Source organism: Pseudosulfitobacter koreensis (assembly GCF_024733015.1).
Taxonomy (GTDB): domain Bacteria; phylum Pseudomonadota; class Alphaproteobacteria; order Rhodobacterales; family Rhodobacteraceae; genus Pseudosulfitobacter; species Pseudosulfitobacter koreensis.
On the sequence record NZ_JANKJG010000009.1, the window covers coordinates 1 to 167,147 of the forward strand.

General features: G+C 62.5%; 152 protein-coding genes and 4 pseudogenes. 84 read left to right on the plus strand and 72 right to left on the minus strand.

Features of this window, described 5'->3' with window-relative positions:
- Positions 1 to 48: 48 nt before the first annotated feature.
- From NTA49_RS12310 to NTA49_RS12340, 7 genes are all read right to left on the minus strand, one after another.
- Positions 49 to 342 (minus strand): hypothetical protein, encoded by a 294-nt coding sequence (locus tag NTA49_RS12310; protein ID WP_258295091.1) that lies wholly within the window; start codon positions 340 to 342, stop codon positions 49 to 51.
- Positions 343 to 390: 48 nt separating this feature from the next.
- Entirely contained in the window at positions 391 to 1,266 is an 876-nt protein-coding gene (locus NTA49_RS12315; protein WP_258295092.1) for a cysteine hydrolase, read from the minus strand.
- Positions 1,267 to 1,400: 134 nt separating this feature from the next.
- Complete coding sequence (locus tag NTA49_RS12320; protein WP_258295093.1) at positions 1,401 to 1,637, minus strand: hypothetical protein; 237 nt, start codon at positions 1,635 to 1,637, stop codon at positions 1,401 to 1,403.
- Between the two features lie 262 nt (positions 1,638 to 1,899).
- Positions 1,900 to 2,979, minus strand: a complete 1,080-nt coding sequence (locus NTA49_RS12325) for a helix-turn-helix transcriptional regulator (protein ID WP_258295094.1) — start codon at positions 2,977 to 2,979, stop codon at positions 1,900 to 1,902.
- Positions 2,980 to 3,600 carry a pyridoxamine 5'-phosphate oxidase family protein gene (locus NTA49_RS12330; protein ID WP_258295095.1) on the minus strand — a complete coding sequence of 207 codons (621 nt, stop codon included), beginning with the start codon at positions 3,598 to 3,600 and terminating at the stop codon, positions 2,980 to 2,982.
- Positions 3,601 to 3,610: 10 nt separating this feature from the next.
- Entirely contained in the window at positions 3,611 to 4,075 is a 465-nt protein-coding gene (locus NTA49_RS12335; protein ID WP_258295096.1) for a nuclear transport factor 2 family protein, read from the minus strand.
- 90 nt (positions 4,076 to 4,165) lie between these two features.
- Positions 4,166 to 4,714, minus strand: a complete 549-nt coding sequence (locus NTA49_RS12340) for a carboxymuconolactone decarboxylase family protein (RefSeq protein WP_258295097.1) — start codon at positions 4,712 to 4,714, stop codon at positions 4,166 to 4,168.
- A gap of 133 nt (positions 4,715 to 4,847) precedes the next feature.
- Between NTA49_RS12340 and NTA49_RS12345 the strand changes: the two genes are divergently transcribed.
- The 3 genes from NTA49_RS12345 (at position 4,848) to NTA49_RS12355 (ending at position 6,951) form a co-directional block, all read left to right on the plus strand.
- A complete protein-coding gene (locus NTA49_RS12345) occupies positions 4,848 to 5,723 on the plus strand; it encodes a bile acid:sodium symporter family protein (RefSeq protein ID WP_258295098.1) in 876 nt (291 codons plus the stop codon).
- 214 nt (positions 5,724 to 5,937) lie between these two features.
- Complete coding sequence (locus NTA49_RS12350; protein ID WP_258295099.1) at positions 5,938 to 6,525, plus strand: 3'-5' exonuclease; 588 nt, start codon at positions 5,938 to 5,940, stop codon at positions 6,523 to 6,525.
- 156 nt (positions 6,526 to 6,681) lie between these two features.
- Entirely contained in the window at positions 6,682 to 6,951 is a 270-nt protein-coding gene (locus NTA49_RS12355) for a plasmid pRiA4b ORF-3 family protein (protein ID WP_258295100.1), read from the plus strand.
- 311 nt (positions 6,952 to 7,262) lie between these two features.
- On the opposite strand, the gene NTA49_RS17205 is transcribed toward NTA49_RS12355, so the two are convergent.
- On the minus strand, positions 7,263 to 7,532 hold the full coding sequence (locus NTA49_RS17205) for an acylphosphatase (protein ID WP_261368292.1): 270 nt from the start codon (positions 7,530 to 7,532) through the stop codon (positions 7,263 to 7,265).
- 530 nt (positions 7,533 to 8,062) lie between these two features.
- Between NTA49_RS17205 and NTA49_RS12360 the strand changes: the two genes are divergently transcribed.
- From NTA49_RS12360 to NTA49_RS17300, 3 genes and pseudogenes are all read left to right on the plus strand, one after another.
- Complete coding sequence (locus NTA49_RS12360) at positions 8,063 to 9,004, plus strand: TniB family NTP-binding protein (RefSeq protein WP_258295101.1); 942 nt, start codon at positions 8,063 to 8,065, stop codon at positions 9,002 to 9,004.
- A 12-nt stretch (positions 9,005 to 9,016) separates the two neighbouring features.
- Positions 9,017 to 10,867 (plus strand): TniQ family protein, encoded by a 1,851-nt coding sequence (locus NTA49_RS12365; protein ID WP_258295102.1) that lies wholly within the window; start codon positions 9,017 to 9,019, stop codon positions 10,865 to 10,867.
- A gap of 360 nt (positions 10,868 to 11,227) precedes the next feature.
- A pseudogene (locus NTA49_RS17300) lies at positions 11,228 to 11,707 on the plus strand (tetratricopeptide repeat protein); the annotation flags it as partial.
- 48 nt (positions 11,708 to 11,755) lie between these two features.
- Here the strand turns inward: NTA49_RS17300 and NTA49_RS12375 are convergent.
- Positions 11,756 to 12,016, minus strand: coding sequence for a hypothetical protein (locus NTA49_RS12375; RefSeq protein ID WP_258295243.1), 261 nt, complete (start codon positions 12,014 to 12,016; stop codon positions 11,756 to 11,758).
- On the opposite strand from NTA49_RS12375, the gene NTA49_RS12380 reads away from it, so the two are divergent.
- The 4 genes from NTA49_RS12380 to NTA49_RS12395 all read left to right on the plus strand — a co-directional run bounded on the left by NTA49_RS12380 (position 11,939) and on the right by NTA49_RS12395 (position 21,124).
- Entirely contained in the window at positions 11,939 to 13,093 is a 1,155-nt protein-coding gene (locus NTA49_RS12380) for an O-linked N-acetylglucosamine transferase, SPINDLY family protein (protein WP_408637147.1), read from the plus strand. The two genes, NTA49_RS12375 and NTA49_RS12380, sit on opposite strands and share 78 nt — an antisense overlap.
- 272 nt (positions 13,094 to 13,365) lie before the next feature.
- Positions 13,366 to 14,985, plus strand: coding sequence for a ShlB/FhaC/HecB family hemolysin secretion/activation protein (locus tag NTA49_RS12385; RefSeq protein WP_258295105.1), 1,620 nt, complete (start codon positions 13,366 to 13,368; stop codon positions 14,983 to 14,985).
- Positions 14,986 to 15,052: 67 nt separating this feature from the next.
- Positions 15,053 to 19,192: a two-partner secretion domain-containing protein gene (locus NTA49_RS12390; protein ID WP_258295106.1), complete on the plus strand. Its 4,140-nt coding sequence runs from the start codon at positions 15,053 to 15,055 to the stop codon at positions 19,190 to 19,192.
- A 27-nt stretch (positions 19,193 to 19,219) separates the two neighbouring features.
- Entirely contained in the window at positions 19,220 to 21,124 is a 1,905-nt protein-coding gene (locus NTA49_RS12395; protein WP_258295107.1) for a caspase family protein, read from the plus strand.
- 6 nt (positions 21,125 to 21,130) lie between these two features.
- On the opposite strand, the gene NTA49_RS12400 is transcribed toward NTA49_RS12395, so the two are convergent.
- The 4 genes from NTA49_RS12400 to NTA49_RS12415 all read right to left on the minus strand — a co-directional run bounded on the left by NTA49_RS12400 (position 21,131) and on the right by NTA49_RS12415 (position 27,279).
- A complete protein-coding gene (locus NTA49_RS12400; RefSeq protein WP_258295108.1) occupies positions 21,131 to 21,832 on the minus strand; it encodes a CpXC domain-containing protein in 702 nt (233 codons plus the stop codon).
- Positions 21,833 to 21,871: 39 nt separating this feature from the next.
- Complete coding sequence (locus tag NTA49_RS12405; RefSeq protein ID WP_258295109.1) at positions 21,872 to 24,727, minus strand: hypothetical protein; 2,856 nt, start codon at positions 24,725 to 24,727, stop codon at positions 21,872 to 21,874.
- An 84-nt stretch (positions 24,728 to 24,811) separates the two neighbouring features.
- Positions 24,812 to 26,158, minus strand: a complete 1,347-nt coding sequence (locus NTA49_RS12410) for a hypothetical protein (RefSeq protein ID WP_258295110.1) — start codon at positions 26,156 to 26,158, stop codon at positions 24,812 to 24,814.
- A gap of 59 nt (positions 26,159 to 26,217) precedes the next feature.
- Positions 26,218 to 27,279: an OmpA family protein gene (locus NTA49_RS12415; protein WP_258295111.1), complete on the minus strand. Its 1,062-nt coding sequence runs from the start codon at positions 27,277 to 27,279 to the stop codon at positions 26,218 to 26,220.
- A 144-nt stretch (positions 27,280 to 27,423) separates the two neighbouring features.
- Here NTA49_RS12415 and NTA49_RS12420 point away from each other — a divergent pair, with 144 nt between their 5' ends.
- Complete coding sequence (locus NTA49_RS12420) at positions 27,424 to 28,893, plus strand: caspase family protein (protein ID WP_258295112.1); 1,470 nt, start codon at positions 27,424 to 27,426, stop codon at positions 28,891 to 28,893.
- A 9-nt stretch (positions 28,894 to 28,902) separates the two neighbouring features.
- On the opposite strand, the gene NTA49_RS17270 is transcribed toward NTA49_RS12420, so the two are convergent.
- Genes NTA49_RS17270 through NTA49_RS12445 form a run of 5 tightly spaced genes read right to left on the minus strand, consistent with a single transcriptional unit; the run spans position 28,903 to position 32,369 of the window.
- On the minus strand, positions 28,903 to 30,462 hold the full coding sequence (locus NTA49_RS17270) for a DUF4384 domain-containing protein (protein ID WP_258295113.1): 1,560 nt from the start codon (positions 30,460 to 30,462) through the stop codon (positions 28,903 to 28,905).
- Positions 30,459 to 30,863, minus strand: a complete 405-nt coding sequence (locus NTA49_RS12430; protein ID WP_258295114.1) for an ExbD/TolR family protein — start codon at positions 30,861 to 30,863, stop codon at positions 30,459 to 30,461. The genes NTA49_RS17270 and NTA49_RS12430 overlap by 4 nt, the downstream gene beginning before the upstream one ends.
- Complete coding sequence (locus tag NTA49_RS12435; RefSeq protein WP_258295115.1) at positions 30,860 to 31,270, minus strand: ExbD/TolR family protein; 411 nt, start codon at positions 31,268 to 31,270, stop codon at positions 30,860 to 30,862. The genes NTA49_RS12430 and NTA49_RS12435 overlap by 4 nt, the downstream gene beginning before the upstream one ends.
- A 31-nt stretch (positions 31,271 to 31,301) precedes the next feature.
- Positions 31,302 to 31,928, minus strand: coding sequence for a MotA/TolQ/ExbB proton channel family protein (locus NTA49_RS12440; RefSeq protein WP_258295116.1), 627 nt, complete (start codon positions 31,926 to 31,928; stop codon positions 31,302 to 31,304).
- Positions 31,929 to 32,369, minus strand: coding sequence for a hypothetical protein (locus NTA49_RS12445; RefSeq protein ID WP_258295117.1), 441 nt, complete (start codon positions 32,367 to 32,369; stop codon positions 31,929 to 31,931).
- Positions 32,370 to 32,590: 221 nt separating this feature from the next.
- Here NTA49_RS12445 and tssA point away from each other — a divergent pair, with 221 nt between their 5' ends.
- The 24 genes and pseudogenes from tssA (at position 32,591) to NTA49_RS12560 (ending at position 62,779) form a co-directional block, all read left to right on the plus strand.
- Positions 32,591 to 33,631, plus strand: coding sequence for a type VI secretion system protein TssA (tssA, locus tag NTA49_RS12450; protein ID WP_258295118.1), 1,041 nt, complete (start codon positions 32,591 to 32,593; stop codon positions 33,629 to 33,631).
- A 65-nt stretch (positions 33,632 to 33,696) separates the two neighbouring features.
- The gene (tssB, locus tag NTA49_RS12455) at positions 33,697 to 34,212 is read left to right on the plus strand and encodes a type VI secretion system contractile sheath small subunit (protein WP_258295119.1); all 516 of its coding nucleotides are present in this window, start codon (positions 33,697 to 33,699) and stop codon (positions 34,210 to 34,212) included.
- A 3-nt stretch (positions 34,213 to 34,215) separates the two neighbouring features.
- Positions 34,216 to 35,709 (plus strand): type VI secretion system contractile sheath large subunit, encoded by a 1,494-nt coding sequence (gene tssC / locus NTA49_RS12460; protein WP_258295120.1) that lies wholly within the window; start codon positions 34,216 to 34,218, stop codon positions 35,707 to 35,709.
- A 63-nt stretch (positions 35,710 to 35,772) separates the two neighbouring features.
- Positions 35,773 to 36,294 (plus strand): type VI secretion system tube protein Hcp, encoded by a 522-nt coding sequence (locus NTA49_RS12465; protein WP_258295121.1) that lies wholly within the window; start codon positions 35,773 to 35,775, stop codon positions 36,292 to 36,294.
- Between the two features lie 81 nt (positions 36,295 to 36,375).
- The gene (locus tag NTA49_RS12470; RefSeq protein WP_258295122.1) at positions 36,376 to 37,194 is read left to right on the plus strand and encodes a type VI secretion system accessory protein TagJ; all 819 of its coding nucleotides are present in this window, start codon (positions 36,376 to 36,378) and stop codon (positions 37,192 to 37,194) included.
- Positions 37,187 to 37,684 carry a type VI secretion system baseplate subunit TssE gene (gene tssE / locus NTA49_RS12475; RefSeq protein ID WP_258295123.1) on the plus strand — a complete coding sequence of 166 codons (498 nt, stop codon included), beginning with the start codon at positions 37,187 to 37,189 and terminating at the stop codon, positions 37,682 to 37,684. The genes NTA49_RS12470 and tssE overlap by 8 nt, the downstream gene beginning before the upstream one ends.
- Positions 37,685 to 37,690: 6 nt before the next feature.
- Positions 37,691 to 39,568 carry a type VI secretion system baseplate subunit TssF gene (gene tssF / locus NTA49_RS12480; protein ID WP_258295124.1) on the plus strand — a complete coding sequence of 626 codons (1,878 nt, stop codon included), beginning with the start codon at positions 37,691 to 37,693 and terminating at the stop codon, positions 39,566 to 39,568.
- A complete protein-coding gene (tssG, locus tag NTA49_RS12485) occupies positions 39,532 to 40,578 on the plus strand; it encodes a type VI secretion system baseplate subunit TssG (protein WP_258295125.1) in 1,047 nt (348 codons plus the stop codon). The genes tssF and tssG overlap by 37 nt, the downstream gene beginning before the upstream one ends.
- 1 nt (position 40,579) lies before the next feature.
- Positions 40,580 to 43,315: a type VI secretion system ATPase TssH gene (gene tssH / locus NTA49_RS12490; protein ID WP_258295126.1), complete on the plus strand. Its 2,736-nt coding sequence runs from the start codon at positions 40,580 to 40,582 to the stop codon at positions 43,313 to 43,315.
- Positions 43,316 to 43,350: 35 nt separating this feature from the next.
- Positions 43,351 to 44,598 carry a hypothetical protein gene (locus NTA49_RS12495; protein WP_258295127.1) on the plus strand — a complete coding sequence of 416 codons (1,248 nt, stop codon included), beginning with the start codon at positions 43,351 to 43,353 and terminating at the stop codon, positions 44,596 to 44,598.
- Positions 44,599 to 44,679: 81 nt separating this feature from the next.
- Complete coding sequence (locus NTA49_RS12500; protein ID WP_258295128.1) at positions 44,680 to 45,693, plus strand: hypothetical protein; 1,014 nt, start codon at positions 44,680 to 44,682, stop codon at positions 45,691 to 45,693.
- The gene (locus NTA49_RS12505; RefSeq protein WP_258295129.1) at positions 45,693 to 46,613 is read left to right on the plus strand and encodes an ion transporter; all 921 of its coding nucleotides are present in this window, start codon (positions 45,693 to 45,695) and stop codon (positions 46,611 to 46,613) included. The genes NTA49_RS12500 and NTA49_RS12505 overlap by 1 nt, the downstream gene beginning before the upstream one ends.
- Positions 46,610 to 47,071 (plus strand): annotated as a pseudogene (gene tssB, locus NTA49_RS17215) (type VI secretion system contractile sheath small subunit); the annotation flags it as partial. The gene NTA49_RS12505 and the pseudogene tssB (NTA49_RS17215), both read left to right, overlap by 4 nt.
- Positions 47,072 to 47,494: 423 nt before the next feature.
- Complete coding sequence (locus tag NTA49_RS17305; protein ID WP_408637148.1) at positions 47,495 to 50,092, plus strand: type VI secretion system contractile sheath domain-containing protein; 2,598 nt, start codon at positions 47,495 to 47,497, stop codon at positions 50,090 to 50,092.
- Positions 50,092 to 50,382 carry a hypothetical protein gene (locus NTA49_RS12515; RefSeq protein WP_258295131.1) on the plus strand — a complete coding sequence of 97 codons (291 nt, stop codon included), beginning with the start codon at positions 50,092 to 50,094 and terminating at the stop codon, positions 50,380 to 50,382. Before NTA49_RS17305 ends, NTA49_RS12515 begins: the two co-directional genes overlap by 1 nt.
- Before the next feature lie 29 nt (positions 50,383 to 50,411).
- The gene (locus tag NTA49_RS12520; protein WP_258295132.1) at positions 50,412 to 52,544 is read left to right on the plus strand and encodes a type VI secretion system Vgr family protein; all 2,133 of its coding nucleotides are present in this window, start codon (positions 50,412 to 50,414) and stop codon (positions 52,542 to 52,544) included.
- A gap of 10 nt (positions 52,545 to 52,554) precedes the next feature.
- Positions 52,555 to 53,178, plus strand: coding sequence for a DUF6931 family protein (locus tag NTA49_RS12525; RefSeq protein WP_258295133.1), 624 nt, complete (start codon positions 52,555 to 52,557; stop codon positions 53,176 to 53,178).
- Positions 53,178 to 53,486 carry a PAAR domain-containing protein gene (locus tag NTA49_RS12530; protein ID WP_258295134.1) on the plus strand — a complete coding sequence of 103 codons (309 nt, stop codon included), beginning with the start codon at positions 53,178 to 53,180 and terminating at the stop codon, positions 53,484 to 53,486. Before NTA49_RS12525 ends, NTA49_RS12530 begins: the two co-directional genes overlap by 1 nt.
- A gap of 70 nt (positions 53,487 to 53,556) precedes the next feature.
- Entirely contained in the window at positions 53,557 to 55,041 is a 1,485-nt protein-coding gene (tagH, locus tag NTA49_RS12535; protein WP_258295135.1) for a type VI secretion system-associated FHA domain protein TagH, read from the plus strand.
- Between the two features lie 28 nt (positions 55,042 to 55,069).
- On the plus strand, positions 55,070 to 56,410 hold the full coding sequence (gene tssK, locus NTA49_RS12540; RefSeq protein WP_258295136.1) for a type VI secretion system baseplate subunit TssK: 1,341 nt from the start codon (positions 55,070 to 55,072) through the stop codon (positions 56,408 to 56,410).
- A 24-nt stretch (positions 56,411 to 56,434) separates the two neighbouring features.
- A complete protein-coding gene (tssL, locus tag NTA49_RS12545; RefSeq protein ID WP_258295137.1) occupies positions 56,435 to 57,820 on the plus strand; it encodes a type VI secretion system protein TssL, long form in 1,386 nt (461 codons plus the stop codon).
- On the plus strand, positions 57,817 to 61,401 hold the full coding sequence (gene tssM, locus NTA49_RS12550) for a type VI secretion system membrane subunit TssM (RefSeq protein ID WP_258295138.1): 3,585 nt from the start codon (positions 57,817 to 57,819) through the stop codon (positions 61,399 to 61,401). Before tssL ends, tssM begins: the two co-directional genes overlap by 4 nt.
- Positions 61,401 to 62,069, plus strand: a complete 669-nt coding sequence (tagF, locus tag NTA49_RS12555) for a type VI secretion system-associated protein TagF (protein WP_258295139.1) — start codon at positions 61,401 to 61,403, stop codon at positions 62,067 to 62,069. Before tssM ends, tagF begins: the two co-directional genes overlap by 1 nt.
- The gene (locus NTA49_RS12560; protein WP_258295140.1) at positions 62,066 to 62,779 is read left to right on the plus strand and encodes a PP2C family protein-serine/threonine phosphatase; all 714 of its coding nucleotides are present in this window, start codon (positions 62,066 to 62,068) and stop codon (positions 62,777 to 62,779) included. The genes tagF and NTA49_RS12560 overlap by 4 nt, the downstream gene beginning before the upstream one ends.
- Positions 62,780 to 62,782: 3 nt before the next feature.
- On the opposite strand, the gene NTA49_RS12565 is transcribed toward NTA49_RS12560, so the two are convergent.
- Entirely contained in the window at positions 62,783 to 64,939 is a 2,157-nt protein-coding gene (locus tag NTA49_RS12565; protein ID WP_258295141.1) for a serine/threonine protein kinase, read from the minus strand.
- A gap of 36 nt (positions 64,940 to 64,975) precedes the next feature.
- Complete coding sequence (locus NTA49_RS12570; RefSeq protein WP_258295142.1) at positions 64,976 to 65,557, minus strand: OmpA family protein; 582 nt, start codon at positions 65,555 to 65,557, stop codon at positions 64,976 to 64,978.
- 137 nt (positions 65,558 to 65,694) lie between these two features.
- Between NTA49_RS12570 and NTA49_RS12575 the strand changes: the two genes are divergently transcribed.
- Complete coding sequence (locus NTA49_RS12575; protein ID WP_258295143.1) at positions 65,695 to 66,576, plus strand: M15 family metallopeptidase; 882 nt, start codon at positions 65,695 to 65,697, stop codon at positions 66,574 to 66,576.
- A gap of 63 nt (positions 66,577 to 66,639) precedes the next feature.
- Here the strand turns inward: NTA49_RS12575 and NTA49_RS12580 are convergent, their stop codons facing one another.
- Positions 66,640 to 67,056: a VOC family protein gene (locus NTA49_RS12580; RefSeq protein ID WP_258295144.1), complete on the minus strand. Its 417-nt coding sequence runs from the start codon at positions 67,054 to 67,056 to the stop codon at positions 66,640 to 66,642.
- An 86-nt stretch (positions 67,057 to 67,142) separates the two neighbouring features.
- Between NTA49_RS12580 and NTA49_RS12585 the strand changes: the two genes are divergently transcribed.
- The 3 genes from NTA49_RS12585 to NTA49_RS12595 all read left to right on the plus strand — a co-directional run bounded on the left by NTA49_RS12585 (position 67,143) and on the right by NTA49_RS12595 (position 70,727).
- Positions 67,143 to 67,616, plus strand: a complete 474-nt coding sequence (locus NTA49_RS12585) for a nucleoside deaminase (protein ID WP_258295145.1) — start codon at positions 67,143 to 67,145, stop codon at positions 67,614 to 67,616.
- 183 nt (positions 67,617 to 67,799) lie between these two features.
- Entirely contained in the window at positions 67,800 to 68,777 is a 978-nt protein-coding gene (locus tag NTA49_RS12590; protein ID WP_258295146.1) for an MBL fold metallo-hydrolase, read from the plus strand.
- 99 nt (positions 68,778 to 68,876) lie between these two features.
- Entirely contained in the window at positions 68,877 to 70,727 is a 1,851-nt protein-coding gene (locus tag NTA49_RS12595) for a hypothetical protein (protein ID WP_258295147.1), read from the plus strand.
- Between the two features lie 12 nt (positions 70,728 to 70,739).
- Here the strand turns inward: NTA49_RS12595 and NTA49_RS12600 are convergent, their stop codons facing one another.
- Both NTA49_RS12600 and NTA49_RS12605 read right to left on the minus strand, forming a co-directional pair.
- A complete protein-coding gene (locus NTA49_RS12600) occupies positions 70,740 to 72,755 on the minus strand; it encodes a response regulator (protein ID WP_258295148.1) in 2,016 nt (671 codons plus the stop codon).
- Between the two features lie 53 nt (positions 72,756 to 72,808).
- Positions 72,809 to 73,339 (minus strand): methanogen output domain 1-containing protein, encoded by a 531-nt coding sequence (locus NTA49_RS12605; protein ID WP_258295149.1) that lies wholly within the window; start codon positions 73,337 to 73,339, stop codon positions 72,809 to 72,811.
- Between the two features lie 329 nt (positions 73,340 to 73,668).
- On the opposite strand from NTA49_RS12605, the gene NTA49_RS12610 reads away from it, so the two are divergent.
- Complete coding sequence (locus NTA49_RS12610; RefSeq protein ID WP_258295150.1) at positions 73,669 to 75,858, plus strand: NADP-dependent isocitrate dehydrogenase; 2,190 nt, start codon at positions 73,669 to 73,671, stop codon at positions 75,856 to 75,858.
- Between the two features lie 47 nt (positions 75,859 to 75,905).
- Here NTA49_RS12610 and NTA49_RS12615 read toward each other — a convergent pair whose 3' ends face one another.
- Positions 75,906 to 76,472 carry a hemerythrin domain-containing protein gene (locus NTA49_RS12615; RefSeq protein WP_258295151.1) on the minus strand — a complete coding sequence of 189 codons (567 nt, stop codon included), beginning with the start codon at positions 76,470 to 76,472 and terminating at the stop codon, positions 75,906 to 75,908.
- A 210-nt stretch (positions 76,473 to 76,682) separates the two neighbouring features.
- On the opposite strand from NTA49_RS12615, the gene NTA49_RS12620 reads away from it, so the two are divergent.
- Complete coding sequence (locus tag NTA49_RS12620; protein WP_258295152.1) at positions 76,683 to 77,606, plus strand: lipid A deacylase LpxR family protein; 924 nt, start codon at positions 76,683 to 76,685, stop codon at positions 77,604 to 77,606.
- A 111-nt stretch (positions 77,607 to 77,717) separates the two neighbouring features.
- Entirely contained in the window at positions 77,718 to 78,782 is a 1,065-nt protein-coding gene (locus NTA49_RS12625; protein WP_261368294.1) for a Hint domain-containing protein, read from the plus strand.
- A 175-nt stretch (positions 78,783 to 78,957) separates the two neighbouring features.
- On the opposite strand, the gene NTA49_RS12630 is transcribed toward NTA49_RS12625, so the two are convergent.
- Positions 78,958 to 79,380: a hypothetical protein gene (locus NTA49_RS12630; protein ID WP_258295154.1), complete on the minus strand. Its 423-nt coding sequence runs from the start codon at positions 79,378 to 79,380 to the stop codon at positions 78,958 to 78,960.
- A 141-nt stretch (positions 79,381 to 79,521) separates the two neighbouring features.
- Positions 79,522 to 80,097, minus strand: coding sequence for a TlpA disulfide reductase family protein (locus tag NTA49_RS12635; protein ID WP_258295155.1), 576 nt, complete (start codon positions 80,095 to 80,097; stop codon positions 79,522 to 79,524).
- Between the two features lie 22 nt (positions 80,098 to 80,119).
- Between NTA49_RS12635 and argH the strand changes: the two genes are divergently transcribed.
- From argH to NTA49_RS12665, 6 genes are read left to right on the plus strand one after another with little or no spacing between them, the layout of a single operon-like run.
- A complete protein-coding gene (gene argH / locus NTA49_RS12640; protein WP_258295156.1) occupies positions 80,120 to 81,511 on the plus strand; it encodes an argininosuccinate lyase in 1,392 nt (463 codons plus the stop codon).
- 8 nt (positions 81,512 to 81,519) lie between these two features.
- Positions 81,520 to 81,684, plus strand: coding sequence for a hypothetical protein (locus tag NTA49_RS12645; RefSeq protein WP_258295157.1), 165 nt, complete (start codon positions 81,520 to 81,522; stop codon positions 81,682 to 81,684).
- Positions 81,684 to 81,857: a hypothetical protein gene (locus NTA49_RS12650; protein WP_258295158.1), complete on the plus strand. Its 174-nt coding sequence runs from the start codon at positions 81,684 to 81,686 to the stop codon at positions 81,855 to 81,857. The genes NTA49_RS12645 and NTA49_RS12650 overlap by 1 nt, the downstream gene beginning before the upstream one ends.
- Positions 81,857 to 82,174, plus strand: a complete 318-nt coding sequence (locus NTA49_RS12655) for a DUF2834 domain-containing protein (RefSeq protein WP_258295159.1) — start codon at positions 81,857 to 81,859, stop codon at positions 82,172 to 82,174. Before NTA49_RS12650 ends, NTA49_RS12655 begins: the two co-directional genes overlap by 1 nt.
- Before the next feature lie 60 nt (positions 82,175 to 82,234).
- Positions 82,235 to 83,500: a diaminopimelate decarboxylase gene (lysA, locus tag NTA49_RS12660; RefSeq protein WP_258295160.1), complete on the plus strand. Its 1,266-nt coding sequence runs from the start codon at positions 82,235 to 82,237 to the stop codon at positions 83,498 to 83,500.
- 52 nt (positions 83,501 to 83,552) lie between these two features.
- Positions 83,553 to 86,162 (plus strand): TIGR02302 family protein, encoded by a 2,610-nt coding sequence (locus NTA49_RS12665; protein WP_258295161.1) that lies wholly within the window; start codon positions 83,553 to 83,555, stop codon positions 86,160 to 86,162.
- Between the two features lie 34 nt (positions 86,163 to 86,196).
- Here the strand turns inward: NTA49_RS12665 and NTA49_RS12670 are convergent, their stop codons facing one another.
- Positions 86,197 to 87,015: a zinc-ribbon domain-containing protein gene (locus NTA49_RS12670; RefSeq protein WP_261368295.1), complete on the minus strand. Its 819-nt coding sequence runs from the start codon at positions 87,013 to 87,015 to the stop codon at positions 86,197 to 86,199.
- Between the two features lie 163 nt (positions 87,016 to 87,178).
- On the opposite strand from NTA49_RS12670, the gene NTA49_RS12675 reads away from it, so the two are divergent.
- From NTA49_RS12675 to NTA49_RS12695, 5 genes are all read left to right on the plus strand, one after another.
- Positions 87,179 to 87,856 (plus strand): cell division ATP-binding protein FtsE, encoded by a 678-nt coding sequence (locus NTA49_RS12675; protein ID WP_258295163.1) that lies wholly within the window; start codon positions 87,179 to 87,181, stop codon positions 87,854 to 87,856.
- A 2-nt stretch (positions 87,857 to 87,858) separates the two neighbouring features.
- Positions 87,859 to 88,767 (plus strand): cell division protein FtsX, encoded by a 909-nt coding sequence (locus NTA49_RS12680; RefSeq protein WP_258295164.1) that lies wholly within the window; start codon positions 87,859 to 87,861, stop codon positions 88,765 to 88,767.
- Positions 88,768 to 88,820: 53 nt separating this feature from the next.
- Positions 88,821 to 89,504 carry a lysophospholipid acyltransferase family protein gene (locus NTA49_RS12685; protein WP_261368310.1) on the plus strand — a complete coding sequence of 228 codons (684 nt, stop codon included), beginning with the start codon at positions 88,821 to 88,823 and terminating at the stop codon, positions 89,502 to 89,504.
- Complete coding sequence (locus NTA49_RS12690; protein WP_258295166.1) at positions 89,501 to 90,103, plus strand: pyridoxamine 5'-phosphate oxidase family protein; 603 nt, start codon at positions 89,501 to 89,503, stop codon at positions 90,101 to 90,103. Before NTA49_RS12685 ends, NTA49_RS12690 begins: the two co-directional genes overlap by 4 nt.
- Positions 90,104 to 90,193: 90 nt before the next feature.
- Complete coding sequence (locus tag NTA49_RS12695; protein WP_258295167.1) at positions 90,194 to 90,583, plus strand: hypothetical protein; 390 nt, start codon at positions 90,194 to 90,196, stop codon at positions 90,581 to 90,583.
- 62 nt (positions 90,584 to 90,645) lie between these two features.
- On the opposite strand, the gene lpdA is transcribed toward NTA49_RS12695, so the two are convergent.
- The 10 genes from lpdA to mdh form a co-directional block, all read right to left on the minus strand.
- A complete protein-coding gene (gene lpdA, locus NTA49_RS12700) occupies positions 90,646 to 92,034 on the minus strand; it encodes a dihydrolipoyl dehydrogenase (RefSeq protein WP_258295168.1) in 1,389 nt (462 codons plus the stop codon).
- 124 nt (positions 92,035 to 92,158) lie between these two features.
- Positions 92,159 to 92,554, minus strand: a complete 396-nt coding sequence (locus NTA49_RS12705; protein WP_258295169.1) for an MAPEG family protein — start codon at positions 92,552 to 92,554, stop codon at positions 92,159 to 92,161.
- A gap of 90 nt (positions 92,555 to 92,644) precedes the next feature.
- Positions 92,645 to 94,189, minus strand: a complete 1,545-nt coding sequence (gene odhB, locus NTA49_RS12710) for a 2-oxoglutarate dehydrogenase complex dihydrolipoyllysine-residue succinyltransferase (RefSeq protein ID WP_261368296.1) — start codon at positions 94,187 to 94,189, stop codon at positions 92,645 to 92,647.
- Positions 94,186 to 97,155, minus strand: a complete 2,970-nt coding sequence (locus NTA49_RS12720; protein WP_258295170.1) for a 2-oxoglutarate dehydrogenase E1 component — start codon at positions 97,153 to 97,155, stop codon at positions 94,186 to 94,188. Before NTA49_RS12720 ends, odhB begins: the two co-directional genes overlap by 4 nt.
- Positions 97,155 to 97,670, minus strand: a complete 516-nt coding sequence (locus tag NTA49_RS12725; protein WP_258295171.1) for a DUF805 domain-containing protein — start codon at positions 97,668 to 97,670, stop codon at positions 97,155 to 97,157. Before NTA49_RS12725 ends, NTA49_RS12720 begins: the two co-directional genes overlap by 1 nt.
- A gap of 2 nt (positions 97,671 to 97,672) precedes the next feature.
- Positions 97,673 to 98,560 (minus strand): succinate--CoA ligase subunit alpha, encoded by an 888-nt coding sequence (gene sucD, locus NTA49_RS12730; RefSeq protein ID WP_258295172.1) that lies wholly within the window; start codon positions 98,558 to 98,560, stop codon positions 97,673 to 97,675.
- A 186-nt stretch (positions 98,561 to 98,746) separates the two neighbouring features.
- On the minus strand, positions 98,747 to 99,265 hold the full coding sequence (locus NTA49_RS12735; protein ID WP_258295173.1) for a hypothetical protein: 519 nt from the start codon (positions 99,263 to 99,265) through the stop codon (positions 98,747 to 98,749).
- A gap of 155 nt (positions 99,266 to 99,420) precedes the next feature.
- Entirely contained in the window at positions 99,421 to 100,614 is a 1,194-nt protein-coding gene (sucC, locus tag NTA49_RS12740; protein WP_258295174.1) for an ADP-forming succinate--CoA ligase subunit beta, read from the minus strand.
- 217 nt (positions 100,615 to 100,831) lie between these two features.
- The gene (locus NTA49_RS12745; RefSeq protein WP_258295175.1) at positions 100,832 to 101,590 is read right to left on the minus strand and encodes an adenylate/guanylate cyclase domain-containing protein; all 759 of its coding nucleotides are present in this window, start codon (positions 101,588 to 101,590) and stop codon (positions 100,832 to 100,834) included.
- 124 nt (positions 101,591 to 101,714) lie between these two features.
- Positions 101,715 to 102,677 carry a malate dehydrogenase gene (mdh, locus tag NTA49_RS12750; protein ID WP_258295176.1) on the minus strand — a complete coding sequence of 321 codons (963 nt, stop codon included), beginning with the start codon at positions 102,675 to 102,677 and terminating at the stop codon, positions 101,715 to 101,717.
- Positions 102,678 to 102,837: 160 nt separating this feature from the next.
- On the opposite strand from mdh, the pseudogene NTA49_RS17225 reads away from it, so the two are divergent.
- Positions 102,838 to 103,588: pseudogene (locus NTA49_RS17225) on the plus strand (sulfite exporter TauE/SafE family protein).
- 63 nt (positions 103,589 to 103,651) lie between these two features.
- On the opposite strand, the gene NTA49_RS12765 reads toward NTA49_RS17225, so the two are convergent.
- Positions 103,652 to 103,987, minus strand: a complete 336-nt coding sequence (locus NTA49_RS12765) for a hypothetical protein (RefSeq protein WP_258295178.1) — start codon at positions 103,985 to 103,987, stop codon at positions 103,652 to 103,654.
- Positions 103,988 to 104,306: 319 nt separating this feature from the next.
- Here NTA49_RS12765 and NTA49_RS12770 point away from each other — a divergent pair, with 319 nt between their 5' ends.
- The 11 genes from NTA49_RS12770 (at position 104,307) to NTA49_RS12820 (ending at position 112,474) form a co-directional block, all read left to right on the plus strand.
- Positions 104,307 to 105,164 (plus strand): HpcH/HpaI aldolase/citrate lyase family protein, encoded by an 858-nt coding sequence (locus tag NTA49_RS12770; protein WP_258295179.1) that lies wholly within the window; start codon positions 104,307 to 104,309, stop codon positions 105,162 to 105,164.
- A gap of 1 nt (position 105,165) precedes the next feature.
- On the plus strand, positions 105,166 to 105,711 hold the full coding sequence (locus tag NTA49_RS12775; protein ID WP_258295180.1) for an NnrU family protein: 546 nt from the start codon (positions 105,166 to 105,168) through the stop codon (positions 105,709 to 105,711).
- Positions 105,712 to 105,721: 10 nt separating this feature from the next.
- Positions 105,722 to 105,925, plus strand: a complete 204-nt coding sequence (locus NTA49_RS12780; protein WP_258295181.1) for a DUF1737 domain-containing protein — start codon at positions 105,722 to 105,724, stop codon at positions 105,923 to 105,925.
- Entirely contained in the window at positions 105,922 to 106,953 is a 1,032-nt protein-coding gene (locus NTA49_RS12785; RefSeq protein ID WP_258295182.1) for a MaoC family dehydratase, read from the plus strand. Before NTA49_RS12780 ends, NTA49_RS12785 begins: the two co-directional genes overlap by 4 nt.
- A 207-nt stretch (positions 106,954 to 107,160) precedes the next feature.
- Positions 107,161 to 107,544, plus strand: a complete 384-nt coding sequence (sdhC, locus tag NTA49_RS12790; protein WP_258295183.1) for a succinate dehydrogenase, cytochrome b556 subunit — start codon at positions 107,161 to 107,163, stop codon at positions 107,542 to 107,544.
- 11 nt (positions 107,545 to 107,555) lie between these two features.
- On the plus strand, positions 107,556 to 107,927 hold the full coding sequence (sdhD, locus tag NTA49_RS12795; protein ID WP_258295184.1) for a succinate dehydrogenase, hydrophobic membrane anchor protein: 372 nt from the start codon (positions 107,556 to 107,558) through the stop codon (positions 107,925 to 107,927).
- 24 nt (positions 107,928 to 107,951) lie between these two features.
- On the plus strand, positions 107,952 to 109,757 hold the full coding sequence (sdhA, locus tag NTA49_RS12800; protein ID WP_258295185.1) for a succinate dehydrogenase flavoprotein subunit: 1,806 nt from the start codon (positions 107,952 to 107,954) through the stop codon (positions 109,755 to 109,757).
- A 42-nt stretch (positions 109,758 to 109,799) separates the two neighbouring features.
- Positions 109,800 to 110,456 carry an FkbM family methyltransferase gene (locus NTA49_RS12805; protein WP_258295186.1) on the plus strand — a complete coding sequence of 219 codons (657 nt, stop codon included), beginning with the start codon at positions 109,800 to 109,802 and terminating at the stop codon, positions 110,454 to 110,456.
- On the plus strand, positions 110,453 to 110,779 hold the full coding sequence (locus NTA49_RS12810) for a hypothetical protein (protein ID WP_258295187.1): 327 nt from the start codon (positions 110,453 to 110,455) through the stop codon (positions 110,777 to 110,779). Before NTA49_RS12805 ends, NTA49_RS12810 begins: the two co-directional genes overlap by 4 nt.
- Positions 110,780 to 110,791: 12 nt before the next feature.
- Entirely contained in the window at positions 110,792 to 111,571 is a 780-nt protein-coding gene (locus tag NTA49_RS12815) for a succinate dehydrogenase iron-sulfur subunit (RefSeq protein WP_261368297.1), read from the plus strand.
- A gap of 57 nt (positions 111,572 to 111,628) precedes the next feature.
- Complete coding sequence (locus NTA49_RS12820; protein WP_258295188.1) at positions 111,629 to 112,474, plus strand: urea carboxylase-associated family protein; 846 nt, start codon at positions 111,629 to 111,631, stop codon at positions 112,472 to 112,474.
- Positions 112,475 to 112,489: 15 nt separating this feature from the next.
- On the opposite strand, the gene deoD is transcribed toward NTA49_RS12820, so the two are convergent.
- The 3 genes and pseudogenes from deoD to NTA49_RS12840 all read right to left on the minus strand — a co-directional run.
- A complete protein-coding gene (gene deoD / locus NTA49_RS12825; RefSeq protein WP_258295189.1) occupies positions 112,490 to 113,194 on the minus strand; it encodes a purine-nucleoside phosphorylase in 705 nt (234 codons plus the stop codon).
- 246 nt (positions 113,195 to 113,440) lie between these two features.
- Positions 113,441 to 113,767 (minus strand): H-NS histone family protein, encoded by a 327-nt coding sequence (locus NTA49_RS12830; protein WP_258295190.1) that lies wholly within the window; start codon positions 113,765 to 113,767, stop codon positions 113,441 to 113,443.
- 143 nt (positions 113,768 to 113,910) lie between these two features.
- A pseudogene (locus tag NTA49_RS12840) lies at positions 113,911 to 115,875 on the minus strand (methylmalonyl-CoA mutase family protein); the annotation flags it as partial.
- A 178-nt stretch (positions 115,876 to 116,053) separates the two neighbouring features.
- Between NTA49_RS12840 and NTA49_RS12845 the strand changes: the two are divergent.
- The 6 genes from NTA49_RS12845 (at position 116,054) to NTA49_RS12870 (ending at position 122,240) form a co-directional block, all read left to right on the plus strand.
- Positions 116,054 to 117,418 (plus strand): 1-acyl-sn-glycerol-3-phosphate acyltransferase, encoded by a 1,365-nt coding sequence (locus NTA49_RS12845; RefSeq protein WP_258295191.1) that lies wholly within the window; start codon positions 116,054 to 116,056, stop codon positions 117,416 to 117,418.
- A gap of 136 nt (positions 117,419 to 117,554) precedes the next feature.
- On the plus strand, positions 117,555 to 118,835 hold the full coding sequence (ccrA, locus tag NTA49_RS12850; RefSeq protein WP_258295192.1) for a crotonyl-CoA carboxylase/reductase: 1,281 nt from the start codon (positions 117,555 to 117,557) through the stop codon (positions 118,833 to 118,835).
- Between the two features lie 212 nt (positions 118,836 to 119,047).
- Positions 119,048 to 119,251 carry a hypothetical protein gene (locus NTA49_RS12855; protein ID WP_258295193.1) on the plus strand — a complete coding sequence of 68 codons (204 nt, stop codon included), beginning with the start codon at positions 119,048 to 119,050 and terminating at the stop codon, positions 119,249 to 119,251.
- Entirely contained in the window at positions 119,199 to 119,918 is a 720-nt protein-coding gene (locus NTA49_RS12860; RefSeq protein WP_258295194.1) for a helix-turn-helix transcriptional regulator, read from the plus strand. The genes NTA49_RS12855 and NTA49_RS12860 overlap by 53 nt, the downstream gene beginning before the upstream one ends.
- A 97-nt stretch (positions 119,919 to 120,015) precedes the next feature.
- A complete protein-coding gene (locus NTA49_RS12865) occupies positions 120,016 to 120,654 on the plus strand; it encodes an acyl-homoserine-lactone synthase (RefSeq protein ID WP_258295195.1) in 639 nt (212 codons plus the stop codon).
- 50 nt (positions 120,655 to 120,704) lie between these two features.
- Positions 120,705 to 122,240, plus strand: coding sequence for an ATP-dependent DNA helicase (locus NTA49_RS12870; protein ID WP_258295196.1), 1,536 nt, complete (start codon positions 120,705 to 120,707; stop codon positions 122,238 to 122,240).
- A 4-nt stretch (positions 122,241 to 122,244) separates the two neighbouring features.
- On the opposite strand, the gene NTA49_RS12875 is transcribed toward NTA49_RS12870, so the two are convergent.
- The 13 genes from NTA49_RS12875 to NTA49_RS12935 all read right to left on the minus strand — a co-directional run bounded on the left by NTA49_RS12875 (position 122,245) and on the right by NTA49_RS12935 (position 133,050).
- Complete coding sequence (locus tag NTA49_RS12875) at positions 122,245 to 123,012, minus strand: TIGR02186 family protein (protein ID WP_258295197.1); 768 nt, start codon at positions 123,010 to 123,012, stop codon at positions 122,245 to 122,247.
- Entirely contained in the window at positions 123,012 to 123,926 is a 915-nt protein-coding gene (locus tag NTA49_RS12880; protein ID WP_261368311.1) for a sulfite exporter TauE/SafE family protein, read from the minus strand. The genes NTA49_RS12875 and NTA49_RS12880 overlap by 1 nt, the downstream gene beginning before the upstream one ends.
- An 88-nt stretch (positions 123,927 to 124,014) precedes the next feature.
- The gene (locus NTA49_RS12885) at positions 124,015 to 124,983 is read right to left on the minus strand and encodes an ABC transporter permease (RefSeq protein WP_258295199.1); all 969 of its coding nucleotides are present in this window, start codon (positions 124,981 to 124,983) and stop codon (positions 124,015 to 124,017) included.
- A gap of 4 nt (positions 124,984 to 124,987) precedes the next feature.
- A complete protein-coding gene (locus NTA49_RS12890) occupies positions 124,988 to 126,118 on the minus strand; it encodes an ABC transporter permease (protein ID WP_258295200.1) in 1,131 nt (376 codons plus the stop codon).
- 94 nt (positions 126,119 to 126,212) lie between these two features.
- On the minus strand, positions 126,213 to 127,751 hold the full coding sequence (locus NTA49_RS12895) for an ABC transporter ATP-binding protein (RefSeq protein ID WP_258295201.1): 1,539 nt from the start codon (positions 127,749 to 127,751) through the stop codon (positions 126,213 to 126,215).
- A 76-nt stretch (positions 127,752 to 127,827) separates the two neighbouring features.
- The gene (locus tag NTA49_RS12900; protein ID WP_258295202.1) at positions 127,828 to 128,823 is read right to left on the minus strand and encodes a BMP family lipoprotein; all 996 of its coding nucleotides are present in this window, start codon (positions 128,821 to 128,823) and stop codon (positions 127,828 to 127,830) included.
- A gap of 194 nt (positions 128,824 to 129,017) precedes the next feature.
- Positions 129,018 to 129,428, minus strand: a complete 411-nt coding sequence (locus tag NTA49_RS12905; RefSeq protein ID WP_258295203.1) for a GNAT family N-acetyltransferase — start codon at positions 129,426 to 129,428, stop codon at positions 129,018 to 129,020.
- A complete protein-coding gene (gene tsaB, locus NTA49_RS12910) occupies positions 129,425 to 130,009 on the minus strand; it encodes a tRNA (adenosine(37)-N6)-threonylcarbamoyltransferase complex dimerization subunit type 1 TsaB (RefSeq protein ID WP_258295204.1) in 585 nt (194 codons plus the stop codon). Before tsaB ends, NTA49_RS12905 begins: the two co-directional genes overlap by 4 nt.
- A 79-nt stretch (positions 130,010 to 130,088) precedes the next feature.
- Positions 130,089 to 130,652, minus strand: coding sequence for a NifU family protein (locus NTA49_RS12915; protein ID WP_258295205.1), 564 nt, complete (start codon positions 130,650 to 130,652; stop codon positions 130,089 to 130,091).
- Between the two features lie 97 nt (positions 130,653 to 130,749).
- Positions 130,750 to 131,205 carry a universal stress protein gene (locus NTA49_RS12920; RefSeq protein ID WP_258295206.1) on the minus strand — a complete coding sequence of 152 codons (456 nt, stop codon included), beginning with the start codon at positions 131,203 to 131,205 and terminating at the stop codon, positions 130,750 to 130,752.
- 57 nt (positions 131,206 to 131,262) lie between these two features.
- Complete coding sequence (locus NTA49_RS12925) at positions 131,263 to 131,862, minus strand: 2-hydroxychromene-2-carboxylate isomerase (RefSeq protein WP_258295207.1); 600 nt, start codon at positions 131,860 to 131,862, stop codon at positions 131,263 to 131,265.
- On the minus strand, positions 131,859 to 132,728 hold the full coding sequence (locus NTA49_RS12930; RefSeq protein WP_258295208.1) for a branched-chain amino acid aminotransferase: 870 nt from the start codon (positions 132,726 to 132,728) through the stop codon (positions 131,859 to 131,861). Before NTA49_RS12930 ends, NTA49_RS12925 begins: the two co-directional genes overlap by 4 nt.
- A gap of 70 nt (positions 132,729 to 132,798) precedes the next feature.
- Positions 132,799 to 133,050 carry a hypothetical protein gene (locus NTA49_RS12935; RefSeq protein ID WP_258295209.1) on the minus strand — a complete coding sequence of 84 codons (252 nt, stop codon included), beginning with the start codon at positions 133,048 to 133,050 and terminating at the stop codon, positions 132,799 to 132,801.
- A 168-nt stretch (positions 133,051 to 133,218) separates the two neighbouring features.
- On the opposite strand from NTA49_RS12935, the gene NTA49_RS12940 reads away from it, so the two are divergent.
- Both NTA49_RS12940 and NTA49_RS12945 read left to right on the plus strand, forming a co-directional pair.
- A complete protein-coding gene (locus NTA49_RS12940) occupies positions 133,219 to 133,950 on the plus strand; it encodes a M48 family metallopeptidase (protein ID WP_258295210.1) in 732 nt (243 codons plus the stop codon).
- A 43-nt stretch (positions 133,951 to 133,993) separates the two neighbouring features.
- Positions 133,994 to 134,344, plus strand: a complete 351-nt coding sequence (locus NTA49_RS12945) for a YigZ family protein (protein ID WP_258295211.1) — start codon at positions 133,994 to 133,996, stop codon at positions 134,342 to 134,344.
- Here the strand turns inward: NTA49_RS12945 and trhA are convergent.
- From trhA to rimO, 4 genes are all read right to left on the minus strand, one after another.
- Entirely contained in the window at positions 134,341 to 134,967 is a 627-nt protein-coding gene (gene trhA / locus NTA49_RS12950) for a PAQR family membrane homeostasis protein TrhA (protein ID WP_258295212.1), read from the minus strand. The two genes, NTA49_RS12945 and trhA, sit on opposite strands and share 4 nt — an antisense overlap.
- Before the next feature lie 62 nt (positions 134,968 to 135,029).
- Positions 135,030 to 135,428 carry a thiol-disulfide oxidoreductase DCC family protein gene (locus tag NTA49_RS12955; protein WP_258295213.1) on the minus strand — a complete coding sequence of 133 codons (399 nt, stop codon included), beginning with the start codon at positions 135,426 to 135,428 and terminating at the stop codon, positions 135,030 to 135,032.
- A gap of 56 nt (positions 135,429 to 135,484) precedes the next feature.
- Positions 135,485 to 135,847 carry a hypothetical protein gene (locus NTA49_RS12960; RefSeq protein ID WP_258295214.1) on the minus strand — a complete coding sequence of 121 codons (363 nt, stop codon included), beginning with the start codon at positions 135,845 to 135,847 and terminating at the stop codon, positions 135,485 to 135,487.
- Positions 135,848 to 135,941: 94 nt separating this feature from the next.
- The gene (gene rimO / locus NTA49_RS12965; protein ID WP_261368298.1) at positions 135,942 to 137,315 is read right to left on the minus strand and encodes a 30S ribosomal protein S12 methylthiotransferase RimO; all 1,374 of its coding nucleotides are present in this window, start codon (positions 137,313 to 137,315) and stop codon (positions 135,942 to 135,944) included.
- Positions 137,316 to 137,420: 105 nt separating this feature from the next.
- On the opposite strand from rimO, the gene NTA49_RS12970 reads away from it, so the two are divergent.
- Positions 137,421 to 139,367, plus strand: a complete 1,947-nt coding sequence (locus NTA49_RS12970) for an AsmA family protein (protein WP_258295215.1) — start codon at positions 137,421 to 137,423, stop codon at positions 139,365 to 139,367.
- Between the two features lie 111 nt (positions 139,368 to 139,478).
- On the opposite strand, the gene kdsA is transcribed toward NTA49_RS12970, so the two are convergent.
- From kdsA to NTA49_RS12995, 5 genes are all read right to left on the minus strand, one after another.
- Complete coding sequence (kdsA, locus tag NTA49_RS12975; RefSeq protein ID WP_258295216.1) at positions 139,479 to 140,312, minus strand: 3-deoxy-8-phosphooctulonate synthase; 834 nt, start codon at positions 140,310 to 140,312, stop codon at positions 139,479 to 139,481.
- Positions 140,309 to 142,111 (minus strand): capsule biosynthesis protein, encoded by a 1,803-nt coding sequence (locus tag NTA49_RS12980; RefSeq protein WP_261368299.1) that lies wholly within the window; start codon positions 142,109 to 142,111, stop codon positions 140,309 to 140,311. The genes kdsA and NTA49_RS12980 overlap by 4 nt, the downstream gene beginning before the upstream one ends.
- A complete protein-coding gene (locus NTA49_RS12985; protein ID WP_258295218.1) occupies positions 142,089 to 142,748 on the minus strand; it encodes an ABC transporter ATP-binding protein in 660 nt (219 codons plus the stop codon). The genes NTA49_RS12980 and NTA49_RS12985 overlap by 23 nt, the downstream gene beginning before the upstream one ends.
- A 259-nt stretch (positions 142,749 to 143,007) precedes the next feature.
- Positions 143,008 to 143,937, minus strand: a complete 930-nt coding sequence (locus NTA49_RS12990; protein ID WP_258295219.1) for a cation diffusion facilitator family transporter — start codon at positions 143,935 to 143,937, stop codon at positions 143,008 to 143,010.
- A gap of 330 nt (positions 143,938 to 144,267) precedes the next feature.
- Entirely contained in the window at positions 144,268 to 144,627 is a 360-nt protein-coding gene (locus NTA49_RS12995; RefSeq protein WP_258295220.1) for an ArsR/SmtB family transcription factor, read from the minus strand.
- A gap of 111 nt (positions 144,628 to 144,738) precedes the next feature.
- Here NTA49_RS12995 and NTA49_RS13000 point away from each other — a divergent pair, with 111 nt between their 5' ends.
- From NTA49_RS13000 to NTA49_RS13020, 5 genes are all read left to right on the plus strand, one after another.
- Complete coding sequence (locus NTA49_RS13000) at positions 144,739 to 145,320, plus strand: uracil-DNA glycosylase family protein (protein ID WP_261368300.1); 582 nt, start codon at positions 144,739 to 144,741, stop codon at positions 145,318 to 145,320.
- Positions 145,317 to 146,108 (plus strand): SseB family protein, encoded by a 792-nt coding sequence (locus NTA49_RS13005; protein WP_258295222.1) that lies wholly within the window; start codon positions 145,317 to 145,319, stop codon positions 146,106 to 146,108. Before NTA49_RS13000 ends, NTA49_RS13005 begins: the two co-directional genes overlap by 4 nt.
- A 173-nt stretch (positions 146,109 to 146,281) precedes the next feature.
- Positions 146,282 to 146,809 (plus strand): YHS domain-containing (seleno)protein, encoded by a 528-nt coding sequence (locus NTA49_RS13010; protein ID WP_258295223.1) that lies wholly within the window; start codon positions 146,282 to 146,284, stop codon positions 146,807 to 146,809.
- Positions 146,810 to 146,843: 34 nt separating this feature from the next.
- Positions 146,844 to 147,308 carry a rhodanese-like domain-containing protein gene (locus tag NTA49_RS13015; protein ID WP_258295224.1) on the plus strand — a complete coding sequence of 155 codons (465 nt, stop codon included), beginning with the start codon at positions 146,844 to 146,846 and terminating at the stop codon, positions 147,306 to 147,308.
- Between the two features lie 10 nt (positions 147,309 to 147,318).
- Positions 147,319 to 148,176 carry an alpha/beta hydrolase family esterase gene (locus tag NTA49_RS13020; protein ID WP_258295225.1) on the plus strand — a complete coding sequence of 286 codons (858 nt, stop codon included), beginning with the start codon at positions 147,319 to 147,321 and terminating at the stop codon, positions 148,174 to 148,176.
- A gap of 17 nt (positions 148,177 to 148,193) precedes the next feature.
- Here the strand turns inward: NTA49_RS13020 and mdoH are convergent, their stop codons facing one another.
- The 6 genes from mdoH to NTA49_RS13050 all read right to left on the minus strand — a co-directional run bounded on the left by mdoH (position 148,194) and on the right by NTA49_RS13050 (position 157,227).
- Positions 148,194 to 150,047 (minus strand): glucans biosynthesis glucosyltransferase MdoH, encoded by a 1,854-nt coding sequence (gene mdoH, locus NTA49_RS13025; protein WP_258295226.1) that lies wholly within the window; start codon positions 150,045 to 150,047, stop codon positions 148,194 to 148,196.
- Positions 150,044 to 151,573, minus strand: coding sequence for a glucan biosynthesis protein (locus tag NTA49_RS13030; protein ID WP_258295227.1), 1,530 nt, complete (start codon positions 151,571 to 151,573; stop codon positions 150,044 to 150,046). The genes mdoH and NTA49_RS13030 overlap by 4 nt, the downstream gene beginning before the upstream one ends.
- Positions 151,573 to 152,847: an OpgC family protein gene (locus tag NTA49_RS13035; RefSeq protein WP_258295228.1), complete on the minus strand. Its 1,275-nt coding sequence runs from the start codon at positions 152,845 to 152,847 to the stop codon at positions 151,573 to 151,575. The genes NTA49_RS13030 and NTA49_RS13035 overlap by 1 nt, the downstream gene beginning before the upstream one ends.
- 47 nt (positions 152,848 to 152,894) lie before the next feature.
- Positions 152,895 to 154,241: a tetratricopeptide repeat protein gene (locus tag NTA49_RS13040; protein ID WP_258295229.1), complete on the minus strand. Its 1,347-nt coding sequence runs from the start codon at positions 154,239 to 154,241 to the stop codon at positions 152,895 to 152,897.
- Between the two features lie 174 nt (positions 154,242 to 154,415).
- A complete protein-coding gene (locus tag NTA49_RS13045) occupies positions 154,416 to 155,630 on the minus strand; it encodes a CaiB/BaiF CoA transferase family protein (RefSeq protein WP_258295230.1) in 1,215 nt (404 codons plus the stop codon).
- Positions 155,617 to 157,227: a thiamine pyrophosphate-binding protein gene (locus NTA49_RS13050; RefSeq protein ID WP_258295231.1), complete on the minus strand. Its 1,611-nt coding sequence runs from the start codon at positions 157,225 to 157,227 to the stop codon at positions 155,617 to 155,619. The genes NTA49_RS13045 and NTA49_RS13050 overlap by 14 nt, the downstream gene beginning before the upstream one ends.
- A 138-nt stretch (positions 157,228 to 157,365) precedes the next feature.
- On the opposite strand from NTA49_RS13050, the gene NTA49_RS13055 reads away from it, so the two are divergent.
- Together NTA49_RS13055 and cueR are read left to right on the plus strand one after the other, a co-directional pair.
- Positions 157,366 to 159,774: a heavy metal translocating P-type ATPase gene (locus NTA49_RS13055; RefSeq protein ID WP_258295232.1), complete on the plus strand. Its 2,409-nt coding sequence runs from the start codon at positions 157,366 to 157,368 to the stop codon at positions 159,772 to 159,774.
- Complete coding sequence (gene cueR, locus NTA49_RS13060; RefSeq protein ID WP_258295233.1) at positions 159,771 to 160,157, plus strand: Cu(I)-responsive transcriptional regulator; 387 nt, start codon at positions 159,771 to 159,773, stop codon at positions 160,155 to 160,157. Before NTA49_RS13055 ends, cueR begins: the two co-directional genes overlap by 4 nt.
- A gap of 18 nt (positions 160,158 to 160,175) precedes the next feature.
- Here cueR and NTA49_RS13065 read toward each other — a convergent pair whose 3' ends face one another.
- Both NTA49_RS13065 and NTA49_RS13070 read right to left on the minus strand, forming a co-directional pair.
- Positions 160,176 to 161,123 (minus strand): PAS domain-containing protein, encoded by a 948-nt coding sequence (locus NTA49_RS13065; protein ID WP_258295234.1) that lies wholly within the window; start codon positions 161,121 to 161,123, stop codon positions 160,176 to 160,178.
- A gap of 253 nt (positions 161,124 to 161,376) precedes the next feature.
- On the minus strand, positions 161,377 to 161,961 hold the full coding sequence (locus tag NTA49_RS13070) for a GcrA family cell cycle regulator (RefSeq protein ID WP_258295235.1): 585 nt from the start codon (positions 161,959 to 161,961) through the stop codon (positions 161,377 to 161,379).
- A gap of 389 nt (positions 161,962 to 162,350) precedes the next feature.
- Between NTA49_RS13070 and NTA49_RS13075 the strand changes: the two genes are divergently transcribed.
- Together NTA49_RS13075 and argF are read left to right on the plus strand one after the other, a co-directional pair.
- Complete coding sequence (locus NTA49_RS13075) at positions 162,351 to 163,520, plus strand: aspartate aminotransferase family protein (protein WP_258295236.1); 1,170 nt, start codon at positions 162,351 to 162,353, stop codon at positions 163,518 to 163,520.
- A gap of 79 nt (positions 163,521 to 163,599) precedes the next feature.
- On the plus strand, positions 163,600 to 164,505 hold the full coding sequence (gene argF / locus NTA49_RS13080; RefSeq protein ID WP_258295237.1) for an ornithine carbamoyltransferase: 906 nt from the start codon (positions 163,600 to 163,602) through the stop codon (positions 164,503 to 164,505).
- Positions 164,506 to 164,651: 146 nt separating this feature from the next.
- Here the strand turns inward: argF and NTA49_RS13085 are convergent, their stop codons facing one another.
- Positions 164,652 to 165,482 carry a glycosyltransferase family 2 protein gene (locus NTA49_RS13085; RefSeq protein ID WP_258295238.1) on the minus strand — a complete coding sequence of 277 codons (831 nt, stop codon included), beginning with the start codon at positions 165,480 to 165,482 and terminating at the stop codon, positions 164,652 to 164,654.
- A 127-nt stretch (positions 165,483 to 165,609) separates the two neighbouring features.
- Here NTA49_RS13085 and gndA point away from each other — a divergent pair, with 127 nt between their 5' ends.
- Positions 165,610 to 167,025 carry an NADP-dependent phosphogluconate dehydrogenase gene (gene gndA, locus NTA49_RS13090; RefSeq protein WP_408637149.1) on the plus strand — a complete coding sequence of 472 codons (1,416 nt, stop codon included), beginning with the start codon at positions 165,610 to 165,612 and terminating at the stop codon, positions 167,023 to 167,025.
- Positions 167,026 to 167,147: the final 122 nt, after the last annotated feature.

The following is a 167,147-nucleotide window of genomic DNA, read 5'->3' on the forward strand; positions in this document are numbered from 1 at the left end:
TCAGAAGCTGCAAAGAAAACACGAAAGGAGACGCAGCCATTGACCAAATCATGACCGCTGATAAACAATAAAGGGTGGGTCAAATCTCGGTGAAAATACCGGGTCAGTTCTCAATGAAAACCAACAGTCCACGCCGTCATGTGCCGAGGTGTAGACCGCGTCGCCCATGCGCGGTGCCTCGCTGTCGATCATCGATACAGGGTCGACGCCGTGCAATCCAAGCGGATTGCCGGTCAACGTGAGCCCGTTCGTGACATTGTATTCGTCGGCGGCCATTGCGACCGAAGCGAGAGACAGCGCCGCAGTCATGGTCAGCGCGGTGAGGTTGAAGAGGGTCTTCATGGGTCTGTTCCTTTCAGACGTTGGGGGTGGGGTCCGTGGGTCGTTGCTTCAGGCAGATCGCGCGATGCGTTCAACGGCGTCGTCCGTCCACCACACGCCGTTGGCGACCATGCGGAAGTTGATGATCGCGGCGAGGTAGCCGTCGCCTTCGGGCACCTTCGCGCCCGCGGTGGCGTCGCGCACCACGGCAACCTCGAAGCCAAGCTCGAGCAGCTCGTAGAGATGCGCCTGGGTGCAGAGGTTGGCCGACATCCCCGCGAGGATAATCTTGTCGATGCCGCGCTTGCGCAGTTGCAGGTTCAGGTCGTTCTGGGCGGGGCTGTAAACCTTGTGCGGCGAACAGATGACCGTCTCGCCGTCCTCGATGTATGTCTTGTATTGCGGCATCCAGTCGGCGCCCGAGCCTTCGAAACCGTCAAGCGACAGGGGGCTCGGCCGGTCGAACATGCCGATGCCGTGCATCGTTTTCTCAAGCGTGCCCTCGAACTCCCATTTGTGGTCGTGCGGGAAATAATAGTGCGGCGAGATGAAAACCGGCATCCCCGCGGCCTTGGCAGCGGCAAAAAGCCGTTCGATGTTGTCGACGGTGCCCTGTTCGGTCACGCTTTCCCCGACGACGCCCCAGGTGACGCCGTCCTCGGACAGAAAGTCGATCTGAGGGTCGGTGACGACAAGCGCGGTGCGGGCCGGGGCGATTTCCATGTCGACCTGGGGCAGGCCGGGGGCGGCGGGGTCGGCATAAAGGGCGCGGGCCTCTTCAGTGGCGGCGGTTGCGGTGCTGCCGGCCACGGCAACGGTCCCCGCAGCGGCGGAAGCTGCCGCCCCCGCGATCAGACGCCTTCGCGCCATGTCGACCCGCTCGGGGGTGACGTCGCAGCCGCAGGCGTGGTCGTGCGTGTGGTGATGGTCGTGATCATGGTCCATTTCATGGCTCCTTGGTTGTGGTCGCAACACGCCGGGCAGCGCGTTGCATGGGTCGTGGGGGGCGATGGTCTCTGGCTGCGGCACAGCTCTCTTTGGCGCAGCGGGGCATGGGGCGCGAAGGCAGAAGCACCGCGTCACTCAAGAGCGAGAACGAAATCTGACGCACCGATGACTGTCGAGCGCTCTGTGAAGGACTTGCCCGGCATCGTGAACGGTAGGGCCAGAATGCCGGTCAAAACGGCGGTGCCGATCGTGATCAGAACCATATGGGTCATCTCGCCCGGCCGGATCGGGGGCTCCGACGGCGGCGCAATGCGGCGATCGTCGCGCGGCTTTGCCGTGGTGGGGTTTTTTCCTGTGGTGTCAGTCATGGCGGTGGCCTCTTGCTTGGCGGTGCGGGCTTGCCGGGGTGTGCCGACGTCCGACCTCTGCGGGGTCAATGACCTGACGTTATGTGATGGGATGCGATCTGGTATTGGCAGGGCCTGCCAAGCACTTGGCCGACCCTGCCATCGGTCGCCCGACCTCCCAGCCTTGTCCGTCGACGGCAATTGGTCGGCGAGATGAGGATACCGTTAGCCAAACCGGTCGCCCAAGGGCGGGTCGTCCCAAGGCCTGCACAGCCGGATCATATCAAAGGTTTGGAGCCCGCCGCCTGAACTGCGCCGGGGCCTGGCCGACCCAACGCTTGAATGCCCTGGTGAACGTGCTCTGCTCGGAGAAACCGGTCAGGAAAGCGATCTCGGCGATCGAGCTTGTACCTTCTCGGAGAAGTTCCTTCGCGAGCGAGGATTGCGCCTCGGTCAGGACGTCGCGAAAGGTCAGCCTCTCCTGGGCGAGACGGCGATAGAGCGTCCGTTCGCTCATCCCCATCTTGCGCGCGATATCCACCGCTTGCGGTACGCCATTGCTGAGCGCAGGCGTCAGGCACCGCAAGAGGGCAGCCCGCAAGGACGTATCGTCCTTGAGCGAGCCAATCTCCGTCTCAAGGTGGGCGGTCAGGAAGTCCGACACCGCCGCATCGCCCAGCCGGTTCGGCAGGTCGAGCATTGCGGGCCTCAATGCGATGGTGTCACGGTCCGCCCCGAAGTGGACGGGGCAGCCGAAATGCGCGGCATAGCGGTCCGGATCGCCACGGCACGCGTGGCGGAACGACACGTGTTCGAGGACCAGTTCCCCTTGTACGATCTGGCGCATGTTGTGCGCGGACCCGGCCAACGCGCCTTCGTTGCGAAATTCCAGCACGGGGTGATGCCCCGTTTTCGCCTCGAAGACAAGAAATGCCGGATCGCCAGAGGCATCGAGGCGGTAAACCGCGGTGTCGGTGACCACCCGCCAGTACCGCTCCACGCGTTCCAGCGACGCGCGCAGCGTCGGCGCCGTCTTCATCGCCAGCCCAAGTACGCCGATATCGTCGAGGCGGATCGCTCGCGCATAGCCTGCGAGCAGTGCAACCTCGTCTTCATGCCCCTGGCGGATCCAGTCCAGAAGATCGAAATAGTCGGTCTCTGCAAGTCGGCCATCCGTGGGCTGCGGCAGACGGCGCACGACGACATCGCCCGAGACAAGAGCCCCGTCGTCCCTCAGCGTCATCCCGGCCGCATGGGCCATCGCGCGCGCAAATGCGGCTGTCACGCTCGGCATGGCCAAAGCTAAGCCGAAAGCGTCGCGGGAACCAGTTTTTTGACGCCGCCCGACACGCCACTGCGTCATTCAGGCGCTCAATTCGCGCTCGGATGAGGTCTTCCTCGCGAGGTCGCGCTCGAGACCCGCGATCCGGTCGCGCAACCGCGAGATTTCACGCTCGCGCTCGGCTTCGGTCAGACGGATCGGGATGTGCTTCGGGCAGTTCCAGTCGAACGCGTCGATCCGGATAATGATGCCGCGCTCGGCCCGCGGACCGTCGACGCCGTTCAGAAGATCGACCACATCAGCGTCCTCGGTAATGCGGACATGCCCCCAGAGCTTCAGACGCTCCCGGCAGGCGTAGTCGACGGCGATGATCGACACGCGGTCGTCGTGGCGCAGGTTGCCGACGCTGATGTACTGCCGATTCCCCCGGTAGTCGGCGTAGCCGATCGTGCGTTGGTCGATGACCTTCAGGAATCCCGGCGCGCCGCCCCGGAATTGGACATAGGGCCAACCGGTTTCCGAAACGGTAGCTTGAAACACGCCGTCGCGGGCGGACAGGAATGCCGCCTCGCGCGGCCCGAGCTCGGCGCCGTCGTCACGCTCGGGCGAGAGCACGCGCGCATAGGCGTCCGCCGACCCGAAGCGCTGCTGTTCCTCGCGGACGAGGGGCGTGAAGGCGATCTCTGCATAGGCGTTCGGCATGGCGCGTCTCCTACAGTCCGAGGTCGGTGAGGCCTGGGTGATCCTCGGGCCTCGCGCCAAGGTCCCAGTCAAACAGGCGCTGCCCTTCGGTGATCGGCAGATCGTTGATCGACGCGATGCGTCGGCGCATCATGCCGCCCGCGTCGAACTCCCAATTCTCGTTGCCGTAGGCGCGGAACCAGGCGCCGCTGTCGTCGCGATACTCGTAGGCGAAGCGTACGGCGATCCGGTTGTCGTGATATGCCCAGAGTTCCTTGATCAGACGGTAATCCAGTTCGCGGGTCCACTTGCGGGTCAGGAATTCGACGATCCTGTCACGCCCTGCGAAGATCTCGGCCCGGTTCCGCCACTGACTGTCGGGCGTGTAGGCGAGCGAGACTCGGTCGGGTTCACGGCTGTTCCAGGCATCTTCGGCCAGCCGGACCTTGATCCGGGCCGAAGCGACGTCGAAAGGCGGCAAAGGAGAACGTGTCATCTGGCGAAACTTTCTTGTGTTGGCAAATTTCGCCCCGGTCGCGGGGCGGGAGGGAGCGTGGGGGGAGGCGCGACCGGGGCGTCCGCGGTGTCAGGCGGCGGTGGCGCTGACAACCGGGAAGTCGATGGGCGTGTCGAACGCCTCGTTCAGGTAGTTGGTGAGGGTGTTGAGCGCGACATGAGCCACGATCTCCACGATCTCGGCGTCGTCGTAGCCCGCCATCCTTACCGCCGAGACGTCGGCTTCGGAGACCTGTCCACGACTGCGGACAAGTTTGGCCGCGAAGCGCACCGCCGCATCGGCCTTCGGATCGGAGGAGCCGCCGGCGCGGTTCGCGGCGATCTCGGCCTCGTCGAGCTTGGCAAGGTTCTTTCCGAGATAGGCGTGCGCCGACAGGCAGTAGTCGCACCCGTTGATCTGCGCGACCGCCAGCGCGATACGCTCGCGTGTCTGCGGCGTCAGGCTGCCTTTGGCGAGCGCGCCGTTTAGGCCGAGATAGCCCTCGAGCGTAGCAGGGCTGTTCGCGGTGAGCCGGAACAGGTTCGGCGCGCTGCCGAGCGACTTTCTGACGCCCTCGAGCAGGGGCTGGGAGGCGGCGGGCGCGGCGTCGATCGAGGCGGGAAGTGGAATGCGGGACATGACGGGGTATCTCCATTTGGTTTGATCCCCCGAATGTAGGGATGGACATCACCGTCGTATTGGCTCGCTCTGCCAGGCATTTGGCTCGATCTGCCATGTCGTTTGTGATACGGATGCCGTGAGGGCCGAAGCCGTGACGATCGACACAATCATCGATGTAGCTGTTCCCGTCGCGGTCTTCGTGATGATGTTCGCGCTTGGCCTCGGCCTGACGGTCGCCGACTTCCGCCTGACGCTGAAACGACCGAAGGCTCTCCTTGTCGGAGTTGCAAGCCAGATCGTCCTCGTTCCTGTCGTGGGCTTCCTGTTCGTGTCGCTGTTGCAGCAGGATGCGGACCTGGCGCTCGGCATCGTGCTGCTCGCGCTCTGCCCCGGCGCCGCGATGAGCAACCTGCTCACCCGGATTGCGGGCGGCGACGTGGCCCTGTCCGTATCCCTGACGGCGGTCAGCAACCTCCTTTCGGCGGCGACCCTGCCGGTGCTTTCGCTGCTGGCGGCGGGACACTTCCTCGGTAGCGAGGCGCCCCGCATTGAGCTTGGGGATCTTACGCTGCGCGTTGTGGCTGTTGCGACGGTTCCCGTGCTTCTGGGAATGGCAAGCCGCCGCCTCGTCCCCCGTCTGGTCGAACGGCACGAGCCTGCTGTCTTCCGCCTGTGTTTTGCTGTCTTCATCGCGATCATCGGCTGGTCCTTCATGGAAGTCGCCGACACGGTGCAATCCGGCCTGCTTTTGATCGGGTGGCAGCTTGCGGTTCTGACCTTCCTGCTGCTCGGCCAGGGCCTTGCCGTAGGGCAGATCTGCGGTCTGTGCCCACCGCAGCGTACAACCATCGCCGTCGAGACGGGTGTGCAGAACAGCGGGCTGGGGCTTGCCGTGGGAGCGATGCTATGGGGTGATGCGACGGGTTTTCCGCTCTTCGCGATACCTTCGGTCGTTTACGGCACGCTGACCTATGCAATGACCTTTCCGGTGGTCATCCTGCTCTCGCGCGCCTGGCAGCGCGTCTGAGGCTGGAACATCGAGCAAGAGCTAACCGGTCAAGAGCCGACTTCGAGAACAGTAACGGTCATTGGGTTAGTGCGCAGCGAATTCACGCTTTCCGCCCTCACTTCAGTTATCTCGCTGATGCCGCACTGATCGGACGGCCGCAGCGTACGACAGACAGATCAACATATCGGCTGTCCTAAATCACCGCGACTTCCTGTCGTTGGCAATCAGGTTTATGTTTTTTTACTTCGCCCGGCAGCTCAATGGCCAACATCTTCACCGCTGTAGCTTCCACAAGGTGAAACCCATCATGAAAATATTACCTGACATCGAAACCTATGCCGCGCTGGACTTCGAGGCTTCCAGCCTTGCGCAGGATAGCTGGCCTATCGAAGTTGGCCTTTCCTGGATGGAAAACGGCGATGTACGGACTTGGAGCTCGCTGATCCGGCCCGCTCCGGAATGGAGTCTCTCTGCCTGGTCCTCGCGGAGCGCTGCGGTCCATGGCGTCACACATGAAGCATTGCACGACGCTCCGACCGCACCGGGGGTCGTTGAAGAATTTTTCAAGATTCTGGATGGAAAATCGCTCGTATCCGATGCCCCCGAGTTCGATGCCCGTTGGTTTTCGCGGTTGTTGCAGGCCGGTGGGTGCTACACGGTACCGACGGTCGCGGATTACCACGATGTGTCCTTTGCGCGGTTTTCCGGCCTGGCGCTTGATATGCTTTATGAAACGCTGGGTCGGCATCCGGCACCTCACCGCGCGGGGCCCGATAGCGCACGGCTCCTCAGGGCGTGGCGAGTTGCCCTGCAGTATTGAGAGACGAGGCGCGGCACGTCAGGACATTTCACCAGAGACCTTCATCGTCCTGTAGCCGGATGGGCAATGTCATCGTCAATACTGGTCAACCGGGTTTCCATTTGCACTGTAACCGTTGGCTGACGATCCGCGGGTTCCACGCGGTCGAGAAGATCGATGACGCCGGGTGCCGACTATCAGCGCCTCGTCAGGGCCATCGGAGCTTGTCCCCCTGAAGATGTGGGTGGCTTTCTCGGCTACGCCGACTTCCTCAAAGTCATCGCCGACCCCAAGCACAATGAGCACGACCGGATGTTGGAATGGTATGCGGGAAAGTTCGACCCTGAAGAGGCAGAGATTGGCCGTATCCTCGACAACTTCGAGCGCCTCGCCAAAAAGTGGGCACCAAAGCCGCGCAAACCAAGGGCCGCACCCAAACGCCTCTGATCAATATAGCACGGCTGCGGCCTTCGGCGGATGCTTACGGCGAACTTTTGCGTTCCGCCCTTCCAAGTTCTGCTCGGATCAGAGGACGCGAGCCGTAATGGGGCCGCTTTGGGCTGCTTGTCGTCACCTGAAGCTTATTTCACCCCTCCACAGCTGGATACATTGGCATGTCTCAGTCACTATCCGGCGCATCCATCATTAGGTCTGCCGTCACCGACACGACGTTACGCATTATCGGGGCGAGTGCGCAGGAAATGGCGAACACCTGCTGCGCAACAATCAGGATGAGCGGTCGAGGTGCAGAGACGTCATCAGCTGATGATGTGAAATCCGGGCTTCGATGGCGCGTTGGTCTCCGAGACGCTCACATCGGTGACCTTCGCTGAAGCTGGACCTCGATGAAAAGCCGCAATTAGCGCCTCGACCATTTCGTCGTCCCCCGCAATAACCGCTTCGACCGACCCGTCTGGTCGGTTCTGGACCCAGCCAGAAATGCCGCGTGCCTCCGCCTGATCCCGCGTCCACGCCCTGAATGAGACGCCCTGAACCCGTCCCGTCACATGCACATGCTTTGCCATCATGATTTCACTTGGCCAATCCCGCAATCATCATCAGCGATCTGATTGTGGGAAAACCTTACCATTAAGACTGTCCCTCCGGAACCCGGCGATAGCGTTCAGGGGGCCATGACATGCCTCACCTGACCGGTCATCGGGAGGAGCCGGGTATGCCAGGTGCAGATTTATCGAAATATTTGCTTCGTCTTGAGGCACATTGGCCAACTTCTTCATCAGTGGTGGTCGGCGAACCAGAGGCGTCGTCACAAAACGTGCTTCGCGCTGTTTCGTGAAAGCGGGTCCGCGCCCCGGTTGATGAGGAGGAATTGAGCATGTTCAGGCTTTTGGAGGGGCGCCGTCGTCGTGGTCGCGACGGTTACCTTGCAGAGACGGATTGCAGAAAAGGCGCCCCGAAATTCGCGAAAACAAGGTGACGTTGCGTCATCCGCGTTATCGCGGGAAGAATGATGACCGCAGATACTGGGAACAGACCGAGCAGTCCTTTCGGTGAAACGCCGACTGCAAGCAAACCCAATCTTTTGGAGCCCTCCCACATGACCATGAACACCACCGCCTCGATGGCGGCAATCGCAAAGCTGCGTGACAAGTACATCAAGACGCAACGCGATATCATCTTTCAGAAGCACCTCGACCTTCTCCTGCAACGCGATGACACTGGTGGTCTCTTGCCGAAGCCGGTGATTTTCACCGCGACTGGCGATACGCACGGCATCGCGCTGGTGGAAGGTTCGGGGGGCGGCAAGACCTCGCTCGTTCATCACGTGCTGGACAATCATCCCGTGCTGCAGAGCGACGACCCCGGCTACAGGCCTGTCATAGGGGTGCGTGTCCCAAGCCCTGCGACGCTGAAGAGCCTCGGCTGGGAAATTCTGCGGGAGACTGGCTACTCTGAAGTGTCCGTATCACGCAAGGAGTGGGACATCTGGCGGCTCGTGAGGGCCCGGTTGCGGATGCTCGGTACGGTCGTTCTTTGGATCGACGAGGCGCACGACCTTTTCAGGGCCGGGAAGGGGATCGAGGATATTCTCAAGATGCTGAAGTCGGTCATGCAAGGGGAGGGCGCTGTCATCCTCGTTTTGACCGGGGTCGACAAGTTGTGGCAGATGGCGTCTTACGACGATCAGGTCAAACGGCGCTATTCCAAAGTCACCATGCCGTCCATCTCTGCGGCAACGCATGAGAAATCGTTGCGCAGCCTTGTTCAGTCCTTCTGCGACGAAGCGGGCCTCCTGCCGCCCCGGGAGGTCGACCTCATTGATCGGCTTGTCTATGCGAGCCGCGGTCGTTTCGGACGCTGCATCGAGAATATTATTGCTGCCCTGGAGATGACTGTTCTGAAAAATGAAACCCAAGTCACGGTTCAGCACTTTGCGGAATCGTGGGCCATGCAGGAGGGTGCCGTTCCCGGCATGAATGTCTTCCTGTCGCCGCGCTGGACGGACATCGACCTCGCGAAACTTCATGAGGCACGCTGAATGGAAAATTCAATGAGCATGCTTTCCCCGCGCCTGGCCTTCGAGAAAATCGAATCCCCATTGGGGTTCGCGGCCCGCCTGGCAGCGTTTCACATTGGCAGTCGGACCGGACCGTTCCTGCGCGATATCGGTGTCAGCCTGACCGATTTGGCACGCGGACAACCTGGTGCCATCCAGCGACTTGCTGACCGGGCCGGCGTTGCGCCTGAGGAACTCAGGGCCAATGCCGCCCGGGGCATCGACCGGCGCCATTTTGATCTGCGCGGTGAAAACGTGTCCGCAGAATTTCTCGCGACGCCGTACACGGTGTTCTGCCCGGCATGCCTATTGGCTGACGATCGAGCATCCGGGGGCAGGGTGGCATTCCGTCACCATCGCTGGACCTGGCAATTGTGTGTGGTGCGCACCTGTCCGGACCACGGGCTGCCACTGTTGCGCCGCAAGGCGAATTTTTCGGGTGACCGCTTTCATGAGTTTGCGATCATGGTGCCCGAGACAGGCGATCGGCTTGAAGATCTGATTGCGCCGCTTGCGTCTCGGACAGTCTCACCCTTGCAAACCTACGCACTTGACAGGCTGGACGGAAAGGTGGGCGCGCCTTGGCTGGACGGGGAAGGGATCGAACAGGCGGTTCGAGCAAGCGAAATGCTCGGAGTGCTGATGGTATTCGGGGCAAAGCCGAACCTCGACAAGCTGACGGCGGATGATTGGGATCGGGCCGGTCGGGTCGGCTACACGGCGACCTCGGAAGGCGAGGACGGCATTCGCCGGGCTTTGTCCAAAGTTCAGGGCGGCGTCGACTACAAAGGCAGCAAGCCCGGTCCGCAGTATGTCTTTGGTCGTCTCTACCAGTGGCTGGCGCAATCACGGGCGAAAAAGGATCCCGGCGACATCAAGCGGATCCTGCGCGAGCATATCTTCGAAACCATGGAAGTGCCGACTGGCACCGTTGTCCTCGGCGAAGAGCTTCCAGAGCGCCGCCTTCACACCTGTGCCACTCTGGCCCGTGAGACCGGGCTCGACCCACGGACACTTTGGGGCGTGCTGGCTGCGAAGGGCATAATTCCGAAAGATGCACTCCCGGGATCACACCACGTGTTCGATGCCGTGCGCGGTCAGGAGCTTGCGCGATCGATGCGCAGGCTTATCCCCGTGACCAAGCTCCCGGAAAGGCTCGGTTGCACATGGCCATTGGCGAAACAGCTCATCTCGGAACGCATCCTGACATCGATTGTCACCGAAGTTTCGCATGCCCCTGGACGCATGAAGAAGGCCGTCGACTCCCAGGATGTCGTGACTCTCATCGGGCGTCTTCAAGCCAGGTCGGAACCCGTAAAAAATCTGCCTGCAGGGATGGTCGATCTCGCGACGGCTGCCATGAAGTCGAACGCCCCGGCCGTCGAGATCGTGCATCTCGTCCTTGGTGGCTTCCTTTCAAAAGTTGCAAGGCTCGACGGGCTGGAAGGCCTTGCCGCGATCCATGTCAACCCTGCTGAAACCAAATCTGTTGTTTCCAAGGTCATGATTGGCCTCTCTCCTGCGGAAGCGTTCGGAAGAATCCCCATGCCCTTCGGGTCGGGGTGGGAACTTGTGACGGAATTTTCTGATCGCGCCCCTTTGCCAATGCTCAAAATTCGGTCCGCGAGCGGTGATCACACGATCCACCGGTTCCGGGCGGAAGATGTCGATGCGTTTCTCGCGGAGTTCACGACAGAGGCACGGATCGCAAATGCCCTTGGAATGAGCCAGCGCGATTTGAAACCGGAGATGAAGGCTGGCGGAGTGAAGCCGGTGTTGCGGAAAGCCGACATCGGCGTCAGATTTTTCCGGCGCCGCGACCTACCGGCGCGTTTCCAAGTGTAAAAAGACCAAAAAAATCAAATCGACATTATCGGCCGTCCTTCGGGGCGGCCGATTTTATTTGTGGCATTCGATCCCTTGTTTTTAGTATGAGACCTCCTGATTCCTGTGGCGGTCACAAATATTTTTTGATGAATTGAATGGCCAAATTAAGCTTGTCAAATGGCCACTTCTCCCGCCGGAGAAGAATTTCGATTAAGTAAAAACAGTGACTTACGGTTTTTGGATGGCCAAAATAAGCTTGCCGCCACACTGCTCTTGCTTCGGCTGCTGCAACGACGGCTCTGACGCCAGCTGATCCTGTCCAGCCGGGCAGGATCGGTTGAGCTTGCACCCTCGCCAACATGGCGTCATCAAGAGGCAATGACACCCCAGGAAAGCCACATCAGGCTTTTGAGCCTGTGTGAGAAAAAGCAGTTCGGATCGGCCGTCAAACTTGGCTTGGAATTGGTTCGCATCTATCCGACCCAGCCTGCGTTCTGGTACCTGCTGGGCTGCGCGCAGAGCGAACTTCTAGACTGGGAGGGGGCGGCGCGGTCATTCGAAAGCCTGCTTGAACGCGACGAGCGCAATGCCGTCGGGCATTTCAATCTTGCCTGCGCGCTGCAAAGACAGGACAGGATCGAAGATGCAATTGCGCATTTCCAGCGCAGCATCGCATTGGCCCCGCAAAACCCGAGGGCGCACAACAATCTTGGGAATGCTCTTTTCAAGCATGGCAGGGTGGACGAGGCCATCGCGTCCCAAAAGAAGGCCGTGAAGCTTGACCCTGCGTATCTCGATGCGTTTTTCAACCTGGCGAACAGTCTGAAAGCGGCAAGGCAGCTTTCGACCGCCATCTCGATTTGCGAACAACTTTTGCAGCGCAGGCCAGATCACGCGCCCACGGTGTCATTGCTCCTGAGTTTGAAATTGCAGAACTGTGATTTCACAGCCCACCGCGATTTCGACAAGCTGCGTGAAACGCTTGGCGTGACCGAGATCGCGCCGCCCTTCACACTTTTGCACTTTGAGGATGATCCGCACAGGCAGCAGGTTCGTGCCCGCAGATGGGCGACTGGTGCCTTCGATCATATTACGCCTGCCAAGCCGCGCCCGCAGCCTGCCGATAAGCTGCGTGTGGGGTATTTTTCGGTAAATTTCCATGACCATGCAAATCTGTTCCTGACATCGGGGATGTTCGCACATCACGACAGGCAGCATTTCGAGATCAACGCATATGCATTGGCCGCACCCCGACCCAGTGCGCTGCGGGACAATCTTGCTGCGAATGTTTCGGCCTTCCATCAGGTTCACGATCTGTCGGAAGGCGATATCGCGGGATTGGCGCGGAAACACGGGCTGGATATCGCAATTGATCTGGACGGCTATACGCAGAACGCGCGCACCGGCATATTTGCGCATCGCGCGGCACCGATCCAGATCAACTACCTTGGCTTTCCCGGAACGATGGGGGCCGGGTTGTTCGACTACATGGTGGCGGACGACGTGTTGATACCGCCCGAGATGCGCGGATTTTACGACGAGAAGATCCTGTTTATGCCGAACACCTATCAGCCGACCGACAACAGCCGCACCTTCTGTGAGACTTTGACCTCTCGCCGGGACTTTGGCCTGCCCGAAGATGCCTTTGTCATTTGCTGCTTTAACAACAGCAACAAGATCGGGCCCGCAGAGTTCGACATCTGGATGAGGGTTCTGAGCAAGGTCGACAATGCGGTCCTGTGGCTTTTGGAATCGAATGCGCTGATGACCTCCAATCTCAGGCGTGCGGCGCAAGAGAGGGGCGTATCGCCAGAGCGGCTGCATTTTGCGCCAAGGGTTTCGCAGGCCGAACATCTCGAACGCCACAGACATGCGGATATCTTTGCCGATACGTTCCACTATAATGCGCATACCTCGGCGTCCGACGCGCTTTGGAGCGGTCTGCCGGTTCTGACAGTGCCCGGACAGCAGTTCGCCGCGCGCGTCGGGGCAAGCCTGCTTGGGGCGGTGGGCCTGCCGGAGCTGATCGCAGAGACGCAATCCCGGTATGAAGAGATGCTGATGCACTACGCGATCGACGCTGATGCGCGCAAGGCGGTCACTGCGAAACTTGCGGCGGTCAGGCAATCCTCTGCCCTGTTCGACACGGCGCGCTATGCGCGTGATCTTGAAGCAGGATTGCAGCAGATCGTTCTGCGGCACCGGGCGGGTCAACCGCCCAAAGACATACGGCTGCCCACTTAGAGACCGATTGGTCGGAATGGCGTGGCACATTCGCCTTTTTTCTTGCTCAGATTGAAGTCAGGGCAGAGGTTTTTCGTGCAATAAGGCCAGCATCCTGTACGTTGAGCACCGGAGCGACAAATTTAAGGGTGTAGGGCGTGCGACAGGAATATTTCGCGAAAGGTCGATCACCTCGCGGTTTTGGCCGTGTATTGGCGATGGTTGCTGCGGGCGTGCTTGCGACAGCAGGTGCCGTTCATGCCCAGACCGCAAGCGAGATAACCCCGCCGACATTGCAGCCTCAATTGCAGCGCCTGAACGGTGCGGTGGTCTTTACCGGGCGGACCGGCACTGAGGCTCCTCCGGGAGCGGAGGAGATCGGCATCACCCTGTCCGGGGTTGATCTGCGCAATCCCCTGCCGCAGCTTGCCGCCCAGAACGCCGCCTTCAGGGCGCGCCTCACATCGGGGCGGATCGCTGTGTCGGAACTCTTCGAGGCCACCGCGGCACTTGAAGAAGCCTATGCGGATGCGGGTTTCGTGCTGACCCGCGTGGTGCTGCCCCAGCAAAGCCTGCGCGATGGCGGGGTGTTGCGGGTCGAGGTCGTGAATGGATTCATCGAGCGGATCGACACCGCCAATGTGCCTGCCAACACGCGAAGCCGTATCGACGGCCTGACCGCGCCCATCGTCAACAAGAAGGGACTGACCCGCGCCGAGCTTGAGCGGCAGTTGCTGTTGGCGGGCGATGTGCCGGGTGTGGCCCTGAAATCTGCGCTGGGGGCTGGGGATGCGCCGGGCAGTGCGGTGATCGCACTTGACCCGGAATACCGCCCGGTGACGGGTTTCGCAGGCTTTGGCAATCCCACGGATGACGGGCTGGGACCGGTCGCGTTCAACGTCGGCATGGAAATAAACTCGCCGCTGAAGTTCGGAGAGACCTTGTATTTGCGTGCCTCGGGCGCGCCCGAGGACTTTTTCAACGACGATCCGCGCAGCCGCATCCTTGCTGTCGGGGCGGTGGTGCCGCTGGGCTTTACCGGGCTTACGCTGAACGTCGAATTTACGTCGAGCGATACCACGCCTGATGATGATCTGGTGGCGACGCGGTCGTCGTTCGACCGCCAGTCGGTGCGGCTGAGCTATCCGTTCGTGCGGTCGCGGCAGTTGAATGTGACCGGCCAGATGTCGCTGGACCTGCAGAGCGATGAACAGAGCCTGATCCTTGGGGGTGGTGCGCTGACGCCGCTTTACCGCGATGAACTGACAGTGCTGCGGTTTGGCGGCAGCGTTTCCTATTTCCACGAGGACGAATCCGTGACGGAGGCTGGGCTGGTCCTCAGCCAGGGGCTCGACGCGTTCGGGGCGCGCACGGCTGCGAATGCGACGGCTTCTGGTTTGCCATTGTCGCGGGCCGGTGCAGATGCCGAATTCACCAAGCTTTCGGGGTCTTTCTCGCACCGACGTCAGCTTCCGGCATCCATTCCGCTGGCGCTGTCATTGATGGGGCGGTTCCAGACGTCTTTCGGTGATCCGCTGCTGACATCCGAACAGATCAGCATCGTGGGCGCGCAGGAACTGTCGGCCTTCGATTCAGGCGCATTGCGGGGCGACAACGGTTTCGTGGTCCGCTCGGAATTGTCGACGCAATCGCGGGTGACGCTGGGATCGGTACCTGTGTTGCTCAGCCCCTATGCGTTCGTCAGCTACGGCATGGTTCAACTTGAGAATCCTTCGGCGGCCGAACAAGGGCGCACAGACGCATTCGCCTACGGCATTGGCATAGATTTTTTTGCACAGACTGATTCAAATTTCCGTTCAAGCAGCTTGCGCGTTGAACTGGGCAGAGGAGAGACAGACGATGGGTCTGCGGATGAAAACAGAATCACCATTTCCGGCAATTTCCGGTTCTGAACCGCGCGCCAGCTGTCGGCGGCTATTGCGGGCATCGGTTGCGGCCTGCATCTGTCTGCCAGCTGCGGTGACTGCTCAGCAGGCTGTTCTGCCGCAGGACGGAACGGTCGTCTCTGGCAGCGCCAGCATCGCGACGCAGACGCCTCTGACCATGACGATCACGCAAGACACGGATCGGGCGGTGGTGAACTGGAACAGTTTCTCGATCGGCAAAGATGCCCACGTGGACATCCGGCAACCCGATCGCAATTCGGCAATCCTGAACCGGGTCACGGGCAGCACCACCTCCGAAATCCACGGGCGGCTGACGGCCAACGGCGAAGTGCATCTGGTCAATCCGAACGGCATTTTCATCGGCAAAGACGGGACCGTGGATGCGGGCAGCTTTGCGGCCTCGACGCTGAATGTCAGCGACGACGATTTCAATGCCGGGCGGCTGCGGTACGAGGGCACCGGCAGCTCTGCGACGGTCGAGAACGCAGGCCGGGTGGTGATCGGGCGTGGTGGCTATGCGGCGCTGATTGGCGGCAAGGTGCGCAACAGCGGGATCGTGACCGTACCTTACGGGCGCATCGGCTTTGCCGCAGGCGAACGTGTGGTGCTGGACGTTTCGGGCGACCAGTTCCTGCAGGTCGCGCTGCCATCCGACATCGAGGACGACGGCGAAGCGCTGATCGACAATTCGGGCACGGCAAGTGCAACAGGCGGCATCGTCGAAATGCGCGCGGCGACCGCGCGGGATGCGGCGCGCAATGCGATCAACCTGTCTGGGGTGGCCGAGGCCACGTCGGTTTCCATGCGCGGCGGCACCATCACGCTGGGCGGAGGCAATGGCGGATCGGTCCGTGTGACGGGCAAGGTTTCGACGCGGTCGAAACCCACCCCCGCGGGGATCGTGGTCACCCAGTCGGCGCGCCCCCCGCAGGCGCGGGGGGGTGACGTCACCATCACCGGGGCGACCATCGCTCTGGATGGCGCGCAGATCGACGCCAGCGGCACGGGCGGCGGTGGCACCATCAAGATCGGGGGCGACTTCAAGGGGCAGGGTATCTTGCCTCGCGCAGAGACGGTTTTCGGCGATGCGCAGACCCTGATCACCGCCGACGCGCTTGAGCAGGGCGACGGCGGCCGGATCGTGATCTGGTCGGATGAGTATACCGAATTCGCAGGCAGACTGTCGGCGCGGGGCGGGGCCGAGGGCGGCGATGGCGGCTTTGTCGAAGTATCGAGCAAGCTGACGCTGAACTATAGCGGGCGGGCAGACGGTCGAGCGCCTTTGGGAAAATGGGGCATTCTGCTACTGGATCCGACGGATATCGTGATCAATCCCGGTGGCGACATCGGCGACGGTCTCAGCGAAGTCGGGCTTGAAAACAACCTGTCGACGATGAACGTGGCACTAAACACCACCGGGGGCTCATCGGAAGCGGGCAACATCACGATCAATGCCGATATCGACTGGACCGAGGCGACGACGCTGACCCTGATCGCAGATGACGAAGGCACCACAAGCGGGACAGGCGGCAATATCGTGCTGAACGGCGCGATCAACGGCACGTCCGGGGGCTTAATCCTGAATTCGGTGAACCAGATCACCACAGGTGCGGGTGGCACGGTCGATGTGGACACCTTCACGCTTGAAAGAGGGACCTGGACGCAGAACACCGCAACTCTGCCTGCGTTTTCGGCAAATGATTTCACCATCAACTTCGGCGCATCCTTTTCACGCTTTACCGGTGGGACAGGAATGGCGGGCGATCCGTTCCTGGTGGCCGACATCTATGGATTGCAGGGGCTCGCTCCGAGCGGGATCGGCAACGGCTTCACAGCGCTTGCGGGTGACATCGACGGCAGCGGCACCGCCTCCTGGACCGAAGGGTTCAACCCGCTGTTCATCTCTGACGGCACGTTCGAGCTGGATGGACAGGGATACACCATCTCGAACGTCTACAGCGCGCCGGACACCGGCGAGGGGCTCGCCAGCTACGGGCTGTTCAGCGATCTGTCTAGCGCGTCCGTGGTGCAGGACCTGACGCTTGAGAACTTCACCATGATCGGCAGTTCGGGCGGCGTACTGGCTGCCTACAACGCGGGCACGATCCGCAATGTGCGCGTCAGCGGAACGTCGTCGGGAACCGGGTTTGCGGTCGGCGGACTGATCGGAGAGAACGCTGGCCTGATCGAGGACAGCATCGCGGATGTGACGGTCACGGCAGATGGCTCGGAAGCCTTTGGCCAAACCTTCGTCGGTGGCTTTGTCGGGTACAACTATTTGGGCACGATCAACCGGTCGCATGCCTTGGGCAATGTGACCGTCACCGACGAAACCTCGGGCGGGGAATTCTTTGTCGGGGGTTTTGTCGGGGTTGAGGATTCCAACCCGGGGTTCACGATCAACGACAGCTATGCGACGGGCAACGTGTCGGTCACGACCGACCCGCTCATGTCATCCACCGAAGTCACCGCCGGCGGATTCGTGGGTGAAATCAACGGCGACATCTTCCGCAGCTATTCGACCGGATCGGTGTCCGTCACCGGCGACGCCAGCGCGACAACAGGCGGCTTTGCCGGGTCGGACCAAACCGGATTTGACAGCGCCGCCACGAATTTCTGGAACACACAGACATCGGGCATTGCCACCTCTGCGGCGGGCACCGGCCTGACCACCGAACAGTTCCAGAACACCGAAACCTTCATTGCCCTGGGCGAAGCGCAGGGTTGGGATTTCGCGAATGTCTGGGCGCCGGGGGACACCGGGTACGATCCCGTCAACTATACCACCAGCGCGGTGATCATGGCGACGCCCGCCGCATTGACCCTGACCTACGGCAGCACTACGACCGCCGAGACCACCACCACGATCAACGGCGGACCGGATCTTTATGTGTTTGACGACGCCACGGATGTGCTGGACACGGACCAGATCGGGACGGCGCTGACATTCGCGGATGAGAACGTGGGCACCACAACATTCACGCTTGATACCACCAGCGTCACGTCGGAACTGGGGGTTGTCTACCGTGTCGTCGACAGGGTGGGCGACGCCGAGATCACCCCTGCCCCCCTGACGATCACCGCCAATGATTTCACCAAGACCTATGGGTCATTGCTGGAATTCGACGGGTCCGAGTTCGAGGTCACCGGGACGCTCTTTTTCAGTGACAGCGTGGACAGCGCCACCTTGGCAAGTGACGGCGCGGCAGCAGATGCCGACACCGACCGTGTCGCGAACGAGGGCGCGCCCTATGAGGTCGCGATCGGTGAAGCCGTGGGCACTGGGCTGAGCAATTACGAGATCGCCTTCGTGGAAGGTGATCTGTCGGTCTTGCCTGCCGCGCTTACCGTTACCGCCGAGGATCAGACCAAGACATTTGGCACCCTGCTGGAATTCGAAGGCACGGAGTTTACGGTCGACGGAACGCTCTTTTTCGATGACAGCGTGGACAGTGTTTTCCTGACCAGCAACGGCGCAGCGCCGTCGGCACCGTTGGAGGACAGCCCCTTCGCGATCGAGATTTCAGAGGTCGAGGGCTCGGGCCTGGAAAACTATGACGTCACGCTGGTCGAGGGGACGCTGACCGTGACGCCGGGCGCACAGAACGACGTGCCCGTGCCGCCGATCTTTGTCGGATTTCCTTTGCCGAACCCGAATGACAGTATCGACAATGATTTTGGAAACGAGGGTGACAGCGACTCCGGCGTTACAACTGTCGGCGGCGGCACCCCTCTGGCAGAGGCCCAAGCGACGTTCGAGGAGGTCGATACAATTTCTGAATCATTGGAGGTTGCGGCGGAATCCTGTGGTCAGAGCAGCGGCGATGTCAGCCGGTATCTGGCCTGCATGTCGGATTCTCTGAATGAATTTGCGGATGAACTGGATGCGATAGCGAGCGATCTGCCGCCGGGTATGCAGAACGTCGCGCGGATCGTGCAGGATGCGCGGGTGCGCGTCGATCAGGCACGGGTGCGCGCCGAGCAACGGCTGGCTGGTGCAACGACCGATGCCGAACGCGAAACGATCCGCCGCGAGGCAGTGGGCGAAGCGCGCGATGCCATGGCCGACGCCGCGACCGAGATTCGCAAGTCGATTGCACTGGTGCGCGTCTCGGACCCCGAGCTGGCAACGGTGCAACGCGCGACGATCACGCGGGTGGCTGGTGCGATGGACAATGTCGGCATCACCATGAGCCGCGCTGTCGGTCTGTAGGTCTGTCAGAGGGAGAGCATGAGGGTGATGCGCGGGTTTTGGGTCTTACTGATCTGGGTGCTGGTCACAACCGGCGCGCTGGCCGAGACGCGGCTGGCCTTTGTGGTCGGCAACTCGGCCTATACCAACGTCAGCCCGCTCGACAATCCGATCAACGATGCGCTGGATGTCTCGGTGGCGCTGGAGGGATTGGGGTTCGACGTAATCCTGGGGTCCGACGCCAATATGGAAGAGATGCGCGAGGGCACGGCGATCTTTGCCGAACGCGCAGCGACGGCGGACGTGGTGCTGTTCTACTACGCCGGGCACGGCTTTCAGGTGAGTGGGCAAAACTATCTTGTGCCGGTCGATGCCGCGCTGCAATCGGTCGAAGATCTGGACGGACAGACCGTGCCGTTGACCGATGTGCTGGCGGCGATGCAGAACTCGGACGGGCTGAAGCTGGTATTTCTGGATGCCTGCCGGGACAATCCCTTTGGCGTCGAGCTGCGCGCTGAAAGCGGGTTGGCACGGGTCAGCACCGCGGCGGATTTCATGTTCGTCTATGCTACGCAGCCCGACAACGTGGCCTATGACGGGACCGGGCGGAACAGTTTCTTTACCGAGGCGGTGCTGAGTCATATCTACACGCCTGGTCAGGACATCCAGGATCTGATGATCTCTGTCCGGCGCGACGTGCTTTCGGCCACCGGCGGGCGGCAGGTGCCCTGGGAAAATTCGTCGCTGACCCAGTCTTTCCGGTTCGACAACAGCCCCGTGACCGCCTCCGAGGAAACGATGCTGTGGCAGGTCGCGGCCAGCGAGCGGGACCCCGATCTGATGCAGCTTTATGCCGACCGCTATCCGCAGGGCGCGCACGTAGACGATGTGCTGGCGTTCCTGCAGACTGGAACAAAGACCCGCACGCTTGGCATTCGCAACGCCGAAGCCGAGGCGGAACGGTTGTGGCAACTGGCGCGGCGCAGCCGGATGCGGCCCTTGCTGGAATATTATCTGGAGCGGTACCCCGACGGGGCAGACGCGTCCGAGGCGCAACGACTGCTGGCGCTGATCCCGCCACAAGAGGACAGCACGCCGGGCGGTGTCTGCGAACGGCTGGCCACCCATCCGCGTGATGCGACGGCGGCGCAATCCGGCGTGCCGTTCGAGCGGTTGCAGCGCAACGCGCTGACGGCGATCCAGGCCTGTGCAGCGGCTTCGGCGCAATTTCCCCAATTGCCGCATTACACGGCGCTTTATGCCCGTGCGGTCGCGGCCTCTGGCGATATCGAGCGGGCGGTGACCTTGTACAAAAGTGCCGCGGACCGGGGGGATCTGCGGGCGATGGTCAGCCTGGCACAGCTGACCGAAACCGGCAATGGCCTGCCGCAAGACCCGGCGGCGGCGCTGGCTTTGTACCAGCGCGCAGCAGAAGGTGGCAGCCCGGACGCGATGATCAATCTGGCGATCATTCTGTTTGAAGGGCAGATGCTGCCCAGGGACGAGGACCGGGCAATCGGGCTTTTGCGGGCGGCGGCCAAGGGTGGGTCGCCCAAGGCGGTTTTCAACCTCGGTGTTCTGGCGCAGGACGGCGTGGTCGACACGCCGGGCGATGCGCTGACCTATTTCCGGCGCGCTGCCGACGAAGGTGAGACCGAAGGCTACCGCGCTGCGGCGATCCTGCTGGACGAAGGGCGCGGCGTGCAGAAGAACCCCGACGAAGCGGCGAACCTGTTGTTGCGCGGTGTCGCGTCGGACAGGGGTGCCTTGCTGGCGCAGCTGACCGAAGCGTCCGAGCGATGGTCCGGCGAGACGATCCGCGCGGTGCAAAGCCGACTGAAAGCTGCGGGATTTTACGCCGCCACCGTAGACGGACTGCCAGGCCCGAGTTTCACCGCAGCGCTGAACCGCTGGCGCGACGGCGGGTTCAACGCGGATGTGCTGGTGAACTGAAGTCTTTCAGTCTGCGGGCTCCATGGGCTCCGGCACGATGGTCAGACGCTGTGTGTCCACAAAGCTGCCCGCCGAGAGGTCGGATGCCAGTTGCGCCCAGGCACCGTTGCCGTCAACCTCGTCATAAAGCGCTTTCTGGGCGGTGAAGAGTTCCAGCGGCTCGTTGGTGATGGCATTGATCCAGCCCATCTCGAACTGATCGCTGCGCACGTTCAAAAGCCGCAGTTCAACACCCGGCGCCAGCGGATTGGCGGGACGGGTGCGCAGGATCGCAAGCTTCATCATCTCGACTGTGACGTCCTGAAGGCCGTGTTGCGCGATCAGCACCTTTTCGCGAAAGGCGGGCCAGCCAAAGCTGAGCCGCACGGTCAGCAGTTCGCCGATCTCTTTCGCAGCGTCAGGCGCGCCCGATCCATAGGCTTCGTCGAAAGACGCGTTGGCGATCTCTTCCTCGTCCTTCCAGTGGGCCATGGCGGCCAGCGGGCGCGCCATCATCCACAGGCCTTCGCCGACGGACAGATAGTTTATCGACGGCTCGATCCGGAACGTGGTCTCGCATTTCGTGCAGGTGTATGACTGGATCGTACCCGCAAGGATTGCCTCGGTCAGGTCGACGCGCCGGTCGCCGTTCACGCTGGAGAACACTTCCATCTCGGCAATGGTGCCGCAATTCGGGCAAGGGGCTTGTTCAATGGTAAAAAGGGACATCTGAAGGGTCCTTTCAATAGGTTGCAGGGGCAGGGGCGTTCAAAGCTTGCTGAGCCACTTCTGCGCCGGGTGAGTGGGTTTGAGTTTTTTGGTGTGATAGGCCGCGTAGAGTTCCGAGAACCATTCGCCGGGCGCGCGGAACTGATAGCCTGTGATGCCTTTGCGACGCGCTGACAGATTGTATGATACCCAATGGTCGGGATAGGCCTCGTGAATCATCCGGCCAGTCTTGGACATGTGGCGTGCGTTCGAATTGGTGGCGCTGTCCCAGATGTCGGTGGTGGTGCGCACCGCGGCCAGCCAGTTGATGAAATTGTCGCGCCGGGTTTCCCAGTCGCCTTGCGAAACGCCATCGGGCGGTGGTGGCAGGTCGGGACTGCCGCCTGACATCTTTCGTTCGACGTAATGCGTGTCAAAATCGAATTCGTCCGCGATTTCGGCGCTGATTTGCGAGGTGTCGCTGCCATGTTCACGCCAGCCCCCAAATTCCGCGCCCGAGCCGTTCGAGCGCATGAAGCCCTTTCGATCATCGACCGCATGGCCGATCTCGTGAAGCGTCGTCCATTTGCCGTATGTCGGTCTTGGCACCTCAGTGTCCGGCACGGGTTTGCATTCGTCGTCGATGACGTCGAGTTGGACGGGGTTGCCAAGAGAGTTGCCCTGCACGTTAAAGTCGTTGAAGCAGGCCATCACGACGGCGCCATTGGTGGATTCGTAATATGATCCGGTTTCGTCCTCGATCCGGTCAAAGCGGGCAAGGCTGGGGTTCAGCTTGGTATCTGTTTCGGGAACCAGGGTAAGCAGTTCGTAATAGGCCTTGAGGTTGGGGGCAGGCGCATTGAGTGCCACGCCGGTCTTGGCGCCGCTGCCATCGTCGGTGCGGGTCGTTTCGTCGGTGAACAGCTTGACGTCCATGTTGAAGCGGACCGACAGCAGCTTGGACATGACCTTCTGCGAGGTGTTACCAGGCAGGCTGGCCACCATCGCGTCAAGCTGCTTTTGACCGTCGGGCAGGGCGATCAATGCGCGGATGTCCGCTTCGTCCATGTCACCACTCGTGCTGGCCAAGGTTGCCAATTTCGCCACTGCCAGCAGCGCCTCGGCGGCGGACAGCGATCCGTTGGCCTTGACCGGGTCAAAGTTGGCCGAATGCTCCTGCGCCTTGACCAGATGTTCTGTGATCTTCGCGCCGGTCTTGGCCTTGTCGGGGTAGGTGGTCTTGTCCAGATCGGTGGCGGCCTTCCGGGTGTCGGCTAGACGAATGCGGAAGGCATCCTCGGCGTCCGCCAGCTTGCGGGCGGCATCGACCTTTGCCTCGCCCTCGACCAGCAGGCCAAGCGCCTTGTCGTCACCGGCCAGTGCGGCCTTGCGGGCCTCCTCGGCCAGTTTGGTGACCACGGCGAGCTTGTCCTTGATATAGTTGGCCTGTTGGTGCGTCGCTTCCAACCCTTCGACACGTTGGCCCAGGTCGTCCGCACGGGTATAGATCTGGTCGATGGTCTGGGCCAGCCGGTACGCGAGTGCTGCCGTGTCGGCCCCCCGGCTGAGCGCCGCGCGGACGTTCGACTGGTCACCGTCCTTGATCGCGGTCTCGGCGGTCTCGATTGATTTCGCCAAGGTCTTGATCTGTTCGTCGATCTGGGCCGCACGTGCATGACCCTCAAGCGTCTTGTGGCTGGTCTTGACGTCGGCCAGCAGCTTGTTCAGGTCGCCCGTCGGCGCATCCTTGAGCAGGTCGGCAAAGGGAGCGGCCTTTTCCGCCTCTGTCACCGCATCGGTGCAACGCTGCGGCACCAGCTCCAGACGCGAGGTGGCGGCAGCATATTTCAGCTCGCTTGCCTGATTGATGCAGGCGTCGCGATAGGCCTCGATCGCCTTGATGTCGGCCTGCACATACTCGGCCAGGTGGTGCTTTTTCAGCTGTTCGATGGCTGTGTTCGCGGGGATCAGCGCCGCCTCGAATTCCTCATATGCGGTGCACAGCGCAAGCAGAGGGGCGATCCGGGCGGGGATCGTCTTCATGATCAGGGAGGCATTGTAATAATCGCGCCGTGTTTCCTCTGTGGCGGCCTGATCGACGTCGGCCTTGATCAGAGGGTATTCCGCGTCAGCGCCTGGGTTCAAGGCCGTCGTCAGCTTGTTGAACTCGGTCATGGCGGTCTGTTTGACCGCAGCATAGTCGTTCTTTTGCTGGATGATCTTCACGGCTGCGTTGATTTCGTGCGTGATGGTTCCGGTCAAACGCGCGGCGAGCCATGCGCTGTGTTCTTCAAGCTTTTGCTGCGCCAGGGCGATCTTGGTCAGGATCGTCGCGCGCTCTGGCGCTACGACGGGATCGGCTATCGTGGGCAGCTTGTTGTTGCAGTCCGTGATCATTTGAAGGACCGTATTGTAGTCGGTCCTGTACTGATCTGAAATAAGCTTGAGGTCGGCGCGCCCGTTCACCACGAAATCGCGCGAGGCCTTGATCGCGGCATAGTCTGGCGGGGCCTTTCCCGCGTCGGTGTCGATGGTCGCAAAGCGCGTCTCAAAGGTGGGCAGTTTGAGTGCAACGCCATGATAGGTCTTGCTGGTATCAAGCGCGGTCTTGGCCTCGGCCTTCTGCGTGGCGATCCAGGTGTCGGACAGGTTGGTGATCTTGAGATCGAGCGCGCCAAGCAGCTGGGTCGCCTGAGCGGCGTTGAAGTTCTTCTTGTCCTTCTCGACCAGTTCCGTGATGCGCTGAATGTCTGAGATCAGTATGCCGCCATCCACGAAGGACGGAATGGCCTGAATGCGCAGGGCGAGACGGGACCGCTCGTTCTGAAAGGCGATCAGCGTGTCGGCCATGTCGTCCTTGTCGGCCTGCGAGGTGCCGGAACGGAACAGTCCGCCCGACTTGAAATGTTTCTTCAAGAATTTCTGACTTGCGGGGGAAAGATCGGCAAAGGGCATGTTTCAAGGTTCCCTGTGAAAGGTTGATGTCCAAAAGGTGCGGAATTATTTTGCGAGCACGTTCGCGATGGCTTGAAGGGATTGGGTCGCGGTGGCGGTCACGGCGACGTTTACAAATCCATTTTCGCCATCCACCTCCTTGAAGAAATCGTCTTGCAGGGCGGCCTGAAATTCGCGGATCTTGGCGTTGGCATCGGCCTTGAGCCTGGTGCGGTCGGGGCCTTCGGCGGTGCCCGTGATCTGGTCCAGAAGATCCTCGAGCTGGTCGTCGAAGATCTGAAGACGCTGGTTCAGCCCGCTTGCCTCCTCGGCGACGGGGGCCAGTTCGGGATCGTCGGCACAGACGTCGACAATGGCCTTTTCCAGCTTCTCCATCTCGGCCTGCATCTTCTTGCGGGTGTTGGACCAAAGCACGCGGGATTTCTGGAAGGGCACCACGTCCTTGGGTATCTCGTCCTGCTGGCCACTGGCTGCGGCATTGGCCGCTTCGTCAAGACGTGGCTTGAGCTTGCCCGCGATGGTCAGCGCGGCAGCATAATCGCCGCCTTCGGCTTTTTCCAGCGCCATGCCCCAAGCCGCTTCCAGTTGGCTGCGGTTGGCCGGGTTGTTGCCAAGCGCCTTTGTGTAAAGCGCCTCAAGCGGGCTTTGCACGGCCTCCCATTTCTTGCGATCGGGGTTACCCGCCTCGTTCGGCGGCGCGCTGTTTGATGCGCCATCAGCCGGACCCGCGACAAGCAGCGGTTTGAGCTTGACGGCAACACCCATGGCGGACTTGTAGTCGCCTTTCCCGGCGGCGGCTTCGGCGGCCGCCCAGGCCTTGACGATCTGTGCGGCGCGCGGGTCTGACGCGCCGTCGAATTTTGCGGCCAGCGGTCCCAATGCTGCGGCGACTTGATCCCATTTGCCAGCGGCGGGATCGGCGTTGTCATTCACGTCGTCGTTGCCATCGTCGTCCGGCGCATCGTGGCCTTGCGTGTCGTCGGTGCTCTGATCGACCGCATTGGCGTCGGTGACCGCATCGTTGTCGTCTTCGTCCTCGTCGCCATCGGATTCCAGCACCTGACCGCTTGGGTCGGTGATGACCACCTTCATCTTGATGCCGTTCTTGGTCATGAACACTTTCATGTTCTTGGCCAGTCCCGGAAGCATCTTGCCCTCGACCATCAGTGTCGCGATCTTGCCCTTAACTCCGACGGTGCCGTATGTCAGCTTGCCGGTCTCGCCCTCGGCCTTGGCCTTGCGCGCCATGACTTCGCCGGATTTCTTGAGGTCGAGGAAAAACACGTTGTCTTCGGGCTTCTTGCCAAGGCACAGGCCGAAGGAGAGATCCTTTTGACGCGCCTTTTTCAGCAGGGTTTGCATTTCATCAAGGTTTTCGGGTGACATTGCCATGGCGGCGTCCTCGCATATGTGGTGGCCCCGGCGGAGCCTGTGTTCGTGTGAAACAGATTTCAGTCGGGTACGGAGAACTCGATACGGCGGTTGCCCCGGCGGCCCTGTTCGGTGGCGTTGTCGGCGACGGGGCGTGTCTCGCCGTAGCCTATGGCGATCAGACGCGCGGGGCCGATGTCGCGGGCCGTCAGATAATCGACGACAGAGCGCGCGCGGCGTTCCGACAGGGTCTGGTTGGCGGCGTCGCTCCCATAGCTGTCGGTATGACCGGCGATCTGTACGGTCAGATCGGGGCAGCGCGTCACGATCTGCGCCACGGCGTCCAGCAACGGTGTCGATGCAGCATCAAGCTGGGCGGAGGCGGGTTTGAAGTAGATGTTGCCTGTCCGCGACAGGATTTCAAACCGTCCGACGCAGGCCTCAAGGGAAAAATCGCCCTCTGCCTCCAACGCAACGGACGCGGGGCGGGCGGCTGGTGCTGCCACCTCTGCGGTGGCGACCGCAGCATCGCTGCGCGCGACCTTGCTGAAGATGAGATCGAAGCTGACCGTGGTGGACGGCACAATTGTGACGCCTGCGGCTTCTTCAAGCTTTTGCAGCCCTTCGGACAGGTTGAAGTCGGCCACCGCCAGCGGCACGGGCTCAGCCGTGGACACCGCGACCAGATCATCCCCAACCAGGGTTAGGGCAAGCTTCGCCTCTAGCGTCTTGGTCACGCCATGCAGCGCCAGGGTGAAAGGCAACGTGACGGTCTTGCGCTTGACCTGCGGCAGGTCTGCAATCAGCGCGGGGTCGATCTGCGCAGTCACTGTCGCCTCAGGGTGCTGGAACGTCTCGAAGAACAGGAAACGCATGCGCACATTGCGCAGGTCGATCTTTGTGTCGACGCTGTCGAGCAGGATGGTCAACGATGCAGCCCCGTCGGGCGCGATTTCACCCGTCATCGTGGCGAAGGACGAGGTTTCGATCGCGGTGCCGTTCTTGATTGACTGGAACTGCAACGAGGACGCTTCGCCCCGAAGTGTCCAGCCGTCACCAAAAGTTGCCGGCTGTGCGGGCGCGCCGGTTGAAAACAAGGCGGACAAAAGGATCGCGTATGTGAAGTGTTTGAAAAATAACATTAAATGCTCCCTGGCAGTGGAGATGGGAAAACTATCGCGCCAAGACTGCTCAAAAGCAATACTCTTGTGTCGGCCCACGTGGGCCAATTGAATTGTCGGTTGATTGGTCTAAGGTGGTGCGACGCCTTCGAAAGGGACGGATGGATGGGACGGCTTTGGGTGTTGATCGTGACGGTCTCGCTTCTTGGTGCGGCGGCGGTGCAGGCACAGGACCGGATCGCGCTGGTCATTGGCAACGGCCAGTATGCGCAGGTCGCACCGCTCGACAATGCGACCAACGACGCGCGGCTGATCACACAGTCCATCCGCGATGCCGGGTTCACCGTGACCCTGCTGGAGGACGCAGCGCAGACCGACATGCGCCGGGCGATTGCCGACTTCGGGCAGGCGCTGCGCGACGGCGGCCCCGAGACCGTGGGCCTGTTCTATTACGCAGGGCACGGGGTGCAGAGTTTCGGGGCGAATTATCTGCTGCCGGTTGATGCGGGCCTGACTGACGCCGCTGATCTGGATCTGGTGGCGATGGACGCGTCAGCCGTGCTGAGACAGATGGCATCGGCGCGCAACCGGACAAATATCGTGATCCTGGATGCCTGCCGAAACAATCCGTTCGAGAACATCCGCGATCTGGACGACAACGGGCTGGCCGAGATGAAGGCGCCGACGGGCACCTACCTTGCCTATGCCACGGCGCCGGGGGCGGTGGCACTTGACGGCACCGGCCAGAACAGTCCGTTCACCGCGGCATTGGCTGAGGCGATCCAGACCGAGGGCGCACCGATCGAGCGTGTGTTCAAGGACGTGCGGGTGCAGGTCATCGCACAGACCGGCGGCGCGCAGACGCCTTGGGACACCTCGTCGTTGACCCGCGAATTCGTCTTTCATCCGACCCGGCAGCTGTCGGCAGAAGAAGTGGCCGAGCGACAATTGTGGGATTCGGTCGCCAAAAGCCGTGATCCGGTGCAGATCATGTTGTTCATGCGGTCCTACCCCGACGGTCTGTTTCAGGAAGAGGCGCGCGCGATGCTGGCAGATGTGCTGGCGCTGGAGCTGGAGGGAGCCAAGGACACGGAGCCGGTTGCCGCAGCACCTGTGCCCAAGGTCGAGACACCCCCTGCCGAGACCGAAGTGCAGATGCTGGAACGGGCGCGGGTGTCCGGGCTGAAGGCCGATTATCAGGCCTATCTCGATGCCTATCCAGACGGCACGTTCAAGGAGCTGGTGCGCATCGAGATTGCGGGGCTTGAGGCAAAGGAGACAGAGGCGCTGGTGGCTGTCGTTGAAGCGCCGACGCAAGCGGAGCCTGTTCAACCTCTGCCTGAGCCGTTCTTTTTCAGTCTGCCTTTGAGGGATGGCCCGCCGGAGATCGTGGGCAAAACGATCCTTGAAATAACCGAACTTTCGCCGCTTTACCCGCCGATCGAGGGGCTGCCCGATGCCGCGTGGAAGAACATGCCCTGCAGCACTTGCCACCAATGGACGCGCGACGCGCTGTGCACCCAGGCGACCACCTACCTCAAGGACAGCGGAGCGCGGGCGCTGAGCAAGGAACATCCCTTCGGGGGCGGCTTGAAGCGCAATCTGAGGCTTTGGGCGCAGAACGATTGCCAATAGCGAACGTGCTTAGGGGGTGGCTGCCCGTGTCGTGATGAAGAAATAGACCCATTCGCCTTTGAAATCGGGGTCGGCAGCCTCGGCGCTAGCGACCTGATCGCGCAACCAGTCTAGATATGCCGCCGCCGGTTCGACCGTCGGACGGGGCCTGTCATAAAGCGGCGACGACGCGGCGAAGGCCACGGCGATTTCCTGACCGAAGGGCGGGCCGATCAGGATCGGCGCAGTGCTGCCGGGCTGGGTCGGCACCACCTGCACGGTCGCGGCAGGGGCGAAGGGGCCACTGCTATCGGTAAGGTTCGGCATCAGATGGATGACCTGCCCTGCGGCATCGAAATAATCGACATAGACATGCGCGGGATAGTCCGGGGCTTGCAGATCGAACCGCAACACCTTGCCCTCGGTAAAGAGGTAATTCTGTGCCTGCGCAGTGTCGCCGATCAGCCGTGCATCGGTGAACTGGTCGGTGGATTGCGGCAGGCCAAGGGCCGCGATGCCCGACAGTGCGCCGCACTGGGGTGCAGGCAGGTGTTGCAGGTTCGCGGCCAGGGGAATGTCGCCGCCGACCTGCGCCCGCAGCGCATCAAGAAGCGGGCCGGCAAGGGCCGGATCGGGGATATGTCCGCGCAGTTCTAGCGTGCCGGTCTCTGGCAGGAAAGTGGCCGAGACGCGGGCACAGTCGATGCCTGTCAGCAGCGCGGACAGCCCGTCGCGCACGTCGGTCGCATCGTCCAGCGCGCCGGGGGCCATGAAGGCCTGGATCGTCGCAAGAGCCTGCGGGTCGGTCACCACCCGGTCGCCAAAGCGCCAGGCCGTTTCGGCCTTGGTGCGGGTCACGGGCAGGGGCGGCTCTGTGGCGGGAGTGCTTTGGTCGGGGGCCTCCCGCGCAGACGTTCCGGTGGGGGCCTGCTCTGCGGTGTCCTCGGCATCGGGTTGCAGCGTTGCGGTGGGCTGTGCGTCTGGTCTGGTTAGGGCCGCAGTCAGTGCAACGGGCTGGCTCGGGATCACCGCAGCACCGTCTGTAGCGGCAGCGGACAGGGCGTCGGGGGCGATCGGGTCGGGGACAAGGCTTGCCTGGATCAGCTCTGCCGGGGCAACAGGGGCCGGATCGGGCAGTGTCGCGGCGGCGATCTGTTGAGGCAGCGCGGAACTGGTGGGAACTGTGCTGGCGGGCGCACGGATCGGGGCGGCGGTCTGCGCGGGGGCCAGGGTGGCGCTTAGGCTTGTGGTCTTCGGCGACGCCTGTGGCAAAGCCTGTGTCGCAGCTGTCTGCGCCTCCAGCGGTGCCGCGCTGGGGCTGAGGGGCTGTGCGTCGGATTGCGGCACGGCCCCGGAATTCAGGTCCGTCCCCTCTACCTGCGCCTCGCGCGCCCTGTCAGATTGCGGATCTTGCGCTGCCGCGCTTTGCGTCGGGGCGGTGACCGTAACCATTTGCAGGCGCGATTGCGGGCCGGGCTGGTCGGGGGTCGCGTCGAATGTGCGGGTGGCAAGGTAAAGACCGCCCGCCGCGAGATGCATCAGCGCGGACCCGGCCAGTCCTGCGGTCCAGAGAGCGGCGCGGCTTGTCACGGGCTTTCCGGTGTGACGACAAGGACAATGTCGCGCGCGCCCAGGGCTTCGATCTCGGCCACGAGGGGCAGCAGGTCAGCCATGACGGCGTCGCGGTGGGCATTGATCCGCACCAGCAGTTCGGGGTCGGCCTCAAGCTGTGCCGAAAGCGCATCAAGCAGGGCGGGCGCATCCTTCTCGGTGCCGTCTAGTGCCAGCGTGCCGGTGATACCGATTGATAGGGTCGCGCCACCTGCGGGCATGTCCGACCCGGTAATAGCGGTGGCTGGGCGCACCTCGAACGGGGCGGTGGCGTCCATGCGCCCGATCAGCATGAAGAAGACCAGCAGGAAGAACACCACGTCGATCAGCGCGATGATGGTTTCGGGCGGGGTGCGGCGCACAGGGCGCGACAGTTTCATGGCTGCCCCTCCAGCCGCATCAGGCGCAGGCGCGTGGCACCTGCCGTGGTCAACGTGTCCATGGTGCCGACCAGTGCCTGCGTCGTCGCGCGCGAAGAGGGCAGCAGCACGACCGACATAAGCGGGTTCTCGGCCAGACCCAGGCGGACCAGGTCCGCAAGTCCCTCGGGTGTCTGCGCCCGCCCCCTGACATAGGGTGCACCGTCCGCGCCGATACGGACCAGTATGGTGGTGCCGCTGCCTGACGCTTGGGATGCGGGCTGCTCGGCCCGGTCGACGACGGGCACCATGTCGAGATTGAGATAGGTCGACGTGACCATGAAAAAGACCAGCAGGATCAGCATGACGTCGATCATCGGCACCAGCGAGATCAGCTGGCGCGGCGCGGCCTTGCGGGTCAGCTGCACGGGATCGGTCCGGGGGGCATGAGCTTGGTCATCACGGAACCGTCCCTGTGTCCTCCAGCAGGAAGAATTCACCTGCGGCGGATTCAATGTCATGAGCGGCGGCTTCGACGCGGGTGGCCAGAAGGGTCGCGGCGATGGCCGCAGGGATTGCCACCACAAGGCCTGCGGCGGTGGTCAGCAGCGCCTGCCAGATGCCACCCGCCAGAACCGAGGCGTTGGCGGCACCCTGAGCCATTTCCAGTTCCTGAAACGACTGGATCATGCCCAGCACCGTGCCGAGCAAGCCCAGCAGCGGCGAGACCATCGCGACCAGTTCCAGCAGGCGGATGTGCCGCGACATCACCTCGACCTCGACATTGCCGCGGCGCAGCAGTTCAGCCTCGAGCGGTTTGCGGGGCATCTTGCGCGCTGCGGCGTTCAGCGCATAGTGCAGGATGCGGCTGGCGGGGGACGTGGCCGAGGCGAGGTTCGCGATGGCGGCCTCGCGATCCCCTTTGGACCAGCGGTCAAGCGCTGCTTGCCGGTCTGCGGCCCCGGCGCGGGCGCGCGACAGTTGCAGTGTCTTGACCACGATCAGCGTGACAGACAGCAGCGACAGCAGAATCAGGATCACGATGATCGGCCCGCCGGTTCCGACCATGGACAGGGCCGCGTTCACTTATTTCACCAGCGGGGCGGAGGTGCGGCTGACCAGCTCGACCAGAGGAAAGCAATCCATGTTGTCCTCGTTCTGGGGTTGGCAGCTGTCGATGGCGTGCAGCAGGATTTCCGAGATGTCATCACAGGCGATCTGCGGGATCTCGAAAAGCTTGAGAGTGGTGCGCGCAACGGGTAGGGGGGCCGCGTCGATGTTCAGCAGCCTGTCGATCACGCCCTGCCCGTCAAGAATGGCCAGAGACATAGAGAAGCCTTCGAAGGCCTTGCCGGTTTCATTGCGAAACAGGAAGAATGCGCGGCAGCCGCCGTCTTCTGCCGGTTCGAACTTGTTCAACTCGACGGTAAGCGCATTTTCCTGCGCAGTGGCGGCGAGCGGCAAGGCAATCGCGGCCGCCGCAAGAAGCGCCGCGCAGCGTGCTGTCAATCTGGAGAACCGGGGCATGGATGTTCCTTTTGAGGAGTATGCATGCCCGATGAAACCGCTTTGTTGCCCTTAGGTCAAGACAAGCTGCGAGGGGGCGCAAAACCGTCCTGCGCCGCGCCGAGAGTTTTTCTAGCCAAAGGAGGAATCTATGTTAAGGTTCCGCTGGGTCAAATAAACTCTGCAGTTATGGCGTATTTTCGCCGGACCAAGATCACCACGCCTGTTCTTAAGGAATTACCATGGATATCGACGCGCTGCTTCAGGAGCATGGAGAAAATCCTCCAAGCGGCGAAGACCTTGAGTACGATCCCGAATTTACCGAGATGGAGATTGCTGCCACGCCCGGTGACGAGCGGCAGGTCGGGAACGAATTCGTGCCTGGTGACGACCCCGATTACAAGGAAGTGTCGCGGCTGGCGCTGTCTGTCATCGCGCGCAGCCATGATTTGCGGGCCGGGATTTTTCTGGCCGAAGCGCAGCTGCGGCTGAACGGGCTGTCGGGGTTCGCGGACGGCACCACCTACATACGGCGGTGTCTGGAAGAGTATTGGCCGACTTGCCATCCGCAGCTGGATGCCGAGGACGATGACGACCCGACGATGCGGGTGAACGCGGTTCTGGCGTTGGCCGATGACGACCGTATCCTGCGCGGACTGCGCAAGGCTCCGCTGACCGCGAGCCGCACGTTCGGAATGATTTCGCTGCGCCATATCGCAGTGGCTGATGGCGAAATCACACCACCTGCCGACATGGAAAACGTGCCCGACGTCTCTGCTGTGGCCGCAGCGTTTCAGGACACGGATGAGGAAACCCTGCGCAAGACTGCAGAGGCAGCCGCGCAGGCGATGGCCGATGTGACGGCGATCGGCGGCATCTTTGACATGCAGACGCCCGGACAGGGCCCGGATCTGGACCCGGTTCTGAAACTTCTCAAGAAAATCAACATGCATCTGCGCAATGCCATCGGTGAACCGGTCGGCGCGGATGTGGACGCGGTTGACGAAAGCACCGGCGACGCAGCCCCAGAAATGCGCGCCGCCGGTGGCGGCAGCGTCGCGGGCGGGGGCGGGGCGATCAATTCTCCAGTTGACGTAGAGAACGCTCTGGACCGTATCATTGGTTATTATGAGCGTAAGGAGCCGTCGAGTCCTCTGCCGATTCTGCTGAGGCGCGCCAAGAAGCTGGTGAATGCCGACTTCCTGACGATCATGCGGGACATGGCGCCGAGCGGCATGGAGAATGTCAACGTGATCGGCGGGCTTGAAGACGATGAAGACTGATTTGTTGACGCAGATGAGCGCAGCGATGCTATACAACTATAACGTGATTTAGGGAGACAGAGGCGATGGCCGGAAGTTCACAGAAATTCATAGCCCGCAACCGCGCACCTCGTGTGCAAATCGAATATGACGTAGAGCTTTACGGTGCCGAGAAAAAGGTGCAGCTGCCCTTCGTCATGGGCGTCATGTCCGATCTGGCCGGCAAGTCCGAGGTCGCGCAGCCTGTCGTGGCCGACCGCAAGTTCCTTGAGATCGACGTCGACAACTTCGACGACCGGATGAAGTCAATGGCACCGCGGGCGGCATTCACCGTGCCCAACACGCTGACCGGCGAAGGCAACATGGCGGTCGACATCACCTTTGACAGCATGGACGATTTCAGCCCTGCGGCGATTGCAGCCAAGGTCGAGCCGCTGAAGGAACTCTTGGATGCGCGCACGCAGCTGAGCAACCTGATGACCTACATGGACGGCAAGTCCGGTGCCGAGGACCTGATCGCCAAGATCACGCAGGACCCGGCCCTGCTCAAGACGCTGGCCTCGCAGCCCGCCCCCCAAACTGACAGCACGGATCAGGAGTAACAGATGGCCGAGACAGAAACAGAAGCAGCAGGCGGCGCCAAGGCGACGGCCTTCGGGTCGTCCGATTTCGAGAACCTGCTGAAAAAGGAATTCCGCCCCAAGTCCGACCAGGCGAAGACGGCGGTTGAACAGGCGGTCAAAACCCTTGCGGAACAAGCGCTGGCCAACACCGCACTGGTGTCCGACGATGCGTTGCGGACCATCGAAAGCATCGTTGCACAGATCGACAAGAAACTGACCGAACAGGTCAACCTGATCCTGCACCATCCCGATTTCCAGCAGCTTGAAAGCGCCTGGCGCGGTCTGCATTACCTCGTCAACAACACCGAAACCGACGAGATGCTGAAGATCCGTGTCATGAACATCTCTAAGAAGGACATGCACAAGACCCTGCGCAAGTTCAAAGGCACGGCTTGGGACCAATCGCCGATCTTCAAAAAGGTCTACGAGGAGGAATTCGGCCAGTTCGGTGGCGAGCCTTTCGGGTCGTTGGTGGCGGATTACCATTTCGACCACAGCCCGCCCGACGTGGAACTGCTGGGCGAGATGTCCAAGATCGCGGCAGCCGCGCACGCACCGCTGATCACCGGGGCCAATCCGACGCTGTTCCAGATGGACAGCTGGTCCGAGCTCGCCAATCCGCGCGATCTGACCAAGATCTTCCAGACGCCGGAGTATGCGTCCTGGCGGTCCCTGCGCGAAAGCGAAGATTCCAAGTACGTGGGCCTTGCAATGCCGCGTTTCCTGGGCCGTCTGCCCTATGGGTCCAAGACCGATCCCGTCGAAGATTTCGCCTTTGAGGAGGACACGGACGGGTCCGACAGCACTAAATACGGCTGGGTCAACGCCGCCTATGGCATGGCGGTCAACATCAACCGCTCGTTCAAGGAATACGGCTGGTGCAGCCGCATCCGTGGCATCGAAAGCGGCGGTGCGCTGACCAATCTGCCGTCGCATACCTTTCCGACGGATGATGGTGGCGTGGATCAGAAATGTCCGACTGAAATCGCTATTTCCGACCGGCGCGAGGGCGAGCTTGCCAAGAACGGGATGATGCCCCTGATCCACCGCAAGAACTCGGACCTTGCGGCCTTTATCGGAGCGCAGTCGCTGCACAAGCCTGCGGAATATGACGACGACGATGCGACGGCCAACGCCAATTTGGCGGCGCGGCTGCCCTATCTCTTCGCGACGTGCCGGTTCGCCCACTACCTCAAGTGCATCGTGCGCGACAAGGTCGGCAGCTACAAAAGCCGTGACGACATGCAGGAATGGCTGCAGCAGTGGATTAACCAGTATGTCGATTTCAATCCGGAAACCTCACCTGAATCCGTGAAGGCGCAGCACCCGCTTGCCGCCGCCGAAGTCGTCATCGAGGAAGTCGAGGGCAACCCAGGTTACTACACGTCGAAGTTCTTTCTTCGACCTCACTATCAGTTGGAGGGTCTGTCTGTTTCCCTTCGGCTGGTTTCGAAGCTGCCGAGCGAAAAGGGCTGATTTACGACCGATACTCTCGGCGACCTAAGACCATAGAAACACCAACAATGAGGAAGACCAAAAATGTCATTTGACGCATTTATGTATATGCCCGGTGAAGGTAAGCTGAAAGGCGAAACCCAAGATGACGATATGTCAAAGTTGGACGCCTTTGAAATCCTGAGCTTTGAAATCGGGGCCGAGAACAATATCAACATCGGATCTATTTCGTCCGGTGGTGGGGCCGGCAAGGCCACGTTCAAGGAACTGACAGTCACCAAAAAGACCGATACCGCGTCTTGCGGCCTGTTCACGCGCCTGTGCGAAGGTGGCCACATCCAGGACGTGCACATCGTGCTGCGCCGGTCTGGTGGCACGGCCGGCAAATCTGGTGCGACCTTCCTGAAGTTCGATTTCAAGCTGGTCATGATCCAGGACATTAGCTGGTCCGGTTCGGACGGTGACGACATCTGCGAAGAAACACTGGTCATGCAGTATGGCGCGATGAAAGTCGAATACAGCCAGCAGGACGTCAAGGGCACCATGAAGAAGCACAGCGATGCGATGTGGAGCCGGGTCAAGAACAAGGCCGAACTTACCGTTTGATCGTCTCGTCTGGCAGCACTGCGTGAAGGCCGGCCCGACTGTGGGCTGGCCTTTGCGAAATTATTACTCAGGGGGGATGCGGTGATAGCCGAGGATCAGTTACAAGCCGGTGATCTGGACGGAGCGCTTGCCGCGTTGCAGGACGCTGTGCGCAAGGATGCCGCCAATCCCGCGCTGCGCGTTTTCCTGTTTCAGCTGCTGTGCGTGCGCGGCGACTGGAAGCGTGCGATTGCGCAATTGAAGGTATCGGCTGAGCTTGATCCGTCGGCGACACCGATGGCGCAGACCTACCGCGAGGGCATCATCTGCGAAGTCTACCGCGAGAAGGTCTTCGCGGGCGAGAAGGCACCGCTGATCTTTGGCGCGCCGCAGGAGTGGACCGCGCTGATCGTTGAGGCGCTGAAAGCGAATGCCGCGGGCGAGGCAGGCAGGGCCGCCGAGATCCGGGCGCGCGCGTTTGACGCCGCACCCACGGTGTCGGGCAAGATCGACGGGCAGCCGTTCGAATGGGTCGCGGACGCCGATATGCGGCTGGGTCCGCTGCTGGAGATCATCGTGAACGGCAAGTATTACTGGATGCCGTTCTCGTCGATCGCCAAGGCCGAATTCGAAGACCCCGCCGATCTGCGCGATGTGGTCTGGACGCCCTGCACCATCACCCTGACCAATGGCGGCGAGTTTGTCGCGCTGATCCCGACCCGCTATGCTGGAACGGCCTCTGCCGAGAATGCGGCGTTGAAACTGGCGCGAGCGACGGAATGGACCGACCTGGGCCATGATACATTCGCGGGCCTTGGCCAGCGGCTGATCGCCACCGATCTGGGCGACACTGCGCTGATGGATCTGCGTCTGCTCGAACTGGACCCGGTTGCCAGTGCCGAGGGGCAGGCGGATGTCTGACCGCATGATTTCCGAACGGCTGCAGCCGTCGCTTCTGGACCGTCTGACCGATCAGTCGCCGTCGGACAAGACAGAGCGGCGCGAAGATCGGGTGATCGACCTGCGCAAGTTGCGCGAGATCATCCAGCGCGATCTGGTCTGGCTGCTGAACACGTCCGATAACGCCACGATGATCGACGCGGAAAAGTACCCCAACGTGTCCCGGTCGGTGCTGAATTACGGCATCCGCGAGGTGGCCGGAGATTATTCAACCGCCGAGCGCGCGGAGCTGATCCGAAAGTCGATCGTCAGCGCGATCCGCACCTTCGAGACGCGGATACATTCGGATTCTGTCGCGGTCGCGCTGCGTGTCGGACAGGACAGCGGCGGCAGCATCGTGACCTTCGACATTCGCGCCGACATGTGGGCGCAGCCCTTGCCCATGGAGCTCTATCTGCGCAGCCAGGTCGATGTCACCACCGGCGAGCTTGAGCTGGAAAGGATCGTCTGACCCGCCATGGATACGCGCCTGCTGAAACATTACGAAGGCGAATTGGCCTTCATGCGCGATATGGGTGCCGAGTTCGCCGAGGCCTTTCCCAAGATCGCGGCCCGGCTGGGCATGGACGGGGTCGAGGTCGTCGATCCCTATGTGGAACGGCTTCTGGAAGGCGTCGCGTTCCTGTCGGCGCGGGTCCAACTGGAACTGGAGCTGCAATATCCGACACTGACTTCGCATCTGCTGGAAATCATCTATCCGCATTACCTTGCGCCGCTGCCGTCGATGATGGTGGCCGCGTTCGAGCCTGACATGCAGAACGCGGCGCTTGACGATGGCTATACGATCCCACGCCATTCGGTTCTGCGCAGCACGCTGGGCGAAGATGATCACACGGCTTGCGTCTTTCGCAGTGCCAGCGACGTCACGCTGTGGCCTATCACCATTACCGAGGCCGAGTATATCGACGGGCGCGGCGAACTGGCCGCGGCGGGCATCTCGCGCGATATCGAAGCGCGGGCGGCAATCAGGCTGCGGCTCAGCCGTTTCGGCAATCTGCCGATTGCCGATCTGTCGCTGGACAATCTTGTGCTGTTCCTGAACGGGCAAGAGGGCAAGAATTGGGACCTGCACGAGCTTTTGGGCACGCAGGTGACGGGATTGGTGGGCCGCTCGACCGACCGGCGGAACGACTGGATCGCGGAACTGCCTGCTGGGCGTGTGGTGCCGCGCGGCTATGACCCCGAAGAGGCGCTGTTGCCGACGCCGCAGCGGTCTTTTGATGGCTATCGGCTGTTGCAGGAGTATTTTGCGATGCCCGAGCGGTTTCATTTCGTGGAACTGCAGGGGCTGAGCATGGCCATCGGTCGCGCCAAGGGGCACGACGTCGATATCTATATCCTGCTGCGCGAAGGCGCGCCCGACATCGCCTCGGGCGTGACACCCGAAGCGTTCACGCTGCACGCGACGCCCGCGATCAACCTCTTTCACAAGCGCTGCGACAGGGTGCACGTGTCGGGTGCCGCCGTGGAGCAGCATGTGGTCGCGGACCGTACCGCGCCGCTCGATTTCGAGATTTTCTCGATTGAGGGCGTGTCGGGCATTTCGGCGGAGGGCGAACAGGACGTGCCGTTCCGCCCGTTCTATTCCGCCGATGATCTGACCGCTGCAGGCGAACGGCACACCGCCTATTACACGCAGTCGCGCAAGATGCGGCAGCGGGCGGAACGCGAGCGGCTCAAGGGGGTGCGGACGTCCTATCTGGGGTCCGAATTGTACCTGTCGCTTGTGGACAGCGCGCAGGCGCCGTTTTCGGCCAGTCTGGACCAGTTGGCAGTGCAGGCGATGGTCACCAACCGCGACTTGCCGTTGTTGCTGCCGACCGGATCGAAGGACGTGTTTCACTTGCCCGAGGGAGGGCCGGTGGCACATGTGACCACGCCGGTCAGTCCCACGCGTCCGCGACCGACGCTGGCACAGGGCGACACGGCGTGGCGGCTGATCTCACATCTGAGCCTCAATTACCTGTCGATTGCCGAGACCGGCAAGGATGATGGCGGTGCCGCCCTGCGCGAGCTAATCGGAATCTATGCACCCTCGGGCAACAAGGTTCTGGAAAAGCAGCTTGAGGGGCTGACCGGCGTGTCGACCCGGCCCATCGTGCGGCGCATGTCGGACGAGGTGCTGTCGACGGCGGTGCGCGGTCTGGAGATTTCCATCACCTTCGACGAAAGTTTTTTCGAGGGCACCAGCGTCTATCTACTGGGCGCGGTGCTTGAGCGATTTTTACGCAAATACGTCTCTATCAACAGTTTTACAGAAACGGTGCTTGTCACCCAGCAGCGCGGAGAGATTACCCGATGGCGCCCCAGGACAGGTCTGGGCCGGATCCTCTGACGCATCTGCAGCGGCTGAGCGACGACCCCGAGAAACATCATATTTTCCATGCTTTTCGCATTTTGGAAGCGGCGTTTCCGGATGCACCACGGCTGGGCGAGGCGCGCCGTCCGCGCGAGGACAAGGTGCGGTTCGGGCAAGAGGCCGAGTTGTCGTTTCCGCCCTCGACCGTCGCCGGATTCAAGCCGCCCGCCGGAAGCAAACCGGGGCGTCTGACCAATCGATTTTTCGGGCTTTTCGGGCCGCAGGGGCCGCTGCCGCTGCATCTGACGGAACATGCCCGCGCCCGGCTGCGCCATCACCGCGACCCGACCTTTGTGGAATTTGCGAACATCCTGACGCACCGGCTGATGACGCTGCTTTACCGTGCGTGGCGGTCGGGGCAGCCCGCGCCCAGCTTTGACCGGGGCAACAACGACGGGATCGAGCGCAAGATCGCGGCCATAGCGGGCTATCACGGCGCGCACCTGCGCGAACGTGATGACCTGCCGGATTTGGCCAAACGTCATTTCGCGGGGCTGCTGGCACAGGGACCCAAGAACGCCGAAGGGCTGCGATCCATCGTCGAGGCGTTCTTTGGCACCAAGGTTCAGGTGCAGGAATTCGTAGGCTGCTGGCTTGAGCTTGAACCGGATGACCGCTGGCGGATGGGCGTGCCTGCCGCACTCGGGCGCACCACCTCGATCGGGGAACGGGTCTGGACGCGGTCCGCCAAGTTCCGACTGCGGCTGGGCCCGCTTAGCCTCGCCGACTACACCCGGCTGCTGCCGGGGGGCGCGTCGCTGCCCCGGCTGCGCGCCATCGTGCGCAATTACGCGGGCGATGCGATGGACTGGGATGTGAACCTGGTGCTGCGCGCTGACGAAATACCGCGCGCCAAGCTGGGCGAGACGGTGCGGCTGGGACAGACCAGCTGGATCGGTGAGAGCAAGATCAAGAAAGATGCCGACAACCTGTTTCTGGAGCCGAACGCCCAGATGCAGATGGCGACAATGACAGGAAGGACTTGAGATGACGGAAATCAGCCGCGTTGCGTTGTTCGGTAAGCTGAACAGCCTTGGGTACAAGGCCATCGAAGGGGCGACGGTGTTCTGCAAGATGCGCGGCAACCCCTATGTCGAGATCGTGCACTGGATTCACCAGATCCTGAACAATCAGGACAGCGACCTGCACCGCATCATCGACCATTTCGATCTGGACATGGGCAAGATCGCGACCGAGATAACCAAGGCGCTGGACAACCTGCCGCGCGGGGCAAGCTCGGTGTCGGATCTGTCGTCACATCTTGAGGACGCGATGGAACGGGCTTGGGTTTGGGGGTCGCTGCTGTATTCATCGAACCAGGTGCGGACCGGGCACATCCTGCTGGGGATGCTGGAGACGCCGAACCTGCGCAACATTCTGATGGGCCTGTCGCCAACGCTGGCGGGGGTGAAGGCCGACGCGCTGGCCGACGATTTCCACAAGATCACTGATGGCTCGCCCGAGGACCGTATGCGGCCGCAAGACGGATCGGTGACCGGCGGCGGGGCCGAACCGGGCGAGGCGTCGGGGGCGATGTCCCCTTCGCAGATGGGCAAGCAAGAGGCGTTGGACCAGTTCTGCACGGACTTGACCGAACAGGCCCGCAACGGCGAAATCGACCCCATCGTCGGCCGCGACGAGGAAATCAGGCAGATCGTCGACGTGCTGATGCGGCGGCGGCAGAACAACCCGATTCTGACCGGCGAGGCGGGCGTGGGCAAGACGGCGGTCGTCGAAGGCTTTGCGCTGCGCATCGCGCGGGGTGACGTGCCGCCTGCGCTGAAGGACGTGCGGCTGCTGGTGCTGGATGTTGGCCTGTTGCAGGCCGGTGCCAGCATGAAGGGCGAATTCGAGAACCGTCTGCGCCAAGTGATCGACGAGGTGCAGGGATCGCCCACGCCCATCGTGATGTTCGTGGACGAGACGCATACGCTGGTCGGTGCCGGTGGTGCTGCGGGAACCGGCGACGCCGCGAACCTGTTGAAGCCTGCGCTGGCGCGCGGCACGCTGCGGACCATCGGTGCGACGACCTGGGCTGAGTACAAGAAATACATCGAAAAAGACCCCGCGCTGACCCGCCGTTTCCAGGTCGTACATGTGGAAGAGCCGGGTATCCCGAAGGCGATCCTGATGATGCGCGGAATCGCGGGGATGCTGGAAAAGCACCATAATGTGCAGGTGCTGGACGAGGGGATCGAGGCCGCTGTCACGCTGTCCGCGCGCTATATCCCCGCACGGCAATTGCCGGACAAGTCGGTTAGCCTGCTGGACACCGCCTGCGCGCGTGTGGCCGTCAGCCAGCACGCGGTGCCTGCCCAGGTCGACGACAGCCGTCGGCGGATCGAGGCGCTGAGCACTGAGCTGGAGATCATCGGACGCGATGAAAGTGCAGGTTTCGACGTGGACGAGCGCCGCGCTTCGGTGACCGCGGCCAAGCAGGAGGAAGAGACGCGCCTCACCGGGCTGAACGTGAACTGGGAGGCCGAGAAGGCGCTGGTGGCCGAGATCATCGCGTTGCGCGCACAGTTGCGCGGCGCGGGTCATGCGGTGGAGCCGACCGAGACGCCGGAAGGCGAAGCGGCGACCGAGGCCGCGTCGGAGGAGACCGGCGTCACGCCGATGAGCGAGGCAGAGCGCGCCGACGTAATGGCGAAGCTGAAGGCAAAGAATGCCGAACTGGTGGCGCAGCAGGGTGACAGCCCACTGATCCTGCCCATTGTCGATCATCAGGCGGTGGCCAGTGTGGTCGGTGACTGGACCGGTATTCCGGTGGGGCGCATGCTGAAAGACGAGATCGAGGTGATTCTCAACCTTGAGGAACATCTGTCGCGCCGGGTCATCGGTCAGGATCACGCGATGAAGATGATCGCCAAGCGCATACAGACCAGCCGTGCGGGCCTCGATAACCCCAGCAAGCCCATCGGGGTGTTCATGCTGGCCGGCACCAGCGGCGTCGGCAAGACCGAAACCGCGCTGGCGCTGGCCGAGGTTCTGTACGGTGGCGAACAGAACGTCATCACCATCAATATGAGCGAGTACCAAGAGGCGCATACGGTGTCGTCGCTGAAAGGCGCGCCTCCGGGCTATGTCGGCTACGGCGAGGGCGGGGTGCTGACCGAGGCGGTGCGGCGCAAGCCTTATTCGGTGGTGCTGCTGGACGAGGTGGAAAAGGCGCATCCGGATGTCCATGAGATATTCTTCCAGGTCTTCGACAAGGGCGTGATGGAGGACGGCGAGGGCCGGGTGATCGACTTCAAGAACACGCTGATCCTGCTGACGTCGAACGCGGGCACCGAGCTGATCATGGACCTGTGTTCGGATCCCGAACTGCTGCCCGAACCCGAAGGTATGGCCAAGGCCCTGCGCGAGCCGCTGCTCAAGGTGTTCCCGCCCGCGCTGTTGGGGCGTCTGGTGGCGATCCCCTATTATCCGCTGAGCCCGCACATGATCGCGGAAATCACCAAGTTGCAGCTGGGCCGGATCAAGAAGCGCGTGACCGCGGCGCATGGTGTGCCGTTCGAATATTCCGACGCGGTGGTCGACGAGATCGTCAACCGCTGCCAGGAGCTGGAAAGCGGCGGGCGGATGATCGACGCCATCGTGACGAACACGATGCTGCCCGACATCTCGGCTGAATTCCTGCGCCGGATGATGGAGGGCCGCGAAATCGACAAGGTGGCTATCGACGTCGCGGACGGGCAATTCACCTACAGCTTCAACTGATCCACCGGAAACGCAACGCAAGAGGAGGACGGACCATGGCCAAGCATACAGTGATGGACAAGAAGAAGGTCGAGATCAGCGTCTCGGGCCTGAAAATGGTGAAGCCACCGGCGCTGAGTTTCAAGGTGGTGGTCGAGCTGGACAAGAAGATGGAGAAGGGGGCTGAGAAGGACCCGCTGCTGATCCAGGAATTCCAGAACGCGGCGATGGAGGTTTACGACCAGACCGTCAAGACGATCGAGCAGAAGTGCAAGGTGTTCGACAAGGGTTTCCTTGAGATGGCCTCGAAGGGGGCCAGCAAGTCCGACATGAAAAAGCAGCTCGACGGGCTGAACAACGCGATCAGGAACGACGTCAAGGTTGCCGAGAAAGCCGCCGAGATCAACGTCGCCAAGGCCTGGGCCAGCCTCCAGAAGAAAAAGAAGGAATGGTCGAAGTTCAAGATCAAGATCGCCACCACCATCATCGGCACGCTGGCAGGGCTGGCGGTGTCGATCGCGGCGATGGCAACCTCGCCTTTTTCCGGGGGGGCGGGGGCCGCGTTGGGCATCATCGGCTTCGTGAAATCGGGCGTCACGCTGGCGACCGAGATCGGCAAGATCGCAATATCGATCGAAGCGGCCAAGAAGGTCGTCGAGCTGAACCTAAAGGTCGTGGAAGCGACCGCGAAGAAAACCGGTGTTTATGCGGCCAACGAGGTGTCGGGCGCGATCTTCAACGAGTTCGTGGGCATCTCCCAGCCGACAATCAAGTCGACCGAGGGGGCCGCCGATACGCTGAGTGCCAAATACGCGCAGATCGTGGTGAAGGTGCATGAATTGAGCAAGGTGCTGAACAAGATCCTCGCGCAGCAGGACAAGATGCAAAAAGAGTTCATGAAGGACGTGGACAAGCGGTTGAAGAACCACCCTGCGCCCAACAAGACCGCGCAGCGCAAGGTGATCGAAAAGCAGCTGGATGATGCGCTGGGGGACAATTACGCCAAGGTCATGAAGGCCCTTGGCGATGTGCAGAAGATGTATGCCGACGTGACCAAATGGAAGGTGCCGGTCAAGACGCTGAAGATCAGGGTCAAGCAACTGTCGATGAAGGACCCCAAGGCGCTGAAGGTGTTTCGCGAGGGGCTGAAGTTCGCCTCACTGGCGCTGGCCCCCATCGACGGCAACTCTGTCGCCACTACGGCCAAGGATCTGGGCATGGGTCTGGGCGGCGCCGTGGGCGGCTATGCCTTTGACAAGATCAGCAGCAAGGCCATCGACGGTACATTCTTCGACGCGGCCTGACCGCGCGGCGGGGCGCTGATCTGTGGTGATGCCCGGCCGGAGCGGGGCGGGGCAAAGCCGTTACAATGAGGATTTGGAACAATGGCGGATGTGGGAAAGACCAAGATCAGCGTCGAGCGCAAGATAAATCCGTTCGGCGAGACCAAGACCAAAAAGGCCCCCGACTGGTTCAAGGCCCGGCCCGGAGCCGAGAGTGCGGTTAGCGATCTGACGTTTAAGCGGACGATGGAGCTGGACCCGCGAAAGTGGAAGAAGAAGGTGATCGAGGACGGTATCTATGCCGTGGCCCGCTATGAGTTGTCGCTGTTCTCGACCGCTTTGGGAGGGCTGGAAAAGGATATCCTGAATGCGCGTCCGAAAGAGCGCAAAAAGGCGAAGTTCCTGCGCAACGACAAGGATGAGACGCCCGACGAAAAGAAGGCGCTCGATGATGCCGAAACTCAGGTCAGGAAGCTGTTCAAGAAAATGTCCAGCCAGATCGACGACAAGGTGTCTGTCGCGCTGGACGAGATCGAAAGCGACAAGGGCGACAACAAGAAGGCGCTTGCCGGCGGCAAGGATGCGCTGAAGAAATTCGATACGCTGAACACGTCCGGCATGTTCTCGAAGCTGACAAGCCAGGTGGTAAAGGCCATCTATATGCTGGGCGTCGAGATCGAAAAATCGGGCGACGAGGCGGACAAGCTCGCGTTCAAGAAGGCCGCCACCACGCTGGACAAGGTCAAGAAGGACTACGACGGCACCGCCAGGACCACGAAGACCGTGGCAAGCTATCTGCTGACGCAGGGCAAGAAGATGGCGACCGACACCAAGGCCGATCCGGAACTGCAGGAGATCGGCAAGATGATTTCCAAATCGGGCAAGGTGAACACCTCGCTGACCAAGCTGTCTGGCACCATCGACACCTATGAAAAGTCACTGGATGGCACGATTGCATTCGTCAAAGGCGGCACATCGACTGCTTCTGCCGCAAAAAGCTGGGCGACGCGGTTCGGAAACGAGCACAAGAGCAAGGACAAGGCGGTCGCGGAAGCGGTAAAGTCGGTGAAGCTTGTCAGCAAGAAATTCAACGAAGCGGCCAGAAAGGTAAAGTGATGTCGAGCCACTCGTCTGTCCATGAGTTGCCGGAGGTGCCCGGCGCCGCCGGAAACACATCTGATGGACCGGCATCGGGCCAGGAGCACGATCCCTATTTCCGCGCCCGCCTGCGCAGGTTCATCGAACGGTCGGCGGTCCAGATGTTCATCATGGGCGTCATCATCTTCAACGCGATCACGCTGGGGCTGAGCACCTCGGACTATCTGCAGGCCCATATCGGTGATTGGCTGCGTGTGGTCGACAGGGTGGTGCTGGTGATTTTCGTTCTGGAACTGCTGATCAAGCTTTATGCCTATGGGCTGAAGTTCTTTCGGAACTCGTGGAATATCTTCGACTTCTTCGTGGTCAGCATTGGACTGTTCCCGCAGACCGACAGCATGTCGGCGCTGCGCGGGCTGCGGGTGATCCGCGCGATGCGGCTGTTGTCGGTGATCCCGCAGATGCGCGCCGTGGTGCAGGCGCTGCTGGATGCACTGCCGGGGATGGGCGCCGTGATCATCATGATCTCGATCGTGTTCTACGTCTTTGCCGTGATGGCGACGATCATGTACGGCAACACCTTCGACGAATGGTTCGGCACGCTGGGCCGCAGTCTCTATTCCCTGTTCCAGATCATGACGTTGGAAAGCTGGTCGATGGGCATCGTGAGGCCGGTCATGGAAGTGCATCCGATGGCCTGGGTGTTTTTTGTGCCGTTCATCGTGATCACCGCCTTTTCGGTCCTCAACCTGTTCATCGGTCTTCTGGTCAACACCATGCAATCCGCAGTGGAAGAGGAAACCGAGGCCGAGTTCGAGACGCTGCGCACGCTGGTGCGCGAAGAGACCGATCAGGTGGGCGCGCAGGTGAACGCCCTGCACGCGGAAATCCGCGAATTGCGGGAAGAGTTGCGCAAGGCGCGGGGAGACAAGGCATGAGCGACAGCCAGAAATTCATCGCGCGCAACCGCGCACCTCGGGTGCAGATCGAATATGACGTCGAGCTTTATGGTGCGGCCAAGAAAGTGCAGTTGCCCTTCGTGATGGGGGTGCTGTCCGATCTGTCGGGCACGTCTCCGCAGCCTGCCGTCGCGGACCGTGGTTTTCTGGAGATCGACGTCGACAATTTCGACGACCGGATGCGAGCGCTGGCACCCAGGGCGCAATTCAACGTGCCAAACACCTTGACGGGGGAGGGATCGCTTGGCGTTGATTTGACCTTCGACAAGATGGCCGATTTCACGCCGCAAGCGATTGCCGAAAAGGTCGAACCCCTGCGCCCTCTGCTTGAGGCGCGGCGGCAGTTGACGGACCTGATGACCTATATGGATGGCAAGGCCGGGGCCGAAGCACTGATCGAGCAGTTGCTGACGCAGCCCGGCCTGTTGCAGACGCTGACAGACGGCGAGACGTCGGACAGCAACACCGAAGCGGCACTTGCATCGCTGCGCGCGGCCTTGCCGACAACGCAAAGCCCGCAGGATACCACGGGCGATGTGCTGTCGGAACTGGCGGCGCGGGCACCTGTTGATGCGTCACCGGATACGTCGGTGGCAGATGTGCTCGGCACGCTGGGCCCCGCGCCGGAGGCCGAAACCCAGGACGACACGGGCGCAGCGCTGGCAGGATTGCGTGCGACCGAGATGAACCAGACGCCCGAGGCGGACACTACCGGCGACGTGCTGGCCGGCATCGCCCGGACCGAGACGCCACAGGATACGGACGAGACGGCAGACGTGTTGTCGGGGCTTGCTGGCAGCGTCGAGGACACAGCGCCCGAGGATACCAGCGACGATATCCTGTCGGGCATCACCCGCGTGATGGACACCGAAGCCAAAGACACGACCGACGCCGTCCTGTCTGGCATCGCACCTGCGACAGAGGTAGAAACCTTCGACACGGTCAGCACGCAGGACATATTGTCCGCCCTCGACCATGTGGCGGATGTGCCTGACGCGGACAATCTTGACGATATCCTGTCCAGCCTGGAAACGGCGGCACCGGATGCGCCCGTGGCTGATGACATCGACGATGTGCTATCGGGGATCGCGCCGACACCCGAAGCCGAGGTGGACGACGACACGCTGGACATACTTGCAGGTCTTCCCGAAACCATGGGCCACCAGCCGGACGCGCCCACCTCCGACGATATCCTTGCAGTGATCGACACGGCGGATGTGGCGGACCCTGCACCTGCGATGGATGATCTTGACGACCTGCTGGCCGATCTGGGCAGCTCGACCGCAGAGACATCCACGGACGGCGATGAGACAGCATCGACACAGCCAGAGACAGATGACCTCGATGCGCTCTTCGCCGAACTGAACGAGACTTCGGACGTCGGCACCGAGGCTGAAATGCCCGAAGTCTTAGACGATCCGCTGGTCGACATTGAAACGCCTGCACCAGAGCAGCCCGATACCGAGGCAACTGCAGGGCTTGACGATCTGGACGACCTGCTGGCCGATCTGGATGGTCCCACGGTTTCTGCGGAGCCTCAGGATACACCCGAAGACGCCGATATGTCGCCGCCAGAGGCAGATGACTTCGATGCGCTCTTCGCCGATCTGGAGGACACTTCGGACGCGGGCAGCAAACCTGCCACGGTGGACGGCCTGGATGATCTGCTGGCGGATTTCGAGACGCCAGAGCCTGCGCAGACCGACCCGCAAGAACCCGACGATCTGGACGCCATGCTGGCCGATCTGGACGGGGGCGCTGCACCTACCGACAGCCCACCGCCGCAATCGCCGTTTGGCACGATCAGCGCGGCGCGGCCTGAACGCGAAGCCTTGAACCGGACAAAGTTCAGGATGGCACTCTTTGGTGATTTCTCAGGGCGTGCGGCGCGCGGTGCGATCGAAACCGGCGCTGCGCTTGCTACGCGTCCAGCCGTCGTTCTGGATCTCGATACGCTGGACGAGGTGATCGCGCGCTTTGCCACCACGCTGACCCTGCCCATTGGCAAGAATGGCAGCGGTGTTTCGCTAGAGCTGTCCGAAATCGACGATCTGCACCCGGATGAGATTTACGACAAGCTGGGGATATTTGCCGAGATCGCAGGTCTGCGCCAGCAACTTGGCATTGGGTCGATGGCCGAAAAGGCAACCGAACGGCTGAAACAATGGTCCGAGGCCTACCGCACGCCGATCCGTCTGCCCAAGCGGTCGGGGGCCACCTCGATCCCGGCGCATGTGAAGCTGAGCGATTTCCAGTCGCTGATCGGTGACACTTCGGGCAGATTGTCCGAACCGGGACCGGCGGATGATTTGATCGCCCAGATCGTCGGCCCGCATATCGTAAAGGCGTCCGATGCCGGGGCCGCAGCGCTTGCCGATGCGACGGATCAGGCGCTGAGCACGGCGATGCGGCTGGTGCTGCATCACCCAGACTTTCAGGCGGTCGAGGCGCAGTGGCGCTCGCTTGATCTGCTGGCGCGGCGGATCGAGACGGGCAGCGATCTGGAGATCGTGCTCTATGATGTCTCTGCCGAGGAACTTGCCGTTGACCTTGCCGCCTCCGAGGATCTGGCGGAGAGCGGGTTCTTTCGGTTGCTTACGGATGTGCTTGACCCCGAGGACGGCGCGGGCGGGTTTTCGGCGGTACTGGGGCTTTACACCTTCGAGGAAACACCGACCCATGCAGAACTGCTGGCCCGGATCGGTCAGGTGGCGGCCCATGTGGACGCGCCTTTCGTGACGGCCATGACCCCGGCCTATCTGGATGTCGCCAAGGAGGACCGCCATCCGTTGACCGCAAAAAGCTGGGACAGGCTGCGTGCCCGGCCCGAGGCGGCCTATCTGGGTCTGGCATCGCCCCGGTTCCTGCTGCGTCGACCCTATGGTGCAAGGTCCGAACCCATTGACGCATTCACCTTCGAAGAGTTCAGCCACGGCGAGGGGCTGAAAGGCATGCTGTGGGCAAACCCAGCGGTTTTGGTGGCTATCTTGCTGGCCGCAACGTACAAGAAAGACGGTGCCGCGCTGGATTTGGGCAGCGTGATGTCGCTTGGGGATATCCCGTTCCACTACGTCATGGACAGGTTTGGCGACCAGGTGGCGCTTCCTTGTACCGAGCGGAACCTGACGACGGACCCGGTGCAGCACACCCTTGGGCGCGGCTTCATGCCCGTGATCTGGCTGAAGGGACGCGATGAAATCCGGCTGGGATCGTTCCGCGCCTTGGGGGGTGAAGAGATCGCGGGCCCCTGGTCGGGAGAAGCACCGGCACCGCGCAAGGCCCCCGATACACCGGCGGGCGACATAGAGATGGAGCTGCCCGTCGCGGACCCGGCAGCACAGGCCGCGCTTGACGATTTGCTTGCGGGGTTCGACGATATCGAAACCGACGACGAGAATGACACCGGCGACGACGGTGACATGGACCCGGAACTTGCCGCCTTGCTGGAGGGATTGTGATGAATGCGCTGACTGGAAAACCCGAACCCGAACCCGAAGAGCCGCCGATCATCATCATGGGGATCGCGCGCAAGTCGTATTACCTGTTGAAGGGCGACGCCCATCTGGATCAGATTTTGCTGGCCGATGGCACGTATCCCACGCCGATCCTCTGCGTTTATTTCGAGGACATCTTCGACACCAAGCGCGTGTTGGGCGACCAGTTCAATCTGGGCGCACTGTGGGGCATTCACCCCGACATCATCCACCGGCTGCGCGAGACCCAAAGTCTGATAGAAACAGAAGCATAGCGCCCCGTTTCGGGCCAGGGACGAATGACATGGCAAACACAGAGATCGACCTTGAAAACCGGCTTGTCTGGATGGAGGGGGACTATACTTGCAAACCGGTCAACCTCAAGAACGCGCGGGTGGTCGAGGGGCTGAGCTTTCTGACCGAAACGACGGTCGAATTCGTGTCATCCAACGTCGAGCTTGATCTGCAGGATATGCTGGGCAAGACTATCCATCTGGGTCTGAAGGACGACAAGGACGAGCCTCGGTTTTTTACCGGCACCTGCACGGCGGTCGAATATGTGGGCGTCTATCAGGGGATGATGCATTTCGTGGCCGAGGTCAGGCCGTGGTTGTGGTTCCTGACCCGCAGCTATGAAAGCCGGGTCTTTCAGGACAAGACCGTGCCCGAAATCATCAAGGCGGTTCTGGATGAATACGGGTTCACCGGCCAGATCAACAAACTGACCGAGACCTACGACAAACGCGTCTATTGCGTGCAGTATGATGAAACCGATTTCGATTTCATCAGCCGGTTGATGGAAGAGGAAGGGATCTATTATTTCTTCGTGCAGTCCGGTGCGAACAACAAGGAACTGAAGATGGTGCTGGCCGACGGCATCTCGGCCCACAAGCCCAATACATCGGGGCCTGCCTTGGACTTCTACTTCAAAGAGGCAGAGTATCGCCGCAAATCGGACCACATCTTTGACTGGGCGCACAACACAAGGCTGACCACCGGAAAGGTCACCCTGAAAGACTATGACTTTGAGAAGCCGCGCGCCGATCTGCAGGCGGTCTCGTCTATCGAAAAGGGCAAGCACGGGCACAAGAAATACGAAAACTACCGTTACCCCGGTCACATGCGGCTGGGCAACCAGCCTGCCAATTTCGCCAAGGTGCGGATGCAGGCGGAAGCCGTGCAACACAAGCTGGCGCGCGGGGCAGGCAATGTGCGCACCTTGGGGGTGGGTCAGACCTTCAAGCTGAAGGGCCATACGCGCACCAGCGTCAACATCGAGTATCTCGTGGTCCGCGCCGAACACCGTTTGCAGATCGAAACCGACTACGAGGACCATGAGACCAAGAAACCCCTGTTCGACGCCACCATTCCGGTCGACGAGGACAACAAGGATACATACCGGATCACCTTCGACGTCATCCCGAAGTCCGAGCCGTTTCGCGCCCCGCAGGAAACCCGCTGGCCGCGTGTCGCGGGCATGCAGACCGCCGTGGTCACCGGCCCGAAGGGCGATGAAATCCATACGGACAAGTATGGTCGCATCAAGGTGCAGTTCCATTGGGACAGGGAAGGCAAGAAAGACGAAAACACGACCTGCTGGGTGCGCTGCGTGATGCCATGGACGGGCAAGAACTGGGGGATGATCTCTATTCCGCGCATCGGGCAGGAAGTCGCGATCCAGTTCGAGGAAGGCGACCCGGACAGGCCGATCTGCACGGGCATGCTGTACAATGCCGACACCATGCCGCCCTATGAACTGCCCGCCAACGAGACGCAAAGCGGGATCGTCACACGCTCGACCAAGGAAGGCAGCGCGCAGACCTTCAACGAGCTGATCTTCGAGGACAAGAAGGATGCGGAGTTCGTCCGGTTCCAGTCCGAGCGGGATTATTTCCAGACGATTAAGAACAACGCCACGGTGACGATCGGCCTTGAGCACAAGGATGACGGCGACCTGACCCAGACGATCCACCGCCACAAGACCGAAACACTTAAAACCGGGGATCACACGTTCAAGGTCGAGACGGGCAATCAGGAGGTCTTTATCAAGACCGACCACACCGAGACGATCGAGGGCAAGGCGACGCAGACGATCACCGGCGACACCATGCAGCAGGTCAAGACCGGCAATTTCGTGCAGGACATCGACACCGGTAATCTGACCCGAAAAGTGGCCAAGGGCAACGAGGCCGTGACGGTCAGCATGGGGGACTACAGTCTCAAGACCGCGTTGGGGTCGATCAAGGAAGAGGCGATGCAGGAAATCGAATTGAAAGTGGGTGCCAGCTCGATCAAGATCGATCAGACGGGCGTTACCATAAAGGGCATGATGATCAAGATCGAAGGCACCGCGACTGTGGAAGCCAAGTCGCCCATGACGACCGTCAAGGGGGATGCGACACTGATCCTCAAGGGCGGGATCACGATGATCAATTGAGGGCGCTTTGATGACGGAACGGTTTTCAGATCTGAAGAAGGTGCCGCGCGAACCCGCGATGCGTCTGCTTGCGGCCAAGCGGATCAAGCTGGCGACGCCGCTCAAGGCGCCCGCCAACGCCCCGGTCGAGACGGTGCTGGAAGAGTTGGGCGCACAACAGGCCTGGGTGTGCATATTGCGGATGCTGTCGGCGGCCCTGCCGGAGCGTGAAGCGGTCTGGTGGGCCTGCCTTGCCGCGCGCGATATCTGCGGCGATGGCCCGCTTACCCCCTCACTCAAGGCGGCGGAGGCATGGGTGTTCGAGCCCAATGACGCCAATCGCGAGAAGGTGCAGATCGCGATCGATACCGCTGACGCCGACGACGACACCGTACTGGCTGCAACTGCCGCCCTTTATGCGCCAGGCAGTCTGGGCATCGGCGATCTGGCGCAAATGGCAGCCCCGCCGGGGGCCGTCGCAGCCTGCGCGTTCGGCATGAACATGACCACGCTTGGCAGTGCCGCAGACCCCATGCTGCAAATGCAACTGATCATCGACCGCGCGGTCAGTGTGGCCCGCGGCGGCAACGGCAAGGTGGACAAGATTACCGAACCCCCGGCCCCCGAACCTATTGCAGTCGAAGGAGACCTCTGATGCCCGGCCCCCCGCAAGCCCGTGTTGGCGACACGCATATCGGCGCGTGCACGCTGGGCGCGCCCATGCCGATCCTGCCTCCCTGCGCGCTGACCGTTCTGGTCGCCAAACGGCCCGCTGCGCGGGTTACAGACATCGTGATGGGGGCCACGGCCACGCCTGCGGGTCCAGTTCCCACGCCGCATCCGCTGGCCAAGGGATCAATGACCGTACTGATCCAGAAGCTGCCAGCGATCCGTATCGGCGACATGTGCGGCATGGGGGGTGTCGTCAACTTGGGTGAATTCACCGTTTTCACAGGAGGATAACCGACAGATGGCGGTTTTGCTGAAATTTCAGTCTACAGGCAGCATCCCCGGCAATGGCGATCCAGTTGCCATGCGCGGACCCAGCCTGACCGTCGGGCGCGGAGACGAAAACGATCTGGTGTTGCCGGACCCGGACCGTGTTCTGTCCAAGCGGCATTGCGCAATCGAGGATCACAATGGCAATGTCGTCGTCGTGGACATCTCGACCAACGGCACCTTTCTCAACTACGGCAAACTGCCGCTGGGCGCGACGCCGACACCTTTGAACGATGGCGATATCCTGTCGGTCGGCCCCTATGAGATTTTGGTGAACATCGTCACCGCAGGGTCCGACAGCCGGATCGCTGAGCCGGTCGAGGACGGTCCCGTATCGCACGGGCTGGCGGACAGCGCGCCCAGCGTTGACGATTTGCTGGATGCCCCCGGCGATGGCGGCGATTTCCTCGACGATCTTCTGGGCGGGCGCGAAGGTCTGGTTGGCCCCGGCAGTGTTGACCGTCGAGAGGACGATGACGACGATCTGTTGCCCCCCTTGGGTGACGACGACCTTTTGCCACCGGCGTCCGATCCCTATGCGGGGCAGGGGGCCAGTTCGGCGCGCCACAACCCGTCGTCGCAGGACAGTTTCAGCGCCCCCCGGCACAGCACCGGCCCTGCGGCGATCCCCGACGACTGGGATGACGATTTTCTGGCGCCGTCTTCGGCCAAGGACGACGCACAGGATCAACCGCCGCCGACGCGGTCGGGCGACGAAGATGACCCTTTCGCAGACCTGCTTGAAGACGGGGCCCATGACACCCCGGCGTTCCTGCCCGACGACATTGGCCCCGAGGCCCCAGACGAAGTTGCAGATACGCCACCACTGCAGCCCACCGTACAGAAGGAAGATCCGGCACCGTCCGTGACCCAGCCCTTGTCTGCACCCACTCCTGAGCCTGCCGCCACCACATCTACACCCACGCACACACCAGGCGACAGTGCCGCCGCCCGCGCTTTCCTCAAGTCGCTGGGAGCGGAAGAGATGCAATTGAACGATGCCGATCTTACCCCGACCCTGTCGCGCATGGGCCATGTCCTGCGTCTGATGATCGAAGGGCTGCGCGAGATCCTGATGACGCGCACCTCGATCAAGTCAGAGTTTCGTATCGAGCAGACGATGATCCAGGCGGGTGGCAACAACCCGTTGAAATTCTCGATCAGCCCTGAACAGGCGATCGAGGCGCTGGTCAAGCCGAAGTCCAAGGGATACCTCGACGCAACCGAGGCGACGACGCAGGCCCTGCAGGACATCAAGGCGCACGAGGTGGCGATGATCACCGGGATGGAGGCAGCACTCAAGGGTATCCTGACCCGGCTTGATCCCAAGGTGCTGGAGGACAAGATCGCCGTCTCGGGCGGGTTCTCCAACCTGCTGAAAAGCCGCAAGGCACGCTATTGGGAGATCTACGAGAATATGTATGCCGAGATATCGGACCAGGCCGAAAACGATTTCCACGAGCTTTTCGCCAAGGAATTCGCCCGCGCCTACAAGGCGCAGCTGGATAAACTGAAATGATCAAAGAACTGATAAGGAACGCCGTCTGATGTCGTGGGAAAGCAAGGTACTCTGGACCGAAGGGCTGTTCTTGCAGCCGCACCACTTTCAGCAGGCGGACCGTTATACCGAAAGCCTCGTGTCGGGGCTGGCCCGACGGGTGTCGCCCTATGCCTGGGGTGTCAGCCAGCTGGACATCGACGAAGAGGTGCTGAAGGTCGGGCAGTTCGCGATCAAGTCGTGTTCGGGGCTGACGCAGGATGGCACAGTCTTTCGCGCGCCCGCCTTCGAGGATCATCCACCCGCTCTGGACGTGCCCGACAACATCAAGGATTGCGTGGTCTATCTGACGGTGCCGCAACGCAGGCAAGGCGCGCAGGAGGTCGACATGACCGGCGCGGAGCTGTCGGCGGCGCGGCTGCGCCCAGCAGAGCTTGAGATCACCGATGTGACCTCGACCGGCAAGAAGGCGGTGACCATGGGCGTAGGCAAGCTGCGTTTGCAGTTCGCCCTGGGTGTCGATGACCTGGCCGACCGGCTGTGCATTCCCATCGCCAAGATTATCGAGGTGAAACCAGATCAGGAGATCGTGCTGGATAAGTCGTTCATTCCGTCCTGTCTGGATCTGCGCGCGGCGGGGCCTCTGGCCGATTTTGTGCGTGAACTCGACGGGCTGCTGGGGCACCGCACGACTGCGCTTGCCGGTCGGCTGAGCGACGGCGGCGGCACCAAGGGCGTGGCGGAGATTTCGGATTTCCTGTTGTTGATGTGCGTCAACCGGATGCGGCCCGTCATTCACCACATGGCACAGATCGAGAACCTGCATCCTGAGCGTCTGTACGAGACCTGCCTGGCGCTGGCCGGAGAGCTTTCGACGTTCATGGCCGTCGAAAAAACGACGCCGAAGTTTCCGGCCTATAAGCACGACGACCTGACCGCCACGTTCAAGCCGGTGATCAAAGCGCTGCGACAGTACCTGTCTTCGGTGCTGGAGCAGACCGCGATTTCCATTCCGCTTGATCCGCGGAAATACGGTATCAGCGTCGGCGTCATCAGCGACCGCAAGCTGTTGTCCACGGCGGGCTTCGTGCTGGCGGTCAAGGCCGACATCGCGGCCGAGAACATTCGCCGCCACTTTCACAACCAGGCCAAAATCGGCCCGGTCGAGGAAATCCGCCAATTGGTGAACTCGGCGCTGCCGGGGATTCCGCTGCGCCCGTTGCCGGTGGCACCGCGCCAGATCCCCTATCACGCAGGCGTGGTGTATTTTGAACTGGACGGAGACAGCCCGCATTGGGGTAAGATGTCGACATCGGGCGGGATCGCGGTTCATGTATCGGGGGATTTTCCGGGACTGAACATGGAACTGTGGGCGATCCGGCAGGGATGACCGCAAAAAGGGAAGCGCCGAGACATGTCTGACAACGACCCCTTTGCAGAACCGGACGATGCCGACCGGACGGTGATCAAGCCGAACCCAGGCGGGCGGCGTCCCGCTGCCGTGGCTCCCCAGGTACAGCCGCAAGCCACCCCGGAGGTGGCGCAGACACCCAGCGGTCAGGCGACCGGTATTCCCGCCGGAAAGGGCGGCACAACCGAGCCCTCGATGGATCAGGGCATGACCGGTATGAACCGGATCAATGCCGCAGCTGCCACGCTGTTCAGCCTTGTCAGCCGTATCCGCAACCGTGCGCAGCACATGGACCCCGAAAAGCTGCGCCGATCCGTCGTCGCCGAAGTGCGCGGATTCGAGACTCGCGCGCTGCAGGGCGGCGTCGATGCGCAGGACGTCAAGATTGCCCGCTACGCGATCTGCGCCACGCTTGACGACGTGGTGCTGAACACGCCCTGGGGCGGGCAGTCGATCTGGGCGCAGCAGTCGATGGTGGGCACGTTCCACAAGGAAACCGTCGGTGGCGACCGGTTCTATGACCTGCTCGCACGGCTGGAGAAGGAACCCGGCAAGAACATCGAGTTGCTGGAATTTCTCTATATGTGCCTTGCCCTGGGTTTCGAGGGGCGGCTGCGGGTCGAACAGCAAGGCTCGGACAAGCATCTGCAAATTCGCGCGGGTCTGGCCCGGATCATTCGCGGACAGCGCGGCAGTATCGAAAAGGATCTGTCGCCGCACTGGAAGGGCGTCGAGCAGCCGCACAAGGTGCTGTCGCTGTGGAAACCGGTCTGGATCACGTCTGCAACCGTCGCCGTTGCGCTGACGGTCACCTTCATGACGCTGAGCTGGCTCTTGAACCGTTCGACCGACCGGGTGCTGGGGCAGCTGTCGGTGCTGGACACAGGGCAGGTGGCGGAACTGTTCCGCCGCGCACCGCCTCCGCCGCCGCCACCCCCGCCCAACGACGGACAGATCGAACGGGTCAAGGGTTTCCTTGAGGCCGAGATAAAGGAAGGCATCGTCGAGGTGTTTCAGGACCAGTCCACCATCACCGTGCGGCTGACCGGCTCTGGCATGTTCGGCTCTGGCTCGGATCAGTTGCAACCGTCTTTCGACACGCCGCTGTCGCGCGTCGCCTCTGCGCTGAACGACGCCGAGGGGCCGATCATCATCGTTGGTCATTCGGACAATGTGCCGATCAAGTCGTCGCGCTTTCCGACCAACATGCACCTGTCGCTGGCACGCGCCGAAAGCGTGATGCGCACCCTGTCCACGCAGATCGACGACATGGCTCGCCTGAAGGCCGAAGGCCATGCCGACAAGAACCCGATTGCCGATAACGGCACCTCGGAGGGTCGCGCCAAGAACCGACGTATCGAAGTTGTCCTGATCAGGAAATCCACATGATTTACATCCGCCGCATGTTCCATCTGCTTGGATCGGCCATTTCGATCGTGGTGCTGGTGTCGCTCGCCTTCAGCCTGATGATCTGGTTTCTGGGGCCGATCCTGAGCTTTGGGGAAAGCGCCCCGTTCCTGTCGGTGTTTGCGCGGCTGATCACCATCGGGATCATCGTGTTTCTGGGACTGTTCACCATCCTGCTGATCCTGCTGGGCCGCGCGCGCAAAGCCCGCAAGATGGAGGAGGATATCGTCGAATCCGCCGCCGAAGCCGAGAACGAGGATGACGAACTGGTCAAGGCCGAGTTGGGCGAGCTGAAAGGCAAGCTGCGGGAGGCGATCACCGCCCTGCGCAAATCCAAGATGGGCCGCAAGTCGCTGTATCATCTGCCGTGGTATGTGATGATTGGACCGCCCGGCGCTGGCAAGACCACGGCCATCGTGAATTCCGGGCTGCAATTCCCGCTGGCCGACACGTTGGGCAAACAGGCCGTCGGCGGTGTCGGTGGCACTCGGAACTGCGACTGGTGGTTCACCAACAACGCGGTGCTGATCGACACCGCCGGGCGCTACACGACGCAGGACAGCGTGGCCGAAGAGGACAACGCCGGCTGGAACGGTTTCCTGCGGCTGCTGAAGAAACACCGCAAGCGGCAGCCGATCAACGGGGCAATCGTCGCCATCTCGCTGTCAGACCTCAGTCTGCAGGACGAGGAAACCCAGAAAAGTCACGCCGCCGCGATCCGCAGGCGACTGCACGAGTTGCGCGAGAAACTGGGCGTGCGCTTTCCGGTCTATGTGCTGTTCACCAAGTCGGACCTGATCGCGGGCTTTTCCGAGTTCTTCGATCATCTGGGCAAGGAAGAGCGCGAGCAGGTCTGGGGCTTTACCCTGCCCATTCCCAAGAAGACCAAGGCCGAAGTGTCGCCTGTCGCGGCCTTTGATGACGAATTTGGTCAGTTGGTGGCGCAGCTTAACGCGCAGTCGCTGGAACGGATGCAGCAGGAAACCGACCACCAGCGTCGCGCGCTGGTCGCCAGCTTTACCTCGCAGGTGGCCTCGGTGCGGGCCACCGCCAAATCGTTCCTGGAAGAAGTGTTTCAGGACAACCGCTTTGAAAAACGTCATCTGCTGCGCGGCATCTATTTCACGTCCGGTACGCAGGAAGGCACACCAATCGACCGGCTGATGATGGGCATGGCGCGCACCTTCGGGATCGGCAGACAGGCCATCGGCACCGGGCGCGGCACCGGGCGCAGTTTTTTCCTGACCCGCCTGTTCGAAGGCGTGATTTTCCCCGAAGCGGGGCTGGTGTCGGCGGATGACAAGGTCGAACGCCGCTATCGCTGGACCAAACGCGCCGCAATTGCCGCCGCCCTTGTCGGCGGCATCGGTCTGTCCGCGCTTTGGGTGCGCAGCTATCTGGGCAACACCGACCTGATTGCCCAGACCAGCACGTCGATCGAGGATTACCGCGCAGCAGTGTCGCAGGTGCCGGGCAGCCCGATCGAGGATTCCGATCTGGTCAGCGTCGTGCCCGCGCTCAACGTGCTGCGCGACATGCCCACCAACCCTGCGGTGGTCGATCCGGCCCCGGCGCGCGCGCTGACCTATGGGCTTTATCAGGGCAAGATCATCGGCAACCAGGCGGCGCAAAGCTACCGCGCGGCGCTGAACGAGCATTTCCTGCCCCGTCTGCTGCTGCGTCTGGAAGACCAGATGCAGGCCAACATGAACAACCCCGATTTCCTCTATGAGGTGCTCAAGATCTATCTGATGTTGGGCCAGCAGGGGCCGATGAACCAGGAACTGGTCAAGGAATGGATGGCGCTTGACTGGTCCGTCGCGTTCGAGGGCCCCGGCCGCGAAGCATTGCGCGACGATCTGACGGTGCATCTTGCCGCCTTGCTTGACAATCCGATGGACGAGATCAGCCTGAACGGGCCGCTGGTCGAACAGATTCAGGGGCTTTTGTCCGAGATGCCGCTGGCGCAGCGGGTCTATAACGGGATTATCAATTCACCTCGGGCCAAGGAGTTGGCGGACTGGCGGCTGACGGATGTGGGCGGACCTGCGATCAGCCGCGTGATCGTGCGCTCCTCGGGCAAGCCGCTGAACGAAGGGGTCGAGGGGATCTTTACTTATGACGGCTTCAACACGGTCTTTTTGGATGAAGCGCTTGGCGTGACCCAGCGTATCCAGAGCGAAAGCTGGGTGCTGGGTCCGCGCGGCGAAAGCGAACAATCGGAAACCGCCCTGATTGCCATGAGCCGCGATGTCCTCGACCTCTATTACAACGACTACATTACACGCTATGACCAGATCCTCGGCGATATCGACATCATCCCGATGGAGAGCCTCAGCCATGCGGTTGAGGTAACCAACGTCCTGTCGGGGCCGACGTCACCACTGGTCAACATCCTCAACGCGATTTCGGACGAGACTAAGCTGACCGAGGAACGCAGCGCTGACAACGCCTCTGCGCTTTCGGCGGGGGTGTCCGAAATCGGCGAGATCGAATTGCAATCCTCGCTGTCGAGCCGCAGCCAACTGTTCCTGCAAGCGCTGCGCAGCAACGTGCAGACCGAGCAGGGACCGCCGCCCAAGCAACCCGGCGCCTATGTCGAGGACCGCTTTGACTGGCTGCACCAGCTGGTCGAAGAGCAGAACGGTCAACCCTCGCAACTGGCCGAGCTGACCGGGCGGCTGACGGAGGTCTATCAGGAGCTCAACAAACTCAGCTTTGCGGGCGGTGTCGGCGCGGCCTCGGGCGAGGCGACAGCCATCGTGCGCTTTCAGGAACTGGCCAATCGTCTGCCGGGACCGATCCAGCGCTGGTCGACCCAAATCACCAGCGGCTCGTCTGGGATCACGGCGGACGGCACGCGCGCATCCATCAACGCCAAGTGGCAGTCGCAGGTGCTGCCCTTCTGCACGCAGGCGCTGTCCAATCGCTACCCCTTCGACCGGCAGGCCAAGGCAGATGTGGCGATCGCCGACTTTGCCAAGCTTTTCGCGCCGAACGGCATGATCGACGGATTCTTTAACGAAAACCTGCGCGAATATGTCGACACGCGCGCGCGACCTTGGGCGTGGAAAAAGGTGAATGACGCGGATCTGGGGATATCCCCTGCCGTCCTGCAGCAGTTTCAGCACGCCACCGAAATCCGCGATGCCTTCTTCACCGGAGGCGATCAGCCGTCAGTCAAATTCCAGATGACGCCCGAGGCGCTGGACCCAGCCGCACAGGAGGTCACGCTTGACATCGACGGGCAGGAGATCGTCTTTGCTCACAACAATGCGCCCAAGCCCGTGGCGATCACCTGGCCGGGTTCCGTCGGCTCGGCGCGGGTGATCTTTCAGCCGGTGGTCAACAACACCTCGAACGCGATGACCCGCGATGGCCCATGGGCCTGGTTCCGCCTGCTCAGCGCCGCAGAGATCAGACGCACCAACGTCTCGGATCGCAACCGCGTGATCTTTAACGTGGGCGGGCGCATCTCGATCTTCCAGCTTCAGTCCGGATCGGTGCTGAACCCCTTTGCCCTGCCAGCACTGGGCCAGTTCAGCTGCCCGAGTTCGTTCTGATGGGGCAAGGCTTTGGCGCCTTCGGCAAGATCCCCGGCATGGGGGATTTCTTGCGGCTTGATCTTCCGGCGTCGTTTCTGGCCGCCTGGGACGACTGGCTGCAACACAGCATCGTGGCAGCGCGCGACACGCTCGGGCAGGGGTGGGATGCGGCTTACATGTCCGCCCCGATCTGGCGGTTCACCCTGCCCGCGCAAGCGGCGGGGCCTGCGGCGGTGTCGGGCATCATGATGCCATCGGTGGACCGGGTCGGGCGACAATACCCGCTGACGCTGGCCTGCACGCATGACGCTGCGGGCACAGCACTGGTGCATTTCGCCAACCGCACGGTTTTCGAGGCGCTGGAAGATATCGCGCTGGCGGCACTGGAGGACGATTTCAACCGCGAGAGCCTGACCGCAGCGCTGAAGACCGTCACCTTGATCCAGCCCGCCGCCGCAACACTGAACGGCCCGCCATACGTAACCGCCCTGCCAGCCGCGCAGATCATCGCCGCCGACGCGATCCGCCGCAGGCACGGTGACAGCGCGCTCTGGTCGGCCTGTCTTGATGGCGATCACCGGCTGATGGCGGTCCCCGGCCTGCCGACCGGGGCCGAGCTGACCGCAATGTTCGACCTGTCGGCGCCGTTCTGGCACGCGGGTGGCCAGGTGGCGGTATCCGCATGACCCATATCCGCTATTCCGCCACCACCCACGTCGGCCACAAACGGAAAGTAAACGAGGACAGCATCCTGACCCTGCCGGATCAGCGGCTATGGGCAGTATCGGACGGCATGGGCGGACACGAGGCGGGTGATTTCGCCTCGCAGGTCGTGGTGGACAGAATTGCGATGATCGACCCTGACCTGCCCTCGGGCGAGTTGATCCGCGCCCTGCGCGAGGCGATCACAGGGGCCCATGACGCAATCCGCGCCGAAGCGGACGCACGTGGCAAGGGCACGATCGGGGCCACGGTCGTGACGCTGGCCGTCGCGGACAATCACTTTGCGGCGTTCTGGGCGGGTGACAGCCGCCTCTACCGTTTGCAAAACAAACGGATCGAAATGCTGACCACCGATCACTCGATGGTCGCGGCCTTCGTGCTGGCAGGGCAGATGACCTGGGACGAGGCGGAACAGCATCCGCAGTCCAACGCCATCACCCGCGCGGTGGGCGTGGGCGAAACGCTGGAACTGGATAAGGTGCGCGGTGAGATCCTGCCCGGCGATCGGTTCCTGCTGTGCTCTGACGGGCTGACGAAATATGCGACTTTCGACACTCTGGAGCGTGTCCTGTCGCGCGAACCCATCGAGACGGTGGCAGATACGTTGCAACAGATCGCGCTGGATGGCGGCGGGGCAGACAATATCTCGATCATCGTGATCGACGCGCTTTAGGCGTCACTCTTCCGTGGTCAGCACCGCGGAATCCAGCGAGGTCACGGTCACATTGCTGGTGTCGCGTGCCGTGATCAGCGCTTCGGCATAGCTTTCGACCGATTCCGTCGTTGGGCGCAATTCGTCGAACAGCGGGCCATCGGAATGCAGGGCAATGATCTTGGATTTGCCCAGCACAGAGCCGTCGACGGTGAACGCCAGCTTGCCGCTGGTCTGCGCTTCGTCGAGGCCATAGGCGACGCGCACGAATCCGTCTTCGGCCTCTGCACGCAAGGCCGCAATGCTGTTGTCGGGGCGGGTCCGGTTGGGCAGCAGGTGGAACACAATGCCCTGCACATCCACCACCGAGACCCACAGGTATCCCTCGGTCATGTCATCGGGCAGGCGAACATCGATGGTCGGGTTTTCGCCAACCTGATAGCGCCCGGCAAGGTTGTCTCCCGCGCGGTCGCCATAGCCAAGGCGGATGTCGAAACCGCCCGGACCGGCCTTGGGTAAAACGCCATCAATCCGGCATAGGCTGGGATTGAGAACCTCGCCCTCGACCCTGACTGGCCTGTCGCCTGCGATGTCGGAAATCGCCGCCTGCAACGCGGACCTGCTTGCTTCCTCGGCGAAGCGTCCGGTGACGATCACCCGGTCCTCAAGCGCATAGCCGACGGGCGGCGGTGACATCAGTTGCAGCGGGCCGCAATCGGCGCGGTCTTCCAGCAGCGGGCGCACGTCGCCGGGCAGCAGGAACCGTGGCCCAAGCCCAATCTCGGCGGTGCCGGTGAACCCTTCGGGAAAGCCTGCCGCGAAGCTGGCCTGCACCGTGGCCTGTTCGTCACGGGTCGCGGCAAGGCCGGTCACCCTGGCCTGAGTGTCGGACACCGCGATGCGAAATTCCTCCAGCGGCAGGGCTGTTTCAACGATCTGCAACAGCCCGGCGCCCCAGGTCGGCGGGATGTCACCGCTGGCCAGCGTCAGCTCCGCCGTGCCGCCCAGCCCCTCGATCCGCTCCGCCAAGGCCACTTCAACCTCGGTCGATGGCACGTTTCCCACCGCCTGCGCAGCGCCGCTCGGCGTCTTTTCGATGACCATTGCGTAGGGGGCGGCTACCGGATAGCGCGGCCCGATCAGCGCATCAAAGGCACCGCCAAAATAGGCGCCAACCCCCACGACCACCACAGCGACCAAGGCCAGAACCGGCAAGAGCGACCGCCGTTCGGGCGCGGCGTCCTTGGCGATCGCGGTCGTCACATCAGGGGCAAGGTGTGTGCTGCGGGCACTGACAGGCGCGATCACCGTCGCATCGTCCAGCATCGCCGTGATGGGGTCGTCCTCGCTCATACTATCAGGATTCTTGAACGCTTCCAAAAGCGCCTCGGCCGATTGGAACCGCAATTCAGGATTCGGCTCGCACATCCTGGCGATCAGGCGGCGCAGCGGGTCGGGCACCCCCTCAAGGTCCAGCGGCTCGGCCTTCTTCTGCACCACTTCCATCGGGTTCGCACCGATGTCCGGCTTCTTGCCGCGAAAGGTCGACAGCAGCAGCGCGCCCAATGAATAGATGTCGGACCGGGCATCGGTGTTGCCGCTCAGCTGTTCAGGCGCCGCATAGGCGTATTTTCCGGCGAACTCGTTGCCGACGATGGTCTGCGCGCCGGGGTTTGTGTCCTTGGCGATGCCAAAGTCGATGATCACTGCCTGATCGGCCTTGTCGTTGCGCAGGATGATGTTGTCGGGCGACAGGTCGCGATGCACGATGTTGCGCCCGTGTGCTGCGATCAGACCCTCGCAGACGCGTTGGCCCACCACCATCAGCTCGCTCGCGCGCATCCCGCCATCGGCCAGCTTGCGGTCAAGGCCGGGACCATCGACGTAATCCATCACCAGATAGACCACGCCATCGGGCATTCTCTGGGTGTCGAAGTAGCGTACGACCGCTTCGTGCTGGATTTCTCGCACGTCTTCCTCGCGGGTCATCAGCACGAGAAAATCCTCGTTGCTGGCAAATTCCGCGCGCAGCGCCTTGACCGCCATAACGCGGCCCGAAATCTCGGATCGGGCCTTGTACACTTCCGATGTGCCGCCACGCCCCAGGATCGCCTCGATCCGGTAGGTATTGTTCAGCAGATCGCCGGGACTGAAAATATCGCCGGGCTGCGGCGCGGTCATGCCGCACCGCCGTGGATCATCGGGTATGAACGCACCTTAGCTGAGCGCCTGAAATTCGACCCGCCGGTTCGCATCTGCAGCTGGGTCCGCCTTGTCGAGCAGAAATGCCTCGCCGACGCCAACTGCTTCCAGCCGCGCGGGCTCGATCCCGCAATCGGTCTCCAGATGGCGTTTAACCTCTTGCGCGCGCAACAGCGACAGCCGCTCGTTATAGCTTGCCGAGCCGCTGGAATCCGTGTGACCGACAATGCGGAACGCCCCGATATCGGCGCTTTGCATGACCTGGCACAATGTCGCCAGCTTGGGCTTCTGGTCGGCCCGCAAAGCAGAGCTGTCGAAATCGAAGCTGATCTGGATGCTGACCTGATCCTCGGGCGCGAGCTCTACATAAGTTTCCTGCGCGGCAGTCCGTGCGGCGGCTGTGTCGTCGGCACCGGTGTTATCCTGCGCATTTGTCGGCGCAAGAACCAGACCGCGTGTTTTCTGCTTGTTGAAAAGCTCTTCAAGCTGCTCTGCGGACATCGTGCTTGCATCGCTGGATTGCGCAAATGCAGCCCCGCCAACCGCCGTGACCCCGGTCACCGCCAAGCCCAGAGCCAGGAAAAATTGCTTAAACATTTATGACCCTTCCAATATCGGACAAGCGAAGGGTACACCAGCGCAGGGGCTGAAACAACGCTGTTGATGGGTCGCTTTGTTGACTTGGCAATGGCGGTGAACCAAGGTTGGCGCATTCAGGTCTTACAGGCATTTCCATGGACAATCGCATCATACCGGCAATCGTCAGCGTCATGGTGCTGATTCTTCTGGGCGTTGCCTTACTGGTCTGGATGCAGTTCCGTCCAGTCGCTGAAATTCGCTATGACGTTGACGGTGATGCCGCGTTCTCCGGTCCTGCCGTCGACAGCGGTGCGCGGATCGAGATCGAAGGCCTGCGCGCTCAGCTCGAGGCATTGACCGAACAGATGCAGCAACTTGAAAAGCAGATCGCCACGGTCGCCGCGAACGTCAACCGCGCGCCTGCCACCTCTGCGCCAGTCGTCGGTCAGGATCAGCCCGCGTTTCAAACCGACGGGCCAAACCAGATCATCGACGCCTATGCCCAGGTGGTGCTGATCGCCAACCGGCGCGAGCTTAACAAGGGTGTCAACATCGCCTCGCCGCGATACCTCGAAGGGGTGTTCGGCAAGCCCCGCGACGTTCTGACCGACAAATGCCAGGGCATGACCAACGAGCGTTTGGCGAGCAAGCTGGTCACGGCAGAGGTCGGCCCGATCCGGGTGACCATGCTGCAGCCCGCAATCGATTCGCTTGGCGTGGTGTTCGACAAGATCAAGGCCGCCGACAAGGATCTCTACGACCGGATCAACACCGCCGGCGCGCTGTGCGTCCGCCACATCCGGGGCGCGCCAAACAGCACATCGACACATGCCTTTGGACTCTCTGTCGATCTCAACATTGACGGCCGCCTGGATTCATTGGGCGATGGTCGAACCCAGCTGGGTCTGACAATTCTGGCCGATTTCTTCCGCAACGAAGGCTGGTATTGGGGCGCCGGTTTCGGGCGCGAAGACAGCATGCATTTCGAGGTAAGCCGGGACCTCGTGGAAAAATGGATCGCCGAAGGCAAGCTTTAGCCAATGCAGTGGCCCTGTGCGTGCCATCAGCCTGAGATGTGACCGTCCTTAAATGTAAGGGTCCTAAAACCCCGGCCACAGACCGGGCGATGATGCGATCTCCAGCAGGTGCCCATCGGGGTCGCGAAAGTAGATGCTTCGCCCGCCGCGTTTCCAGGTGGTTTGCCCTTCGATCTCGATGTCTTTCTCGCGCAGGTGATCCTCCCAGACCGTCAGCATCTCGTGCGTGGCACTGAATGCGATATGCAGTGGCCCCGTGCCGTCGTGGGGTGGAATGATGCCGTTTCCGGTGTCCACAGGCTCCAGCGTGCCGCCCCGGATGAACAGCAGCAACACGCTGGCATCGTTGACATTATAGGCGCAGAGCCGGTCTGACTTCATCAGTGACGTAAGCTGAAGGACGTCTTCGTAAAAGGCGGTCGCGCGGTCCATATCATCGACATAGAGGGCGGTTTCGAGAATGGATTTGAAATCGGGCATAAGCTCCTCGTTGCGAAAACCATATGCCTTGGGAACCCCGCCCCGGCGCGAGGGGTTCCACCAGACGCGAAAGTGAGAGGAATTCAATGCCCCGGTCAGATCAGGTTAGCGCGGCTGAGGCCCAAGTGCTGCAGGATGCGATAGAAAAGGCCATCGCCGCGCATCGCAGCAGCGGGCGCACGGGCATTGCAGCAGCTATCATGCGCGGGGATACCCTTGTGGGACTGGCCGAGAATGCAGTCTTTCAAGACTGCGATCCGACACGCCATGCGGAAATCGTCGTGATGGGCAAGGCGGCGGCGCAGCTTGGCACCACGGACCTCAGCGGGTGCACGCTGATTTCCACGCTTCAACCCTGCGAGATGTGTCTGGCGGCGATGCGGTTTGCCGGGATCACGCGGGTGATCTTTGCCGCGCAGCAGGCCAATGTCGGGTCCAAGTATTTCATGTTCCCCAAGCTGACGATCACGGATTTCCAGGCCGCAGGCGAGGGGTTCACGCATATTGGCGGCGTGTCGGAACAGGACGTTCTTTACCTTTATGCCGATGGGGAAGAATAGCCGCCGAAAAGCAGCGTGAACGGCAGCGCTTAAATTTTTCCTAGATTGCCAGCTTTGAATCGGGGCAGTGTGTTGCCCATGACGCGATTTCAATTCCTGCGCGCCTTATTTGCGCCCCTTCTGCTCTCTTTCTTCCTGGCAGGTTGCAGCGCCACTTTTGCAGAGTTCTGGGAACGGCCAGAGGTGAAGCTGACAGACCGCACGCCTCGTGACATCGAAATGCAGTTTCTGGGCGTGTCCAGCTTTTTGCTGCGTGACGGGGACATGCGGATCATGGTCGACGGCTTTGTCAGCCGTCCGAAGGCTGCGCTCGTCAGGTCGATCCAGCCGGACGCGGATGTGGTGGGGGCGATGGTTGAACGCCTGGGGCTTGCCACGCGCCAGTCCTGCGCAGAGCGACCTGTCGGCGCGGACAGGCTGGATGCGATCCTTGCGATGCATGGCCATTACGATCACGCGCTGGATACGCCGCTGATCGCCAGCATGACCGGTGCCGAGCTTATCGCAGACCCGGTGGTGAGGGAAACCGCCGACCGCACCCGGCGTCTCTACCCTGAACTTTGCCCAGCTGAACGCGGCCCCGACATCCGCGTTCAGGACGTCGGTGACCAGCAGGTCTTGTCTTACGGAGACATGACCCTGCGGCTGATCAAGGTGCCGCATTCCGACAATCCGGCCTCAAGGCTGCTGGAAGCACTGCCAAAGAATGACGATTGGATGTTCCCGACGCGCGCGAAGAACCTGAAGGAGGGCGCAGGCGTCGCGGTGCATATCACCACGCGGGGCGGCAATATCCTGATCGTGCCGACCGCGGGCCATATAAAGGATACGCTGAACCGCCCCGAATTCTCCGCAAAGATACTCTTTCTGGGGATTGGCGGGCTTGGCTGGGGGTCGCGTCGCGACGCGCTGGAGTATTTTCACGGCACGATTGTCGCCAGCGGTGCCAGATATGTGGTGCCGATCCACTGGGACAGACACGCGCCGCCGCTGGTTGCGGGCCAGGACGGGCTGCCCATCCCGCTTTATGAAAACCTCGACCGTTCCTTGGGGCTGCTCCAAGATTACGCCAATAAGCACCCGCAATTCGAACTTGTTTCCGTTCCGGTATTTACGCCTTTCAACCCATTTTCGTCCCTGTCAACCAAGGAGCGGCTCTAGATGCTCATCGCCTTTCTTCCACGACATTTCACGCGATCCATTCTGTTCCTGGCTGTTCTTGCGTTGTCAGCATGCTCCGAAGATTGGCGCGACCAACACATGAACCCGAACGAGGCACCGTTCAGGGCAAAGTTCTGGCCGACACCGCAACTGGTCAGCCAGTATCCCGAAATGGCGGATGAGAAGATCAGCAAGCGGCCTTCGTTCGGCGTCGCTTTCCAGGGGGGCGGCAACCGAGCGGCACCCGCTACGCTGGGCCAGATCCGCGCGCTTCACGATCTCGGCTGGATCGGCGATGTGCGGTACATGTCCGCGATTTCGGGCGGCAGTTGGACGGCGATCCCCTATACCTATCTCAAGACGGGCCCGACCGTCACCGCAAGCGTCGAGGCCGAGGCCCGGTTTCTGGGGCAAAGCTACTCCCCCCAGGAGGTCGCGCGTTACCTTCCCGCACTCGCGCGTGACCCCGAAGGCAATGTCGCCCGCATGCTGTTTCCCGACACCTCCATGCTTGCCGCGATTTCCGACGGGGCGGTGCGCAACCGGATGATACGTGCATGGCTGCGCGGTCGGTTCGACGAAGCCTTTTCCGAGGTGCTCGAAGAGATCTATCTGGCGCCCTTTGGCCTTGGCCGATCAGACCCTGCGCAGCCTGACAGCCTGTTCACTTGGCGCGAGGACGATCTTGACCACATTCGCCAAAGCGGGCGCGATCTGGAGGGCATCAAGGTTCACATTGTCGAGCGGGATCGGCCCTATCTGATCGTGGGCGGTGTGCTTTTGACCCGGCGCACCAACATCCGGGCACAGCATAAATTCCGCTCGGAAATGACCCCGCTCTATTCCGGCGTGCCGCGTGCATTGCTGGGCGACAAGACCAAGCGCCTTGTGGGCGGCGGCTTTGTGGAAAGCCACGGCTATGACCATCCCACGCGGACAGTGATACGGGACGCGGGAAAGACCGAGTTGATCCTTGTCAGTCCGCAGTTCGGCAACAAGACGGACCCGGCGCGTCTGAACTTTTCACTGGCCAATGTCGCCGCCGTTTCGGGTGCGGCACCGGTAGAGACGATCGTGACCAAGCCGCCGTCGGCTGTGGTTCTCTCCAACTTCGGATTCCCCGAGCATTTCGTGCCCATCGACCAGAAACAGGTGCCCTTCGCCAAAGCCTTCGCGCGGCCGGGCGAGTTCTATCAAAAGGAATGGTCCCACGGGGATGGCGGTCACGAAGACAATATGGGCCTTGCGCCGCTTCTGGCGCGCCAGGTCGAAAACATCATCGTCTTTGCCAACTCTCTTGCGCCGCTCGACAAGGATTCCATCAAAAAGTGCAGCAATTTGACAGACACGCTGACGCAATTGTCGGCACTTGATGAGCGGGATCAGGATCACTGCATCACCAAGATGATCGGCGACGACATTGCCAGCTTTTTTCTTGAAACGCCTGCGCACGGGCACAACAAAAGCCTGAGATTGCGCGAAACCCAAGCGGCGCACGGCAACGATGATCTGCGCCCGCTTCGTGATCTGGTAACCGTAGCCAAAGACCTCGAGGATGATCGGCTGAGCTGCAAGCGCTATGATTACCATCCGTCCACAGCCATGGTTGGCGTGCCCTATTCACCGACGATCTGCATTGCCTATTTGGGGTTTGAACCCGAATGGATTGATGCGGTGGTGCAGGCAGGCGAGGCGGCCGGGGAAGACGCCAAAAAGAGCATCATGCGCACCCTCGAAGTTGACGCAAACGGCGATCCGGGGAGAACTTCGGGCTTGGGATCTAACGGATTTCCGCATATCGGGACGTTTTTCGATCAGGGACTGTGGTTTATCAACACCGCGCGGGCACGGCTGTTTGCCCTGTCGAACCTCACGTCTTGGACCCTGAAAGAGCGTCATGCCGCCACCATCAGGGAAGCATTCAGCGAAAACGGTCTGCACCTGCGTTAGCCGTGCCCGGCTTCAGCGCGCAAGCAGGCCCTTCAGCCGTTTTGCAATCTGTTCGCGGGTGAACGGCTTGGAGATGAACTCGACCCCCACATCCAGCCTTCCGTGGTGGACGATAGAATTCTCGGTATAGCCTGACATCAGCAGGACAGGCATGTCCGGTGCCAGTTCAAAGGCCACCTTGGCCAATTCCGCGCCGCCCTTTCCGCCGGGCAGGATCACGTCGGACAACAACAGATCAAACCGCTGCCCCTGCAACAGCTCGATTGCCTTTTCCGCCGTGGTGACGCCGTCCACCGTATAGCCCAGCAGTTCAAGGCTGCGCGTCAGATAGCGAAGCACACCGGTATCGTCCTCGACCAGCAAGATGTGCCCCATCGCGGGCGGCATGCTCTCATGGCTGGTGGCGTCGCCCGTGTCGACGTTTTCCAGTTCTGTCAGGTCACGCGGGAAATACATGCGCACCGTGGTGCCGACCCCGGCCTCCGAGTAGATCTTGACGTGGCCCAGCGATTGCTTGACGAAACCGAACACCATGCTCAGGCCAAGCCCGCTTCCCAGACCAACCTCCTTGGTCGTGAAAAACGGGGTAAAGGCCTCGCGCGCGACTTCGGGCGTCATGCCTTCGCCGGTGTCGCTGACCGCGATCATGACATATTGCCCCGCGCGCACCTCTGAATGGCGTTCGGCATATTCATTGTCCAGCCGGGTATTCGCGGTCTCGATTGTCAGCAGGCCCCCAGACGGCATCGCATCCCGCGCGTTTACCGCCAGATTGAGCACCGCATTTTCCAGCTGGTTCCGGTCTACCTGGGATATCCAGAGCCCTGCAGACGACACGATTTCAAGGCTGATGTTCTCCTTGATCGTGCGTCGGATCATCGGATCGAACTCGCGCAGCAGCCTGTTGAAATCGGTAGGCACAGGTTGCAGCGGTTGCTTGCGCGCAAAGGACAGCAGCCGCGACGTCAGTGTCGCGCCCCGGATTGCCGCTTCGCGTATTTCGCGGGCGACGTCCATGTCGATGCTGTCCAACTCATACAGCAGCAGTTCGGCGTTCCCCAGCACGACCGCCAGGATGTTGTTGAAATCATGCGCGATTCCGCCGGTCAGCTGCCCGATGGCGTGCAGCTTTTGGGCGTGCATCAATTGTGCTTCGATTTCGGCTCTGGCCATCAGGCCGCCGATCGCCTCTGAAATCAGGTCGCTTTCAAGCCGGACGTTGGTGCGGCCCTGCCCGTCGTTTGCCATAAGGCAGATCAGCGCGCCCCGCACCTTGCCCCCCACGGGCAGCGGCATCACCAGCGCATTGGCAAAGCTGACATGGTCCGCCCCTGCGTGCTGCATGTGCGAGACCAGCAGCTCTTTCCAGCGGTCTGCCTGTGCTTCGGAAAAACCGGTGAACTCCGTCAGCGACAGGCCCAGCGTTGGCTGGTTGGGAAAGATGTCCGCAAAGACGCCCGTTGCCGCCAAGACGCGCAGTTTTCCCAGGTTTTCGGCGATGACGGCAGTTCCGTGCGACTGAAACGAACTGCTGATGACGGCAGCGGTCATATCCAGATAATCGCCGCTGGAGACATCCAGTTCGGCAAGCTGCTTGATCACCGAAACGGATCGGTGCAGCGAATCTATGTACTCGGTTTGTCCCTTTTCCGCGGCGACACGGCGGATCACCTCGGCGCGAAGCTCTTCGATCTTGTCGGCAAGAAGCCGGAACCGGCTGGACAGTTCCGGCTCTGCCTCCAGCAGCAGCAAGACAAGTGCCGAGCCATCGTCGAGGCTGAGGCGGCTGCCCTTCGCGCTCAGCGTTCTTTTGTCCGGGGCAAGCGTCACACCGCTCAGCAGCGGGTCGGTCACCGACAGCGCGCCTGCAAGAAATGCGCCCAGATCATTGCCCTCGTTCAGAAAAACATCCCCCAGCGGGGTATCCTCTGTGCGCAGCGTCGGGCCGATCAGATCCATCGCCTGCGGGCTGGCATGTCTGATGATCTGCGCCTTGGGATCAATGATCAGCATGGCGTCATCGGTCATTCGAACGAACGCGCTCAAGGAAAGGGTGATACGATCAGGCATCCGGGTGTTTTCTATATTGTGCCAACAAAGAATTCACTCTCGCCGGGGCCTGACGTCTCGTCGGCTTTGGACAGCGCGATCACCACGCGACAACCGGGGTCGCCCCTGGCAATCGCCTTGTCTATGCGCACACGGGCATAGCCCAGGTTTTCCGCCGTGATATGGCCAAAGACATTCGCGGTCATCCGGCACAGCGACGGGCGGCCAACGACCTTGTCGCCGAAGGGGCAGGCGGTGTTCTCAAGCACGATCTTGTCGCTGTCGATTTCCGTGATCGAAAACCCGCCGTCGATCCGCGCCTTCAGATCGACAAGCGTAGCCGCCACCTGGCGCGCGTCCAGCTTATCGCTTCCGAATGCGGTGCGGTAATCTTCGTTGAGGATGCGGCCCATCGAAATGCCGACATGATTGACATAGGCCTCGGCCTCGCGCTCTCCGACGGTCTGTTCCAGCATTCCCACCAGCTCTCGCAGGATCGAACGCAGGAAATAATCCTTTTGGATGGCGGGTGTCCGAAGAGGTTGGGGCAACGCGTCCGTCATATAACCTCTTTATTTCAGTCAGACACTATCCACGGCCCGATGTTAGCGTTAGGTAAACGGTCGCGTCGGGCCCTGGCATCGGTTCGCAAGGCGCGGCGCGGTTGACAGACACTAGAAGCGGTTTGCCCCTGCGGCAAAGCCTTTTCTCGTATTAAGTGTCTCCATCCCTGTCGTTCGCTGCTTTTTGACCGAAGTTTCGGAGAAACCCGGCCGTGCCGCCCATACTTTCCGCCGTGATGCCGCCGGATACTCTGTATGCAAAGGTATACTGTCGACGTCGCCAGATCCGTCGGCTATGAACGGGCAAATTCTCTTTCAAGGAGCGTCCCATGCCCGATATCATCTACACCAAAGTCGACGAAGCACCGGAACTGGCTTCGGCGTCTTTCCTGCCTATTATTCAGAAATTTACCGCCGCCGCCGGGGTGTCCGTGGGCACCAGCGACATCAGTCTTGCGGGGCGAATCCTTGCCACTTTCCCCGAACATCTGAAAGAGGATCAGCGCCAGTCGGACGATCTGGCCGAGCTGGGCAAACTGGTCAAGACGCCCGATGCCAACGTCATCAAGCTGCCGAATATCTCGGCTTCGGTGCCGCAGCTGGTCGCGGCGATCAAGGAACTGCAATCGCAAGGTTATGCGCTGCCTGATTACCCCGACGCCCCGCAGACCGACGCGGAAAAAGCCGTGCGTGCCAAATACGACGGTATCAAGGGCTCGGCAGTGAACCCGGTTTTGCGCGAAGGCAACTCTGACAGGCGCGCGGCCAAGGCCGTGAAAAGCTTTGCCCAGAACAACCCGCACCGCATGGGTGACTGGTCAGCCGACAGCAAGACCAAGGTGTCGGCCATGTCGGATGGCGATTTCTTCTCGAACGAACGCTCGGCGACGCTGGACAAGGAAGCGACCGCTAGAATCGTTCTGGTCACGGACGCGGGCGAAACCGTGCTGAAAGAGGGCGTGTCCTATCCCGCAGGCACCGTTGTCGATGCCACGTTCATGAGCGCGGCAGCGCTGCAAAGCTTTCTGACCGATCAGATCAACGAGACCAAGGCTGACGGCACGCTGTTTTCGCTGCACATGAAGGCCACCATGATGAAGGTCTCGGACCCGATCATCTTTGGCCACGCGGTCAAGGCGTTCCTGGCGCCCGTGTTTGAAAAGCACGGCGACAAGATGCGCGATCTGGGCGTGAACCCCAATTCGGGTCTGGGCGATCTGCTGACACGGGTGAAGGACGAGGCCGACATCATGGCCGACATCGACGCCTGCATGGCCGCGCGTCCGCCGATGTATATGGTCAACTCGGACAAGGGCATCACCAACCTGCACGTGTCGTCCGACGTGATCATCGACGCTTCTATGCCGGCGCTGATCCGTGCGGGGGGCAAGGGCTGGGGCCCCGATGGCGCTGAGGCGGACACGAATTGCGTGATCCCCGACAATTCCTATGCGCCGGTCTATGACGAATCCATCAAGTTCTTCAAAGAAAAGGGCAAGCTGGACCCCGCCACCGCTGGCACGGTGCAAAACATCGGCCTGATGGCGCAAAAGGCCGAAGAATACGGCAGCCATCCGACCACGTTTGAAATCCCGCAGGCGGGCACAGTCAAGATGATCCTCGACGATGGCACCGTGTTGCACGAGCACAAGGTCGAGACCGGCGACATCTGGCGCTCTGCCTCGGCGCGCAAGGCACCGATCGAGGACTGGGTGAACCTGGCCATCGACCGCCAGAAGGCCGAAGGTTGCCGCGCGATCTTCTGGCTGGACGCCGCGCGCGCGCATGACGCCGAGCTGATCGCCTACGTCAAGCCGATCCTCGAAGCCAAGGGCGTCGCGGACAAGTTCGAGATCATGGCCCCCCGCGAAGCGACCCGCGCATCGCTCGAGACGATTACAAGCGGCAAAGACACCATCGCGATCACCGGCAACGTGCTGCGCGACTACCTGACCGATCTGTTCCCGATCCTGGAGCTGGCGACCTCGGCCAAGATGCTTTCGATCGTCAAGCTGATGAACGGCGGCGGTCTGTTCGAGACCGGCGCGGGCGGCTCGGCCCCCAAGCACGTGCAACAGCTGCAGGAGGAAAACCACCTGCGCTGGGACAGCCTGGGCGAGTTCTGCGCGCTGGGCGAAAGCTTGACGTTCCTTGCCGACAGCAAGGGCAACGCACAGGCGCGGGTTCTGGGTCAGGCGGTGGATGCCGCGACCCAGGGCATTCTGGACCACGGCCGTTCGCCCTCGCGCAAGGTCGGGGAGCCGGACAACCGCGACAGCCACTATTGGTTCGCCCGCTATTGGGCCGAAGCACTGGCCGCTCAGGACAGCGACGCGGGCATGGCCGCGCATTTCGCGCCGATTGCCGAAGCACTGGCATCGAACGAGCAGCAGATCCTGAGCGAGCTTGCCGCAGCGCAGGGCGCACCGGCTGACTTGGGCGGCTACTATCACACCGATCCGGCCAAGACCGAAGCGGTGATGCGCCCGTCGAAGACGCTGAACGATATCATCGGCTAAGCCCGATTGGCGGCCCCCGAACATCGCGGGGGCCGCTTTTGCATCTGCTATCCGCGCAGTGCATGGTGCAGGATGACCGGCACGGCCAGGTCTTCCTCGTCTCCCAGATGACGGTTCAGAAAGGCACGGATCGCCTCTGTTTGTGTCACCAGAATACCTGCTTCCTCGCGCGCGGTTGCCTCGTCGAGCTGCACCAGCTTGATCACGCGGCTGCCGGTATGGCTGAAAGCGTCCAGCACGGCGTCGAGCGCCTCGTGGTCCTTCTCGAGGATCTCCAAACCGCGATCAAAGCGCGGATCGGCTTCCGACAGTTCCGGAAAGAACGAAAGATCCTCGAAATGGTGGTGGCCGTGCAGCGCCCGCACAAGGGCCGTGCCATAGCGCCCCAGATGATCGGCAAAGCCGTCGGGATCGCGGGTTCGGTCCAGAAAACTCTGGGTCTGGTCATGCAGGTGGTCGGACAGCACGCGAAACTTCTCGTGGGCGCGCATCCACTCACGGGTGGACTTGGCAAAATGTGGGTTGGCCGCCCATGCGTCACGGGGATAGTCGTGCAGCAGGACGCCCATTTCAGCGGGCATTGCGGTGGTGCGGACAGGGATGAGATCGGTCATGGCGGTCTCCTTTCCCCTTACAGATAGGCAGGGCAGGTGGCTTTGTGACCTGAGCAAAACTGCACAGGAGCAGGGCCCCAAGTGCACTTTAGGCGGCAAACCTGCGACCAGAAGGACACGTTGCGGGCGCTTCGTGTCGCAAAAGCCGCGCTGGGCGTGGCTTTGATACGGGCATTCAGCGTACCAAAGGCACACAGCCGGGGGGCAGACATGACGGGACCGATGATGTTCAAATATGCACCCGCAGCGCTGCTTGCGTTGCTGCCCCTGAGCGCACAAGCCGAGGATTTCACGCGCCTAGGCTTTGGCTATCTTCTGACGAATGACTTTATCGGCGACGGACAGGACCGCTGGCGCACCGGTTCGATTGCGTCTTCGCGGGTCTGGGGCCGGGGCTGGGATGGCGCGCCGCCGCGGGGGGTCGGTGACCTGATCGAATTGCGGCTGGGTGCCCAGATCATCGCGCCCGCCAACATCGAGGCGCCCGATCCCGCAGACCGACCCTATGCCGGGGCGCTGTCGGTCGGCGTTCACAGTCATTTCGAAACCGGCGGGCTGGATATGGCTGTCGGCGGTGATCTGGTCGTGGTGGGTCCTGCCACGGGGCTCGACAGTTTTCATGGGGCGGTTCACGACCTGCTGGGGATGCCGGAGCTGTCGGACGCAATGCGTGACGCGCAGATCGAAAACGGCGTCTACCCCACGGTCGTCGCCGAAGCCGGACGCAGCTTTGTCATTGGCGACAGCGTGATGCGCCCCTTTCTGGAAGGTCGGGCAGGTGCGGAAACGCTGGTGCGCGCCGGGTTCGACATGCGCTGGGGCGGGCTGGAGCAGGGCGCGCTGATGGTGCGCGATCCGGTCAGTGGCCAACGATACCGCGCGATTGACGGCGGGGCTTCGGGCTATGGCTTTGTCATCGGCGGTGATGTGACCCACGTGATCGACAGTGTGTTCCTGCCCGAAGCGCGCGGCTATGATCCACGCAATGCCCGTGTGCGTGCGCGCGCAGGCGTGGAATGGCGCGGCGAGAACGGTGGCGGGGTGTTTTACGGGCTAAGCTACCTGGGCGAGGAATTCGATGGCCAGGGCGAAGGTCAGTTTGTCGGCAGCTTTCGCGCCCACTTTCGATTCTGAATGAGGTTCCGACTGCAACACATTGCGGACATAAGAAAATAGGCCCTAGGCGGGTCACATCAGTTTTGATAGACTTGGCTCAATAAAAAACGATGAGGCAGGCAAGCAGGAATGGGAACGGGCTTTCGTGGCACGTTTGTCATCTCTTGGTCGCAAACAGAAATAGACGGTCTTGAGGCCGCTCCTATGCAGTCCCTCAACGTAGGGGCCGCTTGGTCATGGTATGGCGATCCCGTGCGCGTGGATGGCCCTGCTGATATTTTGCGACTGGACGGTGCAGACGGTTCGGAGAATTTGCGCAAACGGGCGGCACGTATGGTGCATCGCCTTGTGGGCGCGGCGCTGGATTATGCGCCGGCGGATCATGTCAAATGGGACGAAGACGCGCCGCTTATGGACAGCAGTTTTGTTGTCACGGACGGCGCGCGCACGTTCACGGTGACCGTGATCGAAATCGGTCGCGGCGCGCAGCCGTTGCTGATGTTCCTCGACGACATGCCGCCGCGCAACAGCGATCTTTGGGTGGTGCATCACACCTTGGGGGCCAACCGGGGCAATCCCAGCGGCCGCGATACCGGCGGTGTGATCTGTTTCACCCCCGGCACCTGGATACGCACGCCCGACGGCGCAAGGCCGATCGAGGATCTACGTCAGGGCGATCTGGTCCAGACCAAGGACAGCGGCGCGCAGCCGATCGAATGGGTCGGCAGCCGCCCGATGACGGGCGCCCGCCTGTTCGCAATGCCGCATATGCGCCCGATCCGCATCCGTGCCGGTGCCCTGGGCGTCGAGCGGCCGGACGAATCCCTGCTGGTGTCGCCGGAACACCGGATGCTGGTCAAGGGCAACGCGGCGCGGGCGCTGTTCAACACCTCCGAGGTGCTGGTCGCCGCCAAGGATCTGATCAACGGACGCACGATCACCGTGGACCTGAGCGTGCCGCACGTGACCTATGTGCATCTGATGCTGCCCTGCCACGAGATCCTGTGGGCCAACGGCGTCGAGACAGAAAGCTTTCATCCTGCGAACACTGCGCTGACCACGCTGGCAGCCGGGGACCGCGCCAGGCTGCTGCAACAGTTTCCCGGCCTCGAACGCGACCCCCATGTCTATGGCCGCTTTGCGCGGCGCAACCTGTCCGGATCAGAGGCCGCGATCTTGCGCCACGCGGCGTAAGGGCGCGGGCCGGGCGCATCCGGGGGCGCTGCCCCCCGTCCCCCCGGGATATTTATGGCCAAAAGAAAGGGTCAGGAAAAGCCGGAGACGTTGTCGCCGGGGGGGCAGATCAGATGTTTTTGCTTGATCAGCGCCGTACCTCGGCCGCCAAAGGCGTATTTCAGGCGCTGTCGCCTCAGATGGCCACACTTGCAGGGGTGACATCGGGGCTGCCGATCAGCGCCCGTGCCTCTGGTGTGAGGTTCAGGAATGCTCCGACGCCTTCCAGATCGCGAAATGCCGACGCCGTGACCAGCGGCGCATTGCCCAGCAACGTCACGAACATCCGCCCCATGCCAAACCCGAGATCGCCGGGGGCCAGCAGCGCAAGACGCATCGAAATACCAAGTTTTTGGCGCAAGGCCTTGAGCTTTTCCGCCATCAGGACAAGTTCGGAATGCGTCAGGTCATTGGTGTCGGTGCCGCGAAAATCCTGCAACACTGCGAAGGCTGGATCGTACCCCGGAGCGTGCCAATAGGTCGACATCAGCGTGTTGATTTCAAGGCGGTTCAGGTCACCCCAGAAGCGGAACCAGACAAGGCTGTGTTGGGGAAACACCCGGCAATCACATGGCACGATGAGAACTCGCTGAAAATACAGTGTGGGCTTAGGTTATCACAGCCCTGAGCTCCCCCCAAGCCCCCTCGTGCATGAGGTAGTGAACACGCGCTTGGGGTGGCACAGGCCACCCTCACCGGTTCAGTTCGTCCCGGCCACGGTTTGCCCCGTCAGTTCCGCGATGATCGCCTTGGCACTGTCGGAGTTCCACTCCGCATCCCCGCGAAGACGCGCAACCTCGCGGCCCTTGGGGTCGAGGATCACGGTGATCGGCAGACCGAAGATGCCCATCTGGCTGGCCACGGCCTGTTTTGGGTCCTGATGGCGGGGCAGGTTGTCGATGTTCATGTCGGTGAAGAACTTGCTGATCCCCTCGGGCGAGTTGCGCCCTGTGGCCAGTGTCAGCACTTCGAAATTGTCGCCACCGAATTCATCCTGCAATTCGGCCAGCATCGGCATTTCCTTGCGGCAGGGCGCGCACCACGTCGCCCAGAAGTTCAAGAGTACCCATTTGTCCTGGTAATCTTCCAATGTCGCGTCGCCGCCTCCGTCCTGCAATTGGAACGCGGCACTCGACGTGGCCTGAGGTGCATCATGAAACACCAGCTTTTTCATCGAGCCGTCGCGCAGGCCCATCGCGGCTTCGACATCGGCCAGCGCAGTATTTGCACCCAAGGCAAGGGCCGTATACACCAGCGCAGCAAAGAGTTTCTTCATATTCCCTCCAAAGGTCCAAACCATGACAGACAAGACTGCAAACACCATGTGGGGCGGCCGCTTTGCCGCCGGACCCGACGCGATCATGGAGGCGATCAACGCCTCGATCGGGTTCGACCAGCGGATGGCGGCGCAGGACATTGCAGGCTCGCGCGCCCATGCCGCGATGTTGGGTGCGGCAGGCATCATCAGTACTAAGGATGCCGACACCATTCGGGAAGGGCTGCTCACGGTGTTGTCAGAGATTGAAGCGGGTACGTTCGAGTTTTCCACCGCACTCGAAGACATCCACATGAACGTGGAAGCGCGGCTGAAGCAGGTGATCGGCGAGTCGGCGGGGCGTCTGCACACCGGGCGCAGCCGGAACGATCAGGTGGCGACGGATTTCAAACTCTGGGTCCGCGATCAGTTGGACGCCGCCGAGGCGGGTCTGCTCGCGCTGATCGACGCGCTGCTGGCACAGGCTGACGCGGGCGCGGATTGGGTCATGCCGGGCTTTACCCACTTGCAGACTGCGCAACCGGTGACTTGGGGCCATCACATGATGGCCTATGTGGAAATGCTGGGCCGTGATCTGAGCCGTGTGCGTGATGCGCGGGCGCGGATGAACGAATGCCCCTTGGGCGCTGCGGCACTGGCGGGCACGTCCTTTCCCATCGACCGCGAGATGACGGCGCAGGCGCTGGGATTTGACCGGCCTGCGGCAAACTCGCTGGATGCTGTCAGCGACCGCGATTTTGCGCTCGAATTCCTCGGCGTCGCCAGCATCTGCGCCATGCACCTCAGCCGGTTCGCCGAAGAGCTGGTGATCTGGTCGTCGGCGCAGTTCCGGTTCGTGACGCTGTCGGACAGGTTCAGCACCGGATCGTCGATCATGCCGCAAAAGAAGAACCCCGATGCCGCCGAGCTGATCCGTGCCAAGGTGGGCCGGATCATGGGGGCCAACGTCGGCCTGATGATGGTGATGAAGGGACTGCCGCTGGCCTATTCCAAGGACATGCAGGAAGACAAGGAACAGGTCTTCGACGCCGCCGACAACTGGATGCTGGCGCTGGCCGCGATGGAGGGGATGGTGCGCGACATGACCGCCAACCGCGAGAGCCTCGCCGCCGCCGCAGGGGCAGGGTTCAGCACCGCCACGGATCTGGCCGACTGGCTGGTGCGGGTGCTGGGTATGCCCTTCCGCGACGCGCACCACGTGACCGGATCGCTGGTCGCTTTGGCCGAGGGCAAGGGCTGCGATCTGCCCGACCTTAGCCTTGAAGATATGCAATCCGTTCACGGCGATATCACGAAGGATGTCTTCGACGTGTTGGGGGTGCAAAATTCTGTCGATTCGCGTATGTCTTACGGCGGTACCGCCCCCGCGCAGGTGCGCGCTCAGGTGGGCCGTTGGCGCGAGGTTTTGAAATGATCCGAATGATGGCTGTTTTGTCCCTCCTGGCCTTGGCGGCCTGTGGTGCAGACGGTGAACCGGTGCAACCCACCATGAACGCGGGCATCAGCCTGGGCACCGGGGGCGTGGGCACGCATGTGGGCCTGGGCCTGCGTAAGGGGCCGCTGACATTGGGATACCGGGTGCGATGATGCGCGCCTTTGTCCTTCTCGCGGCATTTGCGTCACTTGCGGCCTGCACGCGCGGCGCGTCGCCTGATGCGCCCGAGGGCCGTGTCAGCAATGTCCGCCAGCAGCCGTCGGTGACCGAGCCGGGGTTACACATCTCCGGTTCGGCCTCGGTCGGCGTGGTAAAGACGTTTTGATGTCGCCGCTGCGTATCGCATATCTGCTGCTGGCCATCTGGGGTGCGATCCACCCGATGTACTGGTTCCTGACGTGGTTCGGGGCCAACGGCTTTGACATCGGCGGCATGGTGGACGCGTGGCACGCGAATGCCGCGTCCAGCGGGCTGGTCTGGGATCTGACCATCGCTGCAGTCACCCTGACGGTGTGGATCTGCGCCGAGGTCTGGGTGCGCCGCAACTGGCTGGCGCTGATCGCCATTCCGGCGACATTCTGCATCGGGGTCAGCTGCGGCTTGCCGCTCTATCTGTTCCTGCGCACGCGGCCTGTGACCTGAACGCGTGGGCGCGCAAAAGCATGATTGATCCCGCACCGATGCTGGCTTAAGCGGTCAGGCATGGATCATTTTCTCTATCGCGATGGCGTTCTGCACGCCGAGGACGTCCCGGTGGCCGACATTGCCGCCGCCGTGGGCACGCCGTTCTATGTCTATTCGACAGCCACGCTGCTGCGCCATTTCCGTCTGTTCGACGAGGCGCTGGAGGGCATGGATCACCTTGTGTGCTACGCGATGAAAGCCGCCAGCAATCAGGCCATCCTCAAAACATTGGGCGACGCGGGCGCCGGCATGGACGTGGTGTCGGGCGGTGAATACCGCCGCGCGCGTGCCGCAGGCATTCCCGGCGAGCGGATCGTGTTCAGCGGCGTCGGCAAGACCGCAGATGAGATCCGCACGGCCCTTGAGGGTGGCATCCGCCAGTTCAACGTCGAATCCGAGCCAGAGATGGAAGTGCTGAGCGCCGTGGCGGTCAGCCTAGGCAAGGTCGCCCCCATCACCATCCGCGTGAACCCGGATGTCGACGCCAAGACCCATGCCAAGATCGCCACCGGCAAGTCCGAGAACAAGTTCGGCATCCCCATCGCCCGTGCCCGCGCCGTCTATGCCCATGCGGCCAGCCTTGCCGGGATCGATGTGATCGGCATTGACGTGCACATCGGCAGCCAGCTGACCGACCTCGCCCCGTTCGAGATGGCCTATCAAAAAGTCGCGGACCTGACCGAGCAATTGCGCGCCGACGGGCATGTCATTCGCCGTCTGGATCTGGGTGGCGGCCTGGGCATTCCCTACGAGCGGTCGAACGCCGCCCCGCCGCTGCCCACGGATTATGGCGCGATGGTCAAGCGCACGCTGGGCCACCTGAACTGCGAGATCGAGATTGAACCGGGTCGCTTGATCGCGGGCAATGCGGGTCTGATGGTCAGCAAGGTGATCTATGTCAAATCCGGCGAGGGTCGCGATTTCCTGATCCTCGACGGTGCGATGAACGATCTGATCCGCCCGGCGATGTATGATGCCTATCATGACATCATACCAGTCAACGAGCCTGACGCAGGTGCCGAGCAGCAGCCCTATGACGTTGTCGGGCCGGTTTGCGAATCCGGTGACACCTTTGCCAAGCAGCGGATGTTGCCGCATCTGGCCGCAGATGACCTGGTGGCATTCCGCAGTGCAGGGGCTTATGGCGCGGTAATGAGCAGCGAATACAATTCGCGGCCCCTGATCCCGGAGGTTTTGGTCAAAGGCGATCAATTCGCGGTTATCCGCCGACGTCCGACCTTTGACGAAATGATAAATCGCGATACCATTCCCGAGTGGGTGTGACGCCATTGCGTGACGGTCACTGTCATACCCTAGTATGAGGTAACGTCGAGACATGGCCATTTCATCCCGACCTGACGCGCCCGCGGGGCTGCGCGCCCTGCGCTGGCCCTTGCGGCTGACATGGGCAGGGATGCTTGCCGAATACCTGACGCGCGCCCTCTGGCCCTTGCTGGCGGTGATCTTCGCCGTGCTGGCGGTGCTGATGCTGGGCCTTCACGACATGGTCTCGATCGAGGCGGTCTGGGGCGGTGCTGTGGTCAGCGGGCTGGGGACAATCGGGGCGTTGGTCTATGCGTTCCGGCGGTTTCGTCTGCCGACCCGCACGCAGGCCCTTGCGCGGCTTGATGCCAGCCTGCCGGGGCGTCCGATACAGGCGTTGATGGACGACCAAGCCATCGGTCACGGCGATGCCGCGTCGGCGGCGGTCTGGGCCGCGCACCAGAAGCGCATGGCCCAGCGGGCGTCGGGGGCGCGTGCGGTGCCCGGCAACCTGCAGGTGGCGCGGCACGATCCCTTTGCCCTGCGCTATGTGGCGCTGACTGCCTTTGTCGTTGCACTGCTGTTCGGGTCGATCTGGCGCGTGGGTTCAGTCGCCGAGATGACACCGGGCGGCGGCGGGTTGGCCACCGGGCCGGTGTGGGAAGGCTGGGCCGAAAGCCCGCGCTACACGGGGCGCCCCACGATCTATCTGAATGACATCCCAGAGGGATCGCTGAAACTGCCCGCTGGCAGCCTGATCACCCTGCGCCTTTATGGCGAGGTCGGCGCGCTGACCGTGGCCGAGACCGTCTCGGGCCGGGTTGGCGATGTGCCGCCCGCCTCGGGGGCTGCGCATGATTTCACCGTAACGCAAAGCGGCAACATCTCGGTCAGTGGTCCCGGCGGGCGCAGCTGGCAGGTGGCCGTTTTGCCCGATGCAGCACCGCAGGTCGAGATTCTGGATGATCCCGAAAGTGCCGCCCTGGGCGAGATGACCTTGCCCTTTGGCGCCAGCGACGACTATGGCGTCGAGGCGGGCGAGGCGCGGATCGCGCTGAACCTCGACAACGTCGAGCGCAGATACGGTCTGACCCCGGTTCCCGAAGAACGCCCCGAGATCATTGTGCCCCTGCCGATGCCCATCGCCGGAGACCGCCGTGCGTTCGAGGAGAACTTTGTCGAGGATTTCTCGGAACACCCTTGGGCCAACCTGCCGGTGACGATCACGCTCAGCGTGCTGGACGCCGCCGAGCAGCAAACGGAATCGGTGCCGCGCGACATCACCTTGCCCGGTCGCCGCTTCTTTGATCCGCTGGCGGCGGCGATCATCGAGATGCGCCGCGATCTGCTCTGGAACCGCAGCAATGCGGAACGCAGCGCGCAAGTGTTGCGGGCCGTCAGCTACAAGCCCGACGAGATTTTCCGCAAGGAAACCCTGTATCTGCAATTGCGCCAGGCGATCCGCCAGATGGAAACGCTGGCCAACTACGGCATGACGGACGAGCAGCAACAAGAGCTGGCCGATGATCTGTGGGACCTTGCCATTGAGTTGGAAGAGGGCGATCTGGCCGATGCGCTTGACCGGATGCGCCAGGCACAGGAACGGCTGGAACAGGCCATGCGCGAAGGGGCGTCCGAGGCCGAGATTGCCGAGCTGATGAATGAATTGCGCCGCGCGACCGAGGATTACCTCAAGCAGCTTGGCGAACAGGCACAGCGCGAGGCGCAGCAGAACGGCGACCAGCAGCAAAGCCCGCAGGACGGCATGCAAATGACGCAGGACGATCTGCAGCGCATGATGGACGAGATTCAGGAGCTGATGGAGCAGGGCCGCATGGCCGAAGCCGAAGAGGCGCTGCGCGAGCTTCAGGAGATGATGGAGAACATGCGTGTCACCCAAGGGCAGGGCCAGAACGGTCAAAGCCCCGGTGAACAGGCGATGGAAGGTCTGTCAGAGACTCTGCGCGACCAGCAGGGCCTGAGCGATGAGGCGTTCCGCGATTTGCAGGAACAGTTCAACCCCGATGCGCAGGCTGGCGAAAGCCAGGGCAATCGCGGCCGCAGCGGCAATCAGGGCCAAGGCCAGCAGCACAGCGAGGGCGAAGGCGGCGAAGGCGAAGGCGGCAGCGAGGGCGCGCAAAACGGCCAGCAGAACGGGCAGCAGCAGGGCCAGGGCGAGAGCCAGGGTGCAGGATCACTTGCGGATCGCCAGCAGGCGCTGCGTGACGAGCTGAGCCGCCAGCAAGGTAACATGCCCGGTGCTGGCACGCCCGAAGGCGACGCCGCGCGCGAGGCACTGGAGCGCGCGGGCCGCGCGATGGAAGGGGCCGAAGAGGCATTGCGTGAGGGCGACAACGCCGGGGCCATCGACAATCAGGCGCAGGCCATGGAAGCGCTGCGCGAGGGCATGCGCGCCCTGGGCGAGGCGATGGCGCAGCAAGAGCGCGACAGCCAGCCGGGGCAGGGCACAGCCGAAGGCGACCGCCGCGCCGATGCGCGCGATCCCCTGGGCCGCACGCCGGGGGCCAATGGCGGCACCGGCACGGAAGAGGGGCTGTTGCAGGGCGAAGACGTCTATCGCCGGGCGCGCGAGCTGCTGGATGAAATCCGCCGCCGCTCTTCGCAGGGGGAACGTCCGCAAGTTGAATTGGACTATCTGGAACGGCTGCTGGACCGCTTCTGAGGACGGGCCGGGGCCTGAGCCGCGTCAACGGGCCCTATTGCTGGGCTTCAGCCGTTGTATCCAGCCAGGTCAGCAGGCTGGTCACCTGACTGTCCAGCCAGACCCGTCCCTGATCGACCGTGCCGACATAACCCGCCATCACCGGTTCGGCTGCGGGCACCGCGTCTATGATCTGCGGGCTGTAGATATAGGCCGCAGCAAAGATCGCCACGATCAGCAATGAAGTGAAAAAACCCCGGCGGAAGCCGCGTTTCTTGCGTTCGCGCACGGGCGCGTCAGAGGCCGTGTCGCCTTTGGAAATCTGGCGGTCGCCGGTGGACCGCAGGGTCGAATTGATCTCTTCGATATCGGGGAGCAGGTCGCGGCGCGTGCTGGCAGCAGCGGCTGCGGCGGCAGCTTCGGCGGCGGATGTATCTGCGGGCGGCTCTTGTCCGCGCATCTTTGCCATCCTGTCGCGGGCTTCGCGGGCACGGCGCGCGGATTCCTGCGTCTCGGTTTCGACAGGGCGTTCTTCGACGCTGTCGCCCAGGCCCAGATCGGGCTGGCTTTCAAGCGCTTCGCTCTGGCGCACACGGCTTTCGGCTTCGGCCTCTTCGCGCAGGATGCCGGAAATGGCAGGGTCCAGCGTGCGGCGCTTCGGCTCGGGCGTGGGGGCGCGTTCTTCCTCGGCCGCGGGCGCATCGGGGTGCGGGGCCGGATCATCATCGCCGTCCATGTCCGAGGGCATGTGGTCAGGATGGCTTTGAAACCAGGTCTGTCCGCAGTCAGAGCATTGCACGTCCCGACCTTCGGACGGAATGACCTCGTCCGGAACCTCGTATTGTGCATCGCAATTTGGACAAACCAGCCGCATACCGCCTAGAACTCCCCGTGTTTCAACCGTTACTCGTCCTGTAGCACAGGATATGGCGTTGATCATGCGCAGAAAAGTGCAATCTGTCCTAGACCCCTATTGCAACGCGCATTGAAACCGCACCGATGCTAAGGCACAACAGGTGCATTATGCGGGGTACGATGTGATCGAGTTAGAAAATGTAGCGTACAGCTATGGCGGCGGTGAGCTGTTGTCGGATGTTTCCGTCAAATTGGCGCCGGGATCGTTCCACTTTCTGACGGGGCCTTCGGGCGCCGGCAAGACGACACTGCTCAAGCTGTGCTACGGGGCCTTGCTGCCTTCGGCGGGAACCGTGCGGCTCCTGGGGTCGGATGTGCGCACGCTGGAGCGAGACGACATTGCCATGATGCGCCGCCGGATCGGGGTGGTGCATCAGGACGTGCAGTTTCTGGACCACTTGCCGGTGTCCGAGAACATCGGACTGCCGTTGACGGTATCGGGGCGCGGCACTGCAGCCGAAAACGCCGATCTGGATGAATTGCTGGCCTGGGTCGGGCTGAGCGCGCGGGCAAGCGGCCTGCCTCCCGAACTTTCTGGCGGCGAGCGGCAGCGGGCTGCATTGGCCCGCGCGGTGATCATGTCGCCGGATATCGTTCTGGCGGACGAGCCGACCGGCAACGTCGATTGGGAGATGTCGCAACGTTTGCTGCACCTGCTAATCGAGCTGAACCGCATGGGAAAGACGGTGCTGATTGCCACCCACGATCTTTCGCTTATTCGTGCGGCCAAGGCGCAGGTGCAGGCGCGCGTCCTGCGCATCGCCAACCGGCGCATCCAGCTTGCGGGGGCGGATCTGTGAAGATGAAACTGACGCTGAATGCCCTGCAATCGCTGACTTCGGTGGACCGTCAGGCCGACCGTGTCGTGCCGCCCTCTGGCTTTACCGCGCGGTTGACCGTTTTCGCTGCCGGTGCGATGGCGTTCCTGGCGGTTTTTGCGCTGGCGCTGTCCATGGCGACGGGCCGTCTGGCCGATCAATGGAGCGCTGAACTTGCGCGCACCGCCACCCTGCGCATTGTGGCCCCGCTGGACCAGCGCGCGGCCCAGACCGAGGCGGCGCTGTCCGTCTTGCAGACCACGGCGGGTGTCGAAAGCGCCCGCGCGCTGAGCGATGAAGAGCAAGCCGAGCTTCTGGCCCCCTGGTTCGGCCCCGAAGTGTCCCTTGAGGGGCTGCCGGTGCCGCGCCTGATCGAGATCATCGAAACGCCCGACGGGATCGACGCGGCAGGCCTGCGGCTGCGGCTGTCTGCCGAAGTGCCGGGTGCGGTTCTGGACGATCACAGCCGCTGGCGCGCACCTCTGGTCAAGGCGGCGTCGCGGCTGCGGTTGCTGGGGTGGATCGCTACGGGACTGATTGTGGCAACGGTTGCTGCGATGGTGACACTGGCCGCGCAGGCAGCACTTGCCGCCAATGCGCAGGTGATCGCGGTGCTGCGTCTGGTGGGCGCGACCGACCGCTATATCGCGCAGGCGTTCATCCGGCGCTTTACCTTGCGCGCATTGGCGGGGTCGGCGGCGGGTGTCGTCGTGGGCATCGTCGCGGTGTTGCTTATGCCATCGGGCAGCGGCGAGATGTCCGGTTTCCTTACCGGGCTGCGGTTTCAGGGGCTGGGCTGGGCTGTGCCCTTCGTGATCCCGCCGCTGACGGCGCTGGTGGCCTTTCTTGCCACGGGAACGGCGGCCCGCCGCACATTGGAGAACCTGTCGTGATTGTAATCCAATGGCTGCGCTCGCTGATCTTCGTGGTGCAGATCTACTTTGCCATGCTGGTGATTGGCATCGTCTTTGCCCCCTATGCAATGTTCAGCCGCGCAGGCGCGCGCGCGGCTTGCAAAACCTGGTGCAAATGGGTGTTCTGGTCGGCGCGTTGGATGGTCGGCATCCGCACCGAGGTGCGCGGCCCCGTGCCCACGGGCGACGTCATGATCGCCGCCAAGCATCAGTCGTTTCTGGACATCATGCTGATCTTTCACGCGGTGCCTAAGGGCAAGTTCATCATGAAACGCGAGATCCTGTGGACCCCGATCATCGGTCTTTACGCCAAGGGCATCGGCTGCATTCCAGTGTCGCGCGGCAAACGTGGGCTTGCGATCAAGAAGATGGTGCGCGACGTCGATGCGGGCCGTCTCGAGGCGGGGCAACTGATCATTTATTCCCAAGGCACACGCGTGGCACCGGGGGTCAAGGCCCCCTACAAGGTCGGCACGGCGGTGCTCTATACCGAACTGGGGCAGCCTTGCGTGCCCGTGGCCACCAATGTCGGCGTGTTCTGGCCGCGCAAGGGGATCATGCGCAAACCGGGGCTGGCGGTGGTCGAATTTCTGCCCACGATGCCCGAGGGCTTGCCGCGCGAGGCGTTCATGGCCGAGCTTCAACAGACCGTCGAAGCGAAATCCGATGCGCTGCTGGCCGAAGCAGGGTTCGAACCCGAAAGGCTCACGCAATGAACTGGATCGCGAATGAAGCCGCCCTTGCGGCGCTCTACGGAACGCCGGGCCAGCCTGCGCTGCGCAAGGTTTCGGATCACCTTACACCGCTTTATCGCAAATGGATCATGGCTTCGCGGTTTTGCGTGCTGACCACTGTGGGCGCGGCCGGCACAGACGGCAGCCCGCGTGGCGATGATGGCCCTGTGGTGCTGGAACTGGACCCGCAGACGTTGGCCATGCCGGATTGGCGAGGCAACAATCGTCTGGATTCGCTGCGCAATATCGTGACCGACGGGCGCGTGTCGCTGATGTTCATGGTACCGGGATCGACCACGGTGGTGCGGGTGAACGGTCAGGCCCGCCTGACCGATGACGCCGACCTGCGTGCGCGGTTTGCGGCAGGCAAGGCTGTGCCTGCCACCGTCATCGTGATCCGCATCGCCGAAATCTACACCCAATGCGCCCGCGCCGTGATGCGCGCGGATCTCTGGGCGCGCGACGACAGCGCCGATTTGCCCCGTCCGGGTGAGATACTGGCCGAGGTCACGGAAGGCGAAGAGGGCGGCGCGGCCTATGATGCTGCATGGCCCAAGCGGGCAAGCGAGACGATGTGGTGAGGTATCGCGGCGTTGCTGCGGTAACGGTTTGCTTACCCTGTTGATGCTAGGCTGGCCCGGTCGCACACCGCGCCGGAGCTTGCCGTTGATATGCTCAATTCATTTTATGCAGGGCTGCTGGCCAGTGGTTTCGTTCTGTCTGCATGCGCCGAAACGGCCCAGGATGTCGCTCCGGCGCAAGTGTCGACAAAAGAGTACGATCGCCTGACCTGCCGCCAGATTGCCAAGGAAGCGATGCGTGTCACCCAGGAAGCCCAAGCCGTTTCGGTCAAGCAGAACGAAGTGGCCAAGCGCGATGCTGTTGCCAAAGGTGTCGCATGGGCGGTGCTTGGGCCTGCCGCGTTGCTGATCAAGACGAACGAGCTCCACGCCACAGAACTGGCCCGTCTGAAAGGTGAGTTGAACGCGTTGGAGCAAGTCTCGGGGCACAAGAATTGCGGCATTACGTTCCAGAAGGCACGGGCTGCCGCCTCCGGGTAGACCGATATGAAAAAGGCGCACCCTCGGGCGCGCCTTTCTCGACTTTCCTCGATAGGGAAAAATCACATGTGGATCGGGCCGTCACCACAGGCCAATGCCGCCTCGCGCACCGCTTCCGAGAATGTCGGGTGGGCGTGGCAGGTCATCGCCAGATCTTCGGCGGAGGCGCCGAATTCCATCGCCACGCAGACCTCGTGGATCAGATCGCCTGCGCCCGGGCCGATGATGTGGCAGCCCAGGATGCGGTCGGTTTCCTTGTCGGCCAGGATCTTCACAAAACCCTCGCCCGCAAACACGGCCTTGGCGCGGGCGTTGCCCATGAAGCTGAACTTGCCGACCTTATAGGCGCGGCCCGCCTCCTTCAGCGTGGCTTCGGTCTCGCCGACATTGGCGACCTCGGGGTGCGTGTAGATCACGCCGGGGATCACGCCATAGTTCACGTGACCATGTTTGCCCGCGACCTGTTCGGCAGCGGCCATGCCCTCGTCTTCGGCCTTGTGGGCCAGCATCGGCCCCTCGATCACGTCGCCGATGGCATAGACGCCCGGCACCTTGGTCTGCCAATCCTTGCCGACCTTGATCTGACCGCGCTGGGTCATCTCGACGCCCAGCCCCTCGAGGCCCAGACCATCGACGAAGGGTTTGCGCCCGGTCGAGACCAGAACCACATCGGCGTCCAGCACGGCCTCGCTGTCGTCCTTGCGCAGTTTGTAATGCACCTTGGCCTTGGATTTGGTCGCCTCGGTCTTTTGCACGGCAGCGCCCAGGATGAATTTTAGACCCTGCTTGGTCAGCATCTTCTGGAACGTCTTCTGAACTTCGGGGTCCATGCCGGGGGTGATCGTGTCGAGGTACTCAACCACGGTCACCTCGGTCCCCAGGCGCGCATAGACGCTGCCCAGTTCCAGCCCGATGACGCCCGCGCCGATCACGACCATGGATTTCGGAACCTTGTTCAGTTCCAGTGCGCCGGTCGAGGTGACGACAACCTGTTCATCGACTTCGACGCCGGGCAGCGATGCCGCTTCGGAGCCTGTCGCGACGATGATGTTCTTGGCCTCGTGGACCTCGTCGCCGACCTTGACCTTGCCCGCCTCGGGGATCGAACCCCAGCCCTTGAGCCAGTCGATCTTGTTCTTCTTGAACAGGAATTCGATGCCCTTGGTGTTGGTGTCGATGGTGGACTGCTTGTAGGTCAGCATCTGTTTCCAATCGACCGAGGGGCTTTTGCCCTTCAGGCCCATGTCGGCAAAGTTGTGCTCTGCCTCGTGCAGCATGTGGGATGCGTGCAACAATGCCTTGGACGGAATGCAGCCGACGTTCAGGCAGGTGCCGCCCAATGTCTCGCGGCCTTCGACGCAGGCCACTTTCAGGCCCAGTTGCGCGCAACGGATTGCGCAGACATAGCCGCCGGGGCCGGAACCGATGATGATGACGTCGTAGGATGCCATGAGGTCTTCTCCTTGGTCGATTTAGCCCCTCTGGCCGGTATCGGGCCTGATGTCGGGGTTTCTCGTGAGGCTGGTAAGCCGTTATTCGTGGGGGCCGTCGGGCCCGGTGTGTGCGGGCGCGTCCCTAGATCAGGGAGGCGATGAAAAGCGTGGCGACCGATACCATGGCCACCAGCCAGATATAGGACCGCCAAGGCTGCCACCCCAGCGCATAGGCTGGGATATAGAGCGCGCGGGCGGCCAGATAGATCCATGCGGTCCACAGGGTGACCGTGCTGGGCTGTTCTGTAAGGTGGATCAGCAGTACGGCGGCAGCGAAGAACGGGAACATCTCAACGTTGTTGTCGTAGGCCCGCAGCATCCGCCCGGTGGTCTTGCGCATCGGACGGCTGGGCTCTCGGTCGCGGGGGCTGGTGGTATAGCCCGGCCCGACATCCATATTCGCCATGGTCGAGGCAACCACGAACTGCGCGATGTGCAGCAGGCCCGCGAGGGCGATGGTCAGCAGGATCGGGGTCATTTCAACATGCTCCTGAAAGGCAGATGCGTCGGCATTGCCGACCAGCGCCTTGCGTTAGATGCAGGGCGCTGGCCTGTGGTTTCATGGTCTTTACAGATCCATCAGCAACCGGCGGGGATCTTCCAGCGCTTCCTTGACGCGCACCAGGAAGGTCACGGCGCCCTTGCCGTCCACGATGCGGTGATCATAGCTGAGCGCCAGGTACATCATTGGGCGGATCACCACCTGACCCTTGATCGCCATCGGGCGGTCCTGGATCTTGTGCATGCCCAGGATACCCGATTGCGGCGGGTTCAGGATCGGCGAGGACATCAGCGAGCCATAGACGCCACCGTTCGAGATGGTGAACGTTCCGCCCTGCATTTCAGCCATAGACAGTTTGCCGTCGCGCGCCTTGGCACCTTTTTCGGCGATGGCCTTCTCGATCCCGGCAAAGGACATTGCGTCGGCATCCCGGATTACCGGAACCACCAGACCCGTGGGCGTGCCTGCGGCGATGCCCATGTGGACGAAGTTCTTGTAGACCACATCGGTGCCGTCGATCTCGGCGTTGACCTCGGGCACTTCTTTCAGCGCGTGCACACAGGCCTTGGTGAAGAAGGACATGAAGCCCAGTTTCACGCCGTGTTTCTTCAGGAACAGGTCCTTGTACTCGTCGCGCAGCGCCATCACCTCGGTCATGTCGACCTCGTTGTAGGTGGTCAGCATCGCGGCGGTGTTCTGGCTGTCTTTCAGACGGCGCGCGATGGTCTGGCGCAGGCGGGTCATCTTCACCCGCTCTTCGCGCGACTCGTCGTCGGCAGAGACGGGTGCACGCGGCGCGGACGAGGCTTGCGGAGCGGGCGCGCTGCCTGCGGCAGCCACGGCCTTGGCCACGTCGTCCTTCATGATGCGCCCGTCGCGGCCTGATCCGGTGACCTGATCGCGGCTGATGCCTGCCTCGGCCATGGCTTTTTTGGCCGATGGTGCGTCCTCGACATCCTTGCCCGGTTTGCCGGTCGCCGTTGCCGCATCTGCGTTTTGCGCAGGGGCGGGTGCCGGCTCAAGCTCGCCGGAGGCGGAGCCCGAGATCACGCCCAGTTTGGCGGAGGCATCGACGGTAGTGCCCTCGGGGGCAGTAATCTCGGACAATACGCCGCCTGCGGGCGCCGGCACTTCGACGCTGACCTTGTCGGTTTCCAGCTCGCACAGCATCTCGTCCTGGCTGACGGTGTCGCCGACCTGCTTGAACCAGGTGCTGACTGTCGCCTCGGTGACGCTTTCGCCCAATGTGGGCACCATCACATCGACGCTGCCTGCGCTGTCGCCCGAGGTTTTTTCGGGGGCGGGTGCGCTCTCTTCTTTGGGCTTGGTGTCGGTCTTCGGAGCCTGCTCACCGGTCGTGTCTGCCTCGGCCTTGCCGCCTTCGGAGATGGTTGCGAGCAGGGCGTCGACACCCACGGTATCACCCTCGGCAGCGACGATCTCGCCCATCGTTCCTGCGACGGGGCTGGGCACTTCGACCGTCACCTTGTCGGTTTCCAGCTCGCACAGCATTTCGTCGACGGCCACTGCGTCGCCGGGTTTCTTGAACCACGTGGCGACGGTGGCTTCGGTCACGGATTCGCCCAGGGTGGGCACGCGGACATCGGTCATTGTTTCGATCCTTTGGTGGTCAGCGCCTCGTCAACGAGGGCGGCTTGTTGTGCTTTGTGCTGGCTGGCCAGACCCGTCGCAGGCGAGGCCGAGGTGGCGCGGCCAACGTATTCAGGGCGCGTGTGCTTGGCCTTGATCCGGCCCAGGACCCATTCGATGTTGGGCTCGATGAAGGTCCAGGCGCCTTGGTTCTTGGGCTCTTCCTGGCACCAGATCATCTCGGCGTCCTTGAAACGCTCCAGTTCCTTGACCGCGGATTGCGCGGGGAAGGGATAGTATTGCTCGAACCGCAGCAGATAGACGTCGTCGATGCCGCGCGCGTCGCGCTCTTCCAGCAGGTCATAGTAAACCTTGCCGGAACACATCACCACGCGCTTGATCTTGTCATCGGCGGCCAGCGTGGTTTCGGAATTGCCATGCTCGGCATCGTCCCAGAGCACGCGGTGGAACGACGATCCGGTCGTGAATTCCTCGGCCTTGCTGATTGCCAACTTGTGACGCAGCAGCGATTTCGGCGTCATCAGGATCAGCGGCTTGCGGAAGTCGCGGTGGATCTGGCGGCGCAGGATGTGGAAATAGTTGGCCGGCGTGGTGCAGTTGGCCACGATCCAGTTGTCCTGTCCGCACATCTGCAAAAACCGCTCCAGACGGGCGCTGGAGTGTTCGGGCCCTTGCCCCTCGAAGCCATGCGGCAGCAAGACCGTGAGGCCCGACATCCGAAGCCATTTGCTTTCGCCCGAGCTGATGAACTGGTCGAACATGATCTGCGCGCCGTTGGCAAAGTCGCCGAACTGCGCCTCCCAGATGGTCAGCGCGTTGGGTTCGGCCAGTGAATAGCCGTATTCAAACCCTAGCACCGCGTATTCCGACAGCATCGAGTCGATGGCTTCGTAGTGCGCCTGACCCTCGCGGATGTTGTTCAGCGGGTAATAGCGGTCCTCGTTGTCCTGGTTGATCAGGGCCGAATGCCGCTGGCTGAAGGTGCCGCGCGTGCTGTCCTGACCGGACAGGCGCACAGGATAGCCTTCGGTCAGCAGGGAGCCGAATGCGATTGCCTCGGCGGTGGCCCAGTCGAAACCGATGCCGCTTTCGAACATTGCTTTCTTGGCGTCCAGCAGCCGTTCGACCGTCTTGTGCAGGGGCACGCCCTCGGGGGCAGTGGTTAGCCCCTTGCCGACATCAGCCAGCGTCTCGGGCTTGATCGCCGTCTTGCCGCGCTGATAGCGCTTTTGCTTCATCTTATCCAGATGAGACCACTTGCCGTCCAGCCAGTCGGCCTTGTTGGGGCGGTATTCCTTACCGGCCTCGAACTCTTCGTTCATCTTGGCCTGGAACGCCGCCTTCATGTCCTCGATCTCGCCTTCGGGGATCAGGCCGTCCTTGACCAGACGGTCGGTATACAGCGTCAGCGTGGTCTTTTGCTGCTTGATCTTCTTGTACATCACCGGGTTGGTGAACATGGGCTCGTCGCCCTCGTTGTGACCAAAACGGCGGTAGCAGAAGATGTCGATCACGACGTCCTTGTGGAACTTCTGGCGGAACTCGGTGGCCACCTTGGCGGCGTGCACCACGGCCTCGGGGTCGTCGCCGTTGACGTGGAAGATCGGCGCCTCGACCACCAGCGCATTGTCGGTGGGATAGGGCGACGAGCGCGAAAAGTGCGGCGCCGTGGTAAAGCCGATCTGATTGTTCACCACGATATGCATCGTGCCGCCGGCCCGGTGGCCGCGCAGGCCCGACAGGGCGAAACATTCGGCAACAACGCCCTGTCCGGCAAAGGCCGCATCGCCGTGCAGCAGGATCGGCATGACGCTGGTACGTTCAAGGTCGCCCCATTGGTCCTGCTTGGCGCGGACCTTGCCCAGCACGACGGGGTTCACCGCCTCGAGGTGCGAGGGGTTGGCCGTCAGCGACAGGTGTACCATATTGTCGTCGAACTGACGGTCCGATGAGGCACCAAGGTGGTATTTCACATCGCCGGATCCGTCGACATCTTCGGGCTTGAAGCTGCCGCCCTGAAATTCGTTGAAGATCGCGCGGTAAGGTTTCTGCATCACGTTGGCCAGAACCGACAGGCGGCCACGGTGCGGCATCCCGATTACAATTTCCTTGACGCCCAGGGCACCGCCGCGCTTGATCACCTGTTCCATTGCGGGGATCAGGCTTTCGCCGCCGTCCAGACCGAAGCGTTTTGTGCCCATGTATTTGACGTGCAGGAACTTCTCGAAGCCTTCGGCCTCGACCATCTTGTTCAGGATCGCCTTGCGGCCTTCCCGGGTGAACTGGATTTCCTTGCCCAGTCCCTCAATCCGTTCTTTTAGCCAAGCGGATTCGTCGGGATTGGAAATGTGCATGTACTGCAGGGCAAAAGTGCCACAATAGGTACGGTTTACGATGTCCATGATCTGGCGCATCGTCGCGATTTCGAGGCCCAACACATTGTCGATGAAGATCGGACGATCCATGTCGGCGTCGGTAAATCCGTAGGATTTCGGGTCCAGCTCGGGGTGCGGAACCTTGTCGCGCATGCCCAAGGGATCAAGATCGGCGACGAGGTGCCCGCGGATGCGGTAGGCGCGGATGATCATCAGCGCGCGGATGCTGTCCAGCACGGCGCGTTTGACCATCTCGTCGCTCAACTCGACGCCCTTGTCGGCGGCCTTGGCCTTGATCTTGTCGCCAGCCCCTTTGACCTCGGGCTCGGGCGCCCATTCACCGGTCAGCGCAGCAGTCAGGTCATCACCCGGCATCGGCGGCCAGTCGGCGCGCGCCCAGCTGGGGCCCGCGGCTTCGGCTTTGACGTTGCTGCCTTCGTCGCCCATCGCCTTGAAAAAGGCCTGCCAGGCTTCGTCCACCGCGCTAGGGTCGTTGGCATAGCGGGCATACATCTGTTCAAGGTATTCCGCGTTATGCCCCTGCATGAAGGACGAAGCGTGGAACTGGTCGTTGGCGGGGTGGTCGGTCATTAAAGTACCTCACGAAGGTTGGGACCGTGTGCGTTGGTGCCGGGTTCGGATGCGACGAGCGTTTGGCCAAGAACGGTCGCTGTCGTCATCAAAGTTACGAAGAGCATAATGAGGTGGAGTGGGATCAGGATAAGTGCGGCAACGAACCACAAAAGCAGAGCGATAAGGCCGCCACCCACCAAGCCGATTGCCAAGCCGGCCCACAGGAAGACCTGATAGCCGAGCCAGAGGATCACAAAGGGGGCGAAGGGGTAAAAAGCCTGTACGCCGTCGAACCCCGCGTCATTGAGACGGCGAGAAGTCGCCAGAAGAAGGGGAAGGGCGGTGACAAACAGTACCGCAAGTTTCGCCATCCCATGCCAAGGATGCACCTCCAGCCAATCGACTTGCGACGCATACAATACAGGCGGCAGCAAGGCTATTGGCAGGAACTGCCAATATGCCTTGCGGGCCACGCGCCCCTTGAAGCGGAACACGGCTAAAATGCCGGAAGGTATGTTGTTTGCGCCCTCCACAATTACCCCTTGTCGATCGCTTCCTTGACCGCTTCGCCCAGTGTCGCGGGGCTGTCTGCCACCACGATCCCGGCTTCGCGCATCGCGTTGATCTTGCTTTCCGCGTCGCCTTTGCCACCGGCGACGATGGCGCCCGCGTGGCCCATGCGGCGTCCGGGAGGGGCAGTGCGGCCCGCGATGAAGCCTGCAGTGGGTTTCCAGCGGCCCTTCTTGCGCTCGTCGGCCAGGAACTGCGCCGCTTCTTCTTCGGCGGAACCGCCGATTTCACCGATCATGATGATCGACTGGGTTTCTGGATCGGCCAGGAACATTTCCAGCACGTCGATATGCTCGGTGCCCTTGACGGGGTCGCCGCCGATGCCCACGGCCGAAGACTGGCCGAGGCCCATGTCGGTTGTCTGTTTCACAGCCTCATAGGTAAGCGTGCCCGAGCGCGAAACAACACCCACCGAGCCGCGCTTGTGGATGTGGCCGGGCATGATGCCGATCTTGCAGGCGTCCGGCGTGATGACACCGGGGCAGTTGGGGCCGATCAGGCGGGATTTGGACCCTTCCAGCGCGCGTTTGACACGCATCATGTCCAGAACCGGAATGCCTTCGGTGATGCACACGATCAGCGGCATTCCCGCGTCGATCGCCTCGAGAATCGAATCCGCTGCGAAGGGGGGCGGCACGTAGATCACCGATGCGTTGGCTTCGGTGACGTGCATCGCTTCGTGGACCGAGTTGAAGACCGGCAGGTCCAGATGGGTCTGCCCGCCCTTGCCCGGTGTCACGCCGCCGACCATCTTAGTGCCGTAGGCGATGGCCTGTTCGGTGTGGAATGTCCCCTGCGAGCCGGTCAGGCCCTGGCAGATGACTTTGGTGTTTTCGTCGATAAGAACGGCCATTTTGGTTTCCTTGCTTACGATCTGTCGGTTGTTTGCGATGTTTCTAGAACGGGCGCCCGACCCTGTGAGGTCGGCGCCCGATGATTGAGGTTGCAGGTGCGTGCGGCCTGCGGGCTGGGCCGCCGTTGGTCGCAGCCGTCTTGAACGGGGTATGCGTGACCGCGTGGATCAGGCTGTGCGAGACGCTCATTTGCTGTCCCCCGGAGCAATCGAGACCGGCAGGCGGTCGACAGCCATGAAGGTGCGGGTCGCTGCCCCTTGGGCCCGTGTGCCCACGTGCACGACGGCCACGCGCCCTTGCAGCAGTTCGCGCCCCTCTATCAATGCGGTGCCTGCCTGTGCCGCATGGGTGTCGGGCAGGGCGGTTGGCTGGCCAAAGACCGGCGGCGTTGCCATTTGGGCGCGCAACGCGTCGATTGCGGTCCGGGGCTGGTCGCCGGGCCACGACACTTCGCACCGCCGCTCGACGCCGCGGGGGGCATCGGCAGGGGCCTTTTCCAGCGTGGCATCCCAGAACACCAGCGTGAACGGCAGCGGCGTGCCTGCCAGCGCCTGCATGTTGGCACGGGCCTGCATTGATGTCTGCCCGGCCTGAAAGCAATAGGCGTTGAACGCCTGCATCGCGGCCTGCCCGTCGGCCATGACCGCGCTGGCCGTCCCGAAGGACAGCGCGACGGCAAGGGCAGCAGGGCAGTGACGGCGCATCAATTCAACGCTCCAGTGGGCGCATGGGAACATAGGAGGGCCCGGTCAAAAGCCGGAATGACGAAAAGCTTGCGCATGACATCGAACCTCCGTTTCGGCAAAAGACGGCTTGCGGGATGCGGTGCCAAACGGACCGCACCCCGCAAGCCTGTCAATCAGCCCTTGACCGCTTGCACGATCTTCTGTGCGCCATCCTTGAGGTCTTCGGCGGCGATCACATCAAGGCCAGAGTTGTTGATGATGTCCTTGCCCTGTTGCACGTTTGTGCCTTCCAGACGGACGACCAGCGGCACCTTCAGGCCCACTTCCTTGACTGCGGCCACGACGCCCTCGGCGATCACATCGCAGCGCATGATACCGCCGAAGATGTTCACCAGGATGCCCTTGACCTGCGGGTCGGAGGTGATGATCTTGAACGCTTCGGTCACTTTTTCCTTGGTCGCGCCGCCGCCTACGTCGAGGAAGTTGGCAGGCTCGGCCCCGTAAAGCTTGATGATGTCCATCGTGGCCATCGCAAGGCCGGCACCGTTGACCATGCAGCCGATTTCACCATCCAGCGCGATATAGTTCAGATCGTATTTCGAGGCTGCGAGTTCCTTGGGGTCTTCCTCGGTCTCGTCGCGCAGCTCGTTGATGTCCGCGTGCTTGTACATCGCGTTGCCGTCAAAGCTGACCTTGGCATCCAGCACCTTTAGGTCGCCGCCGTCGGTGACGATCAGCGGGTTGATCTCCAGCATCTCCATGTCTTTTTCCAGGAACGCCTTGTAGAGCAGACCCATCAGGCCGACGCATTGCTTGACCTGCTTGCCTTCGAGGCCCAGCTCGAACGCGATACGGCGGCCGTGGAATGCCTGATAGCCCGACGCGGGATCGACCGAAAAGCTCAGGATCTTTTCCGGTGTCGAGGCTGCGACTTCCTCGATGTCCATGCCGCCCTCGGTCGAGCATACAAAGCTGACGCGGCTGGTTTGACGATCCACCAGCAGGGCCAAGTAAAGTTCAGTCTCGATGCCCGAGCCGTCTTCGATGTAGATGCGGTTGACCTGTTTGCCTGCGGGGCCGGTCTGGTGCGTGACCAATGTGCGGCCCAGCATCTTCTTGGCTTCCTCGGCGGCCTCTTCGACCGATTTGGTCAGGCGCACACCGCCTTTTTCACCGGCGTCGGCTTCCTTGAAGTGCCCCTTGCCGCGTCCACCTGCGTGGATCTGCGCCTTGACCACCCACAGCGGGCCGTCCATTTCGGCTGCTGCGTTCTTGGCGTCTTCGGCTTTCAGCACGACGCGCCCGTCGGAAACGGGGGCACCATAAGAGCGAAGCAAGGCCTTGGCCTGGTATTCGTGGATGTTCATGACAAAGCGGTCCTGATTAGCTGCGGTTTAATTTGGCTCTATACGACCATGCATGAAGACAGCGTAAACTGCAAAATTGCTGCAAGCGGGGTTTTGCGCAGAAATTCGCGCATTTGTGATCACACGATTTTTCCTGTGATCACAAAAATCAAGGACGCACGCCTGACATCAGGTTTTCCTCTCTGTCGGCGCAGATTCCCCTGTGGCGGCGGAATGTTCAACCTTGGGAGCCAGAAAGATTTCGCCACTTGAACGCCAGCGACACGCCGATCGCGGCGACGGCCAGCGCGGGCCATCCAAGGCCGGCCCCATTCGTCAGGTCGATGATCACCAAGACGGTTGTGGCCAGTCCTGCGCGCTGGCACGACTTGCGGAACCGGCTGCGGGCGTCCTTGTTGGGGCGGGCGGGTGCATCGCGATCAACGCGCGGAGCGACCGCGACCAGATCGTTGGGTGCATTGACCCCTTCGGCCAGAACGCCGAACAACTCGACCTCACTCGCCAGGTTTTTGGGGGTGGAGGGGCCAAGCGGGCGAAAGTCGGCATCTAGCCTGCCGCGCGCATGGTCAACGACCTGACGCGACACCAGTATCCCGCCGACGCAGGCGTTCTCTTGCAGCCTTGCGGCCAGATTGACACCATCGCCCAGCAGGTCGTTGCCTTCGACGATGACATCGCCCAGATGCAAACCGATGCGAAACGGCAGGGCGTCTTTGGTGGCGTTTAGTTCACGCTGGATCGTGACGGCGGCGGCCACGCCTTCGACGACAGAGGGGAGTTCGGCAATCAGCCCGTCGCCAGAGGTGTTGGCAATGCGCCCGCCGCGGGTGAGGATGGCGGCGTCGATCACCCGGCGCGCGCGGCGCAGGGCCTGCACCGTGTCCACTTCGTTGTGGGCCATGCGACCCGAATAATTGGCGGCGTCGGCTGACAGTATCGTGGTCAGCTTGCGTTTGATGTCAGGCAATTGGGACACGTAGACCCCCCTGAGCCCCCCGCGGGCGGGGCGAAGTTGGCGGGCTGCCCTTGCGACAGGGGCAGTCCATAAAATCCGGACACGTCAGACGCGCCCGGACTTGATCATCACATCACGCCCCGACTTAGGCCAGCGAGCTGTCGATACCTTTGCATGCGTCGACCAGTCCCTGGACGGCCGAAACCGAGCTGTCGAACATCGCCTGCTCGTCCTTGGTCATCTTGATGTCGAGCACCTTTTCGATGCCACCGGCACCGATCACGGTGGGCACGCCGACATACATGCCCTTGAGGCCCAGGGCGCCGTCTACGTAAGCGGCGCAAGGCAGCACGCGTTTCTGGTCTTTCAGGAACGCCTCGGCCATTTCGATGGCAGAGGTCGCGGGCGCATAGAAGGCCGATCCGGTTTTCAGCAGGCCAACGATTTCGGCACCGCCATCGCGGGTGCGCTGAACGATCGCGTCCAGTTTCTCCTGCGTGGTCCAGCCCATCTTGACCATGTCGGGCAGCGGGATGCCCGCCACTGTCGAATACCGTGTCAGCGGCACCATCGTGTCGCCGTGGCCGCCCAGCACAAAGGCCGTAACGTCGCGCATTGACACCTGGAACTCTTCGGCCAGGAAGTGACGGAAGCGCGCACTGTCGAGAACGCCGGCCATGCCGCAGACTTTTTCGTGGGGCAGGCCCGAGAATTCGCGCAGCGCCCAGACCATCGCGTCCAGCGGGTTGGTGATGCAGATCACAAAGGCGTTCGGTGCGTGGTCGCGGATGCCTTCGCCCACGGATTTCATGACCTTGAGGTTGATGCCCAGCAGGTCATCGCGGCTCATGCCCGGCTTGCGGGGCACGCCGGCGGTGACGATGCACACGTCCGCGCCTGCAATGTCCTCATAGGACTGGGTGCCGCTCATCTTGGCATCGAAGCCTTCCGAGGGGCCGGATTCCGCGATGTCCAGCGCTTTGCCTTCGGGCGTGCCTTCGGAAATGTCGAACAGGACGATGTCGCCCAATTCCTTGATGGCTGCGAGATGCGCAAGCGTCCCGCCGATTTGCCCTGCGCCGATCAGCGCAATTTTGGGTCTGGCCATGAGTAGTCTCCAGGGTTGCTGTGAATTTGCCGATTGCCTAGTCCTTATCCGCGCGGCGTGCAAGGCTGCTGCGGCGCGGCAAGCCGACAAGCAGCCGCTGGCGGTCTGCAATGTTACGCGCTAACCTTTTGTGCAAGGCAAAGGTTTCCAAGGAGTTAACGTGCTGGAACTGGATTGGGCATTCTTTGCCATAGCAGGGCCCGCGGTGCTGTTCGCAGGCATATCCAAGGGCGGTTTCGGCTCGGGTGCGGCCTTTGCCGCGGCGTCGATTCTGGCGCTGGTGGTCGAGCCTGGGCTGGCGCTAGGGGTGATGCTGCCGATGCTGATGCTGATCGACGTGGCGACCTTGGGGCCCTACTGGGGAAAATGGCGCTGGCCCGAGACGCGGTTGCTGATCTTTGGCGCGCTGCCCGGTGTGGTGCTGGGCGCGGTGCTCTATCAGGTGGCGAATGCGGATGTGTTTCGCCTTTTGATCGGCGCGATCTCACTGGCCTTCGTCGGCTGGCAGGTGGGTCGCGGGCAGGGCTGGATACGGGTTGCGTCTGCGCCGCTGGGGCAGGGCGCGGGTGGCGGGACTGGTGGCCGGGTTCACCAGTTTCGTCAGCCATGCGGGCGGCCCTCCGGCGGCAGTCTATCTGTTGTCGCGCAACATGACGAAGACCGAATTTCAGGCCAGCACGGTGTTGCTCTTTTGGGTGATAAACGTGGCCAAGTTCATCCCTTACGCATTCCTTGGGATGTTCACGCTTGAGACAGGGCTGGCCAATCTGACGCTTGCCCCCTTTGCGCTGGCGGGCGCGTGGCTGGGCGTCAAGGCGCACAGGCTGGTGCCGGAACGCGTGTTCTTTGCGCTGACGTATACTTTGCTGGTGGTGACCGGGACCAAGCTGATCTGGGACGGTCTGACCTGAAACCCTGCACCTCAACGTGGAAAAAAGACGGCCACCGGGGCCGCCATTCGTGTTGCTACGCGATCAGGCGTCATTGCCCGGTGCAGGCAAGGCCTCCGCCAGTTCCTCGAACGCCTGACCGGACGCCACAAGGCAGGTCATGCCCGCCGGCGTGGTCACGGTGATGGTCCAGGTGCCGGTCTCGGACGAGGCGAAGACCTCGATCACCTGATTGCCGGTGCCGAGGCCCATCGACTGCCGTGTCTCGCCATAGGTCGTGGCCAGACGGTCCACCACCAAGGCGCGCGGGCCGCAGTTTCGGGTGTTGGCCTGTGCCGCCGCGTGCCCGGCGGCAGCCAGATAGATCGCAGCCGCCACCGTCAGCGCGGCAAGATGCAGAAATTTGCTTTTGCGTGTCATGTTGTTCAGCCTTTGGTCAAAAAGGCGTCACCCGCAGTCATCTGGCCTGATCCGGTCGCCCGGCGATGACCGGGCGGCCCCGGTTCATGTGTCGTCCCGACATCCCTTCCGCAAAGGTTCGGCGGCCTGCCGAAACGGCCCTCCCGGAAATGTCGGACCAGAACAACCTGCATCCAGAAGCGTAAATTAGGGTTAACGCTGCGTGCGAAGCTGTCGAAAATTTGAGATTTGCTGCATCGCGGCGCGTTTCCCCTTGAACCTTTCGGCAAAAAATGCCCCCTTGAGCGCAACAATATTACCCGACCCGAAAGGCAGGCTTATGGCTCTCGACCGTCCGTTGCGCTCCGTTCTCTACATTCCCGCATCCAAACCCCGTGCCCTCGACAAGGCACGTGGGCTGCCCGTCGATGCGATCATCTTCGACCTCGAAGACGCGGTCACCACCGAAGAAAAGACCAGCGCGCGCGGCATTTTGGCAGAGGCGCTGTCGCAGGGCGGATATGGCCCCCGGATGCGGATCGTGCGCATCAACGCGCTGGACACCCCCTGGGGCATCGACGATGCGCGCGCCGCAGCCGAGATGGGGGCCGATGCGATCCTGTTGCCCAAAGTGTCCAGCCCCGCCGATCTGGACGCACTGGCTGCCCTCACCGGCGACACACCGCTGTGGGCGATGATGGAGACGCCGATGGGCATGCTCAATGCCGCGGCCATCGCGGCGCATCCCAACCTGCAAGCGCTGGTGATGGGCACCAACGATCTGGCCAAGGAACTGAACACCCGCGCGCGCCCCGACCGTCTCCCACTCCAAGCCGGGCTGGGTCTGTGCCTGCTGGCCGCCAAGGCGCATGGGCTGGCGATCATTGATGGCGTCTATAATGCGTTCAAGGACGACGAGGGGCTGGAGGTGGAATGCGCGCAGGGACGTGACATGGGGTTTGACGGCAAGACGCTGATCCACCCCGCGCAGGTTGCCGTGACCAACACCGCCTTTTCCCCGTCCGAGACCGAGATCGACACCGCCCGCCGACAGATCGCAGCCTTTGACGAAGTTGCGGCGTCGGGGCAAGGTGTCGCCGTGGTGGACGGCAAGATCGTTGAGAACCTGCACGTGGATACCGCACGCAAACTGATCGCGCAGGCCGAGGCCATTGCCGCGATGGCACAGGACGAATGACATGACGCTGCTGATCCTTGGGGTTCTGCTTTGGGTTGCGGCCCATTTCTTTAAACGCGCGCTGCCTGCGCCGCGTGCCGCAATGGGCAACGCCGGGCGCGGTGCGGTCACTGTCGCGGTGGCCCTGTCGATTGTTCTGATGGTTATCGGCTACCGGGCCGCCGATGGCGCGTTTTTCTGGGGGCGTCACCCCGCCACCACCGGCATCAACAACCTGATGATGATCGCGGCGCTTTATTTTGTCAGCCCCGGCCCAAGAAAGGGCGCGCTTTTCTACAGTTTGCGCCACCCGATGCTGACGGGTTTCGCGCTTTGGGCTGCGGCACACCTGCTGGTCAATGGCGATGTGCCGTCTTTCGTGCTGTTCGGCGGACTGCTGGTCTGGTCGCTGGCCGAGATGGTGGTGATCAACCGCGCCGAGCCGAACTGGACGCCGCCGCCCAAGGGCAGCATCGCCAAGGACGGGATGTTCCTGGGTGCGGCGCTGGTTCTGCTGGTCGTGATCGGCGCGATCCACGCCTGGCTTGGCTATAACCCGTTCGGGTAGAGGTAACACAATGAAACTATATCGTTTTTTGTCCGAAGATGACACTTCGGCATTCTGCCACAAGGTGACGGATGCGCTGAACAAGGGGTGGGAACTGTACGGCACCCCGACACAGACATGGGACCACGCCGCAGGCGTCATGCGCTGCGGTCAGGCCGTGGTGAAAGAGGCGCCCGGCACCTACACCCCCGACACCAAGCTGGGGGCGCAATGATGAAGACCAATCCGGGCCGTTTCTTTGAAGACTATACGCTGGGGCAGGTGATCGACCACGCGGTGCCGCGCACGGTCAAGATGGGCGAACGGGCGCTTTATCACATGCTCTACCCGACGCGGCATGCGCTGTATTCGTCGGACCAGTTCGCGCAAGGCTGCGGTCTGCCGTTCTCGCCGCTCGACGACATGATCGCCTTTCACATCGTCTTTGGCAAAACCGTGCCGGACGTGTCGCTGAACGCCGTGGCCAATCTGGGCTATGCCGAGGGGCGCTGGAAAATGCCCGTCTGGCCGGGCGATACCCTGCGCGCGCGGTCCGAGGTGATCGGGCTCAAGCAGAACTCGAACGGCAAAACCGGTGTGGTCTATGTGCGCACCACGGGGCTGAACCAGCATGACGAGGAGGTGCTGGAGTACGTGCGCTGGGTCATGGTGCGCAAATCGGATCTGGATGCGCCCGCGCCCGAAACTGTGGTGCCTGAGCTGTCGACAGTCGTGGACCCCGGCACGCTGGTCATTCCCAAGGGGCTGGATTTCACTGGCTACAATTTCACACAGGCAGGCGAGCCGCACCGTTTAGGCGATTACGAGGTAGGCGAGCAGATCGACCACGTCGATGGCGTGACGGTCGAAGAGGCCGAACACATGATGGCCACGCGCCTCTGGCAGAACACGGCCAAGGTGCATTTCGACACGTCGGCGCGGCCCGATGGCAGCCGCCTGATCTATGGCGGGCACGTGATTTCGATGGCGCGGGCGCTGTCGTTCAACGGCCTTGCTAATGCGCAGATGGTCGTGGGGCTGAACGGCGGGGCGCATGCCAATCCGTGCCTGGCGGGCGACACGATCCGCGCCTGGTCCGAGGTTCTGGACAAGGCTAAGACCAGCGCCCCTGGCGTCGGCGCGCTGCGGCTGCGGCTGGTGGCGACCAAGGGTGGTGATCCGTTCAGGTTGCGCGGCGAAGACGGTAAATACCTTCCCGAGGTTCTGCTGGATCTGGACTATTGGGCGCTGGTTCCGCTTTGACCGGTTGGCGGGACTGGGCTAATCCCTATAAAAACAGTCATGTTTAAATCTGTGATCACAGTCTTCAATAGTGTGATCACAAACGTACGAAATCGCCCCGGTGCGCCAAAAAACCACCCCTGATAATGGTAACAAAGCTCTGCATCCACGTGACAGTACCGTAAAACGGTTTAGTAAGTGTACAAGCACCAAGCCAAAGGAGTCGTCATGGCCGACGTGAACCGGGGCAACCGCCCGCTCTCACCACATTTGTCCATCTACCGCCCACAGCTGACATCAATGACCTCGATCCTGACACGGATCACGGGCAATGCGCTGCTGGTCACTGCATTTCTGATCACATGGTGGTTCATCGCCGCGGCCACATCGCCCGAAGCCTTCGCAACGGCAGACGGGTTTCTGACAAGCTGGTTCGGCGATCTGGTGATGACGCTGTCGCTTTGGGGGCTTTGGTATCACACGTTGGCCGGGATGCGGCACCTGATCTGGGACAACGGCATCGGGCTTGAGATCAAGACCGCCGAGAAACTCGGCTGGACCGTCATCGGCGGATCGGTCGTGCTGACCATCCTGACCGTCATCATCATCTGAGGGAGCAACCGATGCGTTATCTTACAGACCGCAAGCGCGCCACGGGCATGGGGTCGGCCAAATCCGGCACCGCCCACCACTGGGCGATGAAGGTCAGCTCTTTCGGGCTGCTTATCCTGATCCCGCTGTTCGTGTTCACCTTCGGCCCGATGCTGGGCGAGCCGCACCTTGACGTGCTGGCCTACTTCAGCAGGCCGTTCCCGGCAATCGTGGCCGCACTGACCTTTGCCGTCACGATGAAGCATTTCAAGGACGGCGTTCAGGTGCTGATCGAAGACTATGTTCACGGTACCGCCGAGAAAATCTCGATCGTGGTGATGATCTGCGTCAGCTACGCCATAGCTGCGACCGGCATTTTCGCCATCGCCAGCATCGCACTTTAAGCGCCAGTCAGAGGAGACATTTCAATGGCTGCATATGAATATGAAACACACGAATACGACGTGGTCGTGGTCGGGGCCGGCGGTGCCGGTCTGCGCGCGACGCTGGGCATGGCCGAACAGGGCCTGCGCACCGCTTGCGTGACCAAGGTGTTCCCGACACGGTCGCACACCGTTGCGGCACAGGGCGGCATCGCTGCGTCGCTGTCCAACATGGGCCCCGACAACTGGCAGTGGCACATGTACGACACCGTCAAGGGGTCGGATTGGCTGGGCGACACGGACGCGATGGAATACCTTGCCCGCGAAGCGCCCAAGGCGGTCTACGAGCTTGAGCACTACGGCGTTCCGTTCTCGCGCACCGAAGAGGGCAAGATCTACCAGCGTCCGTTCGGCGGTCACACAACCGAGTTCGGCGAAGGCCCCGCCGTGCAGCGCACGTGCGCAGCCGCCGACCGGACAGGTCACGCGATCCTGCACACGCTCTATGGTCAGTCGGTCAAGGAAAAGGCCGAGTTCTTCATCGAATATTTCGCCATCGACCTGATCATGTCCGACGACGGCGTCTGCCAGGGCGTGCTCTGCTGGAAGCTGGACGACGGCACGCTGCACCTGTTCAGCTCGAAGATGGTCGTTCTGGCGACAGGCGGTTATGGCCGTGCCTATTTCAGCGCGACCAGCGCGCACACCTGCACCGGTGATGGTGGCGGTATGACTGCACGCGCGGGTCTGCCCCTGCAGGACATGGAATTCGTGCAGTTCCACCCCACCGGCATCTACGGCGCAGGCTGTCTGATCACCGAGGGCGCACGCGGCGAGGGCGGCTATCTGACCAACTCCGAAGGCGAGCGTTTCATGGAGCGCTATGCGCCCCAGTACAAGGATCTGGCCCCGCGCGACTACGTCAGCCGCTGCATGACGATGGAAATCCGCGAGGGACGTGGCGTCGGCAAGAACGGTGACCACATCCACCTGAACCTGTCGCACCTGCCACCCGAAACGCTGAAACTGCGCCTGCCGGGTATCTCGGAAAGCGCGCGCGTTTTCGCCGGTGTGAACCTGAACAAGGAACCGATCCCGGTGATCCCGACCGTGCACTATAACATGGGCGGTATTCCCACGAACTATTGGGGCGAAGTTCTGGCACCCACCGATGACCAGCCTGATCGCGTCGCACCCGGTCTGATGGCCGTGGGCGAAGCGGGCTGCGCGTCGGTGCACGGGGCCAACCGCCTCGGCTCGAACTCGTTGATCGACCTTGTGGTCTTTGGCCGTGCCGCCGCCATTCGCGCGGGCAAGATCGTGGACCGAGACAGCGCCGTGCCCACTCCGAACCCCGCGTCGGTTCAGGCCGCTCTCGATCGGTTCGACAACACCCGCTATGCCAAGGGCCACACGCCCACCGCCGATCTGCGCATGGAAATGCAGCAGACCATGCAAAAAGACGCCGCTGTCTTCCGTGAAGACAAGACGTTGCAGGCAGGCAAGGTCGCGATGGATGACATTGCGGGCAAGTGGTCCGACATTCAGGTCACCGACCGCAGCCTCGTGTGGAACTCGGATCTGATGGAAACGCTGGAACTGGCCAACCTGATCCCGAACGCGGTGGCCACGATCACTGCCGCGGCGGCGCGCAAAGAAAGCCGTGGTGCCCATGCCCACGAGGATTACCCCGAGCGCGACGACGAGAACTGGCGCAAGCACAGCCTGGTCTGGTTCAAGGGCAACGCGGCGTCGCTGGGGTATCGCGGTGTGCATCAGCAACCCCTGACCAGCCACAACGACGGCGGGATCGACCCCAAGAAGATCGCACCGAAAAAGCGGACGTTCTGAATCATGCTTGGTGAAATCCGGCGTACGCTCAAGTCCGAGGGGTTGGCTGTCCATCCCATCAAGACGCGTGCGTTCTATCTGAAAGGATACGGATTTTCCCCCGACGTCGTGTTTGATGTCGGGGTGCATGACGGCACCCCGTGGCTGTACAAATCCTTTGCCGATGCGCGCTTTGTGCTGATCGACCCGCAGCCCGGTTGCGGCGAAACGGTACGCGCCTCGGGGCAGTTGGACGACTTCGACTTTCATGCCGTGGCCCTTGGCGCCGAGGCCGGCATCGCGACGCTGAACGTGCCCGAGACCAAACCGGGCAAGGGCGGGGCCATGGCCTCGTTGATGGAGCGGACGGAGAATCTGGCCCAGACCTTCAACAAGGTCGACACCTACGACGTGCCAGTCAAACGGCTGGACGATGTTGCGGGGGCCTACGATGGCCAGGTCGGGCTGAAAATCGACACCGAAGGGTTCGAGACCGCCGTTCTGGCGGGCGGGCCCGAGACCCTGAAACGCTGTGAGTTTGTCATATTGGAGCTGAGCGTGACTGAACGGTTTACCAAGACAGCACCCCCTTCCGCCGCGATTGCCCTGCTGGCGGATGCAGGGCTGGAACTGCGCGACGTTTTGGCGGTGGCCGACGGCCCCGGCAAACGTGCGCAGCCGCGCCACATGGACGTGATGTTCACGCGGTGGGACGCATGAGGGCGCTGTTGATCCTGTCGCTGCTGGGCCTTGCTGCCTGCGCCGAGACGACCCAAGCCGTCGACGGCGTGGCACGCAAGTCCGCCAAGGCCGCCGTGGCCGAAACCATCGTGACCCGTTTCCCGATGGTGCCGCAGGCCGCCGTGACCCCCTTTACCGACTGCATCATCGACAATGCGTCGGCCCGTGAAATCGGTGAGTTCGCCAAGGATGCCGTGATCGGCGTGCGCGAAACCACCGCCGTGCTGGTTCGAGGTGTGCTCGAACGGCCCGAAACCCAATCATGTATCACCAAGGCGGGCCTTGCAGCCCTGACCGCGTAAAGGAGACACCAGATGGTTCAACTGACGCTTCCCAAGAACAGCCGGATCAAGACCGGCAAGACATGGCCCAAACCCGAGGGAGCCACCAACCTGCGCAAGTTCCAGATTTACCGCTGGAACCCCGATGACGGGAAAAACCCGCAGGTCGACACCTATTGGCTGGACCTCGACGCCTGCGGCCCGATGATCCTGGACGCGCTGATCAAGATCAAGAACGAGATCGACCCCACGCTGACCTTCCGCCGCTCGTGCCGCGAGGGTATTTGCGGGTCGTGCGCGATGAACATCGACGGCATCAACACGCTGGCCTGCATCTACGGCATGGACGAGGTGAAGGGCGACGTGAAGATTTATCCGCTGCCGCACATGCCGGTGGTCAAGGATCTGATCCCCGACCTGACCCACTTTTACGCCCAGCACGCGTCGGTCATGCCCTGGCTGGAAACCAAGACCAACCGCCCTGCGAAAGAGTGGAAGCAGTCGGTCGAGGACCGTGAAAAGCTGGATGGTCTTTATGAATGCGTGATGTGCGCCTGCTGCTCGACGGCCTGCCCCAGCTATTGGTGGAACGGCGATCGCTACCTTGGGCCAGCAGCGTTGCTGCACGCCTACCGCTGGATCATCGACAGCCGGGACGAGGCGACGGGCGAGCGTCTGGACGATCTTGAAGATCCGTTCAAACTCTACCGCTGCCACACGATCATGAACTGCGCAAAGACCTGCCCCAAGGGTCTGAACCCTGCGGCGGCGATTTCGGGTATCAAGCAGATGATGGTCGAACGCTCGGTCTGATTACTTTGTGTGGCGCGCTCCGTTACGGGGCGCGCCGCCAACCTTGAGGCAAGCAACATGCCCAACCCCCCAAAAGATGCCGATGCCCGCCGCGCCATCGCGCCGGTGATCTGTTATCCGGTCGAAACCCTGCCGCAGCCCGATATGGCGCGCTATGCAGCGGCACGTGAGGGCATGGTGAAAATGGACGAGGTCACCGTGCCACCCCGCGACGCGGCGACGTTTTCCGTGCCCGCAGGCCACATCTTTCGCATTTCGTCGGTCGAGGGCCCGCAGGTCGGCGATCTGAACCTTTGGAACGCCGACAATCTGTCCGAGCGGTTTTATTCCGGCAAGACCCGCGCGCTGCACGGGACGCATATCACGACGGGCGACCGCATGTGGTCCAGCATCCCCGCGCTGCGCCCGATGGCGACCGTGATCCACGACACGCTGGACTGGTACGGCATAGACAGCTTTGGAGGATCGGTCCATGACGTGATCGGCACCCGCTGCGATCCCTATACGCACAACCTGCTGGCGGGAGGGCAGTACCACCATTGCTGTCATTCCAACCTGAGCCGTGCGCTGGCGGACCATCTGGGCGTTTCTGTACAAAAAGCCGAAGATTATGTACATGATGTGCTGAACGTCTTCATGTGCACCGGGTTCACCCGAGATACGGGTCAGTATTTCATGAAGGCAAGCCCTGTGCGCCCCGGCGATCACATCGACTTTTTCGCGGAAATCGACCTGTTGGGCGCACTCAGCGCCTGTCCGGGCGGCGATTGCTCTGTCGTGCATTCCAGCGATGTGGCCGAGTGCCATCCGCTGTTGATCGAGGTGTTCAAGCCCCGGCAGGACGCGCTGCAGGGCTGGCAGGCGCCCGCGCTGAACGGCTATGACCGGACGCACGGGCGCTAGACAGCGGCAGGTTGGTCAGGCGAATGCGGCCTCCAGCGCGATTTCCACCATGTCGCCAAAGCTTTTCTCGCGGTCTTCTGCGGGCAGCGCCTCGCCGGTCTGCAAATGGTCGCTGACCGTCAGAACCGCCAGCGCGCGGCGCTTGTGACGCGCGGCCAGCGTATAGAGTTCCGCCGCCTCCATCTCGACGCCCAGAATGCCGTGGCGCACCATCTGTTCGTCCAGATCGGGCCGTTCGGCATAGAACACATCCGACGAATAGATCCCGCCAACGTGGGTCTTGGTCCCGCGCGCCTCGGCTGCGCGGACAGCTGCCGCCAGCAGGCCATAGTCGGCGCAGGGGGCGTAGTTCATTTCGCGGAAGATACCCGAAGAAGGCGAGGTGATGGTGCTGGCGGTCATTGCCACGATCACGTCGCGGATGCCCACATGGGGTTGCATCCCGCCACAAGAGCCGATGCGGATCAGCGTTTGCGCGTCATAGTCGCGGATCAGCTCGTTGGCATAGATCGACAGTGACGGCATACCCATGCCGGACCCTTGGATTGTGACGCGGTTGCCTTTCCATGTCCCGGTAAAGCCCAGCATCCCGCGCACCTCGTTGACCAGTTCCGCCCCCTCCAGAAAAGTCTCTGCCGCCCATCTGGCGCGATAGGGGTCGCCGGGCATCAGCACGGTTTGCGCGATCTGGTCGGGTTTGGCTCCGATGTGGACGGTCATTTCAGTCTCCTGATAGTATCTGGGTCAGATTGCCTTCATGAAGACCGGGCGGCAAGAGGACAAGTCAGGAGTGCGTGTTGATGCACGCGGCTGACGTCAGGTTCCGACTACGGGCTCCCCCGCCAAGGGGGGGACCGTGAGAGTAAGTCAAGACGGTGCATCGCACTGCACTGTCGTAAATACAAATACATGCGAAACGATAAAAAACGATGCTTTTACCGTCTGACCTGTCGCATTGCGTCCGGATCAGATTTCCAGATCGTCAGGCGATTTACCCGCGGAGATTGCCTCGACATACCATTTTGGCTGACGGCCTTTGCCGGTCCAGGTCTGGCTTGGGTTTTCTGGGTTTGCAAATTTCGGCTCGGAGGGGCGTTTTGCCTTTCCCGAAGCTTTTGCACCGGCACCGCCGGACAATTCGTCCAGAGAGAAACCATACTCGGCCGCTGCTTTTTCGGCCGCTTTGCGTGCTTCGCGGCGATCTCGCGTCTGTGCGTTCTTGATCGCGGCTTTCACATCGGCAAGAAGCTTTTCCAGCTCTTTGTGCGACATGGTGTTAAGATCAATATTCATTTAGGTGCCTTTCATAAGGATAGGTGATTTGCATTACCTACCTAATACAGATTAGCAAGATGTAGTTTTGTTTCAAGACATAGAAAAACGCCCGGTATTTCATGAAATACCCGGTTTTTCTCGTGATAATAGAAACAGGCAGCCTATTCGGCTGCAACCGCCTTGGGATCGACAAGGGCTACGATGTCTTTCATGATCGTATTCAGCTCGAAATCTTTGGGGGTATAAACCCGTGCGACGCCAAAACCCTTAAGCCGCTTTGCATCTTCTTCTGGAATAATGCCGCCGACGATCACCGGCACATGGCCCAGACCGGCCTCTCGCATCCGGTCCATCAGATCCTCGACCAGCGGCACGTGGCTGCCCGACAGGATCGACAGGCCGACCACATGGGCGTCTTGCTCAAGTGCGGCTGTCACTATTTCCTCGGGGGTCAGGCGGATGCCGTCATAGGTGATGTCCATGCCGCAATCGCGGGCGCGCACGGCGATCTGTTCCGCACCGTTGGAATGACCGTCAAGCCCCGGTTTGCCCACCAGAAACTTCAGGCGGCGGCCCAGCTTGTCGCTGACGGCATCGACAGCACTGCGCAGATCCTCCAGCCCTTCGGTCTTGTTCGACACGGATGCGGACACGCCCGTGGGTCCGCGATATTCGCCGTAGACGCTGCGCATCTGCGCCGCCCATTCGCCTGTGGTCACGCCCGCGCGGGCTGCCGTGATTGATGCGGGCATGATGTTCTCACCCGCGGCGGCAGCGGCACGCAGGTCGGCCAGTGCCGCGTCTACGGCGGCCTGGTCGCGTGTGGCGCGCCAGTCTTCCAGGCGGTTGATCTGGTCGGCTTCGGTCGCCGGGTCCACGGTCATGATGCCGCCATCTTCGGTCATCAGCGGAGAAGGTTCGGTGTTGGTGTATTTGTTCACGCCAACCACGATGGTTTCGCCCGCTTCGATCCGGCTCAGGCGGTCGGAATTGGATTGTACCAATTGCGCCTTCATATAGTCGATCGCGTCAATCGCACCGCCCATACCGTCGAGATTGTCCAGCTCGGCGCGTGCTCCTGCTTTTAATTCCTCGACCTTGGCGTCGACCGCCGGGTTGCCGTCGAACAGATCGTCGAATTCCAGAAGATCGGATTCAAAGGCCAGGATTTGTTGCATGCGCATCGACCATTGCTGATCCCAAGGGCGCGGCAGGCCCAGTGCCTCGTTCCAGGCAGGCAATTGCACCGCACGCGCACGTGCCTTTTTGGAAAGGGTGACCGCCAGCATTTCGATCAGAATACGGTAGACGTTGTTTTCGGGTTGCTGTTCGGTCAACCCAAGCGAATTGACCTGAACACCATAACGGAAACGTCGGTATTTGGCATCTTCTACCCCATAGCGGGTCGCACATATTTCGTCCCACAGATCAACAAAGGCACGCATTTTGCACATTTCGGTCACAAATCGAATACCGGCGTTTACGAAAAACGAAATGCGCCCAACCAATACGGGAAAATCTTCTGCAGGAACGCGGGGTTTCAACGCATCCAGAACGGCCGTGGCGGTTGCCAAGGCAAACGCCAATTCCTGTTCCGGCGTCGCCCCTGCCTCTTGCAGGTGATAGGAACACACGTTCATCGGGTTCCATTTCGGCACATTCTTATAGCAATACTCGGCCACGTCCGCGATCATCTTCAGCGACGGGGCAGGGGGGCAAATATAGGTGCCCCGGCTGAGGTATTCCTTTATCAGGTCGTTCTGCACCGTGCCTTGCAGGCCGGCCACATCCGCGCCCTGCTCTTCGGCCACCGCGATATATAGCGCCAACAGCCAAGGAGCCGTCGCGTTGATCGTCATCGAGGTGTTCATCTGCTCAAGCGGAATATCGTCGAACAATGTGCGCATGTCGCCCAGGTGTGCCACGGGCACGCCGACCTTGCCGACTTCGCCGCGCGCCAGGATGTGATCGCTGTCATATCCGGTCTGCGTGGGCAGATCGAAGGCGACGGACAGGCCGGTCTGGCCCTTTTCCAGATTGGAACGGTACAGTGCGTTCGACGCCTTGGCGGTCGAATGGCCGGCGTAGGTGCGGATAAGCCAGGGGCGATCTTTTTGTGTCATCGAGGGGCCTCGTTCGTCTGGGTGTGAATTGCGTGGGCAATATTATTGCGTTGCAACCTAGCTATATGAAACTTTCGGGTAGTGTCAATTCGCTGCGTTGCGGCATGGCCCTGCTGCGCGATCTTCGCGCGCGGACAGTTGGCAGTTGTCCTATGGCCCCTTCGCCTGCAAGGGTGACCCTATGACGCAAACCATCGAACTTCCGCTCTGGCTCTTTATCGTGATCGTGTTGTTTGCGACGGTCACGGCGCTCAGCCATTTTCTGTTGCCGTCGGTGCGCTGGTTTTTCCGGCGGCGTTTGGAGAGGGCCGTGGAACGGCTGAACACCCGGCTGACCCGGCCCATCGAGCCGTTCAAGCTGGCGCACAGGCACGACATGATCCAGCGTCTTGTCTATGATCCCAAGGTGACGCAGGCCATCGTCGAACATGCCCGCAAGGAAGGCGTGCCCGAGAACGTCGCGTTCGAGCAGGCCAAGCGCTATGCCCGCGAGATCGTGCCGAGTTTTTCGGCCATCGCCTATTTCGGCTTTGGCATTCGGGTGGCGCGGTTCCTGGCCAATACCCTCTATGATGTGCGCACCGGTCTGCTGAACGAAACCGCGCTGAAGAACGTGTCGCCGGATGCGACCGTGATCTTTGTGATGAACCACCGCTCAAACATGGACTACGTGCTGGTCACCTATCTGGCCGCGCGCGCGTCGGCGCTGTCCTATGCGGTGGGCGAATGGGCGCGGGTCTGGCCCTTGAGCGTGCTGATCAAGTCGATGGGTGCCTACTTCATCCGGCGCAAGTCGCGCGGTGCGCTCTATCGCGGGGTGCTGCAACGTTACGTGCAGATGGCGACGGTGGGTGGGGCGACGCAGGCGATTTTTCCCGAAGGCGGGCTGTCCCTGTCGGGCAAGGTGATGCCGCCAAAGCTGGGTCTTTTGTCCTATGTGGTCGAGGCATGGGAGGAATCGGACCGCGAGGTGGTGTTCGTGCCTGTCGCGATCAACTACGACCGGGTGCTGGAAGACCGCATTCTGATCTCGGCCAACAACGAGGGCAGCCGCCGGTTCCGCGCGCGGATTTCGGTGGTTCTGTTCTATATCTTCCGCAAGGGTTGGCTGCGCCTGTTCGGCAAGCAGGTGCGCTTCGGCGAGGCGGCGGTGGTCTTTGGCCAGCCTGTCGCCCTGTCAAGCTATGCGCCCAAGCCCGACATTCAGGCGCTGGCGGCCGATCTGATGCGCCGGATCGAAAACGAGATGCCGCTGTCGTTCGTGCCGGTGCTGTCGCGGGTGATGCTGAACGCGGCAGAGCCGATGGACGCCGACGCGTTGCAGGCTGCGATGCAGACGGAAATCCACGCCGCCAAGACCAATGTTCTGGCGTCCAGAAGTTCGATCAGCGCGATCAGCCTGAAAGCCCGCGACCACATCCTGCGGCGCGGGCTGATCGTTGAAAAAGATGGTCTTTACGCGATGAACCCCGAAGAGCGGGACGTCCTGGTGTATTATGCCAACTCAATCGCGCATTTCTATGAAAATGCTGCACCTGCGCCCTGAATTTCTGCGCGCGCAAAGTCATAAAATTACAAAAACGGACCAAATGTGGTTGCAATATTACCCGTGCGGAAATATCTCACGCTAAACGGTCGCGATTCTGCACTGCGGCGTTTCATCTATGGTTAAGGAGGCTGGAATGGCTTTGGACACTGGCATCGCGCAATACGACGCACCCGAGAAAGACCTTTACGAAGTGGGCGAAATGCCTCCGTTGGGTTATGTCCCCAAGCAGATGTATGCATGGGCGATCCGTCACGAACGCCACGGCGAGCCTGACAAGGCCATGCTGCAGGAAGTCGTCGATGTGCCCGAACTCGACAGCCAGGACGTGCTGGTTCTGGTGATGGCTGCGGGCATCAACTACAACGGTGTCTGGGCGGCGCTCGGCCAGCCGATCAGCCCCTTTGACGGGCACAAGCAGCCCTATCACATTGCAGGCTCCGACGCGTCGGGGATCATCTGGGCGGTCGGTGACAAGGTCAAACGCTGGAAGGTCGGCGACGAGGTCGTCATTCACTGCAACCAGGACGATGGCGACGACGAGGAATGCAACGGCGGCGATCCGATGTATTCGCCCAGCCAGCGCATCTGGGGCTACGAGACGCCAGACGGCTCTTTCAGCCAGTTCACCCGCGTTCAGGCACAGCAGCTTATGCCGCGTCCCAAGCATCTGACCTGGGAAGAAAGTGCCTGCTACACGCTGACGCTGGCCACCGCCTACCGGATGCTGTTCGGCCACGAGCCGCACGACCTGAAACCCGGTCAGAACGTCTTGGTCTGGGGCGCTTCGGGCGGTTTGGGGTCCTATGCGATCCAGTTGATCAACACCGCGGGTGCCAACGCAATCGGTGTGATTTCGGACGAAAGCAAACGCGACTTCGTGATGGATCTGGGTGCCAAGGGCGTTCTGAACCGCAAGGATTTCAATTGCTGGGGCCAGCTGCCCAAGGTCAACACGCCCGAATACAACACATGGTTCGCAGAGGCGCGCAAGTTCGGCAAGGCGATCTGGGACATCACCGGCAAGGGCGTGAACGTCGACATGGTGTTCGAACACCCCGGCGAAGCGACATTCCCGGTTTCGACCTTCGTGGTGAAAAAGGGCGGCATGGTCGTGATCTGCGCCGGGACCTCCGGTTTCAATCTTACGTTTGACGTGCGCTATATGTGGATGCACCAGAAGCGTCTGCAGGGCAGCCACTTTGCCCACCTGAAACAGGCGTCCGCCGCCAACCGCCTGATGCTGGAGCGCCGTCTTGACCCCTGCATGTCCGAAGTCTTCTTGTGGAACGATCTGCCCGACGCCCACATGAAGATGATGCGCAACGAACACAAACCCGGCAACATGTCGGTTCTGGTTCAGGCCCCCAAGACCGGCCTGCGCACGTTCGAGGACGCTTTGGAAGCCGGACGATAATCTGGACGACCGACCACGGCTGAAATCACGCCCGCGAATCACCGGTTGGTTCGCGGGCGTTTTGCGTTCCGGGCCATGTCTTTTGCACTCAACAGCTTGGCAGCGGCCCTCTCGCGGTTTCTGGGGAGTAACAATCAGTGAATATCTTAAGAGATTTGGCGCATGCTATAGTTGTATTAACCTGCCGTTAACCAGATGAGGGTGACCTTAAGATGAAGAGTGATTGGATTTTGGACGTTCTGAAGGATCTTCGGACCTTTGCGATTGAAAACGGTTTGCCTGTCCTGGCCGAACAGCTGGACGATACCGCGATCATCGCAATGGTCGAGATTGCCGGAAGAACAGAGCTGACGGGCGGGCAACATGACGCTGGACGCGCAGATAGTAGCGTTGCTGGAGAGGTTGGAGCAATCTGACACGCTGGAAGTTCTCCAGAATGTCATAGAAGCGTTCTGCGAGGTTTTCGCGGTCGAGCACATGATCTATCACTGGGTCGACAGCGCGGGTGACCAATATGGCTGCGGGACCTACGCGCCCGCGTGGCGGCAACGCTATATCGAACAGAATTACCTGCGCGTCGATCCGGTCGTCATCGGCTGCTACCAGCGCTTTCACCCCGTCGAGTGGAAGCGTCTGGACTGGTCCAGCAAGGGCGCGCGCGCCTTTCAGGCCGAGGCGATTGCATATGGCGTCGGCAACCAGGGGTTCACCGTGCCGATCCGGGGGCCGAACGGCCAGTTCGCGCTGTTCACCGTGTCGCATACCTGTGACGACGACGCTTGGGCCACGTTCACCGAAACGCACCGCCGCGCGCTGATCCTGATCGCCCATGCGTTCAACCAAAAGGCGCTGGAGTTCGAGCCGGGCCGCAGGCCGGAACAGGCGCGGGGCCTGTCGCCGCGCGAGGTCGACTCGATGACGCTGCTGGCGATGGGCTACAGCCGCGCGCAGGTGGCCGAAACCCTTTCGATTTCCGAGCATACGCTGAGGGTCTACATCGAAAGCGCGCGGTTCAAGCTGGGGGCGATGAACACCACCCACGCCGTTGCCCGCGCGATGAGCAGGGGCCTGATCGTCGTCTAGCGTTGCGTGATTTCGCAGCATACCGCACGCAAGCTTTGAGCGGCGTTAACACGGCCTCAGCTACCCCATTGTCCATTCAGTCAAGGGGGCTTTGCTTATGCTGCGCTATATCTATGGTCACGAACTTCATGCCTTTCCCAAGTTGCGGGAGGACATGTTTCGGGACCGCGCCGACCAGTTCAAAAGCCGGCTGGGCTGGGCGGTCAACGTCGACGAAACTGGCGCCGAGCGTGACGACTATGATGATCAGAACCCGCTTTACGTGATCTGGGAGGAACCTGACGGCAGCCACGGCGGATCAATGCGGTTTCTGCCGACCACCGGGCCGGTGATGGTCAACGACCACTTTGCCCATCTGACGGGCGGTGCGCGCATCGCGAGCCCGCGCATCTGGGAATGCACACGTTTTTGTCTGACGCGCGGGGCGGGTGCGCATGTGGCCGCTGCCCTGATGCTGGGCGGCGGCGAGATCATGCAGAACCTTGACGTCGACCATTTTGTCGGCGTGTTCGACGCGCGCATGGTCCGCATCTACCGCATGATCGGATCGTCGCCCGAGGTGCTGGGCAGCCAGGGCGCAGGCCGCGACCGGATCAGCGTAGGCCTGTGGCAGTTCGACCCCGCGGCCAAGGCGGCGGTGGCGCAGCGCGCAGGCGTCTCGGCCCAACTGTCGCGTCAATGGTTCGACCTTTCGTTTGGCGCAAATCACGAAGAAAACCTGGCCCGCACCGGCTAATCGGCGCCTTCCCTCTGGCCCCCGTCGTAGCCCGGCTTTAGGGTCGCGCCATGACCGATACGGCCCTTACATTCTCCGACGACCAGGCCGTGGCCTATGACGCAGTGACCGAGATGCTGCGCGGCGCGGGTATTGACCTGGACGAACAATTGCTGACGCCGCCAAAATCTTCGGCAAGCGCCGTGATGGCCGTAACGGGCAAGGCCGGTTCGGGCAAGACGCTGCTTTTGGCGCAACTCTACAAGGCGCTGGAGCAGGCGGGGGTCGAGGTGGTCTCTGGCGATTATGAATCGCGCAAGCGCAAGGACAAGCGCACGCTTGCGATCCTTGCGCCCACCAACAAGGCCGCCAGCGTCTTGCGTCTGCGCGGGGTGCCGGCCACCACGATCCACCGCATCCTCTATACGCCCGTCTACGATCCGGAATACGAGCGCATCGCGGAATGGCTGGCGGGCAACGGCGAACGCCCGGACATCGCCGATCTGACCGAACACGCTCTTGACCGGGCGGCAGCGTTCTATGCCAACAACAAGTCCATTCCCGGCGCCCTGGCCGCCGCCGGACTGCGCGGCAGCGACTTTATCACCGGCTGGAAGCGCCGGGAGGAGCCGCTGGATATCGGGTTCATCGACGAATCCTCGATGCTGGATGATAAGCAGTTCGAAGACCTGAAGGAGATCTTTCCCACGCTGCTGCTTTTCGGCGATCCCGCGCAGTTGGCGCCTGTCGGCCAATCGGGTACGATGGTGTTTGAAAAGCTGCCTGCGCCGCGTGTGCTGAACCTCAGCCGGGTGCACCGTCAGGCCGCCGACAATCCTATTCTTGACCTTGCACATGCGTTGGCTGATCCCGCGCTGGAGTTTCACCATTTCGAGAAGATGGTAGAGGACGCGTCAAAGCGCGACGAGCGTGTCGTCTGGGGCCAGCGGGTCGAGGTGGACCTGATGGCGCGCAGTCCGGTTCTGGTCTGGCGCAACGCCACGCGCATCCGCCTGATCAACGCCTTTCGCACCGTCTATGGCGCGCCCGAGGATGCGCTGCTGGAAGGCGAGCCGCTGATCTGCGACGGGATCGAACTGCCATTGAAGCACCGCAAGAAACGGCTGGATCTGGAAGCACGCGGCCTGATCCGGGGCGCACAGGTGGTGTTTCTGGGGGCCGGGCGCAAGCCGGGGTTTTCACGGCTGCACGTCGTGGGGGCCGAAGATCCGCAGATTTCCGCAGCCTCGATCGTCAAGATTGAAAAGCCCGACGAGGAAGAGCCGTTCATTCCCTTTGCCGCGCGGATGGGGGCCACGTTCCTGCACGGTGCGGCTGTCACCATCCACAAGGCGCAGGGCAGCCAGTGGAACACCGTGCAAGTGTTCGCGCCCGATCTGTTCGTCGCCGCCCGCATGGGCCGTGTCGAGGCGGGGCAACCGCTTTGGAAGCGGCTGGCCTACGTGGCGATCACCCGCGCGCAGGAGCGTCTGATCTGGGTCGTGCGCAACCGCTTGTCGAAACCGTCCGAGCCCTTGCGCGTGGACGATCTGAAAGCTGTGCCCGCAGCCCCGCTCGATCTGGCAGCACCCGAAGAATTTCTCTAAGTCGTCAGCGGCGCAGAAGTGTGAAGCCGGCAGAGGCACCCCAACCGGCGGCCACGGCGATAAAGATCGACATCAAACCATAGAGCAGCGGCTGATTGCGCGACAGCATGAACAGCCACCGCTCCAGCCCCACTTTGCGCACGTCGATGGTGGTCTGGTATTGCGATATGACATTGCCGTCACGGGTCAGGAAGATGCGGGTCACATAGCCGCCTTCGGTCAGCGACGCGGGCAGCTGGATCGAGGTGCGGAACAGGGTTTGCTGATCCACGACGACCTTTTCCTCAAGCATCTGGTAGAGATCGACGTCTTCCCGGATACGGATCAACGCGTCGGTGAAGGCCCCGGAATCTTCGATGTTCATCGGCGCGCCCACAGACCGGATCGCCCGCGGTACGGAAATGCTGTAGCGCAGGTCGTCGATGTTTGTCAGCACTTCGCCCAGAGGGCCGCTCGACGCCACAGCGTAGTAGCTGGGTGCCTGGTCCACATCGACCGCATCGGTGTTGACCCAGATGCCAAACCGGCGCTCCTTGCGTCGCACAGTCACGGGCAATGACGGGCCTGCGACAGTGATGACCACCTCCAGCGGCGGGCCCTCGGGAATGGGCTCCTCGCGCCGGACCGCGCCGAAGATCAGAATTTCCGAGCCATCAAAGCTGGCTGTGATCGCGACCTCGTTCTTCGACAGGCCCAGGATGACCTGTTCGGCACATACGGGAAATGCCGTCGCGAGGCACAGTGCCAGTAGCGATATGAGCCGCGCCCGCATCACTCAGCCCTCGTGGCTGCGATGGAATAAAGCTCGGAGGGCATCAACAACAGTTCAAGCGCAAGCTTGCCGCACACGACCATGACCAGAAGCGCCAGCAGCACACGCAGCTGTTCGGCCTTCATCCGCAGGCCGATGTTGGTGCCGATCTGCGCGCCGATCACGCCACCGACCAGCAGCAGAACGGCCAGAACCACATCGACGGTGTAGTTGGTGGTCGCGTGCAGCATGGTGGTGAAACCGGCGACAAAGATGATCTGGAACAGCGAGGTGCCGATCACCACCTTGGTCGGCATCCCCAGGATGTAGATCATCGCGGGCACCATGATGAACCCGCCGCCGACGCCCATGATTGCGGCCAGAACGCCCACCACCAGCCCGACCAACAAGGGCGGGATCACCGAGATATAGAGACCGGAGACGCGGAACCGCATCTTGAACGGCATCTTGTGGACCAGCCCGTGCTTCTTGCGCTGGGGACGCCTGCCAGAAGAGGACTTGCGCAGAGCCGACAGGCTTTCGACGAACATCAACGTGCCGATGACGCCCAGAAACAGCACATAGCAAAGCCGCACCATCAGATCGACCTGACCGATGGACCGCAGATAGTTGAACACGGCAACACCGGCAGCGGCCCCGATCAGGCCGCCGATCAGCAGCACGGTGCCCATCCTCAGATCCACCGTGCGCCGCCTGAAATGGGCCAATACGCCCGAGAAAGAGGACGCGACGATCTGGTTCGCGCTGGTGGCCACAGCCACTGCCGGGGGGATGCCGATGAAGAACAGCAGCGGCGTCATCAAGAAACCGCCGCCGACGCCGAACATGCCCGACAGAATCCCCACCAAACCGCCAAGTCCCAGGAGCAGGAAAGCATTTACCGAGACTTCCGCGATGGGCAGGTATATTTGCATACCCATTCTTATGCCCTGCGTCGGGGGAAACGCAATATGCTACGCCGCAGCATCCCCTGTCAGGACCGACAATTCACGAGAACTGGACCTATCGTTCTTTCACATATGGCTCGCCGCCCGCCCGCGGTGGCGTCGCCCGTCCGACAAAGCCCGCGAGGATAATCACGGTCATGATATAGGGCAGGGCGCCGAGCAGTTGCCCCTGAACCCGCATGCCCGTGAGGGACGTGATGACGTCTGGCCGGGTTTCCAGCGCGCCGAACAGGCCGAAGAGCAAGGTCGCATAAAGCGCGTACCAGGGTCGCCACTTTGCAAAGATCAGCGCCGCCAGCGCGATATAGCCACGGCCCGCGGACATGTCCTTGACGAAGCCGGCCTGCAGCGCGGTCGAAAGATACGCGCCCGCAATGCCGCAGAGCACGCTGCAAATACCGATCGCCGCATAGCGCAGCCCGACCACGGACACGCCCGCTGTGTCCACTGCGGCGGGATTTTCGCCGACAGCGCGCAGGCGCAGGCCAAAGCGGGTGCGAAACAGGATGAACCAGGTCAGCGGCACGGCGGCAAAGGCGATGTAGACCAGGATCGAGTGGCCCGAGATCAGTTCCGCATAGATCGGCCCGATGAAGGGCACATCGGCCACCGCATCGGCGAAGGGCAGGGTGATCGGAGTGAACCGTCCGCCGCCCATCAGCGAGGGGGTGCGCCCGCCCTGCTGAAACCAGCTCTGGGCGATCAGAACCGTCAGGCCCGCCGCAAGAAAGTTGATAGCCACGCCCGAAATCAGCTGATTGCCGCGAAAGGTGATCGAGGCAAAGCCGTGCAGCGCGCTGAGCAGCATCGACGCGGCGATGCCTGCGGCCAGACCCAGCCAGACCGATCCGGTGACCGACGCGATGGCGGCGGAAAAGAACGCGGCGGCCAGCATCTTGCCCTCGAGGCCGATGTCGAAGATGCCCGCGCGTTCGCTGAAAAGGCCCGCAAGGCACGCCAGCAGCAGCGGTGTCGCCAGACGCACGGTGCTGTCGAGCAGCTGGATCAGGGTCAGGAAATCCATGAGGTCACTCCGCAGGCTCTATCGGTTTGCGTTCAGGCTTGGGGCTGCGGGCACGGCGAACGGCCAGGAACATCCGCTCAAGCGGCATCCGCACCATGTTGTCCAGCGCGCCGGTGAACAGGATGACCAGCGCCTGGATGACCACGATCAACTCGCGTGGGATCGACGTCCAGAGCGCAAGCTCGGCACCGCCCTGGTAGAGAAACCCGAACAGGATCGCGGCAATGAATACGCCAAACGGGTGGCTGCGGCCCATCAGGGCCACCGCGATACCGATGAACCCGGCACCCTCGACTGCGTTCAGCACCAGACGTTCCGCCTCGCCCATGACGTTGTTGATCGCCATCAGACCGGCTAGCCCGCCGGAAATGATCATGGTGATCATGGTAATCTTGAACGGTGAAATGCCCGCATATTTCGCGGCGCTCTGCGAATGGCCGTAGGCGCGCAGCTCATACCCCAGACGGGTGTGCCAGATCAGCGCCCAGACCAGCACGCAGGCCAGCACCGCGACCAGCAGGGTGATGTTCGCGGGCGCCGCCTTGGAAAAGCTGATGCCGATCGGCGCCAGAAGCTCGTGCAAGGTTGGCAGTTGCGTCGCTTCGGGAAAGCGGGCGGTGGCGGGGTCCATGCTGCCGGTCGGGCGCAGGACGTTGACCAGAATGTAGTTCAGCAAGGAGGCCGCGATGAAGTTGAACATGATCGTGGTGATCACGATGTGACTTCCGCGCCTGGCCTGCAGATAGGCCGGGATCGCGGCCCAGAACGCGCCGAAGAGGGCGGCCATCGCAATGGCACCCAGCAGCGCCAGCGACCAATGCGGCCATGGGATGTAGAGACAGGCCAGTGCAACGCCCAGACCGCCCAGGGCCGCCTGACCCTCGCCGCCGATGTTGAACAGCCGCGCGTGAAAGGCGACGGCGACGGCAAGGCCGGTGAACATGAAATTCGTGGCATAATAGAGCGTATAGCCCCAGCCGTAGGTCGAGCCCAAGGCGCCCGAGACCATCAACTTGACGGCGGCAATAGGGTCTTCGCCTATGGCGAGGATCACCAGCGCGGAGATGATCGCGGCAAGGATCAGTGAAATCAGCGGCACGAGGATCACCTCGGCCCATTTGGGCATCACGTCCATTGGTGGGCTCCTTGGTGACGGGCAGGCGCGTGGGGGCGCTGCCCCCGTCCCTGCGGGACTCCCCCGGGATATTTGAGGCCAAAAGAAAGCGTGGTCATTGCGTGGCCTCCATTCCTGCCATCAGCATCCCCAGTTCCTTTTCATCGGTCTGGCCGGGCAAGCGTTCGCCCATGATGTGTCCGTCGAACATGACCGCGATGCGGTCCGAGAGTGAAAAGATCTCTTCAAGCTCGACCGAGACCAGCAGGATCGCCTTGCCCTGATCGCGCAGGGCGACGATCTGCTGGTGGATGAACTCGATGGCACCGATGTCGACGCCGCGGGTGGGCTGGCCGACCAGAAGCAGGTCCGGGTTGCGCTCGATCTCGCGGGCGAGGACAATCTTTTGCTGGTTGCCGCCGGAGAAGTTCTTGGCTGCCAGTTTTGGATCTGGCGGGCGCACGTCGAAACGCTTCATCTTGGCCTCGGTGTCTTCGCGGATCGCGGCGTTGTTCATCAGAAGCCCTGATTGATAGGACGGATCGTGATGGTAGCCGAAGGCAGTGTTTTCCCAGGCGTGGAAATCCATGATCAGCCCCTCGCGCTGGCGGTCTTCGGGCACGTGTGCGATGCCTTTCGCGCGGCGCGACTTGCCGTCGGCATATTTGCCGCTGAGGTCGATGGCGGTGCCGTTCAGCGTGACCGTGCCGGTGCCACGGGCATAGCCGCCCAGCAGTTCCAGCAGTTCGGACTGGCCGTTGCCCGCCACGCCCGCGATGCCCAGAATCTCGCCCGCGCGTACCTGCAGGTCAATACCCTTGAGCCGTTCGACGCCAGCCTCGTCGGTGACGTGCAGGTTCTTGATGTCCAGCACCACCTTGCCCGGCGTCGCAGGGGCCTTGTTGACGCTCAGCAGAACCTTGCGGCCGACCATCAGCTCGGCCAGTTGCTCGGGCGAGGTCTCTGCGGTCTTGACCGTGGCGGTCATCTCGCCGCGCCGCATGACGCTGACGGTGTCGGTGATCTCCATGATCTCGCGCAGCTTGTGGGTGATCAGGATGATCGTCTTGCCCTCTTCGCGCAGACGTCCCAGGATGCGAAACAGCTGGTCCGCCTCGGCGGGGGTCAGCACGCCTGTGGGCTCGTCCAGGATCAGGATATCGGCCTGGCGGTAGAGCGCCTTGAGGATTTCGACGCGCTGCTGCATGCCCACGCCCAGATCTTCGATCACGGCGTCGGGATCGACGTTCAACCCGTATTCCTGCTCGAGTGCCACCAGTTCCTTGCGGGCCTTGCCCAGCGAGGTGGTCAGCGACCAGCCGTCTTCCGCGCCCAGAATGATGTTTTCCAGCACGGTGAAGTTCTCGACCAGCTTGAAGTGCTGGAACACCATGCCGATGCCCGCCGAAATCGCGGCCTGGCTGTCGGGAATTTCCGTCTTGGTGCCGCTGATGAAAACCTCGCCCGCGTCGGCCTTGTAGAAGCCGTAGAGGATGCTCATCAGGGTCGATTTGCCTGCGCCGTTCTCGCCAATGATCCCGTGGATCGTGCCGGGCATCACCCGGATCGAGATATCCTTGTTCGCCTGAACGGGGCCAAAGGCTTTGGATATACCTTTGAGCTCGATTGCGGGGGCAACGGTCGTTGCGGTCATGGCGGGCAAACCCTTTGTCTTGCGAAAAGGCCGCGCCAGTGTGAGTGGCGCGGCCCTTGGTGGTCAGAGTGTCAGATCAGAACGTAAGCGCAGGGCAGCTGTCGTCCGAGGCATAGTCGTGCACGACGATGTCGCCTGCAGCGATCGAGGCTGCAGCCGCGTCAACTTCGGTCTGCATCTGCTCGGTCACCAGCTCTGCGTTGTTCTCGTCCATCGCATAGCCGACGCCGCCGTTGGCCAGGTTGAGGACTTCGACGCCGCCTTCCAGATCTTCGCCTGCGGTCATTGATTCGTAGACCGCGACATCAACCCGTTTGAGCATCGAGGTCAGGACCTTGCCGGGGTGCAGGTGGTTCTGGTTGCTGTCCACGCCGATCGACAGGATACCTTCGTCCGCGGCAGTTTGCAGAACGCCGACACCGGTGCCGCCAGCTGCGGCATAGACAACGTCAGCGCCCTGGCTGATCTGCGCCTTGGTCAGCTCCGACCCCTTGACCGGGTCGTTCCAGGCCGCAGGCGTGGTGCCGGTCATGTTGGCGATGATGGTCGCATCGGGGTTCACGGCCTTGACGCCCTGGGCATAGCCGCAGGCGAATTTGCGGATCAGCGGGATGTCCATGCCACCGATGAAGCCGACGGTGCCGGTTTCCGATGCCTGTGCCGCCATCATGCCGACCAGATACGAGCCTTCGTGCTCGGTAAAGCCGATAACCTTGACGTTGGGCGCATCGACCCAGCCGTCAATGGTGACGAATGTGGTGTCGGGGTAATCGGGTGCCACGACTTCCAGCGCGCTGGAGAAGGCAAAACCGGTGGTGATGACCGGGTTTGCACCCGACTCTGCGAAACGGCGCAGGGCCTGTTCACGCTGTGCTTCGGACTGCATCTCGATTTCGCGGAAGGTGCCGCCGGTTTCTTCGGACCAGCGCTGCGCGCCGGCAAAGGCGGCTTCGTTGAAGGACTTGTCGAACTTTCCGCCCAGATCGTAGATCAGTGCCGGTTCGGCAATGGCGGCGCCGGCAGTGAGGGCCAGCCCGGCAGCGGCGCCCAGAAATTTTTGCATTAGGGTCATTTGGTATCTCCCAGTTTTCGTGTTTGGAGCCTGCGTCCCGTGGTTGGGGCTGCGGGGCCCGACGCCCGTGCATTTCTGTGTGCATGACAGGCAGATCAGATTGATCAGATGCAAATAAGGCCGCACCGCTCGGGCGGGGTCAACCGGTTTTTCCATGGCCGGGGCGGGATTCGCATGGCTGACCTTGGGTGAGGTCAGCCAAGAGGCGCACGCATAAGCCATGCGTCCACCGCCTGTGCGCTCGACCGCTGATAATATCCGGCGCGACGGCCCGCGATCACAAATCCGCAAGCGGCGTAAAGCGCGCAGGCGGGGGCGTTGTCAGCGGCAACTTCGAGGAATGCCTCCCCGGCGGTGTGGGTGGCGCGCGCCATCCAGTCGGCCATGAGTGCACGCCCGGTGCCCTGTCCCTGATGGTCGGGGTGGACTGCGATTGTCAGCAGTTCGGCTTCGCCTGCCACGACGCGGACAAGAGCAAACCCTTGGGACGCGTGGCTGGCAAAGACATATGGGCTGTCGAGAAGGCTGGCAAATTCCGCAGCGGACCAGGCCCGCGCATCGGTAAAGGCGGCGGCGTGGATTTGCGCCATGTTTTGCGGGGTCATGGGGCGTTTGCGGGCAGGATCACGGGCGGCACATCGCGACCGGGGGCTGCGTCTGCGGGGCGCAGATAGCAGGGCGCGGGGGCAGGTGCCACTTGCGGGTAGAGCTTGGCGGCACGGGTCGCGATGGCTGCAGCGAGTTCTGCGGGCGCTGGGTCAGGGGCGAGGGTTACGCCATCTGCGGCAAGTGCTGCGCGGGTCACCAGTGCGGGGCCATCGGCGCGCTGCACATAGACCGAATCGCGCGGGGCCGGAACATAGACCGGGGCCGCTTGCAGGCCCTCGCGCTGCTCGAAGCCGGTTATGCCGTAAGCCGGCACATCCAACCCCAGCGCCAGCCCCCGCGCGGCGGAAACGCCGATGCGGATGCCGGTGAAATTGCCGGGACCTACGCCCACTCCCAATGCGTCAAGGTCGCGCCACCCCAGACCGTGGCGCGCCAGAATTTCTTGAAGCAGACCCATCAGGTGTTCGGCCTGTCCGCGCGTCATTTCTTCGGCGACTGCTTCAATCACCGTGTCGTCCGACCACAGGGCTGCGGCACACCAAGGGCCAGAGGTGTCAAAACCCAATACCGTGGTCATGCGTCACCGCGCAGCGCAGAAACGATCAGGGCGCCGCAATTGCAGCGCCCATCGGGACTTGAGATGCCGCTCACCGGGGTCAGACCGCGACGGGGCGGACTTCGGTGACTTCGGGGATGTAATGGCGCAGCAGGTTCTCGATGCCCATCTTCAGCGTCAGCGTGGACGAGGGGCACCCGGCGCAGGCGCCCTGCATGTGCAGGTAGACGACGCCACGGTCAAAACCGTGGAACGTGATGTCGCCACCGTCCTGTGCCACAGCGGGGCGCACGCGGCTGTCGAGCAATTCCTTGATCTGGCCGACGATGGCACCGTCTTCGCCGGTGTGTTCGGCATGGCCCGAGGCGGGCGCGTGGCCCTCGTCCATGACGGCATCACCCGACTGGAAATGCTCCATGATCGCGCCCAGAACGCCGGGCTTCATGTGGTCCCATTCGGTCGCGTCGTCCTTGGTCACGGTGACAAAGTCGGTCCCGAAGAACACGCCGGTCACGCCGGACACGGAATAGATCCGCTGGGCCAGCGGCGATTTCGCGGCGGCGTCGGCGGTGGGAAAGTCGGCTGTGCCCATGTCCAGAACGGTCTGGCCGGGCAGAAACTTCAGTGTCGCCGGGTTCGGCGTCGATTCGGTTTGAATGAACATGGCAAGCGCTCCTCGTGGGCTGTTGTTCCTGATATGCGGATCAACGGGCCGCAAGTCAAGGTTTGGAACCATTCTAAACTGTGGCAGCAGCTATGCGTCAGGTGATCGCTTCCAGCTTTTCCTTGCTCAGATCGCCCGGAACAATGGTGATCGGAATGGGCAGGGACGCGGCATTGCGAGACAGTTGCGTAACCAGCGGACCGGGGCCCTTGTTGTCGGCGCCGGCACCCAGCACCAGAACTCCAATCTCCGGGTCATCGGTGATCTGTGCGACAATCTCATCGGCGGCATTGCCGTTGCGGATCACCAGTTCAGGATTGACGCCCTGCTTGTCGCGCATCCACTTGGCAAAGACTTCGAAATGCGCCTCGATCCGCTCGCGGGCCTCCTCGCGCATGATGTCCCCGACGCCGATCCAGTGATTGAACTCATCCGGCGGGATCACGGACAGCACGGTGACACCACCACCGGTCTTGGCCGCGCGCATCGCGGCAAAGCGCATTGCGTTCAGGCATTCTCGGCTGTCATCCAGCACGACCATAAATTTGCGCATTAGGTTCTCCGTTTCACCTTGCAGCATGGCCCAAGGCAAGGCGCCGCGCAATCTCGATCAATCACCGGCAGCCGCATGTTTCAGCGCCATTTCCATGCGGTCATGCCCCCAATAGAGTTCCTCCCCGACGGTAAAACTGGGCGCGCCGAAGATGCCACGCGCGATGGCGTCTTCGGTCAGGTCGCGCAGGGCCTGCTTGGACTCGGGCGTGGCGGCGTTATCGATGATGCTGCCTGCGTCCTGGCCAAGGGCCTCCAGCACTGGGCCGATCACCTCGGGTGCGCCGACGTCCAGATCTTCGGCGAAATTGGCGGAATAGACGGCGCGGATGAAATCCCCGATCCACTCGGCATTTGCATTTGCCGCACAGATCCGTGCCGCCAGCATGCTGCCGCGTGGAAAAGTGGTGGGCTTGTGGAACGGCAAATCGGAGGCGGCGCAGATGCGGGCCATGTCGCGCCACATATAGGCTCCCTTGACCGGGAACATGTTGAACGGCGAATCCGTCATGCCCTGCGCACCAAACACCGGGCCAAGCAGGAACGGCCGCCAGATCAGCGGGACGCCATGCGCGGCGCAGGCGGCCTCGACCTGCATCGCGGCGGGATAGCTGTAGGTGCTCGCAAACTCGAACCAGAATTCCAGTGGTTTGCTCATCGTGCCGTCTCCGACGCGGCCCAGTCCCAATAAAGCTGCCGCGCGCGCCGTGTGATCGGGCCGATCTGGTACTGCGTGTCGTCGAATGCGGTGACGGGCGTGACCTTCATCATGTTGCCGCTCAGGAACACCTCGTCGGCGTCGTGGAAATCGTCGAACCCCAGCACTGCCTCGTGGACGGCGACGCCGTCAGCGCGCAAGTTGCTGATGTGACGCGCCCGCGTGATGCCGGACAGGAAGGTGCCGTTCGGGACGGGTGTGAACACCTCGCCGTCGCGGACCATGAAGACGTTGGCGGTTGCCGTCTCGGCCACATTGCCCAGAGCATCGGCGACCAGCGCGTTGCCAAAGCCCTTGGACCGCGCCTCGACCAGCATCCGCGCATTGTTGGGATAGAGGCACCCGGCCTTGGCGTTGACCACTGCGTCCTCCAGCACCGGACGGCGGAATTGCGTGCGCGTCAGCGTGGTCGATGCCTCGGGTGCGGCCATCGGAATCTTTTCCAGCGATATCGCAAAGCCGGTGCCCTCGGGCTGCGGTACGATCCCCGACGCATCGCCGTCGATGGCCCAGTACATCGGGCGAATGTAAACAGGCTCGGCGGGGTCGTAAGCCTTCAGCCCCTCAAGCACGGCGGCGACCATGTCGTCGGTGCTGACGGTCGGCGTGATCATCAGCGCGTTGGCCGAACGGTTCACGCGGGCGCAATGCGCGGCCAGATCCGGCGCGTATCCGTCAAAATAGCGCGCCCCGTCGAACACGGTGCTGCCCAACCACGAGCCGTGGTCCGCGGCCTTCATCACGGCAACGTCGCCCTCGTGCCAATTGCCTTCGAAATATGTTCTGATTTCCGTGCCAACGGCCATCTTTCGCCCTCCCTGAATTAGGCAGGACGTTATCAGGATCGTGCGGAGGGTCCAGCGTCAAAGACGCGCGTTACGTCGCGCTGCGGTCGTCTTTCTCGCGGATCGCATAGACGCCTTCGGGCAGGTCCAGTGCCGCCGACATGTCGCGCACCTGCGCATGGCTCAGCGTGATCTTCATCACCCGGTCGGTGCGCGGATCGTATTGTTCGACCGTCACGCATTCGGTGAAACTGTTGACGATCACGTCTTCCTGCAATGGCGCGCCGCCATCATCCACCAGGGTGATCACGGTCGAGTCGAATTCATGCTCAATGGTAAACATGGCCCAAGCCTACCCGCGCAGGCAGGACATGCAAGCGGTCATCCGCCCCCCGGCGATCAGAGCCTCGTGACCAGGCGGGTTCGGGGCTGGAAGCAGGCGGCGGACATGCTAAGTTGGCTCCCAACGCGGGTGGCGCATCGAGCCGCCCAAGCCAAGGGAATAAAATCTATGTTCAAGAGACTGGTTCAGGTTCTGGTGCCTATCGTGGCATTGGCGGCCTGCGACGTGACCACGACGATGCCGACCCCGGTTCCGCAGACTGCGGGACAAACCTCGCGCTCTGTGGCCACCGATCAATTGCGCACCTCGGACCAGGCCGAGCGTGCCTTCGTGCAGGTTCTGCAACAGTTGGAACCCGTGGCCGAGCGCGAGTGTCGCAACCGAACCACGCAGAGCGTGAACTGCGATTTTCGCATCGTCGTCGATGATCGTGCGAACCAGCCTGCCAACGCCTATCAGACGCTGGACAAAAGCAACCGCCCGGTGATCGTGTTCACGCTGAAGTTGATCCAGGATGCCTACAACGCCGACGAAATCGCCTTTGTTATGGGCCACGAGGCGGCGCACCATATTGCGGGACATATCGCGCGCCAGCGTCAAAATGCGGTGGCCGGTGCCGTGATCTTTGCGGGTCTGGCCACGTTGACTGGCGGTGATGCGGGTGCGGTAGAATCGGCGCAACGTCTGGGCGAGCAGGTCGGGTCACGCACATATTCCAAGGAATTCGAGCTTGAGGCAGATGCGCTGGGCACGATCATCACCCACCGCGCGGGATATGACCCCCTGCGCGGGGCCGAGTTCTTTACCCGCATCCCCGATCCCGGCAACCGCTTCCTAGGGACCCATCCGCCCAACGCATCGCGTCTGGACGTCGTGCGCCGCACTGTGGCTGGTTTGTAAGCGACTGAGGCAGCACCGGGCTGACAAAGGGGGATGCTGCCTGATGCGGCTTTTGGGGCATATCGTGACGGATCGCGGGTCGAAATACGCGGTGTCAGGCGTGCCAGTCAGCAGCCGCGATGACATCGACGCCGCCCTCAAAGAGCTCAAGCGCGACAAGTCTTATGCCAAGGCCACCCACAACACATGGGCCGCAATCCTGTCGGATGCGGGCCCGGCCAAAGGCGACGATGGCGAGGCGGGGGCGGGAATGGTGATTATCCGGATGCTGGAACGTGAAGACCTGAGCGATCATCTGATAGTCGTAACACGTTGGTACGGCGGCAAACATCTGGGCGGCGACCGTTTTCGCCACGTGCAGACCTGCGTGCGCGCCTATCTCGACGCGCTCTAGACGCTGAGCGCGATAGCGGCGAAAAAGCAGGTCGAGGCGACCAGCACGAAGACATGCCACAGCGCCATCTGGAACCGGAATTCCTGCATCGCGAAGAAGACAGCGCCGGCGGAATAGGTCAGGCCGCCCGCCGCGACCAAGGCCATGGCAGGGCCGCTCAAACTGGACCACATCGGCCAGATCAGCAGCACGCTGGCCCATCCCAGCGCCAGGTACAACGCCAGCGATCCGCGCCCGTCGGTGGCCCAGAAAGACAGTTTCGCAATCGCTCCGCCCAAGGCCACCAGCCAGACAAAGCCCAGCACGATGTACCCCGTGACCGACCCCAGCACAAAAACCAGCGGCGTATAAGTTCCTGCGATTTTCAGATAGATCGCCGCATGGTCCACCCGCGCCAACATCGGGCGTGGCCGGTCCCAAGGCAGCAGGTGATAGGCAGCCGATGCGGCAAAGCCAAAGACCAGCACCGCCAGATAGACACTGACCGATGCAACGGTCGCGGCGGGCGCGTCGCTCGCGACATGGCCCAGCAGGATCGCGGCACCGATAACCGAACCCGTCAGCCCGATGACATGCACCGACCCGTCGGCAAGCGTTTCTGAAAGGGACCGTGGATAAGCCATGACGCCAAATTAACCTGTTCCGGCCCTCAGGCTAGACAAGTTTTGTAAAAATCCTGTTGACGTCACGAAAGCTTCTTTGCCCTGCGCACCCGCGCCAAGTGCCAACGATAGAGGATCGGGGCCAGCACGTAGTCATAGAGCGCAACCGCCACGGGCCGTACCAGTGGCCACGACACCACCCGCGCCAGCCAGCGATAGCGCGGCATGTCCTGCCAAAGCAGGATAAATGCGGGGATGCCGGAATAGACCTGATCGCCCTTTCGCACGTGCAGCCGCTTTGCGGCCTCGTCAGCGCTTATGCCCCAAGCTTCCAGCGCACTGCTGTTAAGATCGTCGAAGCGGATAGGAAGATCGTGGTCGCGGCTGTAAGCAGCGTAATGGTCGATCTCGGCACGGCAGACGGGACATTCTGCATTGTACAGAACACTGGTGTCGTCATTGGTGATCTCGGTCTGATCCATGCCCGAAAGATAAGGCGCAACCACCGGCTGGAACAGGCGTCAAAGCCGCACAGGGGTCAGCGCGGCTTGTTTCCGTCGATCCAGCGCGACATCAACTGCTTGTCCTTGAAGCACTCGCGCGGCACGTCCTGCCGTTTGATCCGGGCGATCCGCTCGGCAAAGGCGACCTGCTTGCCCGACGGATAGTTGCTGAATTTGCCCTCGATAGGCTTGACCTTGTGCGCATCGATCCACGCCGACAACGCCCGGCGGTCGCGCAAGGTGGCTTGCGGCAGTTCTTCGCCCCTCCGCTTGGCAATCGCCATCGCATAGGCAACCTGCTTTTCGGTTGCCGCCTCGGGCGTTTCCAATGGCAGATCGGGTTGAACCGGAACAAACAGTCCGGGCAGGGCGGGTTCGTAAACAGATGCATGGGCCATGACGGCGTTCCTTTGTTCCTGTTGAGAACAACATAGAACAAAGGCGGAACATTTTCAAGAGCGGCGCGAATTTGCCCCCTTCACATGGCTGCGATCAGACCAGCCGCCCCCATAGGTCGTATTCGCCGGCCTCGTCCACTTCGACGGTCACGATCTGGCCGGGCGTCAGCCCTTCGAACCCTTCGTCGATGAACAGGTTGCCGTCGATCTCGGGCGCGTCGGCCTTGGTGCGGCAGGTGGCGGCATCTGCGTCGACCTCGTCCACGATCACGTCGATGCGGGTGCCGACCTTGGCCTCCAGCTTGGCCTCGGAAATCGCCTGCGCCTTTTCCATGAAGCGGTCCCAGCGGTCTTGCTTGACCTCGGCGGGCACATGGTCGGGCAGCGCGTTCGAGCGCGCGCCAGCAACGTTTTCATATTGAAAACAGCCCACACGGTCCAACTGCGCCTCGTCCATCCAGTCCAGCAGGGTCTGGAACTCGGCCTCGGTCTCGCCGGGATATCCGACGATAAAGGTCGAGCGCAGCACAATCTCGGGGCAGATATCGCGCCATTCCGCGATGCGGTCCAACGTCGCTTCGGCCGCGGCAGGACGCGCCATGCGTTTCAGCGTGTCGGGGTGCGCGTGCTGGAACGGCACGTCCAGATAGGGCAACACCAGACCATCCGCCATCAGCGGGATCATCTCGCGCACATGCGGATAGGGATAGACGTAATGCAACCGCACCCAGGCCCCCAAGCTGCCAAGATCACGGGCCAGAGTGGTGATCGGCTGCTCGGTCAGCCCGCGCCGCACCTCGCGGTCCCAGTCAGTGCCATAGGCGGAGGTGTCCTGCGAAATCACCAGCAGTTCCTGCACGCCTGCCTCGACCAGCTTTTCAGCCTCGCGCAGGACCGCCTTGTGCGGACGGCTGGCCAGACGGCCGCGCATGTCGGGAATGATGCAGAACTTGCACTTGTGATTGCAGCCCTCGGAAATCTTGAGATAGCTGAAGTGGCGCGGCGTCAGGCTGACGCTGCGCGCGGGCAGCAGATCGACAAAGGGATCGGGCGAGGGCGGCACGGCGGCATGCACCGCGTCCAGCACCTGTTCGTATTGATGCGGGCCGGTCACGGCCAGAACCTTGGGGTGCGCGCCAGTTATATACTGCGGGTCCGCGCCCAGACATCCTGTCACGATCACCCGCCCGTTTTCAGACAAAGCCTCGCCGATGGCCTCAAGACTTTCGGCCTTGGCACTGTCGAGAAATCCGCAGGTGTTCACGATCACCGCATCGGCACCGGAATAGTCGGGCGAGATGCCATACCCTTCGGCGCGCAGCCGCGTCAGGATGCGCTCGGAATCGACCAGGGCCTTGGGACAGCCCAGACTGACCATGCCGATGGACGGCTGGCCGGGGCGTGTCTTGCCGTCCATGCGGGCGGCAGGGGCAATGTCGGGGCGCAGATTGGGTGGGTTTGTGCTCATGATCGCTCCTTTAGTGCAAGGCGGGCGCGGCGAAAAGGGTTCATCATTGAGAATGGGCGGCAAGGCGCGTAGCAATAGCGTGAGTGTAGCAAGGGGATGTTTGGCATGAAATGGATCGCGCGTCTGATCGGATTGGTCGTTGTAGTCGTGCTGGTGATCGGCGTGTCGCTGTTTTTCCTGCCCGCCGACCGGATCGCGCGTATTGCAGCCGACCAGTTGCGCGTGGCCACGGGGCGCGATGTGACGATTTCGGGGGATGTGTCGCTGTCGATCTGGCCGGTGCTGGGGGCATCCGTTGGCAGCATCGAGATCGGCAATGCCACATGGTCCGAACAGGGGCCGATGCTGACCGCGCAAAACGCCGCCATCGGCGTGGATGCGGCGGCGCTGCTGTCGGGTGAGATCCGCATCACCAACATCGCGGCCACCAGCCCCACCATCCGGCTGGAACAGCGACAGGACGGGCGCGCCAGCTGGCAGTTCACCGATGCCTCAGGTGCGGCCACGATCGAGACGCAGGTGACACCAAACGAGGCACCGCGCCCGTTTTCCATCCAAAGGATGAACATCACCGACGCCACGCTGATCTACGACGCCGAAGGGGCGGATCTGGTGCGCTACGAAGGGGTCGATCTGGCGCTGGACTGGCCAGAGCGTCTGGGTACCGCCGACATCCGCGCGACCCTGCGCCCTGCCGGAACGGCGGTGAACGTCAACGCGACCATCGGGTCATTCGCCGGGTTCCTCGGCGGGCAGGTGCAACCGATCACTGCCACGCTCAGCGCGGGAGGCGGCTCTGCGTCCATCGACGGGCGCGCCGGCACGGCGGGCGAAGTCGCGGGCAAGCTGACGCTCGATCTGCCTGACACCGGAGCTTTTCTGCAGGCGCTGGGCGCGGGCGGTGTGGATCTGCCCCAGGGGCTTGGGCGCAGCATCGACCTTACCTCTGATATCACCCTGACCAAGGATCGCCGCCTGTCGATGCGCGACCTCGTCGCCGAACTGGGCGGCAACAGGCTGACGGGGGCCGCCGACATCGCGCTGAACGGCACGCCGACCGTGAACGCGCAACTGAACGCAGGCGCGCTGGACCTGACCGGGGTGACCGGTACCGGCGACGCCAGCCCCGCAGGCGCCGCCGCGTCCGGAACCACCACGGCAGGCTGGCCGAAGGAGACCATCGACGCTTCGGGGCTCGCCGCCTTCAACGGTCAGATCGCGCTGACCGCCACATCGGTGGATCTGGGTACTTTTCAGCTTGGGGCCACCCGCGCCTTGCTGACCAACGACAACTCCCGCGCGGTCTTCGATCTCCGCGAGGTCGACGCCTACGAGGGCAAGATCACCGGGCAATTCGTGATGAACAACCGGAACGGCCTCTCGGTGGGCGGCAAGCTCTTTGCCACGTCCATCGCCATGCAGCCGCTTCTGACCGATGCGCTGGGCCTGACGCGCCTGACCGGCGACGGCAATGCGGAGCTGAACTTTCTCTCCTCGGGCAATTCGGTTGATGCGATCATGAACGCGCTGTCAGGCTCGGGTGCCATCGCCATCGGCAAGGGTACCATCCAAGGCATTGACCTCGACAGGCTGATGCGCTCGGGTGCGACGGGCAGCGGCACGACTGTCTTCGACAGCCTTGGCGCGACCTTCGACATGACAGCGGGCAACCTGCGCAATGATGATCTTCTTCTGAGCCTCGCGAGCTACCGCGCACGCGGCCAGGGTCGCGTCGGACTGGGCCAGCAGGACATCGACTATACATTCACACCCATCGCCCTGAACGCCAACGAAGGCAATGGCATCGCGATCCCGGTGCGCATCACCGGCCCATGGTCGGACCTGCGGATCATCCCCGACATCGAGGCCGCGATTGACCTGAACTTGGGCGAAAAGAAGGAAGAACTGAAAGACGCCGCCGACGCCAGGCTGAAAGCGGCCGTCGAGGAAAAACTGGGCGTGACCGCGCAGCAAGGGCAAAGCCTGGAAGACGCGGCCAAGGACAAGGCGAAAGAGAAGCTTGCCAAGGAGCTGATGAAGATTTTCGACTGAACCTGTTTCTTTTGGCCACAAATATCCCCGCCGGAGGCTCAAAACTCTTCTGGAGCGCCAGAAAAGATTTAATGCCTCCGGCGGGGATATTTTCCAGCCAAAAGAAAAAGACTAGAGCACGACCGGATTGGCCTTGGCCACCACGTCCAGCTGCATCAGCACGTCGATCAGCCGGGGCATGTCGTTCAGGTAGATCATGTTTGGTCCGTCGCTGGGCGCATTGTCGGGATCGTCGTGGGTTTCGATGAACACGGCACCCACACCCAAAGCCACAGCCGCGCGCGCCATCACGGGGGCGAACTCGCGCTGTCCACCGCTTGATCCGCCCTGACCGCCCGGCTGTTGCACCGAATGGGTCGCGTCCATCACCACTGGATACCCGGTCTGTGCCATCTGCGGCAGGCTGCGCATGTCCGCGACCAGCGCGTTATAGCCAAAGGTCGTGCCGCGTTCGGTCAGCAGGATGCGCCTGTTGCCGGTGCTTTCGATCTTGGTCACGATGTTGGGCATTTCCCAAGGGGCCAAAAACTGCCCTTTTTTGACGTTGATTGCGGCACCGGTGTTGCCTGCGGCCAGCAGCATGTCGGTCTGGCGGCAGAGGAACGCGGGGATCTGCAGGATGTCGGCCACCTCGGCGGCAATGGCGCATTGGCTTTCGGAATGCACGTCAGTCAGCACCGGCACGCCGATGGCCTTGCCCACGGATTGCAGCGCTTTCAGCCCTGCGTCGATACCCATGCCGCGCTTGCCCGAGAGCGAGGTGCGGTTGGCCTTGTCGTAGGAGGCCTTGAACACGAATTGCGCGCCTGCCGCATCGCAGGCTTCCTTCATCCGGCCCGCGATCATCTGCGCGTGATCGACGCTTTCCAACTGGCAGGGGCCTGCGATCAGGGTCAGCGGGAGATCGTTGCCGATGGTCAGATCGGCGACTTTTACATGGGTCATGAGGTTACCTGTTCACGTAGGATGGATGCGGTGAGCGAGATCATCAGGTAGATGCCTGCGAAAATCAGGAAAGCCAAGATCGTGTTCTCGAACTTGCGCGGATAGCTGGCCTCCTGGCTTGCGACAGGCTGCACCGCGACGGTCAGATAGCGCACCTGGCGCGAGGCTTCGACCCGGCTTTGCTCCATTTGTTGCAGGGCCGACTGCAGCATCATGTCGCGGCTGGCAAGGTCGGCCTGGGCCAGTTGCAGGTTCACCGCCATCTGCGCCAGCGAGTTTTCCCCTTCGGAGGCATCGTTCATCCGCTGGTTCAGCTTTTCCAGCTGGTCGTTCAGGCGGCGGATGTCACCTTCGACCCCGTCGACCTTGGCACGGTTGGGCCGTGCGTTGTCCAGCAGCGCGGCCAGTTCCAGCTCTTTTTCCAGCAGCAGGGTTTCATAGTTGGTGATCTGGGCACGCACGGCAGCGATCACCGCCTGCGGGTCCAGCGTGCTGCTTTCGACCTGCAGCTTGACCAGCGCCTCCTGGGCCGCGCGGCGTTCCGTTTCGGCCTTCTCGAACCCTTGACGCGCGTCCTTCATCTGGTCTTCGCGCTTTTGCTGGCTCAGGTTGTTGACGCGCTGTTCGGCATAGCTGATCAGACGCCGGGCAAATTCCGCCGACACTTCCGGCTCGGCCGCGACGACCTCCAGGCGGATCATGCCCTCGGTCGGATCATAACCGATCTTCACGTTCTTGCGGTAGGTCTTGTAGGCTTCTTCGTTGGTCGGGTCGGTGTTCAGGCGCTGGATCGGGTCGATCCAGTCCTGGGTGAAATGCGCCTTGAAGCCCAGATCGTCGTCCAGCCGCAACATCGCGTCCTTGGATTGCAGATAGCCTTGGGTCGCGATCGCGTCCGAATTGGTGGCGAATTGCGTGGGCAGCAGGCCGCCAAGCGGGCCCGCGCCGCCGCTGCCTTCGTTCTGGATGATCAGAAAGTCGGCCTTGGTCGCGTACATCGGTGTGGCGATCTGATAGAAGTACCAGCCGGCCAGAAAGGTCGGCAAAGCCACGAAGAACGCCAGCCGCACCAGCAGCAGCCCCAGTTTCTTGCGCCGACGCTTGCCGATATCGCGCTGGATCTGCGAGATTTCGCGCATCCGCTGGTCAGCAGGGCTGAGGTCGGTCGAGGGCAGGGTGCCGCGCCCCACGGGCACGGTCTGCGGCAGCTGATGGCGGTTCTGGTCGGTGCGTGCGGGCAGGTTCTCGAACCCGTCAGGCTCTCCGGGCTGGCGGTTGCTTTCGCTGGGCACCACCAATTCCAGCATGTTCGACCGCTCGAACGGGTCGATGCCCTTGGCGCGCAGCAGGCGCACGGCGTCGAAATCAGAGGTGGGCGCAAGCCCGTGTTTCTGCGCCACGCGCCGCGCCATGCGCAACTGGCGGCCGGTCAGGCCTTCCTGGCGGATTGCGTCCATGTCGTTCTCGCTCGCGACTTCGCGGGCAGAGGACACTTCGCCCTGTCGGGACTGCGACTGTTCGCTCGGCGCGGGCGGGGCAGGCCGCTGCGGCACCTGGCGTTCCGCTGGGGATGTGGGATTTGGCGTGGGCGTCAGGGATCTGCCGGGCGTGGGGCGTGCGGCGTCGCTTGCCTCGCGCCCTGGGTGCTGAGCTGAGCTGTCGCGCTCGGGGTGCGCCGAGCTGTCGCGTTCGGGGCGCGGGGCTGCATTTGCTGCCATCGGCATGCCGTCGGATGTGCCACTCAAATGCGGCGTCGTCCGCTTGATGCGAAACTTTCTAGCCTTGGGTTTGGTAGTCATAAAGCCTTTTCGCCTCTTCCAGCGTATCGAACATATACAATTGCCCATCCAGCAGTACGGCGGCGGAACGGGCGAACTTTTCAAGTGTCTGCGCCTGGTGCGAGACGATCACGATCGTGGTGGTGCGCAGGCGTTCCTGCAGGATCTGGCCCGCCTTGCGGTTGAACTCGACGTCGGTGGACCCCGGCATGCCTTCGTCGATCAGATAGATGTCAAAGTCCAGTGCCAGCATCAGCGCAAACGAAAACCGTCCGCGCATGCCGGACGAATATGTCCCCAGCGGTTGATCGAAATATTCGCCCAGGCCACACAGCCAGCGGCAAAAGCTTTCGACATAATCAGGGTCCAGCCCATAGAGCCGCGCGATATAGCGCGCGTTTTCCATCGCCGAGACCTTGGGCACGACGCCGCCCATGAAGCCCAGCGGGAACGAGATGTTGCAACCTCGGCGGATTTCGCCCTCGTCGGGTTTTTCCAGTCCGGCCATCATGTTGATCAACGTGGTCTTGCCGGTGCCGTTCGGTGCGAGAATGCCCAGCGAATGCCCCAGATCGACGCGAAACGACACACGGTCGAGGATCACCTTGCGGTGACTGCCTGTCCAAAAGGACTTGCTGACATTTTCAAACTCAAGCATCGCCTGCTCCGGTCACGTGGCTCCGGTTGGAGGACATCCCATATCTGGGCACGCCCGTCCCTCATTATCAGAGGGTTGCACACGGTTTAACCATAGATTTTGGCCATATTATGTCGTGTTGGATAACAAAACTATACGCAATGCGTGTATTGTCCCTTTTACTTGAACGGGCAAGAGCAGGCGCCTGTGCGCATCGGGAATTCAAAGCGCGGACCCGAGCCGACTGCATTTGATGCCCGAACCCTGACGCAAAGCCCCCTCAGGCGTGACCGATCCTGACGCTGTCGGCGCATGCGCTCTGCGGTGTTTCGACTTCCAGAGTGCTGTGTCCGATGTCAAACGTCGCCAGCACATCGCGTACCGCCGCTCTTGTTGCATCGGGGGGCGCGACGTCTTCCAGCACCAGATGCGCGTCCAGCGCCGGTTCGTTTTCGCCCATCATCCATAGGTGCACATGGTGCGCCGATGCCACGCCCGGCGTCTCTTCGATGGCATCAACAACTGCGTGCGTGTCCAGTCCCGGAGGGCTGCCCAGCATCAGAACGCGGATGACCCCCGGCATCTCGCTCCAAGATTGCCACAGGATATACCCCGCGATCAACAGCGTCACCAGCGGATCGACCCAGTTCCAGCCAAAGAGCAGGATCACCGTCCCCGCAACGATCACCGCGACCGATCCCAGCGCGTCCGCCACATTGTGCAGGAAGGCCGCGCGCATGTTCATGCTGCCCGCCTGCATCCGCCAGACCAGCGCTGCGGTGATCAGATCGACCAGCAGCGCAAATCCAGCCACCGCCACGATGACCCATCCCGCGACTGCTGCGGGTTCGAAAAACCTCAGGATCGCCTCATAGACCAGATAGAGACCGATGATGATCAGTGTTGTGTAGTTGATCAGCGCAGCGACCACCTCGATCCGGTCATAGCCGAAGGTCATCCGTGCATCTGCCGGTCTACGCGCGATCTTGCGTGCACCAAAGGCGATGATCAGCGCGATTGCGTCAGACAGATTGTGCAGCGCGTCGGCGATCAGCGACAGGCTGCCCGCAACGATGCCCCCGATGATCTGCGCCAGCGTCAGCAGCAGGTTGACCGCGATCGCCCCTGCGACCCGCGCATCGCCTGCGTCGGGGTCGATGTGGTGGTGGTGCCCGCCGCTGCCCTGTGCATGGCTGTGATCATGTGGCATCAGTCATTCCTGCTGGATTGGTCTGGTAGAGCATCCCAGATGGCAACGCGGGCGCGCGCCTTGAGGTTTCATGAGTGGTTGCGATGATGAGGAGAAGGCTGCTGCCTGTCAGGCCACATCGGCCAGCATCGGGCCGAGGATCGCAAAGCCCGCGATCAAATGGGCCAGCGTCAGCCAAGGAAACGCACCGTGGGTCCGAATTGCGGCGTATCGAGGATTGCCACCAAAAGCAGCGGGATCAGGGATGCACTCGGGGCGCTGCGCAGATGTCTCAGCCAGCGGCGCGGAGTCCGGGGGGCAGGGGAGGCAGACGGCGAGGTTTGGGAAAGATCAGCCATGGTCATGGTCCTTGCAAGCCGATGCGCTGACCGCGCAGCAGGCGTTCAACAGAAATTCCGAAAGATGCCGCACCTGCTCATAGGCGACGGCGGCGCAGATGATCGACCGGCCCTGACGCGACTGCGTGACCAGCCCGGCCTGCGCCAGGATCTTGACGTGATGGGTCAGCGTGCTGCCGGTCACGCCCGCACGTGCGCCCAAGGTGCCGATGGTCAGCCCCTCGGGTCCGGCCCGCACAAGCGCGCGCAGCACGCACAGCCTTTGTTCGGACCCAAGTGCCGCAAAGCTGCTGGCGGCAAGGGTCAGGTCCAGATCATCGGTCAGGACGGGGATATGCGAATCTATTTTCATGTTTCTAGAACTATCGAAACGACATCGCTTTGCCAAGCCTCATTTCGAATAAATTCGAAATAACCCCGACGACCGGCTTGCCTGCGCAGATGTGTCACCTATACCAACCCTATGGCCGTGACTGACGACATCCCCAAATGCACGATCTGCACCCAGCGTTTCGCCAGCACCGCAACCGGGCACAGCCCGCGCCCCGTGGTCTGGTTCGGTGCCGATGCGCGGATCATGGTGGCCGGGCAGGCGCCGGGCGCGCGGGTCCATGCCTCGGGCAAACCCTTCGACGACCCTTCCGGCGACCGCTTGCGCGACTGGATGGGCATTGACCGCGCGACCTTCTACGATATGTCCCGCATCGCTGTCCTGCCGATGGCCTTCTGCTTTCCGGGCTACAGCGCCAAGGGCGCAGACCTGCCGCCGCCCGCGATCTGCCACCAGACCTGGCGTGATGCGGCGATGGCGCACATTGGCCCCGTGCCGCTGACCCTGCTGATCGGCGGCTATGCGCAGAAATGGCATCTGAACACGCGCGCTTCGGTCACCGATACCGTCGCAGGCTGGCGCACCCACGCGCCTGCAGTCTTTCCGTTGCCGCACCCGTCGTGGCGCAACACCGGCTGGCTGCGCAAAAATCCGTGGTTTGAAACCGACCTCTTGCCAGAGCTGCGCAAAGCGGTCCAAAAGGCGCTGACATGACAGAACACACCCCCATAGACGCCGCCCACGCGGCAATGACCGCAGCGCCGGACGACGACAAGCCGCGCATGCGGTTTTATGAACGTCTCGCCGCAGCCGAGCTTTTCGTTCTGCTGGAAGGCGAGGCAGAAGGTGACAAGATCACCCCGCAACTCTTCGAGGCGGAGGGCACGCAATACGTGCTTGCCTTCGACCGCGAGGAACGTCTGGCCGGTTTCGCAGGCCCCGCCGCCCCTTATGCCGCGCTTTCGGGTCGCGTCACGGCGGGATTGCTGGCGGCCAATGGGCTGGGCCTGGGGCTGAATCTGGATGTTGCCCCTTCGGCGATCCTGTTGCCTGCGGACGCGATGGCGTGGCTCGACAGCACGCTCGGCAACGCGCCGAAGGACGTCGAGGCCAAGATCGAAAGCCTGACGGCACCACGGGGCCTGCCCGACAGCCTGATCGAGGCTATCGACGAGAAGCTCGCCAGCGCCACGGGGCTTGCGCGTTATGCCTGTCTGGTCGGCGTGACCTATGCGGGCGGCGGATCGGGGCACATGCTGGGCTTTGTCGGCGCGGTGCCCCATGCCGAAACCGCTTTGGCCCAAGTCACCTCCGAGGCGCTCACATTCTCTGGCATCGAAGCGGGCGCGATGGATGTGGCGTTTTTCCGCGCCGATGATCCGATGGCCGAAAGACTGGCGCGGGTCGGTCTGCGGTTTGATCTGCCCCAGCCCGAGGATCTGTCAGAGCGTACCCGCCCCGCTCCGGGGTCGGACCCGGCCAAGCCGCCGATCCTGAAATAATCGGGCACGGCGCGGTTGCGTTCAAGACGGTAATAAACCGGCCCGCCGCTCACGAAATCCGGCGTGGCCCTTCACATCCGCGTTTGGCGGGATGCTTTGCACGGCGTTCTGTGGCTTGGTTGGGTCACTGCCCCTGCGCAAGGGGCGATCCCGCCCCAAGCAAAGGAACCGCCATGTCCCGCTTCAGCCTGATGTTCCCGGCCACTGCAGCCGCAATCATACTTGCTACATCTGGCCTCGCCGGTCCGCAATATGTCGATGGCACGGGCTATGCCGCGTCTGGCCATGACGTCGTCGCCTATTTCGACCTTGCTCAGAACCCCGTGGGCACCGACCAGCTCGCAGCGGTCGCGGGACGCGCGGACATCACCGCCGACTATAACGGTGCGACCTTCGCCTTTGCCAGTGCAGAGAACCGCGCGCGGTTCCTGACCGACCCTGCAGCCTTTGCGCCGCAATACGACGGGCACTGCGCCTACGGCGTGGCCAAGGGCGGCAAGGTGCCGGGCAATCCGAACCTGTGGCGCATCGTGGACGGCAAGCTGTACCTCAACATCACGACGGACGTGGTGGGCTTCTGGGAGGAAGACATTTCCGGCAATCTGACCTCGAGCGAGGCGAACTGGGTGTCGCTTGACCCCAAACCGGCATCCTCTTCGCGTATCCCCAAGTTCACGTCGCCCGCGCCGGAAAAGAACTAGACGCACAGCATCGGGCGCGCAAAGGTCCGCAGAGATGGCACATACCACTTCCCTCTGGTCGCGCCGCCGCATCATCGGCCTTGGCGCTGCCGCAGCGCTGACCGGCGGTGCGGTCTACGGTGGGCGCTGGTATAACGTCGCCGCGCAGAACGGCACCGGCACGCTGACGCCGCTGCAGGCCCACGCGGGTGTGCAGGATGGCACGCTGCTGTTGATAGACATCCGCCGCCCCGACGAATGGGCGCTGACCGGGATCGGGCAGGGTGCGCATCCGCTGGACATGCGCAATGTGGATTTCATGGCGGCACTCCGCTCGCTGGCGCAGGCACGAGGGCTGCCCGTGGCGGTGATCTGTGCACGTGGGGTGCGGTCGCGCTTTGTCACGCGGCAGATGCAGGCCGCAGGGCTGGCCCCGGTGACCGACGTGCCCGAAGGGATTCTTGGCTCGGGTGCCGGGCCGGGGTGGATCAAACGTGGCTTGCCCCTGGCGCGCGTGTGAGGGACAGCAAATGAGGCACACAGAGATCATGAACAGTTTTCGCAGTCTTGCCGCCGCTCTGGCGCTGATGGGCACCGCGCAGGTGGCGCAGGCCGGGTGTGGCGCCGCGCCGGAGCCTTGCGCGATTGACACTGGCACCTATCACATCAGCTTGCCCGACGGGCCGCCCAAAGGTGCGATCATGTTCCTGCATGGCTACGGCGGCACCGGGAATGCCAGCCTGCGCCCCGACGGGTGGGCGGGCAGAGCGCTGGCGCGGGGCTATGCGGTGATCGGCCCTGATGGCACCGAAATGGCGGGCCGCAACGGCAGGCGCTGGTCGTTTCACCCGGATTTCCCGCAGGACCGCGACGAGGTCGGCTTTCTGATGGCAGTGCGAGACGATGCGGCCAAGCGCTTTGATCTGGACGCAGGCCAAATGGTGCTGGGCGGGTTTTCCATTGGCGGGTCAATGACCCATTACGCCGCCTGCGCCGCGCCCGACGCCTTTGCCGCCTATGTGCCCGTCGCCGGTGCGTTCTGGCGGCCCGATCCCGCCACCTGCGCGGGGCCGGTCCGGCTGTTGCACACGCACGGATGGAGGGACACGACCGTCCCGCTTGAGGGGCGCGTGCTGCGCGGCGCCGATCTGAATGATCCTCAGGCGGTCGCGCAGGGCGATGTGTTTCATGCGATGCGGCTGTGGCGGCAGGTCAACGGCTGCGTGCAGCTTCGTGCCGACCGTTTCGTGACCGAAGGGCCGTTCCTGCGCCGCGCATGGGATCGTTGCACCCCCGGAACGGCGCTGGAGTTTGCGCTGTTCGAGGGTGGCCACCGTGTGCCTGATGGCTGGATCGACATGGCGCTGGACTGGCGCGAGGGACTGTGACGCCCTGGCTTTGACGCTTACTCGGCCACCAGCTTGCCACGTCCTTCCAGATCGGCGCGCAACGCGGCGCGCAGGGCGCGGGCACGGCCCACGATGGCAGGCTCATGCAGCGTCAGCGGGCTGTCCATGCGAAAGCCCGCAGGCGCATGGCGCGCCAGATTCAGCGAACTGAGTGCCGAAAGCGGCACCGCCAGCAGCAGGCTTGTCACGATGGGCACCAGCCACCACGACACCAGTCCCGAAAGAAGGCCCACCGAAAGCAGCACGCCCAATGTGGTCTCGACCCAGTGGAATTTCAGCAAGACCGCCACCGGCTGACGCGTGCCCTCGCGGTTCTGTGGGGCCCATGCCTCGCGGCGCGACAGCAGGGCGCGCAACACGGCCTTGCTTTGCTGGATCATCAGGATCGGCGCATAGGCCACCGACAGCGCCACTTCGGTCAGGAACGCAGTGCCAAAGGCGCGCTTGCCGCCGAACATCCGCACCGCGCCGGGGCGCATGGCGATGACCAGCGCCGAGGTGATCTTGGGCGTCAGCAGCATCGCGTACATGATGACCAGAAAGCCCACGCTGTCGATATGGCTCATCTCGGGGGGCCACGAGGGGAACAGAGGGTTGGCCTCGTTGAAATAGCGGATCACATTGGTCTCCGCGTCCTTGCCCAGCAGGGTCCAGAACACCAGCAACAGGAACCACGCGGGGCTCATCAGATAGGCCATCGCCCCCTGGAACAGGTGAAAGCGGCTGACCGGGTGCAGCCCTTTGGTGCCCAGAAGCCGCAGGTGTTGCAGGTTGCCACGGCACCAGCGGCGGTCGCGCAGGACATAGTCAACGAGCGTTCCGGGCGTTTCCTCGAAACTGCCCGCGACGCGCGGCAGAAACTTCACGGTCCAGCCTGCACGACGCAGCAGCGACGCTTCGACAAAGTCGTGACTCAGGATCAGATCGCGCCCGCCGCGGATGTGCGGCAGACCTGCAGCAGAGGCAAAGGCTTCGACGCGGATGATCGCATTGTGACCCCAATAGTTGCCCTCGGCGCGGGCCCAGCGGGCCAGCCCCTCGGCCAACAGCCAGCCATAGGCCATGTTGGAAAACTGCTGGATGCGGGCAAAGACGGTCTCGGCCCCGATCAGCTGGGGAAAGCTCTGGATCAGCCCCGCCTGCGGGTCGGCGGCCATTTCGTCGGACAGGCGCACGATGGCGCGGCCCGTCATCAGGCTGTCGGCGTCCAGCACCAGCATCGCATCATGGGCGGCACCCCAGCCGGTGATCCAGTCGGCCAGGTTGCCCACCTTCTTGTCGACGTTCTGCGCGCGGCGGCGGTAATGGACCGTCATGCCCTCGGGCACGTCGCGGCGCAGCACCTCGAAGGCTTGCAATTCGCGCGCGGCAATCGCGGGGTCCTGCGTGTCGCTGAGGATGAACAGCGCATAGCGGTGCATCGGCTTGCGCGCCGCCACGTCGTTCAGCATCGCGGCGGCATTGCCGAAGACGTCCCAGGTGACTTCGTTGTAGACCGGCACCAGCAGGGCCACGTCCATCGGCGCGCCGCGCCGCGCGGGTTCGCGTGCTTCGAAGCGTCCCGCAAGGGCCACGCCCACCGTGCTGACGGCCAGCGACACCCAGACGAAGGTCAGCCCGATCATCGCCAGCAGCGCCCATTCGACGACGCTCATGCCGGCCTGCGACAGCACGCCATGCAGACCCCACAGCAAAAGCGCCGTGATGGTCAGCGCCGGGGCAAAGACCGCCAGCCGCCAGCCGAACCCGTCCTGCGCACAGGGGCGCGCGCCGGGCGCGCGGTGCAGGTCCTGTTCGGGCATCGCCAGAGGCGCACGCGGGGGCATATGGGTCAGATCGGTCAGTGTCATGCGGTTGTCCAGCGGTAGAGCCAAAGCTCGGAAAGGGCGGCATCGCCCTGGCGAAGTTGCACCCGGAACTCGGCCAGCTTGACCTCTTCGGGGAAGAACGTGAAGGCCAGGCGCAGGCCACCCGTGGCAGGGTTGCGCTGCAATATGCCTTCGCTGACGCTGCCCGCACTGGTCGTGACGATCTGTGTGATCGTTTCCAGATCGTCGGGCAGGTTTGAGCTTGGGGCGAAGTCGATGGCAAAGACGCGACCGCCTTCGGGGCGTGCGCCCGCTGCGGTGTTGATCACGCGCATGGGTTCCGCCAGAGACACCGGCGCAGGATCGGCACCCCAGTCCAGCTGATAGCTCATGACGTGCTCGGACCCTGCAGGGATCGCTTCGGCGGGACGCCAATAGGCGACGATATTGTCGTAGATTTCAAGATCGGCAGGGATTTCCACCAGCGCGACGGACCCATTGCCCCAACCTTCACCGGGGGTGACCCACAGGCTTGGACGGTTGTGGTAATGCGCCTCAAGGTCGTTGAAATTCTCCAGCTTGCGCGCGCGCTGCATCAGGCCGAAGCCCTTGGGGTTCACGTCGACGAACGAGCTGACCTGCAAGGTCGCGGGGTTGGCGAGCGGTCGCCAGATCATCTCACCGCCGCCGTTGTGGATCAGCAGTCCGTCGCTGTCGTGGACCGCCGGGCGGAAATCGTCAAAACGCTGGCGGTCGGTGTCGTCGAACAGGAACATCGAAGTCAGCGGCGCGATGCCCAGATGCGCAAGGTCGGTGCGCGCAAAGAGATGCGCGCTGACATTCATCCGCAGCACTGGGCCGGGCGTGATGTGGAACGTATAGGCGCCGGTGACGGAGGGGCTGTCCAGCAGCGCGTGCACCACCACAGTGTCAGAGCCGTGCGCAGGGCGTTCCAGCCAAAGGCCGACGAAGTCGGGGAATTCCTCGCCCTCCGGGTCGCCGGTGTTGATCGCAAGACCGCGCGCCGACAGGCCATAGCTTTCGCCGGCCCCGAGGCCACGGAAGTAGCTCGCGCCCTGAAAGACCGCGTATTCCTCGAAGATGCCGGGTTTGTGCAGCTCTGCCCGCAGGCGCAGACCGCTGTAGCCCAGCGTCTCGTCCAGATCGACCTGCGGGAACTGGTCGGTCTTGTCGAACACGCCCATGTCGAAGGTCAGGGGCCGCGCTGCGCCGTCCTCGACCTCGAACATGGCCACCGCCTGCGGAAAATAGAGACCCGGCGGGAACACATCCACACGTTGGGGCGCGTCCGTGCCTTCCCACAGGGCATTGCGGCTGTCGAACCAGATCTTGCGGTACTGGTCATAGGACAGGTTGCGCCAGCTTTTCGGGATCTGCGGGCGGGGCGTATAGCTTTCGGCAGCCATCTCGCGGGCACGCCGGATCAGGCTTTGCGCGTCAAAGCGTTCGGGTGCGCCGACCTGCAAGCCGGGCTCGTCCGCCCATGACCGGGCAGGGGCAGCAGCGGCAAGGGCCGCGAGGGATGCAAGGAATTCGCGTCGCAACATTATAATTGGGCCTTTTTCCAGGGTTGGCCTTTGAACCAGCCCGCACCGTAGGCGGTGGCTATCAGCACCGCCGCTCCGGCCAGATTGATCATAAGAACGGGAAGAACGCGGTGGCCGGACACGTCGATGCCAAAGCCCATGAGCCGCGCGATGAACATGCTGACCACGAAGACGGCCAGAGATTGCTGACCCACTTTCAGGATGATCGTGACCAGGGCGTCCCAGACGCGCGCCAGCGCGCCGGTGCCCCGCGCCAGAAGCCTGCCACCCTTGTCGCCTGCGATGACCCAAGCCAGGTAGGCCAGCGCCAGAAAGTGCAGGTACCGCAGGACAGCAAAGGATGACTTGTCGTACCAAGCGAGGTTTTCCGCACGCCACGTCTTTGCCCATGCCCATCCGAATTCGCGCAATGCAACGTCAGAGACCAAGGTGTTGGACACCACAAGCACCGCCGACAGCACCACCAGCGTCATCGACACCGGCGGCTTCGGCAGCCAGCCGCGCATGAAGGCAAAGCCGGTGAAGAAGATCAGCTGCCAGCCGAACGGGTTGAAGAACCAGTTCCGGTCGCTCCAGGGTTCTGCCGGAAGCGCCAGATGCCACGCGCCAAGGCCAAGGGTCTGCATCAAGCTCTCCTGCGCCATCAGCCATATACAGACCACGAACGCTGCAACTGCAGAAAAGTTCATTCGCACCAGCAGCATTATGATCGGCATGAACAGCAGCACGATCATGTACATCGGCAGGATGTCGAAATAATTAGGTACATAGCTCAGCGTCATGAAGCTGAGGAAGATGTCGGGGTTCGCCCATTTTTCGCTTTCGACAAAGAGCGGCCACAGGTTCAGCTGACCCCAGTAGTTCATTCCGGTGATCTCCAGATCAGTCAGCCATATGGTCAGCGCGAGAGTGGCGCAGAACAGCCCGACATGGGCCCAGTAGACCTGCCAGACGCGGTACAGCACGCGCGCGCTGCCCAGCTTCCAGCCCGCGCGGTCGAACCCGCCGCCGAATGCGATGGCGCTGGCCATGCCAGAGCAGAACACGAATATCTCGGTCGCATCGGAAAAACCCCAGCGGGCGGGTATCCAGCTGGCCAGAAAATTGCCCGGAGTGTGTGCGATCAGGATGATGAACATCGCGATGCCGCGAAAGAAATCAAGCCGCAGGTCGCGGACACGCGCAGTACCGGCTGTGATCGTTGCAGATGCGGGCGCAGCGTTGCGCGCAGAGGGCGGGGTCATGGTGTCGGTCGCGGCCGTCGAGTATGTCATCACCGCCTCTTAATCCGCATCGTGTCGGTTGTCTTCATTGGGTTTTCTCATTGGGCGGCAATACGCCGTGCGCTGGAAATCGACGCCGCGCGGATCTGTGCGAAACGGTCCTGATGACCACCCCGCATGTCCGTCCGCTGCGCCAGAATCAGCGCTGTACGCTCAACCCGACCGGCGCGCAATCCGGCATCTATCGTCATGCGTTCAAAGACATCGCGCTGTGCATGGCTGCCGCCGATCGACTGCATCGACGCGCGTGCTGCGGCCAGATTTTGGAACGCCTGATCCCAGCGTCCTTCAGCGAAAGCATGCAGTCCGGCGACCGCCGCCAGACCGGGGTCGGCGACCCTCTGGGCCATTTCGCCATGGCGGATCGCGTCGCGGGCAAAGCGGGCGCACATGGCATCGGCGGCGGCCCCTTTTCGAGCGCCCGAAAGTGCCAGCATGTAGTGCAGATCGGCAAAGACCAGACAGCCATCCTCGACCCGCGCCTCGGAGAATGCAGCCAACTCGTCCCAGCGGTCGCCCACGTCCATGCCGTCCAGTTCCAGCCGCATCAACAGCGAGGTCGCGTTGGCGATGTCGCGGTAATCGTCGGTCTTGTCGGCGCGAATCTGCTGATCGTAGAGTGCCAGCACCACGTCCATCTCGCCACGGTCCAAGTGCAGCAGCGCCTTGTGCCACCAGACGTGGTGCCGAAAGTTGTTGCAGTGGTCCCATGCGCTCTTGTGGTCGTCGATCAGCGCGATGCCCGCATCGGGCCGGGCCGTCATGTCGTACACATGCGCCACAGCGTGCAGTCCCCATGCGTCGTCGGGCGCGTGTTCCAGCCCCCGCAGCCCGGTGCGCTCGGCGGCGGCATAGTCGCCGGTTTCCTCAAGCGTGAAGGCATGGCAGCCCAGCAGATAGCCGCGCATCGGGTGGATTGTGTGCGCATCCAGAACCGCCTCTACCGAGGCGCGCATGCCGCGCGCATCGCCCAGCACGAAGCGGATGGCGTGGCTGACCTTGGCCGACAGCGTGTCACGCGGTTGCAGGCGAAGTGCCGCCTCCATCGCGGCAATTGCCCCCGAGGGCCGCCCCTGCAGCCATTCGCCAAGTGCCTGCACCCACAGCTTTTCGCGGGGCGCGGCACTCTCCCGGCTCAGCGCCGTCAGTGCCGCCTCGTGCGCCTCGCGCGCCACGGCGATCAGTTCTGCGCGCCCCATCATCAGCGAGAACAGCCCCCGCGCGGCGTGGCCCATGGCGAAATCGGGCGCGCCCTCCAGCACCTTGCCCAGATGCACAGGCGTCTGAGTGCCGTGCGACAGAAATCCAGTGATCACGCCGTTCCAGTGGTCCAGCAGAACCGGATCATCCAGAGAGATCGGGCTGTCACAGATGTCGCTTTGCATATGGGGGCACCTTTCCAGTGGCGCAGGAGCGTCCCTGCGGGGTGCCCCCAATTTACGCGTCTTTTGGGCCTTCGGGGGTGCCTTACACGCAGGTGTGACATGCGCTGCGCGTTTTCGTGAGCATTGGGGCGGATTTGCAATATTTTTGGGCTGTAATGCGCAAATCCGGTAGGATCACTCCTGCGCGTCGGGGTCGGTGCGCAGCATCTGTAACACCGCTGCCGTATCCTGCCCAAAGGCGGGCGGCGCACGGCGGTAGGTGACGGGCGTCGCCGACAGCTTCAGCGGATTGCCCAGCAGGCGCAGATGGCCCCCGGCGACCCCTTCGCAGGGCAACTCGACCACCGCACCGCGTGCCTGCGCCTGATCCGATGTCAGCGCTTCGGCGACATCGTGGATCGGGCCCACGGGCACCTTGACCGCATGCAGGCGGGTCATCACGTCATTACGGGCCAGGGCCTTCAGCGCCGGACGCATCTGCGTCATCAGCGCGGCGCGGTTCTCGATCCGGTGCTGGTTGGTGTCAAAACGCGCATCTTCGCTGAGCCCCGCCAGCCCGACCGCGTCACAGAACCGCGCGAATTGCGCATCATTGCCCACCGCCAGCAGGATATGGCCGTCGCTGCATTCAAAGGCGTCATAGGGCACGATGTTGGGGTGCGCATTGCCGCGCCGTTCGGGGATGTCGCCGCTGGTCAGGTAGTTGGTGCCCTCGTTGACCAGCCAGGCCATCTGCGTGTCCACAAGGCTCAGGTCGATGTGCTGCCCCTCGCCGGTGCGGTCGCGGTGGCGCAGGGCGGCCAGAATACCGATGGTCGCGTACATCCCGCACATCACGTCGGCGATGCCAACGCCCACCTTCATCGGCGCACCTTCGGGCTCTCCGGTCAGGGACATGATCCCGCCATAGCCCTGCGCCATCAGGTCATAGCCGGGCTGGCTGCTGTTCGGTCCGGTCTGCCCGAACCCGCTGATTGAGCAATAGACAAGCGCGGGATGCCTTTGCAGCAATGTCGCATGGTCCAGCCCGTATTTGACCAGCCCGCCTGGTTTGTAGTTCTCGATCACCACATCGGCGCGTGCGGCCAGTTGGCGCAGGGTGTCTTGCCCTGCGTCTGTGGACAGATCGACGGCGACCGACAGTTTGTTGCGGTTGGCGGCCATGAAGTAGGCCGACAGATCAGTGGCTTTGCCAGCCGTGTCGCATGCGTAGTTTGGTCCCCAGCCACGGGTGTCGTCGCCGCCGGTCTTGGGGTTCTCGACCTTGATGATCGTGGCGCCGAGGTCGCCCAGCAGTTGCGTCGCGGTCGGGCCTGCGAGGATACGGCTTAGGTCGAGGACAAAGAGACCGTCCAGTGCACCCTTGGTTGCGCCGCTAGATTCGGCCATCGTAGGCTCCCTTTTCGATATGGGCGGCGATGACGGAAAAGGTGTCGGCGGCTTGCGCCCGTGCCAGAGCATCGTCCAACTCGGCCCGGCTGCGCACATCCACGCCCTCCCCTCCGAAGGCGCGACCAATGGCGGCAAAATCATGCGTACCGAAGTCGACGCCGTGATTGCTCAGTTGCCGCTGGCGCTGTTTCAGTTCGATCAAGGCAAGCGCGGCATCGACGAAGACCACGAAGATACAGCGCAGGCCCAGCTCCTTGGCCGTCGCCAGTTCGCCCGCGACCATCAGAAACCCCGCATCTCCGCTGAAGCTGACCACCGTGCGGTCGGGCGAGGCGAGTGCCGCGCCCATCGCCAGCGGCACGGCACAGCCCATCGTGCACAGCGCAGAGGATTGCATCAGGGCGCGCGGCTCATGGCAGGTCCACATCTGGCTGAGCAGGATGCGGTGTGCACCGCTGTCTGCGGTGGCCAACGTTCCGCGCGGCAATGCGCTGCGGCAAGTGGCGACGATGGCGGCTGGGCCCCAGTCTTCGTCTGCGGGAAAGGCTGCGGCCAGCGATGCCTTGGCCGCTGCGACTTCGCTACCCGACCATGTGTCGCGCGGGGTTGCGGCCTGCATTAACGCAGTGACTGTGGCGCTGACCGATCCCACGATGTTGATGGTGGACTGGTGCATGTAGTGGTGGTTCGGCACCGCGGTCACCTCGACCACGCGCTGCGTGGTGCTGTCCCAGGCATCGCGCCAGCCGGGGCGCATCTCGATCGGATCGTAGCCCAGACAGAGCACCAGGTCGGCGGATTGCACGAAGGGCAGCAGCGTCTTGTCCGCCAGTGGCGAAAGGCCCGCACCGCCCAGGGCCAGCGGATCGTCTTCGGGCAGCATCCCCTTGGCCTTGTAGGTGGTGATGACCGGCATACCGAACTGCCGCGCCAGGCCCGCCACGTCCGCCACTTCGTTCAGCGCATCGACGCCCGCGATGATGACGGGCCGCGCTGCTTGCGACAGCCAGCCCGCGATCTGCGCCAGCGTGTCGGCATCCGGCACCACTTGTGCGGCAACGGCACGTGGCGTGGGTGCGGTGACAGGCACCTGTGCATCGGCGACGCGGATGGGAATGTCGATGAACACCGGACCGGGCTGGCCTTCTGTCGTGATGCCGACCGCCTTGTCGATGATTGTATGGGTTGCCCCTGCATCCAGCAGAAACGTGGCCTTGGTGATCGGGGCGAAGACAGCGCGCTGGTCCAGTACCTGATGGGTGTAGCTTTGCGCCTCGTCGGCATCGACGGCCCCGGCCAGCACGATCAACGGCACGCGGTCCTGCAGGGCGTTGGCCACCGCGTTGACCCCGTTCAGCACACCGGGGCCGACCGTGGCCACCAATATGCCCGGCGCGCCGGTGCGATGCCACGCGCCCTCGGCCATGAAGGCCGCGGCGTTCTCGTGTTTGCACAGCACGAAGGTGATCCCCGCCGCCTCAAGCGCGTCGATCATCGTCAGAACCTCGCCTCCAGGCATCCCGAAAGCCATGCGGCACCCGGCAGCATAAAGCCTGTGCGCTACGGCATCTGCGGCCCTTATCGTCTTGGTCATCTTACCCTCAACTCCGGTTTCCCCGGAGCTTGCCTTCGCCCCATCGGCGGCGCAACTCACCATAGCGCCAGCAATGTGACAATTAATCTGGAAATGCCGCTTGACCTTCCAGTGGTGGGAAGCCTTATATGCCCTGTCATGACATTGCATTTTGACATTGACGGGATGAGCTGCGCGGGTTGCGCAGGCCGTGCCGAACGCGCTCTGGCCGCCATTCCCGGCGGGCAGGACGCCCGTGTGAACCTTGCCACCCACTCCGGTCAGATCGACGGCGTGGATGCGGCACTGGTGCGCGAAACCCTCACCAAGGCGGGCTATCCCGCGCGCACGCATGACGTGACCCTGCAAGTGGACAACATGACCTGCGGATCGTGCATCGGGCGGGTCGAAGCGGCGGCGCTGAAGGTGCCCGGCGCGCTGACCGCTCATGCGAACCTTGCCGACATGACCCTGCGCGTGACCACTCTGTCGGGCCGCGATACAGGCGCGCTGCGTCGTGCGCTGGACACGGCAGGCTATCCTGCCGCCGACATTCAGACCGATGCGGAGATGCCACAGGATCAAGACCGCCACAATACCGCAAGCTATCGGCGGCGGTTCATGATCGCGGCTGTGCTGACCCTGCCGGTGTTTCTGGCCGAGATGGGCGGGCATATCTATCCGCCGATCCACCACATGATCGCGCGCACCGTCGGCATGCAGGCCAGCCACCTGATCCAGATGGCGCTGACGCTGGCAGTTCTGGCCGGCCCGGGTGCTGGATTTTTCCGGCGTGGCATTCCGGGATTGCTGAAGGCGCGGCCCGACATGGATGCGCTGGTGGCGCTGGGCACCTCTGCGGCCTTCGCCTATTCGACGGTTGTCACGGTGATGCCCGAGGTGCTGCCCGCAGACGCGCGTTCGGTCTATTTCGAGGCGGCCGCCGTCATCGTCACCCTGATCCTGCTGGGCCGCTGGTTCGAGGCGCGGGCCAAGGGCCACACCGGCGACGCGGTGCGCAAGCTGATGGCGCTGGCGCCTGACACCGCGATGGTGCAGCGCGGCGATACTTACGTCGAAACCCCGCTGTCTGACATCGTCAGCGGCGACACGCTGCTGGCCCGTGCGGGTGACAGGATCGCCACGGACGGCATCGTGACGACGGGCAGCGGTCACATCGACACCGCCATGCTGACCGGGGAGCCGGTTCCGGCCTTCGTCACCGTGGGCGATGCGGTCAGCGCGGGCTGCATCAACGGCACCGCGCCGCTGCATTACACCGCCACGCGCACCGGGTCCGACACCATGCTGGCCCGCGTCGTCGAGATGACCCGCGAGGCGCAATCGGCACGGCTGCCGGTGCAGGCGCTGATCAACCGGGTTACGGCGGTCTTCGTGCCGGTGGTGATCGCGGTTGCCACGGTGACCGCGCTGGTCTGGTTGCTGGTGGGCGATCCGACGCAGGCGCTGATCGCGGGTGTTGCCGTACTGATCATCGCCTGCCCCTGCGCGATGGGGCTGGCCACACCAGTGTCGATCATGGTCGGCACGGGGCGTGCGGCTGAATTGGGCGTGCTGTTCCGTCAGGGCGATGCGCTGCAAGGGCTGCAATCGGTGAAGGTCGTGGCCTTCGACAAGACCGGAACCCTGACGATGGGCGCGCCGACGCTGACTGACATGCACGTCACCGACGGGTTTGACCGCGCGGCGCTGTTGCCGCAGGTCGCCGCCATCGAGGCGCAGTCCGAACACCCCATTGCCCGCGCCATCGCCGTCGCCGCCGAGGGCTCACACCCTGCGGTCAGCGACATCACCAGCACCACGGGGCAGGGCACCTCCGGCACCGTCGAAGGCACACGCCTGCACATCGGCAACGCGGCATACATAAAGGCCCAAGGTGTCGACCCTGCGCCGCTGCAGTCGCTGGCGACAGATTGGGCCGCCACAGGTGCCACACCTGTCTTCGTTGCCGAAGGTGAAAGGCTCGCCGCCCTGATCGCCGTCACCGATCCGATCCGCGACGGGGCTGCGGAGGCCATCGCCGCGCTGAAAGCCAGTGGCGTCACACCCGCCCTGATCACCGGGGATGTCGCCGCCACTGCGCAGCATGTTGCCCGCCAATTGGGCATCGACGCGGTCACCGCCGCGGTTCCGCCGGGGGGCAAGGTCGCCGCGCTGGAGGCCCTGCGCGCGGCGCACGGGCCAGTGGCCTTTGTCGGGGACGGCATCAACGACGCGCCCGCATTGGCGGCGGCAGACGTGGGGCTGGCCGTGGCTAGTGCGTCAGATATCGCGATTGAGGCCGCCGACGTGGTGCTGATGTCACAGAGCCCCGACGCCGTGCTGCGCGCCCGCGCGATCAGTGCTGCCACCTTGCGCAACATTCGGCAGAACCTGGTCTGGGCCTTTGGCTACAACGCGCTGCTGATCCCGGTGGCGGCGGGCCTGCTGGTGCCTTTCGGCGGGCCGCAACTCTCACCCAGCCTGGCCGCGGGGGCGATGGCGCTCAGCTCGGTCTTTGTGGTTACCAACGCGCTGCGCCTGCGCCGTCAAGGAGACACCCGATGAACATTTCCGAAGTTGCATCAGCGGCGGGCCTGCCTGCCAAGACGATCCGGTACTACGAAGACATCGGCCTGATCCGCCCTGCGCGCAGCGCCAACGGCTACCGCGCGTTCTCGGACCAGGATGCGCACAAGCTGGCGTTCCTGTCGCGGGCGCGGTCGCTGGGGTTTTCCATCGAGGACTGCCGCACCCTGCTGGCGCTTTGGGAGGACCGCAGCCGCGCCAGCGGCGATGTCCGCAAGCTGGCCAAGGATCATCTGGAAGAGATCGACCGCAAGCTGGCCGAACTGCACCAGATGCGCGACACGCTCGCCCATTTGGTCAAGTGCTGCGCGGGCGATGACCGCCCCGATTGTCCAATCATCGACAGCTTGGCCAAAAGCTGAGGGTCGGCTGGGCAGGCGTTACAGCGGAAAGGTCGCGTCTACGATCAGCCCGCTTTCTTTCCAGTGCAGGTCGATGGTGCCGCCGACGGCGGTGATCAGATTGCCGATGATCTTCGACCCGCTGCTGCGCTTGGGCGGCGACACCGGCGGTCCACCCGTCTCGGTCCAGCGCAGCGCCAGCGTCTCTGCGCCCTGCGACGTCTCTATGTCCCAGCGCAGGTCGAGCAGACCCTGAGCGGCCCCAAGGGCACCGTGTTTCACCGAATTGGTTGCCAACTCGTGCAGGGTCAGCGCGACACATGACAGCAGGTGGTGCGGCAGGGGAACGTCCCGTCCTTCCAGCTGGAACTGCGGCGCGCCTTTCGGGGCATAGGCCGCAAGGATCGTGCGCCCCAGATCGCCGAACGTCAGATTTTCATCCGCCGCCCAGTTGATTGTGTCGAAATGCGCATCGCTCAGCGCCTGCAACCGTTCGTTCAGGATCTGCGCCAGCGCCGAAGGATCGTTCTGTTCGCGCACGGTCATCCTGATGACGATGCTCATCACGTTGACGATGTTGCGCAGCCGGTGGATCAGCTCGCGCTCGGTCAGTTCGCGCGCCTCGCGTTCCGCTTCGCGCTTGGCGGTCACATCCAGTTGCGAGCCGAAGAAGAAGATCAGCTTGCCGTCGTCGTCCATGATCGGCCCCAGCTGCAGGGCATTCACGAAACTGGTGCCGTCCTTGCGGTAGTTCACGATCTCGACGGTCTCGACCCTCTTTTCGGCAATCGCCTTGCGCAGGGCGTCCAGGCTTTCTGGGGTGGTGTCGCGCCCCTGAAGGAACCGGCAGTTCCTGCCGATCACTTCCTCTTCGGTATAACCGGTCAGTTCCAGAAACGCCGCATTCACGAAAACGATCGGATTGTCGGGCGCGTTCGGGTCGGAAATGCACATCGGAATGCGTGAGTGTTTGACGGAATGTTCCATCGCCCTGTCGTCCATCAAGTTCCAGCGCGGTCGGGCGTCCGCTACAGTCGTATTCTGTTCCAAGCTCTCGATTACCTTCGGTGTCTTCTTACTTAACCTGGTTATTTAATTTCAAAATTTAGTTTGGCCAATATATTATTGCGGCGGCAGATTTTGGCACGGATGACCTTGCGGCAAGTTTGACTGAGCCTCTAAATGGAAAACGGCCCGACAAAGCCGGGCCGTTTCAAAATCCTGTACCTTCTGACAGGTCTCAGCGGCGGCGGTCGCGCCGTGCCGACATCGGCTGGAACGCAACGCCGACGTGGGCCTCGCAATAGGGCTTGCCCGCTTGCACCGGCAGACCGCAAAACCAGAAATCTTCGGTTGCAGGGTCGCCCACGGGCCATTTGCAGGTGCGTTCGGTCAGTTCCATCAGGCTCAGGCGCTTGGCCTTTTTCTCGATCTCGCTGACCTTGGCCAGCGCTTCGGGGCTGATTTCATTGGCCGAAGGCTGCGGCGGCAGCGGCTGGCCCGCCGGAATGATCTTGGCGCGCGGCGGCATCACCGCGACGCGGGTTTCGGGCTCCGGCTCTTCTTGCGGTTTGGGCTTGGCCTCGACCTTGGGCTTGGTCTCTGGCTTTGGCTTGGCGTCCGCCTTGGGGGCCGCGGGCTTGGGCTTTGGCTCGACCTTGGCCGTGGTGCCGGACCCTGCGCGGTTCGACAGGCCCAGGCGGTGCACCTTGCCGATCACGGCATTGCGGGTGACCCCGCCGAGTTCCTTGGCGATCTGGCTGGCCGACTGGCCCTCGCCCCACATCTTTTTCAGAGTTTCAACGCGTTCGTCTGTCCAGGACATGCAGGCTTTCCTAGCTAAAAAGCGGCGCATCGAGGATGGCCGCTCGTGTATCAATATCAGCGCTCTATTCTAATCACTCAGCATGGAGTTACAAGGCAAGAACCCGCGCGGCCACGTGAAAGAGCTTGTGCGGCCTTCTCCAGCCACATGCGAAACCGCTTTCCTTTGCGTCAGCGCTGCGCTAGACGCACGCCATGACAGCGATGGCACATATCATTTCGATCCGACGACGCTCCGCGTAACGTCCGCTCTCGAGACACCTTGTGTCGCAGGGCCATGCCCGCCTGTCCACCGCCAAACGGCACCCCCCATACTTCAAATCTGTTGACCCCGCGGCCCGCGTCATGCACCAAAGTGCTTCGCACCGCCCGTATCAAAGGACGATCGCCATGATCCCCTCCGTTCTGCCGACCTATTCCCGTGCTCCCTTGAGCTTTGTCAAAGGCGAAGGCGCCTGGCTGACCGAGGCGGACGGCACCCGATATCTCGACCTTGGCGCGGGGATCGCGGTGAACGTACTGGGCCATGCGCACCCAGGTCTGGTCAACGCGCTGACCGATCAGGCGGGCGCGCTGTGGCACACATCGAACCTCTACCAGATCCCGCAGCAGCAGGCGCTGGCCGACAAGCTGGTCGATGCGACGTTCGCCGACACGGTGTTCTTCACCAACTCTGGCACCGAGGCCTGCGAACTGGCGGTCAAGATGGCGCGCAAGTATTGGTACGACAAGGGCCAGAAGGACCGGGTCGAGATCATCACCTTTTCCGGCTCGTTCCATGGCCGGTCGGCTGCGGGCATCGCGGCGGCAGGCTCCGAGAAGATGATCAAGGGCTTTGGCCCGATCCTGGGCGGTTTTGTGCATGTCGATTGGGCCGATCACGATGCGCTGACCGCCGCCATCAACGACAACACGGCGGCGATCATGATCGAACCGGTGCAGGGCGAAGGCGGCATCCGCCCGCTGCCAGATCAGTGCCTGAAAGGTCTGCGCGATCTGTGCGACGAGCACGGCATCCTTCTGATCCTCGACGAGGTGCAATGCGGCGTGGGCCGCACCGGCAAGCTCTTTGCGCACGAATGGTCCGGCATCACACCCGACATCATGATGGTCGCCAAGGGCATCGGCGGCGGCTTCCCCCTGGGCGCGGTGCTCGCCACCGAAGATGCGGCCTCGGGCATGACCGCAGGCACCCACGGATCGACCTATGGCGGCAACCCGCTGGGCTGTGCGGTGGGATGTGCTGTGATGGACATCGTCAGCGACCGCACCTTTCTGGACGAGGTGAACCGCAAGGCGGGCCTGCTGCGCCAGAGGCTTGAAGGGCTGGTCGCAAGCCATCCGGACGTGTTCGAGAGCGTGCGCGGCGCGGGCATGATGCTGGGTATCAAGTGCAAGGCCGCCAACACCGACGTTGTCGCCGCAGGTTACAGGAACCACGTGATCGCGGTGCCCGCCGCCGACAACGTGATCCGCCTGCTGCCCCCACTCAACATCTCCGACGATGACATCGGCGAGGCGATCAGCCGTCTCGATGCCGCTGCCGCCAGCCTCTCCTGACTGGCTCTACGGCTTCAAAATATCCCCATGGAGGGCGGAGGCACATGTCCCCGTCCTTTGCCAATACAGAAAATGACTTATGAAACACTTCCTTGATATCCACACCACAGATCCCGCCGAACTGCGCAGCATCATCGACACCGGACGCGCCATCAAGACTGCGCGCGAAGGCCGCCCCAAGGGCACGCCCGACGACGATCAGCCGCTGGCGGGGCACATGGTGGCCCTGATCTTCGAAAAACCGTCCACCCGCACCCGCGTCAGCTTCGATGTGGGCGTGCGCCAGATGGGCGGGCAAACCATGGTGCTTTCGGGGGCCGACATGCAGCTGGGCCACGGCGAAACCATCGCCGACACCGCCCGCGTGCTGTCGCGCTATGTCGACTTGATCATGATCCGCACCTTCGAAGAGGCGACCCTACTGGAGATGGCCGAACACGCCACCGTGCCGGTGATCAACGGCCTGACCAACCGCACGCACCCCTGCCAGATCATGGCCGACATCATGACCTTCGAAGAACACTCAGGCCCGATCAAGGGCCGCAAGGTCGTCTGGTCCGGCGACGGCAACAACGTCTTCGCCTCTTTCGCCCACGCAGCGAAACAATTCGACTTCGAATTGGTGTTCACCGGCCCCGAAACCCTGCAGCCCGAAGCGGCGCTGAACGGCCTATACACCACCGAACGCGACCCGAACAAGGCGGTGCAGGGTGCCGATCTGGTGGTCACCGACACCTGGGTGTCGATGCACGATCCACAATCCGCCCGCGAACGTCGCCACAACCAGCTGCGCGGCTATCAGGTCAACACGGCGCTCATGTCCAAAGCGAAACCTGACGCGCTGTTCATGCACTGCCTGCCCGCTCACCGCGACGACGAGGCGACCTCCGAAGTCATGGACGGCCCCCATTCGGTCATCTTCGACGAGGCCGAAAACCGCCTGCACGCGCAAAAGGCCGTCATGCGCTGGTGCCTGGGTAAATAACACCAAGCCATTCCCTCGGGACCCGGCTTCTTTTGGCCAAAAATATCCTGGGGGAGACGCGCAGCGTCGGGGGCAAAGCCCCCGCCTTAAACAATTCGGGCAAAGCCCCCGCTGTAAACAATTCGGGCAAAGCCCTTAAACCGCCCTCAATCCAGCGCCGGAAACCAATCGGGCAATGCACATTTGCAGTCCAGCTTGAACGACCGCGACCGCACCAGCCCGATTTTTTGATCCACGACCGGCCCCTCGGCCAGCGCATCCCGTGCCATCTGCGCAGCTGCAGCCCAGTCCAGCGCCTCCATCCGCGACACCTGCGCCTGCACCTTGCGCGCCTCGTGCGCGGGGTCTTCCCAGGCCTTGCCGGGCAGGCCGTCTCCGGGGCCTTGTGCCACTTCGGCTCGGTGCCGGTTGGCCTCCGCCAGCGCATCGCGGTTGGCAAACTTCAGATGCGCCAGATACACACCCTCTGGCAGCACATAATCGAATGCGGCCACCCGTCGTGGCCGCACCTGCACCCCGTGGCGTTTCATCGGAATGCCGCCGCGCACTGCCCAGGCCTTGCTGTAGTGTCCTGAAAACACGCCGAAGAGACCCTCTTCCGTGTCCACTATTTCCAGTCCCGTCGCGAACAGCGCCTGCCCGCTCTGGCCCTCGAACACGCTTGCCAGCCCGTCATGCACCGACGGATCGAGGCAGATCAGCTCGTCGGTATCGGTGCGGATCACCCAGTCGTAAACCTCGGCCAGCCCCGCCTGTATCCCGTTCAGCATCCGCCCGCGCGCGGCGTCAAAGCCGGAAAGATCGTCGCGCGGCACGGTCAGAATGCTGGCTTCGGGACATATCTGCGCAATCTTCGGGTCAGCGCCATGTGCCACCACCACCAGATGCGCAAAGCCCACCAGCGCACCGTAATGGCGGTACCACTGCGCCAGCGCCCAGTAATCGCGGTAAACCATCGTGATCGCACAAATCTTCATGCCTGCATCTAGCCATCCCAGCCATGGCTGGACAAGCCGGAACATCGCAGGGCAAACCTCGCCAAGGCTTGCCCCCGCCAAATGTGCGGGTATGTTCGCCGCAACGACCACAGCATGGGCAGAGCAGATGGCGCAGCACGACAATCGGGCACAGATCGGCGTTTACGGACTGGGCACAATGGGCAGCGCTCTGGCGCTCAACCTCGCCGACAATGGCTTTGACGTCGCCGTCTCGAACCGCGAGGCGGACTGGATCGACAGCTTCCTGCCCGAAGCCGTCGGACTGTCCGGCAAGGTCACGGGCCACGCCGATCTGGCGGAATTCGTCGCCGCCATCGCCACCCCGCGCACGATCCTGTTCATGATCCCCTCGACCCGGCCGATGGACCTGATGATCGCCGCGATCACGCCTCTGCTGTCGGATGGCGACACCATCATCGACGGCGGCAACGCCGATTTTCACGACACGCGGCGGCGCGGTGCGGCGCTCGAAGGCACCGGTATCCACTTTGTCGGCGTGGGCGTCTCTGGCGGGGAAGAGGGCGCGCGGCGCGGGCCTTCGATGATGGTCGGCGGCTCGGATCATTCGTGGCAGCAATTCAGGCCGATGGCCGAGGCGATCGCGGCCAGGTTTCAGGGCGATCCGTGCGTCGCCCACCTCGGCCCCGACGGCGCGGGCCATTTCGTCAAGACGGTGCACAACGGCATCGAATATGCGGACATGCAGATGATCGCCGAGCTTTACGGGCTGATGCGCGATAAGGCAGGGATGGATGCGGGCCGCATCGCTCAGGTTTTCGACAGCTGGCGCAGCGGTCCGCTCGCCTCTTACCTGATCGATATCACTGCCAAGGCTCTGGCGACCAGCGATGCTGCCACGGGCCAGCCGGTGATCGATGTGATCCGCGATCAGGCCGGACAGAAGGGCACGGGCCGCTGGACCCTGATCGAGGCGCTGGAAATGGGGCAAAGTGCCTCGACCATCGAGGCTGCGGTCGGCGCGCGCGGCTGGTCGTCCGAGGGCGACACCCGCCGTGCGGCGCATGATCTGCTTGATCCGGGCACGCAACCCGCGGACATACCCGGTGCGGACGACATGGAAAATGCCATGCTTGCCGCGCGAATCTTGGGCCATTCGCAGGGCTTCCGCGTGCTCTCGGCAGCCTCCGAGCAGTTCAAATGGGACCTCGACCTTGCCCGCATCGCCGAGATCTGGCGTGCGGGCTGCATCATCCGCTCGGCTCTGCTGGATGAATTTGCCGATGCCGTGCGCGAGGGGTTGCCGCATGGCCACCTGATCCTTGCGCCGTCGATGCGCAAACGGCTGGCTCAAGCCTTGCCGGGATTGCGGCGCGTGGTCTCTGCGGCGGTACTCAGCGGTCAGCCGATGCCCGCGCTGTCGGCGGCGCTGGCGTGGCACGACACGATGGCGCTGGGCCGTGGCACCGCCAACATGATCCAGGCGCAGCGCGATTATTTCGGTGCGCATGGGTTCGAGCGGATGGACATCGAGGGCGCGCATCACGGCGACTGGGAACGCTAGTGCTCTGAGTCTGACGTATCTTACCGGTTCCCTCGGATTTGATCGAGCTTATCCAAGGCGCGGCGTTCCCGGGTGAGAATATCCTCGGCGGTTTTGGTCCATTTGAAGGGCTTGGGGCTCTC

What these genes read in the sequence shown, in the direction of transcription:
- NTA49_RS12410 (WP_258295110.1), bottom strand. Translation starts at nt 26,158, where the DNA reads ATGGCAATGTCACCCGAAAACCTTGATGAAATGCAAACCCTGCTGAAA.
- gndA (WP_408637149.1), top strand. Translation starts at nt 165,610, where the DNA reads ATGGCGCAGCACGACAATCGGGCACAGATCGGCGTTTACGGACTGGGC.
- NTA49_RS12875 (WP_258295197.1), bottom strand. Translation starts at nt 123,012, where the DNA reads ATGCGGGCGCGGCTCATATCGCTACTGGCACTGTGCCTCGCGACGGCA.
- NTA49_RS12340 (WP_258295097.1), bottom strand. Translation starts at nt 4,714, where the DNA reads ATGTCCCGCATTCCACTTCCCGCCTCGATCGACGCCGCGCCCGCCGCC.
- NTA49_RS12895 (WP_258295201.1), bottom strand. Translation starts at nt 127,751, where the DNA reads ATGACCGCAACGACCGTTGCCCCCGCAATCGAGCTCAAAGGTATATCC.
- cueR (WP_258295233.1), top strand. Translation starts at nt 159,771, where the DNA reads ATGAACATTTCCGAAGTTGCATCAGCGGCGGGCCTGCCTGCCAAGACG.
- NTA49_RS12870 (WP_258295196.1), top strand. Translation starts at nt 120,705, where the DNA reads ATGACCGATACGGCCCTTACATTCTCCGACGACCAGGCCGTGGCCTAT.
- NTA49_RS12500 (WP_258295128.1), top strand. Translation starts at nt 44,680, where the DNA reads ATGGCGGATGTGGGAAAGACCAAGATCAGCGTCGAGCGCAAGATAAAT.
- NTA49_RS12645 (WP_258295157.1), top strand. Translation starts at nt 81,520, where the DNA reads ATGGCTGTTTTGTCCCTCCTGGCCTTGGCGGCCTGTGGTGCAGACGGT.
- NTA49_RS12915 (WP_258295205.1), bottom strand. Translation starts at nt 130,652, where the DNA reads ATGTTCATTCAAACCGAATCGACGCCGAACCCGGCGACACTGAAGTTT.
- NTA49_RS12955 (WP_258295213.1), bottom strand. Translation starts at nt 135,428, where the DNA reads ATGGATCAGACCGAGATCACCAATGACGACACCAGTGTTCTGTACAAT.
- NTA49_RS17205 (WP_261368292.1), bottom strand. Translation starts at nt 7,532, where the DNA reads ATGATGGCAAAGCATGTGCATGTGACGGGACGGGTTCAGGGCGTCTCA.
- NTA49_RS12515 (WP_258295131.1), top strand. Translation starts at nt 50,092, where the DNA reads ATGAATGCGCTGACTGGAAAACCCGAACCCGAACCCGAAGAGCCGCCG.
- NTA49_RS12670 (WP_261368295.1), bottom strand. Translation starts at nt 87,015, where the DNA reads ATGCGGCTGGTTTGTCCAAATTGCGATGCACAATACGAGGTTCCGGAC.
- NTA49_RS12720 (WP_258295170.1), bottom strand. Translation starts at nt 97,155, where the DNA reads ATGACCGACCACCCCGCCAACGACCAGTTCCACGCTTCGTCCTTCATG.
- NTA49_RS12565 (WP_258295141.1), bottom strand. Translation starts at nt 64,939, where the DNA reads ATGACCGCGCCGCAGCCCGGCGATATTTTCAGTCCCGGCGATCTGCTG.
- lysA (WP_258295160.1), top strand. Translation starts at nt 82,235, where the DNA reads ATGGATCATTTTCTCTATCGCGATGGCGTTCTGCACGCCGAGGACGTC.
- NTA49_RS12595 (WP_258295147.1), top strand. Translation starts at nt 68,877, where the DNA reads ATGAACCCGAACGAGGCACCGTTCAGGGCAAAGTTCTGGCCGACACCG.
- NTA49_RS12810 (WP_258295187.1), top strand. Translation starts at nt 110,453, where the DNA reads ATGAGGGCGCTGTTGATCCTGTCGCTGCTGGGCCTTGCTGCCTGCGCC.
- NTA49_RS12315 (WP_258295092.1), bottom strand. Translation starts at nt 1,266, where the DNA reads ATGGACCATGATCACGACCATCACCACACGCACGACCACGCCTGCGGC.
- sdhD (WP_258295184.1), top strand. Translation starts at nt 107,556, where the DNA reads ATGCGTTATCTTACAGACCGCAAGCGCGCCACGGGCATGGGGTCGGCC.
- NTA49_RS12830 (WP_258295190.1), bottom strand. Translation starts at nt 113,767, where the DNA reads ATGAATATTGATCTTAACACCATGTCGCACAAAGAGCTGGAAAAGCTT.
- NTA49_RS12705 (WP_258295169.1), bottom strand. Translation starts at nt 92,554, where the DNA reads ATGACCCCGATCCTGCTGACCATCGCCCTCGCGGGCCTGCTGCACATC.
- NTA49_RS12695 (WP_258295167.1), top strand. Translation starts at nt 90,194, where the DNA reads ATGCTCAATTCATTTTATGCAGGGCTGCTGGCCAGTGGTTTCGTTCTG.
- NTA49_RS12620 (WP_258295152.1), top strand. Translation starts at nt 76,683, where the DNA reads ATGACGGGACCGATGATGTTCAAATATGCACCCGCAGCGCTGCTTGCG.
- NTA49_RS12415 (WP_258295111.1), bottom strand. Translation starts at nt 27,279, where the DNA reads ATGTTATTTTTCAAACACTTCACATACGCGATCCTTTTGTCCGCCTTG.
- NTA49_RS12885 (WP_258295199.1), bottom strand. Translation starts at nt 124,983, where the DNA reads ATGGATTTCCTGACCCTGATCCAGCTGCTCGACAGCACCGTGCGTCTG.
- NTA49_RS12930 (WP_258295208.1), bottom strand. Translation starts at nt 132,728, where the DNA reads ATGGCCGTTGGCACGGAAATCAGAACATATTTCGAAGGCAATTGGCAC.
- NTA49_RS13030 (WP_258295227.1), bottom strand. Translation starts at nt 151,573, where the DNA reads ATGTTGCGACGCGAATTCCTTGCATCCCTCGCGGCCCTTGCCGCTGCT.
- tssC (WP_258295120.1), top strand. Translation starts at nt 34,216, where the DNA reads ATGGCCGAGACAGAAACAGAAGCAGCAGGCGGCGCCAAGGCGACGGCC.
- NTA49_RS12605 (WP_258295149.1), bottom strand. Translation starts at nt 73,339, where the DNA reads ATGACGGACGCGTTGCCCCAACCTCTTCGGACACCCGCCATCCAAAAG.
- tagF (WP_258295139.1), top strand. Translation starts at nt 61,401, where the DNA reads ATGGGGCAAGGCTTTGGCGCCTTCGGCAAGATCCCCGGCATGGGGGAT.
- NTA49_RS12990 (WP_258295219.1), bottom strand. Translation starts at nt 143,937, where the DNA reads ATGCCACATGATCACAGCCATGCACAGGGCAGCGGCGGGCACCACCAC.
- NTA49_RS12365 (WP_258295102.1), top strand. Translation starts at nt 9,017, where the DNA reads ATGAGCATGCTTTCCCCGCGCCTGGCCTTCGAGAAAATCGAATCCCCA.
- tssG (WP_258295125.1), top strand. Translation starts at nt 39,532, where the DNA reads ATGGCGCCCCAGGACAGGTCTGGGCCGGATCCTCTGACGCATCTGCAG.
- NTA49_RS12465 (WP_258295121.1), top strand. Translation starts at nt 35,773, where the DNA reads ATGTCATTTGACGCATTTATGTATATGCCCGGTGAAGGTAAGCTGAAA.
- NTA49_RS12900 (WP_258295202.1), bottom strand. Translation starts at nt 128,823, where the DNA reads ATGACCCTAATGCAAAAATTTCTGGGCGCCGCTGCCGGGCTGGCCCTC.
- NTA49_RS12610 (WP_258295150.1), top strand. Translation starts at nt 73,669, where the DNA reads ATGCCCGATATCATCTACACCAAAGTCGACGAAGCACCGGAACTGGCT.
- NTA49_RS12625 (WP_261368294.1), top strand. Translation starts at nt 77,718, where the DNA reads ATGGGAACGGGCTTTCGTGGCACGTTTGTCATCTCTTGGTCGCAAACA.
- NTA49_RS12350 (WP_258295099.1), top strand. Translation starts at nt 5,938, where the DNA reads ATGTTTTTTTACTTCGCCCGGCAGCTCAATGGCCAACATCTTCACCGC.
- NTA49_RS12495 (WP_258295127.1), top strand. Translation starts at nt 43,351, where the DNA reads ATGGCCAAGCATACAGTGATGGACAAGAAGAAGGTCGAGATCAGCGTC.
- NTA49_RS12775 (WP_258295180.1), top strand. Translation starts at nt 105,166, where the DNA reads ATGACGCTGCTGATCCTTGGGGTTCTGCTTTGGGTTGCGGCCCATTTC.
- NTA49_RS12685 (WP_261368310.1), top strand. Translation starts at nt 88,821, where the DNA reads ATGCTGGTGATTGGCATCGTCTTTGCCCCCTATGCAATGTTCAGCCGC.
- mdoH (WP_258295226.1), bottom strand. Translation starts at nt 150,047, where the DNA reads ATGACACTGACCGATCTGACCCATATGCCCCCGCGTGCGCCTCTGGCG.
- odhB (WP_261368296.1), bottom strand. Translation starts at nt 94,189, where the DNA reads ATGACCGATGTCCGCGTGCCCACCCTGGGCGAATCCGTGACCGAAGCC.
- NTA49_RS12680 (WP_258295164.1), top strand. Translation starts at nt 87,859, where the DNA reads ATGAAACTGACGCTGAATGCCCTGCAATCGCTGACTTCGGTGGACCGT.
- NTA49_RS12985 (WP_258295218.1), bottom strand. Translation starts at nt 142,748, where the DNA reads ATGCTTGAGTTTGAAAATGTCAGCAAGTCCTTTTGGACAGGCAGTCAC.
- tssE (WP_258295123.1), top strand. Translation starts at nt 37,187, where the DNA reads ATGTCTGACCGCATGATTTCCGAACGGCTGCAGCCGTCGCTTCTGGAC.
- argH (WP_258295156.1), top strand. Translation starts at nt 80,120, where the DNA reads ATGACAGACAAGACTGCAAACACCATGTGGGGCGGCCGCTTTGCCGCC.
- NTA49_RS13035 (WP_258295228.1), bottom strand. Translation starts at nt 152,847, where the DNA reads ATGACATACTCGACGGCCGCGACCGACACCATGACCCCGCCCTCTGCG.
- trhA (WP_258295212.1), bottom strand. Translation starts at nt 134,967, where the DNA reads ATGGCTTATCCACGGTCCCTTTCAGAAACGCTTGCCGACGGGTCGGTG.
- NTA49_RS12865 (WP_258295195.1), top strand. Translation starts at nt 120,016, where the DNA reads ATGCTGCGCTATATCTATGGTCACGAACTTCATGCCTTTCCCAAGTTG.
- tsaB (WP_258295204.1), bottom strand. Translation starts at nt 130,009, where the DNA reads ATGACCACGGTATTGGGTTTTGACACCTCTGGCCCTTGGTGTGCCGCA.
- NTA49_RS12780 (WP_258295181.1), top strand. Translation starts at nt 105,722, where the DNA reads ATGAAACTATATCGTTTTTTGTCCGAAGATGACACTTCGGCATTCTGC.
- NTA49_RS17305 (WP_408637148.1), top strand. Translation starts at nt 47,495, where the DNA reads ATGGACACCGAAGCCAAAGACACGACCGACGCCGTCCTGTCTGGCATC.
- NTA49_RS13010 (WP_258295223.1), top strand. Translation starts at nt 146,282, where the DNA reads ATGTCCCGCTTCAGCCTGATGTTCCCGGCCACTGCAGCCGCAATCATA.
- NTA49_RS13050 (WP_258295231.1), bottom strand. Translation starts at nt 157,227, where the DNA reads ATGACCAAGACGATAAGGGCCGCAGATGCCGTAGCGCACAGGCTTTAT.
- NTA49_RS12310 (WP_258295091.1), bottom strand. Translation starts at nt 342, where the DNA reads ATGAAGACCCTCTTCAACCTCACCGCGCTGACCATGACTGCGGCGCTG.
- NTA49_RS12580 (WP_258295144.1), bottom strand. Translation starts at nt 67,056, where the DNA reads ATGCCCGATTTCAAATCCATTCTCGAAACCGCCCTCTATGTCGATGAT.
- NTA49_RS13075 (WP_258295236.1), top strand. Translation starts at nt 162,351, where the DNA reads ATGATCCCCTCCGTTCTGCCGACCTATTCCCGTGCTCCCTTGAGCTTT.
- NTA49_RS12890 (WP_258295200.1), bottom strand. Translation starts at nt 126,118, where the DNA reads ATGGACGTGATGCCCAAATGGGCCGAGGTGATCCTCGTGCCGCTGATT.
- tssM (WP_258295138.1), top strand. Translation starts at nt 57,817, where the DNA reads ATGATTTACATCCGCCGCATGTTCCATCTGCTTGGATCGGCCATTTCG.
- tssK (WP_258295136.1), top strand. Translation starts at nt 55,070, where the DNA reads ATGTCGTGGGAAAGCAAGGTACTCTGGACCGAAGGGCTGTTCTTGCAG.
- NTA49_RS12635 (WP_258295155.1), bottom strand. Translation starts at nt 80,097, where the DNA reads ATGAAGAAACTCTTTGCTGCGCTGGTGTATACGGCCCTTGCCTTGGGT.
- tssA (WP_258295118.1), top strand. Translation starts at nt 32,591, where the DNA reads ATGGATATCGACGCGCTGCTTCAGGAGCATGGAGAAAATCCTCCAAGC.
- NTA49_RS12735 (WP_258295173.1), bottom strand. Translation starts at nt 99,265, where the DNA reads ATGCGCCGTCACTGCCCTGCTGCCCTTGCCGTCGCGCTGTCCTTCGGG.
- deoD (WP_258295189.1), bottom strand. Translation starts at nt 113,194, where the DNA reads ATGACCGTCCACATCGGAGCCAAACCCGACCAGATCGCGCAAACCGTG.
- NTA49_RS12860 (WP_258295194.1), top strand. Translation starts at nt 119,199, where the DNA reads ATGACGCTGGACGCGCAGATAGTAGCGTTGCTGGAGAGGTTGGAGCAA.
- NTA49_RS12855 (WP_258295193.1), top strand. Translation starts at nt 119,048, where the DNA reads ATGAAGAGTGATTGGATTTTGGACGTTCTGAAGGATCTTCGGACCTTT.
- NTA49_RS12400 (WP_258295108.1), bottom strand. Translation starts at nt 21,832, where the DNA reads ATGTCCCTTTTTACCATTGAACAAGCCCCTTGCCCGAATTGCGGCACC.
- tagH (WP_258295135.1), top strand. Translation starts at nt 53,557, where the DNA reads ATGCGCGGACCCAGCCTGACCGTCGGGCGCGGAGACGAAAACGATCTG.
- tssL (WP_258295137.1), top strand. Translation starts at nt 56,435, where the DNA reads ATGTCTGACAACGACCCCTTTGCAGAACCGGACGATGCCGACCGGACG.
- NTA49_RS12430 (WP_258295114.1), bottom strand. Translation starts at nt 30,863, where the DNA reads ATGAAACTGTCGCGCCCTGTGCGCCGCACCCCGCCCGAAACCATCATC.
- NTA49_RS12905 (WP_258295203.1), bottom strand. Translation starts at nt 129,428, where the DNA reads ATGACCCCGCAAAACATGGCGCAAATCCACGCCGCCGCCTTTACCGAT.
- NTA49_RS12575 (WP_258295143.1), top strand. Translation starts at nt 65,695, where the DNA reads ATGGACAATCGCATCATACCGGCAATCGTCAGCGTCATGGTGCTGATT.
- NTA49_RS13040 (WP_258295229.1), bottom strand. Translation starts at nt 154,241, where the DNA reads ATGCAAAGCGACATCTGTGACAGCCCGATCTCTCTGGATGATCCGGTT.
- NTA49_RS12650 (WP_258295158.1), top strand. Translation starts at nt 81,684, where the DNA reads ATGCGCGCCTTTGTCCTTCTCGCGGCATTTGCGTCACTTGCGGCCTGC.
- kdsA (WP_258295216.1), bottom strand. Translation starts at nt 140,312, where the DNA reads ATGACCCATGTAAAAGTCGCCGATCTGACCATCGGCAACGATCTCCCG.
- NTA49_RS12995 (WP_258295220.1), bottom strand. Translation starts at nt 144,627, where the DNA reads ATGAAAATAGATTCGCATATCCCCGTCCTGACCGATGATCTGGACCTG.
- NTA49_RS12815 (WP_261368297.1), top strand. Translation starts at nt 110,792, where the DNA reads ATGGTTCAACTGACGCTTCCCAAGAACAGCCGGATCAAGACCGGCAAG.
- NTA49_RS12845 (WP_258295191.1), top strand. Translation starts at nt 116,054, where the DNA reads ATGACGCAAACCATCGAACTTCCGCTCTGGCTCTTTATCGTGATCGTG.
- NTA49_RS12600 (WP_258295148.1), bottom strand. Translation starts at nt 72,755, where the DNA reads ATGACCGATGACGCCATGCTGATCATTGATCCCAAGGCGCAGATCATC.
- NTA49_RS12360 (WP_258295101.1), top strand. Translation starts at nt 8,063, where the DNA reads ATGACCATGAACACCACCGCCTCGATGGCGGCAATCGCAAAGCTGCGT.
- NTA49_RS12940 (WP_258295210.1), top strand. Translation starts at nt 133,219, where the DNA reads ATGTTCAAGAGACTGGTTCAGGTTCTGGTGCCTATCGTGGCATTGGCG.
- NTA49_RS12335 (WP_258295096.1), bottom strand. Translation starts at nt 4,075, where the DNA reads ATGACACGTTCTCCTTTGCCGCCTTTCGACGTCGCTTCGGCCCGGATC.
- rimO (WP_261368298.1), bottom strand. Translation starts at nt 137,315, where the DNA reads ATGAGCACAAACCCACCCAATCTGCGCCCCGACATTGCCCCTGCCGCC.
- NTA49_RS12585 (WP_258295145.1), top strand. Translation starts at nt 67,143, where the DNA reads ATGCCCCGGTCAGATCAGGTTAGCGCGGCTGAGGCCCAAGTGCTGCAG.
- NTA49_RS12355 (WP_258295100.1), top strand. Translation starts at nt 6,682, where the DNA reads ATGACGCCGGGTGCCGACTATCAGCGCCTCGTCAGGGCCATCGGAGCT.
- NTA49_RS12615 (WP_258295151.1), bottom strand. Translation starts at nt 76,472, where the DNA reads ATGACCGATCTCATCCCTGTCCGCACCACCGCAATGCCCGCTGAAATG.
- NTA49_RS12375 (WP_258295243.1), bottom strand. Translation starts at nt 12,016, where the DNA reads ATGGTCATGGAAATTTACCGAAAAATACCCCACACGCAGCTTATCGGC.
- sdhA (WP_258295185.1), top strand. Translation starts at nt 107,952, where the DNA reads ATGGCTGCATATGAATATGAAACACACGAATACGACGTGGTCGTGGTC.
- NTA49_RS12560 (WP_258295140.1), top strand. Translation starts at nt 62,066, where the DNA reads ATGACCCATATCCGCTATTCCGCCACCACCCACGTCGGCCACAAACGG.
- NTA49_RS12980 (WP_261368299.1), bottom strand. Translation starts at nt 142,111, where the DNA reads ATGACTACCAAACCCAAGGCTAGAAAGTTTCGCATCAAGCGGACGACG.
- NTA49_RS12655 (WP_258295159.1), top strand. Translation starts at nt 81,857, where the DNA reads ATGTCGCCGCTGCGTATCGCATATCTGCTGCTGGCCATCTGGGGTGCG.
- NTA49_RS13020 (WP_258295225.1), top strand. Translation starts at nt 147,319, where the DNA reads ATGAGGCACACAGAGATCATGAACAGTTTTCGCAGTCTTGCCGCCGCT.
- NTA49_RS12920 (WP_258295206.1), bottom strand. Translation starts at nt 131,205, where the DNA reads ATGCGCAAATTTATGGTCGTGCTGGATGACAGCCGAGAATGCCTGAAC.
- NTA49_RS12970 (WP_258295215.1), top strand. Translation starts at nt 137,421, where the DNA reads ATGAAATGGATCGCGCGTCTGATCGGATTGGTCGTTGTAGTCGTGCTG.
- sucC (WP_258295174.1), bottom strand. Translation starts at nt 100,614, where the DNA reads ATGAACATCCACGAATACCAGGCCAAGGCCTTGCTTCGCTCTTATGGT.
- NTA49_RS12395 (WP_258295107.1), top strand. Translation starts at nt 19,220, where the DNA reads ATGCGCGGGTTTTGGGTCTTACTGATCTGGGTGCTGGTCACAACCGGC.
- mdh (WP_258295176.1), bottom strand. Translation starts at nt 102,677, where the DNA reads ATGGCCAGACCCAAAATTGCGCTGATCGGCGCAGGGCAAATCGGCGGG.
- tssB (WP_258295119.1), top strand. Translation starts at nt 33,697, where the DNA reads ATGGCCGGAAGTTCACAGAAATTCATAGCCCGCAACCGCGCACCTCGT.
- NTA49_RS12420 (WP_258295112.1), top strand. Translation starts at nt 27,424, where the DNA reads ATGGGACGGCTTTGGGTGTTGATCGTGACGGTCTCGCTTCTTGGTGCG.
- NTA49_RS12325 (WP_258295094.1), bottom strand. Translation starts at nt 2,979, where the DNA reads ATGACGCAGTGGCGTGTCGGGCGGCGTCAAAAAACTGGTTCCCGCGAC.
- NTA49_RS13000 (WP_261368300.1), top strand. Translation starts at nt 144,739, where the DNA reads ATGGCCGTGACTGACGACATCCCCAAATGCACGATCTGCACCCAGCGT.
- ccrA (WP_258295192.1), top strand. Translation starts at nt 117,555, where the DNA reads ATGGCTTTGGACACTGGCATCGCGCAATACGACGCACCCGAGAAAGAC.
- NTA49_RS12880 (WP_261368311.1), bottom strand. Translation starts at nt 123,926, where the DNA reads ATGCAAATATACCTGCCCATCGCGGAAGTCTCGGTAAATGCTTTCCTG.
- sdhC (WP_258295183.1), top strand. Translation starts at nt 107,161, where the DNA reads ATGGCCGACGTGAACCGGGGCAACCGCCCGCTCTCACCACATTTGTCC.
- NTA49_RS12925 (WP_258295207.1), bottom strand. Translation starts at nt 131,862, where the DNA reads ATGAGCAAACCACTGGAATTCTGGTTCGAGTTTGCGAGCACCTACAGC.
- NTA49_RS13070 (WP_258295235.1), bottom strand. Translation starts at nt 161,961, where the DNA reads ATGTCCTGGACAGACGAACGCGTTGAAACTCTGAAAAAGATGTGGGGC.
- NTA49_RS13015 (WP_258295224.1), top strand. Translation starts at nt 146,844, where the DNA reads ATGGCACATACCACTTCCCTCTGGTCGCGCCGCCGCATCATCGGCCTT.
- NTA49_RS13065 (WP_258295234.1), bottom strand. Translation starts at nt 161,123, where the DNA reads ATGGAACATTCCGTCAAACACTCACGCATTCCGATGTGCATTTCCGAC.
- NTA49_RS13085 (WP_258295238.1), bottom strand. Translation starts at nt 165,482, where the DNA reads ATGAAGATTTGTGCGATCACGATGGTTTACCGCGATTACTGGGCGCTG.
- NTA49_RS12690 (WP_258295166.1), top strand. Translation starts at nt 89,501, where the DNA reads ATGAACTGGATCGCGAATGAAGCCGCCCTTGCGGCGCTCTACGGAACG.
- NTA49_RS13055 (WP_258295232.1), top strand. Translation starts at nt 157,366, where the DNA reads ATGACATTGCATTTTGACATTGACGGGATGAGCTGCGCGGGTTGCGCA.
- NTA49_RS12530 (WP_258295134.1), top strand. Translation starts at nt 53,178, where the DNA reads ATGCCCGGCCCCCCGCAAGCCCGTGTTGGCGACACGCATATCGGCGCG.
- lpdA (WP_258295168.1), bottom strand. Translation starts at nt 92,034, where the DNA reads ATGGCATCCTACGACGTCATCATCATCGGTTCCGGCCCCGGCGGCTAT.
- NTA49_RS12330 (WP_258295095.1), bottom strand. Translation starts at nt 3,600, where the DNA reads ATGCCGAACGCCTATGCAGAGATCGCCTTCACGCCCCTCGTCCGCGAG.
- NTA49_RS13005 (WP_258295222.1), top strand. Translation starts at nt 145,317, where the DNA reads ATGACAGAACACACCCCCATAGACGCCGCCCACGCGGCAATGACCGCA.
- tssH (WP_258295126.1), top strand. Translation starts at nt 40,580, where the DNA reads ATGACGGAAATCAGCCGCGTTGCGTTGTTCGGTAAGCTGAACAGCCTT.
- sucD (WP_258295172.1), bottom strand. Translation starts at nt 98,560, where the DNA reads ATGGCCGTTCTTATCGACGAAAACACCAAAGTCATCTGCCAGGGCCTG.
- NTA49_RS12820 (WP_258295188.1), top strand. Translation starts at nt 111,629, where the DNA reads ATGCCCAACCCCCCAAAAGATGCCGATGCCCGCCGCGCCATCGCGCCG.
- NTA49_RS12520 (WP_258295132.1), top strand. Translation starts at nt 50,412, where the DNA reads ATGGCAAACACAGAGATCGACCTTGAAAACCGGCTTGTCTGGATGGAG.
- NTA49_RS12525 (WP_258295133.1), top strand. Translation starts at nt 52,555, where the DNA reads ATGACGGAACGGTTTTCAGATCTGAAGAAGGTGCCGCGCGAACCCGCG.
- NTA49_RS12770 (WP_258295179.1), top strand. Translation starts at nt 104,307, where the DNA reads ATGGCTCTCGACCGTCCGTTGCGCTCCGTTCTCTACATTCCCGCATCC.
- NTA49_RS12960 (WP_258295214.1), bottom strand. Translation starts at nt 135,847, where the DNA reads ATGGCCCATGCATCTGTTTACGAACCCGCCCTGCCCGGACTGTTTGTT.
- NTA49_RS12445 (WP_258295117.1), bottom strand. Translation starts at nt 32,369, where the DNA reads ATGCCCCGGTTCTCCAGATTGACAGCACGCTGCGCGGCGCTTCTTGCG.
- NTA49_RS13045 (WP_258295230.1), bottom strand. Translation starts at nt 155,630, where the DNA reads ATGGCCGAATCTAGCGGCGCAACCAAGGGTGCACTGGACGGTCTCTTT.
- argF (WP_258295237.1), top strand. Translation starts at nt 163,600, where the DNA reads ATGAAACACTTCCTTGATATCCACACCACAGATCCCGCCGAACTGCGC.
- NTA49_RS12945 (WP_258295211.1), top strand. Translation starts at nt 133,994, where the DNA reads ATGCGGCTTTTGGGGCATATCGTGACGGATCGCGGGTCGAAATACGCG.
- NTA49_RS12935 (WP_258295209.1), bottom strand. Translation starts at nt 133,050, where the DNA reads ATGTTTACCATTGAGCATGAATTCGACTCGACCGTGATCACCCTGGTG.
- NTA49_RS12665 (WP_258295161.1), top strand. Translation starts at nt 83,553, where the DNA reads ATGGCCATTTCATCCCGACCTGACGCGCCCGCGGGGCTGCGCGCCCTG.
- NTA49_RS12570 (WP_258295142.1), bottom strand. Translation starts at nt 65,557, where the DNA reads ATGTTTAAGCAATTTTTCCTGGCTCTGGGCTTGGCGGTGACCGGGGTC.
- NTA49_RS12765 (WP_258295178.1), bottom strand. Translation starts at nt 103,987, where the DNA reads ATGACACGCAAAAGCAAATTTCTGCATCTTGCCGCGCTGACGGTGGCG.
- NTA49_RS12785 (WP_258295182.1), top strand. Translation starts at nt 105,922, where the DNA reads ATGATGAAGACCAATCCGGGCCGTTTCTTTGAAGACTATACGCTGGGG.
- tssF (WP_258295124.1), top strand. Translation starts at nt 37,691, where the DNA reads ATGGATACGCGCCTGCTGAAACATTACGAAGGCGAATTGGCCTTCATG.
- NTA49_RS12505 (WP_258295129.1), top strand. Translation starts at nt 45,693, where the DNA reads ATGTCGAGCCACTCGTCTGTCCATGAGTTGCCGGAGGTGCCCGGCGCC.
- NTA49_RS12320 (WP_258295093.1), bottom strand. Translation starts at nt 1,637, where the DNA reads ATGACTGACACCACAGGAAAAAACCCCACCACGGCAAAGCCGCGCGAC.